The organism is Massilia sp. CFBP9026, from assembly GCF_034045165.1.
GTDB classification, from domain to species: domain Bacteria; phylum Pseudomonadota; class Gammaproteobacteria; order Burkholderiales; family Burkholderiaceae_D; genus Telluria; species Telluria arenae.
The window spans coordinates 228,094-457,704 of the sequence record NZ_JAXCWH010000005.1 but is presented as its reverse complement, the minus strand read 5'-3'; the positions used below and the strand labels follow the sequence as shown (position 1 = coordinate 457,704).

The 229,611-nt window shown below is 65.3% G+C and carries 205 protein-coding genes, 3 tRNA genes and 1 riboswitch (2 of these 209 cut by a window edge); of the genes, 99 read left to right on the top strand and 109 right to left on the bottom strand.

Annotation, left to right across the window (positions count from 1 at the left end; translation table 11 throughout):
• Positions 1–1,127 carry the 3' portion of a helix-turn-helix transcriptional regulator gene (locus tag SOM28_RS15350; RefSeq protein WP_320468631.1) on the top strand. The gene continues 94 nt to the left of window position 1, outside the view, so the window shows 1,127 of its 1,221 coding nt (coding positions 95–1,221); the start codon falls outside the window, past its left edge; the stop codon is at positions 1,125–1,127.
• A 96-nt stretch (positions 1,128–1,223) separates the two neighbouring features.
• Here the strand turns inward: SOM28_RS15350 and SOM28_RS15345 are convergent, their stop codons facing one another.
• The 4 genes from SOM28_RS15345 to SOM28_RS15330 all read right to left on the bottom strand — a co-directional run bounded on the left by SOM28_RS15345 (position 1,224) and on the right by SOM28_RS15330 (position 9,955).
• Positions 1,224–2,072, bottom strand: a complete 849-nt coding sequence (locus tag SOM28_RS15345; RefSeq protein ID WP_320468630.1) for an REP-associated tyrosine transposase — start codon at positions 2,070–2,072, stop codon at positions 1,224–1,226.
• A gap of 185 nt (positions 2,073–2,257) precedes the next feature.
• Entirely contained in the window at positions 2,258–4,027 is a 1,770-nt protein-coding gene (locus tag SOM28_RS15340; protein WP_320468629.1) for a M14 family metallopeptidase, read from the bottom strand.
• 141 nt (positions 4,028–4,168) lie between these two features.
• On the bottom strand, positions 4,169–5,788 hold the full coding sequence (locus SOM28_RS15335; RefSeq protein WP_123070550.1) for a S41 family peptidase: 1,620 nt from the start codon (positions 5,786–5,788) through the stop codon (positions 4,169–4,171).
• A gap of 576 nt (positions 5,789–6,364) precedes the next feature.
• Complete coding sequence (locus SOM28_RS15330) at positions 6,365–9,955, bottom strand: indolepyruvate ferredoxin oxidoreductase family protein (RefSeq protein ID WP_320468628.1); 3,591 nt, start codon at positions 9,953–9,955, stop codon at positions 6,365–6,367.
• Between the two features lie 170 nt (positions 9,956–10,125).
• Between SOM28_RS15330 and SOM28_RS15325 the strand changes: the two genes are divergently transcribed.
• Positions 10,126–10,635 (top strand): Lrp/AsnC family transcriptional regulator, encoded by a 510-nt coding sequence (locus SOM28_RS15325; RefSeq protein ID WP_123070549.1) that lies wholly within the window; start codon positions 10,126–10,128, stop codon positions 10,633–10,635.
• A 1-nt stretch (position 10,636) separates the two neighbouring features.
• On the opposite strand, the gene SOM28_RS15320 is transcribed toward SOM28_RS15325, so the two are convergent.
• From SOM28_RS15320 to SOM28_RS15295, 6 genes are all read right to left on the bottom strand, one after another.
• Positions 10,637–11,287 (bottom strand): GNAT family N-acetyltransferase, encoded by a 651-nt coding sequence (locus SOM28_RS15320; RefSeq protein WP_123070548.1) that lies wholly within the window; start codon positions 11,285–11,287, stop codon positions 10,637–10,639.
• Positions 11,288–11,320: 33 nt separating this feature from the next.
• The gene (locus tag SOM28_RS15315) at positions 11,321–12,877 is read right to left on the bottom strand and encodes a diguanylate cyclase (RefSeq protein ID WP_229415002.1); all 1,557 of its coding nucleotides are present in this window, start codon (positions 12,875–12,877) and stop codon (positions 11,321–11,323) included.
• Between the two features lie 161 nt (positions 12,878–13,038).
• Positions 13,039–14,142 (bottom strand): tRNA nucleotidyltransferase/poly(A) polymerase-related protein, encoded by a 1,104-nt coding sequence (locus SOM28_RS15310; protein ID WP_320468627.1) that lies wholly within the window; start codon positions 14,140–14,142, stop codon positions 13,039–13,041.
• Positions 14,143–14,144: 2 nt separating this feature from the next.
• Complete coding sequence (locus SOM28_RS15305) at positions 14,145–14,864, bottom strand: glutathione S-transferase family protein (RefSeq protein ID WP_123070545.1); 720 nt, start codon at positions 14,862–14,864, stop codon at positions 14,145–14,147.
• A 16-nt stretch (positions 14,865–14,880) separates the two neighbouring features.
• Positions 14,881–15,855: a complex I NDUFA9 subunit family protein gene (locus SOM28_RS15300; RefSeq protein ID WP_320468626.1), complete on the bottom strand. Its 975-nt coding sequence runs from the start codon at positions 15,853–15,855 to the stop codon at positions 14,881–14,883.
• A 15-nt stretch (positions 15,856–15,870) separates the two neighbouring features.
• Complete coding sequence (locus SOM28_RS15295) at positions 15,871–17,859, bottom strand: lytic transglycosylase domain-containing protein (RefSeq protein WP_320468625.1); 1,989 nt, start codon at positions 17,857–17,859, stop codon at positions 15,871–15,873.
• A 113-nt stretch (positions 17,860–17,972) separates the two neighbouring features.
• Between SOM28_RS15295 and SOM28_RS15290 the strand changes: the two genes are divergently transcribed.
• Positions 17,973–18,581 (top strand): 5-formyltetrahydrofolate cyclo-ligase, encoded by a 609-nt coding sequence (locus SOM28_RS15290; RefSeq protein ID WP_320468624.1) that lies wholly within the window; start codon positions 17,973–17,975, stop codon positions 18,579–18,581.
• A 30-nt stretch (positions 18,582–18,611) separates the two neighbouring features.
• Here the strand turns inward: SOM28_RS15290 and metF are convergent, their stop codons facing one another.
• The 4 genes from metF to metK all read right to left on the bottom strand — a co-directional run bounded on the left by metF (position 18,612) and on the right by metK (position 22,792).
• Positions 18,612–19,442: a methylenetetrahydrofolate reductase [NAD(P)H] gene (metF, locus tag SOM28_RS15285; protein ID WP_320468623.1), complete on the bottom strand. Its 831-nt coding sequence runs from the start codon at positions 19,440–19,442 to the stop codon at positions 18,612–18,614.
• The gene (locus SOM28_RS15280) at positions 19,429–19,785 is read right to left on the bottom strand and encodes a phage holin family protein (protein ID WP_147935132.1); all 357 of its coding nucleotides are present in this window, start codon (positions 19,783–19,785) and stop codon (positions 19,429–19,431) included. The genes metF and SOM28_RS15280 overlap by 14 nt, the downstream gene beginning before the upstream one ends.
• A gap of 113 nt (positions 19,786–19,898) precedes the next feature.
• The gene (gene ahcY, locus SOM28_RS15275) at positions 19,899–21,311 is read right to left on the bottom strand and encodes an adenosylhomocysteinase (protein WP_320468622.1); all 1,413 of its coding nucleotides are present in this window, start codon (positions 21,309–21,311) and stop codon (positions 19,899–19,901) included.
• A gap of 29 nt (positions 21,312–21,340) precedes the next feature.
• Positions 21,341–21,413: riboswitch (S-adenosyl-L-homocysteine riboswitch) on the bottom strand.
• A gap of 212 nt (positions 21,414–21,625) precedes the next feature.
• Positions 21,626–22,792, bottom strand: coding sequence for a methionine adenosyltransferase (gene metK, locus SOM28_RS15270; protein ID WP_123068280.1), 1,167 nt, complete (start codon positions 22,790–22,792; stop codon positions 21,626–21,628).
• Positions 22,793–22,971: 179 nt separating this feature from the next.
• Between metK and SOM28_RS15265 the strand changes: the two genes are divergently transcribed.
• Genes SOM28_RS15265 through dapF form a run of 3 tightly spaced genes read left to right on the top strand, consistent with a single transcriptional unit; the run spans position 22,972 to position 25,553 of the window.
• Positions 22,972–23,829 (top strand): lysophospholipid acyltransferase family protein, encoded by an 858-nt coding sequence (locus SOM28_RS15265; RefSeq protein ID WP_267874128.1) that lies wholly within the window; start codon positions 22,972–22,974, stop codon positions 23,827–23,829.
• Positions 23,826–24,689: an LpxL/LpxP family acyltransferase gene (locus SOM28_RS15260; RefSeq protein ID WP_123068278.1), complete on the top strand. Its 864-nt coding sequence runs from the start codon at positions 23,826–23,828 to the stop codon at positions 24,687–24,689. Before SOM28_RS15265 ends, SOM28_RS15260 begins: the two co-directional genes overlap by 4 nt.
• Positions 24,690–24,692: 3 nt before the next feature.
• The gene (gene dapF, locus SOM28_RS15255; RefSeq protein ID WP_320468621.1) at positions 24,693–25,553 is read left to right on the top strand and encodes a diaminopimelate epimerase; all 861 of its coding nucleotides are present in this window, start codon (positions 24,693–24,695) and stop codon (positions 25,551–25,553) included.
• Between the two features lie 61 nt (positions 25,554–25,614).
• On the opposite strand, the gene SOM28_RS15250 is transcribed toward dapF, so the two are convergent.
• The gene (locus tag SOM28_RS15250; RefSeq protein WP_320468620.1) at positions 25,615–27,309 is read right to left on the bottom strand and encodes a tetratricopeptide repeat protein; all 1,695 of its coding nucleotides are present in this window, start codon (positions 27,307–27,309) and stop codon (positions 25,615–25,617) included.
• Positions 27,310–27,816: 507 nt separating this feature from the next.
• On the opposite strand from SOM28_RS15250, the gene SOM28_RS15245 reads away from it, so the two are divergent.
• From SOM28_RS15245 to SOM28_RS15195, 11 genes are all read left to right on the top strand, one after another.
• The gene (locus SOM28_RS15245; RefSeq protein ID WP_123068275.1) at positions 27,817–28,866 is read left to right on the top strand and encodes a porin; all 1,050 of its coding nucleotides are present in this window, start codon (positions 27,817–27,819) and stop codon (positions 28,864–28,866) included.
• A gap of 166 nt (positions 28,867–29,032) precedes the next feature.
• A complete protein-coding gene (locus SOM28_RS15240; protein WP_123068274.1) occupies positions 29,033–30,313 on the top strand; it encodes a porin in 1,281 nt (426 codons plus the stop codon).
• Between the two features lie 118 nt (positions 30,314–30,431).
• Positions 30,432–31,097 carry a DUF484 family protein gene (locus SOM28_RS15235; RefSeq protein WP_208281475.1) on the top strand — a complete coding sequence of 222 codons (666 nt, stop codon included), beginning with the start codon at positions 30,432–30,434 and terminating at the stop codon, positions 31,095–31,097.
• A gap of 10 nt (positions 31,098–31,107) precedes the next feature.
• Positions 31,108–32,028 (top strand): tyrosine recombinase XerC, encoded by a 921-nt coding sequence (gene xerC / locus SOM28_RS15230; protein WP_320468619.1) that lies wholly within the window; start codon positions 31,108–31,110, stop codon positions 32,026–32,028.
• Positions 32,029–32,182: 154 nt separating this feature from the next.
• Entirely contained in the window at positions 32,183–33,253 is a 1,071-nt protein-coding gene (locus tag SOM28_RS15225) for a CobW family GTP-binding protein (RefSeq protein ID WP_320468618.1), read from the top strand.
• 263 nt (positions 33,254–33,516) lie between these two features.
• Entirely contained in the window at positions 33,517–33,966 is a 450-nt protein-coding gene (gene dksA / locus SOM28_RS15220) for an RNA polymerase-binding protein DksA (RefSeq protein ID WP_123068270.1), read from the top strand.
• Between the two features lie 214 nt (positions 33,967–34,180).
• Positions 34,181–35,440 (top strand): STAS domain-containing protein, encoded by a 1,260-nt coding sequence (locus tag SOM28_RS15215; RefSeq protein WP_320468617.1) that lies wholly within the window; start codon positions 34,181–34,183, stop codon positions 35,438–35,440.
• A gap of 265 nt (positions 35,441–35,705) precedes the next feature.
• Complete coding sequence (gene hslV / locus SOM28_RS15210) at positions 35,706–36,242, top strand: ATP-dependent protease subunit HslV (protein ID WP_109345517.1); 537 nt, start codon at positions 35,706–35,708, stop codon at positions 36,240–36,242.
• Between the two features lie 13 nt (positions 36,243–36,255).
• Positions 36,256–37,596, top strand: coding sequence for an ATP-dependent protease ATPase subunit HslU (gene hslU / locus SOM28_RS15205; RefSeq protein ID WP_183407337.1), 1,341 nt, complete (start codon positions 36,256–36,258; stop codon positions 37,594–37,596).
• 20 nt (positions 37,597–37,616) lie between these two features.
• Positions 37,617–37,820 (top strand): hypothetical protein, encoded by a 204-nt coding sequence (locus tag SOM28_RS15200; protein ID WP_123068268.1) that lies wholly within the window; start codon positions 37,617–37,619, stop codon positions 37,818–37,820.
• Positions 37,821–37,972: 152 nt separating this feature from the next.
• Positions 37,973–38,704: a helix-turn-helix domain-containing protein gene (locus SOM28_RS15195; protein WP_123068267.1), complete on the top strand. Its 732-nt coding sequence runs from the start codon at positions 37,973–37,975 to the stop codon at positions 38,702–38,704.
• A gap of 37 nt (positions 38,705–38,741) precedes the next feature.
• Here SOM28_RS15195 and SOM28_RS15190 read toward each other — a convergent pair whose 3' ends face one another.
• The 16 genes from SOM28_RS15190 to gpmA form a co-directional block, all read right to left on the bottom strand.
• Positions 38,742–39,491, bottom strand: a complete 750-nt coding sequence (locus SOM28_RS15190) for a hypothetical protein (RefSeq protein ID WP_229414844.1) — start codon at positions 39,489–39,491, stop codon at positions 38,742–38,744.
• Positions 39,492–39,510: 19 nt separating this feature from the next.
• Complete coding sequence (gene gspF, locus SOM28_RS15185) at positions 39,511–40,731, bottom strand: type II secretion system inner membrane protein GspF (RefSeq protein WP_320468616.1); 1,221 nt, start codon at positions 40,729–40,731, stop codon at positions 39,511–39,513.
• Positions 40,732–40,760: 29 nt separating this feature from the next.
• On the bottom strand, positions 40,761–42,182 hold the full coding sequence (gspE, locus tag SOM28_RS15180; RefSeq protein ID WP_320468615.1) for a type II secretion system ATPase GspE: 1,422 nt from the start codon (positions 42,180–42,182) through the stop codon (positions 40,761–40,763).
• 11 nt (positions 42,183–42,193) lie between these two features.
• On the bottom strand, positions 42,194–44,587 hold the full coding sequence (gspD, locus tag SOM28_RS15175; protein WP_320468614.1) for a type II secretion system secretin GspD: 2,394 nt from the start codon (positions 44,585–44,587) through the stop codon (positions 42,194–42,196).
• The gene (gene gspN / locus SOM28_RS15170) at positions 44,587–45,360 is read right to left on the bottom strand and encodes a type II secretion system protein N (RefSeq protein WP_123068262.1); all 774 of its coding nucleotides are present in this window, start codon (positions 45,358–45,360) and stop codon (positions 44,587–44,589) included. The genes gspD and gspN overlap by 1 nt, the downstream gene beginning before the upstream one ends.
• Positions 45,357–45,875 carry a type II secretion system protein M gene (locus SOM28_RS15165; protein ID WP_320468613.1) on the bottom strand — a complete coding sequence of 173 codons (519 nt, stop codon included), beginning with the start codon at positions 45,873–45,875 and terminating at the stop codon, positions 45,357–45,359. The genes gspN and SOM28_RS15165 overlap by 4 nt, the downstream gene beginning before the upstream one ends.
• The gene (gspL, locus tag SOM28_RS15160) at positions 45,872–47,134 is read right to left on the bottom strand and encodes a type II secretion system protein GspL (protein WP_320468612.1); all 1,263 of its coding nucleotides are present in this window, start codon (positions 47,132–47,134) and stop codon (positions 45,872–45,874) included. Before gspL ends, SOM28_RS15165 begins: the two co-directional genes overlap by 4 nt.
• A gap of 16 nt (positions 47,135–47,150) precedes the next feature.
• Positions 47,151–48,128, bottom strand: a complete 978-nt coding sequence (gene gspK, locus SOM28_RS15155) for a type II secretion system minor pseudopilin GspK (protein ID WP_320468611.1) — start codon at positions 48,126–48,128, stop codon at positions 47,151–47,153.
• Positions 48,128–48,790 (bottom strand): PulJ/GspJ family protein, encoded by a 663-nt coding sequence (locus SOM28_RS15150; protein WP_320468610.1) that lies wholly within the window; start codon positions 48,788–48,790, stop codon positions 48,128–48,130. The genes gspK and SOM28_RS15150 overlap by 1 nt, the downstream gene beginning before the upstream one ends.
• On the bottom strand, positions 48,787–49,167 hold the full coding sequence (gspI, locus tag SOM28_RS15145) for a type II secretion system minor pseudopilin GspI (RefSeq protein ID WP_370663525.1): 381 nt from the start codon (positions 49,165–49,167) through the stop codon (positions 48,787–48,789). The genes SOM28_RS15150 and gspI overlap by 4 nt, the downstream gene beginning before the upstream one ends.
• A 14-nt stretch (positions 49,168–49,181) precedes the next feature.
• Positions 49,182–49,673: a GspH/FimT family pseudopilin gene (locus tag SOM28_RS15140; RefSeq protein WP_320468609.1), complete on the bottom strand. Its 492-nt coding sequence runs from the start codon at positions 49,671–49,673 to the stop codon at positions 49,182–49,184.
• A 12-nt stretch (positions 49,674–49,685) separates the two neighbouring features.
• Positions 49,686–50,123, bottom strand: a complete 438-nt coding sequence (gene gspG / locus SOM28_RS15135) for a type II secretion system major pseudopilin GspG (protein WP_123068255.1) — start codon at positions 50,121–50,123, stop codon at positions 49,686–49,688.
• A 195-nt stretch (positions 50,124–50,318) separates the two neighbouring features.
• The gene (locus SOM28_RS15130; RefSeq protein ID WP_320468608.1) at positions 50,319–51,077 is read right to left on the bottom strand and encodes a HesA/MoeB/ThiF family protein; all 759 of its coding nucleotides are present in this window, start codon (positions 51,075–51,077) and stop codon (positions 50,319–50,321) included.
• 163 nt (positions 51,078–51,240) lie between these two features.
• Complete coding sequence (locus tag SOM28_RS15125; RefSeq protein ID WP_320468607.1) at positions 51,241–52,710, bottom strand: S41 family peptidase; 1,470 nt, start codon at positions 52,708–52,710, stop codon at positions 51,241–51,243.
• A gap of 17 nt (positions 52,711–52,727) precedes the next feature.
• A complete protein-coding gene (locus tag SOM28_RS15120; RefSeq protein ID WP_320468606.1) occupies positions 52,728–54,158 on the bottom strand; it encodes a murein hydrolase activator EnvC family protein in 1,431 nt (476 codons plus the stop codon).
• Between the two features lie 42 nt (positions 54,159–54,200).
• On the bottom strand, positions 54,201–54,947 hold the full coding sequence (gpmA, locus tag SOM28_RS15115; RefSeq protein ID WP_320468605.1) for a 2,3-diphosphoglycerate-dependent phosphoglycerate mutase: 747 nt from the start codon (positions 54,945–54,947) through the stop codon (positions 54,201–54,203).
• 91 nt (positions 54,948–55,038) lie between these two features.
• On the opposite strand from gpmA, the gene SOM28_RS15110 reads away from it, so the two are divergent.
• The 5 genes from SOM28_RS15110 (at position 55,039) to SOM28_RS15090 (ending at position 58,069) form a co-directional block, all read left to right on the top strand.
• Positions 55,039–55,440: a rhodanese-like domain-containing protein gene (locus tag SOM28_RS15110; RefSeq protein ID WP_123069252.1), complete on the top strand. Its 402-nt coding sequence runs from the start codon at positions 55,039–55,041 to the stop codon at positions 55,438–55,440.
• 169 nt (positions 55,441–55,609) lie between these two features.
• Positions 55,610–55,873 (top strand): glutaredoxin 3, encoded by a 264-nt coding sequence (gene grxC / locus SOM28_RS15105; RefSeq protein ID WP_005663754.1) that lies wholly within the window; start codon positions 55,610–55,612, stop codon positions 55,871–55,873.
• A 149-nt stretch (positions 55,874–56,022) separates the two neighbouring features.
• Entirely contained in the window at positions 56,023–56,481 is a 459-nt protein-coding gene (secB, locus tag SOM28_RS15100) for a protein-export chaperone SecB (RefSeq protein ID WP_123069253.1), read from the top strand.
• A gap of 125 nt (positions 56,482–56,606) precedes the next feature.
• Positions 56,607–57,020, top strand: a complete 414-nt coding sequence (locus SOM28_RS15095; RefSeq protein ID WP_320468643.1) for an SH3 domain-containing protein — start codon at positions 56,607–56,609, stop codon at positions 57,018–57,020.
• A 17-nt stretch (positions 57,021–57,037) separates the two neighbouring features.
• Positions 57,038–58,069 (top strand): NAD(P)H-dependent glycerol-3-phosphate dehydrogenase, encoded by a 1,032-nt coding sequence (locus tag SOM28_RS15090; protein ID WP_320468604.1) that lies wholly within the window; start codon positions 57,038–57,040, stop codon positions 58,067–58,069.
• A 46-nt stretch (positions 58,070–58,115) separates the two neighbouring features.
• Here the strand turns inward: SOM28_RS15090 and SOM28_RS15085 are convergent, their stop codons facing one another.
• The 4 genes from SOM28_RS15085 to mscL are packed head-to-tail and all read right to left on the bottom strand — an operon-like array spanning position 58,116 to position 60,795.
• On the bottom strand, positions 58,116–58,451 hold the full coding sequence (locus SOM28_RS15085) for a cupin domain-containing protein (RefSeq protein WP_320468603.1): 336 nt from the start codon (positions 58,449–58,451) through the stop codon (positions 58,116–58,118).
• Between the two features lie 11 nt (positions 58,452–58,462).
• Complete coding sequence (locus tag SOM28_RS15080) at positions 58,463–59,161, bottom strand: DUF2461 domain-containing protein (protein ID WP_123069257.1); 699 nt, start codon at positions 59,159–59,161, stop codon at positions 58,463–58,465.
• A gap of 27 nt (positions 59,162–59,188) precedes the next feature.
• Positions 59,189–60,334, bottom strand: coding sequence for a Do family serine endopeptidase (locus tag SOM28_RS15075; protein WP_320468642.1), 1,146 nt, complete (start codon positions 60,332–60,334; stop codon positions 59,189–59,191).
• A 38-nt stretch (positions 60,335–60,372) separates the two neighbouring features.
• Complete coding sequence (mscL, locus tag SOM28_RS15070; protein ID WP_123069258.1) at positions 60,373–60,795, bottom strand: large conductance mechanosensitive channel protein MscL; 423 nt, start codon at positions 60,793–60,795, stop codon at positions 60,373–60,375.
• A gap of 224 nt (positions 60,796–61,019) precedes the next feature.
• Here mscL and petA point away from each other — a divergent pair, with 224 nt between their 5' ends.
• From petA to SOM28_RS15030, 8 genes are all read left to right on the top strand, one after another.
• Positions 61,020–61,634: a ubiquinol-cytochrome c reductase iron-sulfur subunit gene (gene petA / locus SOM28_RS15065; RefSeq protein ID WP_123069259.1), complete on the top strand. Its 615-nt coding sequence runs from the start codon at positions 61,020–61,022 to the stop codon at positions 61,632–61,634.
• Between the two features lies 1 nt (position 61,635).
• On the top strand, positions 61,636–63,048 hold the full coding sequence (locus SOM28_RS15060) for a cytochrome b (RefSeq protein ID WP_147935162.1): 1,413 nt from the start codon (positions 61,636–61,638) through the stop codon (positions 63,046–63,048).
• 28 nt (positions 63,049–63,076) lie between these two features.
• Complete coding sequence (locus SOM28_RS15055; RefSeq protein ID WP_123069261.1) at positions 63,077–63,841, top strand: cytochrome c1; 765 nt, start codon at positions 63,077–63,079, stop codon at positions 63,839–63,841.
• A 119-nt stretch (positions 63,842–63,960) separates the two neighbouring features.
• Positions 63,961–64,572 (top strand): glutathione S-transferase N-terminal domain-containing protein, encoded by a 612-nt coding sequence (locus SOM28_RS15050; protein WP_005663771.1) that lies wholly within the window; start codon positions 63,961–63,963, stop codon positions 64,570–64,572.
• A 132-nt stretch (positions 64,573–64,704) separates the two neighbouring features.
• Positions 64,705–65,205, top strand: coding sequence for a ClpXP protease specificity-enhancing factor (locus SOM28_RS15045; RefSeq protein WP_320468602.1), 501 nt, complete (start codon positions 64,705–64,707; stop codon positions 65,203–65,205).
• A 25-nt stretch (positions 65,206–65,230) separates the two neighbouring features.
• Positions 65,231–65,306: transfer RNA gene (locus SOM28_RS15040), tRNA-Thr, on the top strand.
• A 221-nt stretch (positions 65,307–65,527) separates the two neighbouring features.
• Entirely contained in the window at positions 65,528–67,114 is a 1,587-nt protein-coding gene (locus SOM28_RS15035) for an anti-phage dCTP deaminase (RefSeq protein WP_320468601.1), read from the top strand.
• The gene (locus SOM28_RS15030; protein WP_320468600.1) at positions 67,086–67,340 is read left to right on the top strand and encodes a hypothetical protein; all 255 of its coding nucleotides are present in this window, start codon (positions 67,086–67,088) and stop codon (positions 67,338–67,340) included. The genes SOM28_RS15035 and SOM28_RS15030 overlap by 29 nt, the downstream gene beginning before the upstream one ends.
• 420 nt (positions 67,341–67,760) lie before the next feature.
• On the opposite strand, the gene SOM28_RS15025 is transcribed toward SOM28_RS15030, so the two are convergent.
• Complete coding sequence (locus tag SOM28_RS15025) at positions 67,761–68,960, bottom strand: cation:proton antiporter (RefSeq protein WP_414675177.1); 1,200 nt, start codon at positions 68,958–68,960, stop codon at positions 67,761–67,763.
• Positions 68,961–69,228: 268 nt separating this feature from the next.
• Between SOM28_RS15025 and SOM28_RS15020 the strand changes: the two genes are divergently transcribed.
• The 9 genes from SOM28_RS15020 (at position 69,229) to SOM28_RS14980 (ending at position 80,816) form a co-directional block, all read left to right on the top strand.
• Positions 69,229–70,479 carry an ABC transporter substrate-binding protein gene (locus SOM28_RS15020; RefSeq protein ID WP_320468598.1) on the top strand — a complete coding sequence of 417 codons (1,251 nt, stop codon included), beginning with the start codon at positions 69,229–69,231 and terminating at the stop codon, positions 70,477–70,479.
• A 4-nt stretch (positions 70,480–70,483) separates the two neighbouring features.
• Positions 70,484–71,377 (top strand): carbohydrate ABC transporter permease, encoded by an 894-nt coding sequence (locus SOM28_RS15015; RefSeq protein WP_320468597.1) that lies wholly within the window; start codon positions 70,484–70,486, stop codon positions 71,375–71,377.
• Positions 71,374–72,270, top strand: a complete 897-nt coding sequence (locus SOM28_RS15010) for a carbohydrate ABC transporter permease (RefSeq protein ID WP_320468596.1) — start codon at positions 71,374–71,376, stop codon at positions 72,268–72,270. The genes SOM28_RS15015 and SOM28_RS15010 overlap by 4 nt, the downstream gene beginning before the upstream one ends.
• Before the next feature lie 13 nt (positions 72,271–72,283).
• Positions 72,284–73,330, top strand: a complete 1,047-nt coding sequence (locus tag SOM28_RS15005; protein ID WP_320468595.1) for an ABC transporter ATP-binding protein — start codon at positions 72,284–72,286, stop codon at positions 73,328–73,330.
• A gap of 79 nt (positions 73,331–73,409) precedes the next feature.
• On the top strand, positions 73,410–74,471 hold the full coding sequence (locus tag SOM28_RS15000; protein ID WP_320468594.1) for a LacI family DNA-binding transcriptional regulator: 1,062 nt from the start codon (positions 73,410–73,412) through the stop codon (positions 74,469–74,471).
• Between the two features lie 126 nt (positions 74,472–74,597).
• On the top strand, positions 74,598–75,962 hold the full coding sequence (locus SOM28_RS14995; RefSeq protein WP_320468593.1) for a GH1 family beta-glucosidase: 1,365 nt from the start codon (positions 74,598–74,600) through the stop codon (positions 75,960–75,962).
• Between the two features lie 36 nt (positions 75,963–75,998).
• Positions 75,999–78,521, top strand: a complete 2,523-nt coding sequence (locus SOM28_RS14990; protein ID WP_320468592.1) for a glycoside hydrolase family 3 protein — start codon at positions 75,999–76,001, stop codon at positions 78,519–78,521.
• A gap of 8 nt (positions 78,522–78,529) precedes the next feature.
• Positions 78,530–79,498, top strand: coding sequence for a glucokinase (locus tag SOM28_RS14985; RefSeq protein WP_320468591.1), 969 nt, complete (start codon positions 78,530–78,532; stop codon positions 79,496–79,498).
• A 13-nt stretch (positions 79,499–79,511) separates the two neighbouring features.
• Positions 79,512–80,816 carry a sugar MFS transporter gene (locus tag SOM28_RS14980; RefSeq protein ID WP_320468590.1) on the top strand — a complete coding sequence of 435 codons (1,305 nt, stop codon included), beginning with the start codon at positions 79,512–79,514 and terminating at the stop codon, positions 80,814–80,816.
• A gap of 51 nt (positions 80,817–80,867) precedes the next feature.
• On the opposite strand, the gene SOM28_RS14975 is transcribed toward SOM28_RS14980, so the two are convergent.
• From SOM28_RS14975 to SOM28_RS14965, 3 genes are all read right to left on the bottom strand, one after another.
• Positions 80,868–81,881 (bottom strand): cupin-like domain-containing protein, encoded by a 1,014-nt coding sequence (locus SOM28_RS14975; protein WP_320468589.1) that lies wholly within the window; start codon positions 81,879–81,881, stop codon positions 80,868–80,870.
• Positions 81,865–82,584: a SapC family protein gene (locus tag SOM28_RS14970; protein ID WP_320468588.1), complete on the bottom strand. Its 720-nt coding sequence runs from the start codon at positions 82,582–82,584 to the stop codon at positions 81,865–81,867. The genes SOM28_RS14975 and SOM28_RS14970 overlap by 17 nt, the downstream gene beginning before the upstream one ends.
• A 126-nt stretch (positions 82,585–82,710) precedes the next feature.
• Positions 82,711–85,746, bottom strand: a complete 3,036-nt coding sequence (locus SOM28_RS14965) for a TonB-dependent receptor (protein ID WP_320468587.1) — start codon at positions 85,744–85,746, stop codon at positions 82,711–82,713.
• Positions 85,747–86,261: 515 nt separating this feature from the next.
• Here SOM28_RS14965 and SOM28_RS14960 point away from each other — a divergent pair.
• The 3 genes from SOM28_RS14960 to SOM28_RS14950 all read left to right on the top strand — a co-directional run bounded on the left by SOM28_RS14960 (position 86,262) and on the right by SOM28_RS14950 (position 89,237).
• A complete protein-coding gene (locus SOM28_RS14960) occupies positions 86,262–87,107 on the top strand; it encodes a polysaccharide deacetylase family protein (protein ID WP_320468586.1) in 846 nt (281 codons plus the stop codon).
• A gap of 20 nt (positions 87,108–87,127) precedes the next feature.
• Positions 87,128–87,934 (top strand): glycoside hydrolase family 16 protein, encoded by an 807-nt coding sequence (locus tag SOM28_RS14955; protein ID WP_320468585.1) that lies wholly within the window; start codon positions 87,128–87,130, stop codon positions 87,932–87,934.
• 211 nt (positions 87,935–88,145) lie between these two features.
• Entirely contained in the window at positions 88,146–89,237 is a 1,092-nt protein-coding gene (locus tag SOM28_RS14950) for an NADH:flavin oxidoreductase/NADH oxidase (protein ID WP_320468584.1), read from the top strand.
• Here the strand turns inward: SOM28_RS14950 and SOM28_RS14945 are convergent.
• The 11 genes from SOM28_RS14945 to SOM28_RS14895 form a co-directional block, all read right to left on the bottom strand.
• Positions 89,228–90,289: a tetratricopeptide repeat protein gene (locus tag SOM28_RS14945; protein ID WP_320468583.1), complete on the bottom strand. Its 1,062-nt coding sequence runs from the start codon at positions 90,287–90,289 to the stop codon at positions 89,228–89,230. The genes SOM28_RS14950 and SOM28_RS14945 overlap by 10 nt on opposite strands.
• A 14-nt stretch (positions 90,290–90,303) precedes the next feature.
• Complete coding sequence (locus tag SOM28_RS14940) at positions 90,304–91,251, bottom strand: type II secretion system F family protein (RefSeq protein WP_123070183.1); 948 nt, start codon at positions 91,249–91,251, stop codon at positions 90,304–90,306.
• Between the two features lie 7 nt (positions 91,252–91,258).
• Positions 91,259–92,251 (bottom strand): type II secretion system F family protein, encoded by a 993-nt coding sequence (locus SOM28_RS14935; protein WP_123070182.1) that lies wholly within the window; start codon positions 92,249–92,251, stop codon positions 91,259–91,261.
• A gap of 23 nt (positions 92,252–92,274) precedes the next feature.
• Positions 92,275–93,627, bottom strand: coding sequence for a TadA family conjugal transfer-associated ATPase (locus SOM28_RS14930; RefSeq protein ID WP_123070181.1), 1,353 nt, complete (start codon positions 93,625–93,627; stop codon positions 92,275–92,277).
• Between the two features lie 42 nt (positions 93,628–93,669).
• Positions 93,670–94,845, bottom strand: a complete 1,176-nt coding sequence (locus SOM28_RS14925) for a CpaE/TadZ family protein (protein WP_320468582.1) — start codon at positions 94,843–94,845, stop codon at positions 93,670–93,672.
• 40 nt (positions 94,846–94,885) lie between these two features.
• A complete protein-coding gene (locus SOM28_RS14920) occupies positions 94,886–95,155 on the bottom strand; it encodes a hypothetical protein (protein WP_320468581.1) in 270 nt (89 codons plus the stop codon).
• Between the two features lie 14 nt (positions 95,156–95,169).
• Positions 95,170–96,777, bottom strand: coding sequence for a type II and III secretion system protein family protein (locus SOM28_RS14915; RefSeq protein WP_320468580.1), 1,608 nt, complete (start codon positions 96,775–96,777; stop codon positions 95,170–95,172).
• 18 nt (positions 96,778–96,795) lie between these two features.
• A complete protein-coding gene (cpaB, locus tag SOM28_RS14910) occupies positions 96,796–97,641 on the bottom strand; it encodes a Flp pilus assembly protein CpaB (RefSeq protein ID WP_123068782.1) in 846 nt (281 codons plus the stop codon).
• The gene (locus tag SOM28_RS14905; protein WP_320468579.1) at positions 97,638–99,080 is read right to left on the bottom strand and encodes an ATP-binding protein; all 1,443 of its coding nucleotides are present in this window, start codon (positions 99,078–99,080) and stop codon (positions 97,638–97,640) included. Before SOM28_RS14905 ends, cpaB begins: the two co-directional genes overlap by 4 nt.
• Before the next feature lie 116 nt (positions 99,081–99,196).
• Positions 99,197–99,745 carry an A24 family peptidase gene (locus SOM28_RS14900; protein WP_123068780.1) on the bottom strand — a complete coding sequence of 183 codons (549 nt, stop codon included), beginning with the start codon at positions 99,743–99,745 and terminating at the stop codon, positions 99,197–99,199.
• 66 nt (positions 99,746–99,811) lie between these two features.
• Positions 99,812–100,000 (bottom strand): Flp family type IVb pilin, encoded by a 189-nt coding sequence (locus tag SOM28_RS14895; RefSeq protein ID WP_123068779.1) that lies wholly within the window; start codon positions 99,998–100,000, stop codon positions 99,812–99,814.
• Positions 100,001–100,390: 390 nt separating this feature from the next.
• Here SOM28_RS14895 and SOM28_RS14890 point away from each other — a divergent pair, with 390 nt between their 5' ends.
• A complete protein-coding gene (locus SOM28_RS14890) occupies positions 100,391–101,425 on the top strand; it encodes a GGDEF domain-containing protein (RefSeq protein ID WP_123068778.1) in 1,035 nt (344 codons plus the stop codon).
• A 16-nt stretch (positions 101,426–101,441) separates the two neighbouring features.
• Here SOM28_RS14890 and SOM28_RS14885 read toward each other — a convergent pair whose 3' ends face one another.
• Positions 101,442–102,671, bottom strand: coding sequence for an HD-GYP domain-containing protein (locus SOM28_RS14885; RefSeq protein ID WP_320468578.1), 1,230 nt, complete (start codon positions 102,669–102,671; stop codon positions 101,442–101,444).
• 230 nt (positions 102,672–102,901) lie between these two features.
• On the opposite strand from SOM28_RS14885, the gene icmF reads away from it, so the two are divergent.
• From icmF to SOM28_RS14860, 5 genes are all read left to right on the top strand, one after another.
• Entirely contained in the window at positions 102,902–106,189 is a 3,288-nt protein-coding gene (icmF, locus tag SOM28_RS14880; RefSeq protein ID WP_320468577.1) for a fused isobutyryl-CoA mutase/GTPase IcmF, read from the top strand.
• Positions 106,190–106,229: 40 nt separating this feature from the next.
• Positions 106,230–106,559, top strand: a complete 330-nt coding sequence (locus SOM28_RS14875) for a hypothetical protein (protein WP_320468576.1) — start codon at positions 106,230–106,232, stop codon at positions 106,557–106,559.
• Between the two features lie 169 nt (positions 106,560–106,728).
• The gene (gene prsT, locus SOM28_RS14870; protein WP_320468575.1) at positions 106,729–109,506 is read left to right on the top strand and encodes an XrtA/PEP-CTERM system TPR-repeat protein PrsT; all 2,778 of its coding nucleotides are present in this window, start codon (positions 106,729–106,731) and stop codon (positions 109,504–109,506) included.
• Between the two features lie 154 nt (positions 109,507–109,660).
• Complete coding sequence (locus SOM28_RS14865; protein WP_320468574.1) at positions 109,661–110,323, top strand: GNAT family N-acetyltransferase; 663 nt, start codon at positions 109,661–109,663, stop codon at positions 110,321–110,323.
• Positions 110,324–110,371: 48 nt separating this feature from the next.
• Positions 110,372–111,247 carry a ThiF family adenylyltransferase gene (locus tag SOM28_RS14860; protein ID WP_320468573.1) on the top strand — a complete coding sequence of 292 codons (876 nt, stop codon included), beginning with the start codon at positions 110,372–110,374 and terminating at the stop codon, positions 111,245–111,247.
• Between the two features lie 121 nt (positions 111,248–111,368).
• Here the strand turns inward: SOM28_RS14860 and pepA are convergent, their stop codons facing one another.
• From pepA to SOM28_RS14835, 5 genes are all read right to left on the bottom strand, one after another.
• Positions 111,369–112,217 (bottom strand): flocculation-associated PEP-CTERM protein PepA, encoded by an 849-nt coding sequence (pepA, locus tag SOM28_RS14855; protein ID WP_123068771.1) that lies wholly within the window; start codon positions 112,215–112,217, stop codon positions 111,369–111,371.
• Between the two features lie 191 nt (positions 112,218–112,408).
• A complete protein-coding gene (locus SOM28_RS14850) occupies positions 112,409–113,074 on the bottom strand; it encodes a class I SAM-dependent methyltransferase (protein WP_123068770.1) in 666 nt (221 codons plus the stop codon).
• A gap of 78 nt (positions 113,075–113,152) precedes the next feature.
• Positions 113,153–113,884 (bottom strand): GNAT family N-acetyltransferase, encoded by a 732-nt coding sequence (locus SOM28_RS14845; RefSeq protein WP_320468572.1) that lies wholly within the window; start codon positions 113,882–113,884, stop codon positions 113,153–113,155.
• Positions 113,885–114,190: 306 nt separating this feature from the next.
• The gene (locus SOM28_RS14840; protein WP_320468571.1) at positions 114,191–114,820 is read right to left on the bottom strand and encodes an XrtA/PEP-CTERM system exopolysaccharide export protein; all 630 of its coding nucleotides are present in this window, start codon (positions 114,818–114,820) and stop codon (positions 114,191–114,193) included.
• A gap of 174 nt (positions 114,821–114,994) precedes the next feature.
• Complete coding sequence (locus SOM28_RS14835; RefSeq protein WP_123068767.1) at positions 114,995–115,762, bottom strand: S1 family peptidase; 768 nt, start codon at positions 115,760–115,762, stop codon at positions 114,995–114,997.
• 405 nt (positions 115,763–116,167) lie between these two features.
• Between SOM28_RS14835 and SOM28_RS14830 the strand changes: the two genes are divergently transcribed.
• The 10 genes from SOM28_RS14830 to SOM28_RS14785 are packed head-to-tail and all read left to right on the top strand — an operon-like array spanning position 116,168 to position 129,190.
• Positions 116,168–117,694 carry an XrtA system polysaccharide chain length determinant gene (locus tag SOM28_RS14830; protein ID WP_123068766.1) on the top strand — a complete coding sequence of 509 codons (1,527 nt, stop codon included), beginning with the start codon at positions 116,168–116,170 and terminating at the stop codon, positions 117,692–117,694.
• Between the two features lie 26 nt (positions 117,695–117,720).
• Positions 117,721–118,641 (top strand): XrtA-associated tyrosine autokinase, encoded by a 921-nt coding sequence (locus SOM28_RS14825; RefSeq protein WP_123068765.1) that lies wholly within the window; start codon positions 117,721–117,723, stop codon positions 118,639–118,641.
• Positions 118,642–118,684: 43 nt separating this feature from the next.
• A complete protein-coding gene (locus SOM28_RS14820) occupies positions 118,685–120,244 on the top strand; it encodes a TIGR03016 family PEP-CTERM system-associated outer membrane protein (protein ID WP_320468570.1) in 1,560 nt (519 codons plus the stop codon).
• 25 nt (positions 120,245–120,269) lie between these two features.
• Positions 120,270–121,295 (top strand): XrtA/PEP-CTERM system-associated ATPase, encoded by a 1,026-nt coding sequence (locus SOM28_RS14815; RefSeq protein ID WP_123068763.1) that lies wholly within the window; start codon positions 120,270–120,272, stop codon positions 121,293–121,295.
• A 21-nt stretch (positions 121,296–121,316) separates the two neighbouring features.
• The gene (locus SOM28_RS14810) at positions 121,317–122,201 is read left to right on the top strand and encodes an XrtA system polysaccharide deacetylase (protein WP_320468569.1); all 885 of its coding nucleotides are present in this window, start codon (positions 121,317–121,319) and stop codon (positions 122,199–122,201) included.
• Positions 122,198–123,307, top strand: a complete 1,110-nt coding sequence (locus SOM28_RS14805; protein ID WP_320468568.1) for a FemAB family XrtA/PEP-CTERM system-associated protein — start codon at positions 122,198–122,200, stop codon at positions 123,305–123,307. Before SOM28_RS14810 ends, SOM28_RS14805 begins: the two co-directional genes overlap by 4 nt.
• A gap of 4 nt (positions 123,308–123,311) precedes the next feature.
• Positions 123,312–124,505 carry a TIGR03087 family PEP-CTERM/XrtA system glycosyltransferase gene (locus SOM28_RS14800; RefSeq protein WP_123068760.1) on the top strand — a complete coding sequence of 398 codons (1,194 nt, stop codon included), beginning with the start codon at positions 123,312–123,314 and terminating at the stop codon, positions 124,503–124,505.
• The gene (gene xrtA, locus SOM28_RS14795; RefSeq protein ID WP_320468567.1) at positions 124,496–126,076 is read left to right on the top strand and encodes an exosortase A; all 1,581 of its coding nucleotides are present in this window, start codon (positions 124,496–124,498) and stop codon (positions 126,074–126,076) included. The genes SOM28_RS14800 and xrtA overlap by 10 nt, the downstream gene beginning before the upstream one ends.
• An 11-nt stretch (positions 126,077–126,087) precedes the next feature.
• Positions 126,088–127,272, top strand: a complete 1,185-nt coding sequence (locus tag SOM28_RS14790; RefSeq protein WP_320468566.1) for a TIGR03088 family PEP-CTERM/XrtA system glycosyltransferase — start codon at positions 126,088–126,090, stop codon at positions 127,270–127,272.
• Between the two features lie 22 nt (positions 127,273–127,294).
• Complete coding sequence (locus tag SOM28_RS14785; protein WP_123068757.1) at positions 127,295–129,190, top strand: XrtA/PEP-CTERM system amidotransferase; 1,896 nt, start codon at positions 127,295–127,297, stop codon at positions 129,188–129,190.
• A gap of 51 nt (positions 129,191–129,241) precedes the next feature.
• Here SOM28_RS14785 and SOM28_RS14780 read toward each other — a convergent pair whose 3' ends face one another.
• The 3 genes from SOM28_RS14780 to SOM28_RS14770 are packed head-to-tail and all read right to left on the bottom strand — an operon-like array spanning position 129,242 to position 132,502.
• Positions 129,242–130,132: a hypothetical protein gene (locus SOM28_RS14780; RefSeq protein WP_123068756.1), complete on the bottom strand. Its 891-nt coding sequence runs from the start codon at positions 130,130–130,132 to the stop codon at positions 129,242–129,244.
• A 10-nt stretch (positions 130,133–130,142) separates the two neighbouring features.
• Positions 130,143–131,138, bottom strand: a complete 996-nt coding sequence (locus tag SOM28_RS14775) for an NAD-dependent epimerase/dehydratase family protein (protein ID WP_123068755.1) — start codon at positions 131,136–131,138, stop codon at positions 130,143–130,145.
• Positions 131,138–132,502, bottom strand: a complete 1,365-nt coding sequence (locus tag SOM28_RS14770) for a UDP-glucose dehydrogenase family protein (RefSeq protein WP_320468565.1) — start codon at positions 132,500–132,502, stop codon at positions 131,138–131,140. Before SOM28_RS14770 ends, SOM28_RS14775 begins: the two co-directional genes overlap by 1 nt.
• A 338-nt stretch (positions 132,503–132,840) precedes the next feature.
• Here SOM28_RS14770 and SOM28_RS14765 point away from each other — a divergent pair, with 338 nt between their 5' ends.
• Complete coding sequence (locus SOM28_RS14765; RefSeq protein WP_320468564.1) at positions 132,841–134,166, top strand: putative O-glycosylation ligase, exosortase A system-associated; 1,326 nt, start codon at positions 132,841–132,843, stop codon at positions 134,164–134,166.
• Here SOM28_RS14765 and SOM28_RS14760 read toward each other — a convergent pair.
• Both SOM28_RS14760 and SOM28_RS14755 read right to left on the bottom strand, forming a co-directional pair.
• Positions 134,163–135,410, bottom strand: coding sequence for a pyridoxal-dependent decarboxylase, exosortase A system-associated (locus SOM28_RS14760; RefSeq protein ID WP_320468563.1), 1,248 nt, complete (start codon positions 135,408–135,410; stop codon positions 134,163–134,165). The genes SOM28_RS14765 and SOM28_RS14760 overlap by 4 nt on opposite strands.
• A 32-nt stretch (positions 135,411–135,442) precedes the next feature.
• Positions 135,443–137,014, bottom strand: a complete 1,572-nt coding sequence (locus tag SOM28_RS14755; RefSeq protein WP_320468562.1) for an acyl-CoA ligase (AMP-forming), exosortase A system-associated — start codon at positions 137,012–137,014, stop codon at positions 135,443–135,445.
• A gap of 212 nt (positions 137,015–137,226) precedes the next feature.
• Here SOM28_RS14755 and SOM28_RS14750 point away from each other — a divergent pair, with 212 nt between their 5' ends.
• Positions 137,227–138,435, top strand: a complete 1,209-nt coding sequence (locus SOM28_RS14750; protein WP_320468561.1) for an aminotransferase class I/II-fold pyridoxal phosphate-dependent enzyme — start codon at positions 137,227–137,229, stop codon at positions 138,433–138,435.
• Positions 138,432–139,457 carry a GNAT family N-acetyltransferase gene (locus SOM28_RS14745; RefSeq protein ID WP_320468560.1) on the top strand — a complete coding sequence of 342 codons (1,026 nt, stop codon included), beginning with the start codon at positions 138,432–138,434 and terminating at the stop codon, positions 139,455–139,457. The genes SOM28_RS14750 and SOM28_RS14745 overlap by 4 nt, the downstream gene beginning before the upstream one ends.
• Before the next feature lie 2 nt (positions 139,458–139,459).
• On the opposite strand, the gene SOM28_RS14740 is transcribed toward SOM28_RS14745, so the two are convergent.
• Positions 139,460–140,503, bottom strand: a complete 1,044-nt coding sequence (locus SOM28_RS14740) for a polysaccharide deacetylase family protein (RefSeq protein ID WP_123068750.1) — start codon at positions 140,501–140,503, stop codon at positions 139,460–139,462.
• A gap of 514 nt (positions 140,504–141,017) precedes the next feature.
• Between SOM28_RS14740 and SOM28_RS14735 the strand changes: the two genes are divergently transcribed.
• The gene (locus tag SOM28_RS14735; protein ID WP_320468559.1) at positions 141,018–143,303 is read left to right on the top strand and encodes a hypothetical protein; all 2,286 of its coding nucleotides are present in this window, start codon (positions 141,018–141,020) and stop codon (positions 143,301–143,303) included.
• A gap of 90 nt (positions 143,304–143,393) precedes the next feature.
• Here the strand turns inward: SOM28_RS14735 and SOM28_RS14730 are convergent, their stop codons facing one another.
• A complete protein-coding gene (locus tag SOM28_RS14730) occupies positions 143,394–144,386 on the bottom strand; it encodes a hypothetical protein (RefSeq protein ID WP_320468558.1) in 993 nt (330 codons plus the stop codon).
• Positions 144,387–144,691: 305 nt separating this feature from the next.
• On the opposite strand from SOM28_RS14730, the gene SOM28_RS14725 reads away from it, so the two are divergent.
• The 6 genes from SOM28_RS14725 (at position 144,692) to SOM28_RS14700 (ending at position 151,461) form a co-directional block, all read left to right on the top strand.
• Positions 144,692–145,570, top strand: a complete 879-nt coding sequence (locus SOM28_RS14725) for a hypothetical protein (protein ID WP_320468557.1) — start codon at positions 144,692–144,694, stop codon at positions 145,568–145,570.
• Positions 145,571–145,589: 19 nt separating this feature from the next.
• A complete protein-coding gene (locus SOM28_RS14720; protein ID WP_320468556.1) occupies positions 145,590–147,782 on the top strand; it encodes an RIFT barrel domain-containing protein in 2,193 nt (730 codons plus the stop codon).
• A gap of 191 nt (positions 147,783–147,973) precedes the next feature.
• Entirely contained in the window at positions 147,974–149,434 is a 1,461-nt protein-coding gene (locus SOM28_RS14715; protein WP_320468555.1) for an oligosaccharide flippase family protein, read from the top strand.
• 11 nt (positions 149,435–149,445) lie between these two features.
• Positions 149,446–149,709 carry an acyl carrier protein gene (locus SOM28_RS14710; protein ID WP_123067523.1) on the top strand — a complete coding sequence of 88 codons (264 nt, stop codon included), beginning with the start codon at positions 149,446–149,448 and terminating at the stop codon, positions 149,707–149,709.
• Positions 149,706–150,557: a hydrolase 2, exosortase A system-associated gene (locus SOM28_RS14705; protein WP_320468554.1), complete on the top strand. Its 852-nt coding sequence runs from the start codon at positions 149,706–149,708 to the stop codon at positions 150,555–150,557. The genes SOM28_RS14710 and SOM28_RS14705 overlap by 4 nt, the downstream gene beginning before the upstream one ends.
• Positions 150,547–151,461 carry a hydrolase 1, exosortase A system-associated gene (locus SOM28_RS14700; protein WP_320468553.1) on the top strand — a complete coding sequence of 305 codons (915 nt, stop codon included), beginning with the start codon at positions 150,547–150,549 and terminating at the stop codon, positions 151,459–151,461. The genes SOM28_RS14705 and SOM28_RS14700 overlap by 11 nt, the downstream gene beginning before the upstream one ends.
• A gap of 4 nt (positions 151,462–151,465) precedes the next feature.
• Here SOM28_RS14700 and SOM28_RS14695 read toward each other — a convergent pair whose 3' ends face one another.
• From SOM28_RS14695 to SOM28_RS14660, 8 genes are all read right to left on the bottom strand, one after another.
• Positions 151,466–152,905, bottom strand: coding sequence for a right-handed parallel beta-helix repeat-containing protein (locus SOM28_RS14695; protein WP_320468552.1), 1,440 nt, complete (start codon positions 152,903–152,905; stop codon positions 151,466–151,468).
• Between the two features lie 10 nt (positions 152,906–152,915).
• Positions 152,916–154,280, bottom strand: a complete 1,365-nt coding sequence (prsR, locus tag SOM28_RS14690) for a PEP-CTERM-box response regulator transcription factor (RefSeq protein WP_320468551.1) — start codon at positions 154,278–154,280, stop codon at positions 152,916–152,918.
• 14 nt (positions 154,281–154,294) lie between these two features.
• Positions 154,295–156,403 (bottom strand): XrtA/PEP-CTERM system histidine kinase PrsK, encoded by a 2,109-nt coding sequence (gene prsK, locus SOM28_RS14685; RefSeq protein WP_123067519.1) that lies wholly within the window; start codon positions 156,401–156,403, stop codon positions 154,295–154,297.
• A 90-nt stretch (positions 156,404–156,493) separates the two neighbouring features.
• Positions 156,494–157,897 (bottom strand): TIGR03013 family XrtA/PEP-CTERM system glycosyltransferase, encoded by a 1,404-nt coding sequence (locus SOM28_RS14680; RefSeq protein WP_123067518.1) that lies wholly within the window; start codon positions 157,895–157,897, stop codon positions 156,494–156,496.
• 634 nt (positions 157,898–158,531) lie between these two features.
• Positions 158,532–159,605, bottom strand: coding sequence for an acyltransferase family protein (locus SOM28_RS14675; protein ID WP_320468550.1), 1,074 nt, complete (start codon positions 159,603–159,605; stop codon positions 158,532–158,534).
• Between the two features lie 184 nt (positions 159,606–159,789).
• Positions 159,790–160,842: an acyltransferase family protein gene (locus SOM28_RS14670; RefSeq protein ID WP_320468549.1), complete on the bottom strand. Its 1,053-nt coding sequence runs from the start codon at positions 160,840–160,842 to the stop codon at positions 159,790–159,792.
• Entirely contained in the window at positions 160,817–161,095 is a 279-nt protein-coding gene (locus tag SOM28_RS14665; protein ID WP_320468548.1) for a hypothetical protein, read from the bottom strand. Before SOM28_RS14665 ends, SOM28_RS14670 begins: the two co-directional genes overlap by 26 nt.
• 116 nt (positions 161,096–161,211) lie before the next feature.
• A tRNA-Arg gene (locus SOM28_RS14660) sits at positions 161,212–161,287 on the bottom strand.
• Positions 161,288–161,462: 175 nt separating this feature from the next.
• Here SOM28_RS14660 and SOM28_RS14655 point away from each other — a divergent pair.
• On the top strand, positions 161,463–162,350 hold the full coding sequence (locus SOM28_RS14655; protein ID WP_320468547.1) for a c-type cytochrome: 888 nt from the start codon (positions 161,463–161,465) through the stop codon (positions 162,348–162,350).
• Positions 162,351–162,449: 99 nt separating this feature from the next.
• Here the strand turns inward: SOM28_RS14655 and SOM28_RS14650 are convergent, their stop codons facing one another.
• Positions 162,450–163,142 (bottom strand): PEP-CTERM sorting domain-containing protein, encoded by a 693-nt coding sequence (locus tag SOM28_RS14650; RefSeq protein WP_320468546.1) that lies wholly within the window; start codon positions 163,140–163,142, stop codon positions 162,450–162,452.
• Between the two features lie 537 nt (positions 163,143–163,679).
• On the opposite strand from SOM28_RS14650, the gene SOM28_RS14645 reads away from it, so the two are divergent.
• Positions 163,680–165,134, top strand: coding sequence for a right-handed parallel beta-helix repeat-containing protein (locus SOM28_RS14645; protein WP_320468545.1), 1,455 nt, complete (start codon positions 163,680–163,682; stop codon positions 165,132–165,134).
• Positions 165,135–165,242: 108 nt separating this feature from the next.
• Here the strand turns inward: SOM28_RS14645 and SOM28_RS14640 are convergent, their stop codons facing one another.
• From SOM28_RS14640 to SOM28_RS14630, 3 genes are all read right to left on the bottom strand, one after another.
• Positions 165,243–166,436, bottom strand: a complete 1,194-nt coding sequence (locus SOM28_RS14640) for a hypothetical protein (RefSeq protein WP_320468544.1) — start codon at positions 166,434–166,436, stop codon at positions 165,243–165,245.
• Positions 166,437–166,607: 171 nt separating this feature from the next.
• Positions 166,608–168,677 carry a M13 family metallopeptidase gene (locus SOM28_RS14635; protein WP_320468543.1) on the bottom strand — a complete coding sequence of 690 codons (2,070 nt, stop codon included), beginning with the start codon at positions 168,675–168,677 and terminating at the stop codon, positions 166,608–166,610.
• Positions 168,678–168,753: 76 nt separating this feature from the next.
• A complete protein-coding gene (locus tag SOM28_RS14630; protein ID WP_320468542.1) occupies positions 168,754–170,829 on the bottom strand; it encodes a M13 family metallopeptidase in 2,076 nt (691 codons plus the stop codon).
• A 577-nt stretch (positions 170,830–171,406) separates the two neighbouring features.
• Between SOM28_RS14630 and SOM28_RS14625 the strand changes: the two genes are divergently transcribed.
• Both SOM28_RS14625 and SOM28_RS14620 read left to right on the top strand, forming a co-directional pair.
• A complete protein-coding gene (locus tag SOM28_RS14625) occupies positions 171,407–172,843 on the top strand; it encodes a S41 family peptidase (RefSeq protein ID WP_320468541.1) in 1,437 nt (478 codons plus the stop codon).
• A 120-nt stretch (positions 172,844–172,963) separates the two neighbouring features.
• Positions 172,964–174,085 (top strand): beta-ketoacyl-ACP synthase III, encoded by a 1,122-nt coding sequence (locus tag SOM28_RS14620; protein WP_123070957.1) that lies wholly within the window; start codon positions 172,964–172,966, stop codon positions 174,083–174,085.
• Positions 174,086–174,100: 15 nt separating this feature from the next.
• Here the strand turns inward: SOM28_RS14620 and SOM28_RS14615 are convergent, their stop codons facing one another.
• From SOM28_RS14615 to SOM28_RS14585, 7 genes are all read right to left on the bottom strand, one after another.
• Positions 174,101–176,134, bottom strand: a complete 2,034-nt coding sequence (locus SOM28_RS14615; protein ID WP_320468540.1) for an NADPH-dependent 2,4-dienoyl-CoA reductase — start codon at positions 176,132–176,134, stop codon at positions 174,101–174,103.
• 69 nt (positions 176,135–176,203) lie between these two features.
• Positions 176,204–176,659, bottom strand: a complete 456-nt coding sequence (locus SOM28_RS14610) for a hypothetical protein (RefSeq protein WP_123070959.1) — start codon at positions 176,657–176,659, stop codon at positions 176,204–176,206.
• 20 nt (positions 176,660–176,679) lie between these two features.
• Positions 176,680–177,162, bottom strand: a complete 483-nt coding sequence (locus SOM28_RS14605; RefSeq protein WP_109345637.1) for a DUF2721 domain-containing protein — start codon at positions 177,160–177,162, stop codon at positions 176,680–176,682.
• Positions 177,163–177,273: 111 nt separating this feature from the next.
• Positions 177,274–178,230: a prolyl aminopeptidase gene (pip, locus tag SOM28_RS14600; protein ID WP_320468539.1), complete on the bottom strand. Its 957-nt coding sequence runs from the start codon at positions 178,228–178,230 to the stop codon at positions 177,274–177,276.
• Between the two features lie 57 nt (positions 178,231–178,287).
• Complete coding sequence (locus SOM28_RS14595; protein WP_320468538.1) at positions 178,288–179,619, bottom strand: amino acid deaminase; 1,332 nt, start codon at positions 179,617–179,619, stop codon at positions 178,288–178,290.
• A gap of 124 nt (positions 179,620–179,743) precedes the next feature.
• Positions 179,744–180,484 carry an acetoacetyl-CoA reductase gene (gene phbB / locus SOM28_RS14590; protein WP_123070082.1) on the bottom strand — a complete coding sequence of 247 codons (741 nt, stop codon included), beginning with the start codon at positions 180,482–180,484 and terminating at the stop codon, positions 179,744–179,746.
• Positions 180,485–180,575: 91 nt separating this feature from the next.
• Positions 180,576–181,754, bottom strand: a complete 1,179-nt coding sequence (locus SOM28_RS14585) for an acetyl-CoA C-acetyltransferase (protein WP_320468537.1) — start codon at positions 181,752–181,754, stop codon at positions 180,576–180,578.
• A 332-nt stretch (positions 181,755–182,086) separates the two neighbouring features.
• On the opposite strand from SOM28_RS14585, the gene minC reads away from it, so the two are divergent.
• The 4 genes from minC (at position 182,087) to SOM28_RS14565 (ending at position 184,737) form a co-directional block, all read left to right on the top strand.
• Entirely contained in the window at positions 182,087–182,887 is an 801-nt protein-coding gene (minC, locus tag SOM28_RS14580) for a septum site-determining protein MinC (RefSeq protein WP_320468536.1), read from the top strand.
• A 36-nt stretch (positions 182,888–182,923) separates the two neighbouring features.
• Positions 182,924–183,739 carry a septum site-determining protein MinD gene (minD, locus tag SOM28_RS14575; RefSeq protein ID WP_320468535.1) on the top strand — a complete coding sequence of 272 codons (816 nt, stop codon included), beginning with the start codon at positions 182,924–182,926 and terminating at the stop codon, positions 183,737–183,739.
• Between the two features lies 1 nt (position 183,740).
• Positions 183,741–183,992 carry a cell division topological specificity factor MinE gene (gene minE / locus SOM28_RS14570; protein WP_005663943.1) on the top strand — a complete coding sequence of 84 codons (252 nt, stop codon included), beginning with the start codon at positions 183,741–183,743 and terminating at the stop codon, positions 183,990–183,992.
• Positions 183,993–184,200: 208 nt separating this feature from the next.
• Entirely contained in the window at positions 184,201–184,737 is a 537-nt protein-coding gene (locus SOM28_RS14565; protein WP_320468534.1) for a carboxymuconolactone decarboxylase family protein, read from the top strand.
• A 43-nt stretch (positions 184,738–184,780) separates the two neighbouring features.
• Here SOM28_RS14565 and SOM28_RS14560 read toward each other — a convergent pair whose 3' ends face one another.
• On the bottom strand, positions 184,781–185,395 hold the full coding sequence (locus tag SOM28_RS14560; RefSeq protein ID WP_123070087.1) for a hypothetical protein: 615 nt from the start codon (positions 185,393–185,395) through the stop codon (positions 184,781–184,783).
• Positions 185,396–185,619: 224 nt separating this feature from the next.
• On the opposite strand from SOM28_RS14560, the gene SOM28_RS14555 reads away from it, so the two are divergent.
• The 9 genes from SOM28_RS14555 to SOM28_RS14515 all read left to right on the top strand — a co-directional run bounded on the left by SOM28_RS14555 (position 185,620) and on the right by SOM28_RS14515 (position 195,658).
• Entirely contained in the window at positions 185,620–186,309 is a 690-nt protein-coding gene (locus SOM28_RS14555; RefSeq protein WP_123070088.1) for a response regulator transcription factor, read from the top strand.
• Positions 186,310–186,383: 74 nt separating this feature from the next.
• On the top strand, positions 186,384–187,658 hold the full coding sequence (hemA, locus tag SOM28_RS14550; RefSeq protein WP_320468533.1) for a glutamyl-tRNA reductase: 1,275 nt from the start codon (positions 186,384–186,386) through the stop codon (positions 187,656–187,658).
• A gap of 95 nt (positions 187,659–187,753) precedes the next feature.
• Positions 187,754–188,830 carry a peptide chain release factor 1 gene (gene prfA, locus SOM28_RS14545; protein ID WP_320468532.1) on the top strand — a complete coding sequence of 359 codons (1,077 nt, stop codon included), beginning with the start codon at positions 187,754–187,756 and terminating at the stop codon, positions 188,828–188,830.
• A 140-nt stretch (positions 188,831–188,970) separates the two neighbouring features.
• Positions 188,971–189,453, top strand: coding sequence for a disulfide bond formation protein B (locus tag SOM28_RS14540; RefSeq protein ID WP_123071570.1), 483 nt, complete (start codon positions 188,971–188,973; stop codon positions 189,451–189,453).
• Complete coding sequence (gene prmC / locus SOM28_RS14535; protein WP_320468531.1) at positions 189,450–190,271, top strand: peptide chain release factor N(5)-glutamine methyltransferase; 822 nt, start codon at positions 189,450–189,452, stop codon at positions 190,269–190,271. Before SOM28_RS14540 ends, prmC begins: the two co-directional genes overlap by 4 nt.
• A gap of 67 nt (positions 190,272–190,338) precedes the next feature.
• Complete coding sequence (locus SOM28_RS14530) at positions 190,339–192,375, top strand: DUF885 domain-containing protein (RefSeq protein WP_320468530.1); 2,037 nt, start codon at positions 190,339–190,341, stop codon at positions 192,373–192,375.
• A 78-nt stretch (positions 192,376–192,453) separates the two neighbouring features.
• Entirely contained in the window at positions 192,454–194,049 is a 1,596-nt protein-coding gene (gene gshA, locus SOM28_RS14525; RefSeq protein ID WP_123071195.1) for a glutamate--cysteine ligase, read from the top strand.
• A 50-nt stretch (positions 194,050–194,099) separates the two neighbouring features.
• Positions 194,100–195,152 carry a histone deacetylase family protein gene (locus tag SOM28_RS14520; protein ID WP_320468529.1) on the top strand — a complete coding sequence of 351 codons (1,053 nt, stop codon included), beginning with the start codon at positions 194,100–194,102 and terminating at the stop codon, positions 195,150–195,152.
• Positions 195,153–195,190: 38 nt separating this feature from the next.
• Entirely contained in the window at positions 195,191–195,658 is a 468-nt protein-coding gene (locus tag SOM28_RS14515) for a GNAT family N-acetyltransferase (protein ID WP_320468528.1), read from the top strand.
• A 12-nt stretch (positions 195,659–195,670) separates the two neighbouring features.
• On the opposite strand, the gene SOM28_RS14510 is transcribed toward SOM28_RS14515, so the two are convergent.
• From SOM28_RS14510 to SOM28_RS14475, 8 genes are all read right to left on the bottom strand, one after another.
• Positions 195,671–196,027 carry a hypothetical protein gene (locus tag SOM28_RS14510; RefSeq protein ID WP_148044087.1) on the bottom strand — a complete coding sequence of 119 codons (357 nt, stop codon included), beginning with the start codon at positions 196,025–196,027 and terminating at the stop codon, positions 195,671–195,673.
• Between the two features lie 93 nt (positions 196,028–196,120).
• On the bottom strand, positions 196,121–197,473 hold the full coding sequence (locus tag SOM28_RS14505) for a sensor histidine kinase (RefSeq protein ID WP_320468527.1): 1,353 nt from the start codon (positions 197,471–197,473) through the stop codon (positions 196,121–196,123).
• Positions 197,470–198,144 carry a response regulator transcription factor gene (locus tag SOM28_RS14500; protein WP_320468526.1) on the bottom strand — a complete coding sequence of 225 codons (675 nt, stop codon included), beginning with the start codon at positions 198,142–198,144 and terminating at the stop codon, positions 197,470–197,472. The genes SOM28_RS14505 and SOM28_RS14500 overlap by 4 nt, the downstream gene beginning before the upstream one ends.
• Before the next feature lie 189 nt (positions 198,145–198,333).
• Complete coding sequence (locus SOM28_RS14495) at positions 198,334–200,469, bottom strand: PEP-CTERM sorting domain-containing protein (RefSeq protein ID WP_320468525.1); 2,136 nt, start codon at positions 200,467–200,469, stop codon at positions 198,334–198,336.
• 84 nt (positions 200,470–200,553) lie between these two features.
• Complete coding sequence (locus SOM28_RS14490; protein ID WP_148044054.1) at positions 200,554–200,742, bottom strand: hypothetical protein; 189 nt, start codon at positions 200,740–200,742, stop codon at positions 200,554–200,556.
• Between the two features lie 134 nt (positions 200,743–200,876).
• Positions 200,877–201,311, bottom strand: a complete 435-nt coding sequence (locus SOM28_RS14485) for an FKBP-type peptidyl-prolyl cis-trans isomerase (protein ID WP_123070622.1) — start codon at positions 201,309–201,311, stop codon at positions 200,877–200,879.
• A 155-nt stretch (positions 201,312–201,466) separates the two neighbouring features.
• The gene (locus tag SOM28_RS14480) at positions 201,467–202,375 is read right to left on the bottom strand and encodes a polysaccharide pyruvyl transferase family protein (protein ID WP_123070623.1); all 909 of its coding nucleotides are present in this window, start codon (positions 202,373–202,375) and stop codon (positions 201,467–201,469) included.
• A gap of 154 nt (positions 202,376–202,529) precedes the next feature.
• Complete coding sequence (locus tag SOM28_RS14475; RefSeq protein WP_320468524.1) at positions 202,530–204,407, bottom strand: potassium transporter Kup; 1,878 nt, start codon at positions 204,405–204,407, stop codon at positions 202,530–202,532.
• A gap of 167 nt (positions 204,408–204,574) precedes the next feature.
• Between SOM28_RS14475 and rarD the strand changes: the two genes are divergently transcribed.
• The 3 genes from rarD to SOM28_RS14460 all read left to right on the top strand — a co-directional run bounded on the left by rarD (position 204,575) and on the right by SOM28_RS14460 (position 207,952).
• Positions 204,575–205,456, top strand: coding sequence for an EamA family transporter RarD (gene rarD / locus SOM28_RS14470; protein WP_320468523.1), 882 nt, complete (start codon positions 204,575–204,577; stop codon positions 205,454–205,456).
• A gap of 107 nt (positions 205,457–205,563) precedes the next feature.
• The gene (gene ettA, locus SOM28_RS14465; RefSeq protein ID WP_147934926.1) at positions 205,564–207,231 is read left to right on the top strand and encodes an energy-dependent translational throttle protein EttA; all 1,668 of its coding nucleotides are present in this window, start codon (positions 205,564–205,566) and stop codon (positions 207,229–207,231) included.
• Positions 207,232–207,406: 175 nt separating this feature from the next.
• The gene (locus tag SOM28_RS14460) at positions 207,407–207,952 is read left to right on the top strand and encodes an REP-associated tyrosine transposase (RefSeq protein WP_320468522.1); all 546 of its coding nucleotides are present in this window, start codon (positions 207,407–207,409) and stop codon (positions 207,950–207,952) included.
• Positions 207,953–208,039: 87 nt separating this feature from the next.
• On the opposite strand, the gene SOM28_RS14455 is transcribed toward SOM28_RS14460, so the two are convergent.
• Together SOM28_RS14455 and SOM28_RS14450 are read right to left on the bottom strand one after the other, a co-directional pair.
• On the bottom strand, positions 208,040–208,612 hold the full coding sequence (locus SOM28_RS14455; RefSeq protein ID WP_071360926.1) for a porin family protein: 573 nt from the start codon (positions 208,610–208,612) through the stop codon (positions 208,040–208,042).
• A 176-nt stretch (positions 208,613–208,788) separates the two neighbouring features.
• Entirely contained in the window at positions 208,789–209,385 is a 597-nt protein-coding gene (locus SOM28_RS14450; RefSeq protein WP_123070894.1) for an alpha-ketoglutarate-dependent dioxygenase AlkB family protein, read from the bottom strand.
• A gap of 63 nt (positions 209,386–209,448) precedes the next feature.
• Between SOM28_RS14450 and SOM28_RS14445 the strand changes: the two genes are divergently transcribed.
• A complete protein-coding gene (locus SOM28_RS14445; RefSeq protein WP_320468521.1) occupies positions 209,449–210,039 on the top strand; it encodes a molybdopterin-dependent oxidoreductase in 591 nt (196 codons plus the stop codon).
• A gap of 27 nt (positions 210,040–210,066) precedes the next feature.
• Here SOM28_RS14445 and SOM28_RS14440 read toward each other — a convergent pair whose 3' ends face one another.
• The 7 genes from SOM28_RS14440 to SOM28_RS14410 all read right to left on the bottom strand — a co-directional run bounded on the left by SOM28_RS14440 (position 210,067) and on the right by SOM28_RS14410 (position 215,280).
• Positions 210,067–210,429, bottom strand: a complete 363-nt coding sequence (locus SOM28_RS14440) for a hypothetical protein (protein WP_109345670.1) — start codon at positions 210,427–210,429, stop codon at positions 210,067–210,069.
• 119 nt (positions 210,430–210,548) lie between these two features.
• On the bottom strand, positions 210,549–210,926 hold the full coding sequence (locus tag SOM28_RS14435; RefSeq protein ID WP_123070890.1) for an MAPEG family protein: 378 nt from the start codon (positions 210,924–210,926) through the stop codon (positions 210,549–210,551).
• A gap of 24 nt (positions 210,927–210,950) precedes the next feature.
• Positions 210,951–211,781, bottom strand: coding sequence for a Rossmann-like and DUF2520 domain-containing protein (locus SOM28_RS14430; protein ID WP_123070889.1), 831 nt, complete (start codon positions 211,779–211,781; stop codon positions 210,951–210,953).
• Position 211,782: 1 nt separating this feature from the next.
• Positions 211,783–212,361, bottom strand: a complete 579-nt coding sequence (locus tag SOM28_RS14425; protein WP_123070888.1) for a DUF924 family protein — start codon at positions 212,359–212,361, stop codon at positions 211,783–211,785.
• 68 nt (positions 212,362–212,429) lie between these two features.
• Entirely contained in the window at positions 212,430–213,170 is a 741-nt protein-coding gene (locus SOM28_RS14420) for an MgtC/SapB family protein (protein WP_123070887.1), read from the bottom strand.
• Between the two features lie 30 nt (positions 213,171–213,200).
• The gene (locus SOM28_RS14415) at positions 213,201–213,461 is read right to left on the bottom strand and encodes a hypothetical protein (RefSeq protein ID WP_137172623.1); all 261 of its coding nucleotides are present in this window, start codon (positions 213,459–213,461) and stop codon (positions 213,201–213,203) included.
• 1 nt (position 213,462) lies between these two features.
• A complete protein-coding gene (locus tag SOM28_RS14410) occupies positions 213,463–215,280 on the bottom strand; it encodes an aminopeptidase P family protein (RefSeq protein ID WP_320468520.1) in 1,818 nt (605 codons plus the stop codon).
• A gap of 128 nt (positions 215,281–215,408) precedes the next feature.
• Here SOM28_RS14410 and SOM28_RS14405 point away from each other — a divergent pair, with 128 nt between their 5' ends.
• A complete protein-coding gene (locus tag SOM28_RS14405) occupies positions 215,409–215,993 on the top strand; it encodes a hypoxanthine-guanine phosphoribosyltransferase (protein WP_123070884.1) in 585 nt (194 codons plus the stop codon).
• A 148-nt stretch (positions 215,994–216,141) separates the two neighbouring features.
• Here SOM28_RS14405 and SOM28_RS14400 read toward each other — a convergent pair whose 3' ends face one another.
• A complete protein-coding gene (locus tag SOM28_RS14400; RefSeq protein WP_320468519.1) occupies positions 216,142–217,095 on the bottom strand; it encodes an NAD(P)H-dependent flavin oxidoreductase in 954 nt (317 codons plus the stop codon).
• Positions 217,096–217,185: 90 nt separating this feature from the next.
• Positions 217,186–217,380: a DUF1289 domain-containing protein gene (locus SOM28_RS14395; RefSeq protein ID WP_123070882.1), complete on the bottom strand. Its 195-nt coding sequence runs from the start codon at positions 217,378–217,380 to the stop codon at positions 217,186–217,188.
• 149 nt (positions 217,381–217,529) lie between these two features.
• Here SOM28_RS14395 and SOM28_RS14390 point away from each other — a divergent pair, with 149 nt between their 5' ends.
• Complete coding sequence (locus SOM28_RS14390; protein WP_123070881.1) at positions 217,530–218,009, top strand: hypothetical protein; 480 nt, start codon at positions 217,530–217,532, stop codon at positions 218,007–218,009.
• 117 nt (positions 218,010–218,126) lie between these two features.
• Positions 218,127–219,173 (top strand): extracellular catalytic domain type 1 short-chain-length polyhydroxyalkanoate depolymerase, encoded by a 1,047-nt coding sequence (locus SOM28_RS14385; protein WP_320468518.1) that lies wholly within the window; start codon positions 218,127–218,129, stop codon positions 219,171–219,173.
• A 4-nt stretch (positions 219,174–219,177) separates the two neighbouring features.
• Here SOM28_RS14385 and SOM28_RS14380 read toward each other — a convergent pair whose 3' ends face one another.
• Positions 219,178–219,369, bottom strand: coding sequence for a cysteine-rich CWC family protein (locus SOM28_RS14380; RefSeq protein WP_123070879.1), 192 nt, complete (start codon positions 219,367–219,369; stop codon positions 219,178–219,180).
• Positions 219,370–219,490: 121 nt separating this feature from the next.
• Between SOM28_RS14380 and argB the strand changes: the two genes are divergently transcribed.
• From argB to pabB, 5 genes are all read left to right on the top strand, one after another.
• Positions 219,491–220,420, top strand: a complete 930-nt coding sequence (argB, locus tag SOM28_RS14375) for an acetylglutamate kinase (RefSeq protein ID WP_123070878.1) — start codon at positions 219,491–219,493, stop codon at positions 220,418–220,420.
• 70 nt (positions 220,421–220,490) lie between these two features.
• Positions 220,491–220,565: transfer RNA gene (locus SOM28_RS14370), tRNA-Thr, on the top strand.
• An 89-nt stretch (positions 220,566–220,654) separates the two neighbouring features.
• Positions 220,655–221,401: a pyrimidine 5'-nucleotidase gene (locus SOM28_RS14365; RefSeq protein ID WP_123068523.1), complete on the top strand. Its 747-nt coding sequence runs from the start codon at positions 220,655–220,657 to the stop codon at positions 221,399–221,401.
• A gap of 7 nt (positions 221,402–221,408) precedes the next feature.
• Positions 221,409–221,987 (top strand): nucleoid occlusion factor SlmA, encoded by a 579-nt coding sequence (gene slmA / locus SOM28_RS14360; protein WP_123068522.1) that lies wholly within the window; start codon positions 221,409–221,411, stop codon positions 221,985–221,987.
• 10 nt (positions 221,988–221,997) lie between these two features.
• Complete coding sequence (pabB, locus tag SOM28_RS14355) at positions 221,998–223,815, top strand: aminodeoxychorismate synthase component I (RefSeq protein ID WP_320468517.1); 1,818 nt, start codon at positions 221,998–222,000, stop codon at positions 223,813–223,815.
• A 205-nt stretch (positions 223,816–224,020) separates the two neighbouring features.
• Here the strand turns inward: pabB and SOM28_RS14350 are convergent, their stop codons facing one another.
• Entirely contained in the window at positions 224,021–224,632 is a 612-nt protein-coding gene (locus SOM28_RS14350; protein WP_320468516.1) for an OmpW/AlkL family protein, read from the bottom strand.
• A gap of 174 nt (positions 224,633–224,806) precedes the next feature.
• Here SOM28_RS14350 and SOM28_RS14345 point away from each other — a divergent pair, with 174 nt between their 5' ends.
• Entirely contained in the window at positions 224,807–225,286 is a 480-nt protein-coding gene (locus SOM28_RS14345) for an acetyltransferase (protein ID WP_320468515.1), read from the top strand.
• Here the strand turns inward: SOM28_RS14345 and SOM28_RS14340 are convergent.
• Both SOM28_RS14340 and SOM28_RS14335 read right to left on the bottom strand, forming a co-directional pair.
• Complete coding sequence (locus SOM28_RS14340; RefSeq protein ID WP_147934946.1) at positions 225,237–225,821, bottom strand: glutathione peroxidase; 585 nt, start codon at positions 225,819–225,821, stop codon at positions 225,237–225,239. The two genes, SOM28_RS14345 and SOM28_RS14340, sit on opposite strands and share 50 nt — an antisense overlap.
• Before the next feature lie 68 nt (positions 225,822–225,889).
• Positions 225,890–226,312 carry a CoA-binding protein gene (locus SOM28_RS14335; protein WP_320468514.1) on the bottom strand — a complete coding sequence of 141 codons (423 nt, stop codon included), beginning with the start codon at positions 226,310–226,312 and terminating at the stop codon, positions 225,890–225,892.
• A 111-nt stretch (positions 226,313–226,423) separates the two neighbouring features.
• On the opposite strand from SOM28_RS14335, the gene SOM28_RS14330 reads away from it, so the two are divergent.
• Positions 226,424–227,050: a peptidoglycan recognition protein family protein gene (locus SOM28_RS14330; RefSeq protein ID WP_123068516.1), complete on the top strand. Its 627-nt coding sequence runs from the start codon at positions 226,424–226,426 to the stop codon at positions 227,048–227,050.
• Between the two features lie 23 nt (positions 227,051–227,073).
• On the opposite strand, the gene SOM28_RS14325 is transcribed toward SOM28_RS14330, so the two are convergent.
• The 3 genes from SOM28_RS14325 to atpD all read right to left on the bottom strand — a co-directional run.
• Entirely contained in the window at positions 227,074–228,768 is a 1,695-nt protein-coding gene (locus SOM28_RS14325) for a serine hydrolase (protein WP_320468513.1), read from the bottom strand.
• Positions 228,769–228,938: 170 nt separating this feature from the next.
• On the bottom strand, positions 228,939–229,361 hold the full coding sequence (locus SOM28_RS14320; RefSeq protein WP_123068514.1) for a F0F1 ATP synthase subunit epsilon: 423 nt from the start codon (positions 229,359–229,361) through the stop codon (positions 228,939–228,941).
• 31 nt (positions 229,362–229,392) lie between these two features.
• On the bottom strand, positions 229,393–229,611 hold the end of the coding sequence (gene atpD / locus SOM28_RS14315) for a F0F1 ATP synthase subunit beta (RefSeq protein ID WP_123068513.1). It continues 1,185 nt past the right edge of the window; 219 of the gene's 1,404 nt are visible here — the last part of the coding sequence; the start codon falls outside the window, past its right edge — the gene reads right to left on this strand; its stop codon occupies positions 229,393–229,395.

The window sequence follows — 229,611 nt, the reverse complement described above, 5'->3', positions numbered from 1 at the left end:
TGCATGAAGCGATCGGTGGCCGCGCCGTCCACATGCTCGGCTTCGACGGCGAGCGCGGCGCGCTGTCGTACAGCGACGGCGCTGCCATGGCGCCGCAGATCGACCTCGAATACATCCAGAGATACCAGTTCATCGATCCGCGCGTCGGCCTGCTTCGCCAGCAATCGACGAGCGGCTGGATGCACTGCCACGAGCATTTCGACGACAGTTTCGCCGCCGACCACCCCTTCTACCAGGAATTCCTGATCCCGCACGGGGCACGCTATGTCTCGGCCTGCAAGCTGGTCGAGTCGCCCGAGGCCACCGTGATCCTGTCCTGCCTGCGCAGCAGCGACGAAGGCCCGCTGCCCGCGGATGCCCTGGCCTTCCTCGACCGCCTGCGTCCGCACATGGAGCGCGCGGTGCGCCTCGGCCTGGCGCAGTTCGTGTACTCGACCCAAGCGCTGGTGGGGCACGCCCTGGTCGACAAGCTGCGCCAGCCGGTGATGCTCGTGACCGCGCATGGCGACGTGGTACTGGCCAACGAGGCGGCGCGCGGCCTGCTCGCCACCACCAGCCTGGTGCATGTGGCCAATGGCAAGCTGGTGCTGCCGCAGCGCTACCGCGCTTCGTTCCTGATGCAGTGCGGCGAACTGGAAACCAGGGTGCGTCATGCCGTCGCCCAGGGCATCCTGGACAGCAAGGAGTCGCGCGCGCTGCACATGCGCAGCGAAGCCGGCGCCGCACCCGACACCCTGTATGCCTTCTTTACCATGCTGACGCCGGAGAATTCCCTCGGCAGCTTCGGCCTGCGTCCGCTGGTGATGCTGTTCTTCTATCACCCGACCTCGGCCCAGGAAATCGATTCGGCCCTGCTCACCGCCGCCTTCGGCCTGTCGCATGCCGAGTGCCGGATCGCCTCGATGCTGGCCGACGGCATGCCGCTCAAGACCATCGCCGACCTGCTCGGCGTGCAGTACGACACGGTGCGCAAGCAGCTGCTGTCGATCTACCAGAAGACCGCGACCAACCGCCAGCCCGAGCTGGTGCGCCTGTTGATGAACCTGCCGGCATCGGCGCTGCAGCGCGCGCTCAAGGACGGCGGCGGCAAGCGGCTCGAGGGCGTCGCGGCGGGATCGGCCACATGAAGGACGCCATTTTCGTCAGCATCGCCTCCTATCTCGACCCGATGCTGCACAAACTACGGGGTCAGGTCTGACATTTGGACACGGCCTCTACAATGATCAGCTTTTATTCGCCTTCTCAAAGCCAGCAACCGCTCGGCTGACCGTTTTAGTCGACACACCAAACACGCGTGCTATTTCCGACATGGTGAAGGCGGTAGATGCGAACGCACGTGCCATTGCCTCGTCCCTGTTCGGGTACCGGTCCTGATAGTCAGACAACGGAAGCGCTACTGCACGTCGTTCAGATCTCTTTGTTTCTATAAGCTCTTCGGATTGCTGCAGTTGCTGGTGCACCGATATGAAGGTTTCATCGCCAAGGAGAATTTGATGGTGGGTAGCCTCAAATGGGCTCGGTTGTCCAAGGCCAGCAAGCACAAAATTCTGGTAGGCCGCGACCGCGCTCGTCGGCGTATCGCCAAACTGCCTTAGAAGCCAGTTGCGCTCAAGCCAGTCGGGTGAAACGTCATCACCAATAAAATAATGGTAGCTGCTCCATCGCCATTCGTTCAGTGCCGCAACGGTGTTCGCGCGTAAAGGGTTCAGGACAATATAACGAGAAACTTCTAGCAGATAACTATCTTTCTGCACCAAGATCGCCTTGTAGCGCCCTTGAAACAGGTGCCCAACAACACGATGGCGTCGATTGAAATGCTGCGAGTAATGACCGTTGAGTTGGCGCATGCAACTAGGCAGGTTCGCTTCGACCGTTTCCACCAATAAGTGGTAGTGGTTGGTCATCTGGCAAAAGCTGTGAATGACGCAATGATGGCGTTCGCAAACCTTCGCAAGCACATCTAGCCAAATACGTCGATCAGCGTCATCACGAAAAATCGGTGCGCGCCGGTTTCCGCGCGACGTCACGTGGTAGAGCGCCCCAGGAAAATTGACTCTAAGTGGTCGTGTCATCCGATAACGGTACTGGATCTGGACCCACCAGCGCTGAGATCGCTCAGACTCCTAAAGGACCTTGATTACTGCTGAACTCGTGTCCAAATGTCAGACCTGACCCCGGTGCTTGTGACCCCGGTGCTTGACCCCGGTGCTAAGGACCGACGCTGCGGGCAGCCTGCCCGCCCCGCGCCGGGCGATGCCTACAGCGCCGTATTCGCGCGCAGCACCGGATACAGGTTCAGGCGCTCGTCATACGACGAATGGCGCTTGGCGAAGAATTCCAGGCGCGCTTGCGGGTTCTTGGCGAAGGCCGGATCGCTGTCGAGACGCTCCTGGAAGGCCTTGGCCACGGCCGGATCGGCTGCCATCTGCTCGCGTGCGACTTCCTCGGCCACGTAGTCTTCCATGTATTCCTTGCGCTCGAAGGCCGTGTTGAACGTGCCCCAGGCCAGCAGCGAATCCGGCGCCTGCGGCTCCAGCATCGCCACCACCAGGCGCGCCTTCGGCTGCGCGATCGGCACGAACAGCGAGCCTGGTGCGATCGAGCGCTGCTCCGGCTTCCATTTGCCTTCGACGGTCAGGCGCTGGTGGCCCTCGACCGAAGCGGCGGCCTGGGTTGCCTTGTCGGCGCGGAAGGTCTCGGCTTCATAACGCTCGACCGTCTTGTCCAGGGTGCGGAACTCGACGCCGTGCTGGCGCAGCTTCTCGCCCACGATCGCGGCGTAGGCGGCCGGCACGATATAGCCGGCGCGCGGCGCGGTGATCTGGAAGTCGGCCACGATGTCCTGCCACAGCGGCACGCGCCATACCTGCGGTTTGGTTTCGTCGTAGCGCGTCATCAGGGCGCCCGAGACTTCCGACGGCGTGCGGGTGTAGGCGTAGCCGTTGAAGTTAACCATCTCCTTCTTGTCGGAGGCTTTGTACGACAGCGCCACCGGCTGGTTGCCCAGCTTCGCGGCGCGCGCATCGGCCGCATACGCGGCCTGCTGCCATCCCTTGCCGTTCTGCGCCACCTGGTCCAGCACCGACACCACGGTGTTGCGGGTGATGCGCACGCGCACCGGGTATTCCTTCCACGAGTGGGTTTCCACCAGCATCGCCATGCGGTTGCGCAGCTGGAAGTAGCCGGTCGAGAAGCGCGGATCGGACACGCTGTCCATGAAGCCCGACATCGGATCGTCATGCTTCACGAACGACATGTAATACGACTGCGGCGTCGAGCCTTCCTTCGCGATGTCCTTGATCACGTTGGTGCGCAGGGCCAGGCCGGCCTTGCGGAATTCCGGGTCGCCCGAATACACCGGCTCGACCTGGATCGAGATATCGTGCTGGAACTTGGCGCCGTTGGTCGCGTGCAGGTCGACATAGACCAGCGGATCCCAGGCGTTCACCAGCGCCAGCATGGCCTGCATCTCGGGCGCGTCGGCCTTCAGGTAATCGCGGTTCAGGTTGTAGTTCTGGGCGGTGGTGCGCCAGCCCATCTCGACCGGGCCGCGCTGGTTCGGGCGGTTCCACTTGCCGAAGCGCTCGTGGCCGTCGACGTTGAACACCGGGACGAAGATGAACACCTGCTTGTCGAGCGCACCCTTGGCCGCGCGGCCTTCGAGCGCTTCGCGCAGCGCCAGGAAGCCGGCGTCCTTGCCGTCGATCTCGCCGGCATGGATGCCGCCCTGCATCAGGGTCACGGGCAGGCCCGCCTGCTTCGCCGCCTGCGGAGTAAACACGCCCTTGCCGTTCACCACCAGCGCCTTCATCGGACGGCCTTCCGGGGTGATGCCGAAATCGATGCACCGCACCTGCTTCGGATACGCCTGCTGGAAAGCGGCGCACAGCGCGATCGTCTCGTCGTAGCGGCCGGTGGCGGTGAAGCCCGAGCGTTCCGACACGGTGCTCAGGTCGGGTGCGGCGTGGACGGATTGGCTGAGGGGAATGGCCGACAACAGGGCCAGCAGTAACGCAGAACGGATCATCGACAAGCTCCGACAGGGACTAGGTAAGGAAGCCGACGATTATAGACGTGTTCTTAGCGCAACAGTTCAACCATGGAAACACGACGGGCGGGCAGCATACGATGCTGCCCGCCCGTCAATACAGGCATCCAGTCATGCCGCTCAGCGCGGCGGCGCGCCTGGCGTGGTATGGATCGAGATCTCCTTGACCTCAGGCCGCACGATCCGCATCGGCACGACGCGTGCTCGCGCCGTGGTCGAAACCGGGCAGGCACCGTTCGCGCGATAAGCCAGGGCGGTAGCCAGCAAGCCTTCGTTCTGGTCGCCCACCGGCCGCGACAGGTCGTCGCTCGCCTGGCAGGTGGGCGTGAAGCCGTCGGTGAAATCGCCGAAACCCTTGTTGTTCACGCCCTGGAACTCGATCGAGAAATACGTCGTGCCGCAGTTCGGCACCGGCGTGAAGCCGTAAGGCTTGCCGCAGGTAGTGCCGCCGATCTGGATCACTTCGATGTCGGCGCCGCGCAGGCCGTTGATCACCGATTCGCTGGCCGAGCAGGTGCCCGGCGTGCTGAGCACGGTCACCCGTTTCAGGCCCAGGTTGGGCAGCGGCGTGCCGGAGCGCAGCGGATTGCTGGAGGCGAAGCCCCAGGCGCTGGAACGGAACATGATCGGCTGGTAGGCGGGCGTCTTGTCGTTGTAGCGGGAGCGCTCGAACACCTTGCCGCTGGTCGCCGCCGGGCCCGCGATCATATAGGCCAGCTGGCTGGCGACGTACAGCAGGCCGCCGCCGTTGTAGCGCACGTCGAGCACCAGGTCGTTAACGCCGGCCTGCTGGAAGGTGACGAAAGCATCGTACAGCTGTTTCTCGGACACGGCGTTGAAGCTGTCGAAGGTCAGGTAGCCGACCTTGCCGCTGGCAGTCTCGATCACCTTGACGTTCTTCACCGGCGCCATCACCACCTCGGCCCCGGCCAGTGTCGCATCGAAGGCCACGCCGGCGCGCTGCAGGGTGAAGCGGTGGGTTTCGCCGGCCGCGGCGGGGAACAGGCCGGCGTTGATCCGGTCGACCGAGGCTTCGTCGTCGGCATTGACGAAGTCGACGCCATCGACCTTGAGCAGCATGTCGCCGCGCAGCAGGCCGGCCGCGGCGGCGGGCGAACCCGGCTCGACCGCCGTGATCAGCCAGGTGCGCGGCGCCAGGCCGTCGGCGTTGCGGCTCCAGGTGATGCCATAGCCCAGGTCGATACCCTGGGTCTGCATTGCATCCCATTCGGCGGTCGCATAGGTGAAGTGATAACGGTCCTTCGGCTGGCCGGTGGCGGTCAATGCCGGCGTCTTGAGCACGTCGAAGTAGTCGAGCGCGCTCGTGAAATCGGCCATCTTGTAGGTGTTCGGGATTTCGTTGTACCAGAGGTAGTACTGGTTGGCCCAGGCGCGCAGGAATTTTAGTTCGTCGAGCAGGGTGCCCTGCACGTCCGGATACGGTTTGCCGCTCGCATCCAGGCCCGTGCGCGGGACGGCGCATTTGTTCCAGTAGCTGCCGTAGGCGTCGCCCAGCAGGTTAGGGTTCAGGTCTTCCGGCGTCGGCTGGGTGGCGACCGGTGGTGGCGGGACCGGCGGCGGGGTCGGCGTCGGCGCCGGCTCTTGCGCTACCGGCGGAGGCGCACCGACGCTCGGCGAACCGCCGCCACCGCCGCAACCGGCGAGGACGAGCAACGCGGCGAGCGTGCTGGAAATCAAACGCAGAGGAGAGGTATTGCGGAAGGTAGATGGCGTGCTCATGCGTCCGATTATAGACGCCGATATCCGGGCCGAATACAACCAACTGTAACGGTTGAGGCCAGGACACAACGAACGATATCAAGGGGTTATTAACAGTGAGGCGGAACATACTTAATATTGCTCAAACCTGCGCAATTTGAGTAGGCCTGCCAGTTCATTTCGCTATCGCGAATCATCAACACCTGGACCTATGTCTTTAACCATGAAGTTGCGCGATTCTCAATGCCGCGCAAGGCACGAGCAAAAACTTCTATTGAAGAGACAATTTTAGGAACTATTTCTTGTCTCCGCGCTCTTACAGACATCGGCGGCTGCATTTAGTTGCCGGTGAAGCTGTTGGCGGTGAGTTCCACCGTCCCTGCCTGTGGAGGAGAGGGCGCTGGCCTGGCACGTACATTGTCGGGTGAAACCATCTCCGGTGAAGCAGGAATTCAACAGGAAAGTTAACTACAGTTAGCTTTGCGTAAGTTTGAAAGAACGGTTAAGGAATATCCGCCTGATGTGTTGAAGGTGGTTGAACGCGTGGACGGCTCGCCGTCCACGCGTCCGACGCATGACGAAACCTGAACGACCTTCTCAAGCCGCCCGTGGCGTCACATCCGGCGCATGGAAGGCCGCCACCAGCGCCGCCTCTTTCTCCCTGGCCGCCTTCAGGTGACGCTCCTTCACGTGACCATAGCCGCGGATGTCTTCCGGAATGCTGGCGATCGCCACCGCCTGCGCCAGCTTGTCCACCGTCAGCTTCGGCAGCAAGGCCGTCACCGTCTCGCGGTATTGCCCGATCAGGGCGCGCTCCATCTTGCGCTCGGCCGTGTAGCCGAACACGTCGAAGGCGGTGCCGCGCAGGCCCTTGAACTTCGCCAGCACGCCGAAGGCGCTCATCATCCACGGACCGTACTCGCGCTTGATGGCGCGGCCTTCCTTGTCGTGCTTGGCCATCAGCGGCGGCGCCAGGTGGAACTTGAGCTTGGTGTCGCCTTCGAACATGGCGCCGATCTTGTCGCGGAAGGCCGGATCGGTATGCAGGCGCGCGACCTCGTACTCGTCCTTGTAGGCCATCAGCTTATAAAAATAGCGCGCCACGGCCTCGGTCAGGCGCGTGCCCTTGCCGAGTTTTTCTTCCTGGGCGCGCACCTGGTCGACGAAGGCCTTGTACTGGCCGGCATAGGCCGCGTCCTGGTAGGCGGTGAGCAGCTCGATGCGGCGGCTGACGAGGTCGTCCAGGGTCTGGATGCGCTTGAACTCGACCACCTTCGACGGCAGGGCGGCGCGGCTCACGGCGGCCAGGTCGTGCGCGGCGCTGCGGCCCCAGTTGAAGGCAGCCTTGTTGAAGGCGACCGACACGCCATTGAGTTCGATCGCCTTGAGCAGCGAGCTTTCCTGCAGCGGCACGTGGCCCTTCTGGAAGGCGTAGCCGAGCATGAACATATTGGTGGCGATGGTGTCACCCATCAGGGCGGTGGCGATCTGGCCGGCGTCGATGAAGTCGACGTTGTCCTTGCCGCAAGCCTGCTGGATGGCGCCGCGCGAGCCCTCGGCCGGGAACTGCCAGTCCGGGTTCTTGACGAAGGCCGCGGTGGTAGCGCCGCTGGCGTTGACCGCGGCCCAGGTACGGCCCTCGCCCATGCGGCTCAGGGCGTCGCGGCTGGCGGTGACGATCTGGTCGCAGCCGATCACCAGGTCGGCGCTGCCGGTGCCGACGCGGGTCGAGTGCAAATCTGCCTGACGCTCGGCCAGGCGCACGTGCGACATCACCGGACCGCCCTTCTGGGCCAGGCCGCTCTGGTCGAGCACGATCGCGCCCTTGCCTTCGACGTGGGCCGCCACGGCCAGGATCTGGCCGACGGTGACGACGCCGGTGCCGCCGACGCCGGCGACCAGGATGCCATACGGCGTCTCGACCGACGGAATCGCCGGCATCGGCAAGGCAGGCGGCGCCGCCTCGGACGTCGTCGTTTTCTTCGGTTTCTTGAGCCCGCCGCCTTCGACGGTGACGAAGCTTGGGCAGAAGCCCGATACGCACGAGTAATCCTTGTTGCACGAGGACTGGTTGATCTGGCGCTTGCGGCCCAGTTCGGTTTCCAGCGGCTCGACCGACAGGCAGTTCGACTGCACCGAGCAGTCGCCGCAGCCTTCGCACACGGCTTCGTTGATCACGACGCGCTTGGCCGGGTCAGGGAACTCGCCTTTTTTCCTGCGGCGACGTTTTTCCGACGCGCAGGTCTGGTCGTAAATCACCGCCGACACGCCCGGCATCTCGCGCAGCTCGCGCTGCACGTCCATCAGCTCGGAGCGGTGGCGCACCGTGGTGCCCGGCGCCCAGGCATAGTCGCTCGGGTATTTATCGGGTTCGTCGGTGACGACGATGATCGGCGTGACGCCTTCGGCCGCGATCTGGCGGCTGATCATGCCCGGGTCGAGCGGGCCGTCGACGTTCTGGCCACCCGTCATCGCGACCGCGTCGTTGTAGAGAATCTTGTAGGTGATGTTGACCTTGGCCGCCACCGCGGCGCGGATCGCCAGGATCCCGGAATGGAAGTACGTCCCGTCGCCCAGGTTCACGAACACGTGTTTCTCGTCGGTGAACGGCGACTGGCCGATCCAGGTCGTGCCTTCCGCGCCCATATGGGTGAAGGTCGACGTTTCGCGGTCCATCCACAGCACCATGTAATGGCAGCCGATGCCGGCCATGGCGCGCGAACCTTCCGGCACCTTGGTCGAGCTATTGTGCGGGCAGCCCGAGCAGAAGTACGGGATGCGGTCGGTCTGCGGATTCGGTTTCGCCGGAATGCTCTTGAGCACCACCTCCTTCGCTTCCAGGAACGCGATGCGTTCCTTGACCCGCTCGGCCACCGGGTGGCCGGCGCAGTAGTGCGAGATGCGCGAGGCAATGGCGCGCGCGATCTGGGCCGGGTTGAGCTCGTAGGTCGCCGGCAGCAGCCAGTCGCCGTGGCCCATGCGGTTCTTGTTGCTCCATTCGCCAGTATCGTCGAACTTGCCGACCACGCGCGGACGCTCGCCGTCCGGCAGGTTGTACAGCTCTTCCTTGAGCGCGTATTCCATCACCTGGCGCTTTTCTTCGACCACCAGGATCTCGTCGAGACCGCGCGCGAACTCGTGCACGCCTTCAGCCTCGAGCGGCCAGGTCATGCCGACTTTATACAGGCGCAGGCCGATGTCGCGCGCGGCCTGCTCGTCGATGCCGAGGTCGGCCAGCGCCTGGCGCGTGTCCAGATAGCTCTTGCCGGCGGTGATGATGCCGATCTTCGGCTGTGGGCTGTCCCAGATGATGCGGTTGAGCTTATTGGCGCGGGCATAGGCCAGCGCGGCATACCATTTGTGGTTGCTCATCCGCACTTCCTGGTCCAGCACGGCATCCGGCCAGCGGATATTCAGGCCATCCGGCGGCAGCTGGAAGTCGGTCGGGGTGACGATCTGCACCCGGTCCGGGTCGAGGTCGACCACGGCGCCCGATTCGATGATGTCGGTTACGCACTTCATCGACACCCACAGGCCGGTGTAGCGGCTCATGGCCCACGCGTGCAGGCCGAAGTCGAGGTATTCCTGGACCGAGGACGGGTACAGCACCGGGATGCCGCAGTGGGTCAGGATGTGGTCGGACTGGTGCGCGGTGGACGACGACTTGGCCGCATGGTCGTCGCCGGCCAGCACCAGCACACCACCATGCTGCGAGGAGCCGGCGTTGTTGCCGTGCTTGAACACGTCGCCGCAGCGATCGACGCCCGGGCCCTTGCCGTACCACATGGAGAACACGCCGTCGTACTTCGCGTCCTTGTAGAGGTTGGTCTGCTGGGTGCCCCAGACGGCCGTGGCCGCCAGGTCTTCGTTCATGCCGGGATGGAACTTGACGTGGTGGGCGTCGAGGTGCTTCTTCGCCTTCATCGCGGTCTGGTCGACGGCGGTGACGGGCGAACCGCGGTAGCCGGTGATGTAGCCGGCGGTGTTCAGGCCGGCCTTCAGGTCGCGCTCGCGCTGCAGCATCGGCAGGCGGATCAGGGCCTGGGTGCCGGTCATGAAGGCGCGTCCGCGCTCGAGCGTCCATTTGTCGTCGAGCGTGATGTCGTGTTGCGGTTGGGCGGGCTGCGAAGGCGCGGTCGGGGATGGCTCCAGCGGCGCCAGGTGGGCGCGGTCCGTGGGTGCGTTCATGGTGTCTCCAAGATTCTCATGGCGGATACGTCGCGGCGCATTTCCTGCATCTCGCTGACCGTATGTGAGCCAGTATAGTCCTGCCCCCCAAGCATTAAATTCCAAACAATTCCCCCGTCTTCTTGAATTGCGCAATAAAATTGCCATACAAAAGTCTGATTGGGGTGGGTATGTCAAAGATTGAGCTGGATAAAACAGACCGCAAGATTCTGGAGATCTTGCAGAGCGATGGCCGGCTGTCCAACCAGGACGTGGCCGAAAGGGTAAACCTCTCGCCATCTCCCTGCCTGCGCCGCATCAAACGCCTGGAGGAAGCGGGCGTCATCCGCCAGTACGTGGCGCTGCTCGACCCGGACAAGATCGGGCTCGGGCTATTGGCGTATGTGAATGTGCGGCTGGAAAAGCACAGCGAGGTGGCCAGCGCCACCCGCCAGCCGGGCTTGCCGGCGACGTCGCCGCGCAACGATTTCGCAGTGTCGGTAGGAAGCTGGCCCGAGGTCGTGGCCTGCTATGCGATGACCGGCGACATGGATTTCCTGCTGCGCGTGCACGTCGAAGACATGGACCATTTCTCGCGCTTCATGATGGGCACCCTGCTCAAGCATCCGGCGGTGCTGGATGTGAAGTCGAGCTTTGCGCTGCAGCGGATCAAGGAAACGACGGCGATGCCGTTGGTGTGAGTTATTTTTTCGGCGTGAAAAACTTCACCGCGGCACGGGTATTGGCCTTGACCGTGTAATCGATCGCCGCGAACTGCTCTTCCAGCGCCTCGGCCATCACACTGCCCGGGCTGGGCGGCGGCAGTTCGAGGTGGGCGTCGGCCTCGCCGTACTCGCGCTTGATGCGCATGCCGGCCTTCTTGGCGATGTGCATCATGGTCTGGTTCGAGGTCAGGCATTGCATGTAGAGGGTGTCGACGTCGGAGTTGCGGCAGTGGGTCGCCGCGCGCTGGAACAGGCGCGTGCCCACGCCCTGGCCGCGCGCCGACTTCGACACCGAGACACCGAACTCGGCCACCTGCTGCTTGGTCGTCGACTTGCGTCCCTCGGCCGAGGCGAAGGCCAGGTGGCCCATCCCGACCAGCTGGAAGACATTGTTGACCACGCCAAATACGATATCGCGCGAGAAATCGATCTTCCCGACGTAGGCCGTGATCTGTTCGTCCGGGATCATGCTGCCGAAGCGCAGCAGGCGGTCATCGCTGTCCAGCGCCAGCAGGTGGCGCAGCACGCGACGGCGGTCGCGCTCGCCCAGCTCCTTGACCAGCACCGGCGGCTGGCCCTTCTTGCCTCTCAGGCCCTGGATCCAGCGGCGTAACGGATTGTCCAGCATTTCGATACCTTCACGTACTGCAACATCCTGATTCTAGCCGATCGGATCGGCATTGGCGGCGTGGTCTGCATTGTCGTGCGTGACGCCGTCCAGCGCCAGCCCCAATGGATGGTCCAGGCCCAGCCATTGCGACTCCGGGCTGACCACGAAGCGCCCCTTGCCGGCCTGCTTGGCCGCGTACATGGCCTTGTCGGCGTCCGCCAGCAGCGCTTCCTGACCGCGCGCGGCGCCCGCCTGGCCGCGCGCGCTGGCAATGCCGATGCTGGCCGAGATCGTCACCGCGTGGCCGTCGGCCTCGGCGATCGATTCGATTTCCTGCAGCGCCAGGCGCGCCACGCGCAGCGCGCCAGCCTCCGAGGCCACGTCCTCGAGCAGGATCACGAATTCGTCGCCGCCCAGGCGCGCCAGCGCGTCCTCGGCGCGCAGCCTGGCCTGCACCCGGCGCGCGACCATCTGCAGCACCAGGTCGCCGGCCGCGTGGCCCCAGGTATCGTTGACCGCCTTGAAACCGTCCAGGTCGATGAACATCAGCACCACCACGCTGTCGCGGCGGTCGGCGCGCGCCAGCGCCCGCTCCAGCAGGCGGGTCAGCTGGCGATAGTTGATCAGGCCGGTCAGGCTGTCATGCTGGGCCAGGCGCTCGAGCTGGCGCGATTGCGCCTCCAGCTCGGCGGTGCGCTCGGCCACGCGCTGTTCCAGCGTCTCGTTGGCCGACTGCAGGCGGCGGTTGACGACGCCGATGATGCGGTAGCTGCGGCGCAGCCGCGCGCCGGCGTACACCAGCAGCACCATCATGACGGCGCTGTAGGCGAACAGGTAGCCCCGAAAGCGCTGGCGCTCGGCCAGCACGGCGTCAAAGGACCGGTCGAACTCGCGCTCCAGGCGGTCCAGCGCGGTGTCGCTGCCTGCGGCGGCGATCTGCGCCTCGAGCAGGTTTTCCAGCGGGCGTTTTTCCAGGATCACGCGGCAGCTGGCGATCACGGCATCCATCTTGTCGTTCACGGCCGGCGAGAACGCGATTTGCTGGGCCGCCACGTCGCCCAGGATTTCGTCAATGCGCGCCGCCAGCGCCGGGCTGGGCGCGATGTTGTAGCGCAGGGTCTCGGTCAGCAGCGCGTTCAGGGTGGTATCGAGCCGCACCACGATGCGGCCCGGCGCCAGCGCGCCTTCGATGCCCGAAATCTCGGTCTTGAGGTCGGCCACGGCCGGCGGCATGTGCAGCAGCGCCGCCCGCAGCGGCGGATTGTGCTTGGCGAACTGGGCAACCAGTTGCTCCTTGCCCTGCAGCGCCTCGCGCAGTTGGGCATAGGCGGCCTGGGCGGCGCTGTCGCCGGTGAGCGGCAGGGTGTCGCCCAGGCGCGCCATCAGGTCGTGCATGCGCGGCAGTTGCGAGCTGAGGTCAAGCGGCGTGGAGACGCGCCCGGTATGGGCGCGCAGGATGTTGGCGTCCCATTCGGCATCGAGCTTTTCGAGCTCGCGCAGGTTGAGCATGACACTGTTGCGGATTTCGGGGTCCACCGCGTCGGTGCGGATATAGAGAAACACCAGCACCGCGCTCATGAAGATGACCGCCAGGCTTGCCAGAAGCACACGACGGCGCCGGCACCAACTTGCAACACGCCGTGCCAGCAAGGTGAACATCGTTTTTCTCCAACGCAACAATTTACAGTTACTGAAGGATAGCAAAACGACAGGCCACACTGCACGTACCGTGTAACTACATGTAACAGAAACGCGTCAATACAGGCGATTTAGTTGGCTTGATGCAACACTCGCTGGACGGCCTCGACGCGCGCGGCATGGACGGCCCCAGGAATATCGGCCTTGCGCTCGGCGTGACGCGCGGCGACCTCACCCGCGTTGACGGCGCGCGCCGCGTCCAGCGCGCACGCAAGGTGCGGCCCTTGAGGTGGATCTTCGGCGCCGCAGGCGGCCGCCAGCAGCATCTGGGCGAAGCGCTCCGGTTTGCGGAAGGCATCGCTGCGCTCGAACAGCGTGACGATGGTTTCGGCGGACAAGTCCAGGGCGCGCTTGAGCTCGTCCTGTTCGCGCGCCGTCATCACGGCCAGGTCGCGGCACTCGTTGGGCACCTTGAGGCGCTTGCAGACGCCCTGGATCGGCTCGACCGCTGCCAGGACGCGCATCAGCACGGCAAAGCGGACTTCCCGCGGGTGGTCCAGCGCGGCGGCACGGTCGATCGTGCGCAGCAGGGGTTCGCTCCATAGCGCGTCCAGCTCGGGCAGGATGCGCGCCAGCGCGCCGCAGTCGCGCAAGACTTCGAGCATGCGCGACGGCCGGCGTTCCATCAGGCCGCGCGCCAGCTCCTGCCAGACGCGCTCGGGCACCAAGGCATCGACCTCGCCCTCATCGACCATGCGGCGCATCAGGGCATTGGTGTCATCGGCCACCGTGAACTCGGGCAGGCGCGCGGCGAAGCGGGCGATGCGCAGGATCCGCACCGGGTCTTCGGCGAAGGCGTCGGACACGTGGCGGAACAGGCGCGCCTGCAGATCTTGCCGGCCATTGTGAGGATCGACGATGCTGCCGTCCTCGGCCTGCGCCATGGCGTTGATGGTCAGGTCGCGCCGCACCAGGTCTTGCTCCAGGGTGACGTCGGGGGCGGCGTGGAACACGAAGCCGTGGTAGCCCGGCGCGGTCTTGCGCTCGGTGCGCGCCAGCGCGTATTCCTCGTGCGTGTGCGGATGCAGGAAGACCGGGAAATCCTTGCCGACGGCGCGGAAACCCGCCTTGAGCATCTGTTCGGGGGTGGCGCCGACCACCACGTGGTCATGGTCCTTCACGGGCAGGCCCAGCAGGGCATCGCGCACGGCGCCCCCGACGACATAACTGCGCATCGTCATTCGTCCGGCAAATCGGCGTCGTGCAGCGGGGTCGGGTCGGTCTCGGCCATGGCATCCTTGACCCAGCGCGCCACCGCCGGGTGGGCCAGCACGCGGTCACAATAGGCCTGCAATGCCGGAGCCAGCGCGACGCCATAGGTCTTGAAGCGGCACACCACCGGCGCATAGAAGGCGTCGGCGATCGAGAACTCGCCGAACAGGTATTGGTGGTGGCCGAAGCGCGACAGGCAGTCTTCCCATATCTCGCAGATGCGGCCGATGTCGGCCTGGGCGCCGGGCGTCCGTCCGCGGCCTGGCAGGCGCGCCTGGATATTCATCGACATATGGGTGCGCAGCTCGCCGAAGCCGGAGTGCATCTCGGCGACGATCGAGCGCGCCAGCGCGCGCGCCGCCACGTCCTGCGGCCACATATGTTTATCCGGGAACTGCTCGGCCAGATATTCGATGATGGCCAGGCTGTCCCAGACCGTCATGTCGCCCGACATCAGGACCGGCACCCGGCCCGCGTGCGAATAGCGCGCGATCTGGTTGGCGGTGTCGGGCTGGTCGAGCAGGACTTTCACTTCAGTGAACGGGATGCCGAAGGCGACCGCCGCGACCCAAGGCCGCATCGACCATGAAGAGACGTTCTTGTTGCCGATGATCAGGGTTAATCCGGGGTTACGGGTCGCGTCGAGCGTGCGTGCAAGGATGGGGTCGCGTTCGATGGTCTGCATGGTTGTCGTTGGTTTTTCAGCGTCCGGCGTGGGTACGGTGGGAGCGGTCATGCCGGTTGAGGTAGTGCGGCGCGGCCGACTCGATCGACGTGAGCTTGATCCCCAGCGACTCGGCTGTCAAGGCATGGGTGTCGGCGGCCACGACATTATCGACCAGCATCGAATCGAGGTTGTCGCGGCTGACGAGGGGATCGCCCGGCAGCAGTTCGAACAGCCGCGCCTGCAGGCGCGCCGCCCAGTCGGGTAAACCCAGCACCGGGCGCTCGCGGCCGCCGAAGCGGCCGGCCAGGTGCACCAGCTCGCCCAGCGTGTACACGGCCGGGCCACCCAGCTCGATCGTGGTGTCGCGCAAATCTGGCCGGGCCAGGGCAATGGAAAAGGCGGCGGCGACGTCGCCCACGTACACCGGCTGGAAGCGCGCGCGGCTGGCCGCCAGCGGCACCAGCGGCAGGTGGCGCTGCAGGCGCGCGAACATGGTCAGGAAGTGGTCGCCGGGGCCGAACACCACCGAAGGACGCAAGACCGTGGCCGCGACCGCCGGCTGGCTGCGCGCGGCCAGTTCGCCGTCGGCCTTGGAGAGGCCGTACATGGAGGGACTCGAAGAAGGATTGGACGAATCGGCGCCGAGCGCGCTCATGTGCAGGTAGCGCGCCACGCCGACGTCGGCGCAGGCGGCGGCGATGCGGCGCGGCAGCTCCACGTGCAGGTGACGGAAGCGCTCGCCATAGGGCTGGCCGTGGCCGCCATGCAGCACGCCGACCAGGTTGATCACGGCGTCGCGCCCGGCCAGCAGCTTGCGCAACACGGCATCGTCATGGATATTGGCCACCTCGACGTCGACACCCGGCAGCATGGTCAATTGCTTCGCGCTTTCGTAGTGGCGCGCCAGGACCAGCACGCCCACGCCGTCGTCGGACAGCCGCGCGGCCAGGTGCTGGCCGATGAAGCCGGTGCCGCCGATCAGCACCACGTTCAGTGGCCGCGCGCTCATGCTGATACCCTCCGTTCAGTCCAGGACCGAACCGCTGCCAGGGCGTGGGCTGATCGTGCCCAGGCGCGCCTTCAGCGATTGCGGCTTGCCCTCGAAGATCGAGGCATAGTTGGTGGCATTGGCCATGACGTTGCGCACATAGCCGCGCGTCTCAGTGAAGGGAATGCTCTCGACGAAGATCGCGCCTTCCATCGGCGCGTCGAGCCGGCCACGCCAGGTGCGCGAGCGCCCCGGGCCGGCGTTGTAGGCGGCCGTGGCCAGCACCTGCGAGCCTTCGAAGTTCTCGAGCACCATATTCATGTAATTGGCGCCGAGCGTGATATTCGTATGCAGGTCGTTGAGCATGGTGTGCACAAAATTATCCAGGCCGATCTTGGCCGCCACCCACTTGCCGGTGGCAGGCATCACCTGCATCAGGCCCGAGGCGCCGACACCGGAACGGGCGTCGCGGATGAAGCGCGACTCTTGCCGAATGAGGCCATACACCCAGGCTTTGTCGAGGCTCAGGCCCTGGGCGGTGGGCTTGAGGACCTCGAGATGGGGCGCCGGGAAGCGCTGGTCGTAACTCTGTTCGGTGCGGGTGCGCAGCGAGGTCTCGACCATGCGGTCGAGGTGCTCGTTGCGGCGCGCCAGCTCGGCGGCGGCCAGCAGCTGACGTTCAGACAGCCCGCGCAAGCCCCAGTTCCATTCGCGGTTGCCTTCCGCGCGCAGGCTCAAACGGTAGAACTTCAGGGCCCGCTGCAGGCTCGGATTATTGGTCGCCTGCGACAGCTCCGGCGCCGTGATCGGCGCGACCGGCGGCGGCGCGACGATCTGGTTGCCCAGCTCTTCATACGCCAGCTGGGTATAGAAGGTGGTTTGGGCGGCGATGCCCTGCCACAGCGCGCGCGCCTCTTGGGTGCGGCCCTCGGCCTGCATCGCGCGGCCCAGCCAGTAGATCCAGGTGGAATCGGCGCGCAGGTTCGGCGGCATCGCCTCGATGGTGGCGCGCACTTCCTTCCAGTCGCCGCGGCGCAGCGCCATGCGGGTTTTCCACTGCATCTGGAATTCGGTGAGCGTGGCGCCCTTGGCGCGGTCCCAGTAGCCGTGTGCCTCGGGCGCCAGCGCGATCGAGGCCGCCAGCGCCACGCTGGCCCAGCCGATGGCGCGCTCTTCGCTGGACAGTTGCGGCCCGTTCTTTTCCAGGCTCGCGACGGCGATCCTGAGCGTGGTGCGCGCCATGCGGCCGACCGCCACCAGATACAGCTCGCGTTCGGCGCGGGTCTTGCCGACGCCGCGCGCCAGCGCCACTGCCGGCAGGTCGACCGCCTGGGCGGCGCGCGTTTCGGGCAGGCCCAGCAGCACGGCGACGCGGCGCGCGGGCCCGGTGGTATTGTCAAGGCCGGCAATGCGCAGCTGCCACAGCAGGTCGGCCTGGGTGAACTGGCCATTGCCCGCCAGTTGCGCGATCAGGCCGCTGCAGGCGTCGCCATAGCCAGCCGGCGTTTTCAATAGTGCGCGCGCTTCGTCGGCCACCCGTTCGCCGCGTTCGGCGCGCGCCAGCAAGGCGTAGCAGCGCACCTGCAGGCTGCCGGACTGGGCCAGCGTACCGGCTTCGCGCTCGAAGGTATTCCATTCGCGCCGCTTGCCCAGTTCCATCAGCCACTCGGCGCGCAGCTGCTCGGCCACGGCCGTGCCTTCGTGACGGCGCAGCACCTGCACGACCTCATCCTGGATGGCATCGCGCAGGCGGGGTTTCAGACGATAATAGTCGACATAGGATGCCAGCGAGTAATTCGACGGCAGGCGCGAGGCGATCGCATTGACGCGCGCGCCGTCGTTCTGGCGCGCCGCTTCGCGTAGCAGCAGGAAGTTGTCGTCATCGGCGCGGCTGTCGGCCACCAGGGTCGGCCCGCCGGCAGCGGGAACCCCCACCGTGCCTGCGCCCGGAACGGACGGCGCACCGGCCGGTATTGGCGGCAGCGCCACGTCGGGCGCGGGTGCATCGGGGTCTTCCTGGGCCATCACGCCTGCAGGCAATGCGCAGGACAGAACAAGGGCAATAGCGGCCGGCCACAAGCCGGCTGACAATTTCGATTGATACATCCACAACTCTCACATTACGCTGCATTGAAACCATGACCGGCGACCCAAGAATACCACGCGCCTACGGGGCACCACCAGACACGGCAGTGAGCAAACTTGCCGAGCAACAGGACAAGGCGCTGTTGCGCAACACGCTCAAGGCGCTGCGGCGCGCGATCGATCCGGCCACCAAGCATGCCTGGGACGACCGCATCGGCGCGCGGGTGATTGCCTGGTGCCGGGCGTATCCCCACGAAACGCTGGGCGTGTACTGGCCGCTGGCCGGCGAACCGGACTTGCGTCCAGCCTACGCGGAATTGGCTCAGGCAGGCGTACGGCTGGCATTGCCCGTGGTGGTCGAGCGCGATGCGCCGCTGGGATTTGCCGAGTGGATACCGGGGGAACCGACGCTGACGGACCGGCTGGGCGTGGCGGTGCCGAGCGAGCTGCGGATGGTGGCGCGACCGCTGGCTTTATTGGTGCCCTGCCTTGGGTTCAATGCCCAGGGATATCGGGTGGGGTATGGCGGCGGGTTTTATGACCGGACCCTGGCGCCGGAGCCGAGACCGGCAACGGTGGGGATCGCGTATGCGTGCCAGTTGGTGGCGTTCGATGGCGACGCACATGACATACCCCTCGATAGTGTAATTACCGAGGAATGACGGCCGGGACTGGACCCGGCCGTTATTGGATCAGGCCCGCAGGCGCTGCCAGATCGCCGTGGTCGGCGCCGCCTGGTTCATGCTGTAGAAATGCAGGCCCGGCGCGCCGCCTTCCAGCAGGCGTTCGCACAGCCCCGTCACGACGTCCAGCCCGAAGGCCTTGATCGAGGCGCTGTCGTCGCCGAAGCTGGCCAGCTTGAGGCGCACCCAGCGCGGAATCTCGGCGCCGCACATATCCGAGAAACGCATCAGCTGCATATAGTTCGTGATCGGCATGATGCCGGCCACGACTGGCACGTCGACACCCAGCTTGCGCACATTGTCGACGAACTGGAAGTACGCATCGGCATTGTAGAAATACTGGGTGATGGCGGCATTCGCCCCAGCCTGCACCTTGCGCGCGAAGGCTTGCAGGTCGTCCTGCGGCGAACGCGCCTGCGGGTGCATCTCGGGATAGGCCGCGACCTCGATGTGGAACCAGTCGCCGGTTTCCTGGCGGATGAATTCCACCAGCTCGCTGGCATAGCGCAACTCGCCCGCGCCGCCGTAGCCGCTCGGCAGGTCGCCGCGCAGGGCAACTACCCGCTTGATGCCGCTGTCCTGGTATTGCTTGAGGACGTCGCGGATCGATTCGCGGGTGGCGCCGATGCACGACAGGTGGGGCGCGGCCTCGTGGCCGGCGGCCTGGATCTCGCGCACCGTCGCCAGCGTGCCCTGCTGGGTGCTGCCGCCGGCGCCGAAGGTCACCGAAAAATACTTCGGATTGAGGTCGGCCAGCTTGGCGCGCGCAATGCGCAGCTTTTCGGCGCCTTCGGGCGTCTTGGGCGGGAAGAACTCGATACTGAAATCAGGAGTTTCCATCTTTGTCGGAAAGAAGCAAGGTTGAAAGCGCCCACGAAATGATGCTGTACAGGATGGCTGCCAGGAAGGCCGACCAGAAACCCGCCACCTCGAACCCGCCGACCACATTCGACACCAGCCAGAACAGCAAGGCGTTGATGACCAGGATAAACAGGCCCATCGAGACCAGGGTGACCGGCAGGGTCAGGATCACCAGCACCGGACGGATCAGGGTATTGACCAGCCCGAGCACCAGCGCCGCGATCAGGGCGGTGCCGATACTGGAAACTTCGACGGAGTGCATCAGGTAAGGCAGGGCCATCAGGGCCGCGGCATTGATCAGCCAGGTAATCAGCAAGCGCATCGGTACAGACTTTCGTGGTGCGCGCACGCCGCCTTACGATGAATGCGGCGCACGGTGTTTACATAAACGAAACGTCCCGAAGGACGTTTCACATGACTACAAGCCGCTACCGATCAATAACGGTAGTGTTCCGGCTTGTATGGGCCTTCCTGGCTCACCGAGATGTAGCTTGCCTGCTCTTCGGTCAGCGTGGTCAGCTGGGCATTGAGCTTCTTGAGCTGCAGGCGCGCCACTTTCTCGTCCAGCTTCTTCGGCAGCGTGTACACGCCCACCGGATACTGCGCGGTGTTCATGAACAGCTCGATCTGGGCGATGGTCTGGTTCGCGAACGACGAGCTCATCACGTACGACGGGTGGCCGGTGCCGCAACCCAGGTTCACCAGGCGGCCTTCGGCCAGCAGGATGATGCGCTTGCCGTCAGGGAAGATGACGTGGTCGACTTGCGGCTTGATGTTGTCCCACTCATATTTCTTGAGCGCGGCGACTTCGATTTCGTTGTCGAAGTGACCGATATTGCAGACGATCGCCTGGTCTTTCATCTTGAGCATGTGCTGCTCGGTGATGACGTGGTAGTTGCCGGTGCAGGTGACGAAGATGTCGCCGTGTTCGGCAGCGTAGTCCATGGTCACGACGCGGTAGCCTTCCATCGCCGCCTGCAGTGCGCAGATCGGATCGATCTCGGTGACCCACACCTGTGCCGACAGCGCGCGCATGGCCTGGGCCGAACCTTTACCGACGTCGCCGTAACCGGCGATGACGGCGATCTTGCCCGCGACCATCACGTCGGTGGCGCGCTTGATGCCGTCGACCAGCGATTCGCGGCAGCCGTACAGGTTGTCGAACTTCGACTTGGTGACGGAATCGTTGACGTTGATTGCCGGGAAGGCCAGCTTGCCTTCCTGGTGCATCTGGTACAGGCGATGCACGCCGGTGGTGGTTTCTTCGGTCACGCCCTTGATTTCTGGCAGGCGCTTCGAGTACCACGACGGATCACGCGCCAGGCGGCCCTTGATCGCGTTGAACAGGCAGATTTCTTCTTCCGAACCTGGCTTGTCCAGCACCGAGATGTCTTTCTCGGCGCGCACGCCCAGGTGCAGCAGCAGGGTTGCATCGCCGCCGTCATCCAGGATCATGTTGGCGTGGTTGTCGCCTGGCCATTCGAAGATGCGGTGGGTGTATTCCCAGTACTCGTCCAGGGTTTCGCCCTTGATGGCGAACACTGGCGTGCCGACCGAGGCGATGGCCGCGGCGGCGTGGTCCTGCGTCGAGTAGATATTGCACGATGCCCAGCGCACGGTGGCGCCCAGGGCTTCCAGGGTGCGGATCAGGACCGCGGTCTGGATGGTCATGTGCAGCGAACCGGCGATGCGCGCGCCCTTGAGCGGCTGGGTCGCGGCGTATTCTTCCTGGATCGACATCAGGCCCGGCATCTCGGTTTCGGCGATGCGGATTTCCTTCTCGCCCCAGGCAGCCAGGGAGATGTCGGCAACGATATAGTCTTGGGAATCTTTGAGTACGGCGTTCATCACGCCCTCCTTTCAATGTTTAGAAAAAAGTAACGTGAGCGCAGTTGCTGGATATCCGAGCCTGGCAAAGAGAGGGTCTTTGTCGCAACGCTCCTCGGAACTGGGTAGTTTAGCACGCTTGACCGGTCGTGGATACCTCGCTGGCGTGCAAATGACTTGGGTTCCCGCCTGCGCGGGAACGACGTGCTTGTGTGCGTGTCCAAAGTCGGTTTATCGACATCTCACACCCTCAACCCACGTCGTTCCCGCGCAGGCGGGAACCCAAGTCCGCCGCGCAGCCCGAACGTTTGCCGGACTGCGACCGCGCCTGCAGATTAGCTCAGACCCGCCGCAGCGCGCAGCTCAGCCGCCTTGTCGGTACGTTCCCAGCTGAACTCCGGCTCTTCGCGACCGAAGTGGCCGTAGGCCGCGGTCTTGCAATAGATCGGGCGCAGCAGGTCGAGCATCTGGACGATGCCTTTCGGGCGCAGGTCGAAGTGCTCGTTGACCAGGGCCGCGATCTTGTCGTCCGGGATCACGCCGGTGCCTTCGGTGTACACGGTGATATTGATCGGACGCGCCACGCCGATCGCGTAGCTGACCTGCACCTGGCACTGGCGCGCCAGGCCGGCGGCGACGATGTTCTTGGCGACGTAGCGCGCGGCGTAGGCGGCCGAGCGGTCGACCTTGGATGGATCCTTGCCCGAGAACGCGCCGCCGCCGTGCGGGGCTGCGCCGCCGTAGGTGTCGACGATGATCTTGCGGCCGGTGAGGCCGCAATCGCCCTGCGGACCGCCGATGACGAAGCGGCCGGTCGGGTTGACCAGGAAGCGGGTTTTATCCAGCCACTCGCGCGGCAGGGTCGGCTTGATGATCTCTTCGATGACGGCTTCTTCGATCTGCGAATGGGTGACGTCGGGGTGGTGCTGGGTCGACAGCACGACGGTGTCGACCGCGACCGGGCGGCCGTCGACGTAGCGCAGGGTGACTTGCGACTTGGCATCCGGACGCAGCCATGGCAGGCGGCCATCCTTGCGCAGCTGTGACTGGCGCTCGACCAGGCGGTGTGCGTAATAGATGGCGGCTGGCATCAGCTCTGGCGTTTCATCGCAGGCATAGCCGAACATCAGGCCCTGGTCGCCCGCGCCTTGGTCCAGATCGATGCCGGCGCCTTCGTCCACGCCTTGCGCGATGTCCGGCGACTGCTTGTCGTAGCAGACCATGACGGCGCAGCCTTTGTAGTCGATACCGAAATCGGTATTGTCGTAGCCGATGCGCTTGATGGTGTTGCGCGCCACCGAGATGTAGTCGACGTTGGCGTGCGTGGTGATCTCGCCGGCCAGCACCACCAGACCGGTGTTGCACAGGGTTTCGGCGGCGACGCGCGCGGTCGGGTCTTGCTCGAGGATGGCGTCGAGGATGGCGTCGGAAATCTGGTCAGCGACCTTGTCCGGGTGGCCTTCGGAAACGGATTCGGAAGTGAAGAGGTAATCGTTCGACATGTAGGCTCCAGTTACTGATTCATAGAATTGCCGCAGCAACTATTGCCTGCGACGCTTTAGCGAAATTTATATTCCGCTTCGCAAGTTGTCTGTTAACTCGGCGGATCCAGCATAAAGTGGTATTTTACGCTTCCTAAGAATTTTGGTGTGGAAACGCATACCGCGCTCGACACCCATCAATCGACATGTTAGTAGTAATTTTCCGAATATTATCTGTTTTCCCCTTGCCAATGCTGCACGCCTTGGGCGGTGCGCTGGGCTGGCTGGTGTATTGGCTGTCGCCGTCGTACAAGCGCCGGCTGCGCGCCAACCTGGCCCAGGCCGGCTATGACGCGCACTGGAAACAGGCCGTGTCCGAAGCCGGCAAGGCCGCGATCGAGCTCGCCTTCGTGTGGTGCGCCAAGCCGGAACGGGTTGCCAGGCATGCCACGGTGGAAAACTGGGAACTGGTCCAGGAAAAACTCGACGCGGGCCGCGGCATTGTGTTCCTCACGCCACACCTGGGTTGCTTCGAAATGACGGCGCAGCAGATCGCGCTCAAGACGGCGTTGACGGTCATGTATCGCCCGCCGCGCAAGGACGCGCTGCGGCCGCTGGTCGAAGGCGCGCGCGCGCGCCACAACCTGCACCTGGCGCCAGCCAACCTGTCAGGCGTGCGCATCCTGGCCAAGACCCTCAAAAGCGGCCAACCGATCGGCTTGCTGCCCGACCAGGTGCCGCAGGAAGGCGAAGGCGTGTGGGCGCCCTTCTTCGGCCGCAACGCCTATACGATGACCCTGCCGGCCAAGCTGGCCCAGCTGGGCAAGGCCGACATCCTGCTGGTGTACGCCGAGCGGCGCCCGGGCGGCGCCGGCTACATCGTGCGCTTCGTGCCGTTCGACGGCGATTTGAATGGCAGCGCCACCGACCAGGCGGCGGCGATCAACCGCGCCATGGAGCAGCTGATCGCGCGCGCGCCGAGCCAGTATTTCTGGAGCTATAACCGCTATAAGCAGCCGGACGGCGTAGCCGGTCCCGACAGCGAGGTTGGAGCATGAGGATTCTGCTTGGCTTCATGTGGCTGCTGCATTTCTTGCCGCTACCCATCCTGGGTCGTTTCGGCGAAGCGATCGGCAGCCTGATGTTCATGATCATGGGCAAGCGCCGCAAGATCACGCTGACCAATCTGCGCCTGACCATGCCTGAACTGAGCGACGGCGAACGGCGCGACATCGCGAAACGGCATTTCCGCGCCTACGCGCGCAGCATCTTCGAGCGCTCGATCCTGTGGTGGGCGCCCGAAGAACGGGTGCGCAGCCTGATCAAGGTCGAGCCGGCGGTGCCGCAGGCCGCGATGGAAGACGGCCCTACGATCCTGCTGTGCCCGCACTTCGTGTGCCTGGACGTGGCCGGCGTCGCCTCGCGCGTGATCCCGGTGTGCAGCATGTACGTGCCGCAAAAGAACGAAGCCTTCGACCGCCTGCTGCGCCATGGCCGCGAACGCTACGGCCCGGTGCGCCTGGTGACGCGCAAGGAAGGCATCAAGCCGATCCTGCGCGCACTGCGCGACGGCCTGCCTTATTTCATGCTGCCGGACATGGATTTCGGCGAGAAGGATGCCGAATTCGTGCCCTTCTTCGGCGTGCAGGCGGCGACCCTGACCGCACTGGGACGCATCGCCGCGACCACCGGCGCCAAGGTGATCCCGGTGATCGCGACCTATCTGCCGAACTACCAGGGCTGGCGCGTGCGCTTCTATCCCGCGTGGGAAAATTACCCGGGCGACGATATGGTCGAGGCGACCCGCCGCATGAACGCCTTCATCGAAGAGCGCGTGCGCGAGGCTCCGGAGCAGTATTTCTGGACCCATAAACGCTTCAAGACCCGTCCGCCGGGTGAACCTTCGCTGTATGATTAATTTATGAAACTGAAATTCACCAAGATGCATGGCGCGGGCAACGATTTCATCGTGATCGACGCCATCAACCAGCAGATCGACGTCGACGGCATCAGCGCTGACCAATGGCAGCGCCTGGCCGACCGCCGCTTCGGCATCGGCGCCGACCAGATCCTGGTCGTCGAGCGCCCGAATGAGGAAGGCGTCGATTTCCGCTACCGCATCTTCAACAACGATGGCAGCGAAGTCGAACAGTGCGGTAACGGCTCGCGCGCCTTCGTCCGCTTCGTGGTCGAGAAAGGCCTGACCCGCGAACGCAGCATCCGCGTGCGGACCATGTCGGGCATCATCAACCCGCGCCTGGAAGACGACGGCAGCGTGACGGTGGACATGGGCGCCCCGCGCCTGGACCCGGCCGAGGTGCCGTTTGACAGCGCCGGACTGGACGGCAAGCCGGAAGGCGAGGAAACGCTGTGGCCGCTGCCGGTCGGCGGCGAGGCCACGCAGATTTCCGTCGTCTCGATGGGCAATCCGCATGCGGTGCAGGTGGTGCACAACGTCGATACGGCGCTGGTGGAACAGACCGGCCCGCTGATCGAACACCATGAGCGCTTTCCCAAACGCGTCAACGCCGGCTATATGCAGGTGGTCGACCGCGGTCACATCCGCCTGCGCGTCCATGAACGCGGCGCCGGCGAGACTTTAGCCTGCGGCACCGGCGCCTGCGCGGCGGTGGTGGCCGGCATCCGGCGCGGCCTGCTCGATTCGCCGGTGCGCGTCTCGGCCCGCGGCGGCGAACTCAGCATCGCATGGGCGGGAGCGGACCAGCCGGTCTACCTCAGCGGACCGGCGGTGTCGGTGTTCGAGGGCGAAGTCGAGATCTGACGCCGCGCACGCAAGATTTGAACGCGTGGGCGGCAAGCCGCCCACCCTACGGTTCTAGCCATCAGGCCGCCAGCTCGATGTCGGCGCCGCCGTCGGCGTCGTTGCCGGGAATCGCCACATTGAGCAGGGTGCGCAGCCGGTACAGGCGCTGCCGATAATTTCCTTCGGGCCCGGTCGGGCCGCAGTCGACCTGTTCGAACAGGCGCACGATGCGGTCCAGCGCCTCGCGCTGTTGCGCCGATTCCACCATCACCAGGCGCCGCTTGCTGCGCCCGTAGCTGGCGCGGATGTCGATGACGAGGCAATGGCCCTGGTCGGCGGCGCCCACGTCCAGCAGCAGCGCCTCGGCGCGCGACAGGTCGAACAGCGCCGCCAGCTCGATGCGCGCGGCCAGCAGCGGATGCGCCGCCAGCGCTTCGGCGTGGCTGGCCAGCAGCCGCCCGGTCTCGGTGTACGGCGCGGCCGCCGCGCGCGGCGCGATCTTGCGCAGCAATTCGACGGCCTCCGGCGAGCCCTGGGCCGCCGCCTGTTGCAGCCAGTAGACGGCGCGCACATCGTTGTTCTCGTTTTCGCGGCGCGCGCGCCAGGCGTTGTGGCCGCATTCGAGCTGGGCATCGCGATACCCCATCTCGGCGGCCCGCTCCAGGTAGCGCTGGGCATCGGCCACGTTACGCTGCGAAAACTCGGGCTTGATATAGATGCGCGACAGCGCATACCAGGCCTCGGCCAGGCCCTGCTCTCCGGCCAGGTTCAGCCAACGAATCGCTTTCTTGAAATTGGCCACTTGCGCGTGGGGCACATGCGCATCCGCGACCGGGCCGCTGGCCGTCGCGCCGCCATTCGTGCAACGCCTGCCATCGACCCGCATGCGCGCGCAGCGCAGCCCCAGCGCCAGTTGTGCATGGGGATCATGCTCGGCCGCCGCAAGCTCCCAGAACACGGCGGGTTCGCCCGGCTGGCAGCGCGCCGCGGCACCTGCACCGGCGTCCAGCGCCGGCAGGCCGCTGACGCCATCGAGCGCCGGGTCGAGCAGGCGCGCGCAGCGCGACAGCAGGGCGATCTCGTCAGGGGCAAAACGACGCATTTCCCCCTGTTCGCCGCGCTCGCCGATCAGCGCGCGCGCCTGCGGCAGCCCGCGCTCGAGATAGTCGTCCCAACGGTGCGCCGTCCATGCCTCGTCGAGCGCCGCGTACTGCGCCGCGCCGGCGCCTTGCGGACGCCGTGCCCGTTCCTGGCCCGGCTGGCCGGCCGACGGGCGCTCGGCGGCGCCGGACGCGGGCGCCGGCCGCGCCGTGCCATTCGACGGCGCCGAACGCGTACCGGGCTGGGCTGCAGACTGCTTGCCTTGCCGCTGCGACAGCAGCCATTGCGCATGCGGGAAGCCGGCGCGCGCCGCGTCCTCGAGCGCCTGCACGGCTTTCGGATGCTGCTGGGATGGCGCTGCCGCCGGATCGAGCACCAGCTGCGCATACACCAGGCCGGCATGCAGGCTGCCGTCGTCATAGGCGCGCTCGTACCACTGGGCGACGGCTGTGGCGTTATGCTGGGCAAGCTCAAGAGGGATATGGTTACCGATCAACTGCCAGGCAGGCGGACAGTCTTGTCGGGCCGCGCGTTCAAGCCAGTGCAGCGCCGTCGGCAGGCTCTGCGGGAGTCCGGCGCTGCCGAACAAATACAGCTTGCCCAGTTCGAGCTGGGCCGCCACCTGCCCGGCGCGGGCGTTGCGAATGATCGCCAGTTCTTCGCGGTTAGCCATCGTTGGAATACATAAAAAAGTGAGTCGGCAACACGCAGCGGCGACGGCATCATGACAGCCCGGCCATGGCGCAAGCCGGCCTGGCGAGCTTGCCAATATACAAGGTATTGACAGGGCCTGTCGCCGCTCATGCAAATTTGGCCAAAGTCTAAGCCGCTGCCGACGGCGATTCGATTCGATTCCGGGATGAGTTGACGGGGCGCAAAGCTGGTTCAAGCGGATGAAACCGGCCGCCGTGGCCGCACGTCATCGAAGCACGCTCGCGGTCGCTTCATGGAAGAACGTCGCCATCCTTTTCTCGGATGCAAAACCCTCGGCTTCGTGCCATGCAGATGGCGTACGTTTCAAAAATACAACAGCACGATTGGATTTATTAGCGATCTACCAAGCGTGCCACTGATAATTGACCAACTAGCCAGCCCTGAAGTTTGAAACAATCAAGGTGAGCCGAGCGGCCGGCCCCGACGCTCTGCATGCGCTCACCTCGATCCTGGGAACACACCGACAATGAAGAAATCTCTCCTGGCCGTGGCACTGCTTGGCGCTTGCGCCGGCGCGGCCCATGCGCAGACGTCGGTGCAGGTCTACGGCAACCTCGATGCCGGCATCGTCAAGCGCAGTAGCGAGAACATCAGCATCGGCAAGCGCGCCGCCAACACCCTCGGCATTCGGGGCACCGAAGACCTGGGCAATGGATTCAAAGCCCTGTTCCACCTTGAGATGCGTTACGAGCCGGATACCGGCAGCAGCGAGATCGGTCCCGGCGGCAATCAGCGCCAGCTGTTCCAGGGCCAGAGCCGGGTCGGCCTGCAGGGCGACTTCGGCATGCTGCGCATCGGCCGCGGCCTGACCCCGTTCCATGAAACCATCGGCAACTTCGAACCCTTCCATGCGATCCCGACCGCGGGCGGCTTCTATACCGACCTGAGCGTCGCCGGCTACAGCTCGCAGCCGCTCGACCCGGTCGGCTCCTCGGGCAACCGCTGGTCGAACGCCATCTGGTACAACTCGCCGATCGTCAATGGCTTCCAGCTCAACACCGCGATCGCGACGGAGGAAAACAACGGCGGCGTCGCCGTGATCGGGCGCGGCAGCGCCGGCGCGCCGCAATATCCGGCCGGCGCCGAGGCCTCGGCCAATCCGTTCTCGGTCTCGGCCACCTACAGCAACGGCCCCGCCGCCCTAATGGCGGCCTATGAGCGCAATGCGATCGAATCGAAGGTCTGGTCGGTCGGCGCCTCGGTCCAGGCGACCCCGGAACTCAAGCTCATGGGCACGTTCACCAGGCTGGACGAAGACCATACCCGGGTCTTCAACAACGAGACCAGCTCGTGGGTGCTGGGCGCCAACTATGTACTCGGCCCTGGCAAGTTCCTGGCGGGCTATGGCCAAAAAGATACTGACGGCCTGGAAAAGGTCAGGCAGCTATCGCTGGGCTATGAATACAGCCTGTCGAAGCGCACTTATCTTTACATCGATGCTTCGCGCAAGAAGGGGCTGCTGACCAGCCCGGGCAGCGTCAACCAGTACGACATCGGCATCAACCATTCGTTCTAGCGCAAGCGGGAGCGGCGCCTCCCCATCGCGCTCCATGTAGTGTTTTCACAACGCCTGATCCTCCACGGTGCATCCGCGAACGAGCGTTCTGTACAGTGCGCCATGGCAATGGCATATTGGCAGAGCGAGCTCAAGCATCGCGACAAGAAAATAATATGGAGACACGATGAAGAAAAGCCTGATCGCCGCCCTGCTCGGCGCTACGTTTGCATGCTCCGCCCTGGCCCAGACCAGCGTCCAGATCTACGGCATCGCCGATGCCGGCGTGATGTGGCAAAAAGGTGGTCCGACCAAAATTTATAGCGGCGGCGCCGACGGTTCGCGCCTCGGCATCCGGGGTAGCGAAGACTTGGGCAATGGCTACAAGGCCATCTTCAATGTCGAAGCCCGTGTCGAACTCGACAACGGTTCGCAGCAGCCGGCCCTGATGAACGACAATCCGGGCGTCTACCTGCTGCGCGGCATGAACCAGATTCCACAAGCCATCCGCGACCGCCTGCAGGCGGCGATCCAGCCGCCGGGCGCGCCGGCCGTCAACCAGGAAAAAGCCCTGTTCGACCGCACCTCGATGGTCGGCCTGATCACGCCGATCGGCGCCGTGATGCTGGGCCGCATGTACACCCCGGGCTACGAGGTGTTCAATATGGCCGACGCCTTCGAGTCGGGCACCGCCGGCACCTGGGGCCACATCACCGGCGGCACCGCCGGCTTCACCGCGCTGGGCGCCGACATCCGCTCGCAGGAAGCGATCCAGTACCGCATCGCCCTGCCGAACGGCCTGGGCGGCTCGGTCATGTATGGCGCACGCAATTCCGGCTACCTCGGCCGCTATCACAAGTTCCGCGCCGGCGCGATCACCTATAAAGCCAATGGCTTCGACGTCGGCGTCGGCTACAACCACGGCTACGACATGCAGAACCTGCCGAGCCTGCGCACCCTGACGGTCGGCGGTTCCTATACGCTGAACGAGAGCTGGAAATTCTTCGCCGGCTTCCACAGCCAGCGCAACAAGAATTCGGCGCTGCTGCCCGATTACCTGGCCGGCTGGAACCAGGCCGTGGTGCCGGCGCTGATCGCACAAGGCGTGCCGGAAGCCACCCGGAATGCCCTGCTCGGCATTTTCCAGACCAATATCAAGGCCAACACCCAGCAGGACGCGAACAGCTACCAGATCGGCGCCCACTACCGGATCGGCAACGGCCGCATCGTGGCCTCGTACGCGCACCAGAACGACCGCACTCCATCCAACAGCGACGCCAACCTGTATGCGGTGGGCTACAACTACTACCTGTCCAAGCGCACCGACCTGTACACCGCGCTGGCCTTCATCAAAAACGACAACGAGGCGCAGTATTCGCCAGGCACCTCGGGCAATCCGGGCGGCTTCACCGAAGCGCCGGGCGCCGACGGCCGCGCCCTGCAATTGGGCATCCGTCACCGCTTCTGACCGTTTCACGCTCTCCGGAAAGACGCCTGCGGGCGTCTTTTTTTGTCGTCCGTTAAAACTCCGGCGCCATGCCCGCGTCGGGTAAAATGGTCCGATTCATTCCCTCACTCAATTCCCCATGAGCATCGCACCACTGGACGCCAACGCTGTCGCGCAATACCTGATCGATCACCCGCAATTCTTCCAGGAGCACGCCGGCCTGCTGGGCGAAGTAAAACTCTCCAGCCCCCTGACCGGCCGCGCCGTGTCGCTGCAGGAGCGCCAGATGGAAGTGATGCGCGATAAATTCCGCGCGCTCGAACTGCGCCTGTCCGACCTGTCGCGCCGCGCCGAAGAGAATGCCGGCATCGCCAACCGCTTCCACGCCTGGACCCAGGCCCTGCTGGTGTCGAAGGGTGGCGCTGCCATGGCGCGCGACCTGGCCGACGGCCTGCGCACCCATTTCATCGTGCCGCAAGTCACCCTGCGCCTGTGGAACGTGGCGCCGGAACATGCCGGTGAATGGTTCGCCCAGGGCGTGTCGGACGACGCGCGCATCTTCGCCAACAGCCTGCGCGCGCCGTATTGCGGCCCAAACAACGATTTCGAGGCGGTGCGCTGGCTGGACGATGCGGAATCGATCCGTTCGACTGTGATGCTGCCGCTGGGCCAGCCGGGCCAGAGCTTCGGCCTGCTGGTGCTGGGCTCGCCCGATCCGGCGCGCTTCACGACCGCGATGTCGACCGATTTCCTGGTCCACATCGCCGCCACCTCGACCACCGCGCTGGCGCCGCTGCGCGCCTGAGCCAGCGGCCATGGACTGGGTCGCGCGCTACCTGGGCGAACTGGCTACCGGGCGTCAGCTGTCGCCGCACACGGTCGACGCCTACCGCCGCGACCTGGCCGAGCTGGCCGCCCTGGCCGGCCACGACGACTGGGCCCGGCTGACCCATGTCGATATCCGTCGCTACGCCGCCAGGCTGCATGCCGGCGGCCAGTCGGCGCGCACGATCGCGCGCAAGCTGTCCGGCTGGCGCGGTTTCTATGCCTGGCTGTCGAACCAGACCCCGCTGGCAGCCAATCCGGTCGACGGGGTGCACGCCCCGAAACGCCCGCGCAGCCTGCCCAAGGCGCTGGCCGTCGACGATGCCGTGCAATTGATGGATGCAAATACGCGCGGCCACGCCGAACCCTTCGAGCTGTGCAACCGCGCCATGTTCGAGCTGCTGTATTCGAGCGGCTTGCGGGTGTCGGAATTGTCCGGGCTGGACGTCGCGTGGCAGGATGCGCGCGCCGGCCAGCCGGCCTCGCTCGGCTGGCTCGACTTGCAGGCCGGCGAAGTGGTGGTCACCGGCAAGGGCAACAAGATGCGCCGGGTGCCGGTTGGCGGCCCGGCGCGCGAGGCGCTGGCGGCCTGGCTAGCGGTGCGTCCCGCCGCGCGCGACGGCAGCGCCGCCCTGTTCCTGTCGGCGCGCGACACCCGCATCTCGCCGCGCGTGGTGCAGAACCGGCTCAAGGAACATGCGCTGCGCGCCGGCACCCCGGTGCATGTGCACCCGCACGTGCTGCGCCACTCCTTCGCCTCGCACCTGCTGCAATCCTCGGGCGACCTGCGCGCGGTGCAGGAATTGCTCGGCCACGCCAGCATCACCTCGACCCAGATTTATACGGCGCTCGATTTCCAGCACCTGTCGAAGGTGTATGACGCGGCCCATCCACGCGCCAAGGCCAAGTGATCGCACGGCCGGCGTAGGCGCGCCATTCCGGCCACATTGTCCGGTGGTTGGTTTGAACTCGATCAACACCAAACACGCTTGATGGTGAGCTTGCAAGAATTGCGGCATAATCCCCCGGTTCTTTTGTCCAACCCCCAACACGAGTAGCGAACCAATGGACCTGATTCCCAGCACCATCCTGACCGGCTTCCTCGGCGCGGGCAAGACGACCCTGCTCAACCGCATCCTGCAGGAAGATCACGGCATGCGCATCGCCGTCATCGAGAACGAATTCGGTCAAGAAAATATTGACAACGAAATCCTGGTGCAGGATTCGAGCGAGCAGATCGTCGAGATGAACAACGGCTGCATCTGCTGCACCGTGCGCGGCGACCTGATCGTGGCCTTGACCAGCCTGGCGCAGAAACGCGCCGCCGGCGAGATCAGTTTTGATCGCGTGGTGATTGAAACCACCGGCCTGGCCAACCCCGGCCCGGTGGCCCAGACCTTCTTCGTCGACGAAGAAGTGGGCGCCAACTACCTGCTCGACGCCGTGGTGACCGTGGTCGACGCCCGCCATGCGAATGAACAATTAAACCAGCACGAGGAAGCCCAGCGCCAGGTCGGTTTCGCCGACAAGATCCTGCTGTCGAAGACCGACCTGGTCGATGCCGCCGCCGTCGAGGCCCTGAAGGCGCGCCTGCACCGCATCAATCCGCGTGCGCCGATCGCGACCAGCGACTTCGGCCGGGCGCCGATCTCGGACGTGCTCGACCTGCGTGGCTTCAACCTGAACGACAAGCTGGAGCTGGATCCGGATTTCCTGCAAGTCGAGGAAGCTCACGACCATGACCATGAGCACGGTCACGACCACGATCACGCCCATTGCGGCCACGACCATGCACATGGCGAAGCCTGCAACCACGATCATCACCACGGCCACCACAGCGACGACATCGCCGCCTTCGTGTTCAAGAGCGAGCGCGCTTTTGACCCGGAACGCCTGGAACAATTCCTGGGCAGCCTGGTGCAGGTATTCGGTCCGCAAATGCTGCGCTATAAAGGCGTGCTGCGGATGGAGGGCGTCGACCGCAAGGTGGTGTTCCAGGGCGTGCACCAGATCATGGGTAGCGACGTGGGACCGAAATGGGGCGAGAACGAGACACCCGCCACCAAGATGGTCTTTATTGGTAAAAATTTACCAAAAGACGTATTTGTCCGCGGACTTGAACAATGTTTGGTATAAACTGTATCGGTTTGACCGGCCTGTTTCAGGTTACATGACGACCCGTTGCGACAGTTTGTCGCGACCGACTCGCCGGACGGACCGGTGCGCTATATACTAGCCGCCAGCCTGCTGTAGCGAACTGTCCTTGCTGCATATGCGGCGCGGCCAGAGAAGGGATGGCGCCAGGTCGCCATCAAGGCAGCTTGACTCACGCACACCTTTCCCGGGTGCAACTGTTGGCAAGCTGATAAAATGAAAACCTCTGTCGTATCGAAGGCATCATGACTAAAACAACGAAATCCACTACCGCCCAGCCTGAAGATCGCCTCCTGACGGAAGAAGAGATCCGGGCGATGAGCGATGACGACTACATGAATCCGGCCCAGCTCGCGTTCTTCAAGAACCGCCTGCAGGAACTCGAGAAGGAACTGCTGAAAAACGCCGGCGAAACCACGGAACACCTGCGCGAGACCGTGCTGGTTCCCGATCCGGCCGACCGTGCGACGATCGAAGAAGAACACGCACTGGAACTGCGCACCCGCGATCGCGAACGCAAACTGCTCAAGAAGGTCCAGCAGTCGATCCAGTCGATCGACGGCGGCGAATACGGCTGGTGCGAAGAAACCGGCGAGCCAATCGGCATCCCGCGCCTGATCGCCCGCCCGACCGCCACGCTGTCGCTGGAAGCCCAGCAGCGTCGTGAGCTCAAGCAAAAACTGTACGGCGACTGATTTATCGCTGTAGCCATCAAAAAAAGCATGCGAGATATCGCATGCTTTTTTTGTATCCGCGTCCGTTTTTCTGCATGACCGCGCACGTTTCACGCGCCATGCATACCCTCTCGTTTCCCATCGGATACACTAACCTGCACGGCGTGTGCACAGCACACAGGCCGGAGGTTCGTGCTATGGTCTGGCACGGCTGGCCTAATTGACAACGGTGAGCATGGGGCTTTTCTCCTTCCTGAAGAGAAAGAACGACGATGCGGGGGTGCGCGATTGGCCGCCGCCCGAGTCGCGCCTGCGCGGCGAGCCGTCGCGCCTGGACACCGAGGCCGAGCGCGAACGCCAGCGCGAGATCGCGCGCGCCACCGCCGCCAAGATCGACGAGATCGAGCTCGCCTTCGCTTCCGATATGTTCGACGACGAGCCGGCCTGGGGCAGCGGCGTACGGCGCCCGGCTAGTAGCGTCGCGCATCCGGAACAAGACATTCCGCCCCAGACCGCGGCGCCCGCCAGTGCGCCGGCAATCGACGAAAGCGCCATCCTGTACGCCAACGGCCAGCCGGACGCCGCCGAGCAGTTGCTGCGCGCCTGCCTGCCGACCCTGGGCCGCGCCGAGCGCCTGCCGTGGTGGATGCTGTTCGACCTGTACCAGGCGGATGGCCGCGAAGACGCCTTCGAAAGCATCGCCATCGACTACGCCAGTCATTTCGAGACCTCGCCGCCGGCCTGGAAACCGCTGCCGGCGGCGCTTGACGCGGCCCGCCCCGGCCCTGGCCTGGCTGCGGTCGAGGCCTTCGGCCCCACGGTCGACGCCAGCGTCGCGGCGCGCTTGACCCGCGTGCTGGATGCGACGGCGCCGGTCGTGCGCCTGGACTTCGGCCGGGTGACGGCAATCGATGCCGACGGCGCCGCCTGCCTGCTGGCGGCGTTGCAAACATTACGCCTTCAGCAGACCGGCGGCCGCGAGCTGGTGCTGGCCGGCGCCGACACCTTGCTCGACACCTTGCGCCCGATGCTGGTCATCGGCCAACGCGCGACCAGCCCGGCGCCCTGGCTGCTGCTGCTCGAACTACTGCTATTGACGCACTGCGAAAAACAATTCGAGGAGGCGGCGATGGACTATTGCGTCACCTACGAGGTGTCGCCGCCCTCGTTCGAGGCGCCGCTGCGCGTGTCCACCGCCGCGCCGGCGCCCGGCCATGGCGACCGCTTCATGTTGCCGGCTGTCGTGAGCGGTCCGGACGGCGCCCTGCTGGCGGCCATCGATGCCTATGCCCAGGAGCGCGAGACGCTGGTGCTGGATTGCTCGCGGCTGGCGCGCATCGACTATGCCGGCGCCGGCAGCCTGTTGGCGCGGCTGGATGCGCACGGCGCCGCCGGCCGCACGGTCGAGCTGCGCGAGCTGAACCATCTCGTCGCCACCCTGCTGCGCCTGCTCGGCGCGGGCGATGGCGTGCGGCTGTATCCGCACCGCTACTGACTTTTTCTAGACGCTCAGAGCCAGCCAAAGGCCAGCAACAGCAGCAAGGTCACGACCAGCGACACGAGGATCGAGCCAAGGCAACCAAGCTTGTTGGAGAAAAATAAGAACATTGTTTGCTGCTCCATTCATCGGCGTAGGAACAGCGTACAGCCCGCTACTTACGTCAGGCGCACACTTGGCGCTGAGCATTTAAGGCTGAGCTAATCTTGCAATCCCACGCGCGATCCCCACCTGCTGTTGGCTAGAACATCACGAGGTCAAAATGGAACAATTTCACGGTACAACCATCGTCAGTGTGCGCCGCGGCAGCCAGGTCGCGCTGGGCGGCGATGGCCAGGTCACGCTCGGCAATGTCGTCATGAAGGGCTCGGCGCGCAAGGTGCGCAAGCTGTATCAAGGCAAGGTCCTGTGCGGCTTTGCAGGCGGCACGGCCGACGCGTTCACCCTGCTGGACCGCTTCGAAGGCAAGCTGGAAAAGCACCAGGGCAACCTGCTGCGCGCCTCGGTCGAGCTGGCCAAGGACTGGCGCACCGACCGCGTGCTGCGCCGCCTGGAAGCGATGCTGCTGGTGGCAGACCGCGAGTCGACCCTGATCATCACCGGCAACGGCGACGTGCTGGAACCGGAAGACGGCATCGGCGCCATCGGTTCGGGCGGCGTGTATGCCCAGTCGGCCGCCAAGGCGCTGTACGAGAACACCGACATGCCGCCGGCCGAAGTCGTCAAGAAGGCGCTCACCATTGCCGGCGAGTTGTGCATCTACACGAATATGTCCCACATCATCGAGACCCTGGACTGATATGAGCAGCATCATGAACATGACCCCACCGGAAATCGTCTCCGAACTCGACAAGCACGTGGTCGGCCAGGGCAAGGCCAAGAAGGCGGTCGCGATCGCCCTGCGCAACCGCTGGCGGCGCCAGCAGGTCGACGAGAGCCTGCGCTATGAAATCACGCCCAAGAACATCCTCATGATCGGCCCGACCGGCGTCGGCAAGACCGAGATCGCGCGCCGCCTGGCCAAGCTGGCCGACGCGCCCTTCATCAAGATCGAAGCGACCAAGTTCACCGAGGTGGGCTATGTCGGCCGTGACGTCGACACCATCATCCGCGACCTGATCGACATCGGCGTCAAGCAGACCCGCGCCAGCGAAGCCAAGAAGGTGCGCCAGCGCGCCGAGGACGCGGCCGAAGACCGCATCATCGACATCCTGGTGCCGCCGGCGCGCGACTTCGGCTTCAACACCAGCAACGGCGCGGCCGATTCGAAGGAAGGCGAAGCCACGCGCCAGACCTTCCGCAAACGCCTGCGCGAAGGGGCGCTCGACGACCGCGAAATCGAGATCGAAGTGGCCGACGCCGCGCCGCAGATGGAAATCATGGCGCCGCCGGGCATGGAAGAAATGACCGAGCAGATCAAGTCGATGTTCGCCGGCGTGGGCAATGCGCGCAAGAAGCCGCGCAAGCTCAAGATCAAGGATGCGATGAAATTCCTGGTCGACGAAGAAGCCGGCAAGCTGCTCAATGAGGATGAACTGAAGCAGAAGGCGATCGCCAACGTCGAGCAGAACGGCATCGTGTTCCTGGACGAGATCGACAAGATCGCGACCCGTTCCGAGAACGGCGGCGCCGACGTCTCGCGCGCCGGCGTGCAGCGCGACCTGCTGCCGCTGGTCGAGGGCACGACGGTGAACACCAAGTACGGCATGATCAAGACCGACCACATCCTGTTCATCGCCTCCGGCGCCTTCCACCTGGCCAAGCCGTCGGACCTGATCCCGGAACTGCAGGGCCGCTTCCCGATCCGCGTCGAACTCGAATCGCTGTCGATCGACGACTTCAAGAGCATCCTGACCTCGACCCACGCCAGCCTGACCAAGCAGTACGAGGCGCTGCTGGCGACCGAGGGCGTCAAGATCGAGTTCGTGGACGAAGGCATCCATCGCCTGGCGGAGATCGCGTTCTCGGTCAACGAACGCACCGAGAACATCGGCGCGCGCCGCCTGTACACGGTGATGGAAAAGCTGCTGGAAGAGATCTCGTTCAGCGCCGGGTCCGAGAAAGACCAGGTGGTGCGGATCGACGCGGCCTATGTCAATGAGCGGCTCGATGCGCTGGCGGTCAACGAAGACCTGTCGCGCTACGTGTTGTAACTATCCTGGCGGAGGCTCGGATGGCGAACAAGGCATTGGCGACACGGCAGAAGATGCGCTTGCGCGTCGAGCCCTCGCAGCAGTTCGGCAAGCCGCGCAACCCGCTTGCGGCGCTGGCCAAAGCGCGCGCGGCAGGGTCGCATGCCAAGCCGCTGTCGAGCGAGCGGCATGAAGCCAAGCAGGCGCTCAGGAAGGTCAGGCTGGTGGCGGACGAGGACGACTGAGCCTGCGCCAGCCCGATCAAGTATTTCTCCTTGCGGACACTTCGGTGTCCGCTTTTTTTCGTCCATCGGCCCAAAGCGCCGTTCATCGCACGCGTCTTGTCCCTGTCCCCGTTCAACGGTAGAGTCAAGCGTCGCCATTCTTTACGGATACCATGAGCTCACCCGACCTGATCCTCGACGCCCTGCGCGCCCGACTGCGCGCGGCCGGCATCACCTACAAGCTGCTGGCCGAGCGCATCGGCGTGAGCGAATCGAGCGTTAAACGCATGTTTGGCCAGAAGGACATGGCGCTGTCGCGGCTGGCCGAGATCTGCCAGGCGACCGGCATCCCGCTGGAAGAATTGCTGCGCGGCGCGCTCGACACCCGGCCCCAGCTGGATGCCCTGAGCCTGCCGCAGGAGCGCTCGCTGGTGGCCAATCCGCGCCTGCTCCTGATGGCGATCTGCTGTCTCGGCCACTGGAACGTGGAACAGGTCATCGACACCTACAAGCTGAGCGAGGCCGAGTGCATCACCCTGCTCGCCGAACTCGACCGGCTGGGCCTGATCGAACTCAAGCCGCTGAACCGTTACCAGCTGCGGGTGTCGAACGCATTCCGCTGGCTGCCGGATGGGCCGGTGCAGCACTTCTTCCGCGAACACGTGGTGGAGGATTATTTTGCCGGGCACTTCGACGGTGCGGGCGAGACGCTGATGTGCCTGCCGGCGCGGTTGTCGCCTGCCAGCGCAAAAGAGTTGTCGCTCAAGATCGAGCAACTGGCGGCGGAACTGGCGCGGCTGCACCTGAACGACCGGCGCCTGCCGGCCGGGGAACGCGAGGGCTATACCTTGTTGCTGGGATTCAGGTCGTGGGAACTGGCGGCATTTACCGCGCTGCGGCGCTGATGGGTTTCGGTGTAATGAAGAGGCCTTAACGGCCTGCTTACTGGGTAATCGGCTGCTGGGTCTGGTTCATCGGCGGAGCATTCGGCGGCATCTGCACATTGCGGCTCTGCTGGGTCGGATCGCCCTGCTCTGGCGGCGGATCCTGCGGCTCTTGCGGCGCCTGCTGGTCTTGTGGCGCCTGCTGCTCTTGCACCACTTGCGCATTCTCAGGCGTGGTCGGCGTGCCCTGCGGACCGCCGCCCGGTGGCGGCACGCTGCGCATCGTGGGCGGCGGGTTGACCACGCCCGGCGCGGTCTGCGGTTCCACGGCCGGCGCCGCAGTCATCGGTTGCGGCATCTGTTGCTGCATTTGCTGCTGCATGCGCGGCTCCGGCGGCATGATCGACGTCGACTGGCCGGAATCGGCCGCCAGTTCCACCCGCTTCATCACGCCGCCATCCGACAGCATCACATAGCGTCGGTGCACTTCGGCCACGGTCACGCCCGGCGCGATTTCGCGGCCGATGCGCACCGCCTTCGGGGGCTGGCCGTCGGCCACCAGGATTACCGCGCTGTTGGCGCCGGCCGACACCACGCCGGTGAGCTGGAAATTGGAAATCACCGCGGTCGGCTGGCCGCCGAACAGCGTTGCCGCGGCCTCCGGGCTCGGGGGCGGCTGGGTGGCGACCGGCGCCGCCGCCAGCGGCCGCTGCTCCGGCTTGTACAGCTGCAGCACCCAGTAGGCGATCGAGGCCGCCAGCAGGATCAGGGCCAGCAGGCTGAGAAGAAGAGGCAAACGCTTGTTCATATTATTGACTGCCATTGTTTTACTGCACCAGCTGGTTGATTTCGATGATCGGCATCAGCACCGCCAGCACGATCAGCAGCACGACCAGGCCCATGGCCAGGATCAGCACCGGCTCGAGCAGGCCGGCGATCGTGAGCGTGCGGCGCTCGAGGTCGGCCTGCTGCGAATTGGCGGCGCGCTCGAGCATGGCCGGCAGTTCGCCGGTGATCTCGCCGGCGCGGATCATGTGCACCAGCATCGGCGGGAAATGTTTTTGCGCCGACAATGCGCGCGCCAGGCTCACGCCTTCACGCACGCTGGCCGTGGCCTGCTCGACCAGCTCGGCCATCGCCACGTTGGACAGGGTCTCGCGGCTGGTGTCGAGCGCGCGCAGGATGGGCACGCCGGAGCCGGTGGTGATCGCCAGGGTGCTGGCGAAGCGCGCCGTATTGAGGCTGCGCTCGAACTTGCCGTAGATCGGAGCGGTCAGCAGCCAGGTGTGCCAGCGCCGCTTGAGGTCGGGATTGCGCAGCGCGCGCCGCCACAGCCAGAACGCGCCGCCGATCAGGATCGCGCAATAGATGCCGTAGGCGCGCACGAAGTCGGACACGGCCAGCATGACCACGGTGAGGAAGGGCAGCTTTTGCTTGGTGTTGGCGAACACCGAGACGATTTGCGGCACCACATAGGTGAGCAGGAAGATCACGATCGCGAACGCGACCACGGTCACGATCGCCGGATAGGTAAACGCCAGCCGCACCTTCTGCACCAGGGCGTTGCGGCGTTCGATGTAGTCGGCCAGGCGCGACAGCACGCGCGCGAGCTGGCCGATCTGCTCGCCCGAGGAGACCAGTGCGCGGTAGATCTCGGCGAAGTCGCGCGGGTGGTGCGACAGCGCAGTGGAAAATGACGAGCCGCCGATGACTTCGGAACGGATCGAGGCGATCAGGTCGCGCATATAGGCGCGCTCGGCCTGCTCCAGCAGCGCGGTGAAGGCTTGCTCGAGCGGCAGGCCGGCCTCCAGCAGGCTGGCCAGCTGGCGCGTGAACAGGGCCAGCTCGTTCTGCGACAGGCGCTCGCCGATGCCGCGCGCACGGGTGACACCCGAGGCGTCGACCTGGGCGCTAATCGCCTCGACGCTCAACGGCGTCAGGCCTTGCGTGCGCAGGTCGGCGCGCGCCGCGCGCGGGCTGTCGGCGTTGACCACGCCCTTGCGGGTGGCGCCGCCGGCGTCAACGGCTTCGTAGCGAAATGCCGGCATCAGTCAGTTCCCATCCTCGCGAATCCCCCTTAGTCTTTCGTCACACGCACCAGTTCGGCGCGCGTGGTGGTGCCGTCCGCCAGCCAGCGTTCGCCGTCGTCGCGCATGGTCTTCATGCCGGTGCCCAGCGCAGTATCGCGGATCTCGGCTTCGGAGGCGCGGTTGTGGATCTGGGAGCGGATCTGCTCGGTGGTCTCGAGCAGCTCGTAGACGCCGACCCGGCCGTGATAGCCCGTATGGCCGCAGCGCTCGCAGCCGACCGCATGCCAGGTGGTACCGTCGAAGGTCTTGCATTGCGTGCAGAGTTTGCGCACCAGGCGCTGGGCCATCACGCCCAGCAGCGACGAGGACAGCAGGAACGGTTCGATGCCCATGTCCAGCAAGCGGGTCACCGCCGAGGCGGCATCGTTGGTGTGCAGGGTGGCCAGCACCAGGTGGCCCGTGAGCGAGGCCTGCACCGCGATCTGCGCCGTCTCCAGGTCGCGGATCTCGCCGATCATGATCACGTCGGGGTCCTGGCGCAGGATGGCGCGCAGCGCTTTCGCGAACGTCATGTCGATGCGGGCATTGACCTGCGTTTGACCGACGCCGTTCAGGTCGTACTCGATCGGGTCTTCCACCGTCATGATATTGGTGGTGGCCGCGTTCAGGCGCGACAGCGCCGCGTACAGGGTGGTGGTTTTACCGGAACCGGTCGGGCCGGTCACCAGCACGATGCCGTGCGGCTGGTTGATCAGGCGGTCGAACTGCGGCAGCATGCCCTCGGCCATGCCGAGGTGCGACAGGTCGAGGCGTCCCGCTTCTTTATCGAGCAGACGCAGCACGGCGCGTTCGCCGTGGCCGGTCGGCAGGGTGGAGACGCGCACGTCGACCGGCTTGCCGCCCACGCGCAGGGTGATGCGGCCATCCTGCGGCAGGCGTTTCTCGGCGATGTCGAGCTGCGACATGATCTTGATACGCGAGATCAGCGAGGCGTGGATCGCCTTTTTAGGACGCACGATGTCGCGCAGCGCGCCGTCAATGCGAAAGCGCACCACCGAAGTCTGTTCGAACGGCTCGATGTGGATGTCGGACGCGCCTTCGCGCAGCGATTGCGTCAGCAGCGCGTTGATCATGCGGATCACCGGCGCATCGTCGGACGATTCCAGCAAGTCTTCGATGGCGGGCACGTCTTGCAGCAATTTGGTCAGGTCGAGGTCGGCGTCGAATTCGTCGACCACCTGCGACGCATCGCCGCCGCCGCCGGCATAGGCGCCGGCGATGGCCGTATCGAGCTCGTCGCGATCGAGGCGGCGCAGCTGGATGCGGCCGAAACGGCGCGATACCTCGGCGATGGCGGATGGCGGCGTGGCGCTGGACACCAGTACTTCGACGCTCTGGCCCGGCTCGCCATTACCGCGCGCCAGCACGCCGTGGTCGCGGGCAAAGGCGTAGGGCAAGAGATTGTTCATGATGCTTACTCTCAGTTCGTTTGCTGCACCGGACGGCTTGGCGCGCTTGGCACTGCCGCGCCGGGCATGACTGCGCCCGATCGTGGTTCAGACACGCCCGCACCCGGCGCGGTTCCTTGATGGCGCGATGCCGCGCCATCGTTGGATGCGCCCGGCGCCGCGTTCGGCGCCGGCTGGCGCTGGACCGGCACGGTCGCCATGCCGCCACCGGCCGGCGGCTGGCCCTCCACCAGCGGCGGCAGTTGCGGCGCGCCGAGGTCGCGCAGCAGCGGCGTCGATTCGAGCTGGGCGGCGGCGCCGGCCGCGCGCATATAGTCGTAGCGGTCCATCGCGATCGAATTCGAAGCTTCCTTGCTGCGCACCACCACCGGGCGCAGGAACACCATCAGGTTGGTCTTGACGCGGCTGCGGGTACGGTACTTGAACAGGTTGCCGATCACCGGAATGTCGCCCAGGCCGCGCACTTTCTCTTCGCCATCGCCTTCGCTGTCCTCGATCAGGCCGCCGAGCACGATGATCTGGCCGTCGTCGGCCAGCACATTGCTCTCGATCGCGCGCACATTCGTGGTCAGGCCCGATTCGGCATTGCGGGTCGAGGCGTCCACGCTCGAATTCTCGTGGTAGATCGCCATCTTGATGGTACCGCCTTCCGAGATCTGCGGACGCACGCGCAGCAGCAGGCCCACGTCTTGCCGGTCGACGGTCTGGAACGGGTTGCCGCCGCCGGTGGTGCTGTTGGTGGCGAACGAACCGGTGATGATCGGCACGTTCTGGCCAACCTTGATGGTCGCCAGCTCGTTGTCGAGCGTGATCATGTTCGGCGTCGACAGGATGTTGGCGTTGCCGTCGGTTTCCAGCGCGCGCGCTACCGCGCCCAGGCCGAGTTCGCCGCCCACCTGGCGGAACAGGCCGAAGGTCAGGCCGGTCGGCAAGACCGGCACCGACGTGCCGGTGGTGCCGCCGGTGCCCTGGGAAGCCGCCAGCGCCAGGTTGACGATGCTGTTGCCCGAGCCGCCACCGGTGAAGTTCTGCAGGCCGCCGAAGCGGTATTTGCTGTCGGAATCGCCGGTGGCGCCGACCCACTGCACGCCGAACTCGGAGGCTTTGTTGGAGGTGACTTCGACCACCAGCGCCTCGATATAGACCTGGGCCCGGCGCACGTCGAGCTGGTCGATCACGGAGCGCAGGTTGCGGTACACCGCGTCCGGCGCGGTGATGATCAGGCTGTTGGTCGAGGCGTCGGCCTGGATGAAGCCCGAGCCCTGGCCGCCGCCGCTGCCCTGGGCGCCTTGCTGGCCCTGCTGGCCGAAGGTGTTGCTGGTGCCGCCGATGCTGGTGCCGCCCTGCAGGCCCTGCTGGCCGCCGCCGAGGCCGCCCTGCCCGCCCTGGCCCGCCTGGCTGCCGGTGCCGGACGTGATCGAGCTGCCCTGGGTGCCTTGCTGCACCTGCAAGGCCGATGAGTCTTGCGAGACCACGGCGCGCAGGGTCTGGGCCACGCGCGTGGCTTCCGCGTTCTTGAGGTAGACGACGTGGATATTGCCCTTGCTCGAGCTTTCTTGATCGAGGCGGGCGATCAGGCTCTTGGCCAGGTTGGCGCGCGCCTGCGACGGCGCGCGGATCACGACCGAGTTGGTGCGCGGGTCGGCCAGCACCGTGACCCGGCCCGAGTCGCCGCCGGCGGCCGGTTCCATCAGGCGCGTGACGAGCGTGGCGATGTCGCTGGCGATCGCGTTGCGGATCGGGACCACGTCGAGGTCGGCCGCCACCGGCGCGTCGAGCGCGGCGATGATGCGCGCCAGGCGGCGCAGGTTGTCGGCGTAGTCGGTGACGACCAGCGTGTTGTTGCCCGGGTTCGCCATGATGGAGTTATTGGGCGAGATCAGCGGGCGCAGCACGGCGGTGAGGTTGGCGGCCGACTCGTAGGACAGATAAAACACCTGGGTCGCGATCTGGTCGCCGGTGGCCTTGCTGGAGCGCACGCCGCCGACCTGGGTCGGCGAGGATTGCAGCTTGGCCTCGGCCTCGGGCACCACCTTGGCGTAGCCGTCGCCGCTGGTGACCACCGCGAAGCCCTGCAGGCGCAGGGTCGAGGTGAGCAGGCCGAAGGCTTCGGACTTGCTCAGCGATTTCTCGGACACCAGGGTGAGCGTTCCCTTGACCCGAGGATCGATGATGAAGGTCATGCCCGTGTAGTGGCCGATCGCCTTGATCACCGACTCGATGTCGGCATTGACGAAGCTCAAAGCGGCGGCGTTAGCGCTTTCTTGCGCCAGCACGGGCAGCGGCAGCGCGATCATGGTGGCGGCGCAGCACAGCATGGCGCCGGCGGCAAGGCGGCGCAAGGCCGGCAGTTGCAGGGCCGTCAAATCGAGGGGCGCGGAGGTGGAGCGGTCTGTTTTCTTCATTATCTGAACTCGAGTGCGATTACGTTTTTGCCGTTCACCATCCGGCGCTGACCCAGCAGGTTCAACATGGTCCCAAGCTGGTCCTCATAGCCGTCGGCGGCGCTGGCCTGGCCCGAAAAGCGCAGGCGTCCATTTTGCAGTACACCCGCGCCCGACAGCAGCAAAGCGCCACGCACGGTGCGCAGGGTCAAATCGGCCTGCGGTCCACGCCAGTCCATGATCATTTCATAACTGCCAAGCGGCTTGATGGGCGACATGCGCGAACCCATATCGCTCATCGACAGGACGGTGCGCCCCTGCACCGTCACGGTGTTCTGCTGGCGCAGCAGGTCAAGCGCGTTCCAGGACAGCCGGATACGGCCGCTCGGCGCCAGCGTATTGAGCGGCGCGCCAAGGCCCGACAGCCCCTCGGCCGGCAGCAGCAGCTCGCCGGCATTGACCTGCCAGCGCGACCAGCTGCCCTCGACCCGCACCGGGTTGGCCAGCGCCTGGGGATTTTCCAGGCTCATGCTGACCTGGCCCAGCACCACCAGCGGCGACAAAGTCCAGGAAAAACGGCCCGGCAGCAAGGGCGTGACCGCCCCGCCCGGCCCCGGCGCCCCGCCGATAAAGGCTGAGCCGCGCCAAAGCGTACCCTGCGCATCCCCCAGCGTCAATCGACCGCCGGTCTGGCGCTCGACCATCGGGCCGAGCCAGGCCGCCGGCAGGAAAGCCAGCACCGTCGCCACTACCGCCAGGATGACCAGCAAGCCCCACGTCAGCGCCCGCCTCATGAAGCCGGATCGCTGCGCTGGCGCAGCGTGAGCGTGGCGTCGACCTGGCCCAGCGCGGTCTGGGCGCTGAACTGGGCGTCTTGCACCATCAGGCGGCTCTCGCGCCGCTGGGCGTCGAGCCAGGCCATCAGGTTGGCGAAGGAAACATTGTTGAGCTGAACCTTGGTGTATTCGCCGCTGACCGACAGCGAGGTCGGCTTGAGGCCGCGCGCCGCCATGCTGGCGCCGAGCGACTCGTTGGTGACCGGCGTGACGGCGGGTGCCGGCTCGCTGGCCGCGGCCCGCGCTTCACCGGCCAGCGTCTCGAGCTGGGCCGCCTGCTGGCGCAGCTCGGGCAAGGACCGGCGCAATTGTTCGCGGCCATCGAGCGCGGGCTCGAGCAGGACGAGATAGAACAGCGCCAGCGCGGCTACGGCGCCGCCGACGAGCAGGAATTTGCGTTCCTGCTCGGTGCGCGCGATCCAGTAAGCGGTGGCGCGTTCGCGCAGGCCGCTGATTTTGCCGGCGATATTCATTGCATGCCCCCCGATTGCGTGACTCCAGTTTGCGAGGCACCACTGCTGCGAATCAACCACGTATTGGCGTCGGGCGCTTCCAGGCTGAGGTGGCGTGCCGCCAGGGCCGGACGCAACTGGTCTGCGGCGCCGGGGTTGGCGGATTCAGGTTTGACGCGCACCGTGAGGGCACGTTCGCGAAACTCCATTGATGCAATCGCAGGCGGCGCGCCGAGGCCGCCAATGGCTTCGCCGAAGGCGGCCGCCATAAAGGTGAATTCATCGCCGCCCACCTCGCCGCTGCCGGCCCTGGCGCGCGCGATGCTCTGCTGCATCTGCGCCACCGGATCGATCGCCGGCTGGCCCGGATACACCGAGCGGAACGTCTGGCTCATCTGCTGGCGCACGGCGTCGGCCTCGCGCTTGAGGCCCAGCCACTCGACGTTGAGGCCGATGACATTGACGACCAGCGCCGCCAGGGCGAGCCGGATCGGCCAGCGCCAGCGGCGCCAGTCGCGCCGGGCCACGCCGGCCGTGCCCAGGCCGGGCACCAGGTCGAGCGCGGGCCCGACGGCGCCGCCGTTATTGCTGCCGCGGGCGCCGGCGATCCAGTGCGCCCAGTTGTCGCTTTCGAGGGTGACGCCGGGGCCGGCCTCGGCCAGCAACGCCTGGTATTCCCCCATCTGCTCGTGCTCGACGTACAGCACCAGCGGCGCATCGCCGGCCAGCGCGCGCGCCGTCTGCAGGGCCACCACCGGGCTGCCGTCGAGCGCCAGGCCCAGGCCTTCATACTGGCTCTGGCGCAGGATCAGTTCGCCCTTGCCGAAGGCGGCGCTCACGCTGCCTGGATGCAGGGGCAGGCACAATTGTTCCGGCACGGCCACCACGGCGCGCGCGCCCATCTCCAGGAGTTTGCGCACCAGCGGCTCGAGCCAGGCCTGCTGCACCACGGCCACCGGACGGCGGCCGTCGGCCATGGCCGGGCCGGCCACCAGCACGCAATCGAGCGGGTCGCCCAGGATATATTCTTCGACCAGGGCCGGCAGCGCCGCGCGCAGGCGCGCGCCGGCCAGCGGCGGCGCCTGCACCGCCAGCAGGGTGACGTCGCTGGCGGCCAGGATCAGCACCACGCGCCGGCTGGCCGCGACCACGTCGCCCAGGTTGCGCAGCACGCCTTCGCCCTGCTGTCCGATGGCGCCGTTGTCGCCGACCATCGCGAACCTGCACAAGGCGCCTTCGCCTTCGCTCCTGGCCGGATGCCGGATATAAAGAGTAGTCAAACCGTCTCGCTTTCTTCTAGTTCTGGCGGGTCCAGATCACGCTCACACCACCGGCAGGACCAACATTGGTCAGGCTGCCTTTCTGCACCAGCGACTCCGCGTCCAGCGCCGCGCGATCCAGGCGGATGCGGCTCTGCACCAAAAAATAATTGCTGGTGGTGCTGATTTTCGGTCTCTCCGGCGCCTCTGACTTGCACTGCAATTCATTTTCAAACATCGCTACATCGTTCCACGGTATCCGCTTGCGCTGCTCGACCATGGCATTGGCCTGAGAGATCGAGCAACCAGGCAAGACCGCCGCCAGCACCTCGGCCGGCGCCGTGTTCACGTTCACCGTCGTCGCTTGCGCCGGCAGCACGATCACGAACGGACGCAAGGCCTCGACCGTCTCGGGCTTGACGCCCTGCACCGCCAGCAGGTCGTCCACCCGCAGGACCGGCATCGGATTGCCCTTGCGCGGTGTCTGCGCGGTGTTGTCCGCGTCGTCCTGCTCCTGCGCCAGCGCCTGGCCGGCGGCGACGAAATCGGCGATCGGACGCGCCAGCCGCGGCTCTTGCCGCACATTGGTCAACAGGCGGCGGAGCACCTCGGTCTCGACGGAATCGCGCTTGCCGCCCGCCGCCAGGTTGTTCAGATTGTATCGCGCCGTGGCATCGTAAACCTGACCCGACAGGGATGCATTGAAATTTTCTCCCTGCACCCGCTCACGTTCGATGTACTGGTCGAGCCGGGTCTCGGCCAGCGGCGTGGCCCAGATCTGGTCGAGCGAGATGCGCCCGCCGAAGGGCTGGCGCAGGATCACGCTGGCCCAGTCCAGGGCGCCGCGCTGGATCCACTTGGTCTGCAGCTGCAGGCGCTGGTTTTCCATCGAGCGCACCTGCACCTGCTGCTGCCAGAACAGGCTGGCGACGATCGAGATCGCCAGCGTGGTCAGCAGCAGGGCCGTGACCACGGCGACGCCGCGCTGGCGGCGTGGATGGCGCAACAGACGCATCAGGTGCCTCCCAGCAGGAAGGACTTGACCATCGGCTGGCCCAGGCCTTGCACGGTGAGCGCCACCTGCACGCCGGTGGGCTCGCGCGAGCGGGCCGGGCCCAGGGCCGGATCGATAGGCGGGGGTTGGCCCTCGCCATTACCACCGACCGCGGTCGGCTCATTACGCCAGGCATTGTTTTGCCAGCCCTGCACCTGCATGCCGGTCACGCCGACCTGCAGTGCAACCGACGGCGAATTCTCGGCCGGCGCATCGGATGCGATCGCCTGCCACAGCTGGGCGATCTGGTCGAGGTCGCGCGTGCCGGGCGACTCGCGCCGCATCAGCTGGCCATTGACCACGCGGTAGCTGATCACCTGCAGGCGCGATGGCTCGTGTTCGACGAAGACCTTGCGCACCAGCGTCAGGCGGTCGGCATCCCACAGCAGCGCCGGGCGGCCGCGCATGATGTCGTTGCCGGCCGCATTCTCGCAATCGTTCTGCATCTGGGCAAAGGCCAGCTGCATGCCGCGCGTGATTTCCATCTCGTGCGTGAGCGCCACGCGCGCGCGCACGATGCCGTCCAGCCCGCGCCAGCCGAGCACGGCCACCATGGCGAGGATGCCGATCGCCACCAGGAGTTCGACCAGCGTGAAGCCTGCATGCCGCGAGCTGGCGTTCATATCGGGGAAGGCCTCAGGACCAGTTGGATGAGTTTGACAATGCGGCGCCCCGGGTTGTCGGCGTCGAACACCGACACTTCGATCCTGCGCAACAGCGGGTTGGGACTGACCAGCACTTCTTCCTCGCACATCAGGTTCAGGTCGCCTTGCGGGCAGGGAAAGCTGCGCTTGCCGATCTCGGGGAACTCGCGGCCCAGGCGGATCTGCACCAGCCGGTTCTCGGCCGACCAGGTCGCCATCATAGAGGCGCGCAGGCCGGCGCTATTGGTCGTCAGGCTGCCCACCGCGCGCAGGCCGGCGGCCAGCGCGGTGCCGACGATGACCAGCGCCACCAGCACTTCGAGCAGGGTGAATCCTGAGTCTCTGCGAGACGGCATCATGGTCCTCGGCGTCATTCGACGGTAAAGTGGCCGACGCCGTCGGCGCGGATCGCGACCGCGTTGGCGCCGGACGCCAGCGTCAGCACGAAGGGACGGTCGACCGGCTCACGGCCGAAGGTGATGCGCAGCATGTCCGGGCCGCCGCTTCCGGCTCCACTTCCGGACGGTTCGAGCACCAGCCGCAGCGGCGGATTCTTGAAGCTGCGCTCGCGCAGCAGGTCGTCGCGCGTGACCGGCTCCCAGCCGGTGTCGCCGCGCACCATGAAGCGGTAGCGCTCGCCGTTGGCCTCGAACGCGACCAGGCGGTTGCGCACGATGGCTTCGTCGCGCGCCAGCTGCAGCAGCAGCGCGATGCGCCTGGCCTCGTTCTCGAGGTCCTGGCGCGGACTCGGGAGAGCGTTCAGCGTAGCCAGTCCCAGCGTGATGCCGATGATGACCATCACGACCAGCAGCTCCACCAGGGTGAAGCCGGAGGACAAGCCCCGCGCGCGCCAGGCCGGCATGGGAAAGATGTCTTAGTGCCAGGAACCGACGTCGGCATCCTCGCCGTTGCCGCCCGGCTGGCCGTCGGCGCCGTAGGAGAACACGTCGATCTCGCCTTTCACGCCCGGCGACAGGTATTGGTAAGCATTGCCCCAAGGATCCTTCGGCAGCTTCTCGATATAGCCGCCGTCCTTCCAGCCGTTGGCGGCCGGGCCGGAGGTCGGCTTGGCGATCAGGGCGTTCAGGCCCTGCTCGGTGGTCGGATAGCGCTGGTTGTCGAGCTTGTACAGCTTGAGGGCCTGCATCATGGTGGCGATGTCGACCTTGGCGGCAGTGACGCGCGATTCGCCCGTGCGGCCCAGCAATTTAGGCACGACCAGGGCGCCGAGAATGCCGATGATGACCACGACGACCATGATCTCGACCAGGGTAAAGCCGCGGGCGCGACGTTGTGTGCGTTGGAAATTCATATGCAGTGTGATTAGGCTGGTGAATCGGTGGAGCCGGGACAGTATACGGCCGAAATATGACAAGATAATACTGCGGATGAGTCTGCGTACAATTACTGTGCGAATGATTACATCGCTACCGGCGGCGGGTGTGCAATTGTAAGCTACCTACGCCTGTCACGACACCTTGGATCCGCGCGATTAAGGCAGTCCTCATCAAACCTCGCTCCGCCTGGCGCACACCGGGCAATCGGCATTGCGCGCCACCTTGACGCCAGTCCACTCCATGTATTTCCCGTCCAGCATCAGAAGGCGGCCGACCAAGGGCTCGCCGACGCCCGCGATCAGCTTCATCGCTTCGGCGGCCTGGACCGCGCCGACGATGCCGACAAGCGGGGCGAACACCCCCATGGTGCTGCAGGCAACGTCCTCAAAGCCGCTGTCTTCAGGGAACAGGCAGGCATAGCACGGGGCATCGGGCTGGCGCGGGTCGAACACGGACAGCTGGCCGTCGAAGCGGATCGCCGCCCCCGACACCAGCGGCACGCCGGCTGCGACGCAGGCGCGGTTGACGGCGTGGCGGGTGGCGAAGTTGTCGCTGCAGTCGAGCACGACGGTGGCCGTGCGCACTAGCGCCAGCAGGCGCTCGGGGCCGGCCCGTTCGTTCAGGGCGACCACCTCGATCTCGGGATTGATCGCGAGCAGGGCCGCGCGCCCGGACTCGACCTTGGGCTGGCCGATGCGCGCGGTCGTGTGCATGACCTGGCGCTGCAGGTTGGTCAGGTCGACCGTGTCGTCGTCGACCAGGGTGATGCGGCCGATGCCGCCCGACGCCAGGTAGAGCGCGGCCGGCGAGCCGAGGCCGCCGGCGCCGATCACCAGGGCATGGGCCTCGAGCAGGCGCTGCTGGCCTTCAATGCCGATGTCGTCGAGCAGGATGTGGCGCGAGTAGCGCAGGAGCTGGTTGTCGTTCATGGTTTTAGGCCGCGGGTGGGCTGGCAGGACTTGGGTCCCCGCCTGCGCGGGGACGACGTTGAGAGACGTGTGAGGATTGCTTCAAGCTCGACTTCGGCCACGTCCCTGAGTACGTCATCCCCGCGCAGGCGGGGATCCAAGCTCAGCCCGCACCACCCCAACATCATTTCTTCGGCGGCGCCTTCAATTCAGGCAATTTATGCTCCGCCCCCGGCAATGGCGCCGGCGCGGGTTTGTCTTCGTCGGGCACGCCCTTGGCCAATTGCACCGGCTGGCCCTTGAAATGCTTGATCGCCTGCGCCAGCTGGAAATCGTCCTGGCCGCCGAACTCGATCGGCTTGCGGTCCTTCAGCAGGGCCAGCGCGCGCTGCTGCTGCGCCAGGCTGGGGTTCTGGTCCTTGGGCGCCGCTTCCTTCTCGCCTTCGGCCGCCAGGTGGCGCTGCAAGTCCGCTTCGCGCACGCGCAGGGCGTTCAGCAGGTCGCCCTCGGCGCTTTCATCGACCCGCATATCGGGTTCGATGCCGGTGGCCTGGATCGGCCGCCCTTTTGGCGTGTAGTAGCGCGCCGTGGTCAGCTTGATCGCGGTGTCTTCCGACAGTTGCCGCAAGGTCTGCACCGAGCCCTTGCCGAAGGTGCGGCTGCCCATCACGATCGCGCGCTGGTAATCCTGCAGCGCGCCGGCCACGATTTCGGAAGCCGAAGCCGAGCCGCCATTGACCAGCACCACCATCGGCACCGATTTGAGGCCGGCCGGCAAGCCTGCAAGCGGGTCGCCGCGCTGGGCATAGAACTCGCGCCGGCCATAGAAGGCCTGGTTCGAATCCGCAATCTGGCCCTTGGTGGACACGATCACCTGGTCCGGCTGCGGCAGGAAGGCGGCCGAGACGCCGATCGCGCCCGGCAGCAGGCCGCCCGGGTCGTTGCGCAGGTCGAGCACCAGGCCCTTGATGTCGGGTTGTTCGGCGTACAGTTCTTGGGTTTTCTTGGCCAGCTCGTCCAGCGTGTTTTCCTGGAACTGGCTGATGCGCAACCAGGCATAGCCGGGCTCGACCATCTTGGCCTTGACGCTGACGACCTTGATTTCCTGGCGCGCGATCGGCACCACCCAGGGCTTGTCTTCGCCGGGACGGGCGATGGTGAGCGTGACCTTGCTGCCGACCTTGCCGCGCATGCGCTTGATCGCCTCGTCGGACGACATATTGCGCACGGGGACATTGTCGATGCGGGTGATCAGGTCGCCCGGCTTGACGCCGGCCTTGAAGGCGGGCGTATCCTCGATCGGCGACACCACCTTGATATAGCCGTCCTCGTTCGAGATCTCGACGCCGACCCCCACGAATTTTCCCTGCACCGCCTCGCGCATGTCGCGGAAGGCCTTGGGATCGAGGTAGACCGAATGCGGGTCGAGCGAGGCGACCATGCCGCCGATCGCTTCCGACAGCAGTTTTTTATCTTCCACCGGCTCGACGTAGTCGGTCTTGATCAGGCCATACACGTCGGCCAGCTGGCGCAGCTCGTCGAGCGGCAAGGGCGCGCCGGCCTTTTGCGCATGGGCCGACAGCTGGAACGATGCCGCCACGCCAACCAGCACGCCCACGCCGACCAGCCCGAAATGCTTTGCTTTCATGCCCATGTTGACCCTTGTTGTACCTAGAACCGGACCCAGCCCGCCGGATCGATGGCCTTGCCACGATGCCTGAGCTCAAAGTATAGCCCCGATTCCTCGTTGCCACCGGTATTGCCGGCGCTGGCCACCGCCTCGCCGGCGCGCACGCTGTCGCCGGGACGCTTGAGCAGCGACTGGTTATTGCCGTAGATCGACAGGTAGCCGTCGCCGTGGTCGATGATGATCAGGTTGCCGAAGCCGCGCATCCAGTCGGCGTGGACCACCCGGCCCGGCGCCACGGCCCGCACCTCGGATCCTTCGGCGGCCTTGATGAAATTGCCCTTCCAGGTCGGACCGTCGCCGCGGCGTCCGCCGAAGCGGGCCACGACGCTGCCGTTGACCGGGCTGGCCATGCGGCCCTTTAGCGCCGTGAACGAGCCACTGGCTGCGGCCGGCCCCAGGATCGGCGGCGGCGGTTCGCTCGGGCCGGCGTCTTCCTGGTCCGGCTCCTGGGCCAGGATCGGTGCTTCCTTGATCGGCTCGGGCATCGGCTTGGGCTTGGCGCCCGGCTTGGCGTTTTCGCGCGCGATGCGCTCGCGTTCGCGGTCGCGCTCGGCCTTCTCGGCCGCCGCTTTCGCGCGCGCGACCGCCAGCGCCTTCGCTTTCGCCTCGGCCGCGGCTTTTGCTTTCGCACGCTTCGCGGCAAGGGCGGCCTGACGCTTGCGCTCGGCTTCTTCCTGCTCGCGGATCAGGCGCTCGAGGCGGGTCACCAGGCCCACCATGCGTTCCTCGTCCTGCGCCAGGCGGCTGGCCTCTTTGCGCTGGTCGGCCAGGCGGGTCGACAAGGTGTTGAGCAGCGCAGCGCGCTTGGCTTTTTCCTTCTCCAGCAGCGCCTTCTGGTCGAGCTGCTCCTGGGCGATTTCTTCCAGCTCTTGCTGGGCGTTCTCGACCTGGTCGCGGTTAGCCTCGACCTGCACCAGGTTGCCGCGCAGCGAACCGAGCAGGCGCGCCTGCGCCTGGGAGACGTAGGCCATCAGCTGCAGGTCGCGGCTGATGCGGTTCGGGTTATCCCCGGACAGCAGCAGCTTGATCCGGTCTTCGTTGCCAGCCACATAGTGTTCTCGCAACAGCTTGGCCAGCTGCTTTTGCTGGGCGGCGATGGTCTCGTTCAGCTGTTCCTGCTGCGCGGCCAGGTCTTGCAAGCGCGTGTTGGTGGCGCCCTGCTCTTCCTGCAGGTCGCGCAGCGCCCGGTTGGCGTCGGAGATGGCGGCCTCGGACTCGGCCAGCGTGTCGGCCGCGTCTTCCCTGGCGCTTTCGGTCTGGCTGATGTCGCGCTTGATCGCCTGCAGCTTTTGCTGGATGCCGGCGCGCTGCTTCTCGGCCGCCGCCTTCTGGCGGCTGCGCTCGGTCTGGCGCTGGGCCCAGGCGTCGGTTGCGAACGCGCTCGACAGCGCGACCGCCAGCAACGTACTCATGAGTACGCTGCCGGCTCCCTTCATGAATGGCAAACGCAAGACTTACTTTGCCTTCCCTTGGTTGGCCACGGCCGCCATGGCGGCGGCGATCGCTTCCTGGTCGCCCAGGTAGTAGTGCTTGATCGGCTTGAGGTCGGCGTCCAGCTCATACACCAGCGGCTGGCCGTTGGGGATGTTCAGGCCGACGATGTCGGCGTCGCTGATATTGTCCAGCATCTTGATGATGGCGCGCAGGCTATTGCCGTGGGCCGAGATCAGGATCTTCTTGCCGGCGCGGATGGCCGGGGCGATCTCGTCGTTCCAGGCCGGCATCACGCGCGCCACGGTGTCCTTCAGGCATTCGGTCAGCGGGATCTGCTCGTCGGTGAGCGCTGCATAGCGCGGGTCGCCGAACGAGGTGCGTTCGTCGTCCTTTTCCAGCGCCGGCGGCGGGGTGTCGTAGCTGCGGCGCCAGACCAGCACCTGCTCGTCGCCGAACTTGGCGGCAGTCTCGGCCTTGTCCAGGCCCTGCAGCGCGCCGTAGTGGCGTTCGTTCAGGCGCCAGTCGTTCTTGACCGGCAGGTACATCGCGTCCATCTCGTCCATCGCCAGCCACAGGGTGCGGATGGCGCGCTTGAGCACCGAGGTATAGGCCACGTCGAAGGTGAAGCCGGCTTGCTTGAGCACGCGGCCGGCGCTTTTCGCCTCGGCCACGCCTTTTTCGGTCAGGTCGACGTCGGTCCAGCCGGTGAAGCGGTTTTCCAGGTTCCAGGTGGATTCGCCGTGGCGCATGAATACGATCTTGTACATTAGTCTCTTCTTCTCGAAAAAATTCTGGTTGAAGTCCGGTCCGGCATCTATTTTATAATGCCCCGATTCAGTTCAACCAATCGGAACCCTTGTGAATTTCTTACTCGATAATATCTTCGTTGTTGCGATCGCTGTGATTTCGGGCCTCGCCCTGCTGTGGCCGGCACTGGCGCCGCGCGGAAAACGCGCCACGCCGCTGCAGGTGACGCAGATGATCAACCGCGGCAAGACCACCGTGGTGGACGTACGCAGCGCGGAAGAATTCGCGGCAGGCCACCTGCGCGACGCGAAACACATCCCGCTGGCAGACTTGGGCAATCGCATCGGCGAACTGGACAAGTCGAAGAGCCGTACCGTCGTGGTGGTGTGCCAGACCGGCGCCCGTGGCGACAAGGCCGCACGCCAGCTGCAGGCGGCCGGCTTCGAAGACGTCCACAGCCTGGAAGGCGGCCTGACGGCCTGGACGGCTGCAGGACTGCCGGTCACCAAGTAAAGGGCCCTCGAAAAACCGTCGCGAGCGGCAGCAGTTTCGGTCGAGAAGCGCAACCGTACGGGCGTACGGTGAGCATCGCAGACTGAAACTGCAACGCGCAGCAGGTTTTTCGAGGTGCCCTAAACCCGCCGGCCCGGTGTTCGGGCTGGCAGACACGAAAGGATTCAGCATGACAGCCCACGTCGTTCTCTACCACACCGCAGCCTGCCCTTATTGCGTGCGCGCCGAGCGCCTGCTCGAAGCCAAGGGCGTGCATGACATCGAACGCATCCGCGTCGACCTCGACCCGGAACAGCGCCAGATCATGATGCAGCGCACCGGCCGCCGCACCGTGCCGCAGATCTACGTTGGAGACACCCACGTCGGCGGTTTCGACGATTTGTATGCGCTGGACCAGGCAGGACGCCTGGACCCGATGCTCAAGGGCGAGTAAGCTAATTGGGCTGAACGCGGCGGCGGGCGGCAAAGCCGCTATTGCTTCCAAGTTGGTTTTGCTACAATTGTCGTCGCGTTTGACCCAAGCACCCCGGAGCGGCCTGCCAAACTGGCGATCTGCTTCCCACTATTATTAGAAAGCGTTCCATGTCTGACGAAACTCTGCAACCAGTATTCCAAATCCAACGCGTCTACCTGAAAGACATGTCGCTGGAGCAACCGAATTCGCCATCGATCTTCCTGGAGCAGGAAGCGCCGGCAATCGAAGTGTCGCTCGACGTCGGCGCCGAAAGCATCGCCGAAGGCATCTACGAGTCGACCGTGACGATCACCGTCACCGCCAAGGTCAAGGACAAGGTTGCGTTCCTGGTGGAAGGCAAGCAGGCTGGCATCTTCGAAGCCCGCAACATCCCTGCCGAGCAGATGGATCCGCTGCTGGGCATCGGCTGCCCGAACATCATCTACCCATACCTGCGCGCGAACATCGCCGACGTGATCAGCCGTGCCGGCTTCCCGCCAGTGCACCTGGCCGAGATCAACTTCGAAGCGTTCTACCAGCAGCGCGCCGCGGCCATGGCTGAAGCAGCCACCGCACCGGCAAACTAAGCACCACCATGACGGACGCGGCCCAGGTCGCGTCCGTGCCAGCCCTTTGGCGTCGCGGTTCCACCTACAACCCCAGGCCCGCCATGCTCCCTTCCCGACTTCTTGCAGCTGCTCCACTGTTGGCAATGACAGTGCTGGCCGCGCCGAGCGCTCACGCCTTCGATTTCAAGACGGTCGGCACCGCCCCGGCGATCCTGTACCAGACGCCATCGGCCAAGGGAAACAAACTCTATCTGGCGCCGCCCGGCATGCCGCTGCAGGTCATGATTGCCTATGGCAGCTGGGTCAAGGTGCGCGACATGAACGGCGACGTGGCCTGGACGCCGGCAAATTCGCTGGCCGCGCGACGCAATGTGCTGGTACGCACGCCCGGTAGCCGGGTCCATTCCGGCCCCGATGAAACCTCGGCGGTCCTGATGACGGCCGACAAGGGCGTTTTACTTGAACTGGCCGATCCCCATGCCGTCGTCTGGGCGCGCGTGCGCCATCGCGACGGCATCATCGGCTATATCAAGGTCTCGGACATCTGGGGCCTGTAATCCACTCCAGGAGTTCCATGCAACAGAATAAACCCAACACCAAGATCACCGTCCTCGGCGCCGGCGCCTGGGGCACTGCCGTCGCCATCGCCCTGGCCGCGCGCCATGACGTGCTGCTGTGGGGCCGCAATCCGCAGCAAATGGCGGATACCGACGCCGCGCGCGACAACCTGGCCTACCTGCCGGGCCATCCGTTGCCGCCCGCCTTGCGCGTGAGCGCCGATTTCGAGGCGGCGCTCGCTCACGTGGCCACCGGCGCGGCAGAAGACGCGCCGCTCTTGATCTTGGCTTGCCCGGTGGCCGGCCTGCGCCCCCTGCTGGAGCAGTTGCGCGGCCGCGCTATCCCGAACGTCGTCTGGCTGTGCAAGGGCTTCGAAGCCGGCACCGGCCTGCTGCCGCACCAGGTGGTGGCGCAGGTGCTGGGCGACAGCGTGCCGGGTGCGGCGCTGTCCGGCCCCTCGTTCGCCCAGGAAGTGGCGCGCGGCCTGCCGTGCGCACTCACCGTGGCCTCGACGTCGGCCGAACTGCGCGAGCGCGTGGTGGCGGCGGCCCATGCCGACAATCTGCGTGTCTACTCGCACGACGACCTGGTCGGCGTGGAAGTGGGCGGCGCGGTCAAGAACGTGATGGCGATCGCCACCGGCGCCGCCGATGGCCTGGGCCTGGGCCTGAATGCTAGAGCCGCGCTGATCACGCGCGGCCTGGCCGAGATCACCCGCCTGGGGCTGGCGCTGGGCGCGCAGCCGGGCACCTTCATGGGGCTGTCGGGAATGGGCGACCTGATCCTGACCTGCACCGGCGACCTGTCGCGCAACCGGAGAGTCGGCCTGGCGCTGGCCGAGGGCAAGGCGCTGGCCACGATCGTGGCGGACCTGGGGCATGTTGCCGAAGGGGTGCCATGCGCCAAGGCGGTGCGCGAGCTGGCGCGCCGGATGGAAGTCGATATGCCGATCACCGAGGCGGTGGCCAGCGTGTTGTTCGACGGCGTGGATGCGGCGCAGATGGCGGCGCAGTTGCTGGCGCGGGATCCGCGGGTGGAACTGGCGTGATTTCTTGAGATGTGGCGTGGACGGCAAGCCGTCCACGCCACCCGCCTTAACGCTGCGGCGCCATCAAAATGGTCATCAGCGCCACCGCATCCGACACGGCGCGGATCGTGTGCGGCACGCCGCCCGCCAAGTACAGCATCTCGTTCGGCTGCAAGCTCGTCGTCTTGTCGTGGGCGTCGATTGCGATCTCGCCTTCCAGGCAGACGATGGTCACTTCGCCATCGACCCGGTGCTCGGGGATCGGCCGTTCGACCGGCAGCACCAGCCGGATCAGTTCCATGTGCTCGGTCTTGACCAGAGCCACCGAGGTGAAATGGGCGATGTCGTCGTCGCCGCGTTGCAAAGCAATCTTTTCGCCGGATACTGCGTGATGCAAGGCCATGTCGCCCTCCTCTATTCGTTTGTCGCTTCCTCTTGCGGCTCCGGCACGCTGCGCAGCCAGCTGACCAGCGCGTAGGCGTCCTGGAATCCTTGCGCCAGCCGCGGCACCAGTTGATCCGGTGCGTTCAGGTCCAGTTTCACCTCGGTCCACACGAAGAAGCTTTTCAGTTTCAGGTAATCGACATGTGGATGATCGGGGTCGAAGCCCTTCGGTGGACGCTGCAACTTGTCCTCTTCCAGCATGTCATTATAGGTGGCGCGAAGATGCTTATTCTTCAATACTTTGGCGAAACCCGTCGCATCGTTGACCACGTGCTCGCGGATCGCCTTCAGGCGCGGCGCCGGCGGCAGGTACTCGCCCACGCCGAAGCCCAGAGTGCCATCGCGCTCGATATGAAAATAATAGGTCGAACCGCCGCCCGCGCTCGGACGGCGCTTGTCGTGCGGGGTGATGCCGGCCGAGAAGCGGGTTTTATAAGGCGTCTTGTCCTTCGAAAAGCGGGTGTCGCGGTGGATGCGGAACATCGCCTTCTTGGGATTGCAGGCCGCCACCTGCTTGTCGAATTTGGTCAGGGCCTTGATCAGTTCGGTGACCGTTTCCTCGAATTCGGTGCGCAAGATGTCATAGCGCGGTTTATTCCAAAGGAACCAGGGCCGGGTGTTGTTTTCGCTCAGCTCGGTGAGAAATTGCGTCAGGTCGCGCAGATGCATGGTGGTCCGGGGTATCGATAGAAGAGTTCAGGGCGCCTGGCGCGGCCGGCGACCCACGGTCACGTCGACCGTGGCTTCGCGCCGCTTGCGCAGGATCGTCATTTGCGTCTTGGCGCCGGGTGCGAGCTGGGCGATCAGGTTCAGCATCTCGCTGGTGTCGGCGATCGGCTCGCCAGCCACCGCCACCAGGATATCGCCCGGCACGATGCCGGCCCGGTCGGCCGGCCCGCCGCGCACCACGCCGGCGATGATGGCGCCGCTGCGCTTGGCCAAACCGAAGCTATCGGCCAGCTCGGGCGTAATGTCCTGCGATTCGATGCCGATCCAGCCGCGCACCACGCTGCCATGCTTGACGATCGAATCGAGCACGTTCTTGGCGGTGGACACGGGAATCGCGAAGCCGATCCCGACCGAGCCGCCGGTCTGGGAATAGATGGCCGCATTAATGCCCAGCAAATGGCCATCGGTATCGACCAGGGCCCCGCCCGAATTGCCGAAATTGATCGCCGCATCGGTCTGGATGAAATTCTCGAAGTGGTTGATGTGCAGGTTGTTGCGGCCCAGCGCCGAGATGATGCCCAGGGTGACGGTCTGGCCGACGCCGAACGGATTGCCGATCGCCAGTACCACGTCGCCCACGCGTGCTCCCTCGGGGTCGCCCAGCACCATTACCGGCAGGTTGCGCTCGCTGACGCGGATCACGGCCAGGTCGGTCTCGGGATCGGTACCGACCAGGCGCGCCGTGGCCTTGCGGCCGTCGGCGAGACCGACCTCGATCGCATCGGCGCCGTCGATCACATGGAAATTGGTCAGGATATAACCGTCGCTGCTGACGATGACGCCGGAGCCAAGGCTGGCCAGCTGCTCGTCGGGCGGCGCGCGGTCGCCAAAGAAGCGACGGAAGAACGGATCTTTCAACAAGGGATGCGACTGGCGCGACGCCTTGCTCGTGTAAATATTGACCACGGCCGGCATCGCCTTGGCGGCGGCATCGCGGAAACTTCCCCCCGCCGCCCGTGGCGGCGCCTGCAGCATCGGCACCGGGTTGCCCGGGGTGCCGACCGCGACGCTATCTGGCCTGTCGAGCCATTCGGGCCGCATGGCGGCCACCACGAACCAGGCCGCGAGTGCAATCGTCACCGCCTGCGCGAACAGCAACCAGAAGCGTCGCAAAGGATGCGGACGCCGCAGTTCGTGGACAAGGTCGTCTTTCACTTTTTGAGGGAATCCCGGATTTCGCGCAGCAGGACGATGTCTTCCGGCGTGACTGGCGCCGCAGCCGGCTTGGCCTCCTCGGCCGGACCGCGCAGGCGGTTAATCACGCGCACCATCTGGAAGATGATGAATGCGAGCAGGATAAAGTTCAGCAAGATGGTCAAGAAATTACCGTATGCCAACACAGCACCGGCCTTTTGCGCCTCTGCCAAGGGAAGGTTATAGCCCTGGTTATTGAGAGGAATATAATAGTTGGCGAAATCGAGGCCACCGAGTACGGCGCCGATCGGCGGCATGACGATGTCCTTGACCAGCGAGTCGGTGATGCGCGCGAACGCGCCACCGATGATCACACCGACGGCAAGGTCGATCACATTGCCGCGCATCGCAAACTTCTTGAACTCTTCCATCATCGCCATTTGGGACTCCCCTGGTTGTTGTTGATACAAGCCTTTGCATGATACCCGAACGCTCCGGGGGCTGTCTTTCGGTCAAATGCTGCAGGAGCACAAAAGACCATTCTGCCAAAGCGTGTAGCCCAGACAATTTTTTTCCCTCAGGTATTGCCGTTCACATATAATTTTGGATGCTGGAAGCTCGCTATTAATTCTTAAAATTCGTATATTCACGGAGTGGGGTTGGTATGAGTAATGAAAAGCAGGTCGATCCGGGTCGACGCGGATTGCTGGTCGCGACGTGCGCGGCCGGTGGCGTCGTCGGCGTGTCCACGGCGGGAGCCCTGGTCAGCACCTTCCAGCCTTCCGAACGCGCAAAAGCGGCGGGAGCCCCGGTTGAAGTCGACATTTCCGACGTCGCTCCCGGTGAAATGAAAGTCGTCGAATGGCGCGGCAAGCCGGTCTGGATCCTGCGCCGCACCCCCGAAATGATGGCCACGCTCGAGAAGGACCAGGGCGAACTGGCCGATCCCGCCTCCGACAAGGTGTTCCAGCTGCCGATGCCGGAATACGCCAAGAACGCGTTCCGCTCGCGCGCCGAGCACAAGGAAGTGCTGGTCACGGTGGGCATTTGCTCCCACCTGGGCTGCTCGCCCTCTTCCCGCCTGGCCTCCGGCCCACAGCCGAACCTGCCCGACAACTGGCCAGGCGGCTTCCTCTGCCCCTGCCACGGCTCGACCTTCGACCTCTCTGCGCGCGTGTTCAAGAACAAGCCGGCGCCGACGAATATGGATGTCCCCCCGTATATGTATCTGTCCGATAACAAGCTCGTGATCGGCAAAGACGAGAAAGGCGAGGCATAAGATGGGTGCATTCAAGGAGACCAAGCTGCCGGCCGATGCGCCGGTAGCAGAGAAAGCCCTGGCCTGGGTCGATGACCGCTTCCCCGCATCGAAACTGTGGAACGATCAATGGGGCAAGTACTACGCCCCCAAGAATTTCAACGTCTGGTATCTGTTCGGTTCGCTGTCGGCCCTGGTGCTGGTGCTGCAGATCGTCACCGGCATCTTCCTGACGATGCACTACAAGCCGGACGCCGCGCTGGCCTTCGGCTCGGTCGAATACATCATGCGTGAAGTCCCGTGGGGCTGGCTGGTGCGCTACCTGCACTCGACCGGCGCCTCGGCCTTCTTCATCGTGGTCTACCTGCACATGGCGCGCGGGCTGATGTACGGCTCCTACCGCAAGCCGCGCGAACTGGTGTGGCTGTTCGGCTTCGGCATCTTCCTGTGCCTGATGGCCGAGGCCTTCTTCGGCTACCTGCTGCCATGGGGGCAAATGTCGTACTGGGGCGCCCAGGTGATCGTCAACCTGTTCGGCGCCATCCCCGTGATCGGCGAAGACCTGTCGCTGTGGATTCGCGGCGACTACGTGGTCTCCGACGCCACCCTGAACCGCTTCTTCGCCTTCCACGTGATCGCGCTGCCGCTGGTGATCATCGGCCTGGTGGCCGCCCACCTGACGGCGCTGCACGAAGTGGGCTCGAGCAACCCGGACGGCATCGAGGTCAAGGAACACCTGGGCCCGGACGGCCATCCGCTCGACTCGATCCCATCGCACCCCTACTACACCACCAAGGATTTGTTCGGGGTGTCGGTATTCCTGCTGCTGTTCTCGGCAGTCGTGTTCTTCGCACCAGAGATGGGCGGCTACTTCTTGGAGTACAACAACTTCCTGCCGGCCGACTCGATGAAGACCCCGGCCCACATCGCGCCGACCTGGTACTTCACCCCGTTCTACTCGGTGCTGCGCGCCACCACGGCCGACTTCATGTACGTGCTGATGGCCGGCGTCGCCCTGTACGTGGCCTTCATCTGGCTCAAGTCGCGCCTGGCCTTCCGCACCAAGGCGATCATCGCCGTGGTCGGCCTGCTGCTGGTGATCGGCATGCTGCCGCAGGTGCTGGACGCGAAATTCTGGGGCGTGGTGCTGTTCGGTTCGTCGGTGATGATCATCGCCGGCCTGCCATGGCTCGACCACTCGCCGGCGAAGTCGCTGCGCTACCGTCCGAACTGGCACAAATGGGTGTACGCCCTGTTTGCGCTCGTGTTCGTGACCCTCGGCTACCTGGGCACCCAGTTGCCGACCGCCGCGTTCACCCTGATTTCGCAAGTGTGCACGCTGGCCTACTTTGCGTTCTTCCTCCTGATGCCGTGGTGGAGCACGATGGGCACCTTCAAGCCGGTGCCGACCCGTGTCACCTTCACCCCGCATTGATCACCGGACAAGAGCACAAGGACACGACATGAAATTGTTTGCAAAGAAACTGATTGCAGTCCTGGCGCTGGTGCCGGGACTGGCTTTCGCCGCCGAGGGCGGCATACCACTGGACCGTGCACCGGACCGCAACGACATGGCCTCGCTGCAGAATGGCGCCAAGATCTTCGTCAACTATTGCCTGAATTGCCATGCGGCGGCCTCGATGCGCTACAACCGCCTGCGCGACCTGGGCCTGTCGGAAGACCAGATTCGTGACAATCTGTTGTTTTCTGCCGACAAGGTCGGCGACATGATGACGACGGCGATGCGCCCGAAAGATGCTGCGGCCTGGTTTGGCGCGGTGCCGCCGGACCTGTCGGTGATCGCACGGGCAAAAGCCTCGCCGGCCGGATCGGGCGCCGACTACCTGTACACCTATCTGCGCAGCTTCTACCAGGACGAAACCCGCCCGACCGGGTGGAATAATATGGTGGTAGCGAATGTTGCGATGCCGCATGCGATGTGGCAGCAACAGGGGATTCGTACCGCCAAGTTCGCCGAAGAAGCCGATCCGCATGAGCCTGGCAAGATGGTGCAGAAGTTCGCCGGCTACGAGCAAGTATCGCCGGGCACCATGAGCGAGCAGGAGTTCAACGCAGCCACTGCCGACCTGGTCGCGTATATGGTCTGGATGGCCGAACCGGCCCAGGCCACCCGCAAAAAGCTGGGCGTGATCGTGCTGCTGTTCCTGTCCGTATTCGTCTTTTTGACCTGGCGTTTGAACGAATCGTACTGGAAAGAAGTGAAGTAATTCGTTTTCCTTGCCCGGTTGGCTATAATACGGGCAATCATTTTTCTGGGGTGAGTGTTAGGGAGCCACTAAAGTTCCCCTGGCGCTACACCCCTTTGTTTCTTAAGGAACTATAAACCATGATGGTTCTCTACTCCGGCACCACGTGCCCGTTCTCCCAACGCTGCCGCCTCGTCCTGTTCGAAAAGGGCATGGACTTCGAAGTGCGCGACGTCGACCTGTTCAACAAGCCGGAAGATATTTCGACCATGAACCCGTACGGCCAGGTGCCAATCCTGGTCGAGCGCGAACTCATCCTGTACGAATCGAACATCATCAACGAGTACATCGACGAGCGCTTCCCGCACCCGCAACTGATGCCGGCCGACCCGCTGATGCGCGCCCGTGCCCGCCTGATGCTGTTCAACTTCGAGAAAGAGCTGTTCGTACACGTGCACACGCTGGAAAGCGAGCGCAACAAGGCGAACGACAAGAACCACGACAAGGCCCGCGCGGAAATCCGCGATCGCCTGACCACGCTGGCTCCGCTGTTCCTCAAGAACAAGTACATGCTGGGTGACGAGTTCTCGATGCTGGACGTCGCGATCGCTCCGCTGCTCTGGCGCCTGGACCACTACGGCATCGAGCTGTCGAAGACCGCGGCGCCGCTGATGAAGTACGCCGAGCGTATCTTCTCGCGTCCGGCCTATATCGAGGCGCTGACCCCGTCCGAGAAAGTGATGCGTCGTTGATGTGTTCTGGGGTGGGATGCTTTTGCGTTCCGCCTCTGTTCGCTGTATCGCTTCACACGCGCCGGTTTTGGACGTCCGTCGGACGATTCCGGTAAACTGGCGCAAACGCCTGTATTTCTAGACAACACCACCATGGCAGAGATCTCCACCAAACCCTACCTGCTGCGCGCCATCTACGAATGGTGCACGGACAGCGGCTTCACGCCCTATATCGCCGTCAAGGTCGATGGCGGAACCACCGTGCCGATGGAATATGTTCGCAAGGGCGAGATCATCCTGAACATCAGCTACGGCGCGACGTCGGGGCTGAAGATGGACAATGACGCGATCCACTTCCGTGCGCGCTTCAATGGCGTGTCGCGCGAGATCTATATCCCGGTTCATAACGTGTTGGCGATTTATGCCAATGAGAATGGGCAGGGGATGGCGTTCGAGGTGGGTGCGGCGCCTGAGGCTGATGATCAGTCGTCGGGTGCTTCGGCCGAGAGTGCGCCGGCTGCGCCGGCCTTGTCGGCCGTGCCGTCGAAGGGTGTGGATTCGCCGGTGGTGGCGGATGCGCCGCCTACTGTTCCTGGCGGGGATGATGAGCCGCCCAAGAAGGGTGGACGTCCGACCTTGACCCGGATCAAATAGCGTATAATCGTTGTCTTAAGGTCATGCCGACTTAGCTCATCAGGTAGAGCAGTTGATTTGTAATCATCAGGTGGCGGGTTCGAGTCCTGCAGTCGGCACCAGTCATTCGAACAAAAAGCCCAGTCAACTCGACTGGGCTTTTTGTTAAGTCGGTGCCATCTGTATGCCATATGAGCTTTGAGAATGCACATATGCTGTTTCCATAAGTCAAGTAAATTAAAAAATTACAACATAGATATTTGCCGTTGTGGCCATCGATGAATCGCTGTAAATTACACGCACCGATTGCACATCGCACAGATTGAGACGATTGATAAAGACTATGGCACCGCCGTCCGCAAAGAAATCCTCTGCTCGCACGTCTCCGCCCCCGGCTCCCACGCTGGTAAGTAAGGGAAGCACTTCGGAACAGATCGCCGAGACGCACACTGAAGAGCTAGTCATTGCGCTTTGCGGCCCGATTGGCTCGCCGCTTCACAGTGTTGCTGAAGAAATTCAGCGGATGATCAGAGACACATTTGGATATGACAAAGCCGAGATAATAAGATTAAGTGATTTCATAGGACATCACGCGGCGAAAGTCGATGTTGAAATCCCTGCAAATGATTCTTTCGAACGCATAACGTCTCAAATTGATGCGGGGAATAAGCTTAGAGAGAGATTCGGCCTAAGTATTCTCGCGGAGCTTGCTGTTGAAAAAATTCGATTTGAACGAGAAGAGTTCAAATTAGAAAGTAAAGCGCATAACTACGCTCCGCGCAGAATTTGTCACATCATTGACTCTATAAAGAACAAGGAAGAGCTCGCCATGCTCAAACTTGTCTACCGTGACATGTTATATGTCGTGGGCGTCTTTTCTCCGTTGTCAGTTCGTGAAACCAACATTGCGCAACGAAATCACTTGGATGGCGGAGATGTTCACACACTTATAGACAGGGACTCTGGCGAAGAATCGAAAGCGGGACAAACTGTATCAGATACCTTTCCACAAAGCGATTTCTTTCTTCGCATTGACAAGACCACAGATTCTGAAACAATAAAAAAGGTTGAACGCTTTCTACATTTGATTTTAGGAACGAAAGTAATTACGCCAACCCCCGCTGAGTCAGCAATGTATGCGGCAGCAATGGCAAGTGCTAATTCTGGCTGCCTCTCTCGCCAAGTAGGCGCCGCTGTTACAGATGCGAACGAGCATGTTTTAAGTACTGGCTGGAACGACGTTCCACGATTTGGAGGTGGTTTATACCAAGAAGGAATCGATGATAGTCGGTGTTGGAATCATGGAGGCGGAAAATGCTTTAATGATGAGGAAAAAAATTTCTTCGCCAACGAACTGGTTGATGCGCTTAAAGAGATCATTCCAGTTACTAGTAAAGAAAAAGCAAGAACACTTCTTCGCAAAAGCGGCAAGCTAGGCGGCTTAATAGAATTCTCTAGGGCAATTCATGCAGAGATGCACGCAATTTTGGGCGCTGGCAGAATTGCGGGAGACAAGCTTGTAGGCGGAAAAATCTTTGTTACTACGTACCCTTGCCATTCCTGTGCTCGTCACATTATTGCCGCTGGAATAACTGAGGTCTACTACATCGAACCGTACAGGAAGAGCTTGGCGATTAAACTACATGGCGACGCGATTTCTGAACTTGAGTTAGACTCAAAAAAAGTACGTGTTCTTGCTTATGATGGTGTTGCACCCTCTAAATTTTTGTCATTATTTAGAGTAGCACCGAATTCCAGGAAGTCCGCAGGGAAATTAATTAGAGTTCCATTGAAAGAAGCCAGACCACGTATCGAAAAGAGTTTAGAATCGTTACCCTCACGAGAGGCAATCGTAGTAGCATCATTAATGGAAAAGAAACTTCTCCCACAGGAGGGGCAAAATGAACAAAATCCCATCACAACAGCTTAGTTTTGATTTCGATACCGCTGCAGAAACTTGTCGACCACAGCTGTCGCCATTTTCTGAACATGCGACCTTATTAGTAAATCGCCGCAGTGTGAGAAATAATTCTTCTACACCTGAAGAAAATGTAAAGGAAGTGGTTAATCTTTGCAATTTCAGAGAAGTAAAACAGCAACAAAAGGTATCAAAGATATATCAAGGCATTCTTGAGTCAATAAGCCATATTGCGTAGACGCTCTACTTTTCACAGAGATATTTGATCTTTAAATAAAGATCAAGACGCGCCATTCCAGCAAGCAGAGATTTTTCAACACCAAATTTTAATGGCTAAGTGATTCTGGATTTAGTTTAGATGCCAAATAAATATCCTTAATTGAAAATATTCAGCATCAACGGCCACTGGCACTTATTTATATTTTCTCACTCATCTATCTAAAAGGTTGATGAGGAATCATAAGAGTATGGCATGAAGCGTATCAAGGTCTATACATTCAGATCGGAAGAAATGACGTTCGCTAGACTAAGACGATTTCTGGAAGAAATTCACTACAGGTTTATTTTTTAAGCTAGTCTTTGCAATAAGGTAGTGAAAAAGCGCTGTGCGCTGGAAGTCAAATTAAATATTTTCCCGCCATGTCTTTGAGTCCGATAGCTATCTCACCTTGAGCACTAGCTTGGCACCATGCAACAATTTGGGATACACCACCGGAATCGTCATCATCGTGCTGCCGATCGCCATCAACAGCAGCGCTGTGAACGTCTCACTGGTGATGACGCCCTTGTCGAGCAAGATATTCGAGAAAATGATCATGATCAGCGCCTTGGTCTGCAACAACCACCCAATGATCGACGCCTCTTCCCTGCTCCAGCCAAGAATGCGCCCGGCAATCCGCACTCCCATCAGCTTGCCCGACACCGACGCCGCCAACAACACCGCCGCGGCAATAAACACCGCTGCCCCACCAACCGCCCAATTGGTACGCAACCCGGTGCTCAAGAAATAAACAGGCATCAGCACCAGCAAGACGTTGTGACGCAAGAAATCGAGCTGCTTCTGATCAAACCAATCCGCATCCATCACCGCACCAGCCAGGAACGCCCCCACCATATAGTGCAGCCCCGCCCAATCCGCAGCAAAGCCGCAAATCACCAGCCACACCAGCATCACGAACCACCGATCCCGCTCCGGGATACTCACCATCAAGCGCCGGAACAATTTGGTCGCCACGATAAACACCAGGAAGAACCCCAGCTGCCGCCCCACCCGCTCCCAATCGAGCAGAATCAGCGCCAGCACGCCCCAGATGGCGATATCGTCCAGGCTCGCATACCGCAAAATCCTCTGTCCCAGCGGCTGTCTTAAAATCTCCAGCTTTTCCATCAGCAGAATCAGGATAGGCAGCGCAGTCACCGCACAAGCCATCCCCACCCCAAGCACGAACTGCCACCCCTGCGCCTGCGGCCCGATCCAGCCAGCGAACCCCAGCATCCCCGCCGCCACCACGCTGCCAAACACCAGCGGCACGCCCAGCGCCAGCCCGGCTGTGATACTGCTCTCGCGCCGATGCTCCCACGCCTTCTTGAGATCGAGCTCGATCCCCGCCAGCATCACGAAGATCATCACCGCCCACCAGGCGATCCCGTTCAGCGATTGAATGACCTGGGGATTGAAGACGAAGCTGTAATACTCTGGATACGCCTTGCCCAGAACGCCAGGCCCCAGCAGCACACCGGTGATGATCTGCACGATGACCAGCGGCGCCCAGTAATCGGTATTGCCGAGCCGCCAGATCAGGTAGGGGACGGCGAAGATCAGCAGCATCGCGATCAGGTAAATTTCGGTGGTGGCCATTGCGCTGTGCATGGTCGGTCTCTCGGATAATTATTATGATGATGAGGTCGCCATGCGACGGCATAGCGATACCCCTAGCTCCCCGGGAGTATCCTCGTAAATATGAGGCCTGAGCAACGCCAAACCTGAATCATTCCTGAAGATTCATGCCAAAATGACATATTGCAAGTTTAATTTGACCCTGAATTAACGCGATGCTATAGTCGGGCCAAGCCGATGGTAACGTTTCCAAACTTACCAAAACAATAACGGCATCAATGGAGACAAGATGGTCACACCCCGCAACCTGGCTGCAGCCCGCGCATGGCTGTGCGCCGCTGCTTTCGCGCTAGGCTTCGCACTGGCCAACGCTGCCGCGCCCAAGGCGGAAGTCATCCACTGGTGGACCTCCGGCGGCGAATCGAGCGCCGTCAAGCAGGTCGCCCAAGCTTATCGCGCTGCCGGCGGCGTGTGGATCGACAGCGCCATCGCGGGCGGCGACCAGTCGCGCGCAGTCACCATCAACCGCATCATCGGCGGCAATCCGCCGACCGCCGCCCAGTTCAACACCTCCAAGCAGTTCACCGACGTCATCGAGCAGGACATGCTCAACAACGTCGACCTGGTCGCCAAGGCCCAGGACTGGGACCGCATCCTGCCCGAGCCGCTGATCGACGTGATCAAGCACGACGGCCACTACTACGCGGTGCCGCTCAACATCCACATGCAGACCTGGATCTGGTACTCGAAGGCCGCCTTCCAGAAGGCCGGCATCGACAAGGAGCCGGCCAGCATCGACGAACTCTTCGCCGCCCTCGACAAACTGAAAGCCGCCGGCCTGGTGCCGCTGGCCCACGGCGGCCAGTCGTGGCAAGAGACCGTGCTGTTCTCGGCCCTGCTGGCCAATATCGGCGGCCGCGAACTGTATCTGAAAGTGATCCGCGACCGCGACCAGGCCACCATCCTGTCGCCGCAGTTTCGCAACGTGCTGCTCACCTTCAAGCGCATGAAGTCCTATGTCGATCCAGGTTCGCCGGGTCGCAACTGGAACGACGCCACCGCGATGCTCATCAGTGGCAAGGCCGGCTTCCAGGTGATGGGCGACTGGGCCAAGGGCGAATTCACCAATGCCGGCCAGCTGCCCGGCCAGCACTACGGTTGCATCCCCGGTCTCAAGCCCGACACGCCCTATCTGATGCAGGGCGACGTCTTCGTCTTCCCGCGCACGAACAAGGCCGACGCGATCAAGGCCCAGCAGCTGCTGGCCAACGTCGTGTCGCAGCCCGAGTTGCAAGTCTCGTTCAGCAAGCTGAAAGGCTCGATCCCGGTGCGTACCGATGTCGATGCGTCGCAGCTCGACCTGTGCGCGCAGAAGGGCATCGAGATCATCAAGGACCGGAGCCGCCAGCTGGGCGTCACCGAGGTCTATCTGACCCCGGACCAGAACGGCGCCATGCAGGACATCCTGACCGCCTACTGGAATATGGACATGAACGTCGACCGGGTCCAGCGCAGCATCGCCAACGCCCTCAAATACTGACGCCATGCTCGCCCAACGCCACTACGTCCGCCTCGCTCCCCACTTCGCCTTGCTCCCGATGGCGCTGGTGGTACTGGGCGCCTATATCGGCGGCGCGTTGTGGACCTTGCGTACCTCGTTCACGGCCTCGCGCACCTTCCCGTCCGATAACTTCATCGGCGCGGCGCAGTACGTGCGCCTGTTCGACAACGAGCGCTGGCTGCTGTCGCTGCATAACCTCGCCGTCTACGGCGTGGCCTTCATCGTCGCCTGCATGGTCATCGGCTTCCTGCTGGCCGTCTTCATCGACCAGAACGTCAAGGGCGAAGGCCTGCTGCGCACCGTGTTCCTGTATCCGTACGCGATGTCCTTCATCGCCACCGGCCTCGTATGGCAATGGCTGCTGGCGCCCGGCAGCGGCATCGAAGGCGCCGTGCGCCAGATGGGATTTCCAGGCTTCTCGTTCGACTGGATCGTGCACCAGGACCTGGTGATCTACACCGTCGTCATCGCCACCGTGTGGCAGGCCTCGGGCCTGGTGATGGCGCTGATGCTGGCCGGCCTGCGCGGCATCGATCCCGAAATTTATAAAGCCGCGCGCCTGGACGGCATCCCGGCCTGGCGCGTGTATTTGCAGATCGTCCTGCCGATGCTGGGGCCGTCGGTTGCCACCGTATTCCTGCTGCTGGCCACCGCGGTCGTGAAACTGTTCGACGCCGTGGTCGCGATGACCCAGGGCGGTCCCGGCATCGCCAGCGAAGTGCCGGCCAAGTTCATCATGGACCACCTGTTCCTGCGCTCGAATATCGGCCTGGCCTCGGCCGGCGCGGTCACGCTACTGCTCCCGGTGCTGGCCCTGCTCGCGCCGTATGCCTACGCCCGCAGCCGCCGCGCGCGCCTGAACGGAGGCCACGCATGAGCCATCATTCGCTGCAGGCGATCGCGCCACCCATACCTGGCCACGCCACCCAGACCGCGCGCCGCAAGCGCCTGTTCACACCGGCGCGCATCGGCATCTATGCCTTCCTGTTCAGCGCCGCCCTGTTCTTCTTGCTGCCGCTGTACGTCATGATCATCACCTCGTTCAAGCCGATGGACGAGATCCGCATGGGTAATGTGTTCGCCCTGCCCGCTGCCGCTACGCTCGAGCCATGGCGCGCAGCCTGGGGCGCGGTCAGCCACGGCTTCTGGAATTCGGTGGCGATCGCCGTGCCCAGCACCGTGATCCCGATCCTGCTCGGCGCCGTCAACGGCTATGCGCTGTCGTTCTGGCGTCCGCGCGGCGCCAACCTGCTGTTCGGCGTGCTGCTGGCCGGCGCCTTCATTCCCGTGCAGGTCATGATTTATCCGCTGGTGTGGATGATGGCGCATGCGGGCGTGTTCGGTTCGCTGCCGGCGATCGTGGTGGTCCACGTCATCTTCGGCATGCCGCTCATGACGCTCTTGTTCCGTAACTACTATGCCTCGGTGCCGCACGAGCTGTTCCAGGCCGCGCGCATCGACGGTGGCGGCTTCTGGCGCATTTTTATTCAAGTGATGCTGCCGATGTCGCTGCCGATCATCGTCGTGGCCGCGATCATGCAGGTCACCGGTGTCTGGAACGACTACATCCTGGGCCTGGTGTTCGCCGGTCGCGAGAACCTGCCGATGACGGTCCAGCTGAACAACGTGATCAACACCACCACCGGCACCCGCCTGTACAACGTCAATATGGCCGCGACCATCCTGACGGCCGCGGTGCCGCTGGCGATCTACTTCATCTCCGGACGCTGGTTCGTGCGCGGCATCGCCGCCGGCGCCGTGAAAGGCTAGGGTTAAGCTCGACATGTCCAACGTCCACCTGCGCAAACTGTGCATCACCCGCGGCAGCAACGAGATCATTCGCGATCTCGATTTGCAGATCGAGCCGGGCGAATTTCTCGTGCTGCTCGGCCCATCGGGCTGCGGCAAATCGACCCTGTTGCACAGCATCGCCGGCCTGATCGACCTGTCCGGCGGCGCGATCGAGATCGGCGGGCGCGACATGAGCTACGCCGATCCGAGCGAGCGTGGCATCGGCATGGTGTTCCAGTCGTATGCGCTGTATCCGACCATGACGGTCGAGAAGAATATGTCGTTTGGCCTCAAAATCTCCGGCACGCCGAAGGCGGAAGTGCAGCGTCGCGTGCGCAAGACGGCCGAGATGCTGCAGCTCGACGCCCTGCTCGACCGCAAGCCTTCGCAGCTTTCGGGCGGCCAGCGCCAGCGCGTCGCGATCGGCCGCGCACTGGTGCGCGAAGCCGGCGTCTACCTGTTCGACGAGCCGCTGTCGAACCTCGACGCCAAGCTGCGCGCTGAACTGCGGCGCGAACTCAAAATGCTGCACCAGACGCTCGGCTCGACCATGATCTATGTGACCCACGACCAGGCCGAGGCGATGACGCTCGCGACCCGCATCGTGGTGATGCAGGGCGGCCGCATCCAGCAGATCGGCACGCCGGCCGAGGTCTACGACACGCCGGCCAACCGCTTCGTGGCCGGCTTCCTCGGTTCGCCGTCGATGAATTTCATCGATGGCAGCGTCGATGCGCAAGGCCGCTTCAGCGCCAGTGTAATCACCTTGCCACTCGCAGGCGGTGCGTCGGCCGGCGCGGTCACGCTGGCCGCGCGTCCAGAACATATTCACATCGACGACAACGGCCCCTTGAGCGCGACGGTCACCCTGGTCGAACCGATGGGCAATCACCAGGTGGTGTGGCTCGACTGCGGCGGCCAGGCGCTGTCCTGCATCGAGCACGATGGACGTTCGCTGGCATCCGGCCAGACGGTACGCTTCGCGATCGACGCAAGCCGTGTTTCGTTGTTCGATCCTAAAAATGGACAACGCTTATGACGGATGGATGCCATCCGCACGCGGATGCAGTATGCTTGGCGGTTGTTTTGATTAACGTATTTATCAAATAGGGATCGCGGTGGCGACAATCAAGGACGTAGCGCGGTTGGCTGGAGTAGGTCTCGGCACCGCCTCGCGCGTGGTCAGCGGCAAGGGCTCGGTATCGCCGGCCACGCTCGAACGCGTGCGCAAGGCGATCGACGAGCTGGGCTTCCGTCCCTCGCACGCGGCGCGCGCCCTGCTGTCCGGCACCAGCCGCATGGTCGGCGTCTACATCCCCGTGTTGTCAGGCACCTTCTACACGCCGATCCTGCAGATCATCGACACCGAACTGCGCGCGGCCGGCCTGCACATGGTGGTCGCCTTCGGCGTCGGCCTGGGCGACGCGCGTAACCAGGCGATCGAGGGCATCGAGTTCCTGATCGAGCGTGGCTGCGATGGCCTGATCATGATGACCAGCGCCCTGCTCGACGAAGACATCGCGGCCCTCGGCGGCAAGCGGCGCCTGATCGTCGCGCTGAACCACGACTTCAAGGACATCCCGGAGCAGTGCTTCACGGTCGACCATGCGCAAGGCGGCCGGCTGGCGGCGCAGACCCTGCTCGAGCATGGCCACCGCGACATCGCCGTCATCGCCGGCCCCAGCGCGCTGGTCGACAACGTGGCGCGTATCGATGGCTTCATGCACGAGCTGAAGGCCAACGGCGTCGACACCGACAAGGTGTGGCTGGTCGAAAGCGACTTCTCGCCGCAGGGCGGCTGGCATGCGGCCAAGGCCCTGGTCGAATCGAAGACGCCATGCACCGCCCTGTTCTGCGCCAACGACGAGATGGCGGTCGGCGCCCTGTCGTACTTCCAGGAAGCCGGGATCAGCGTGCCGCGCGACCTGTCGGTGATCGGCTACGACGACACGCCGAGCGCGCAATTCTCGGCGCCGCGCCTGACCTCGGTGCACATGCCGTGGCGCGAGATGACGCAGAACGGCATCAACGCCCTGCTGAACCGCTGCTACGACCTGAAGCGCCCGGTAGCGCGCAGCTTCCCGGTCGACGTGACCATGCGCGCCTCGCTGGCCAGGGTTGGCGCCAAGGCCAAAAGCGCGAAGAGCGGCAAGAGCAAAGGCAAGAGTAAAAGTGAGTGAGGCGTGTTTGCCTCATCCACGGCCGCGTGCGGCCTTTTTTTGGCGCCGGACTGGAAAGCTTTCCAATGTCTTGTTAAGCTGTCCCAAAATTTAATTGAGTACAACACCAAAACCTGAAGCGAGACCATGACCACTGCCACCCGACCCGAGCCTTCCGCGCCGCAGCGCAGCGATTTCGCCCGCGACTTCCTGTGGGGCTGCGCCACCTCGTCGTACCAGATCGAAGGCGCCGGCCGTGAAGACGGCCGCGTGGAATCGATCTGGGACCGCTTCGCCGCCACCCCCGGCACGATCCGCGACGGCTCCGATGGCCTGGTGGCCTGCGACCACTATCACCGCTGGCCGGAAGACTTCGACATCGCGCGCGGCATGGGCCTGAACGCCTACCGCTTCTCGTTCGCCTGGCCGCGCATCTATACCGGCGTGAATGGCCAGCCGAACCAGCAAGGCCTGGACTTCTATTCGCGCCTGGTCGACGGCATGCTCGAACGCGGTCTGCAGCCATGGGCCACCTTGTACCACTGGGACCTGCCGCAGGCGCTGCAGGACGCCGGCGGCTGGGAAAACCGCGCCACCATCGATGCCTTCCTCGAGTACACCGATGCCATGACGCGCACCCTGGGCGACCGGGTCAAGCACTGGATCACCCACAACGAACCGTGGTGCACGGCCATCATCGGCAACTTCGAAGGCTGGCATGCGCCGGGCAAGACTGACCTCAAGGCCGCGCTGCAGGTCGCGCACAATGTGCTGGTCTCGCACGGCAAGGCAGTGCCGCTGATCCGCGCCAACGTGCCGGATGCGAAAGTGGGCATGGCGGTCAGCCTGCACCCGCTGCGCGCCGCCAGCGACAGCGCGGAAGATAAAGCCGCGATGGAGCGCCACGACGGCCTGCGCTACCGCTGGTTCCTCGACCCGCTGTTCGGCCGCGGCTATCCGGAGGCCACGCGCGAACGGTTCGGCGCCGCGGCGCCCGACGTCGCGCCGGGCGATATGGAAGCAATCGCCGTCAAGACCGACTTCATGGGCGTGAACTACTACTTCCCCGAGGTCATCAAGCACGAAGAAGGGCACGCGCCGCTCGACGCGAAAGTGCTGCCGACCACCAGCGGCGAGATCACCGCGATGGGCTGGCCGGTGTCGCCGGAAGGCTTCACTGAACTGCTCACCCGCATCGAGAACGACTACCACCCGGGCCCGATGTACGTCACCGAGAACGGTTCCGCCTTCGAGGATGCCGTCGGCCCGGATGGCGAGATCGACGACGTCCAGCGCCGCCACTACCTGATGCGCCACCTGGCCGCGATGAAGGAGGCGATCGACCAGGGCGCGCCAATCAAGGGCTATTTCGCCTGGAGCCTGCTCGACAACTTCGAATGGGCCGAAGGTTATCTGCGCCGCTTCGGCCTGGTGCACATCGATTACGCCACCCAGCAGCGCCGCCTGAAGAACAGCGGCAAATGGTATGGTTCCTTCCTGCGCCAGGAATGAGCTTTCACATCAACATAAAATAAAGCGAGACAACCCATGACCTTCAAGCTTCGTCCTTCCACGCTGGCCCTTTCCATCGCCCTGGTCCTGCCGGCCATCTGCGGCGCTGCCGCCCCGGTCGACACCAGGCTGGCCGACTGGCCGCGCGTGACCAGCGCCATCAAGAAGGACGACGCGATCGAGAAGCGGGTCCAGGAAATCGTCAGCAAGATGACCCTGGCCCAGAAGGTCGGGCAGATGACCCAGCCCGAGATCAAGACCACCAGGCCGGAAGACGTGACGAAGTACTACCTCGGTTCGGTCCTGAACGGCGGCGGCAGCTGGCCAAACAATAACAAGGCGGCCGACGCGAAGGAATGGCTGGCGCTGGCCCAGGCCTACCACGAGGCCTCGATGAAGACCGATATGGCGATCAAGGTGCCGGTGGTGTGGGGCACGGATGCGGTCCATGGCCACAACAACGTGCCGGGCGCCACCCTGTTCCCGCACAATATTGGCCTGGGTGCGGCGCGCAATCCGCAGCTGATGCGCGAGATCGGCGCCGCCACCGCCAAGGCCGTGCGCGCGACCGGCATCGCCTGGGTGTTCGGCCCGACGCTGGCCGTGGTGCGCGACGACCGCTGGGGCCGCACCTACGAAAGCTATGCCGAGCATCCGGAGGTCGTGCGCAGCTATGCCGGCGAATACGTGAAGGGCATGCAGGGCGCGTTCAAGGACGACGCCAACACCATCGCCACCGCCAAGCACTTCATCGGCGACGGCGGCACCAGGAACGGCAAGGACCGCGGCGTGACCGAGGCCAGCCAGGCCGACCTGATCAACATCCACGGCGCCGGCTACTTCCCGGCCCTGAACGCGGGCGCGCAGACCGTGATGGCCTCGTTCAACAGCTGGACCGATACCGCCAGCGGCAAGGAGTATGGCAAGCTCCATGGCAGCAAGGAAGCGCTGACCGACATCCTCAAGACCAGGATGGGCTTCGACGGCTTCGTCGTCACCGACTGGAACGGCCACGGCGAAGTGAAGGGCTGCCGCAACGACAGCTGCGCCCAGGCGATCAATGCCGGCAACGACATGGTCATGGTGCCGGACGACTGGAAGGCCTTCATCGCCAACACCATCAAGCAGGTCGAGGCAGGCGAGATCCCGATGTCGCGCATCGACGACGCGGTGTCGCGCATCATCCGCGTCAAGCTGCGCGCCGGCCTGTTCGACAAGAGCCCGGTGCAGAACGCCCATGCCGGCAAGGACGACGCCATGCAGGCGCGCGCATTGGCGCGCCAGGCGGTGCGCGAATCGCTGGTGCTGCTCAAGAACGAAGGCCCGGCGCTGCCCCTGAAACGCGGCCAGAAGATCCTCGTGGTCGGCAAGAGCGCCGACGAGCTGTCGAACCAGAGCGGCGGCTGGTCGATCACCTGGCAGGGCACTGCCACCACCAATGCCGACTTCAAGAATGCCGACACCATCCTGACCGGCATCCGTGAAGCGGCCGGCAAGGACAACGTCACCTTCAGCCTCGATGCGAAAGGCGTCGACGTGTCGAAGTTCGACGTCGTGGTCGCCGTCATCGGCGAGCGTCCGTATGCCGAAGGCGACGGCGACATCCACCCATCGGGTACCTTGCGCCACAGCAGCCGCTATCCGGAAGATCTCGCCGTGCTGAAAGCCGTCGGCGGCAAGGGCAAGCCGGTGGTCACGGTGATGGTCATCGGCCGTCCGGTGTTCGCCAACGACCTGCTGAACCTCTCGGACACCTTCATCTCGGCCTGGCTGCCGGGATCCGAGGGCAAGGGCGTGTCGGACCTGCTGGTCGAAGGCCAGCAGCGCCACGACTTCCGCGGCGTGCTGCCATTCTCGTGGCCGAAGTCGGCCTGCCAGATCAAGCTGAACGTGGGCGACAAGGATTACGCGCCGCTGTTCGCCTACGGTTATGGCTTGAAGGTCGCGACGCGTTCCAAGCTGGGCAAGCTGGATGAAAGCTATCCGCAAGGCGGCTGCAGCGCCGGCAACACCTTCCCGGTGTTCAGCCAGGCCGACCGCCTGAGCTACCCGCTGGCCATTCGCAGCGGCCAGCAGACCACCGTGCTCGGCGCCGACCTGAACGCCAGCTTCAAGCTGCCGAACATCACCGTCACCACCGCCCATGTCAATACCCAGCAGGACGCCAAGCTGGGCGCCTGGACCGGCCCGGCCACGCTGGAAGCACGCGGCGCACGCGCCATCACGCTGCCGGCGGCCGCGGTCAAGGATGGCGCACTGCGCTTCGACACCATCGTCGCCAAGGCCCCGGCCGGCAAGGTGACGCTGTCGATGCGCCAGGGTGCCACCAGCGTCGACCTGGATGCGACCGCCCTGTTCAAGCGCCTGGCCGTCGGCGCCAAGAACACCGTCGCGATTCCGCTGGCCTGCTTCCAGGCCAAGGGCCTCGACCTGGCCAAGGTCGATACGCCGTTCGCCGTCACCAGCGATGCCGAGTTCTCGGCGGCCTTCGCCAATATCGAGATCGCCGGCGGCGCGGCGAAGGAAGCAGGCGCCGTGCAGTGCGGTGAACTGAAATGACGCAGGAGGTGACCACTGGGCTGCGGTTGCTGGCCGACGTCGGCGGCACCAACGCGCGTTTCGCCCTGCAGTCGCTTGCGGGCGCGGGGTTCGACGACATCGAGGTACTGGCGGCCGCCGGCTACCCGAGCCTGGGCGAGGCGATGCGCGCTTACCTGGCCAATGCCAGGGCGCGTGGGTTCGCGGTCGACACCGTCCGCCATGCGGCGATCGCGATCGCCAATCCGGTCGAGGGCGACGAGATCAGGATGACCAATCATCACTGGAGCTTCTCAATCGAAGCCCTGCGCGTCGAACTGGGCTTGGCTACCCTGCTGATGGTGAACGACTTCGCCGCGCTGGCGATGTCGCTGCCGCACCTGGCCCAGGACGGCCGCCGGCAGATCGGCGGCGGCATCGAGCTGCCGAACCGGACGATCGGCCTGGTCGGCCCCGGCACCGGCCTTGGCGTCTCGGGCGTGGTACCGGCGGGCGAGCGCTGGATCCCGCTGTCCGGCGAAGGGGGACACGTCAGCTTCGCGCCGGTCACCCGCGACGAGGTGGCGATCCTGGAAGCGCTGTGGGGAGAATACGGCCACGTCTCGGCCGAGCGCCTGCTGTCGGGGATGGGCATGGAGCTGATCCACTGGGCCCGCACCGGCAAGCGTCTCAAGGCGGCCGACATCAGCGCCGCGGCGCTGGATGGGTCGTCGAGCGACTGCCGCGGCTCGGTCGACGTGTTCTGCGCCATCCTGGGCAGCGTGGCCGGCAACGTCGCGCTGACCCTCGGCGCGACCGGCGGCGTGTATATCGGCGGCGGCATCGTGCCGCGCCTGGGCCCCATCTTCGAACAATCCGCGTTCCGCGCGCGCTTCGAGGACAAGGGGCGTCTTGGTGACTATCTGTCGCGCATTCCGACCTACCTGATCACCGAACAATATCCCGCGCTGCGCGGGGTTTCGGCTATGCTGTCGGGTCATATCGCTACTCTGCAATAACAACGGAGACTCCATGCAGAACCCAATCCAGAACCCCACCGTGGCCAGCGCGGCCGTGGACGGGGAGCGCAACCAGCACACCGGTGCGCTGGTCATCGTTACCATCCTGTTCTTCATGTGGGGCCTGATCACGTCGCTGAACGACGTCCTGATCCCGCACCTGAAGTCGATCTACACCCTCACCTATATGCAGGCGATGCTGGTGCAGTTCTGCTTCTTCGGCGCCTATTTCATCGTCTCACTGCCGGCCGGCGCCCTGATCCGCCGCCTGGGCTACCAGAACGGCGCCGTCACGGGCCTCCTGATCGCGGCCGCCGGTTGCGCCCTGTTCTACCCGGCCTCGAACGGCGGCTACGGCATGTTCCTGTTCGCGCTGTTCGTGCTGGCCAGCGGCATTACCATCCTGCAGGTGGCGGCCAATCCCTACGTCACCGCACTGGGACCGGCGCGCACCGCGGCCAGCCGCCTGACCCTGACGCAAGCCTTCAACTCGCTCGGCACCACCGTGGCGCCGGCGCTGGGCGGCATCCTGATCCTGTCGACGGTCGTCCTCTCGGCCGACCAGCTGGCGCTGCTGCCGGAAGCCGAACAGGCCGCGCACCGTGCGGCCGAAGCTGCAGCCGTACAAGGACCTTACCTGGGCCTGGCCGCCGCACTGGTGCTGCTGGCGGTGATGTTCGCCATGGCGCGCCTGCCGAAGATCGCCTTCGAAGACACCACCGCCGCGGTCGACGCCAAGGGCGGCGCGATGTCGTACCGCCACCTGGTGCTGGGCGCGCTGGGCATCTTCCTGTACGTCGGCGCCGAGGTGAGCATCGGCAGCTTCCTGATCAACTTCATCGGCGAGCCGCACATCGCCGGCCTGTCGCACGCCGACGCGGCGCGCTACGTCAGCATGTACTGGGGCGGCGCCCTGGTCGGCCGCTTCATCGGCTTCGCCGTGATGCGTTACGTGAGCCCGGGCAAATCGCTGGCGGTCACCGCGCTCGGTTCGATCGCGCTGGTCCTGACCGCGACCTTCACCGAGGGCAGCCTGGCGATGTGGGCGATCGTGGCGGTGGGCCTGTGCAACTCGATCATGTTCCCGACCATCTTCAGCATGGCGCTGCACGGCCTGGGCAAGTTCACCGGCCAGGGCTCGGGCATCCTGTGCATGGCCATCGTCGGCGGCGCCGTGGTGCCGTTCGCGCAGGGCATCCTGGCCGACACCATCGGCCTGCAGATTTCCTTCCTGGTGCCGGCGGCCTGCTACCTGTTCATCATGTACTACGGCGTGAAGTACGCCAATCTGCATAAAGAGAAGATCGCCGCCGAGTAATCGACGTCGGCGCAAGAAAAAAGGCCCGCGGCATGCTGCGGGCCTTTTTTATTATCGGTTCAGGCGCTTGATGAGCTGCGCGCGAACCATGCGCGAGGCATTGTCGTCGAGCGGCGCCAAGAGGCCGCGCGCGGCTTCCGGGATGTGTGCCGCGGTATCGGCATCGGCCTCGAACACGTAGTGGCGGAACAGTTCGGCCCAGGCCGCGCGCTGGCTTGGGGGCAGGTCGCGCACCGTCATCAGGGCGTGCATCAGGGCGTTGTTGGGCGTGTCCATCCAGTCCGGCGACTGGCGCCACCAGTAATTGACCAGCACATTGAAGCCGTCCAGCGCCTCGACGTGGTGCCACCACATGCTGGGCACGAAGATCGCGTCGCCCGGAGCCATCTCGGCCACCTGGGCGTGCTCCAGCGCCTCGGCAAAGCGCGGAAAGCGCGCGAAATCGGGCTGCCTGAAATCCACCAGGCTGATGGGCTGGCCGGCCGGGGTCAGGTCGATCGGGCCGACGTAGAGATTGTGCTGCTGGCCCGGCGGGAACAGGGTAAAGCGGCGGTGGCCGGCGCCGATGCAGGCCAGGTTGTCCGGCAGATCGTAGTGGGCCGAGATGCGGGTGCGGTTGCCGATCCAGATGCTGGCCAGCGGGTCGCGCGGGCCCAGGTCGACGTCGTTCTCGCGCCTGAAGCCCGGCAGCGCGCCGTCGATCGTGGTGGAACCGACGTAGATGGCCGGCGCCCTTGGCGTGGCCAGGTGTTTTTCCAGTTCGCCCAGCACGGCGTCGAGCCGCAACCGCATGGGCTGGAAATTGAAACCGTCCAGCGCCTCGTTGTAGAAGAAGCGGCCGTCGATCTCGGGCGCCCCGAGCATGGCATTGACGGTGGCGTCGACATACCAGCGGCGCAGGTAGGCGATGGCGGCCTGCGGTGACGAGCGCGCGGCCTGCACCACCGGCCAGTCGGCCACCAGGCCGCGCAGGAGCAGCGGCTCGGTGGATGCGAGGATCTCGGGGCCGAGGTCGGCGGGACGCAGCCCGGCGACCTCGCGCACCGGTCTAACTGGCGGCGCCATTGCGCGCGTTCCTGCGGTTCTTGCGGTCGATCAGGTCGCGGAAGTGCGACAGCGAGGCCAGCGCGAAGTACATCGGCGCCAGGTAGCCGGCCGCATGCAGTTCGGCGATGGCTGCGCCGTCGAGCGCGCCCAGGCGTTCTTCATGGATGGTGAAGAAGCCGCCCACGCGGGCTTTCTCGCCGTTGTCGAATTCGATGTCGAGCACGAAGGCATCGAGCAGCTCGTAACGCTTGAGGGCCTCGAGGAAGCCCGCGTTGGCCTGCACGCCGTTGTGGATGTTCGACAGCGTCTGGCTCATCTTCTCGAGCATGTCGGTATTGCCGCCATGCGGCTTGAACACCGGTTCGCCCTCGGTCGTGCTGATGCGCGGGTGATCGAGGTCGACCTGGATCATCAGTTCGTCGCCGTTGCGGCCGATGTAGAACGGCAGGCGCTCGTGCAGCCACGGCACCAGCGGCGCATCCCAGCGGCCGTCCTCGATGAACAGGTTCTCGTCTTGCTGGAAGCCGAGCAGCGCGATCGCCTCGTAGTTGGCGCCGTCGTCCAGCTGGCGGAAGATGATCGGATAGTGCGCCTGCAGCGAGCGGAATTCGTCGGCGAAGGTCGGCACCCAGGCGACTTCGCTGCCCAGGCCAGGGCGGTGGCCGTGGATGATGCGCAGGTCCTTGTGCTCGATATTGTTCAGCAGGGCGATGTTGGGCATGGATGTCTCGTTATCTTGTAGTGGGTGTCAGTGAAACGACAACGGCGGGCCGGCTGTTGCCGACCCGCCGTCAATACCGTCATCCGGGAAGTCTACTCCCGAACGACGGCACAGGCAAAGCTCCGATCAGAACTTGTAGCGTGCGGCCACCATGTAGCGCGGGCCCGACTGCGTCACGAACAGCACCTGGTTCTTGGTGCGGCCGTGGATGCGCTGGATCTCGTCGGTCAGGTTGATGCCTTCGAAAGACAGCGACAGGTTGTCGTTGACGTTGTAGCCGATGCTCAGGTCCAGCTGGCCGTATTTTTCGACGTAGTTCGGGTTAGGGCCCTGGCCGTCGAAGGTCGACGACAGGAACTCGTCGCGCCAGTTGTAGGCCGCGCGCACATTCCACTTGTCGTTCTCGAAGATACCCACCAGGTTGGCCGAGTCGCCCAGGCCGACCAGCGCGAACTGCTCGCCGAAGCTGCTGTTGTCGTACTTCAGGCCCGAATTGACGTAGGTGTAGTTGGCCTGGAAGCCGAAGCCGCTGTTGCCGAACATGTGCTGGACGTTGAATTCCAGGCCGCGGATACGCGCCTTCTTCTGGTTCGAGTACGAGGTGATGCGGAAGTCCGCCACCGGATCGGAGCCGATCGCGGTGATGGTGCCGGTGGCGTCGCCGGTCGCGTTGTCCGGTCCGCGCACCACGCCTTCCTGGCCGTTGAAGTTGCGGAAGATGTAGTTGCGGATGCAGGTGGTGTCCGCGACCACGCAGCCGTTGGCCAGCGCCGCGTTCCAGTAGGCGCCGCCCACTGGGGTACGCACGCCGAACGGCTGGGCGATGATCTGCGACTGGCCGGCGTAGTTATCCAGGTGCTTGCGGAAGTGGTTGATCGAGACGAAGCTCTGGCGGCCATAGTACCACTCGAGCGCCAGGTCGATGTTCTTCGACTTGACCGGCTCCAGCGCCGGGTTGCCCTGCGAACCGGTGCCGCCTTCGACGCGCGCCAGCGTGTCGAGCACCTGGCCGCCGGCGATCTGGTCGTAGCGCGGACGGCCGATGGTCTCGCCGTAGCTGAAGCGGCCCTTGAAGTCGGGACGGAACGCGATGTCGGCGTCGAAGCTCGGCAGCACGTGGTTATAGCTGCCGTCCAGGGTGGTGAAGCCCGAATCGCCGAACAGTACCGGCAGCTCGTTCTGCGAGACCCAGCTGATCGCGGTCGGCACCTGCACCAGCGCGCTCGACCTGACGTCGGTCTTCTCGTAGCGCACGCCGAACGCGGTATTGATCGGGTAGCGGGTATCCCACTCGGTGTTGAACTGCAGGTACAGGCTCTTCGACTTTTCCTCGGTACGACGGTCGGTGTCGTAGGTGGTCTTCGGCAGGTACAGCTGCGGCAGGCCCGAGGCTTGCGCCACGATGTCGCGGATTTGGCCGAAGTTGAAGGTGTGGAAGCGGTTGAACAGGTTCGGGTTGCCGCTGCCGTCGACCTGGTCGAAGTACTTCGAGAGGCTATCCGGGGTAAACAGGCTGGCCGGGTAGTTGAAGTCCGGGGTCGCGCCGCCCCAGGTGTCGCGCTGCTGGACCGAGAACGCCGAGCGGTATTTCACCTTGGTGGCGCCGACGCCGAACTTGAATTCGGACGCTTCCAGCACCTTCCAGCTGCCGTGGGTCTGGATCTGGTCGACTTCGGTCTTCATATAGCCGTTCTCGAACACCGAACCGGTGACCTGCTGCGGCGAACGCAAAAAGTCCGCGCCTTCGATGGAGAGGACCGGGAAGTCCTGCGAGAAGTCGGCGGTGGTGTTGCCACGGCTGAAGCTCGCGGTGCCGATCACATTGCTCGAACCCCATGGGCTGTCCGGCGTCGACTCGGCCGACGAGCTGTGGGCGTCGAGTTCGAGGCGCAGGGCCGAGTTCACGCGCCATGCGGCGTTGAAGCCGAGCGACTTGTTCTCGCTCTTGGTGGCGAAGTCGGAGGCGCCCATGGCAATGTCGTTGACGCCGAGCGGGATGATCTCGGTGTAGGTCAGCGGCGCGGCGAACGGGCCGTCGGTCCAGCTGCTCGACGACGGGCCGAAGTTGAACCACGCCGACATGTCGTTGCGGCGGGTGTGGATCCGGTTTTCCGAGTAGGTGTAGTCGAGGGTGGTGGTCAGGTCCTTGGTCGGGGCGAACTGGAACACCACCTGGCCGTTGGTGCGCTCGCGCTGCACGCCGGAGAGGTTGTAGTTCAGGTTCTGCGGCACCTGGTACAGGTCGTTCGGACCCGGACGGTTGGTGATGCCGGGGGTCGCGCCCGACGCATCCGGCTGCGGGATCGTGCCCCACTGGGTGTCGTCGCCGCGGAACGGGCCTTTCCAGCCATTCGGCACCGAGGCGCGGTTGTAGCCCAGATTGCGCTCCTGGTAGCTGGCCGAGATGCCGATGCCGAAGCGGCCGTCGGCCGAGGTATTGGAGTAGATGCCCGAGACTTCAGGGGTGACCTTGTCGCCGCTCTGCAGGCCGTCCGGCAGGTTGGTGGCCGAGGTGTCGTGCACGCCCTTGATGCCGATGCTGGCCTGCATGCCTGGGCGCGACAGCGGACGCGCGGTGATCACGTTGATGGTCGCGCCGACGCCGCCGGTCGGGGTCTCGGCGCGGCTCGATTTATAGACCTGCAGCTGCGAGACCGCTTCAGAGGCGATGTTGGCGAAGTCGAAGGCACGGCCGTTGCGGTCGCCCAGGTTCGAGACCGGCATCTGGCGGCCGTTGAGCAGCACCAGGTTGAAGTCGGGGCCCACGCCGCGCACGGTGATCTTCGAGCCTTCGCCGATTTCGCGGTCGATCGACACGCCCGAGATACGCTGCAGCGATTCGGCCAGGTTGGTGTCGGGGAATTTGCCGATGTCTTCGGCGACGATGCCGTCGACGAAGCCCTGCGCATTGCGCTTGAGGTTCAGCGACGATTCGAGACTGGCGCGAATGCCGGTCACGACCACGGTCTGGGCGCCCGGCTGCGCCGGGCCGGTGATCGAGCCGGTAGGGTTGCTGGCGGCGTCGGTCGCCTGGTTCGGGGCGCTGGTCGCGGTCTCGGCCGGCGCGGTCGCTTGGCTCTGCGCGAATGCCGGGATGAATGCCGAACATGCGCTGGCAACTGCCAGGCTGATCAGAGTCTGTTTCGCCTTCGGATAGTACATGTCTTCTCCTGTTTTTTTATAAATATGACCGTCGCCTAGCTACGGTGTCTCCGCCAAATCGGACGCATTGCGGCATGCGTCGTGTTTCTACATCCTTGCCTGGTCACCTCCCGACCAGGAAAACCTGCGGCGCGCGCCAAGCGGCGCAACGAGGCCGCCGGAGGGTAGCCGGTGGCCTCGTTGCGTGGATTGCCCGGTGCGCGTCGCGCTGTTTCATGTGTCCTCGGCTCCTTGGCCTTGCCGGCCATTGGGGGGAACGAAGCTGACTTGTTCGCGTCATGGAAACGTTTCCATGAATTTGACTGAATATTAGGGTTAGGAAAAAAAATTGTCAACCGAATATCCATGGTGTGTTTCCCGTGTTTGACGTAGTTTTGCAACACTTTGGTGCAGCACAAGAGCGAGCGCCGGTTACCAAATGCAGACGCACCCTGTCGTTTCCCTCGTTGACAGCTATTTTTCGCCGGTGCTATAGTCGGTTGACGTTATGGTAACGTTTCCAAAATGGAGCATGGATGCACCGCTTTCTTGCCTTCCTCATCACCCGGACCGTCGTTCTCGTGGCCGGCATTACCTTCTTTGGGACTGGCCTGGCGCACGCGCGGGACGCCACCTTCGCCTGGCCCAACGGCGCGCGGGCGGCGGTCAGCCTGGCGTATGACGACGCCCTCGATTCGCAGCTCGATAACGCCATCCCGGCGCTCGACCGCCACGGCATCAAGGGCACGTTCTTCCTGCAGCTGTCCAGCGAGCCGGTGGCCAGGCGCATGGAGGATTGGCGCGCCGCGGCCAGGGGCGGCCATGAGCTGGGCAACCACAGCCTGTTCCACCAGTGTTCGGGCGCGGGACCGGACCGCGCCTGGGTCGCGCCGCACCGCAACCTCGACACCACCACGCGCGAGCAGATGCAAGACCAGGTCCTGCTCGCCAACACGATGCTCACTGCGATCGACGGCCGCCGCGAGCGCACCTATACCGCTCCCTGCTTCGACGTGAAAGCACTCGGTGGCGACTACCTGCCGGCGCTGCATGCGCACTTCGTGGCGATCAAGGCCGGCCCCGGCCCCGGCGTGCCGGCCTCGATGGCGGCGGTCGATCCCTACCGGGTGGCCTCGGTCGCGCCGGTGAGCGCGAGCGGCGCCGAACTGATCGCGCTGGTGAAGCAGGCGGGGGAACGCGGCACCATGATCGCGTTCACCTTCCACGGCATCGGCGGCGACCATCTGAGCGTATCGATGCAGGCGCACGAGGAGCTGGTCGGCTTCCTCGCCGCGCATCGCCAGGAGTACTGGACCGATACCTTCCTCAACATCATGAAGCACGTCAGGCAGCAGCAGGCGGCGACGCCCGCGGCGCGATGACGGCCGAATCAAGGAGACATATGAAGACGTTGACCCGACTCGCCGCGCTGCTCGCGCTGGCCGCCAGCGTGGGCTGCGCCACGCAGCCCACGGCCACCACCGGCCTGCCCGGCTGGACCCTCGAATGGAGCGATGAATTCGATGGCACGGCGCTGGACCGCAGCAAATGGCTCCCCGAGACCGGCGGCCATGGCTGGGGCAACAACGAGATGCAGTTCTATACCGACCGGCCCGAGAACGTGCGCGTGGAAGACGGCCACCTGGTGATCGAGGCGCGCAAGGAAAGCCATGAAGGCAAGGACTACACCTCGGCGCGGCTCAAGACGGCCGGGCTGAAGGAAACGCAGTACGGCCGCTACGAGGCGCGCATCAAGGTGCCGAAAGGCCAGGGCATCTGGCCCGCGTTCTGGATGCTGGGCGCGAACATCGGCCAGGTCGGCTGGCCCAAGAGCGGCGAGATCGACATCATGGAAATTATCGGCAAGGAGCCGGCCAATGCCTACGGCACCCTGCACGGGCCGGGCTACTCGGGCGAGCACGCGTTCAGCAAGGCCAGCGCCCTCGAAGGCGCGGAATACGGCGACGACTTCCACGTGTTCGCCGTGGAATGGGAGCCGAAACAGATCCGCTGGTATCGCGACGGCATCCACTATCACACCGCCACGCCCGAAACGGTCAAGGGAGAGTGGGTGTTCGAGCATCCCTTCTTCGTGCTGCTGAACCTGGCCGTGGGCGGCTACTGGCCGGGCTATCCGGATGCGAGCACGCCATTCCCGCGCAAGATGCTGGTCGACTACGTGCGGGTGTATCGCAAGGCCGTGCCCTGACGGCTTGGTTGGGCGGCCAGGAATATGGCCGCCTCCTGCAGACAATCCGCATCGGTGCGAGAATACGGCCAGGCACGCAACCCTGATACAGGGGGCATGCCAGGACCGATTCGACAATCCCCGATCTTCTTCCCACAGCGAGCACAGACCCGGGCGGCCATTTGCCGTGCGGCGCGTCGCTGCGTGTCGAAGCATCACCTGGAAAGCACCAATGACCGCATTATTCACGCCCTTCACCCTCAAATCCGTCACCCTGCGCAACCGCATCGCGGTGCCGCCGATGTGCCAGTACAGCGCCATCGACGGCGTCACCAATGACTGGCACCTCTCCCACTACGCCTCGATCGCGCGCGGCGGCGCCGGCCTCGTGATCGTCGAAGCCACGGCCGTCACGCCGGAAGGCCGCATCACCCCGGGCTGCACCGGCCTGTGGAACGACGGGCAAGTGGCCGGCATGGCCGCCATCGCCGCCGGAATCAAGGCCGCCGGCGCGGTGGCCGGCATCCAGATCGGCCACGCCGGCCGCAAGGCGAGCGCGAACCGTCCCTGGGACGGCAACGCGCACATCCCGAACGAGGCGCCGGACGGCTGGCAGACCATCGCCCCGTCCGCCCTCGCCTTCGGTGGCGACCTGTCGAAAGTGCCGCAAGAGATGACCCTGGACGACATCGCGCGCGTGCGCCAGGGCTTCGTCGACGCCGCGCGGCGCGCCCTGGCCGCCGGCTTCGAATGGCTGGAGCTGCACTTCGCCCACGGCTACCTGGCGCAATCCTTCCTGTCGCCGCATTCGAACCGCCGCGATGACCAGTACGGCGGCGACCTCGATGGCCGCGGACGCTTCCTGCTCGAGACGCTGGCCGCAGTGCGCGAGGTGTGGCCAGAACACCTGCCGCTGACGGCGCGCATGGGCGTGATCGAATACGACGGCCGCGACGAAGAGACGCTGGCCGAATCGATCGAGCTGACCCGCCGCATGCGCGAGGCCGGCCTGGACATGTTGAACGTGAGCGTCAACTTCACCGTCCCCGACGTCAAGATTCCATGGGGTCCGGGCTTCCTGGCGCCGGTCGCCAGGCGCGTGCGGGATGAGGCCGGCCTGCCGGTGGCGTCGTCCTGGTATATCGGCGACCCGCAGGTGGCCAACCAGGCGGTGGCCGCGGAGCAGATCGACCTGGTGATGATCGGCCGCGAGCACCTGGCCGATCCGCACTACGCCTTCCGCGCGGCCAAGGAGCTGGGCGTCGAGAATCCGTTCGCCATCCTGCCGCCGCAATACGGCTGGTGGCTGGAACGCTACCGGTAAGCCAGCCGTTGCCCGTCCGCGGCCGACGCGGGCGGGGCCAGGCGCAGGGCCGTACCGTGGCGCGCCAGGTCGCGCCCCAGCACCAGCCGCAGGTTGACGGGCGCGCCGGGGTCGACCTCGCGCAGCTGGGTACTGCCCAGGCGCTGCGCCAGCCTGCGCGCGGCCTCGGCATGCGACGCCTCGTATTCGATGCGGGTGTGCGACACCGTGAAGCCCGGCTCGTTCGACAGGCGCGTCACCCGGATGCCCGGTTCGTCGATGCGGTTCGACAGCGCGCGCGCCATGCCGGTCACGCCATTGCCGTTGCGGATTTCCAGGCGCGCCACCGCAGCCGAAGCCGGCGCCTCGCGTGCCTCGTGCGCCACGCGCGCCGCATCCACCCGCCGTAACTCCATCATCCCGTCCACGCCGACGTGGATATAGGACTGGGACCAGTCGGGCTGGGCCTGCGGCTTTGGTGCGGCCAGGGCCTGGCCGAGCGGCGCCACCTCGGTCTTGCCACCGGCGGCGGCGAAGTCCGCGCGCAGGTCGTGCTGGCGTAGCGCCGCCGCCTGCCGGTGCATCTGCACGGCGCGCTCGGCCTGTCCCAATGCCGCCAGGGCGTCGCCCAGCAGCTGCCACGCGCGCGGATTGAGCGGGTCGAGCAGGCAGGCCCGTTCCAGCGCGCCCCGCGCTTCCTCATGTTCGCCATTGAGCAGGTAAGCCTGCCCCAGGTTGGCGAACAGGTAAGCCTTGCCCGGTCCCGCATCCAGGCCGATCGACGCGGTCAGCTCGCGCCAGATCGCGATCGCCGGTTCCAGTTCGCGTCCTTCGGCGTGCAGGGTCGCCAGCCCATTGCGCGCGCCGGGATGGCCGGGTTCCAGCCGCAGCACGGCCTCGTAGGCGGCGCGCGCGCCGTCCGGCTGTTGCGCCAAATGTTGCGCGCGGCCGGTGCGATAGATGTCGTCGGCCTGCGCGCCGATGTCCAGGGCGCCGCGCCATCCGAACGGCGAGCAGGCCATCAGGCCGGCGCACAGCAGCGCCAGGCGGGTCATCTCGAGAGTGCGTCGCATGGGAGTCTCTCCTTTCAGCGCGCGAAGGGCATGGAACCCAGGGTGCGCGAGATCTGGATCGCGGCCGGCCCGAGCAGGACCATCAGCAGCGTCGGGAAAATACAGAAGATCAGCGGGAACAGCAGCTTGAGGCCGATCTTGGCCGCGGTTTCCTCGGCCATCACGCGCCGCTTGTGGCGCAGGTTCTCGGCATGCACGCGCAGCGAGTCGCCGACGCTGGTGCCGAAGCGCTCGGACTGGATCAGCATCGCGACCAGGGTGTCGACGTCGTCCACGCCCGAGCGCAGCGCGAAGTTGCGCAGCGCCTTTTCCTTGGAAAAGCCCGCGCGCATCTCCATCAGCACCAGCTGCAGTTCCTGCGACAGCACCACGCTCTTGATGTGGATCTCGGCCGCCACCTTGACCAGCGCCCGCTCCAGGCTCAGGCCGGCCTCGACGCAGACGGTCAGGAGGTCGAGCGCGTCGGGGATGGTCTCGAAGATCTCGCGCCGGCGCCGCTGCACCAGGCGCTCGAGCACCACGTTCGGCGCGTAGTAGCCGAAAGCGGCGCCCAGAAGCAGGATGCCCAGCACCTTGCTGCCGCCAAGGGACGAGCCATACAGCACCAGGAATGGCGCGCACAAGGCCGGCACCAGCAGCGCCAGCGCGGTCTTGGACGCGAAGTACAGGGTCGGCGCAGACGGGTGGCGCCAGCCGGCGTTCATGAAGCGGGTGCGCAAGGTCGATTTTTCCCAGCCTTCCTCGGGGATCGACAGCCTGGTGAGGGGACGGGCGACGCTGGCGACGCGCTCGATCCAGCGCACGCCCAGTTCGTTGCCACCCCGCGGTCCGGCGCGCGGGCCCAGGAAGCGGCGCAGGCGCTCGCGCAAGGCCAGCGGCGCGAACAGCACCAGCGCGACCCAGGCCAGCAGGCAGACGACGGCGAAGACGATCAGCAGGAAAACCAGTTGGGAAGAAGTCATGGGAGCCTCACACGCGGATGCGGATGGTCTTGCGCAGCCACAGCACGCCGAACACGATCATGCCCAGGCCGTACCACAGCAGGCGCACCCCGGACGGATCGGTCCACAGCATGCGCACGTAGTCCGGGCTGCTGACCAGCATCACGCCCATCACGCCGAACGGCAGCAGGCCCAGGATCCAGGCCGACATGCGGCCCTCGGCCGACAGCACGCGCACGTGCGCCACCAGCTTCAGGCGGGCGCGGATGATCTGGCTGATGTTGCCGAGGATTTCAGCCAGGTTGCCGCCCGATTCGCGCTGGATCAGCACCGCGATGATCAGATAGCGCAGGTCGGTCAGCGGGATGCGTTCGGCCAGGCCGTGCAGGGCCTCGTTCATCGGCACACCATAGTTGATTTCCTCGCGCGTGATGCGGAATTCGCCGGCCAGCGGCTCGGGCAGTTCGTTACCAACGATTTGCAGCACGTTGGTGAACGAGTGGCCGGCGCGCAGCGCGCGCGCGATGAAGTCGGCCGCCTCGGGCAGCTGGTGCTCGATGCGCACCAGGCGCCGCATGCGCATGCGGTGCAGCAGCCACCAGGGCAGGAACAGGCCGCCGACGCAGGCCAGCAGGCGCGCCGGCAGCGGCACGGTGAAGGAGCTGACGGCATCGGAGGTGAGCACCAGGGCCGCCACCAGGCAAGCCAGCGAGCCGGCGAGGAACTGGCCCACCGACCAGGTGGCGCCGGCCTGCACCAGCAGCGCATCGATGCGCTGCGCCAGCCTGAAGCGATGCAGCAGGCTGTCCAGCGCCGGGAAGCGGCTGTAGCGGCGCTGCTTGAGGATCGAGATCCGTTCGCCGCCGCGGGCGTTCACGCCGCCCGACATGATCTGCAGGCGGCGTGCGATGCGGCGCGCCGCCGCGCCATGGGTGCTCATCCACCACAGATAGAAGCCCTCGACCGCCAGGATCACGGCCGCGAACAGCAGCACCACGAATCCATAGAACAAGCCGTCCATATGTGCGCTCCCAGTCGATCGGTTCAGTCAAACCTGCGGTCGGGATCGAAGGAATCGTCCGATACCGGGACCCCGAACAGCTTGAGGCGGTCGGCGAAGCGCGGGCGCACGCCGGTGGCGCTGAAGTGGCCCAGCACCTTGCCGTCGACGTCGACCCCGCTCTGCTCGAAGCGGAAAATCTCCTGCATCGAGATGATCTCGCCCTCCATGCCGGTGATTTCCTGCAGGCTGACCAGCTTGCGCGTGCCGTCGGTCAGGCGCGAGACCTGCACCACCACCGTCACCGCCGACACGATCTGCTGGCGGATCGCGCGCGGCGTCAGGTTCACCGCCGCCATGCTGACCATGTTCTCCAGCCGCGACAGCGCGTCGCGCGGAGTATTCGAGTGGATGGTGGCCAGCGACCCTTCGTGGCCGGTGTTCATCGCCTGCAGCATGTCGAGCGCTTCCGGGCCGCGCACCTCGCCCAGGATGATGCGGTCGGGCCGCATCCGCAGCGCGTTGCGCACCAGCGCGCGCTGCGGCACCTCGCCCTTGCCCTCGATGTTCGGCGGGCGCGTCTCCAGGCGCACCACGTGCGGCTGGCGCAGCTGCAGCTCGGCCGCGTCTTCGATCGTCACCACCCGTTCGTTGGCCGGAATGAAGCCCGAGATCAGGTTGAGCAAGGTGGTCTTGCCGCTGCCGGTGCCGCCCGAGATCAGGATGTTGACCTTGGCCGTGCCCAGCCCTTCCAGCACCCGGATCATGGGCGTGGTCATGCTTTTATAGTCGAGCAGGTTCTGCACCGTCAGCGGGCTGCCGCCGAAGCGGCGGATCGACAGGATCGGCCCGTCCACCGCCAGCGGCGGAATGATCGCGTTCACCCGCGAGCCGTCCGGCAGCCTAGCGTCGACCATCGGGCTCGACTCGTCCACCCGGCGGCCCACGCGCGAGACGATCTTTTCGATGATCTTCATCAGGTGGGCGTTGTCGTGGAAGGTGATCTCGGTCAGCTCGAGCCGGCCGTGGCGCTCAACGTAGACCTTGTTGGAGGTATTGACCAGGATGTCCGAGATCGAGGGGTCGGACAGCAGCGGTTCGAGCGGGCCGAAGCCCAGCATCTCGTGCTGGATGTCGAGCACCAGGTGGTGCCGCTCGTGCTGGTTGAGGACGATGCGCTCGTCCTCGATGATGCGCTGGACCAGCAGCGCCAGCTCGTGCTTGAACTGCTCGGCGGTCAGGCGCTTCAGACGCTCCAGGTCGATCCGGTCGAGGATCATCTGGTGCATCAGCTTCTTGAGTTCCTGGTAGGCCTGGTTCGGCGCATCCTGCAGCTCGGCGCCGTCGCCGGTGATGCGCTCCTGGCCGGACAGGGCAAGTCGTTCGCGAAGGGACATGGGCGTCTTTCGTGGCTGGAGCAGTAATGGAACAGTAATGGATCAGTAATCCGCGTCCTGGCGCCCGAACAGGCGATCCAGCAGGCCGCGGCTTTCCTGGACCCGGTGCGCGGTCACCAGCTCGACCATTTCGGCCAGGCTGCGCGCGGCAAAGCTCGAGCGCGACAGCTGCAGCACCGGGACGCCCTGGTTCACCGAATCGGTCACCGCGACGTAGTCGTTGGGGAAGGTGTGCACCACCTCGCAGCCGAGCGCCGCATGCAGGTCTTGCAGGCGCAGCTTGCCGCCCTTCTCGTAGCGGTTGACGATCAGGCGGATGTTGTCCAGCACGTAGCCCAGCGAGCGGAAGATGTCGAGCAGGCGCCGCGCGTCGCGGATGTCGGGCAGCGCCAGCTGCAGCACCGGATAGATGGTGTCGGTGACGTCGAGCGCGCGCAGCGACACCGCGTCGATCTGGCGCCCGACGTCGAGCAGCACGTAGTCGTAGTTCTGGCGTGCCACGCGCAGGATGGTGTCGATGTGTTCCGGCCTGGCCTCTTTCGCGTGGCCGGGATCGTCGGCCGCGGCCAGCACGCCGAAACCCGGCGTGACGTGCACCAGGCACGATTCGAGGAAGGGCCCGTCCACGCGCGCGATCTGGGCGCACACGTCCGACATCGTCATGGCCGGCTTCTGGTCCGACACGTACAGGGCGGCGTCGCCGAACTGGCCGTGCAGGTCGATCAGCAAGACCTTCTTGCCCGCCAGCGTGGCCAGCGCATAGCCGAAATTGGCCGAAATGAAGGTGGCGCCGCTGCCGCCCTTGCAGGCGATGAAGGCCAGCACCTTGCCTTCGCGCAGGCTCGACACGCCGGCCGCGGTGGCGATCCGGTCCATCGCCTCGTGGAAGGCGCGGTGCACCAGCGGCAGTTGCAGCAGCTCGCGCACGCCGGCGCGCATGGCGGTGATCAACAGGTCGGGCTGGTGCTGGTTAGTCAGCAGCATCAGCTGCGAATCCGGGTACTGGCGGCCCAGGCGCTCGAGCAGGCCCGCTTCGGAAGGTTCCAGCCCGCTGGCGTCGACGATCACCAGTTGCGGGGCGTCGGCTTCGGGGCGGTCGAGCGCCTCTCGCAGGCTGGCGCGGGTGGCGGCCAGGTGCAGGGGCGGCACCCGCGCCGCACCCTGCGAGGCCAGTTCCGCGTACAAGTGGCTGTCGCGGCTGATCAGGAGCGCTCTCATGGCAGCCCCGGACGGAGGACGTTCGTTGCGCGCGCGTCCATCACTGGTCCACCATCGCCGCCGGCTGGCCGGTTTCCGGCCGGGCGAACGAGCGCTGGTAGTTGTCGATGGCGGCGCGCGCGGCGCGGCCATCGAGGCCCAGGGCGGGATTGCTGGCGGCGGCGGCGCTCGGGTCGATCACCTGGGCCGCCAGGTTGTTGCGGGTGGCGGCGCCGAAGCGCGCATCCCAGTCTGGCGTGGTCGAGACGCACCCCGGCGCGCCGCAGGCGAGCAGCGCCAGCGCCGCCCATCGTGTGAATGTGGTTCGCATCGCATTCCCCTATATCAGTTCGAAGCCGCCGGCGCCAGTTCGAAGCGTCCGGTTTCCACGCCTGCGGTCTGCCCCGCAGCCGATGGCGTGGCCGATGGCGCGGCGGCGGCGGGCGATTCCCCTTCCAGCCGCCCGCCCAGCATCAGGCCGGCGCGCGAGGGCAGGACATGGCCGTCGGTGGGCAGCACGTGGCTGCCGCCCGGCAGCGGCTTGACCAGGCGCGCCGTGATCACGAACACCAGCTCGGTGCGGTCCTGCTGGTAGTCGGTGCTGCGAAACAGCGCGCCCAGCACCGGAATATCGCCCAGCCCCGGCAGGCCCTTCATATTGGCGATCAGGTTGTTGCGCACCAGGCCGCCGATCGCGAAGCTCTGGCCGTCGTGCAGCTGCACCGTGGTGCTGGCGCGGCGCGTGGTCACCAGCGGCATGATGGCGGTGCCGGTGATGCCGTTGGCGGTGATGCCGATCCCTTCGCGCGACAGTTCGGACACCTCGGGCGCCACCTTCAGGTTGATGCGCCCGCCCGCCAGCACGGTCGGCGTGAAGCGCACGCCGATCCCGAATTCCTTCTCTTCCAGCGTGACGCGGTCGTCGTCCTGCGACACCGGGATGTAGAACTTGCCGCCGGCCAGGAAGGAACCTTCCTGGCCGCTGATGGCCAGCACGTTCGGCTCGGCCAGGATGCGAACCAGGCCATCGAGCTTGTCGGCCTCGATGGCGAAGCGGTTGCCGTTGGTCTTGAGTCCCGACAGGCTGCCGCGCGCCAGGCCACTCAGGAAATCGGTGGCCAGGGTGGTGGTCCAGCTGCCGGAGCCGAAACTGAAGCGGGTACCGGTCTCGAGCCGTTCGAGCAGGGTGCGCGAGACTTCGGCCACCTTGACCTCGAGCTGCACCTGCTGCGGCGCGCTCACCGCCAGCAGGTTGACCACCCGGGCGCCGGCGCCACCAGCCCCGCCACCGCCGCCGCCGGCGCCACTCCTTCCCACCACGATCACGCCGTCGGTGTCGTTTTCCTTGTCGGCCGCCGGCAGCTGGCGCAGCGGGCGCCGCACGTAGGCGCCGGCCAGCTCCACCGCGCGCTGCACGGCAGTGGCGTCGCTGACGGTGCCGATCAGGATCAGGCTGTCGTTGGCGGCCATCACGCGGATGTCCTGCTCGTCCGGTATCGCGGCCTTGAGCGTGGCTTCCAGCCCGCTCGGGTCCATCGCGATGGTGATGTCGATCACGCTGCACAAGCCGCTGCGGCCCTGCACGATCATATTGGTGCTGCCGACGTCGACGCCGGCGATGTACAGGGTGTCGGGGGCGACCAGCATGGCCTGCACCACGGCCGGGTTGCCGACGCTGCGCCGGGCCACCTTTTCGGGCAGGCGCAGCATGGTCGACTTGCCCATCTGTAGCGTCATCGCGGCCGGCCGCGCCGCCTCGCCGCGGCAGCCTTCGGTGATCTGCGCGGGCGACTCGCTCGCGGTGCGGGCGGGCGCCGCTTTCTTCGGCGCCGGCTTCGGTTCGGCCGCCTTCTGCGCGGCGGCGGGCGCCGTGCTGGCCAGGGCCGGGCCGGCGATGGCTGCAAGGACGGCGACAAGAGTGGCGTGCAATGCGATCGAGGGACGTCGTTTCATGATCGATCCAGTCGGTGGTCAGAAGCATTCCTGCGATGCGTGCAGGCCGTTGATGACGCTGATGCAGTCGCGCTTGGGCGGGGCCGGGGCGCGTACCTGCTGCACGCGCGGCCGCGGCGGGGCCCGCACCACCGGCGGCGGCGCGGCGGCGATCGTGGGCAGCAGGTTTTCCTTGGTCGCGCCGAGGGTGGCGGCGGCGGCCGGATCGACCTGGTTGCGCAGCGCCAGCGACAGGGTGCCCACGCTGCGCGCCAGGTCCAGCTTTTCCGCCTCGGCCGGGGTCACCTCGAGCGTGACGGCATTGACCACCTTGGGCTTGGTCTCGTCGCGGTTGACTTCCTGCGCCACCGCCAGCACCAGGATCCGCTCCAGCACGATCTTCGAGATGCTCTGCTCGCGCGCCCTGCCCGCGTTCGGGTCGGGCATGGTCTCGGTGCTGACGATGATGTCGACGTAGTTGCCCGGCAGGGTGAAGCCGGCCACCCCGATCACGTCGTTGACGCGCACCGTGATCGCGCGCTTGCCCTCGGTGATCAGGGCCGACAGGCCGCCCAGGGTGCCGGCCGGGGCCAGCTTGGCCTCGCTGATCGGTTCGCCCGCGAGCAGGCTGCTGCGCAATACCCGCCCGCCGAGCGGCGCGGGATCCGTAAAGGCGCCCTTCGGCACGCTGTCGGTCGGCCAGTCGGCCAGCTTGAACATCTCCGGCGTCAGGCGCTGGCCGATGTCGACGTCGGTCCTGGCGACGACGATCCGGCCGGAGGTCGCACCCGGGGCATTGAGCAGCCAGCTTGCCGCCAGCGCCACTGCCAGCAGGCCCAGCACCACCGCCAGTGCCATCATGATCACGGCACGCTTGTTCTTCATCGCGCATCCCCTTCCTTGTCTTCCCGCTTCACCGCCGCCCGATCCGATGCACAAGGCAGCGCGGGCGGCAGGGCGCTGGCTCCGAACAGGCTGCTCCAGGCCTGGACCAGGCCGTCCACGTCGCAACGCGGCGCGCGGCCGGCGAAGCCGGCGAAATCGGCGATCCGCCCCAGCAGCTCGTGCGGCCAGGCGGCCAGCAGTGGGCGCCGGGTGCGGCGATGCAGTTCGTCGACAAGAAAATCGAATGCTGTTTCGTCGACCTCGATGCGGCGCAACCGCGCCTGGCGCCGCAGCAGCGCGCGGTAACTCGATTCGGACAGCGGCCCGACGGCGATGCGGTAGCCGATACGGCGCAGGCAGGCGTCGTCCAGCACCGATTCGGGCGCCAGGCTGGTGGCCAGCACCAGGTCGACGTCGAACGGCAGCGCGTGGCTCGGGCCGTGCGGCACCGTCACGTGATCCTGGCCGGCCTCCAGCGCGCCCAGCCAGCGGTGCAGCAGCTCGCCGGCCGGCATCCGCTGGCGTCCCAGGTCGTCCAGCACCAGCAGGCCGTTATTGGCCAGGATGTGGGGCGGCGCGCGCAGCACGCCGCTGGCGGCGTCGACCCGCAGTTCGAGCATGTCGCGCGTGAGCTCGGCGCCGACGTGCACCAGCGGCCGCTGGCAGAGGGCCCAGCGCGCATCGCAACTGCGCCGTTCTTCCAGGCCGCGCATCTGCAGCGGCGCCGGATGCAGGGCCGGGTCGTGCAGCTGGACGATCTCGTGGTTGACCAGCACCGCGTACGGCACCGCGATCGGATCCTGGCGCAGGCGCGCGAACTTGCGCGCCAGGGTGGTCTTGCCGCTGCCGGACGGACCGTACAGCAGCAGCGGACGGCCGGAATACAGGGCCGCGCCGATCAGTTCGCGCACCGCCGGTTCCAGGCCGTCGCCATCGAGCACCGCTTCGAGTTCGGCGCGCGCCACGCGCGGCGCGGCCGGCTGGCGCTGCGACTGCTGCGCCACCACCCTACGCCAGGCCGCCAGCGTCACCGGCGCCGGGCCGGCATAGCGCGACTCGGCCAGGTGCTCGCCGGCGGCGTGCGCGCCGGCGGCGGTGAGCTGGTAGTGCACGTCGAGATCGGTCTCGCCCGAATAGGCGACTTCGGCCTGCTGGCCGGCGACCAGGCCTTGCAGCACTTCGCGCACCACGCTGACCGACAGCCGCAGGCGTCCGGTGAGCCTGGACAGCGGCGTCTTGCCGCCCGCGTGCAGGACCTTGAGCACCAGCCCTGTCACCAGGCGCGGATCGAGCCCGGTGTCGCGCACGGTGCGCGGCTGGCGCGGCAGCACGGCGGTCACGTCGCCATCGCTTGACGACGCGCTGGCCCCGGATCCGAACGCAGACACGGACGCATCGAGCCCGGCGGTGGCTGTGGTGGCCGACAACATTCCAATCATGAACCCTCCTGCTCATGAAAATGTTTCGTAAGACCTTGATTTGATTCTAGCGAGCAGCCCCGACAGGCACTTGATACCTGACAAAGAGCCAACAAAGGCAGAGCAAGGACCGGATTTCAGAGAAGCGGGCGATCGGCATAACGGCTGACCAGCAGGGCGATGGCGCCGCCGGCGATCGCCACCCCATAGGGAATCGATCCAACGCTGGGCGGGCCGCCGGCGCTGCCGGGCATCGACGCGCGCGGCAAGCGCAGCAGCATGGGCCGCACGATCCCCCACAGGTTCGACAAGGCCATGCGCAGGCGGCCCTTGAAGACGATCACGGCGAGCGCCATCACGCCGCCCGCGCACCAGGCCAGGATGGCGATGCGCAGCGCGTCGCCAGGGCCGGCGAAGGCGCCCACGGCCGCCATCATCTTGACGTCCCCGGCTGCCATGCCGCGGATCAGGTAAAAGGGAAGAAAGACCGCCAGTCCGGTCGCCGCTCCGCCCAGCCAGGCGAGCAGCCCGTCCACCGGTTGCGGCGACAGCAGGTGGAGGACCAGGGCGCCGAACATGCCGGCGGCCAGCAGCCGGTTCGGAATGCGGCGGCTCTCCAGGTCCTTGAGCGCCGCCGTGGTGACCAGCAGCAGCAGCAGCGTATCGAGGTAAAGTGCGACAGCCATGATCGGGTTCCTCGAGATCGAAAAAAAAGCCCCCCAGGGCCGGACCGCGTCCCGGGGGGCAGCGGATTACGGAGCAGTTGGAGTGTTGAACTGGTCGCGGATGTACTCGAAGGCCTTCTCGATCTCTTCGCCGACTTCGCCGGCGACACCGGCCATCACCACGCCGATGAGGGCGGCGATCAGGCCATACTCGATGGCCGTCACACCGTTTTCGTCAGCGAAAAATGCTTTGATGGCGGAGGTAATCGTGCTCATGACAAACTCCTTATGATGGTTGAGGAAATACTGGCTGCGACTGGGCCCCGTCGCTACTGCTGTGTTGCGTTTGCCAGTGAGTTCACTGTACCGATTAGTGCTGCACGGCAAGTTGACCATCCACAACTTTTCTACATGGAAACTCGGGCTTCTGATGAGAAACAAACTCCCAGGGGCGATGTGTCATGCCGCGGGAAACCATGAATAAAAATTGTTAAGAATAGTTGCCGGTAATACAAAAAAGTATTATGCTGTTTTGCTTGACCGCTGAAAAATGCGGCACCGCCGATCATGGCGCGCTGGACCTCCGGCGCGGTCCGCCCTGTGCGCCACGCCCTGCGCGGGGCGGTCTCCCGGTACTTCTTTATTGCTTGGTCTGATAACGACGACATGGATTCCCTGCTGCGACACATGGTGGACATGACCGGCCACCGCGATCACACCATGCTGGACATTTCCGTGATTTCGGCGGTCCAGGAATTGTCCGGCGCGGCCCGCACCCGGGTGCTCACCATCTCCAGCGTCGGCGAGCAGTACTTCGTGCGCTCGCGCGCCTGCATCCATGCCGGCGGCGTAGCCTGCCCCGAAGAGCCGCAGGACAGCGGTCCCGGCGAACCGATCGCGCTCTATCCCGAACTCGGCGCCTGCCTGCGCCGCCACGAACCGCGCGCCGAAAGCATCGGCGCCGACGGCCTGCGCCGCCTGTGGCTGCCGATCTGGTTCGGCGACAAGGCCGACACCTGCCTCGAGATCGTGCACGCCGAACCGTTCACGCCCGAGGCGCTGTACATGGTCAACGGGATCGTCAGCGTGTACCGCAACTTCCAGAACCTGCTCGACTACAGCGAGCGCGACTCGCTCACGGGCCTGCTCAACCGCAAGACCTTCGACGACCAGCTGGCGCGCATGCTGCACGCTTCCGAGACCGATGCCACGGTCCCCGGCCAGGCCGAGCGGCGCCACCACAACGGCGAAGAAAAGCAGTGGCTGGCGGTGGTCGACGTCGACCACTTCAAGGGCGTCAACGACCGCTTCGGCCACCTGTATGGCGACGAGGTGCTGATCCTGATCGCCAACCTGCTGCAGTCGTCGTTCCGCGCCCAGGACCGGGTGTTCCGCTTCGGCGGCGAGGAATTCGTGGTGCTGCTGCGCTCGACGAACCTGGAGAACGCACGCCGCATCATCGAGCGCTTCCGCGCCGACGTCGAGAGCCACGACTTCCCGCAGGTGGGCCAGGTCACGGTCAGCATCGGCTTCACCAGCGTCAGCGCCGCCGATTCGCCGGTGGTCACGCTGGGCCACGCCGACCAGGCCCTGTACTACGCCAAGGCCCACGGCCGCAACCGCGTGTGCCACTACGAAGAGCTGGTCGCGGGCGGGCTGCTGCAGACCGTGGCCGCTAACGACACCGCCGAATTCTTCTGAATTGCTGCAACCAGGCCTAGGCCTCGGCCAGCTGCATGAAACGCAGCGGCTCGACCTGCCACTTGGCGGCCGACTCGTGGCGCACGATGCGGTCGCCGCCGCCGAAGCCCACCGCGCGCGACAGGTCGACCGTCTCGGGGCGGATATACACCTGCCGCTTGGCATGGAAGAACACGTTCACCTTCGGCGTAAGCAGGCTCGATTCGTGCGGCTCGACCACCACGCCCAGCCGGCCCGACTCCAGCAGCACCAGGGTGCCGACCGGGTAGATGCCGACGCAGCGCATGAATTCCTGGGCCAGCGCCGGATTGAAGTGGTGCTTGCTCCACTCGTAGATCTTGCGCAGCGCCTCCGCCGGTGGGATGCCCTTGTGGTAGCAGCGGTCGGACGTGATCGCGTCGTACACGTCGACGATGGCCGCCATCTGCGCCAGCTCGCTGATGCCGTCGCCGACCTGGCGGTCCGGATAGCCGCTGCCGTCGCGCCGCTCGTGGTGGTGCAGCGTGATGTCGAGCGGCACCGGGCCGATGCCCGCCGTGCGCACCAGGATGTCGTGGCCATCGCGCGGATGGCGCTTGACGATGTCGAATTCGTCGTCGGTCAGGCGGCCCTGCTTGTTGAGGATGGCGTCCGGCACCATGGCCTTGCCGGTGTCGTGCAGCAGGCCGCCCAGGCCGGCCTGGTAGATGGTGTCCTCGTCCATGCCGCGCGAGCGGCAGAAGGCGACCAGCAGCGCGCACACGCTGACCGAGTGCAGGAAGGTGTAGTCGTCCTTGTTCTTGAGCTGCAGGAGGCTGGGCAAGGCGCCCGAGTTGCGCAGGATCGATTCGGTAATGCTCTGCACCACCGGGCTCACCTGGTCCAGCTCGACGGCCTTGCCCAGGCGCGCGTCCTGCATCACGGCGCGCACCAGGCCCTCGGCCTGGCGCCGCACATGGACGGCGCGCTGCAATTCCTCGGCCAGCGGCACCCGCGTGCGTCCGGAGGCGGTGGGCGCCGAGGCCAGCGCCGTCACCTCAGCCTCGGTGGCCGCCGCGCTTTCGTCGACCGTCGGCGCATCGACGTCCAGGCCGCGGCGGCAATCGATCACCACGCCGCGGATGCGGGCCTCGACGATCTTGCGGATCTCGGCCTCGTTGGTGACCAGGAACTGATTGCGTACGAATGGATGCTCCATCCAGCCGCAATCGAGGTCCTGGATGAACATGCCCACCCTGAGCTGTGAAGAATCCACTTTTTTCAGCATCTGTCGTGTCTCTTCTCGTGCATGAATTCCGGCGCGAGGTGCCCCTTACGCCCCTTATGCACCGAGTATAGCAAGCTGCTTGCGCAATGGAACTTAATGTTGCCCCAGAGATACGTAATGTGAAATGGATCGAAGGCGGCCGTATTACTTCGCCGCGAGCTTGACGTTAACGTTAACGTCATATAACTTACCAGCATCCCGTCCTCACCGATCTCAAGGACCCTCCCCCCATGAACGACATCAATTCCGCAGCGAAGCTCGACCTGCCCGAACAGCCGCGCCTGGCCAACAAGGTCCGTTTCGTCACCGCCGCCTCGCTGTTCGACGGCCACGACGCCTCGATCAACATCATGCGCCGCATCCTGCAGTCGAACGGCGCCGAGGTGATCCACCTCGGCCACAACCGCTCGGTCGACGAGGTAGTCACTGCGGCGCTGGCCGAGGACGCGCAGGGCATCGCCATCTCGAGCTACCAGGGCGGCCACGTCGAATACTTCAAGTACATGATCGACCTGCTGCGCCAGCGCGGCGGAGCGCACATCAAGGTGTTCGGCGGCGGCGGCGGGGTGATCGTCCCGAGCGAGATCGAGGACCTGCACGCGTATGGCGTCACGCGCATCTTCAGCCCGGAAGACGGCCAGCGCATGGGCCTGGTCGGCATGATCCGCTCGATGCTCGAAGCCTGCGACGTCGACCTGTCGCCGTATGCCCCGACCTCGCTCGCGGCCCTGCGCGAAGGCGAGATCGCGGCGCGCCACCGCCCGCTGGCCCAGCTGATCACGGCGCTCGAGAACGATCGGGTGGACCCGACCCTGCGCAAGGAGATCCTGGACACGGCAGATACGCTGCGCGTGCCGACCCTGGGCATCACCGGCACCGGCGGCGCCGGCAAGTCGTCGCTGACCGATGAACTGATCCGCCGCATCCGCCTCGACCAGGGCGACCGCCTGAACATCGCCGTGATCTCGATCGACCCGTCGCGCCGCAAGTCGGGCGGCGCCCTGCTGGGCGACCGCATCCGCATGAACGCGATCAATCCGTGGAACGGCCAGCAGCGCGTGTTCATGCGCTCGCTGGCCACGCGCGAAGCGGGCTCCGAGATCTCGCAGGCCCTGCCCGACGTGATCGCCGCCTGCAAGGTGGCCGGCTTCGACCTCGTGATCGTCGAGACCTCGGGCATCGGCCAGGGCGACGCCGCCATCGTGCCGCACGTCGACACCTCGATGTACGTAATGACCCCGGAATTCGGCGCCGCCTCGCAGCTCGAAAAGATCGACATGCTCGATTTCGCCGACCTCATCGCCATCAACAAATTCGACCGCAAGGGCGCGCTCGACGCGCTGCGCGACGTGGCCAAGCAATACCAGCGCAACCGCGAACTGTGGTCGATGAGCCCGGACCAGATGCCGGTCTACGGCACCCAGGCCTCGCGCTTCAACGACGACGGCGTGACCGCCCTCTACCACGGCCTGCTGCCGAAACTGGCGGCGCTGGGACTGACACTCGAAAGCGGCAGCCTGCAGGCGCCGGCGCAGCGCTACTCGAGCGGCAAGAACGTGATCGTGCCGCCCGCACGCAGCCGCTATCTTGCCGAGATCGCCGACACCGTGCGCGGCTACCACCGCCGCGTCGGCAGGCAGGTGAAGCTGGCGCGCGAGCGCCAGCAGCTCCAGGAAGCGCAGCGCATGCTGGTTGCGGCGGGCAAGGATGCCGACTTTGACGACGTGATCGCGGAGCGCGACAACGCCATGGACGGCGAAGCCAAGGCGCTGGTCGCCTCCTGGCCGCAGCTGCAGGCGACCTACGCCGGCGAAGAACACGTGGTGAAAATCCGCGACAAGGAAATCCGCACGCGCCTGATCTCGACCACCTTGTCCGGCAATCCGGTGCGCAAGGTGGCGTTGCCGCGCTTCGAGGATCATGGCGAGATCCTGCGCTTCCTGATGCTGGAAAACGTGCCGGGTTCCTTCCCCTACACCGCGGGAGTATTCCCGTTCAAGCGCGAGGGCGAGGATCCGACCCGCATGTTCGCCGGCGAAGGCGACGCCTTCCGCACGAACAAACGCTTCAAGCTCGTGTCGACCGGCATGGATGCCAAGCGCCTGTCGACCGCCTTCGATTCGGTGACCCTGTATGGCGCCGACCCGGCGCTGCGTCCCGACATCTACGGCAAGGTCGGCAACTCCGGCGTGTCGATCGCGACCCTGGACGACATGAAGGTGCTGTACGACGGCTTCGACCTGTGCAGCCCGTCGACCTCGGTCTCGATGACCATCAACGGCCCGGCCCCGACCATCCTGGCGATGTTCATGAACACCGCCATCGACCAGCAGATGGACAAATTCGTCGAAAAGAACGGACGCCAGCCGACCGGTGAAGAGGCGGCGCAGCTGCGCGCCTGGGTGCTCACCGCCGTGCGCGGCACCGTGCAGGCCGACATCCTGAAGGAAGACCAGGGCCAGAACACCTGCATCTTCTCGACCGAGTTCTCGCTCAAGGTAATGGGAGACATCCAGGAATATTTCGTGACGCACGGCGTGCGCAACTTCTACTCGGTGTCGATCTCGGGCTACCACATCGCCGAAGCGGGCGCCAATCCGATCTCGCAGCTGGCGTTCACCCTGTCGAACGGCTTCACGTTTGTGGAAGCCTACCTGGCGCGCGGCATGCACATCGACGACTTTGCGCCGAACCTGTCGTTCTTCTTCTCGAACGGCATGGATCCGGAATACACGGTGCTGGGCCGCGTGGCGCGCCGCCTGTGGGCGGTGGCCATGCGCGACAAGTACGGCGCCAACGATCGCAGCCAGAAGCTCAAATACCACATCCAGACCTCGGGCCGTTCGCTGCACGCGCAAGAGATCGACTTCAACGACATCCGCACCACGCTGCAGGCGCTGATCGCGATCTACGACAACTGCAATTCGCTGCACACGAATGCCTACGACGAGGCGATCACCACGCCAACCGACGAATCGGTGCGCCGTGCGCTGGCGATCCAGCTGATCATCAACCGCGAATGGGGCCTGGCCAGGAACGAGAACCCGAACCAAGGGGCCTTCATCATGGACGAGCTGACCGACCTGGTCGAAGAACAGGTGCTGCAGGAGTTCGAGCGCATCGCCGAACGCGGCGGCGTGCTGGGCGCGATGGAAACCGGCTACCAGCGCGGCAAGATCCAGGAAGAGTCGATGCTGTACGAGCACAAGAAGCACGACGGCAGCCTGCCGATCATCGGCGTCAATACCTTCCGTAACCCGAAGGGCGCGGGCGCCCCGGCGACGATCGAACTGGCGCGCTCGACCGACGACGAAAAGCAGTCGCAGCTGCAGCGCCTGGACGACTTCCACGGCCGCAACGCCGATGCGGCGCCAGCGGCGCTGGCCGCCCTGCGCCAGGCCGCGATCGACAACGAGAACGTGTTCGCGCGCCTGATGGAAGCGGTGCGGGTGTGCTCGCTGGGCCAGATCACGACCGCGCTGTTCGAGGTGGGTGGGCAGTATCGCCGCAATATGTAAGTGCGCATAGAATGGTCCCGTCCCCACCACGGAGCCATGCATGACGATCCAGCCCGACCAGCTCGCCGCCCTGATGCGCGAAGTCGAACAGGAAGACCCGATCGACTTCGCCGACCTGCCCTTCCCCGAGGACGAGATGCGCGCCATCGTCGCCAACCACCTGTGCGAGATGGCGGCGGCGATGGAGAGCTTCAGCGAGGAAGACCGCACGCTGACCTTGCTGGCCGTGGCGGCCAAGCTGGTGCTGGAAAACCTGGTGCTGCACGTGCAGCTGTTGCGGCGCCATGGCCTGCCGGTGGGCGAGAATGTGGAAGCCCTGCTGGGCCGGCTGCGCCGCGATGCCGGCCCGGAAGGCGGTGGCGAGGGATAATTTTCCCGAGTAGCAATTTTTTCAACATTCATGCAACAGGCATCGGATAAGTTTTGCAACAGCTGTGTCCGTTTGAACACTGGTTGCGCGGTTCCTTCAGGTATGATTTGTTGTTGAGAATTTCGCTTACCCGGCGAAACGACCGTCTCCACTGCCTGAGGAATTCCACATGCCGCGCCATCCCACCAAGCTCAAACTCACCGCCGCCATCCTGACCGGCGCCCTCCTGACCGTCGGCCTGGCCGGCTGCAACCGGACCCAATCGACCGAAACCCTGCTCGCGGAGGCGTCCGAGTACCAGCAAAAAGGCGACATCAAGGCTGCCCTGATCCAGCTCAAGAACGCCGTGGCGAACAGCCCGGAAGACGGCGAGGCGCGCCTGGCGCTGGGCACCCTGCAGCAGTCCACCGGCGACAATGTGTCGGCCGAGAAGGAACTGGGCCGTGCGCGTTCGCTCGGCATCGCCGACGAGCGGGTGCTGCCGCTGCTGGGCCGGACCCTGGCCCAGCAGGGCAAGTTCAAGGAGGTGCTGGCGCTGATCACGCCGGAGAAGGCCGGTAAGTCGGCCGCGCTGCTGTCGCTGCGCGGCGATGCGCTTCTGGGCAGCGGCAAGCCCGACGAGGCCAAGCAGGCCTACGAGGCGGCCCTGGCCGCGAACGCCAATTCCGGCGACGCCCTGATGGGCCTGGCACGCCTGTCCGCCGTTCGCGGTGAGCGCGATGCCGCCCTCCTCTACGTCGACCAGGCGGTGGCCAAGGATCCGAAGAATCCCGAAGTCTTCATCATGCAGGGCGCGATGCTGCGTTCGATGAACAAGCAGGACGAAGCCCTGGGCGCCTACGACAAGGCGCTGGCGCTCAAGCCGGATCACCGCAGCGCTCACATCGAGAAAGCCTATATCGAGATCGCGCGCGGCAAGTTCGACGCGGCGAAGAAGGAAGTCGAGGCGGCGGAAAAGAATTCGCCGGGCAGCCTGCTGGTGGTGTACACCCGCGCCCTGTATGAATTCTCGCAAGGCAAGCACTCGGCGGCGAGGGATGCGCTGGCGAAGGTCCTCAAGGTCGCGCCCGACCATTATCCGAGCATCCTGCTGGCCGGCGCGTCCGAGCTGCAGCTGGGCGGCATCCAGCAGGCTGAGCAGCACCTGCGCAAATACCTGGAAGCCAATCCGAACAACGTCTATGCGCGCAAGCTGCTGGCCCAGGCCCAGCTCAAGAATTCCCAGCCGGCCGACGCCGCCGCTACCCTGGCGCCGGCCCTGAAGGCGGCGCCGCAGGATGCGCAGCTGCTGGCCCTGGCCGGCGAATCGTATATGCAGGTACGCGACTTCGACAAGGCCAGCGACTACCTGCAGCAGGCCGCCACCCTGGCGCCGCAGGCGGCCGCCGTGCGCACCTCGCTGGGCCTGTCGCGCCTGGCCCAGGGCGACCAGGCGCGCGCGCTGAGCGATCTGGAAATGGCCGCCACGCTCGACCCGAAATCGTTCCAGGCTACCATGGCTTTGGTGCAAACCGAGATGGGCATGAAGCGCTACGACAAGGCGCTCGCCGCCGTCAATGCGCTCGAGAAGCAGCAGCCTGACAGCGCGCAAGTGCAGCAACTCAAGGGCGCTGTCTATATGGTCCAGGGCAAGACCGCGGAAGCGCGCACCGCCTTCGAGAAGGCCTTGTCGCTGCAGCCGAGCTTCCTGCCGGCAGTGACCAACCTGGCGCGCCTGGACGTTCAGGAGAAGAAGCCGGACGCCGCCAAGGCGCGCTTGACCGCCTTCCTGGACAAGAACAAGGACAGCGTGGACGCCATGACGGCGCTGGGCGAGCTGGCCATGCTGCAGAAGAACACGGCTGAAGCCACGAGCTGGTTCGAGAAAGCCAGCGCCGCCAACCCGGGCGCCACCGCGCCTTCCCTCAAGCTCGGCGCACACTACCTGGCCACCGAGCAGGCGCCCAAGGCCCTGGCGCTGGCGCGCAAGCTCCAGACCGCGCATCCGACCGATGCCGGCGTGCTCGAACTGCTGGGCCAGTCGCAGGCCGCGAACAAGGACCTGAACGGCGCGCTCGACACCTACAGCAAGCTGGTCAACGTGCTGCCGAAGGCGCCGGGCGCCCAGCTGCGCCTGGCGCAAGTGCAATTGGCGCTGAAGAACGAATCGGCAGCCGCCAACCACCTCAAGCGCGCGGTCGACCTCCAGCCCGACTTCGTGCCGGCGCGCCTGATGCAGGCCGAGATGGCAATGCGCGGCAAGCGTCCGGACGAGGCGCTGGCGGCGGCGCGCGCGCTGCAGAAGGCCGCGCCCAAGGCAGTGGTCGGTTACGCCCTCGAAGGCGATGTGCTGATGGCGCAGCAAAAATTTTCCCAGGCCCAGCAGTCCTATGAGAAAGGCCTAGCCCTGGCAAGTTCTTCGGAGATCATGACCAAGGTCATGCAGGCGCTCCAAGCCGGAGGCAAGGACAAGGAAGCGCTGGCGCGCGGCCAGGCCTGGCTGGCGACGCATCCGGACGATGCACGAGTCTTGCTCCTGGTCGCCGGCCTCGATCTGGCAGCCAAGGACTACAAGGCCGCGATTGCCCATCTCGAAAGGGCGCAAAAGCACGCGCCCGCAAACCCGCTGGTACTGAACAACCTGGCCTGGGCTTATCAGCAAGTAAAGGATCCACGCGCGCTGGCGACTGCCGAGCAGGCCTACAAGCTGGCGGGCGACAGCCCTGGCGTGATGGACACCTTGGGCTGGGTGCTGGTACAACAGGGCGATACCGCACGCGGCCTGCCGCTGCTGCAAAAAGCCAGCGGCCAGGCGCCGAACTCGCTCGAGATCCGCTTCCACCTGGCGCAGGCGCTGAACAAGAGCGGCGACAAGGCCGGCGCGCGGCGCGAGTTGGACAAGCTGCTGGCGTCGAACGCCAAGTTCGACCAGGCCGACGAGGCGCGCGCCCTGCTCAAGTCCTTGTAAAACAGGGCATTCGCCGCAGGCCGCAGTCGGCCCGCGGCGAACCGTTCGTTCCACTTTCTGCCCCGATCGGAGAGGCTTGCGACCTCATCCTATCGAACGCTGGATTTATTAATGTCGCGATAAGATAACGTTCTCCTAAATGAGGACGTTTATCGTGGACGACGATTCGTACGGAATCCGGCTTACCGATACTTCGGACGGTCGTAACTCGGCCAGCATGCTGATCAACAGGATGTATGCCTGGCGCGGCTACTCCGGAGATCACCAGCCCAGCAGCGACCCCAACCGCATCACCCTGACCGCCACCGACAAGGGCGACGTGGTCGGCACGCTCAGCATCGGCATCGACTCCGAGGTCGGCCTGATGGCCGACGAAATCTTCAAGGACGAACTCGACGCCCACCGCGGGCGCGGCGCGAAGCTGTGCGAGTTCACGAAGTTCGCCTTCGATCCTTCGGTGCGCTCCAAGACCGCGCTGGCCAATGTGTTCCACCTGGCCGTGATCTACGCGCGCGACATGCATGGCTGCACCGACATCGTGATCGAGGTCAACCCTCGCCACCGCCGCTTCTACGAGCGCATGCTGGGTTTTCGCAAGGAAGGCGAGCTCAAGACCAATACGCGGGTCGACGCACCCGCCTACCTGCTACGAGTGAACCTGCAATTCGTCACCGGGCAGATCGCGCGCTTCGGCGGCACCTATGCCGCGGAGGGCGAGACCGAGGAACGTTCGTTCTATCCTTATTTCTTTTCTCCACGCGAAGAGCGTGGCATCATCAATCGCCTGCTGCGCATGGATGAGTCGCATCCCGCATGACGGCCGCGATACCCTTCGCGACGGCCATATCCTCACTTCAGAACCCTCATGAGTAAACCGTTCAACTACGAACAGGCGTTTTCGCGCAATATCGGCTGGGTGACGCCAGATGAACAACAAACGCTGCGCGGCAAGCGCGTCGCCATCGCCGGCGGCGGCGGGGTCGGTGGCGTGCACCTGCTGACCCTGGCCCGGCTGGGCGTGACGCGCTTCCACATCGCCGATTTCGACAGCTTCGACATCGTCAATTTCAACCGCCAGGTCGGCGCCATGATGTCGACCGTCGGCCAACCCAAGGCCGAGGTGCTGGCGCGCATGGCGCGCGACATCAATCCCGAGATCGAAGTCACGATCTTCCCCGACGGCGTGCACCGCGAGAACCTCGGCGCCTTCCTGGCCGGGGTCGACCTGTACGTCGATGCACTCGACTTCTTCGCCTTCGACGCACGACAGCAGACCTTCGCCGCCTGCGCCCGGCTCGGCATCCCGGCCACCACCGGGGCGCCGCTGGGCATGGGCGCGGCCCTGCTCAACTTCATGCCGGGCAAGATGACGTTCGAAGAGTATTTCGGCTGGGGAGACTTGCCGGACCAGGAAAAGGCGATCCGCTTCGTCGTCGGCCTGGCGCCAGCCGGCCTGCACCGGCCCTACCTAGTGGTTCCCGAGGCGGTCAACCTGGCCGAGCAGCGAGGCCCGTCGACCTTCATGGCCTGCCAGCTATGCGCCGGCATCTGCGCCACCGAGGCGCTCAAGATCCTGCTCGGCCGCGGCGAGGTGCTGGCCGCGCCCTGGGGCATGCAGTTCGATGCCTACCGCAACAAGCTCAAGCGCACCTGGCGGCCCGGCGGCAACCGCCATCCGATCCAGCAACTGATGCTGGCGGTCGGGCGGCGCCAGTTCGCGCGCATGGCGGCCGGGCGCTGACATCCAGGCCGGCTACCAGCGCCGGCATGGTCCTGGGCGACAAAAAGCCACTGCCGGATCATTCCGACAGTGGCTTTTTACCTTTTTCAACATCGGGCCTGCCAGGCAGGCCCTTGGCTGATCAGGCGGCTTTCTTGTTGCGGCGACGAGCGCCGTACAGGCCCAGCATACCCAGGCCCAGCAGGGCGACCGATGCCGGCTCAGGCACTTCGCCCGGTTCGCTGAACACGACGTCCAGGGAACCGTTGATCGTTTGGGTACCACTCACCTGGAAATTGTTCAGCTGGCCGGATTGGAACGACAGGCTGTAGAACGGGCTAGGATCGACGAAGAATGCCTTGCCGTCGTCAGTCAGGCTGAAAGTGGTTTCCGAACCGAAACTACCGCAATTGATACCGCGGCCGCCATTGCCGTTGGTGCAAGTGCTCAGGCTTGGGTCAAGCGTACCTTCTCCCGACAGCGCGCTACCGAAACCGATCAGCAGGTCGTCACCAGCGCCGTTGAACGAGAAATCACCCGTACCACTCGTAGGACGGCCAGCCACGGTAGTGACTGCGCCACGGTCCAGGAACATTTCCAGGTCGCCGCCGCCGGTGAACATGAAGGTGTTACGGCCCTGTGCATCGACGCCAACGGTGCCGGACGCCTTGTAGGTAGCGTAAATACCATATCCGCCGGTGCTGCCAAGGCCGGTCAGACGGTTATCGATTGCGGTTTCACCGCCATCGGTGGCGAAGCCCGAAGCGTTCCACAGCAGCGACACATTGAAAGTGCCGGTGCGAGTGGTCGGGTCCACATTGAAGGTGGCGATCTCGACGTAATTGCCAATGATCTTGTCGGCAGTGAAATTCGCGTAAGCACCGCCCGGGCGCACTTCGAACGGATTGAATTCATCTGCAAATGCGGTGGTGCTCACCATCGACGCGGCAGCAACGGCACAAGCAATAATAGTCTTCGACAGCGCTTTCATCTTGGATCTCCTGGTTGTAGGGTTCGTACTAGCATCCTTCTATAAGCAACTAGCATGCCAGCTAACCCACTTCCTTTAAAATCATAGACTTAAAGCCATATTTCGTTATAGAAATTTTAACACTGTAAAGAATTCCGACAGCTCATCCGTAACCTTGTCGGCACATTCCTACAAGCCTTCGTAATACATTACTACAAGGGTTTCCGTACCACCACATTCCAGGTATTTCCAGACGTAAATTCACTGGCGATTTCCCAGCCGGCCGCCAACATCTTGGCGCGCAGCTCTTCGATATGGAAGGGGCTGTACAGGATGCCCTTGCGGATGCCCCAGTCGTTGATCTTCTGCGCCGCCCAGCGCAGCGGCGCGAAGCCGGACGGATACAGCAGCACGTTGGCGGCCAGGGTGCCGCCCGGCTTGAGCACGCGCAAGATGTCGCGCAAGGCGCCGTCGACGGTCGGGAAGCAGTGGATCGAGTTGGCGATATTGGCGGTGTCGAAGCGGTTGTCGTCGAACGGCAGCTGGGCCGCGTCGGCATGCTGCACCTCGACCTGCGGATTGTTGCGGAAACGGTGGCGGGCGCCGGCCAGCATCGACGGTGCATAGTCGATGCCGGTCACCTTCACCGGCGGCAGCTTGCGGCGGCGGCGCCAGTTCAGGACCATCTCCAGCAAGGTGCCGGTGCCGCAGGCTACCTCGAGGTGGTCGGGCCCGAAATTGGGCCCGAAAAAGCGCATCTGGGTGCCGATGGTGCTGTTGTAGGCGAAGGTGAGAATGAAAAAGCCGCGCAGGTCGTACCACCACGGTTCGGATGAATAGGCTTCGGCGATTTCATCCCTGGTCTTGCCGGTCGTCATGGAGCGTCCTTGTTGATTGGAGTGAAGCGGAAAATATAGGTTGTTAATGAACCGCAGGCAAGCGCGGATCGATGCGGCTCAGCCCAGCTGGCGCAGGCGGTTGACGATGCCCGCCTCTTCGCGCGGCGAGAAGAACCATGGGAACAGCGAGCGCTCGCCCACCGCCTTGTCCTGCATGCCTCCCCATTTCTCCACCTGTTCGGTGCCGAAGGCGGTGTCGGCGCGCAACAGGACCGCCGGCGCCTGCACCCGAGGATTGTCGCGCGACTCGCACACGGTCTGGAAACCGAGCATGGCTTCATAGAAACGGCGATGGCGCGGATTGACTTCGATGAAGATGTCGCGGCAACCGTTCAGGTCGCGCGCATAGATCAGGGCCACGTGGAACAGCGAGGCCAGCACCGCCTTGGACTTGACCGCCGGGTCGACCGCCAGCTTGGTGATCTCGCACACCCGTCCGGCGCCGCGGCGCACGTCGATGCAATCCTTGAACACCTGGTCGGCCAGCAAGCCGATCTCGGAATCCAGGCCCAGGCTCAGCGTGCCGAACACCTGGCCGTGGTCGGACGCGGTCAGCGTGATCCGGTTGGGGTCGCTATGGACCTGGTGGTTGCCGCTATAGCCGCGCCAGGAATACATCTTACTGATGAGCATACTGGCGGAATTGCGCTGGGAATCGATGTCGGCCGCGCGGATACCGAATACGCGCTCGTTGATGGCGACGTCGATGATGCTGGGTCCGTCGGAGGCGGCGATTTCATCGCCGCCCGGACCGGCGCAGAAGGAGGCCGGCGCTAATGTCTCGATCATGGTCATTCTCCAGGCAGCCCGGCACATCGTGTGCCGGCGGCATTCCTGATCATCATAGCATTATGAATTACAAAATATCAACTGTATTAACTAGAAGTATTTATTTTTTTGACATTTTGAATGTCGCCCGTACGTTGAACGATAGCAGCTTCAACAGGCACTGCGGCGCGCGCGGACAAAATGTCGTGGAGAAAGCAGACGGCCGCACTGGCGACCGGTAGCAGAAAGGACGGGTGCGGCAAGGTGCCGCCGTGGCGAACGCCGGGGGACGACCGGCGCGAGGGCCGGTCGGGCAGAATGAACGGCTTAGAAGAAGCTCTCAGGAATGACCAGGATATCGCCCGGCCGCATCATGACATTGGCCGAGATGTCGCCATCCTTGATCAGGTCGTCGAGACGCACATTGATTTTTTCCTGCTTGCCTTCGACGGTGCGCACGATGCTTGCCTTGTTACCCGAGGCAAACTCGGTGACGCCGCCCACCGAGATCAGCACGTCCATCAGCGACATCTCGCGACGATACGGCAGCGCCTGCGGGCGCGCCGCCTGGCCGATCACGCGGATCTGTTCGTTGAAGTTGCCGACGAAGTTGGTCACCACCACGGTGACCACCGGCTGCTGGATGAACTGGGCAAGGGCCTGTTCGATGTCGCGCGCAAGCTGGGTCGAGGTCTTGCCCGCTGCCGGGAGGTCTTCGACCAGCGGGGTGGTGATCTTGCCGTCAGGCCGCACCGGGACCGACATCGACACTTCCGGATTGCGCCAGACGATGATGTTGACGGCATCGCCAGGCCCGATCAGGTAGTCCGGGTTGATCGGCGCCAGCGCGGCGGTGCTGGGAGGTACCGGAGTGGAACAGCCGCCCAGCAGCAGTATGCAAGCGGCGGCGCCGGTTGCCAACAGGTTCTTCATGGTCTTCGTCATCATCGCATTCATCCCCTTCGCGCCTACCGGCCATCCCTGGTGGGATAGTGTTCAACGTGAATTAAAAATTGTAATTTCGCCATCACGGCCTGCGCTATTGTAGCGCAGACCGGCACGGCGGCAAGCCATGCACAATTGAAATACTTTGTGTTGTCGACACGCGCCGACACGGGCCGGTCGGTGACGCTAGCGGCTCAGCAATTCCTGCACGTGGCGTACCGGAATGGCGTAGGTGATGCCACTCGGCGTCGAGATCGCCGATTCCTTCAAACCTTTCACGAACACCATATTGATTACGCCCAGCACTTCCCCGGTCGCGGGATCGTACAGCGGCGAGCCGCTGTTGCCCGGATAAGCGGTGCCGTCGAGCTGGTAGATGCTGAACGGCGTGCGCTGCAGCCGCGCCGCGGCGCGCGCATCGAGGCGGCGCGCACTGAGCGAAGGCTGCATGACCGGCGTGATCGCTGCCAGCAGTGCGCGGTGGGTGGCCGGATGCAGGCCCAGCACCATGCCGAGCGGGAAGCCGGTGAAGGCCAGGTCCTGGCCCTCGACCGCCCGGTCCGCCTCACCCAGGCGCAGGGCCGGTAGCGGCGCGCCTTCCAGGCGCAGGTGGGCCAGGTCGTGCTCGCGATCCAGGGCCACCAGCTGGGCCGGGCGGAAGCGTACCCCGGCGCCGTCCGGCAGCACCACGCCGAGCTGCTCCATGCGCGCCGCATCGAGCTTGTCCGGCACCACGTGGGCATTGGTGATCACGCTCAGGCCGTCGCCGACCACGAAGCCGGTGCCGCTGAACACGATCGCCGGGCTGCGCGTCTGCAACTGGGTGCCGACGCCCACGATCGACGGCTTGACCGCCGCCACCGTCTGCGGCAGGGTCGCCGCTTGCAGACCGGCTCCTGCCCACCATAGCAGCGCGCCGGCAGCCAGTCTTCTTGAAAACAATCGTCGCGTCATCAAACCTTCACAATCTTGAGGTAGTTGTAACAGGACTGAGGCAATCGTACGGCCCCTTTCCATTTTTAAACATTACAATAAGCTTCTTTGAATTTCAGCAACTATTTGAAGAACCGCGTACGCTGGAGTCCACGAGCCGAACCCTACCAGATGCGTGGACTCGTTTCGCGAAATACAACATGCGAAATCTTCAGATGTTTGCGATAATGCAACAACCGGCATGATGCAATTTGTTTAACATCTTCTGATTGCAGTGCGGAACATGTGTTGCAAACCGATGGCATCGGTACCACGAATCGCTACATCCCTTAACCCTCAATTGCAATTGATTAGGGTACAAGCGATCATGCACATTGTTTATTTGTTGAGCCTGCAGCCCAGGCCCTGACCGACGAGATCGACACGATGGCTGAAATCACAACCCAGATACTTCACCTCCTCAAAGCCATCGGCAAGTACCGCTGGCATGCAGTCGTCATCACCTGGGTGGTGGCGCTGGCCGGCTGGGGGGTGGTGTATTCGCTTCCCAACCAGTACGAGGCGTCGGCGCGCGTCTACGTCGACACCCAGACCATTCTCAAGCCGCTGCTGTCGGGCATGACCACCCTGCCGAACCTGAACCAGCAGGTGCAGTTCATGCGCCGCACACTGATGAGCCGCCCGAACGTCGAGCGCGTGGCGCGCGAGCTCGACCTCGACGCCCGCACGCGCAATACCAAGGAATTCGACAAGATGGTCGACAATATGATCGACAAGCTCAAGATGGCCGGCACCGGCCGTGAGAACATCTACACCATCAGCTACACCGGCACCAGCGCGCGCGAGAGCAAGGACGTGGTGCAGGCATTCCTGACGATCTTCGTCGAGGGCAGCTTCGCCGGCAAGAAGCAGGATTCCGAAAAAGCGGTCCAGTTCATCGACGAACAGATCCGCAGCTATGAAGAACGCCTGGCCGCGGCCGAGAACTCGCTGAAGGAATTCAAGATCAAGAACATCGGCATGCTGCCGCGCGCCGGCGCCGACTATGGCGCACGCCTGATGTCGGCCACCGAAGCACTGAACCAGGCCCAGCTTGACCTGGCCGAGGCCGAACAGGGCCGCAATGCGATCCGCAGCAGGATGTCGGGCGACAACAAGGGCGGGGCCGGCGCCCCGGTGCTGCGCGACCCGGCGCTGGACGACCGCATCGCCGCCGTCAACAAGAACCTGGACAGCCTGCGTACCCAGTACACCGAGCAACATCCCGACATCGTCGCCAACCGCCGCCTGCTCGAGCAGCTGATGGAGCGCCGCGCCGATGCGGCCAAGAATCCCGTGCAGAGCTCGGACCCGGGCGCCAGCTTCAGCCCCATGCTGCAGCAGCTGACCGTGCAGCTTTCCGACGCCGAGGCGCGCGTGGCGTCGTTGCGGGCGCGCGTGAACGAATACAGCGCCCGCGTGGCGCGCCTGCGCGGCCAGAGCGAACTGGTGCCGGAGGTCGAGGCCCAACTGGCCCAGCTCAACCGCGATTACGAAGTCAACCGCCAGAACTACCAGCGCCTGGTCGAGCGCCGTGAATCGGCCAAGCTGTCGGGCGAGGTGTCCTCGGTCACCGACATGCTGACCTTCCGCGTGATCGATCCGCCGATCGCGCCGGCCGTGCCGACCGGTCCGAACCGCCTGCAGCTGTTCTCGCTGGTGTTCGTCGGCGCCCTCGCCGCCGGCCTGGCCGGCGCCCTGCTGCTGAGCCAACTGCGCCCGACCTTCCTCAGCCAGGTCTCCCTGCGCGAAGCCACCGGCCTGCCGGTACTGGGTTCGGTCAGCATGAACTGGACCGCCGAACAGACCGTGCTGCGCAAGCGCCGCCTGGTCGCCCTGGCCGCTTCGGTGTTGCTGCTGTTCGGCGCCTATGGCGCCGGCGTCGCCGCCATTCTGGTCCGCCCCGCGATGTAAGGCCGGATGGCCAATAAGGAGTAAATGTGAGCATTATCGAAAAAGCCGCCAGCCGCATCGACCAGCAGCGCCAGAACGCCGCCCCCGTCACCCCTGCCAGCACCATCGTGCCGGCCGAGCCGCCATTGGTCGACGCACCGGCCGCCGTGCTGGTCGACGTGCCGGTCGCGCCGGCCCCGACGCCGGACCTGGCCTCGGGCATGGCGTCCGCCCCGGCGCGCACCCGCCGCGTCGAACTCGACCTGGGCCGTATGCGCGAGCTGGGCATGGTCACCGCCGCCGGCGGCCGTACCAACCTGCTGGAAGAATTCCGCATCATCAAGCGCCCGCTGCTCAAGCGCGCATTCGCCGAGCGTGGTCCGAAGGACAACCCGGCCAACCTGATCATGATCACCAGCTCGCTGCCCGGCGAAGGCAAGACCTATTGCGCGATCAACCTGGCGATGAGCATCGCCATGGAGCTCGACCACACCGTGCTGCTGGTCGACGCCGACGTGGCGCGTCCGTCGGTCCTGCGCACGTTCGGCCTGCCGGCCCAGCGCGGCCTGATGGACATCCTGGTCGACGACGCGCTCGAACTGCCGGACGTGATCCTGCGCACCAACGTCGACACCCTGGCCCTGCTGCCGGCCGGCACGAGCTCGCACAGCGCCACCGAACTGCTGGCCAGCTCGACGATGGCCGCCATGCTGACCGAACTGGCCAACCGCTATCCGGACCGCGTCATCATCTTCGACTCGCCGCCGCTGATGCTGACCACCGAGGCGCGCGTGCTGGCCAGCCACATGGGCCAGATCGTGGTGGTGGTGGAAGCACAGACCACGACCCAGCATGCGGTCAAGGAATCGCTGCAACAGCTGGAAGGCATGAGCAACGTCAATCTCGTCTATAACAAGACCAGGGACATCCCCGGCATCGAAGAAACGTATGACTATCACTACGGCTAAACAATCCGCCGTCATCCGCTCGCCGCGCACGCCGGGATGCCGGATGCCCGTCCTGACTCCACTGGCGGCGGCGGTGCTGCTGCTGGCCGCCCTGCCGGCCCACGCCGACTGGCGCGTGACCCCGACGCTGCGGATCGCCGAGACCTGGACCGATAACGTCAACCTGACGGAAGACGAACTCGCGCACAGCGACCTGATCACGCAGATATCGCCCGGCTTCAAGCTCAGCAACCAGACCCGGCGCCTGACCGTCAACGCCAGCGCCCAGCTGCATACGTTCGCCTACCTGCACGACAGCGACAAGCGCAACCGCGATGGTTCCTTCGGCGACGGCGAGAACGGCGGCGTGTCGAGCGTGCGGCGCAGCTACCGCGCCAACCTGCGCGGCGAACTGGCGCAAGACCTGCTGTACCTCGACGCCACCGCTTCGCGCGGCCAGCAGAACATCTCCGCCTTCGGTCCGCGCATCACGAACGACCAGTATTCGAACGCCAACCGTACCGACATCGATACCTGGAGCATCAGCCCCTACCTGCTGCGCAACTTCGGCAGCATCGCTGCGGGCCAGTTGCGCTTCACGCGCGACTCGGTCGGCGGCGGCGACAATATCGGCTTTCGCCGCACCGGCGGCAACACCCTGCTGGCCTCGCTGGTGAATGGCCCCGCCTTCCGCACCGTCGGCTGGGGCGTCACCTACACCAAGGAAGACCTGAACGGCGGTCGCTATGGCGACTCCTCGAGCGAACTGCTGGCCACCAACCTGCGCTACATGGTCAACGGCCGCTTCTCGCTGCTGGCCAACGCCGGCTACGACCGCTACGAGTACGAGGGACTGGGCGGCGGCGAGCAGGGGGCCAACTGGTCGGTCGGCTTCGCCTGGACGCCGTCCTCGCGCACCAGCCTGCAGGCCACCGCCGGTCGCCACTTCTATGGCAATACCGGCACCCTGATGGCCATGCACCGCAGCCGCCACACCAGCTGGAACGTGAGCTACAACGACGTCATCACGACTTCGCGCCAGCAGTTCACGCTGCCGTCGACGATCGACACTGCGGGCCTGCTCGACCGCATGTTCGCCACCGCCTACCCGGACCCGGTGCTGCGCGCGCAGGTGGTGCAGGCCTATATGGATCAGACCGGCCTGCCGCCATCGCTGTCCGACAGCATCAACTACCTGAGCAACCGCTTCATGCGCCAGAAGCGGCTGCAGGCATCGATGGTGTACCGCAAGGGCCGCAGCAGCGCGGTGCTGTCGGCCCATGCCAGCGACCGCAACGCGATCTCGGACCAGCAAAGCGACAGCCCGCTGCTGGGCAACCAGCAGGGCCGCTACAGCGACAACGTGCGCCAGCATGGCTTCGAAGCAAACTACACTTACCGGCTGAACTCGCGCTCCAACCTGACCGCGCGCTACGACATCGACGAAAGCGAGTCGCGCGACCGCGGCTACAAGAGCACCCAGCGCGTGTTCCAGCTCGGTGTGTCGCGCCGTTTCGGCGAGACCATCGGATCGGTCGACCTGCGCCGTCGCAGCGGCGACCGTTTCAACGCCGGCACCTACACCGAGAACGCCATTTCGGCCAGCCTGTTCAAGACGTTTTAAGCGCAACAGACCCCAGGGAACCACGATGTACGAATCCTATTACGGCCTGTCGGCCAAGCCCTTCCAGCTTCGCCCGGACCCGCACTTCTTCTTCGGCTCCAAGGGCCACAAGCGCGCCATGGCCTATCTCGAATACGGCCTGTCGCAGGGCGAGGGCTTCATCGTCATCACGGGCGAAGTCGGCGCCGGCAAGACCACGCTGGTGCGCAACCTGCTGGGCCACATTCCGCTCGACCAGATCGTGGCGGCCCACATCGTCAACACCAGCCTCGATCCGGAAGACACGCTGCGCATGGTGGTCTCGGCCTTCGGCCTGCCCTACGAGGGCGCCAGCAAGGCCGAGCTGCTCAATCGCCTGGAGCAGTTCTTGCGCTCGGTCGACCGCCAGGGCAAGCGCGCCCTGCTCGTGATCGACGAGGCCCAGAACCTGAACGCGCGCACGGTCGAGGAATTGCGCATGCTGTCCAATTTCCAGACCGACGACCGCTCGCTGCTGCAGACCTTCCTGCTCGGCCAGCCGGAATTCCGCGCCACGCTGCACAGCCCCACCATGCAGCAGCTGCGCCAGCGCGTGATCGCCAGCTACCACCTGGGCCCGATGGATGCGCCGGAAACCCGCGCCTACGTCGAGCACCGCCTGGCCACGGTCGGCTGGAAGGGCGACCCCGCCTTCGACGACAGTGCACACGCGGCGATCTACGCCTACAGCGGCGGCATCCCGCGCAAGACCAATACGCTGATGGACCGCGTGCTGCTGATGGGCTACCTGGAAGAGCTGCATGGCTTCACCGGCGCCCACATCGAGGAAGTCGTGCGCGACATCTCGGACGAATTCCAGGCGCCGGAGGGGCTGGGCGAGCCGGATGCGGCGTCCATGCGCGCTGCCCCCGGCCAGCATGACCTGCAGCATGGAGAGCGGCGCGGCGCCAGCGTCGAGCAGCTCGACGAACGCATGATGCGCCTCGAGAAATCGATCGTGTCGGTGCTGTCGATCCTCAAGAAGATCGCCGCCACCCCGCCCGGCTCGCAGCGCCAGCTGGACCAGGAATAACCTTTCAGGAATGGACTTGGCATGAAAATGACCGCTCCCGCCGCCCGCCCGCGTCCCGCGCCGGGCGAAAAGATCCGCAATGCGATGACCTGCGACGTCGAGGATTACTTCCAGGTCTCGGCCTTCGCCCCCTATATCGACCGCGCCAGCTGGCCGACCCGCGAATGCCGGGTCGAAGCCAATATGGAACGCATCCTGGCGCTGTACGAGCGCCACGGCGTGCGCGCGACCTTCTTCACCCTGGGCTGGATCGCCGAGCGCTATCCCGCCATGGTGCGCCGCATCGTCGCCGCCGGCCACGAACTGGCCAGCCATGGCTACGGCCACCTGCGCGCCTCGGACCAGAGCCGCGCCGAATTCGACAACGATATCCGCTCATCCAAGGCGCTGCTGGAAGACATCGGCGGCCAGGCGGTGGTGGGCTACCGCGCGCCGAGCTTCTCGATCGGCCACGCCAACCTGTGGGCGCTGGACGCGCTGCACGAAGCCGGCTACCGGTACAGCTCGAGCATCTACCCGATCGCCCACGACCACTACGGCATGCCGGACGCGCCGCGCTTCGCCTTCTACCCGAACGGTCCGGACGGGCTGCTCGAAGTGCCGATCACCACGGTCAAGATGGCTGGCCGCAACCTGCCGGCCGGCGGCGGCGGCTACTTCCGCCTGCTGCCCTATGCGCTGTCGCGCTGGATGATGGAAAAGGTCAATCGCGAAGACGGCGAACCGGCCCTGTTCTACTTCCACCCGTGGGAAGTCGATCCCGGCCAGCCGCGTCCCGAAGGCCTGGGCGCCAAGGCGCGCTTCCGCCACTACGTCAACATCGACCGCATGGAGGGCCGCCTGGAACAGCTGGCGCGCGACTTCAAGTGGGACCGCATGGACCGCATCTTCCTGGACAAGCCATGAACTCGATCATCGAAGCGGCGCAGGCCAAGCGCGCGGCTCCTGGCACCATCGCCGCCAGCGTCGCCGGCCCGCAGACCCTGCAACTGATGCAGCCGCAGGATTGCGCCCGCTGGGACGCTTTCGTGCGCGCCTGCCCCAACGCCACCTTCTTCCACCTGTCGGGCTGGCAGAAGGTCATCGAACAGTCGTTCGGCATCAAGACCTGGTTCTATTTCGTGGAGCAGGACGGCCAGATCCAGGGCGTGCTGCCGCTGGCCGAGATCAAGAGCCGCCTGTTCGGCCACTCGCTGGGCGCGATGCCGTTCTGCGTGTACGGCGGCGTGGCCGCGGTCAACGACGGCGCGCGCCTGCTGCTCGACGAAGCGGCCGACCAGCTCGCGAAAAAGCTGGGCGTGGGCCACCTGGAATACCGCGGCATGCACCGCGCCCATCCGGGCGACGCCTCCTGGCATACCAAGGAACTGTACGTCACCTTCCGCAAGGAGATTTCGGGCGACGACGAGGCCAATCTGAACGCCATCCCGCGCAAGCAGCGCGCGATGGTGCGCAAGGGGATCAAGCTCAACCTGAAAGGCGTGGTCGAGGACAACGTCGACCGCATGTTCGAGGCCTATGCCACCAGCGTGCTGCGCCTGGGCACCCCGGTATTCCCGAAAAAATACTTCGCCCTGCTGCAGACGACCTTCGGCGACGAGTGCGAGGTGCGCACGATCCTGACCGAAGACGACCGCCTGGTGGGCTCGGTGCTGTCGTTCTACTGGCGCGACGAAGTCGTGCCCTACTACGGCGGCGGCACCGACCTGGCGCGCAGCGTGGCCGGCAACGACTTCATGTACTGGAACCTGATGCAGGCGGCAGCCGCGCGCGGTTGCCGCATCTTCGACTTCGGCCGCAGCAAGCTCGGTACCGGCGCCTACGACTTCAAGAAGAACTGGGGCTTCACGGCCGAGCCGCTGCCTTATGAATACAAGCTGTACGCGTCGACCCAGCTGCCGGACAACAATCCGCTGAACCCGAAATACCAGTTGTTCATCAAGATGTGGAAGAAACTGCCGCTGCCGGTGGCGAACTTCCTCGGTCCCTACATCGTGCGCAACCTGGGGTAATGCCGTGCAAGACCTGCTGCTCCTGATCCACCGCATCCCCTACCCGCCCAACAAGGGCGACAAGATCCGCTCGTACAACCTGCTCAAGCACCTGGCGCGCGACTACCGGGTGCACCTGGCCACCTTCGTGGACGACGCCGACGACTGGCAGCACGTGCCCAAGGTCGAGGCGATGTGCGCCAGCAGCCATTTCGCGGCCCTGAATCCCCTGCTGGCGCGCGTGCGCAGCCTGGGCGCGCTGGTCAAGAACCGCTCGCTGTCGCTGGACTATTACCAGGATGCGGGCATGGCGCGCTGGGTCGAGCAGACCGTCGCCGCGCACGGCATCAAGCGCGTGATGGTGTTCTCGTCGCCGATGGCGCAATACGTCGACCACCATCGCGACGCACGCCGCGTGATCGACTTCTGCGACGTCGACTCGGACAAGTGGCGCCAGTACGCCGACAAGAAGTCCTGGCCCATGAGCTGGCTGTACCGCCACGAGGCGCGCCAGCTGCTGCGCTACGAGCGCCAGGTGGCCAGCCAGTACGACGCTTCGCTATTCGTGTCCGCGCCCGAGGCCGAGCTGTTCCGCCAGCTGGCGCCCGAGAGCGTGGCGCGCATCGGCCACTTCAGCAACGGCGTCGACACCGAGTATTTTTCGCCCGACCACGATTTCAGCAGCCCGTTCGCGCCAGGCGCGCGCGCGCTGGTGTTCACCGGCGCGATGGACTACTGGCCGAATGTCGACGCGGTGCAGTGGTTTGCCGACGAGGTGTTCCCGGCCCTTGCCGCGCAAGACCCGGCGCTGCGCTTCTACATCGTCGGCTCGCGCCCGAACCCGCAGGTCCAGGCGCTGGGCCAGCTGCCCGGCGTGACCGTGACCGGCACCGTGCCCGACGTGCGCCCCTATATCCGCCACGCCACGCTGGCGGTGGCGCCGCTGCGCATCGCACGCGGCATCCAGAACAAGGTGCTCGAGGCGATGGCCATGGGCACGCCGACCGTGGTGTCGCCGCAGGCGCTGGAAGGCATCGACGCCGTAGCCGGGAGCGAGCTGGCGGTGGCCGACGGCGCCCCGGCCTGGATCGACACGCTGAACGGGCTCCTGGCCCGCGACAACCAGGACATGGGCCGCGCCGCACGGGCGCGGGTCGAACATCATTACAGCTGGCCCAGCAACCTGGCCTGCATCGAGGAGCGACTGGAATGCTCGTGAACCCACCCAATGACCTGGCCGCCGCCGCACCGGGCGCCGCCACGACGCCGCTGGCCCCTTCGAGCGCGATGCTGATCGCGCTCGCGCTGCTGGCGCCGTTCTTCCTCTACCTCGGCACCGCCCAGTCGCTGGTGGCGATCTGGAACAGTTCCGAGACCTTCGCCCACGGCTACGCCATCCTGCCGATCAGCCTGTGGCTGATCTGGCGCCGGCGCGCGGTGTTCAACGCGGTCCCGGCGCGGCCCTGGGCCCCGGCCCTGCTGCTGCTGGCCATGCTGGGCGCCGGCTGGCTGCTGGCGCGCATGGGCGAGGTGCAGGTCGTGATGCAGTACGCCTTCGTCTCGATGTTCCCGGTGATCGCGCTGGCCATGCTGGGCCCGCGCCTGGCGGGGGCACTCGCCTTTCCTCTTCTGTTCCTGCTGCTGGCCGTGCCCTTCGGCGAAGTCTTCGTCGGCCCCCTGATCAACCTCACCGCCGACTTCACCGTGTGGGCGGTGCAGGCCACCGGCATCCCGGTGCTGCGCAACGGCACCCGCTTCGAGCTGCCGACCGGTTCCTGGTCGGTGGTCGAAGCCTGCAGCGGCGTGCGCTACCTGATTTCCTCGTTCACCCTGGGTTGCCTGTACGCCTACCTGACCTACCGCTCGACCTCGAAACGCCTGCTGTTCGTGGCCGTGTCGATCGTGGTGCCGATCGTCGCCAACGGCCTGCGTGCCTACATGATCGTGATGATCGGCCACCTGTCCGGCATGGAGCTGGCCACCGGCGTCGACCACCTGATCTATGGCTGGTTGTTCTTCGGCCTGGTGATGCTGCTGATGTTTTGGGTCGGCAGCTTCTGGCGCGACGATGACGAGCTTCCGGTCGCCGATGCATCCACCGCGGCCGCCGCCGCCACCGTGACGGGCAATCCGGCGCCGGCCTCGATGGCCCGCATCGCGGCCATGTGCGCTGCCGTGGTGGCGCTCACCGCGCTGTGGCCGGGCTTCGCGCGCTACAACGACGCCGCCAACCTCAATCCGCAGCCGGTCCAGCTGTCGACGGTGGCGGTGGGCTGGCCGCAGGTGGCGCCATTCTCCGGCTGGACCCCGCGCTGGGTCAACCCGGACGCGACCTATCGCGCCACCTTCCGCAACAGCGAAAGCATGCCGCCAGTCGCGCTCGACATCATGTACTACCGCAACCAGCGCAACGGCAAGGCCCTGATCAGCTCCGTCAACACCCTGGCCACCTCGGACGACGCCTGGCATGCCGTCGGCGGCGCCATGCGCAGCGAGACCCTGGGCGGCCAGCCGCTGACCCTGCGCGAGACCCGCCTGAACGGTCCGGGCGGCCAGATCCTGGTGTGGCAGTGGATGTCGATCGACGGCCACCTGACGGCCAACAACTACGTCGGCAAGCTGCTGCAGGCCCAGGCCAAGCTGCGCTTCCGCGGCGACGACGGCGCCGTGGTGTTGCTGTCGGCCCCGGTGCGCGACAATCCGGAAGCCGCGCGCGCCGCCCTGCGCGCCTTCCTGGCGGGCCAGGGCCAGGCGGTCGAGCGCGCGCTGGACCATGCGCGCAGCCATTGACGGGTGCCGCGATGCATAGCGAGCTGTCGGTCCTGAATGCCCAGCGGCCCCTGGTCGTGCACCTGGTCTATTCGCTCGACGTGGGCGGACTGGAGACGCTGCTGGTCGACTGCATCAACCGCCTGCCGCCGGAAAAATACCGGCACGCGGTCGTGTGCCTGACGCGTTACTCGGAGTTCGCCCAGCGCATCACCCAGCCCGGGGTCGAGCTGTTCGCCCTAAACAAGCCGCCCGGGAACGGCGCGCAAGTGCACGTCGACTTCTGGAAGCTGATGCGGCGCCTGCGTCCGGCCATCCTGCACACCTACAACCTGGCGGCGATGGAGTTCTGCTTCACCGCCGCCCTGGCCGGGGTGCCGGTGCGGATCCATGCCGAGCATGGCCGCGATGCATCCGACCCGCAGGGCCTGAACCCGAAGCACAACTTCCTGCGCCGCCGCCTGGCGCCCTTCATCGACCGCTACATCCCGGTGTCCGATGATTTGCAGCGCTGGCTGGCCGACGTGGTCCGCATCCCGGCCGCGAAGAACCATCCGATCAAGAACGGGGTCGATACTGAGCGCTACGCGCCGCGCGCGGATGCAAGCACCGCCGCGCCCTGGGGTCCGGACGATATCGTGATCGGCGCCGTGGCGCGGGTGCAGGACGTCAAGAACCACCGCAGCCTGGTGGCCGCCTTCGCCCTGCTGCACGAACGCCTGCCCGCCCTGCGTGCGCGCCTGAAACTCACCATCGTCGGCGACGGCCCGCTGCTGGGCGCGATCCGCGAACAGGTGGCAGGGGCCAAGCTGCAGGACGCGGTCTGGCTGCCCGGCGCGCGCGCCGACGTGGCCGATCTGCTGCACGGCTTCGACGTGTTCGCCCTGCCCTCGCTGGCCGAGGGCACGCCGGTCTCGCTGCTGGAGGCGATGGCTTGCGGCCTGCCGTCGGTGTGCTCGAACGTCGGCGGCATCCCGGAAGTGGTCAATGATGACGTGCATGGCCTGCTGGTGCCGGTCGAGGTCGAAGCCTTGGCAAATGCGCTGGCGCGCTACGTACAGGACCCGGCGCTGATGGCGCGCCATGGCGCCGCCGCGCGTGCGCGCATCGAAGAAAAATACAGCATGGACGCCATGCTGCGCGCCTATATGGCGCTGTACGACGGCCTGCTCGCGCACAAGGCGCCGGCCCGGCTGCATCAATCCATCCATACCTAAACAACGCAGGAAGTGAACGAGCATGTGCGGAATCGTCGGCATTTTTGATACCCAGGGAACTCGCGAGATCGACCGCGCGGCGCTGGGCCGCATGAACGAGAGCCAGCACCACCGCGGCCCGGACGAAGGCGAGCTGTATCTGGAAACGGCGCTCGGCATGGGCCACCGCCGGCTGTCGGTGATCGACCTGGCCAGCGGCCAGCAGCCGATCCGCAACGCCGCCGGCGACGTGACGATGGTGTTCAATGGCGAGATCTATAACTACCGCGAACTGCGCGACGAGCTGGTCGCGCTGGGCTTCGCCTTCCGCACCAAGTCGGATACCGAGGTGCTGCTGCACGCCTACCAGGCCTGGGGCCAGGACTGCCTGCAGCGCCTGCGCGGCATGTTCGCCTTCGCGATCTGGGACAGGAAACGGCAGACGCTGTTCCTGGCGCGCGACCACCTGGGCGTCAAGCCGATGTTCTACGCGCTGCTGCCGAACGGCCTGTTCGTGTTCGGCTCCGAGCTGAAATCGATCATGACCCACCCCGAACTGTCGCGCAAGCTCAACCCGCGCGCGGTCGAGGATTACTTCGCCTTCGGCTATGTCCCGGAACCGCACACCATCTTCCACGGCGCCTTCAAACTGGCGCCGGGCCACCGCATCACGCTGCGCGCCGGCGAGACCGAGGTGAAACCCGAGCAGTACTGGGACATCCCGTTCCAGCGCGCCCCGCAGCGTCCGATGCAGGAAATCGAGCAGGAACTGACGGCGCGCCTGCAGGAATGCGTGCAGAGCCAGATGGTGGCCGACGTGCCGCTGGGCGCCTTCCTGTCGGGCGGCGTCGATTCGAGCGCGGTGGTGGCGATGATGGCCCAGCAGAATCCCGATTCGGTGGTCACCTGCTCGATCGGCTTCGACGACCCCGAATACGACGAATCGAAGTATGCCAACGAAGTCGCCACGCGCTACCGCACCGACCACCACGCCCAGGTCGTGGACAAGGACGACTACGGCCTGATCGACACCCTGGGCCGCCTGTACGACGAACCCTTCGCCGACAGCTCGGCGATCCCGACCTACCGCGTGTGCCAGCTGGCGCGCAAGCACGTCACGGTGTCGCTGTCGGGCGACGGCGGCGACGAGAGCTTCGCCGGCTACCGCCGCTACCGCTTCGCGATGGCAGAGCAGCGCGTGCGCGACAAGGTGCCCGCCGGCCTGCGCAAGCCCGTGTTCGGCACGTTGGGCAAGCTGTATCCGAAGGCCGACTGGGCGCCGCGCATGTTCCGCGCCAAGACCACCTTCGAGGCGCTGGCGCGCGACACGGTCGAGGGCTACTTCCATGGCGTGTCGAAGATGCCGGACCGGATCCGCGCCCAGCTGTTCTCGGATGGGTTCAAGCGCGAGCTGCAGGGCTACGAGGCGATCCAGGTATTCCACGAGCACGCGGCGAACTCACCGACCGACGATCCGCTGTCGCTGATCCAGTACCTCGACTTCAAGACCTGGCTGCCGGGCGACATCCTGACCAAGGTCGACCGCGCCAGCATGGCGCATTCGCTCGAGGTGCGGGTGCCGCTCTTGGACCATACCTTCGTCGAATGGGCCTCGACCCTGCCGCCCGACATCAAGCTGGGCGGCGGCGAAGGCAAGTACATCTTCAAGAAGTCGCTCGAGCCCTTCCTCTCGCACGACGTGCTGTACCGCGCCAAGAAGGGTTTTTCCATTCCGCTGGCGGCCTGGTTGCGCGGCCCGCTGCGCGAGAAGCTGCGCGCGGCGGCGCTGTCGCCGCTGCTGCTCGACACCGGCATGTTCAACGAGCGCTTCCTGCGCGAGATGGTCGAACAGCACATCGCCGGCAGCAAGGACTACAGCACCCCGCTGTGGTCGGTGCTGATGTTCGAGACCTTCCTGCGCGTCAGCGCCGATGCATGAAAACGGGGCCTGCGAAGGCCCCGTTTTTTATCGTCACCTGCCGGGGACGGTTCAGCCCTGGCGCGCGCCGCGCGTCAAGCGGTTCAGATACCACTGGGCCATCGAGACATAGCGCTTGCGCCACTGGCGCAACCAGACCTTGGGCGGCTTGATCGGATGCCACAGCAAGTCCTTCTCGCGCCCCGGGCGCAGGCGGATGTTGAGGGTGCCGAAGCTGCCGTTCTTGGCGAAACCGTCGTTGGACACGCCGGTGTAGCGCTTGTTGCGGTCTTCCTCGGCCACGAACTCGCCGGCGCCGCCGAAGTCGACCACGCTCATGCCGCCATGCTTGAGGATCGTGGCCCAGGCATTCTCGCTGTGGGCGGTCCAGCCGGCGCGGTAGTAGCGGTCGATGAGGTCGAGCGCCGCGCCGCTGATGCGGAAGAAGGTCAGGAATACCAGCCAGCTGTCGGCCGGCTTGAGGTCCAGGCCGGGCGCGCGCAGCATCGCGGAATACGTCCATTCCTCTTCGCCGCGCGCCAGGTGGGCGGCCAGCAGATCGCCCTCGCGATCGGCCAGTCCGGCGAACAGCTGATACAGCTCGCCCGAATAGTCGACGTCGTCCTCGACCACCCAATACTCGGCAAATTGCGGCTGCGCGCGCCGGAACAGCAGCGGCGGCAGGTCGCAGTTGCCGGGGATGAGCTTGAACGGACGCGCGGCGCCCTTGGCCGGATAGCCGAGGGTATCGATGGCGTCCGGACCATACACATGGTGCTCGATCTCGACGCCGTCGAGCACCACCTTGCGCACGCCGGTCTTCGCATTCGGCGTGTACGAGATGGCGGCGAAGCGGCATTGCGGTCCCAGGCGCAGGAAAGCGGCGCGGAAACGCAGCAGGCGCTTCTTCACCGCGACCGGGTCGGTGGTCTGGAACAGCAGGATCTGCGGCTGGTCGTTCATGCGCCCCCCATCATGCGCGGCGTGGCGCCCAGTCACGGTACCAGGCCCAGAAACTGGCCAGTCCGGCGGCCAGCGGCGTAGTCGGCGCGAAGTCGACCCAGGCCTTGAGCTTGTCGATCGAGGCATGGGTGGCCGGCACGTCGCCCGGCTGCATCGGCAGGAATTCCTTGCGCGCCTCGATGCCGATCGCGCCTTCCAGCGTCTGGATGAAGTCCAGCACCCGCACCGGATTGTGGTTGCCGATGTTGAACACGGTATGCGCCGCGCGCGTTTCCGTGGCCGGCGTCGGCTTGAACAGCAGCCGCACCACGCCTTCGACGATGTCGTCGATATAGGTGAAGTCGCGCGTGAGCAGGCCTTCGGCGAACACCGGAATCGTGGCGCCGCGCGCCATTTTCTCGGCGAAGCTGAAATAGGCCATGTCGGGACGGCCCCAGGGTCCGTAGACCGTGAAGAAGCGCAGGCCGGTGGCCGGCAGCTTGAACAGGTGGCTATACGAATGCGCCATCAGCTCGTTGGACTTCTTGGTGGCGGCGTACAGCGAGACCGGGGCGTCGACCTGGTCGTCCTCGCTGAACGGCACCTTGGCGTTGGCGCCGTAGACGCTGCTGCTGCTGGCATACAGCAGGTGTTCGATCGCGCCGTGGCGGCAGGCTTCGAGGATGTTGCCGAAGGCGACCAGGTTCGACTGCACGTAGGCGGCCGGATTCTCGATCGAGTAGCGCACCCCGGCCTGGGCCGCCAGGTGCACCACCAGCGTCGGTTGCTCGCGTTCGAACAACGCCGCGACCTGGGCCGCATCGGCCAGCTCCACCGTGTGGCAGGCCACGCCGGCGGGCGCCAGCAGGGCCGCCACCCGGTCGTGCTTCAGGCGCGGATCGTAGTAATCGTTGAAGTTGTCGCAGCCGACCACCTGGTGGCCCATTGCCGCCAGGCGCGCCGCCACGAAGCTGCCGACGAAGCCTGCGGCGCCCGTGACCAGGATGCGGTGGGTGCCCGTGATCATCAGGCCGCCTTCCGGCTGACGCGGCCGATGCCTTCGTAGGCCAGGCCGGCTTCGGCGACTTCCGCCGGGTCATAGATGTTGCGGCCGTCGAAGATCGCCTTGCCGCGCAGGGTCTGGGCCAGGTGGCGGAAGTCCGGCGCGCGGAATTCCTTCCACTCGGTCACCAGCACCAGCACGTCGGCATTGTCGACCGCGGCGGTGGCCGAGCTGGCGATGGTCAGCATCTCTTCGACGCGGGCGGCGCCGTGGTCGCGTTCCAGCACGCGCAGCGCTTCGCTGCTAGCCACCGGATCGTAGGCGCGCACGCGGCAGCCGGCGGCGAACAGTTCCTTCAGCAGGATCAGGCTCGGCGCCTCGCGCATGTCGTCGGTGTTCGGCTTGAACGACAGGCCCCACAGCGCGACCGTCTTGCCGTTCAGGTGTTCGACGCCGCCGTAGAAACGCGACAGCTTCTTGAACAGGACGTTCTTCTGGTTGTCGTTGACGCGCTCGGTCGCTTCCAGGATGTGCAGGGTCTGCTCGTGGTCGGCGCCGGTCTTGACCAGGGCTTTCACGTCCTTCGGGAAGCAGGAGCCGCCATAACCCATGCCGGCATACAGGAATTGCGAGCCGATGCGCGGGTCCAGGCCCATGCCGTGGCGCACCGCCTCGATGTCGGCGCCCAGCACTTCGGCCAGGTTGGCCAGCTCGTTCATGAAGCTGATGCGGGTGGCCAGCATGGCGTTGGCGGCGTACTTGGTCAGCTCGGCGCTGCGCACGTCCATCTCGACCAGCTTTTCATGGTTGCGGCTGAATGGCGCGTACAGCTGGCGCATCAGGCGCGTGGCGCTGGCGTCGTCGCTGCCGACCACGATGCGGTCCGGACGCATGAAGTCCTCGATCGCCGCGCCTTCCTTCAGGAATTCGGGATTGCTCACCACCGAGAACGCGACGGTGCTGCCGCGCTTGTCGAGTTCGCCCTGGATGGCGGCGCGCACCTTGTCGGCGGTGCCGACCGGCACGGTCGACTTGTCGACCACCACCACCGGCGTCTCGATGCGCTGGCCGATCGAGCGGGCCGCGGCCAGGATGTGGGTCAGGTCGGCGCTGCCGTCTTCATCGGGCGGGGTGCCGACCGCCAGGAACACGCATTCGGCGTGCGCCATGGCTTCGTCGTAGCTGGTCGAGAACAGCAGGCGACCGGCGGCGGCGTTGCGCTCGACCATGGTGTCCAGGCCAGGTTCGTGGATCGGGATGACGCCATTCTTGAGCATGGCGATTTTTTCGTCGTTGACGTCGAGGCACAATACGGTGTTGCCGACGTCGGCGAAGCATGCGCCCGAAACCAGGCCCACATAGCCGGTGCCGATGATAGTGATCTTCATGATTTGTCTGGAAGTTGGATAAACTGAAGGATTAACTGAACGAAAGAGACCGGTGAAAGCGCACGCCGTGCGCGCCGTTTTTCCTTATGCCGGGTGTTGCTTCAGCTGACACGAATAAGGTGTAACAGTGCTGATCAGAACTTGAATTATAGTATCATGCTTGTCAAAAATTTATGCATCTGGCGTCAATCGTGCTGCCCTCCGGAAAAATTTTTCGCATAATGGCGGCATTGCTTTTTAACAAACCCCGAGCCTGGCGCCAGCGATACGGGCGCCCCATGGAACCCTGCCCACCCACATGAAGCCAACCATTTCCAGCATGCCGAGGCGGCCCCACCATGCGTGACCTCATCCTGCTGCTCGCCTTCGTGGCGATCATTCCCTACATCTTCAAGCGCCCCGTGGTCGGCGCCATGGCCTATGCCGTGGTCAGCCTGATGAATCCGCATCGCCTGAGCTACGGCTTCACCCAGTTCTTCCCGTTCGCGATGTACCTGTCGATTATCACGCTGGTGGCGGTCATGCTGTCGCGCGAGCCCAAGAAGATCCCGATGTCGCCGCTGGTGGTGGTGCTGGCGATCTTCTTCGGCTGGATGACGGTCACCACCATCTTTGCCCAGGTGCCCGCCGCGGCCTGGCAGGACTGGGACCGGTTCAGCAAGATCGTCCTGATGGTGTTCATCACCATCATGACGGTGCGCACGCGCAAGGACGCCAAGATGCTGGCCATCGTGGTGGCGCTGTCGCTCGGTTTCTGGGGCGTCAAGAGCGGCATCTTCGTCATCTTCAGCGGCGGTGGAGAGGGCTTGCTCGGTCCGCGCGCGAGTTTCATCAGCGACAACAACACGCTGGCGCTGGCGCTGGTGACGATCACGCCCCTGCTGGTCTACCTGGTGACCCAGGTCGACGGAAAATGGCTCAAGCGCGGGGTGCTGGCCATGGCCGGCCTCACCGCGCTGGGCGCGATCGGCTCGTATTCGCGCGGCGCCTTCCTGGCTGTTTTCATGATGGGCTTCTTCCTGTGGCTCAAGTCGCACCACAAGCTCAAGACCGGCATCGCCTTCCTGCTGATCGTGCCGATCGTGCTGCTGGCGATGCCGGAGGCCTGGATGGGACGGATGAACACGATCCAGACCTATGACGAGGACGCCTCGGCGACCGGACGCATCAATTCCTGGCTGTTTGCGATCAATATCGCCAACGAGTTCGTGCTGGGCGGCGGACCGAACGTGTTCGCGCCGCATATGTTCATGCTGTATGCACCGGAGCCGGAGCGCTACTTCGACGCCCACAGCATCTATTTCCAGATCCTGGGGGAGCAGGGCTATATCGGCCTGGGCATCTTCCTGTTCATGTTCGTGGTGGCCTGGCGCCTCGGCTCGCGCGTGATCCGCTTCTGCAGCGGCAAGGAAGACCTGGCCTGGGCCCTGATGCTGGCCCGCATGTGCCACGTCAGCATCATCGGTTACATGACCGCTGGGGCCTTCCTGACGCTGGCCTACTATGACCTGATCTATTACGTGTTCGCGATCCTGATCACGCTGGACAAGGTGCTGATCCGCGCGCCGGTGCAGGAGGACATCCCACCGATGCGCATCCCGTTCATGCAGGACCGCATCGACCGCTGGCTGGGCAAGGCGCCCGACGCCAGGGCGCAGCGCTAGACCAGCACTTCCAGCGCCGCCGGATGGCCCAGGAATTGCCCCGGGCTGGCGCTGGCGCCATAGGCGCCTGACTGGAACACCACCACCAGGTCGCCGACGCGGGCATGGGCCAGCGGCATCCGGTCGGCCAGGATGTCGAGCGGGGTGCACAGCGGGCCGGTGGCCGACGCCGGGCCGCTGTCCGGCGCGTCGCCCGAGGCGTTCATGCGGTTGCCGACCGCCACCGGATAATTCTTGCGGATCACCTGGCCGAGGTTGCCCGAGGCGGCCAGGTGGTGGTGCATGCCGCCGTCCAGCACCAGGAATACCTCGCCGCGCGAGACCTTGCGGTCGATCACGCGCGCCACGTACACGCCAGCCTCGCCGACCAGGTAACGTCCCAGTTCCAGCGCCAGCCGCGCCTGCGGCAGCGCCGCGGCCAGGCGCGGCAGCCAGGCGGCCAGGTGCTCGCCCATCGGCGCCGGATCGATGCGCGCCTCACCCGGGAAATACGGGATGCCGAGGCCGCCGCCGATGTTCAGCTGGCGCAGCGCCAGCGGGCTGTCGCCGGCCAGCCGCATGGCCAGCTCGATGCTGCGCGATTGCGCCTCGACGATGGCGTCCAGGCGCAGGCTCTGCGAACCGCTGAAGATGTGGAAGCCCTGGAAATCCAGGCCCAGGGCGGCCACCTGCCGCAGCACGGCGGGCGCCTGTTCCTCGTCGATGCCGAAGGGCTTGGCGCCGCCGCCCATCTTCATCCCCGACGATTTCAGCTCGAATGCCGGGTTGATGCGCAGCGCCACGCGCGGCGTGACGCCAAGCGCTTCGCCGATGCGCGCGGCGCGCGCCAGTTCGTGTTCGGATTCGATGTTCAGGCACACACCGGCGGCGATCGCCTGGCGCAGTTCGGCATCCGTCTTCGCCGGGCCGGCGAAGCTGATGTGGGCCGGGTCCTTGCCGGTATCCAGCGCGGTTTTCAGCTCGCCGCTGGAGGCGACGTCGAGGCCGTCGACCAGGCCCGCCATGTGCTGCACCAGGGCCGGCATCGGATTGGCCTTGATCGAATAATGCAGCGCCACCTGCGGCGGCAGGATCGCGCGCAGGCCCGCGACCTTCGCGCTGCAGGCGGCGCGGTCGAGCGCGAAGAACGGCGTGCGGCCGACGCGCTCGGCCAGCCGGGTGAGCGGGATGCCGCCGACTTGCAGGACGTCGTCGACCACGGGGAAATGAATCTGGGGAGCGTGCTGGGGCTTGGTGCCGGTCATGGGAATGTTCTGGATGCGGTAAGGCCAGGCCTTTACTGGCCTTGGCCGGGCTGGAAGGTCGTGCGCAGCAGGTTGCGGTCGATCTTGCCGTTCGGGTTGCGCGGCAGCGCCTCGGCGCGCACGACGATGTGGGCCGGGATCATGTAGGCCGGCAGCCGGCGCCGGCATTCGGCCAGCAGCGCGGCGCGATCTATCGTTTCAGGGCCGGTCACCGCCACCGCCACGATCGCCTGGCCCAGCGTCTCGTCGGCGACGCCGAACACCGCCACCTCGCTCACCAGGCCGCTGGCATGCAGCACGCTTTCGACCTCGGTCGGGCTGATGCGGTAGCCGGAGACCTTGATCATCTCGTCGCTGCGGCCGATGAAGTACAGGTAGCCGTCGGCGTCGCGGCGCACGGTGTCGCCCGACCACACGGCCAGCTCGGGCAGCGGCAGGGCCGGATCCTGGCCAGGCGCCGGGCGGAAGCGCTGGGCGGTGCGCGCCGGGTCGTTCCAGTAGCCCAGCGCCACCAGGGCGCCGCGGTGCACCAGTTCGCCCGGCTCGTCGGCCTCGCACAGGCTGCCGTCGGGACGCACCACCAGCACCTCGGCGTTCGGGATCGCGCGCCCGATCGAATCAGGGCGGCGCGCCAGTTCGGCCGGCGGCAGATACGTCGAGCGGAAGGCTTCGGTGAGGCCGTACATCAGGTAGACCTCGGCGCGCGGCAGCGCCGCCCGCAGCGCCTCGACCGTCACCATCGGCATGGCGCCGCCGGAATTGGTGATGAAGCGCAGCGTGCAATCGGCCGGCCACTCCAGGCGCGACAGGGCGATCCACAGCGGTGGCACCGCGGCCAGGCCGGTGATGCGCTCGGCGCGCACGGCGGCCACGATATCCTTCGGGAACAGGTAATTCATCAGCACCACGCAGGCCCCGCGCAGGAAGGCGGTGGTCAGCTGGCTCAGGCCATAGTCGAAGCTCAGCGGCAGCACCGCCAGCAGTCGGTCGTCGGCCCGCACGCCCAGGTAGCCGGCCACGCTGGCGGCGCCGGCCACCATGTTCCGGTGCGACAGCACCACGCCCTTGGGGGCGCCGGTGCTGCCCGAGGTGTACAGGATGGCCGCCATATCGGTGTCGATGCGGCGGTGCGGAGTAAACGATACACCGGTCTCGAGCTGCGACCAGTGCAGCAGCGCCAGGCCCGAAGGGGACGGCGCCGGCCGGGCGCCGTCGGTCAGCAACAGCGCGCGCAGGTCGGGGCAGCCGGCCAGGCTGGCGGCCAGCTGGGCCTGGCGTTCGGGCGTCGTCACCAGCAGGCGCACATTGCAGTCGGCCAGGATGTAGGCCACCTGCTCGGGTTTCAGCAAGGGATTGACCGGCACGAACACGCAGCCGGCGGCGGCCGCGCCGAACATGGCCACCACGTTCTCGATGCGCTTTTCCATGTACACGGCGACCCGCTCGCCCGGCCGCATTCCCTGGGCCAGGAACAGGGCGGCCGCGGCTTCCACCTGGCCGGCCAGTTCGCGGTAGGTGCAGCGCGCCGCGCCATAGGCCAGGGCCTCGGCGTCGGGGGTGCGCGCCGCGCTGTCGAAGATGCTGTCGTGGATCAGGTGGTTCATCGCATTCGGGGTTGATCGCCGCAAGGCGCGTAATGGCGCGGCGCATCCGCCACGCATCTGCCATCTTACCAGTTCGGGCCGCGCAGCAAGGGGATTGCATGCTTTTTCGACATCGCTGCGCGAGCGCGCGCACCGCTGCCGGTGCGCGGAAACGGCCAGGCCGCATGTTATATTTAAATCATGCCGAGAATAAACACATCCGCAGCACCAGCATGACCGACACCAGGTCCATTCCCTCCGTTCCCGTCCTCTCGCTCGGCACCTTCGCCGGCGGCGGCGCCAACCTGCCGGCGCTGGACGACGCGCCTGCGGTGCAAGCCGTCACGAGCGGCCGGATCGCGATCGGGATGGCGCTGCGCGCCCTCGGCGTCGGCCCCGGCGACCGGGTGCTGGTCCCGGCCTATCACAGCCCCTCGATGATCCCGCCGGTGCACTGGCGCGGCGCCGAGGTGGTGTTCTACCGGGTCCATCCCGACACCACGGCCGACCTGGACGACCTGGCGCGTAAACTCGGTCCCGGCGTGAAGGCCGTCATGGCCACCCATTTCTTCGGCTTCCCGCAAGACCTGCGCGCCCTGCGCGCGCTGTGCGACGCCAATGGCGCCGGCCTGGTCGAGGATTGCGCCCACTGCTACTTCGGCGAACGCGATGGCGTCGCGGTCGGCAGCAGCGGCGACTATGCGATCGGCAGCAGCATGAAATTCTTCCCCATCTTCGAGGGCGGCTGCCTGGTCTCGCACCGGCATGCGCTGCCGGCTGTCCCGCAGGGCGGCGGCCGTGGATTCGAAGCCAAGGCGGCGCTCGGCGCGCTCGAGGCCAGTTTCGCCCAGGGCCGCCTGCCCATCCTGCGCGCCGCGCTGGCCCTGCCGTTGCGCCTGAAGACCGCGCTGTGGAATTGGGCAAAGGCGCGGACAAAGGCGCGGCCAGACGCCCGGGGCGCAAGCCCGGCCCCGGCGCTGGCCCCATCTTCGTCGGACAGCAGCTTCGACTTCGATCCCCACTGGGTCGACCGCCGTTCGTCCTGGTTCTCGCGCGCCGTCCTGCGGCGCGCCGGCCGTGCGCGCCTGGTCGAAGGACGGCGCCGCCATTACCTGGAACTCGAACGCGCGCTGGCCGGCGCGCCCGGCTGGCAGCCGCTGTTCGCGGCGCTGCCGGCCGGCGCCTGCCCCTGGGTGTTCCCGCTGCTGGCGGACCATCCGGAAGCGCTGTTCGAACGGCTGCGCGCCGCCGGGGTGCCGATGGTGCGCTTCGGCGCCAGCCTGTGGCCCGGCGTGGACGCCAGCGTGTGCCCCAACAGCGTCGCGCTCGGCCGGCGCCTGTTCGGCCTGCCCGTGCACCAGGAATTGCGGGCCGGCGAACGCGCCTGGCTGGCGGCCGCCGTGCGCCGTGCGCTGGAAGAAACCGCCGAGGCGGCGCGATGAACTGGCGCGTGGTCCCGGCGGCCGAACTGCCGGCCCGGCCCGAGCACCTGGAGCGCTGGCGCCGCCTGCACCGGGAAAGCGCCGGGTCGCCGTTGCTGGCGCCGGAATTCGTGCTCCCCTTGCTGGCCGTGTTCGGCACGGGGCGGGAAGTGCTGGCCTGGCACGAGCGGGATGGAGAAACCGACATCATGGCGATCCTGGCGCCGTCGCGCCCCGGCGCCTGGAACACCTTCCAGCCGGCCCAGGCGCCGGTCGGCCTGTGGCTGCAGCGCGACGCCGGGGCGCGCGGCGCCAGCCTGCCCGCACTCTTGCGCGCCCTGCCCGGCGCCGCCCTCATGCTCGGCGTGACTCAGTGCGATCCGATGCTGATGGACCGCCCCGCGCAGGCAGACGCCGGCCTGCGCACCATGGACTACATCGAGACCGCCCGCGTCACCCTGCCGGCCAGCTTCGACGACTACTGGAACACGCGCGGCAAGAACCTGCGCAGCAACCTGCGCAAGCAGCGCAAGCGCCTGCAGGACGACGGCGTGCCGACCCGGCTCGAGGCCAGCCGCGCGGTGCACGAGATGGCGGCCGCGGTCGAGGATTACGGGCGCCTGGAAAGCGCGGGCTGGAAGGCGAAGGACGGCACCGCCGTCAGCGCCGGCAACGAGCAGGGACGCTTCTACCGCGCCATGCTGGAAGCCTTCGCCGGCATCGATGCGGCCTGCGTCTACCGCTACTTCGTCGGCGAGCGGCTGGCGGCGATGGACTTGTGCGTCGAGGGCGGCGGCTGCATCGTGGTGCTCAAGACCGCCTACGACGAGGGCATCGGCAACGGCCTGTCGCCGGCGCTCCTGATGCGCGAGGAAGCCACGCGCGACATCATCCAAGCGCGCCGCTTCGAACGCATCGAATTCTATGGCCGGGTGATGGAGTGGCATCTGCGCTGGACCGGCGAGGTGCGCACCATGTACCACCTGAATGCCTACCGCTGGCCCTGGCTGGGCCGGCTGCACGCGCGCGCCGCCGGGCGCTGATTTCAGCGCACCGCTTCGAGCGCCCGCGGCGCGACCCCGGCCTGGGGCGCCAGCGCCGCCCCGACCTGCGACAGGGCCAGGAACTGGCCGCCGATCTCGTCGCGGAACCAGGCGCAGTAATCGTGGATCGTGGAAATCAGGCGTTCCCGGTCGGCCGCGTCGCGCACATAGGGCGTGTGGCCGGGCACCAGCGAGGGACTGTGGTAGGTCAGCGAGAACACTTCGCAGCCGTCGGCGCGCAGCGCGCGCGTCAGGCGCCGCATCTCGGCGCCGCTGGCGACTTCGGGACTGAGGCGGATGCGCTCGAGCGCGCGCGTGCGCGCCAGCATGCCGCCCATGCGCAGCGCGCGTCCCGACGGGCTGCGCGCCAGGTCGAACAGCTGCGGTCCCATGCCGCGCAGCCAGCCGGCGTAGCCGGTGGTCACCGGCAGCTCGAGCAGGCGCCGTCCGCCGGCCTCGAACCAGTAGGGATGCTCGTCGAAGGCGCGGAAATCCGGCGCGCCGTCGTCCTCGAAGCGGGTATAGGGCACCACGCTGGCGTCGATCTCGTAGCCCAGCGCAGCCACCGCCTCGGCGCTGTGCGGTCCCAGGCCATAGCGGCCGGCCTTGAAGGCGGTCGGGGCGCGCCCGAAGGCGTTGCCGATGGCGTTGGTGAGCATGCGCAGCTTGGCCAGCTCCAGCTCGCGCGGCAGGTTGCCGGCGTAGGAATTGAAACGCGTGACCTGTTCTTCGTAGGGAGGCGAGACCCAGGGGTGCAGCTGGGTGCCGATGTCGCAACGCCCTTCCTGCATCAGCCGGCGCAGGGTGGCGACGGCCTGCGGGGCGGTGGCCACCGGCCAGTCGACCATATACGCCGGCACGATGCCGAAACGGTCGAACACGCGCTCGTGCATCAGCGGCTGGGCCGCGACCGAGGCAGTGTCGACGCTGGCGCGGTCGAATGGCCGGTCCCAGGCGAATTCTTCCTCGGTATCGACGATCACGATCAGGACCGGCGGCCGTCCGGCCGCCAGCCGGGCCGCTACATGGTTGGTTGTGCTTAGCATTGCATCATTTCCGCGAAGCCCGCGTGCGCCGCATGGGCGCAGCACAACGGCCGGCACGTGTCCTTGGGTAACCGGACCGGCCATGTCGCCAGTCCATTGATGTTGTCATCCTATCACATTCGAAAATGTTCCAATGTCAACTTCGCAATGGTGTGCATGCGTTACCCAACCCAAATACAGTAAATATGAAACTCTCCCGGCGGGAAAAACGATGCAACCAGCCTAAAAGTCGGAATTGGTAGTCCAATAAGTGCTTTAAAACCAAGAAAATTGTAGCTTTTTCACGTCTTTTTGCAAAAACACTCTTGACTTCGTAAGAGTAAATACTTTCAAAAGCAGCATCTCCGTTGTTTTTGCGCAGGAAATCGGCAAAATCTGTTCAAAATTGGCCCATGGAAATATTTAAGCGGGTAAAGTTCAGTTCCACACGGAAATTAAATTTCTCTTGCGAACTATTACCCCTACTTTCATGACCTCTGACCAGATCATCCCGAGCCGCGCGGACCGTGGCAATGTGCGAACCTCCCAGCCGGTTCGCCTGCCCGCGCGTTGCGCCCCGATCCTCGCCACCGTACTGAGCGCCGCCCTGCTGAGCGCCTGCGGCGGCGGCGGCGGTGACGATCTTGCGGCCGAGTCCATGTCCTATACCGATTCCGGCGCCTCGCTGGCCAAGACCACCACCGTGGTCGCCCCGCGGCCGGCCACCCCGACCGTGCTGACCCCGATCACCGGGAACACCCCGAACGCGATCGTCGCCGGCGCCACCATCACCGACTTCGAGATCCAGAACCTGGGCGCGGCCCAGACCAATGTGCCGTTCACCTTCGGCCAGGTGATCGCGGCCGGCCAGATGGCGAAGACCGAAGGCCTGGCCGCGCGCCTGTCGAACGGCACTCTGATGCGCCTGCAGGCCGACGTCAAGGCCACCCATGCCGACGGCTCGGTGCGTCACCTGGTCGTGTCCGGCATCCTGCCGAGCCTTGCCGCCGGCCAGATCGAGAAGATCCAGCTGGTCAAGTCGACCCCGTCCGATAAAAGCGCCGTCACCCTGCAGGACCTGGCCGCCAGCGGCCTGACCAGCGACGTGCAGGTGAACTACGAGGGCGTGCAATACAGCGCCACGCTCGCGACCGCGCTGGCCGCACCGAAGCCGGTCAGCTGGCTGTCGGGCGCCGTCGTCAACGAATGGATCGTCACCGCGCCGCTCAAGAGCGCCGCCGGCGTCGTGCATCCGCGCTTTACCGCAAGCTTCGCCGTGCGCTGGTATCCGGCCCTGAAACAGGCGCGGGTCGACGCGATCGTCGAGAACACCATGACGTTCAAGGCCTCGCACAATATGAAGTACGACGTCAACGTGAACGTCGCGGGCCGCTCGATCTATGCCAAGACCGGCCTGATGCACATGCACCACAGCCGCTGGCACCAGAGCGCCTGGTGGGACGGCGCGCGCACCCCGGCCATCCACGTGCGTCCGAACGTCCCTTACCTGATCGCCTCGAAGGCGGTGTCGAACTATGACCAGAGCGTCAAGCCGACCGAAGCCATGCTGGCCACCATGGACAAGCAGCTCACCGCCGAAAATACCGGCCCGATGAAGATCGGCCTGCTGGTCCCGGCCATGGGCGGCACCGGCGGCCGCCCCGACATCGGTCCGCTGCCGATGTGGAGCGTCAGCTACCTGCAGTCGCTGGACATGCGCGCCCGCAACGCCATGATGGCGGTGGCCGACGGTTCGGGCAGCTGGTCGATCCACATGCGCGACGAGAAGACCGGCGTCCCGCTGCGTGTCGACAACGAGGCGTACAAGAACACCTCGACCCACATGAACCTGGCGAACAAGGGCCCGCTGCCGGTGCCGCGCTGCGCCAACAACGACAAGAAGCTGTGCGGCTCGCCGTACACCCACGATACCGCCCACCAGCCGTCGATGGCCTACCTGCCCTACCTGCTGACCGGCGACTATTATTACCTGGAAGAGCTGCTGTTCTGGGCCGCCAGCAACCCGCTGGAAACCGATGCGGCAAACTCCGGCTACGGCCAGGGCCTGGTGCGCTGGCAGCAGGTGCGCGGCCAGGCCTGGTCGCTGCGCACGCTGGGCCACGCAGCCTACATCACGCCGGACGCCCATACGCTGAAGGACTATTTCGTCAAGCAGCTCGACAACAACCTGAAGTTCTACCACGCGACCTATGTGACCGGCAATCCGAACCAGCTGGGCGTGTACGACGGTTCCGGTTCCGGTTCGTTCAAGGTGGCGGCGTCGGCGCCATGGCAGGATGACTTCCTGACCTGGAGCTTCGGCTACCTGGTCGAACTCGGCTTCGACAAGGCGCTGCCGATCCTGCAGTGGAAGGCCAAGTATCCGGTCGGCCGCATGACGACGCCGGGCTTCTGCTGGATCCAGGCCTCGGCCTACCATATGGAGTTCCGCCCCAGCGCCAGCGCGCCGCTGTTCAGCGACCTGGCCACGATGCACGCGTCTAACTTTGGCGGCGACACCATCCTGAACGAGAGCAAGAAGCTGAAGCACCCGAAAGGCCTGAAGTACATCGACCAGCCTTGCGCCAGCAAGGAGCAGAGCGACTGGCTGCGCACCGCCAGCAACGGCCACTGGTCGCCGGGCCGCATGTCGGGCTACTCCGATTCGACCATGGGTTATCCATCGAACATGCAGCCGGCGCTGGCGGTGGCGGCCAATTCGGGCATCGCCAACGCGGCCCAGGCCTGGACCGTGTTCAGCGGCCGCGCCGACAAGCCCGACTACAACAAGGGCGCGCAGTGGGACATCATCCCGCGCTGATCGCGGACCGTGCCCCGGAGGGCCGCGCCTGAAGCGCGCCGCCCGGGATGCGATACGAGGCGCCGTCACCGCAAGGTGGCGGCGCCTTTTTCATAGGGCGGTCGGCGTGCGCCAGGCGCGCACCCGGCAGCGCAGGCTGCGCAGGCCCAGGCTGGCCAGCGCAAGCGGCGCCGGCGCCCGGCGCGCCGGCAGGGTCTCGAACAGCAGGGCGGCCCAGGCCCGGGTGCAGGCCTCGGCCCGTACTTCCTCGCCCCGCCGGAGCCCGTTCTCGACCATGGCCCGGTACAGCTGCCGCTCGGCCGCCAGACGCGCCAGCGCCGCACCGGCCTCCTGCGCCGACGCCACTTCGATGTAGTCGAGCGGCGAGCGGCGCAGTTCGCGGTAGGCCTGCTCGGGGCCGAGGATGGCCGGCACCCCGGCCAGCCAGGCGTTGATCAACTTGCTGGCCGGCTTCTTGGCGTGCAGGTGGGACAGGTCCTTGCGCATCGCCAGCACCACGTCGGTGTCGTGGTAATCGTTCCAGCTGGTCTGGTAAGAGGCCGCATTGCCGCCCCAGGCCACCGCGTCGCAGCGCCACTCGATGCCCTGGCGCCGCAGTCCGTCCGCCCATTCCGGCGCGGCGAATTCGGGCGTCATCTCCCCCACCGTACCCTTGAAGGCGACCGTCCGCACGGCGCTGCCGCGCTGCGCATCGCGCGGCACCAGGCCCGGCTGCGGCCAGTGCTGGATGTGGAAGACGGCGCTGCCGTCGGCGCAGGCGCCGTTCTGCACGATCTCGACGTCGGCATGCGGCTGGCGTGGACGGTCGGCGCGCGCCGCCACGACGGTCAGCGCCGAGGTCCAGCGCCGCCGGCACAGCAGCGCCGGCACGTGGTCGGCATGGACCACCGCCAGGCCGGACGCCGGCGCCTGCGCCGTCAGCACGACCGGGTAGCCGGCCCGCTTCAGGCGTAGATAGGTCTGGCCGACCCAGACCTGCACGCCGGTGCTGAACAGTTTCCAGTCCCGATCCGGGTCGGCATCCTGGAACAGGCGCACCTGCTGTGGATCGGGAATAAAAAATGTTACTTGGTCATTACTCAATGGTGCTCCGTACCTGATATTTCGTGACAACGTGCGCGTAACGGCGCACTTCGTCGTGAAGATAATGTCAAATGGCAAAAAATGCAGCACGGAACGCGTGCGCCCGGGAAATCAGCATATAATAATCGCGCGCTATTGCAAGAAATGCAAGAACAGCACGCCAGCGCCCATCAACCAGGCGGCACGTGAGGCTCGCCCGGATGCCGATACAGGAGTCAGTTAGGATGTCTTTACTACAGAGGATCGTTCAGCGCCTGAAACGGGATTATTTCCGTTCCCGGCACACGAAGGTGACCCGGGAAATCTTGTCGACCCCTCCGGTCGAGCGCGGCAACCTGCCGTTCATGCTGCTGTCGATGGTCCATACCCGCGACGTGCTCGCCTACCTGGTCGCGCTCAAGTCCTTCGTGCGTTACGCGAACGCGGAACGGGTCGTCGTGGTGTGCGATCCCTCGATCACCGACGAGGACCGGACCGTGCTGCGCCAGCACGTGCCGCACATCGAGCTGCACCACGCCGACGAATTCGTCCATCCCGACATTCCGCGCGGCGGCGTGTGGGAAAGGCTGTACGCGATCTCGGGCTTCGTGCGCGAAACCTACGTGGTCCAGCTCGACGCCGACACGGTTACTGTCCAGCCGATCCCCGAAATCGTGGAAGGCGTGCGCAACGCCACCGGTTTCGTGCTGGCCGACCTGCCCGATACCCCTCTGCGCCAGCTGCCGGCCGTGCGCGAGCATGCGCTGGGCGTGCTCAAGCCGGGCGCCCACATCCAGACCATCTCCGAGAGCGAGATGGTCAACGTCGGCCTGCCGCAGGACGCCCTGTACGTGCGCGGCTGCGCCGGCTTCACCGGCTTCCCGCGCTCAAGCACCATGCGCGACGCCATGCTCGATTTTTCGCGCCGCATGACCGCCAAGCTGGGCGCCGACTGGAAGCGCTGGGGCACCGAGCAGGTGACCTCGAACTACCTCGTGGCCAATGCCCACGGCACCCGTTCCCTGCCCTTCCCCAAGTACGGCACCCCCGACTGCGCCACCGCGGAAACGGCTTTCCTGCACTTCATCGGTTCGATGCGCTTCATTAACAGCAAGTATGAAGCCACCTCGCGCGACGTGATCCGCGCGCTCGACGCCGCGCCAGGGGCCGGCGCCACGCTCGCACAGTCGACCACGGCGCTCTGACGCCCGGCCCAGCGCTGCGATGTCCGGCACGCTCTCGTCTTCCGCACCGCGCCTGCTCCGCCTGCTGGCGCTCGCGGCCATGCTGGCCGGCGTCGCCACGCACGTCGCGGCGGCGCCGGCGGCGCTGGCCGAAGTCCGCATCCAGAACCTCGGCGGCGAGCAGTCCGCCATCCCCTTCACTTTCGGCCAGGTGTTCGCCCCGGGCGACCTGCGCAAGAACGAGGGCCTGGCCGCGCGCCTGGACGACGGCGCCCTGTTGCCCCTGCAGGCCGACGTCAAGGCCACCCATGCGGACGGTTCGGTGCGCCACGCGGTACTGTCCGGCGTCCTGCCGCGCCTGGGCGCGCGCGGCAATGCCGCCGTCGCCCTGGTCAAGGGCGAGGCGCCGGCGCCGCGCGCCGGCGGTAGCCAGGCCATCGACAGCCTGCTGGCCGACGGCCTGGACGCCGGCGTCACGATCGAGATCGGCGGCGCCACCTATCGCGCCACGCTGGCCAATGCGGTGGCCGGCGCCAGGGGCGGCAAGGGCGCCGGCCTGTGGCTCGATGGCCCGCTGGTCCGCGAATGGCGCGGCGCGGCGCCCCTCAAGGCGCAGGGCGGCGCCGCCCATCCGCTGCTGGAGGCGCGCTTCGCCGTGCGCTGGTATCCGGGCCTGGACCGACAGGCGCGGGTCGAAGTCGTGGTCGAGAACACCAAAACCTTCCAGGCCGGTGCGCGCAACCTGGACTACGACGTCGAGGTCGAGGTGGGCGGGCGCACCGTGTACGCGAAGAAGGGCCTGCGCCACTACCACCACGCGCGCTGGCGCCAGCTGGCCTGGTGGAATGCGGCGCGCGCCCCGGACCTGCACGTGCGTCCCGACAGCGCCTACCTGATCGCTTCGCGCGCCGTGTCCAACTACGACCAGGGCATCGCGCCGAGCGAGCTCTCGCTGGTCAACCAGGTCAAGCGCCTGCCCGAGGAAAAGACCGGCCCGATGACCATCGGCCCCGTCAATCCCTACATGCCCGCCACCGGGGGCCGCAACGACATCGGGCCGCTGCCCGCCTGGTCGGTGCAATACCTGCTCTCGAAAGACCCGCGCGCCTTGCGGACCATGGTCGCCGCCGCCGAGGGTTCCGGCAGCTGGTCGATCCACCTGCGCGACGAAAGGACCGGCTACCCGCTGCGCACCGACAGCGCGGCCAACCGCGCCGTCTCCACCCACATGAACCTGGCGGACAAGGGCCCACTGCCGGTGCCGCGCTGCGCCGCCAAGGGCCTGTGCGAGACGCCCTACAAGCACGACACGTCGCACCAGCCCTCGCTGGCCTACCTGCCCTACCTCCTGACCGGCGACTACTACTACCTGGAAGAACTGCAGTTCTGGGCCGCCAGCAATCCGCTCGAAACCGATCCGGTCAATTCGGGCCACGGCCAGGGCCTGGTGCGCTGGCAGCAGGTGCGCGGCCAGGCCTGGTCGCTGCGCACGCTGGGCCACGCCGCCTACATCACGCCCGACGCCCATCCGCTGAAGGATTACTTCGCCAGGCAGCTCGACAACAACCTGAAGTTCTACCACGCCACCTACGTGGCCGGGAACCCGAACGCGCTGGGCGTGTACGACGGTTCCGGCGCCGGCTCGTTCAAGGTCAAGGCATCGGCGCCGTGGCAGGACGACTTCCTGACCTGGAGCTTCGGCTACCTGGCCGAACTCGGGTTCGAGAAGGCGCTGCCGATCCTGCGCTGGAAGGCGAAGTACGCCGTCGGCCGCATGACGACGCCGGGCTTTTGCTGGATCCAGGCCTCGGCCTACCACCTGGAATTCCGCCCGGGACCGAAGGAGCCGCTGTTTCGCGACCTGCCCACGATGTATGCCTTCAATTTTGGCGGCGACAGCATCCTCAACGAAAGCAAGAAGCTGCGCCATCCGCAAGGCCTGAAGTACATCGACCAGCCATGCGGGAGCCACGAACAGAGCGAGTGGCTGCGCGTGGCCAGCAAGGGCCACTGGTCGCCCGGGCGCATGTCGGGCTTCTCGGATTCGGTGCTCGGCTTCCCGGCCAATATGCAGCCGGCGCTGGCGCTGGCGGCGACCTGGGGCGTCCCCGATGCCGACCAGGCCTGGGAGCGCTTCGAAGCGCGCGCCGACCGGCCCGACTACCGCAAGACGCCGGTGTGGGCGATCGTGCCGCGCGCAGGGCTGGCGCGCGAGGGCGCGGCGCGCCGCTGAAACGCCGCGCCATCCGCGATCGATGATGCAAGAAATGTATCGTGCGCGCATGTGTAAATAAGGATGCAGCTTATAATGTTGTGCATTACAGCAATCGGTTGCGCGCATCAAAAGAGGTTTGCAGGCATGCCATCCATTCACCACCTGATCCGGGCCGGCGCCTGAAGCGCGCTGCTGCGATTTCCTGAACCATGGCCAACCTGCGACGCTCGCTGCTCATCACCTTCTGTTCCTCGACCGGCTCGACGGCGCTCAAGTTCGTCGTCAGCGTGCTGCTGGCGCGCATCCTCAGCCCGAGCGAGATCGGCATCTTCTCGATGACGCTGGTGCTGGTGAATTTCGCCCACGTGTTCCGCGATTTCGGCGTCACCCACTACATCCAGCGCGAAGCCGACCTGTCGTCCGACAAGCTGCGCTCGGCCGCCGGCGTGGCCTATGCCTCGTCGTGGCTGATCGCCCTGTGCCTGTACCTGGCCAGCGAGCCGGTCGGCGCCTGGTTCGACGAACCGGGGATGGTGCCGGTGATGGAGGTGCTGGCGCTCGGCTTCGTGTTCATCCCGTTCGGCTCGATCACGAACGCGATGCTGTCGCGCCGCTTCGAAGCCCAGAAGCAGGCCTATGTGAATGCCGCCGGCACCCTCAGCTACTGCGCCGCCTGCCTGATCCTGGCCAAGCTGGGCTTCGGCAGCATGAGCTTGGCCTGGGCCAACCTGATCAACATCCTGGTATGCGGCCTGGCCCTGATACCGCACCGCCCGCGCGAGCTGCCCTGGCTGCCCTCGTTCGCGCACTGGCGCGCGGTGGCCAAGTTCGGGGCCGGCTCGCTGGTCTCGAACACCGCCGCCGCCGTCAACAACGCGATCCCCGACATCCTGCTCGGCAAGCTCGGCTCGGCCAGCCAGGTCGGCCTGCTCAGCCGCGCCAACTCGACGGTCCAGATCTTCATCCACGTCGCCGGATCGACCGTGACCTATGGCGCCGTCTCCTACCTGGCGCAGATCTTCCACCGCGGCGAATCGCTGGCGCCGGTGCTGACCCGCGCCACCGTGCTGCTGACCGGCGTCGGCTGGACCGCGCTGGGCCTGACGGCGGTGCTCGGCCACGACATCGTGCTGGCGCTGTACGGTCCCACCTGGCTCGAATCGGTGCCGGCCATCCTGCCTTTGACCTTGGCCGCGGCCTCGGTCATGATGTTCCAGTACGTCGGCTTCGCCCTGACCGCGATCGGTCGCCCCTATATGAGCGCGGTATTCGTGCTGGCCATCCTGCTGTCGCGCATCGGCTTCGGCGTCTGGCTGTACGACGGTTCGCTGGTGAACTTCGCCTGGGCGCTGTGCCTGGCGACGGTGCTGACCACGCCGCTGCGCGCCTTCATCCAGCGCCGCTACTTCGGCCTCGGCATGGGCACCCTGCTGGCTGCCCTTTGGCGCAGCGCTGCAGTGGCCCTGGGCAGCTGCCTGGTTGGCTGGCTGCTGGCGCAGGCACTGCCGTCCTCGCTCGCGCCGCTGCTGCGCCTGCTCGTCATGGCGCCGCTGGTGGGCATCGCCTGGTATCTGCTGCTGCGCCTGACGCGCCACGAACTGGTGGACGAGGTGCACCGCCTGGCGGCCCCGATCAAGACCCGGCTGGCGCTGCTGCGCCCCAACCCGTGAATGGAATTCGCATGAACACAGACCACATCACCATCGACCAGATCAAGACCCTGCTCACCGACGTCCTCAGCCTGGGCGACGCCGGCCGCCAGCTGAGCGCCGACTCGCCGCTGCTGGGCGCGCTGCCGGAACTCGACTCGATGGCGGTGATCAGCCTGATCGCCGCACTCGAGGAACATTTCGACATTGCGATCGACGACGACGACATCAGCGCCAGCACCTTCTCCACCCTGGGCAGCCTGGCCGCATTCGTGGACGACAAGCGCGGCGCATGAAGGCCGCCGCCGGCGCGCCGGCCGAACCCTTCTTCCTGAAGGCGGACGGCGGGCAGCGCTTCTGCCTCTACCACCCGCCGGCCGGCCCGGCGCGCGGGGCGCTGCTGTACGTGCATCCCTTCGCCGAAGAGCTGAACCGCGCGCGCCGCATGGCGGCGTTGCAGGCGCGCGCCTTCGCCGCGGCCGGCCACGCCGTGCTGCAGATCGACCTGGCCGGCTGCGGCGACAGCAGCGGCGACTTCGGCGACGCGCGCTGGGAACTGTGGAAAGCCGACCTGGCGCTGGCCGCGGCCTGGCTGCAGGAGAAAACCGACGCGCCGCTGCGCCTGTGGGGCCTGCGCCTGGGCGCCCTGCTGGCGCTGGACTACGCGCGCGCGGCGGCGCACCCGGTGGCCGGCATGCTGCTGTGGCAGCCGGTGCTCAAGGGCTCCACCTGCCTGACGCAATTCCTGCGCCTGCGCCTGGCCGGCGCCTTGCTGGCCGATGGCGACGCCGGCCCGGGCGCCAATACTTCCGCGCTGCGCACCGCGCTGCAGAACGGCGAGACGCTCGAGATCGCGGGCTACGACCTCGATCCGCGCCTGGCGGCCGCGCTCGATGCGCTCGATCCGCTGGATGCCTTCCGCCCGGCCTGCCCGGTCGACTGGATCGAGGCGGTGGCGCAGCCGGGCGCGAATCCAGCCCCCGGGGCCGCGCGCGCCGCCAGCGCCTGGCAGGCGGCCGGGATCGACCTGCGCCTGCACCCGGTCCACAGCGCGCCGTTCTGGACCACCACCGAGATCACCGAGAGCGCGGCCTGGCTGGATGCCGGCGCAGCTGCCATGGAGGCGCGACTGCATGGTCATTGAAGACGTGGAAACGAGGCAGATGGACGCCGCTACCGGTCCGGACCCGCTACTGGAAGAACGCGCGCTCACCTTCGACTGCGGCGGCGCGCGGCTGTACGGCATCCTGAGCCTGCCCGCCGGTAAAGCGCCCGCCAGCCGCGGCGTGCTGGTGGTCGTGGGCGGCCCGCAATACCGGGCCGGCAGCCACCGCCAGTTCACCCTGCTGGCGCGCGACCTGGCGCGCGATGGCGTGCCCGTGCTGCGCTTCGACTACCGTGGCATGGGCGACAGCGAAGGCGCCATCCGCCCCTTCGACGAGGTCGAGGACGACTTGCGCGCCGCGATCGACGCCTTCATGGCGGCGGCGCCCGGCCTGCGCGAAGTGGTGCTGTGGGGCTTGTGCGACGCCGCCTCGGCGATCGGCATGTATGCCGCGCGCGACCCGCGCGTGGCCGGCCTGGTGCTGCTCAATCCCTGGGTGCGCACCGAGGACGGACTGGCGCGCGCCACCCTGCGCCATTACTACCGGGCGCGCCTGCGCGATCCGGCGTTCTGGAAACAACTGCTGCGCGGCGGCCTCGACTGGCGCCGCTCGCTGGCGTCGCTGCTGGCGCTGCTGCGCAAGGCCCGGGGCACGCCCGCGCCCGCCGCCGGCAGCGGCGCCACTGTCGCGGCCTCGCTGCCGGAACGGATGCGCACCGGCCTGCAGGAGTTTCGCGGGCAGGTGCTGCTGGTGATCTCCGGCGCCGACCTGACCGCGCGCGAGTTCTGCGACCTGGCCGATGCCGACCGCGCCTGGCAAGGCGTGCTGGCCCCGCCGCGCGTGACGCGGCGCCAGATCGACGACGCCGACCATACCTTCTCGCGCCGTGCCTGGCGCGACCAGGTCGCGCGCTGGACCGCCCAGTGGCTGCGCTCCTGGTAAATCCTCAGCGGCGCAGGCAGGCGCCGAAATCCTCGAAGGCGCCGTAGGCGCTCACCCTGGCGCGCTTGCCGCCGCACAAGTCGACGCCATCCTGGCGCGGCTCGGCGCGCTCTGGCGCTGCGTTCTTCCAGCGGAAGTCGGTGCCCGCCGGCGCGGCGAACAGGGAACGCACCGGATGCAGTCCCGCATACGAACGCCACAAGCCCGCGGCGCGATTGTCCCCCGGGTGCAGCATGCCGCCGTCGCGGCTGCGGATCGGACCGTCGACCAGGTTGCCGTCGATGCGCGCGCTGCTGGTGGTGAAGCGCACGTCGATGCCGGCGGTGTCGACCAGGGTGTTGTCTTCGATACGGGTATCGGCCGCGCTGTTGAGGTAGATGCCGACGTCGGAACAGCCGACCACCAGGTTGGCGCGCAACACCCCGCGCTCTTGTTCCGTAATGCAGCGGCCGTCGCGGCAATACCGCTTGCCGGTGCCGCCGCCGCCCAGCGACAGGCCGACGCGCTGGCCCGGCTGGCCGGCCAGCGCCGCCTCGCACCACACCAGATTACGCTCGAACAGGTTGCCGCTGCCGCCGCCCTTGGCGAAGGCGCCGTAGCTGATGCGGTCGCCGCCGGCCTTGATGAAGTCGCGGATGATGTTGCCGCGCACCGTCCAGTCGCTGGCCGCGACCAGGTCGATCGGGGTCACCGGTTTACGCGTCGCGCGCGGCGCCGGATTGGACAGGGTGTTCGCCTCGATCAGGCCATGGTCGGGAAAGCGTCCGCCGGCGCCGTTGATCTTGAAATGGGCGTTGAAGCCCTGCAGGGTGTTGTTGACGGCCGCGAAGTGGCTGGCTGGGCCGGTTACCTGGAAGGCGTGCTCGCAATCGTCGTGGGCGGCGCAGGCGCCGTCGATGGTGAGATTCTCGAAGCGCCAGTGCGGGGCGTTGACCCGGATCGCGACCGGCACGTTCGACTGCAGGGTCACCGTGCCCAGCCGGGCGGCGCGCACCACGACCGGCGCTCCCGCGCCGCCCGGCCGGCTGGCTTCCAGCGCGCGGTGGTCGATGCGGTAGCTGCCCGGCGCCAGCGTGATCGTGGCGCCCGGCGTGGCCGCGGCCATGGCGGCGCGCAGTCCCGCGACGTCGCGCACCAGGCCCGCCTCGAGCCCCGGCGTGCCGGCGGCCTGCGGCTGGGCGCCCAGCGTCAGGGCCGCCAGCTCAGGCACAAGGTCAGGCGCGGCAGCGCCGCCCGATGCGCCGCGGTCCAGCGCCAGCAGGCTGCGGCTGGCGAACTGGCCGGCGCCGACGATGACGCCATTGTGGCCGCTGCTGCACTTTTCGATATAGGGCGCCAGGGTGCGCGGCATCACGCCCGCGCGTTCAAGCGCGAACAGTCCCGCCGCCACGCCGCCGCCGGCCAGCACGGTCGCCGCCAGCACCAGCCGGGCGCCACGCCTCATGGGGAGCACTTCAGGCGCTGCTCTTGATGCCGTGCCGGCTCATCAGGTCATACAGGGTCGGGCGGCTTACGCCCAGTACCTCGGACGCCTTGACGATATTGCCGTCCACCCGCGCCAGCGCGCGCACGATGGCCGCGTGTTCGGCCTCGTCGCGCACCTGACGCAAGTTCAGCGGTTCCTCGACCTGGGCGCCATTGTCGGGCAGGCCCAGGTCGTCGGCCACGATGGTCGGGCCGTCGGCCATGATCACGGCGCGCTTGACGCAGTTTTCCATCTCGCGCACATTGCCCGGCCACTCGTAGGCTTCGATGGCGGCGATCGCGTCGGGCGCGAAATGCAGGGTCGGGCGCGATTCCTGGGCGCAGAACTTGTTCTTGAAGTGGTGGGCGAGCAGGGCCGCATCGCCCTGGCGCGCGCGCAGCGGCGGGATGGTGACCACGATTTCCGACAGGCGGTAATACAAGTCTTCGCGGAAGCGTCCGGTGCTGCACAATTCCTTGAGCTTCTGGTGGGTCGCGCACACGATGCGCACGTCGACCGGGATTTCCTCATGGCCGCCGATGCGCTCGATCACGCGCTCCTGCAAGAAGCGCAGCAGCTTGGCCTGCAGCGCCATCGGCAGGTCGCCCACTTCGTCAAGGAAGAAGGTGCCGCCGTTGGCCAGTTCGACCTTGCCCTTGGTCTGCTTGGCGGCGCCGGTGAAGGCGCCCTTCTCGTAGCCGAACAACTCGCTCTCGAGCAGGTTCTCGGGAATCGCGGCGCAGTTGATCGCCACGAAGCGCTCCTTGGCGCGCGGCGACAAGGCGTGCAGCGCGCGCGCCAGCACTTCCTTGCCGGTGCCCGATTCGCCCAGCACCATCACCGAGGCCGAGGTCGGGGCCACCTTCTCGATATTGCGGCAGACCTTGAGCATGCCGGCGTCGCGGCTGATCACGCCCGTCATCGGCGAATCGGCCTGGTTCGACTGCATGCGGCGGTTTTCCATCTGCAGGTTATGCAAGAAGAACGCGCGCTGGATCACCAGGTTCAGCACCTCGGGCTCGCACGGCTTCTGGTGGAAATCGTAGGCGCCCATGGCGATCGCCTTGACCGCGTTGGCGCGCTCCTGGTTGCCGGTCAGGACGATCACGCGGGTGTCCGGCGCCAGCGCCAGGATCTGCTCGAGCGTGGCCAGGCCCTCGGTCGAGCCGTCCGGATCGGGCGGCAGTCCGAGATCCATGGTGACCACCGCCGGCTCGTGGCGGCGGATCTGCGCCAGCGCGCTTTCGCGGTCTCCGGCGACGACCACGTCATACGCATCGAAGCTCCAGCGCAGCTGCTTCTGCAGGCCGGGGTCGTCCTCGATGATCAACAGTTTCGGTTTGTTTTGGGTCACGGCTATTCCTCAGTTCACGCTGCGCGATCGATGGCGCCGGCGGCGATGCTGGCGCCGGCTTCATGGTACAACGGCAGGGTGACGGTAAAAGTGGTTCCGACCGAGGGCGTGCTGGTCAAGTCCAGCGCGCCGCCCAGTTCAGTGATGTATTCGCGGCTCTCGAACACGCCGATGCCCATGCCGGCCGGCTTGGTCGATTCGAACGGCTTGAACAGGCGCTCGCGAATGAATTTCTCGGTCATGCCGGCGCCGGTATCGGCCACCGTGATCGCCACCCGGTCGCCCCGGCGACGCACGGTGACGTTCACGCGGCCGCTCTTGGGCGTGGCCTCGATCGCATTCTGGATCAGATGGCCCAGCACGCGCTCGAGCCGCTCGCGGTCGGCCAGCACCATCAGGCCCTGTTGCTCGACCTGCAGCGCGGGATGCGGCTCGAGGGCGCTCTTGAGCGCGATCGCCTGGCGCACCACGGCCTCGACCGACAAGGCGCGCGGCCGCGCCGGCGCATCGTTGCGGCTCAGTTTCTGCAGCATCGACGTCATCTTCTGGATCGAATGGTCGACCGTGTCGAGCATGTCGCGCTGGAACTCCGGATTGTCGCGGTGCTTTTCGGCGTTGGCGTTCATCAAGGACAGCTGGGACACCAGGTTCTTGAGGTCGTGCACCACGAAGGTCGACATGCGGTTGAACGAGTCGAACTGGCGCGCCACCATCAATTCATTGGCGGCGTCCTGCTGCGCAAGGTAGCTGGCGGCCTGGCTGCCCGCGATCTCGAGCAGGTCGAACACTTCCCAGTTCAGGGCCACCGTGCTGCGCGCGTCCTGCAGCACCACGAAGCCGAACAGCTTCGAGTGCATGATCAGGGGCACCACCAGCCAGCCGCGCGGGAATTCCTTCAGCCAGTCCGGCAGTTCGAGGTCGCCATACTTCTCGGGCAAGGCCTGGTATTCGCGCAGGTCGATCACCCACTGGGTGGTTTCCAGGAAGCGGCAGAACTTCGAATCGGCCGGCTCGACGGCGCTGCTGGCGGCCTGCCAGCCGGCCACCGGGCGGTAGGTGCTGGCGCCGCCGCTGTCCGGTTCCCCGTCGCGGCGCTGCCATAGCACCCCGCCCGGGCTTTCGACCAGGCCGCCGACCGCCTCGATCGCGCGCTCGCCGATATTGGCGCTGTGCTCGGACAGGGTGCGCGTGAAGCGCATCCATTCCTCGCGGTAGTCGTAGCCGTAGCTGTAGAAATGCTTGCTGATGAAGACCTTGAGCCAGGCACGGAAGGCGCCCGAGAACAGGGTCCCGGCCAGCACCAGCAGCGCGCCGCACAGGAACACGACCTGCATCACGCCGCCCCAGCTGCCGCCGAAGTAGCGCAGGTAATAGCCCGCGAAGCCCATCGCCATCAGGTACAGCGCGGAGCCGAACAGCGCGGTCGAATGGAACATCACGCGCCGCGACAGCGCCAGCGCATTGGCGCGCGAGGTGCCGCGCTTGATCGCGGTGCCGATCAGCGGCATCGCCAGGGCGTTGACGATGCCGCGCGCGGCCCAGGTGTCCTGGTGCATCTCGTGGAACAGCATCGCCTGGCTGTACATATAGAAGTCGTAGGCGAACATGGCGCCGATGCCGATGCAGGCGAACTTGATGGCCCAGCGCTCCTGCACCGTCTTGTTGCGGTACACCTGCTCGACCAGCAGCATGCCCAGCACCGCCTGGCATACGCGCAGCGTCACGTTCGGCAGCAGGCCGTCGATATTGAGCATCAGGTCGGTGCGCAGCAGCGCCGTCGCCAGCAGCAGGCCCAGGTAGGCAATGCCACCGGCAAACACCGAGGTGCGCAAGCCGAATGGCCAGCGGCTGCTTGGGTCGCGGTAGTTGCCGAGTAACAGGACCAGCACGACGCACCAGGCGCCGCTGCGCAGGATCTCGAGCTTGTCGGTCCAGACCGACCACAAGCCCAGGCCGGACGCGGCTTCCAGCGCCAGGGCGCCGGACCAGAGCGCGGTGAGCGCGCAGGCGATCGCGACCGGCGCGACGTGGCTGCGGCCGCGCCAGATCGTCAGCAGGAGACCGATCAGCAGGAAGAAACCGACGGCGGCGACGCTATAGCTATAGACGGCAATGCTGGTCAACGTGCGCCATCCATGAGAACGAGCATTGAAAAAATCCGGGTAAGGAGGCCACACCGATGCCTGGCCCCGGCGCTACCCGGGGCGTGGTCATCAGCGCCCGCTGCGGAACAGCACGACCTTGAGTGTGTTGATCAGGACCAGGACGTCGAGGAACAAGCTGTTGTTCTTGACGTAATACAGGTCGTACTGCAGCTTCTGCAGCGCATCCTCGGCCGAGGAACCATAGCCGTAACGCACCTGGGCCCAGCCGGTGATGCCCGGCTTGATGCTATGGCGCACATTGTAATACGGCACCACTTCGATCAGTTGCTCCACGAAATAAGCGCGCTCGGGACGCGGACCGACGAAGGACATGTCGCCCTTGAGCACATTGAACACTTGCGGCAGTTCGTCGATGCGGGTCTTGCGCATGAAATTGCCGACGCGGGTGACGCGCGGATCGTTCTGGGCCGCCCACTGCGGCTTGCCACCCTTCTCGGCATCGGTGCGCATGCTGCGGAACTTGTGCACTCGGAAAATCTTGCCATCCTTGCCGACCCGTTCCTGCGAATAGAACACGGGGCCGCGGTCTTCCAGCCACACGGCGATCGCCGCGGCCAGCATGATCGGCAGGGTCATGACCATGATCAGGGTGCTGCATACCAGGTCGAAGCCGCGCTTCATGAAGGTGCGGATATAGCTCTGGTCAAAGCCGCCGCCGAAGACCAGCCAGCTCGGCTGCAGGGAATCGACCCGGATCTGGCAGGTTTCGCGTTCGAAGAAGGTGGCGGCGTCGGTGACCTTGAGGCCTTGCAGTTTGCAGTCGAGCAGTTCCTTGATGGGGAAGCTGCCGCGCCGGTTCTGTACCGAGACCACGATTTCCTGCACGCCATACTGCTTGGCGACCTTGACCAGCGAATCGCCGTCGCGCACTTTCAGCAAGTTGCCAGACGGGACGCATACCTCTTCAGTAGCGACCGGAATGAAGCCGGCGATATTGTAGCGGTGGTAGCTGGTCTTTTTCTGCGCCAGCTCGCTGCACTCCTTGGCCAGCGGGCCGCAGCCGAGGAACATGATGCGCGACTGCATCAGGCGCATCTCGGACGTCTTGAAGAAGATGATGCGCGCCGTAAAGATGCCGACCGCCGCCAGGCCGAATACCAGCAGCAGGATGCCGCGGCCGAAATACAGGTCGGGAGCGATATAGAACACCAGGGTCAGGATCAGGAAGCCCATCAGGAAGGCCGGCATCAGCTTCATGAAGAAGGGATGGCGCAGGCCCTCGTCGAAATCGAGCTGGTACATGCCCATGGCGCTCATGCTGAAGCTGACCGCCACCGCGAAGGCGATCGCCGAGGCCAGGAAGTGGTCGAGCTGGAGCGCCGATACCGGCGCGTTGACGTCGAGCAGGCGCATCGCGGCGCCGGCATAGGCGGATCCTAGCAGGATCAATATCTCTACGAACAGAAGGACGAAAACGATCTTCGACACATAGTGATTAGAGATACGAAACATGTTATTCCCCAGAATTTATTTTTGCTTCACTGCTTGCTGAAGAGTGAGGGCAAGGATGCCGATTGCGCGCGGACAGCCGCGCATCGTCTCATATAAGCACGTCAACATGTCGCGCTCGCTTGCGACCTGTTGTATTTACCACATGTTACCTCACCATCAATTACAAATAAGATAATTTTTTGACGCAACATTGGCAATATAGCAAAAAAATTGCGAAAGATATTTGTAACGTGCTTGACCTTGGGTGTACCGAAGGCACAGCGCTGGAACCCTGCCGACGGTGTCATGCATGTCATGCTAAGGTCGGACTGTGTATTCCCTGTGACACCCGCTTGCATCCAGTGCCAAGAATGCCATTTTGCCATTGCCAGTACGATGATTCTTTGCCATATTTTTAACTTTCAATATAGCATGGAAACATAGACAGACTCAACGAGAGCACAATTGCGCGTCTGTACCATGCAACATGGATAGCACCCGCTTCTACGCCGCGCGGGCAAGTTGCCGGTGTCGGGAATTCCAGTGTGCAATTAGAGAGCGAAATTCTAGCATTGACGGAACAACATGCAGGGGATCAAACCCTATCGTGCGCTATTGCACGATAGTTAAGGTTGATCTAATGCAATTGTTCTGCTCAGATGCGCGCGATGCTGGGCCGTATCGCGGCGGCGCTCTCGCCGGCGGATGCTTTGTTCGCCTTGCCGCCGGCGCCGATCAAGACCGGGAACAGGCGCGGCATGAGGTGTTCGGCAAGGCGATAGACGACGATCAGGACCGCGGTCACCACGAGCGGCGCCATCACCCAGTACACGGGGTAAGGCAAACCGTCGCCGAAACGGCCGTACAGGATCCAGGTAAGCAGCAGCACCGGCGAATGCGCCAGGAACATGAAGAAGCTGTACTTGCTCATCCCGGCGAGCCACCGTCCGGCGCGGCTTTCCGCCAGCAAAACGGTGGCCGGCCAGATCAGGAAGGGCGCGACCAGGCGCAGATAAGTCGTATTGGCGATCCGGAAATGCACCATTGCGGCGCAGGCCAGCAGAAACAGCATTAGGCACGGCAATGCGTAGCGGTCCAGCCGGCGCAGGTTCCAGCCGCGCACGGCTGCCATGCCGCCGACATAGAACAGCACCGCCATCAGGTCACGCAGTACCAGCACGCCGTCATAATTATTGAAGAAGACGACTGCGACCAGGACCAGGCCCGGCCATGCATGGCGGCGCAGCAGCCAGCCGAACAGGGGTGCGAGCAGGATCAGCACCAGCAGGTCGCGCAGGAAGTTCAGCGGATAGTTGATCGGCGACGCGGTCAGGCCGAAAGCGGCATTCAACCATGCCATCGGTTCGAACGGCCACAGCTGCGCGGACAGCTCGATGCCGGCGAACATCTCGGCGCCGAGGGCCAGCGGCAGCAACGGGAGGTTGAAGCACAGGAAGGGAAGCAGGATGGTGCGCGCCTTCTTGCCGAACAGCTTGCCAGGCAGGCGGTCGAGCCCTGCCCCGAACAGCAGGAAGCCCGAGATGACAGTCAGCACCGGCACGGTGGCGCGGAACATGGCGAGCTGGAAGAAGGCCTTGGTGGCGTCGAACCAGCCATCGCCGAGTTCGCTCATCGGCACATAGGCCGGGGTATGCAGCACGATGACGCCAAAGATCATCACGAAGCGCAGCAGCGCGATGCGTTCCCGGAGGCTACGGTCGAGTGTCATGGAAGTCCTGTTCTGCGGCGCGACAGGGGCGCTAGGGCGCTGTCACATCAAGATCGATAAGGCTTGCCGCAAGGGCAACAAGCCTACTTACCATAGGGTCAACAATCGTGAATGTCAATTGTGCGCAGAAAAGTTTGCACAATTTAGAATTCGTGCGGCGGCTCGCGGGACCGGCAAGCCGCCTCTACACGGCAGGCATGGCGCTCGGTGCGAATCTCTGCTTGAGGCGGCGGAACAGATGGTTGCTGGGCCGCTCGACGTAACCACGCACCGCACAGGCCACGAACACGATCGCGGCGCACATGAAGACGAACGCCAGGAGTTCGCCGACCGAACTACGGAACAAATCGTAGAGCATGAACCCGAAATGCTGGTGCAGCAAGTAGACCGGATACGTCAGGATCCCTGCCATATAGGTCCAGATATTGCCCTTCATCGACCACAGGTCGCAGGAAATCAAGGCGAACACGGCGAAAAACGACAGGATGGCGAGGACCGCGACCACGGGCGAAAACGGCGCGCCGGTGCGCACCGACAGCGTGGCGGTCTCTTTCACGGCATAGGCGATGGCAAGCAGCAGGGAACATCCCAGGATCAGGAGATTGCGCCTGTTCGCGCCCTCGTTCCGGATCAGGAAAAACATGCCGCCAGCCACGAACAGCGGCGCCCATTGGGCCGCCAGCCAGAACTGCACCGGGTGCATCGGACGCACGAGATTGACCACACTGATCGCCAGCCAGCCCAGGTACAGCCAATGGATGTGCTTGATCATGCCAAAGAAGATGACAGCGGCCATCAGCAGATAGAAATGCAGCTCGAAGCTCAGCGACCAATAGGAGCCATCGACGTAATCGACGCCCAGCCAGTGGTTGATCATCGTGAGATTGGCCAGGTATTCCGGCAACTCGACGCTATAGCGGCGGCTGCCCACGATCCAGGCGGTGACGGCGGTGACCGTTGCGGCGGCCCACAGGGCCGGATACAGCCGCACCATCCGCGACGCAAGGAATCTGCGCGCGCTGACGCCCTGGGCCGACATCAGGATGACGAAGCCGCTGATCAGAAAGAACAGGTGCACGCCCAGGTAGCCATAGCGCGACACCGGGTCGAACAGCATGGTCGCGCCGGGCATGTCGCCGCTGCGCGGGCCACGCGACAGGAAGTGGAATGCGACGACAGCCAGGCAAGCCAGGCCCCGCAGGAGGTCGAGTTCATGCAAGCGCAGGATTGGTCTCATTGCCGCCGTCCTCCTCAATTCCTTGAACTTTAATATGGGAAACCTGATAAGAGGTCATGACTTTCGGCAGCAAAATCAACCGGATCAATGACGGAATTTTGAGCAAGCGCAATACAAGCGCGAACAGCATTGTCTCAGGTAGAAGAACTTTGTGAAATAAGTATTGACGGATGGGCCAGCAAACGGGGCTGATATGTATCTTTTTTATCAATACCATGACGCCAGGCGTCAGCAGGCATGGGCCAGTTGCCATGTGAATGCCGATGAGCGGCCACAAGGAATCAAAGGAAATGCCAGGTCAGGAAGCGAGCAGACATTGCTGCTGCTGCGACCGGTCGGCGGCGCCGACGCAATCGAGAGGGGGCCTGGTGGCGCGGCTGGCTGGGATCGAACCAGCGACCCTTGGCTTCGGAGGCCAATACTCTATCCACTGAGCTACAGCCGCGCTGGAGGCGTAGCGAAGGATACAGTCTTTCCGCAGGTACGTCCATGGGGAGAGGCGGAAAAACCCCTGCACCAATGCAGGATTACACTATAATAAGATGCTTGACGGCATTTGCAAAAAGCCACTGAATCGCAGCCCTTTCGTGGCAGGTTTTTTTAATTGAATTAAGGAAATCATGAGCGACGCACACAACGAACACCAATCCCTCATCCGCACGCCCAAACAACTAGTCGTCGCCGTCACGGGATTTTTCCTAGTCATTGTTCTCGGTATCATTCTGTTAGTCACCTTCGTGACCAGCACCGCCACTACGGGCGCCGGCACCGACGGCCAGAGTGCCGAAGCGATCAGCAACCGTATCCGCCCCGTCTCGGAAGAAGGCTTCACCCTGGTCGACGCCAATGCGCCGCGCGTGCTGCAGGCCGGCGGCGCCGTCTATGCCGCCACCTGCGCGGCCTGCCACGACAGCGGCATGGCCGGCGCGCCGAAGACCGGCGACAACGGCGCCTGGGGTGCGCGCCTGGCGCAAGGCTACGACACCATCCTCAAGCACGCCATCGAAGGCATCCGCGCGATGCCGGCCAAGGGCGGCAATCCGGACCTGGACAATCTCGAGGTCGAGCGCGCCGTCGTGTTCATGACCAATAAAAGCGGCGCCAGCTTCAAGGAGCCGGCCGAACCCGCGCCTGCCCCGACTGCCGCCGAAGCGACTGCCGATATGACTGCCGCCCCTCCGGCCCCGGCAGCACCTGCCGCTGCAGCGACGGCGGCGCCTGCCGCGGCGCCTGCGGCCGCACCTGCCGTCGCCAGCCTCGATACGGGCAAGAAAGCCTACGATGGCGCTTGCATCGCCTGCCACGGCGCCGGCATTGCCGGCGCGCCGAAGTTCGGCGACAAAGCGGCCTGGACCGCGCGTCTTGGCCAGGGCGCCAACGTCCTCTACGATCACGCGATCAAGGGCTTCCAGGGCAAGACCGGCTTCATGCCACCCAAGGGCGGCTCCACCCTCCCCGACGCCGAGGTCAAGGCTGCCGTCGATTATATGGTCGCTGCAGTGAAATAATTTCATTGCCGCCCACAACAAAAAAGCACCCGTCGGGTGCTTTTTGTTTGAAAGATCATGAACGTTGTTGTAGCGCAACCCAGCAATACGCCCTTCCAATCAACGACTGCGACGACGGCGCGTGGCCAGCATTGCCATTAATCCAAGTCCTGTCAGCAGCACGCCAGCGGGTTCCGGAACCGACACGGGCTCCTCGCTCACGAAGAAATCGAAGTTAATACCGAGGATGCCGAGCCCACCGAGCGATTCGCTATGGAATATCCCATCGGCGGTCGGGAAAAATCCATCCCAGGGTGCAGATTGGCCGACATTATCGACCAGATTGCCGGAATCAGTCACCAGTTTATTATTGGAATCGAGAAAAGAAACCCGCGCATCGTAAAGGAATACCGAACGCAGCAAATCGAGGCCATCGCCGAATGTACCGATACCGTAGTAACCCGATTCATCGGCCATCGGGAAGAAATCGCCATTCGCGCGAAGCTGAATACTGATGAGCGAACGGCCATTACCAAGATCGGTTTCCGATTCGGAGACGGTGATCGGCAAGAATTCCCAGGCACCGAGTTCGCTTATGCCATCGAATGCGGCAATGCCATGGAAAGCTTCGTTGCTGTTGTCCCGGTCCAGGTAGACAGAGTAGGTCGAGCCTGCTGCGACGACTGGCGCCGCGACGGCAGCCTGGGGAGCGAGCGCCAGGGCAGCTACCGACATCAGAATTGATCCAATCAACTTACGCACGTTTTCCCCCTTGATATCAAAATGTAATGCCGATAAGCAAGCAATAATCATGCCGTTCGGATTTTTACAGATGAATCAAGCGCTTGAGAAAATACCCGGGAATTCATGCGCGTCATGTGTAAAGTATTTCGACAGCATCTGATGGTCGCGCCTGGTCCTTATACAAGCGGTTCTCTCCTCATCCTCATCCGGTCCCGTCCAGCAGCAACCTTCACCGCCACCTGACAACAGTGCCGCGCGTGATTTTCCCCGCATTTAAACAGGGGTTCCATTTTCCTGTTTATTTCTCCTGTCTTTTATCGATACCCCTTTAGCTGAAAAACGCGTTTGTCTTGCTTTCTTATGCCGCCTTGACAATACAAATTTTATTCAAGGAAATATTATTAAAACAGGAAGCAAGCTGTCATGTAGTTAGGAAAAAGTCTTGCAAGAAATAGTTGCCTTTGATGCCTTATACTTTTCAAATGTTAAATATTTCCATATTGCACTGTCACAATTCGTTACAAGTGTCCTGGCGTAAATATCGTATTCTCGAAACTTTCCAACCGGAACAATTCCACTAGGAATTTTTTTACAGGACAAAATACCATGCAACAATTCCGCGATACTACGTCGAGCAAATCCGCCACTTTTCGTCTGAGCGCCGCGCTGCTGATGTCGCTGGCGGCTGTTGGTGGCGCGTCGGCCGCCACCCTGTCGGTGGGCCCGGGCAAGACCTACGCGGCGCCATGCGCCGCTTTCGCCAAGGCCAAGGCCGGCGACGTCGTCGAGATCGACGGCAGCAAGACTTATAGTGGCGATGTCTGCGCCATCAGCCCGAGCAACCTCACCATCCGTGGCGTCAACGGCCGTCCGAAGATCGATGCGGCGGGCAAGAATGCCCAGGGCAAGGCCATCTGGGTCGTCAAGGGTAATGACATCACGGTCGAGAACGTCGAAATGTTCGGCGCCAAGGTGCCGGACAAGAATGGCGCTGCGCTGCGCCTCGAAGGCACCAATTTCACGCTGCGCTCCTCTTACCTGCACGGCAACGAGAACGGTATCCTGAGCGGCGCCAACATCAACAGCAATGTCGTGATCGAATACAGCGAGTTCGGACGCAATGGTGCGGGTGACGGTTATTCGCACAATCTGTATATCGGCAACGTCGGCAGCCTTGTGTTCCGCTATAACTATTCGCACGACGCCCGGGTCGGTCACAACCTGAAGTCGCGCGCCAGGATCAACACCATCAGCTACAACCGCTTCTCGAGCACCCCGTCGGGCAGCCTCAACGCCGGCACGCCGAGCTACGAGATCGACCTGCCGAACGCCGGCACCGCCTATGTGATCGGCAACGTGATCCACCAGCCGGCCGTCCACAACAATCCGGGCATGCTGGCCTACGGCATGGAGGGAGCGACGAATCCGGGCAAGGACCTGTATGTCGTGAACAATACCTTCCTGAATGACGACAGCTCGCGCGGCACCTTCGTGCTGGTCGGCAGCAAGGTCACCACGCCTGCCCTGCTGCAGAACAATATCTTCAGTGGCACGGGCACCGTGACCAGCCAGGGCAGCGCCATCCAGAAGAGCAACTACCGCTCGGTGGCCGCCGGCTTCGTCAACCGTGCACTGTTCGACCTGCATCCGATCGCCAATGCGCTGGTGATCAACGTCGGCACGGCGCCGGGCAAGTCGGCTGCGGGCGTCAGCCTGGCGCCGACCGCGCAGTACAAGCATACGGCGGCCGGCGAGAGCCGTCCGGTATCCGGCACACTCGATATCGGCGCGTATGAAGCCTCGGGCCCGACGTCGACGCCATCGACTCCTGCGCCAGCGCCCGCACCCGCACCGGCGCCGGGCACGCCGGAAACCTGGAAGCAATGCGCGACCGAAGGCTATACCTGCTCGTTCACCGGTACCCGCGAAGTGCGCTTCGGTGTGTCGGGCGCCTACAGCACCAAGGTCGTCACCGCCAAGACCGCCTGCACCACCAAGGTGTTCGGCGATCCGAAGAAGGGCGCATCGAAGACCTGCAGCTATTCGAGCCTGGCACGCTGATCGACCGCCCCGCGCCACGGCGTGGGACGATCATCAGTGACCATCGACAAAAAGGCCACGCCCCGCTCATCGCGCGGCGTGGCCTTTTTGCATTGGGAGCCTGGCGCCCTATCTCGCGGCGCTCTTCCTGGCCACGAAGCGCCAGTAAAGCTGCTTCGCATACGGCTCGGGACGCGACTGCATCGCAATCAGGTCTTGCAGCAGCCGTTCGGGAGCATGCCGCATGATGCGCGCGACCGGCGGTACGGCAAAGTTGCGGCGCGCGATCTGCTCCGCGATTTCCTTGTTCAGGAGCGAAGATTCCTTCAGGACCAGGGCGATGAACAGGTCGCGCACGCGCCGGTAGGCCGCGAGGTCGAAGGCCCGGTTGTAGTTGTCGAGCTTGCCGGCTATCTCCAGCGTCAACTCGGTCCGCAAGCATTTCCAGCAGGTCGAGCAGTTCACTACGCCCGCCTTCGGCTTCACGCACACGTCGAGCGTGTCGAACGTCGCCGGTTCATCGGCAATCAGTTCGGTCTTTTCGAAACGGGTGAACTGGCCGCCCGCCGAGATGCACTGGGTGGTCTCGGTCGACAGCAGCGCCACGCCGACCGCATCGGAGAACCCCATGTACTCGGTCTCGTTGACGAAGGCATCCCGGTAATGCACCGCCGACGAATAGAGGAACTTGGCGCAGGTGTCCTGGAACAGGAGCGCGGTCGCGCAGTTGCGGATGGTGTGGGTCTTCTCGAACTTCGAGCGCATCACCTCGTCGAGATTGGACGTCACCGGCAGGAACGGCAGGCCCATCGCGCGGCTCTCGAGCCGGCGGTATCGCTCCTCGAAGATCTGCTGGTCGTTCCTGGTCTGGCCATGTGAGCCGACATTATTGAACAGCAAATGGGTCACCCGGAACTCGGGCGGCACATCCTTCGTATGGCTGAGGATGGTCGCGAACGAGTCGACCCCGGCCGAAAAACCGGTAAACACGCCGGCGCCGCCATGGTTCCTGGTCGTCAGCCGCCTGGCGACGATGGAAATCGGCTTGCGCGCCGCCTCGAGCGTGCGCAGGAAGGCCAGGTAGTATTGCGTGACGTTGTAGTACAGCAGGCTGGACAACTCGCCCTCGACCACGATGTCGAGACCCTCGCGCATCGCGCGCGGCAGCAATACCAGCAGGAAGCTGTCGGCGGCATCGACCGGCCGCAGCGGCGTCTCGAACCACAATGTCTCTTCCCCGCCGGGGAAGCGGAGCCGTGCACTGATCCTGTAAGGCCCCTCCCCCTCGATGCGGGGCGGCTCGATGGTGACTACGCTGTTCATGTGCGATCCACGTGGCGATGCAAATATTGCAAAAGTATAATATATCTGCCGCGCATGGGGCGCACGCGATTTTCTCCAGTGCAATCCATCAAACCGATAAAAAAAGCCCGTCCGATTGCCCGGCCGGGCCCTTGACGTCGCGGGTTCACCCCAGCAACGGGGTCCCGATACTTACCAGATGATCACGCGATCCTTCGGCGCCAGGTACATCTTGTCGCCCGCCTTGACCCCGAACGCCTCGTAGAAGCCCGGCTGGTTCTTCAGGGTGCCGTTGGCGCGGTACTGCGCCGGCGAGTGCGGATCGGTCTTGATCTGGGCGATCTGCGCCGGCTCGCGCATCTTGGTGCGCCACACCTGGCCCCAACCCATGTAGAAGCGCTGGTCGCCGGTGAGACCGTCGATCACGGGCGCCGGTTTGCCCTTCAGCGAGATCTTGTAGGCTTTATAGGCGATCGCCAGGCCCGAGTTGTCGCCGATGTTCTCGCCCAGGGTCAGTTCGCCGTTGACGTTATAGCCTTCCAGTGGGCTGAAGGCGGCGTATTGCGCGATCAGCGCGCGGGTCTTCTCGCCAAAGCGCTTGCCGTCTTCTTCGGTCCACCAGTTGCGCATATTGCCATCGCCGTCGTACTGCGAACCCTGGTCGTCGAAGCCGTGGCTGATCTCGTGGCCGATCACGGCGCCGATGCCGCCGTAGTTGACCGCGTCGTCGGCGTTGGCGTCGAAGAATGGCGGCTGCAGGATCGCGGCCGGGAACACGATCTCGTTCAGTTCCGGGTTGTAGTAGGCGTTGACGGTCTGCGGCGTCATGCCCCACTCGTCGCGGTCGATCGGCTTGCCGAGCTTGTTCAGTTCGCGGTTGTATTCCACTTCGCGCGAGCGCATCACGTTGCCGACCAGGTCATCGCGCTTGACGGTGAGCGCGGTGTATTCCTTCCACTTGTTCGGGTAGCCGATCTTCGGCGTGAACTTGGCCAGCTTGGCCTGGGCTTCCTTCTTGGTCGCTGGGCTCATCCAGTCCAGGGTGTCGATCGACTCCTTGTAGGCGGCCAGCAGGTTGTTGACCAGGACTTCCATATGCGCCTTGCGCTCGGCCGGGAAATGCTTGGCCACGTACAGCTTGCCGACCGCGTCGCCCAGGCTCGACTCCAGGGTCGATACGCCGCGCTTCCAGCGCGGTTCCAGCTGCGGGATGCCGGCCAGGGTGGTGCCGTTGAAGGCGAAACGCTGGTCGACGAAGGCCTTCGACAGGTAGTTGGCGTAGCCGTTCACGGTCTGGAACTGCAGATAGGCTTTCCAGGTCTCCAGCGGCATGCGGCCGAGAACATCGGCGAAGCCCTTCAGGTAGGTCGGCTGGCTGACGATCAGGTAGTCGGCCTTGCCCTGCAGGCCCGAGGCCTTCAGCCATTGCTGCCAGTCGTAGCCCGGCGCCAGCGCAGCCAGCTTGTCCAGTTCAACCTTGTTATAGGTCTTGATCGGGTCGCGGTTCTCGACCTTGGTCCACTGTACCTTGGCCAGCTCGGTTTCCAGCTCGACGATGGCTTTCGCATCCGCCGCGGCATTCTTGCCGCCGGCCAGCGTCAGCATCTTCTCGACGTGCTGCTGGTACTTGGCGCGGGTGTCGGCCAGCTTGGCGTCGTCCAGCTTCAGGTAATAGTCGCGGTCGGGCATGCCCAGGCCGGCCTGGTACAGGTCGGCCACGTATTTGGTGGAGTCCTTGGCATCCTGGTGGATGAAGAACACGAAGGGCACGTTGACGCCGATGCGGCCCAGGTGGGCGAACATGGCCGGCAGCTCGTTCTTGTTCTTGATCGCGGCGATCTTGCCCAGTTCACCGGCCAGCGGCTTGGCGCCCAGCTGTTCCAGGCGCGCTTCGTCCATATAGCTGGCGTAGAAGTCGCCGATCTTGCGCGCTTCGGTGCCGTTGGCGGCGCTGCGCTCCATCGCCGCCTTTTCGATGACCGCGCGCAGCTGCGGCAGGGTGTCGTCGCGCAGCTGGTGGAAGGCGCCCCAGGTCGACTTGTCGGCCGGGATCTCGACGCTCTTGAGCCACTTGCCGTTCAGGTGCTCGAAGAAGTCGTCCTGGGCACGCACGCCGGCATCAATGTACTGGGTGGCGATACCGGACGATGCGGCGCTGGCCTTGGCGGCGGTGGCAGGGGTGGCAGGGGCGGCGCCGGATTCGGCGTGCGCGAACGAAGCTACCAGCACGAGTGCGGCAGCGCTGAACAGATGACGTTTCATGTTCTCTCTCTCTTTGTTGTGAGTGCAATGCAAAACGGGCCGGCGCTCGTGACGCCGGCCCGTCATGTGGACCAGATTACCAGATGATGACGCGTTCTTCAGGCGGCAGGTACATCTTGTCGCCCGGCTTCACGTCGAAGGCCTTGTAGAACTCGGCCATATTGCGCACGGTGCCGTTGGCGCGGAACTGGCCCGGCGAGTGCGGATCGGTCTTGACCTGGTTGATCTGCTGCGCTTCGCGCATCTTCGAACGCCACACCTGGCCCCAGCCCATGAAGAAGCGCTGGTCGCCCGTAAGGCCGTCGATCACCGGCGCCGGCTTGCCGTGCAGCGAGATCTGGTAGGCCTTGTAGCCGATCGCCAGGCCGGCGTTGTCGCCGATGTTCTCGCCCAGGGTCAGCTCGCCGTTGACGTTATAGCCTGGCAGCGGGCTGTAGCCATTGAACTGGTTGACCAGCTTGTCGGTGCGGGCCTTGAATGCGGTCTTGTCCTCGGCGGTCCACCAGTTGCGCAGGTTGCCGTCGCCGTCCGACTGGCTGCCCTTGTCGTCGAAGCCGTGGCCGATCTCGTGGCCGATCACGGCGCCGATCGCGCCATAGTTGACGGCGTCGTCGGCGCGCATGTCGAAGAACGGCGGCTGCAGGATCGCGGCCGGGAACACGATCTCGTTCATCGTGCTGCGGTAGTACGCATTCACGGTCTGCGGCGTCATGCCCCACTCGGTGTGGTCGATCGGCTTACCCAGCTTGCCGATATTGCGCTCGTACTCGAAGGTCGAGGCGCGCATCGCGTTGCCGACCAGGTCGTCGCGCTTGATGTTCAGGCGCGAATAATCGCGCCACTTGTCCGGGTAACCGATCTTTGGCGTGAACTTGGCCAGCTTGGCGCGCGCTTCCTTCTTGGTCGCGGGGCTCATCCACTCCAGGTTGTCGATCGACTGACCATAAGCAATGATCAGGTTCTTGACGAGCTGTTCCATTCGTTCTTTGCGCTCGGCCGGGAAGTGTTCTTTCACGTACAGCTTGCCGAGCGCCTCGCCCAGCGCGCCTTCGACGGTGGCCACGCCCTTCTTCCAGTCCGGACGCTGCTCGGTCACGCCGGTCAGCGCGGTGCCGTAGAAGGCGAAGTCCGCGTCCACGAAGGCCTTCGACAGGTAGGGCGCGTATTCGCGCAGCAGCTGCCATTCGAAGTAGGATTTGACGGTCGCCAGGTCGGTCTTCGCCAGCAGTTCAGTCAAGCCGCTGAAGTAGCTCGGCTGGTTGACGATGATGTAGTCCAGCTTGTTGCCCACGCCGGCCGCGCCCAGTGCCGCCTTCCAGTCGTAGCCAGGCGCCAGTTTGGTCAGCTCGGCCACGCTCATCTTGTTGTAGCGCTTGACCGGGTCGCGGTTCTCGACCTTGGTCCACTGCACCTTGGCCAGCTCGGTCTCGAAGTCGACGATGGCCTTGGCCTGGGCCGCGGCGTTCTTCTCGCCGGCAAGCAGGAGCGTCTTCTCGACGTGCTGCTGGTACTTGGCGCGCACTTCCGCCAGCTTGGCGTCGTCGAGCTTCAGGTAGTAGTCACGGTCGGGCATGCCCAGGCCGCTCTGGCTGATGTAGGTGGCGTACTTGGTCGACTCGCGCATGTCCTGGCCGACGTAGATGCCATAGGGGCTCGAGACGCCGATCTTGGCCAGGTGGGCGGCCAGGGCCGGGATGCCCTTCTTGTCCTTGAGCGCGCGGATGCGCGACAGCTCGCCGGTCAGCGGCTTGTAGCCCAGGGTTTCGCGGCGCTCGGCGTCCATGAAGCTGGCATACAGGTCACCGATTTTCTTCGTTTCGGTGCCGGCCTTGGCGCCCGTGTCCTTCTGGGCCGCCTCGATGATCGCCAGCAGCTGCGGCGTGGTGTCTTCGCGCAGCTTCATGAAGGTGCCCCAGCTCGAACGGTCGCTCGGGATCTCGGTCTCCTTGAGCCACTTGCCGTTCAGGTGGGTGAAGAAGTCGTCCTGCGGACGCACGCTGGTGTCGATGTACTGGGTGTCGATGCCCGAGATGACGCCGGCCGGCGCAGCGGCGGTGGCGGCGGTGGCCGGGGCAGCGTCGGCGGCCATGGCCGGCGCAGCGAAGGCAGTCATCAGGGACAGGGTCAGGGTGCTCAGGAGGTGTCGCTTCACGGGAAAAATCCTTACTTGCAGTGCGATTGCAGGGGTGAATCGGTTCCGGCCGGATGGTCGGCAAAAAATCATTCTAGCGGTTAGGCAATAAACCTCGCTGCCGGAGCACGGATTTTTACTTTTCGATACACGGCACACATGTGTTTTCGCGTATGCATGTGTTGGAAGATGACAACAGGGTGACAAGTGCGGCCCGTGTCCGGCGGCGAGGAATGTACAATCTGCGCAGAGGCAGCCGACTAGATCGCACCATGTGCGAAAACGGGACCGGAAAGAAAAAAGCCCGCGGTGGAGGCCGCGGGCAAAGACCACTTCAAGAGTGGAGAGAGAGAAAAACTGGTTCCAACTATAGGCTGCCTCATCAGCACGCTCTTCTACTCTTACAATTGCTTACCATCGTAAGACCGGGTGCAACAACTCCCCCGCCCTCCTCCTCCGCCGTATTTCCAGATTAATAGCTTTTGCGCCGCCGCCCGCAGCCGCGCACGAACCGGTTTATACTGGCCTTGCGCTACCTCAGGCATAAGCTCGCGCCTGCCGGTTCCGTGCGCTACGCGTGCCTCAACGGATCAACACCATGGGTTCCACCTTCAAGAATTCCTGCCTCGTCGGCCTGGGCGTGGTCGCCGGGGTCGGCCTGACCATGCAATTCTCGGCCCTCGCCTTCAAGCCGCCGGTCGACGCCAGCATGCCGATCGCCGAGCTGCGCCAGCTGGCCGACGTTTACGGCGTCATCAAGTCCACCTATGTCGAGCCGGTCGAAGATAAAGCCCTGCTGTCCGAGGCGATCGCCGGCATGGTCGCCTCGCTCGACCCGCATTCGGCCTACCTCGATCCGCGCGCCTACCGCGAGCTGCGCGAAGGCACCGAGGGCCGCTTCGTCGGCGTCGGCATCGAGATCGCCGTGAGCGAGGACGGCTATATCGAGATCGTCAGCCCGATGGAAGATTCGCCGGCCTACCACGCCGGCATCAAGGAGGGCGACCTGATCACCCGCATCGACGGCCACCCGGTGCAAGGCACGCCGATCGACGACGCCATCAAGCGCATGCGCGGCGAGCCGGGCACGCGCGTGACGCTCACGGTCGCCCGCAAGGACGCGCCCGAGCCGCTCGACTTCACCATCGAGCGGCGCGAGATCGTACAAAAAAGCGTCAAGGCGAAGATGGTGGAACCGGGCTACGCCTGGCTGCGCATCGCGCAATTCCAGGAACCGACCGTGGACGATATGGCGGCCCGGCTGCAGGCGCTGTACCGCGAAGACCCGGACCTGAAAGGCCTGGTGCTCGACCTGCGCAACGACCCGGGCGGCCTGCTGCAGGGCGCGATCGGCGTCGCCGCGGCCTTCCTGCCGAAGAACGCCGAGATCGTGTCGACCAACGGCCAGCTGGCCGACTCGCGCCAGCGCTTCTACGCGCGGCCCGAGTTCTACATGCTGCGCAGCGGCGCCGATCCGCTGGCCACCTTGCCGCCGGCGTTCAAGAACTTGCCGATGGTGGTGCTGGTCAATACCGGCTCGGCCTCGGCCTCCGAGATCGTGGCCGGCGCCCTGCAGGACTACAAGCGCGCCGCCATCCTGGGCAGCCAGACCTTCGGCAAGGGTTCGGTGCAGACCATCCGCCCGATCGGACGCGACGCCGCCGTCAAGCTGACCACGGCGCGCTACTACACCCCGGCCGGGCGCTCGATCCAGGCGCGCGGCATCGTGCCCGACTTCCCGGTCGACGAAACCCTGGAAGGCGACGGCCTGAACGCCCTGCGCATGCGCGAAGCAGACCTGCAGCACCACCTGTCGAATGGCACGGGGCAGGAGGTCGCCACGCGCGAGGACGACATCGAGGAGCAGATGCGCCTGCTGGCCGAGGCGCGCACCCGCAAGCCGCTCGACTACGGCAGCGCGGACGACTTCCAGCTGGCCCAGGCCCTGCGCCACCTCAAGGGCCAGGAAGTGGTGCTGTCCCGGCGCGCCGAACCCTCCACCACCCTGGCCCAGCACGGGCACAAGGGCGAATAACGGTGAATAAGCGCGACTGAACAGTCCCTGCGGCAGCCGATTCCCAGGTATGCGCCGAGCGTGTAGAATCGGCGCATCTTGCGCACAACCGTGCTTATTTTCCCTGAAAGTTTGCTGAATATGAAACCTGTCGTCATCAGCGGCACCGGCCTGTTTACCCCGCCGCACTCCATCTCGAACGACGAGCTGGTGGCAGCCTTCAACGCCTATGTCGAACTGCACAACCAGGAACATGCCGCGCAAATCGCGGCGGGCGAAGTGACGGCGCTGGAGCCGTCGAGCAGCGCCTTCATCGAGAAAGCGTCGGGCATCAAGTCGCGCTACGTGATGGAAAAGAGCGGCATCCTGGACCCGAGCCACATGACGGCGCGCATCCCGGAACGGGCCGACGACGAAATCTCGGTGCAGGCCGAGATGTGCGTGGCCGCAGCGCGCGAAGCATTAACGCGCGCCGGCAAGCAGCCGCAGGACATCGACATGGTGCTGGTCGCCTGCAGCAATATGCAGCGCGCCTATCCGGCGATGGCGGTCGAGGTGCAGGAAGCGCTGGGCATCGACGGCTTCGGCTTCGACATGAACGTGGCCTGCTCCTCGGCCACCTTCGGCATCGCCACCGCGGTCGACGCGGTGCGCAACGGCCGCGCACGCGCGGTGCTGGTGCTGAACCCGGAAATCACCAGCGGCCACCTGAACTTCCGCGACCGCGACAGCCATTTCATCTTCGGCGACGCCTGCACCGCGCTCGTGATCGAGGCCGCGGAGACGGCAAGCGGCGCGCACCAGTGGGAAATCCTCGATAGCCGCCTCAAGACCAGCTTCTCGAATAATATCCGCAACAACTTCGGCTTCATGAACCGCTTCGACGAAGCGGGCATCGGCCAGCCCGATAAACTGTTCCGCCAGCAGGGCCGCAAGGTGTTCAAGGAAGTCTGCCCGATGGCGGCAGCCACCATCGCCGACACGCTGGCGGCGGCCGGCCTGGAAACCAAGGACGTCGCGCGCTACTGGCTGCACCAGGCCAACCTGAACATGAACCTGCTGATCGTGCGCACCCTGCTGGGCCGCGATGCGACAGCCGACGAAGCGCCGGTGATCCTGGACAGCTATGCCAACACCTCGTCGGCCGGCTCGATCATCGCCTTCCACAAATACCAGGATGACCTGCCGGCGGGCGCCAATGGCGTGATCTGCTCGTTCGGCGCCGGTTACTCGATCGGTTGCGTGGTGGTACGCAAGAAGTAATCACATCGGCGCGGCTCACAGCCGCGCCGCCAGTTCCGCCCCTTCGCGGATCGCGCGCTTCGCATCCAGCTCCGCCGCCAGCGCCGCACCGCCGATCTTGTGGAAGCGCGGTCCGCCGCTGCTTCCTTCGGCCGGCATCAGTTCCGCCAGGCTTTCCTGCCCGGCGCAGATCACCACATTGTCCACCTCCAGCAGGCGCGCCTCGCCCCCGACCGTGATGTGCAGGCCGGCGTCGTCGATGCGGTCATACTGCACGCCGGCCAGCATGGTCACGCCGTTACGCGCGAGCGTGGCGCGATGCACCCAGCCCGAGGTCTTGCCCAGGCCGGCGCCGGGCCGCGTGGTCTTGCGCTGCAGGAGCCAGACCTGGCGCGGCGGGTGCGGCGCCACGGGCGGCGCCAGTCCGCCGGGCGTCGCCACCGACGGGTCGACACCCCACTCCTTCATCCAGTGCGCGGCCGGCATCGGCAGCACTACCTGCGGATCGTGCACCAGGAATTCGCCGGTATCGAAACCGATGCCGCCGGCGCCGATGATCGCCACCCGCGGACCGATCGGACGGCCGTCGCGCAGCACGTCGATATAGCTCGCGACCATCGGATGGTCGATGCCGGGAATCGCCGGTTGACGCATGCGGATGCCGGTCGCCACGATCACGTCGTCGAAGCCCTGCGCCAGCAACTCGTCACGCGAGACCCGACAGTTCAAACGCAGGTCGACGCCGAGCAATTCCAGTCGGCGGCCGAAATAACGGATCGTCTCCGCGAATTCCTCCTTGCCCGGAATGCGCATCGCGATATTGAACTGGCCGCCGATGCGGTCCTGGGCGTCGAACAGGGTCACGCGATGCCCGCGCTCGGCCGCCACGGTTGCCGCCGACAGGCCCGCCGGCCCGGCGCCGACCACCGCGATGCGGCGCGCCGTGACGGCCTTGCGGAACACGAGTTCGGTCTCGTAGCAGGCGCGCGGATTGACCAGGCAGGTCGCGCGCCGGTTGGAGAACGTATGGTCCAGGCAGGCCTGGTTGCAGGCGATGCAGGTATTGATCTCGTCGCTGCGGCCGGCGGCGGCCTTGGCGACGAAATCGGCGTCGGCCAGGAAGGGCCGCGCCATCGACACCAGGTCGGCGTCGCCGCGCGCCAGGATGCCTTCTGCCTCGGCCGGCATATTGATGCGGTTCGAGGCCACGACGGGGATGCCGACTTCCTTGCGCAAGCGTCCCGCGACCTCGGCGAAGGCGGCGCGTGGCACCGAAGTGACGATGGTCGGGATGCGTGCCTCGTGCCAGCCATAGCCGGTGTTCAGGATCGTCGCGCCGGCGCCTTCCAGCGCCTTGGCGGACAGCACGATCTCGTCCCAGGTATTGCCGCCGTCGACCAGGTCGAGCACCGAATGGCGGTACATCAATATGAAATCCGGCCCGACCGCGGCGCGGATGCGGCGCACCACCTCGACCGCCAGGCGCATGCGGTTCTCGATCGGCCCGCCCCAGCGGTCGGTGCGGCGGTTGGCGCGCGCGCACAGGAACTGGTTCAGCAAATACCCCTCGCTGCCCATGATCTCGACGCCGTCGTAGCCGGCGGTGCGCGCCAGCGTTGCGCAGCGCACGTAAGCGCGGATCGTCGATTCGATGCCGGCCTCGGTGAGGGCCTTCGGCTTGAAGCGCGAGATCGGCGACTTGATGCTGGACGCCGACACCACGAAAGGCTGATAGCCGTAGCGGCCGGCGTGCAGGATCTGCATCAGGATCTTGCCGCCCTCCTCGTGCACGGCGCGCGTGACGCGCCGGTGGTTGGGCACGTCGAAGAGGGAGTTCAGGGTCCCGCCGAAGGGCAGCAGCCAGCCCTGGCGATTGGGCGAGATGCCGCCGGTGACGATCAGGCTCACGCCGCCGCGCGCGCGTTCGCGGTAGAAGGCGGCCAGCTTGCCGTAGTTGTAGAAGCGGTCTTCGAGCCCGGTGTGCATCGAGCCCATGATCACGCGGTTCTTGAGGGTGGTGAAACCCAGGTCGAGCGGCGCAAGCAGGTGAGGATAGGTAGCAGTAGTCATCGCGGCATTACACCGCGATTTTCTGGAGTCGTGCGTCTAAACGACTGAATCAGGGGACGCGCTGCGGCATCAAGCCAGGTGGCTTTCGCGGTCGCGCAGCTCGGCGAAGCTTTCGATGCTGCCGATGCTGACCACCACCGGGTTCAGGCTGGCGCCGGGCGACATCGGACGCCAGGCGAACTGCCATTCCTTTTCGCGCGACTGGCCCAGGCTCTTGGTGAAGGCCGCGCCCAGCGGCGAACGGTTGCCGTACTCGATGGCGCCGTCGATGCCCGCCCAGTTGGGCAGCAGGCGCTGCACGGCACGGTGCAGGCGCTCGCCGAATTCCTCGGTATTGTGGATCACCAGGCAGGCGTCGCTCGGCGTGATGATGTCGAACAGGCGCTTGTCCCAGACGGTGGAAAACGCGACGTGCAGGAAGCCGCCATTGGGCTCGAGGCGGAACTGGCCGGTCTTGAGCGCGTTTTCGAGTTCGGTGCGCAGCGCGTAGCGGTGCAGGGTCGGAGGGCGTTGGTAGTCGTGCATGGGATTCTTTCTTGCCGCATTCAAGGCTGAGTGGTCGGCGATGGTGGCGGCGGCGGTGGCGATTGCAGCATCATGATGGCCTGGTGCTGCATGCGCATGAACTTCGATGCGATGAAGATCTCGCGCAAAAAATAGACGAAGCTGCTGATCAGGGCGATCATCGCGAACACGAAGCAGGCGGCGATGTACTGGTCGAGCGGGATGCCGGTGGTATCGCCCGCGAACAGCATCGCGATGACCACGCACACCAGCAGGCCGCAGGCGGTGCTGGAGGCGATCGCGAAGTTGATCAGGTGCGAGCGCTGGTAGAGCAGTTCGAGTTCGCTGGAGAACTCGGCGTTGGGGCTGACCTTGAGCCGATCCTCGAGCACGCGCGTGCGGTCGATGATGCGGGCCAGCCGGTTGGTCAGCACGGTCAGCTTGGTGGCCACGCCGGTGAGCAGGAAAACCGGCGCGATCGCCAGCTGGATGACATGGCCGATATCGCTGATCTGGATATTCATAAGAACACGTTTCGAATTGTTGTGATGTGCCTGGTGCGTAGGGTGGACGGGTTCCCCGTCCACGCGTTCAACCGCATAAGCGTAGTGTAGCAGCCGTCAGCACCATAACCCTCATTCGAAACGGCCGAGGCGCTTGAACTGCTCGGTCGCCGCCACCAGCGCGCGCGCGATCCCCGCCTCCAGCGCGCCATGGCCGGCATCGGCGATCATCTCCAGCTTCGACCCCGGCCACGCCGTGTGCAGGCGCCAGGCCGACAGCGGCGGACAGATCACGTCGTAGCGGCCCTGCACGATCACCGCCGGCAGGTGGGCGATGCGTCCCAGGTCGCGCAGCAGCTGGTCTTCTTCCAGGAAGGCGCCGTTGAGCATGTAGTGCGATTCGAGCCGGCCCACGCCCAGGTCGAGCGTATCGTTCGCCACTTCCTCGGGCTGCGGCAGCAGGAAGACGCGCCGGCCCTCGAAGCGGCTCCAGGCGCGCGCCGCGGGCCAGTAGACGTCCGGATCGTGACACAGCAGGCGGCGCGCATAGGCCTTGAGCAGGTCGTGCCGTTCTTCCTGCGGAATCGGGGCCACGAATTCCTCGTACAGCTCGGGATAGAACCAGCGCACCTCGTTGATGAACCAGTCCACCTCGGCCTGGGTGCACAGGAAGATCCCGCGCAGCACGAAGCCCAGGCAGCGCTCGGGATGGGCCTGGCCATAGGCCAGCGCCAGGGTCGAGCCCCATGAGCCCCCGAACACCAGCCACTGTTTGACGCCGAACAGCACGCGCAGGCGCTCGATGTCCTCGATCAGGAGCGGGGTCGTGTTGTTCCGCCACTCGCCCAGCGGCGTCGACTTGCCGGCGCCGCGCTGGTCGAACAGGATCACGCGGTAGGCGCGCGGGTCGAAGAAGCGGCGGTGCTGGGGCGACAGGCCGGCGCCGGGGCCGCCGTGCAGGAACAGCACCGGGATGCCGTCCGGATTGCCGACTTCTTCCCAGTAGATCGTGTGCGTCTCGTCGACCGCCAGCATGCCGTGGCGGATGGGCTGGATCGGCGGGAACAGCGACGGCGGCGTGACGGGCATGGCGGCTCTTGTTGGCAGTGATTCAAGAAGCCGATTGTAGCGTACCGACAGCTGCTTTTAGAAGAAGGTATTGAGTGCGTAGCGCACCGTGTAGGCGTCGTCCACCGCCAGCAGCAACGGCCACTTGTCGAAGGTGGTGCACGGATGGGAGATGCCGCAGCCGACCAGGTCGCCGACCGCCAGGCCGTCACATAAAGGGTCGCCGTCCGGCAACCTCAGGTAGGCGTGCTGGTCGTTCATCTTGAAGATCGTGCAGCCGGGCGGCAGCGCGGCCGGCACGGTATCGCCATCCGCAGCGCCGTCGGGGCGCGCCGTATACAGCGGGATCGGCAGGTCGGCGTCATAGGAAGCGTCGCGCTTGCCCATGGTGAGGATGGCCAGGGTTGGCTCGGGACGCGACTGGACCATGCTCCAGACTTCGAGCGCCGGCCTTAACCCTTCCTGCCCGCCTTCGCGCGCGTTCAGCTCGTCGATATGGCGGCGGTACATGCCATGGTCGCTCGTCAGGTAGCAGCCGCTGCGCAGGATGGCGCGCACTGGACGCGACAGGCCGTCCACGCCCTGGAAACCGCGCGCCACCAGGTCGAAATAGGATGAGCCGCCGGCCGAGACCAGGATCTCGGGCGTGGCGAACAGGCCTTCGCCATCGGCGCCGCGCACGAGGTCGACCAGTTGAGCCAGGAAATCGTCGACCTGGCGCAGGTCGGCGGCGCGGTCGTCGCTGACGAGCAGGCCTTCGTAACCCTCGAAGCCGGCCAGCGCCAGGCCGTCGGCCGCCGCGATGGCGCGCGCCACCTCCATCGCTTCCTGCGGCGTGCGGCAGCCGGCGCGCTTGCCGGCCAGTCCCAGCTCGACCAGCACCGGCAGCGGACGCGCCAGCCTGTGCGCCGCGACCGCCTGCGCCAGGCGCACCACGCCGGCCTGCGAATCGGCCAGCACGATGCACTCGAAATCCGGATCGCCATGCAGCAGGGCCAGCACGGCCTCGATGTCGCTGCGCGCCACCAGCTGGTTGGCCAGCAGCACGCGGCGCACGCCGAAGCGGTGCGCCACCTGGACCTGGATCGCGGTGGCGAGGGTGATGCCCCAGGCGCCATTGGCCAGTTGCGCGCCGAACAGCTGCGGGCTCATCGTGGTCTTGCCGTGCGGGGCCAGGGTGACGCCGTGGCGCTCGCAAAAGGCGCGCATCCAGGCGAGGTTGTGGCGCAGGCTCGATTCCCTGAGCACGGCGACCGGGTAGCTGGTATCGCCGCGCAATACGTTCCAGCCCTGCACGCCGATCGCGCCCTGACGCAGCGGTTCGCGCAGCGGCAAGCCCTTGGCGCCGGGGAGCAGCAGCTGTTCGTCGAGGCTGGACAGGGCGAGGCCGCCGTGGGGCAAGGTGTGCATGATCGGCTCCGTGAAGATCGGTGGATCGTTATTTTATGATGGATTGTTAACGCAAAAACGTCGTCCCCGCGCAGGCGGGGACGACGTGCTTGGGCTAACGAACTAACGATGCTGCCCTGATGGATCAGGACATATGCTGCCCGCCATTGATGGCGATATTGGCGCCGGTGACGAATGCGGCTTCGTCCGACGACAGGTAAGCCACCAGGCCCGCGACTTCTTCGGGCTTGCCCAGGCGGCCCATCGGAATCTGCGGAATGATCTTGGTTTCCAGCACTTCGCTCGGGATGTCCATCACCATCTTGGTGCCGATATAGCCGGGCGAGATGGTGTTGACGGTCACGCCCTTGCGCGCCACTTCCAGCGCCAGCGCCTTGGTGAAGCCATGCATGCCGGCCTTGGCCGCCGAGTAGTTGGTCTGGCCGAAAGCGCCCTTCTGGCCGTTCACCGACGAGATATTGATGATGCGGCCCCAGCCGCGCTCGACCATGCCGTCGCAGACCGGCTTGGTCATATTGAACACGGAATCGAGGTTGGTCTTGATCACGGCGTCCCAGTTGACCTTGTCCATCTTTTTGAAGGTCATGTCGCGGGTGATGCCGGCGTTATTGACCAGCACGTCGATCGGGCCGACGTCGGCGATCACCTGGCGCACGCATTCCTGGGCCGCGTCGTAATCGGCCACGTCGCAGGCATAGGCCTTGAAGTCATAGCCCTGCTCCTTCATGGCGCCGAGCCAGGAGTCGACCTTGGTATTGCCCGGCGAAAAAGTGGTGACGACCTGATATCCCAATGCGGCCAGCTTGATGCACACCGCTTCGCCCAGGCCGCCCATGCCGCCGGTTACTAATGCTACTCGAGCCATTGTCTTCTCCAGTTTTATTGTGTCACTTCATACCGCTTGAAACCGACGGCGCCGCGGCGAGCGGGCCGTCGCTACTCTCGTCAGGCTATCCTCAGTCGCGCTCGACCGCCAGCGCCACACCCATGCCGCCGCCGATGCACAGGCTCGCCAGGCCGCGCTTGGCGTCGCGGCGGATCATTTCGTGCAGCAGGGTGACCAGCACGCGGGCGCCGGAAGCGCCGATCGGGTGGCCCAGGGCGATCGCGCCGCCGTTGACGTTGATCTTGGACGTGTCCCAGCCCATCTGCTTGTTGACGGCGATGGCCTGGGCGGCGAAGGCTTCGTTGATTTCCATCAGGTCGACGTCTTCGTGGGTCCAGCCGGCCTTCTTGAGGCACAGCTGCGAGGCCGACACCGGGCCCATGCCCATGATCGACGGGTCGAGGCCGGACGACGAATAGGCCTTGATGCGCGCCAGCGGGGTCAGGCCCAGCTCTTTGGCTTTCGAGGCGCTCATCATGATCACGGCAGCGGCGCCGTCGTTGATGCCCGACGCATTGCCGGCGGTGACCGAACCTTCTTTGTTGAAGGCCGGACGCAGGCTGGCCAGCGCCTCGAGCGTGCTGCCCGCTTTTGGATATTCATCGGTGTCGAAGACGGTCGTGCCTTTCTTGGTCACGATCTCGACCGGGATGATCTCGTCCTTGAACTTGCCTTCTTTTTGAGCAGCTTCGGCCTTCAGCTGCGATTGCAGCGCGAATTCGTCCTGCTCGGCGCGCGAAATCTCGTATTTCTTGGCGACGTTCTCGGCGGTGACGCCCATGTGGTACTGGTTGTAGACGTCCCACAGGCCGTCGACGATCATGGTGTCGGTGAGCTTGGCGTCGCCCATGCGGAAGCCATCGCGCGAGCCGGCCAGCACGTGCGGCGAGGCGCTCATATTCTCTTGCCCGCCGGCGATGACGATCTCGGCGTCGCCGCAGCGAATCGCCTGGGTCGCCAGGTGGGTGGCCTTGAGGCCGCTGCCGCAGACCTTGTTGATGGTGTAGCCGGGCACCATGTCGGGCAGGCCGGCCTTGAGGGCGGCCTGGCGCGCCGGGTTCTGGCCCACGCCGGCGGTGAGCACCTGGCCCATGATGACTTCGCTGACGGTTTCGGGGGCGATGCCGGTCTTGGCCAGCAGGTGCTTGATCACTTGCGCGCCGAGCTCGGCGGCCGGAATCTTGGCGAGGGTACCGCCGAATTTGCCGACGGCCGTACGACCGGCGGCGACGATGACTACTTCTTCCATGTTCAATCTCCGTTCAGCCGGCCGTGGCCGGCAACATACAGAATTCCCTCGGACTCGGCGCGCCATTCTGCGATGGCGGGCTTTGTGCATGGGATCGATAAAAACCTCAAGTTACGGAATGAGGAGCCCATGCTGCTGTTAAAGCATCAGCAATCTTAGCAGTTTATTCATCAAAAACAACACGCCAATCGTGCGTGTTTGATCTAGCGCATGACTTAATTTTTGGTTGCTGACAAACGTTCAATTTCTGTTAGGAATGATGCGTGCGCTTCTGTCCTTTTCTACAATTTTCACAGTAGAATGCACAAGCGCAACGCCAACTACACCGCTTTATGCCTAAAACCACGCTTCCCATCGAAATCAAGATTTCCACGGTCGTTGCCATTTCCACGATCCTGCACTCGGCCGACCCGGAAGCCATCGACTCCGCGCTGGAGCAGATGACCGGGGGCGTATCGGACTTCTTCGAGGACGAGTTCGCGGTGATCGACGTGGCCGCGATCGCGCCCGAAGCGCCGGGACTCGACTGGGCGGCGCTGGTGTCCCTGCTCAAGAAATACCGCCTGAACGCGGTCGCCGTACGCGGCGCCAGCCCGGCGATGGTGGAAGCGATCCGGGCCCAGGGCCTGGCGCTGGACGACGGCTCGAGCGGCGTGCGCGCCGGCGGCCATGCGGCCCCGCCGCCCGCCCCTGCCGCGCCCGAATCGGCGCCACCCGCGGCTCCGGCAGCGGCGGCGCCCGCGCCGACACCGGCCCCGGAAGCGGCTGCTGCCGCCGCCCCGGCCGTCGTGCCGATGATTATCGACACCCCGGTGCGCGCCGGCCAGCGCATCTATGCGCGCGGCACCGACCTGATCGTCACCGCGGTGGTCAATAATGGCGCCGAATTGATCGCCGACGGCAGCATCCATGTGTATGCGCCGCTCAATGGCCGCGCACTGGCGGGCGCCTCCGGCAATCCGGACGCACGCATCTTCGCGCTGTCGATGCAGCCTGAGCTGGTCTCGATCGCCGGTGTGTACCGCACGTTCGACGAAGGTTTTCCGTCCGACCTGTCGCGCCAGCCAACGCAGATCCGGCTGGTGGGTGACCGGATCGACATCCAATCGCTGGCTCCGGCACCCCGCGCCTGATCCCCGAACTGAACAGATACTGTAAAGGACTTTTTTGTGGCAAGAATTATTGTTGTGACGTCCGGCAAGGGCGGTGTGGGCAAAACGACCTCGAGCGCCAGCTTCTCCACCGGCCTGGCGATGCGCGGCCACAAGACGGCGGTGATCGACTTCGACGTCGGCCTGCGTAACCTCGACCTGATCATGGGCTGCGAACGCCGCGTGGTCTACGACCTGATCAACGTCGTCAACGGCGAAGCGACCCTGAACCAGGCGCTGATCAAGGACAAGCACTGCGAGAACCTGTTCATCCTGCCGGCTTCGCAGACGCGCGACAAGGACGCCCTGTCCGAAGAAGGCGTGGAGCGCGTGCTGAACGACCTGGTCAAGATGGACTTCGAGTTCATCATCTGCGACTCGCCGGCCGGCATCGAGCACGGCGCGCTGATGGCGCTGACCTTCGCCGACGAGGCGATCGTGGTGACCAATCCGGAAGTCTCGTCGGTGCGCGACTCGGACCGCATCCTGGGCATCCTGCAGGCCAAGTCGCGCCGCGCCCAGAGCGGCAGCGAGCCGGTCAAGGAACACCTGCTCATCACCCGCTACTCGCCGAAGCGCGTCGAAGCGGATGAGATGCTGTCTTACCAGGACGTGCAGGAAATCCTGCGCATCCCGCTGATCGGCATCATTCCGGAATCGGAATCGGTGCTGCACGCTTCGAACCAGGGCAACCCGGCGATCCATTTCAAGGGCACCGACGTGGCCGATGCCTACGAGGACGTCGTCGCGCGCTTCCTGGGCGAAGAGCGCCCGCTGCGCTTTACCAACTACGAAAAGCCGGGCATCTTCCAGCGCATTTTCGGAGCCAAGTGATATGGCATTGCTTTCATTCCTCTTCCCCGAAAAAAAGAAGAGCGCGACAGCCGCCAAGGAACGCCTGCAGATCATCATCGCACGCGAACGGACCAACCGCGCCGGTCCGGATTTCCTTCCGGCCCTGCACCAGGAGCTGATCGCGGTGATTTCGAAGTACGTCAAGGTCAATCCCGACGACATCAAGGTCTCGCTCGACCGCCAGGGCAACCTGGAAGTGCTGGACGTGAACGTGGTGCTGCCGGATACCTGACCTGCGCCGCCCCTTCGCCCGACGATGCCCGCCCCGTGCGGGCATTTTCTTTGGCACCGCGCTCAATGGCAGTGAGACGATCGGGCAATTATTAGTTGAATTCGGGCATTCAAAGTATCGACGGGCCTGCCTATACTGGGTTCATGGCTGCAACACATCGGACAGCCAACCAGAGAAACCCAACGAACTTTCGACAAGGAGCTTCACCATGACCCGTCTCGCCTCCCACCCCGTCTCGGACGCCACCGGCGCCGCCGCCCAACTGTTCAGCGCCATCCAGGGCGCCGTCGGCAAGGTGCCGAACGCCTACCGCGACATCGGCAGCAACAGCCCGGTGGTCCTGGAATCGGTGCTGGCCCTGGACGCCAGCCTCAAGAAAACCACGCTGTCGGCGCGCGACATCGAAGTCATCAAGCTGGCGGTCAGCGCCGTCAACGGTTGCGACTACTGCGTGGCGGCCCACAGCCTGATGGGCAAGATGGCCGGCCTGACTCCCGACGCGCTGGCCGCCGTGCGCCAGGGCCAGGCCACCGGCAATGCCCGCGAAGATGCGCTGGCGGAGTTCGCGCGCCACCTGGTGACGACCCGCGGCACCGTGGATGCAGGCGTGGTCGAGACGGCGAAGGCGGCCGGCGTGAGCGATGCCCAGATCGTCGACCTCACCCTGGCGATCACGGCGATCACCCTGACGAACCTGTTCAACCGGATCAACGATACGGTGGTCGATTTTCCAAAGGTGGCATGATCCGTAGGGTGGACAGCTCTGCTGTCCACGCGTTCGACCATCCTCACATCACCAACACCGGCTCTTTCGCCGGTCCGCTGACCGCCCCGCCATTGACCGGCACGGCGGTCGCGTCGTCTTTCTCCTCCACCGGCTGCGGCGCCTCGCCCGCGGACTCGGCCCGCTCCAGCTCCTGCACCACCTTCACACAGGCCTCCACGTGCTGCGCCCCCATCCGCTTGAACAGCGTGTAGCCGATCGCCGCCGACGCGATCTGGCCGGCCAGCGGTACCATCTTGGCCGTGGTCTTGACCGCCATGCGGCCGGCCACGACCCGGAACAGGCGCGCGACGGCGCCGCGCGTCACCAGTTTACCGACCAGCATGCCGCCCACCGAGGCCGCCGCCTTGTAGGCGATCACGCGCATACGTGGGTGCAGGCGCTCGATCTGCTTCTGGGTGAGGCCGAATTCGGCATTGATCTGGTCGACCAGGGCGGCGAAACCCGTGATGTCGGCCAGCAGGTCGAGGCCGGGTACCGGCACCGCGGCCACCGCCGCCGAGATGGCGGCGCGCTTCTTGACCAAGGCCAGGCAGCGGGTACGGGTGATGTCGATCTCGGCGCCGCTGACGGGTACGCGATCCTCGGTCACAGTGATGTTTTTGCGTGTAAACAACATAATTTCCCCCTCTACATTATCTGAATGACATATAAAATTCAGTCTACGCCTATGGGGAGATTTTCTGCGTGGTCCCTTTAACACAACAGTCTTATAGTACAAATGTCACCTTTTGGTGTCCGAGCGAAGTTTATCAGTAGCATCGTTTTGTGAAAGTCTGATATATTTGGTTTAACTTTGTAGGAATCTTCCTACATAGGCAACCACACAACATTTCGCCCGTCATGAAGATCGCCGTCCTGGAGCAAGACCGTCCCCAAGCTGACCTGATTTGCCAGGTCCTCAGCGCCGCTGGCCACAGCTGTCAATCGTATGACAGCGCCAAGGAGTTATTGGGGCAGTTACGCAAGGACAGTGCCGACATGCTGGTGATGGACTGGAATGTCCCCGATATGGAAGGCGCCGAAGTGCTGCGCCGCGCCAAGGAAAAGCTGGCGTCCACTGCGCCGACGATGTTCCTGGTCGGGAATAACGCCGAAGACGACATCATCGCCGGCGTCACCGCTGGCGCCGACGACTACCTGGTCAAGCCGCTGCGCCGCGGCGAGCTGGTGGCGCGCGTCTCGGCCCTGCTGCGCCGCGCCTATCCGTCGCAGAACAGCGCCGAGCAGCTGCAGTTCGGTCCGTACACCTTCGAGACCCGTCCCGGACGGCTGCTCAGGGACGGTTCGGTGATCGACGTGACCCAGAAAGAATTCTCGCTGGCGCTGCTGTTCTTCCGCAACATCGGCCGCCCGCTGTCGCGCGCCTACATCCACGAATCGGTGTGGGTCCGCGAAAACGACGTGCCGTCGCGCACCATGGACACCCACGTTTCGCGCGTACGCAACAAACTCCATCTGCGGCCAGAGAACGGCTTCCGCCTTGTGCCGGTCTACAGCTATGGCTATCGGCTGGAAAAGCTCGGCGCCTAGGCGGCCCCGCCTGAAACCCTGAAGGCAAGAGGGTATAATGGCCATCGTCCATTGACCCTCGTCCTCCCCCCGAAATGCAACTGCTTGCCGTCGGCCTGAACCACACCACAGCACCGGTCTCGCTGCGCGAGCAGCTGGCGCTCGCGCCCGACCAGATCGGCACGGCGGTGCAGTCGGCGCGCGGCTGGTTCGCGCGCCAGGGTTCCACCGGCGGCGAAGAAGCGGCGATCCTCTCGACCTGCAACCGCACCGAGATGTATGCGGCGATCAAGCTGCCCGACCCACTGGACGCTTCCGCCCAATTTTTGGCGCATTATCATGCGCTCAACTACGCCGAGTTGCGCCCCCACCTCTACCTGCTGCCGCAGGACAACGCCGTGCGCCACGCCTTCCGCGTCGCTTCGGGCCTGGATTCGATGGTGCTGGGCGAACCGCAGATCCTGGGCCAGATGAAGGATGCGGTGCGCACCGCCGACGCCGCTGGCGGCCTGGGTACCTATCTGCACCAGATGTTCCAGCGCACCTTCGCGGTCGCGAAGGAAGTGCGCACTACCACCGAGATCGGCGCCCACAGCGTGTCGATGGCCGCCGCCGCGGTGCGCCTGGCGCACCGCATCTTCGATCGCATCGCCGACCAGCACGTGCTGTTCATCGGCGCCGGCGAGATGATCGAGCTGTGCGCGGCCCACTTCGCGGCCCAGAACCCGAAATCGGTCACCATCGCCAACCGCACCATGGAGCGCGGCGAGGCGCTGGCCGCCCGCTACAACGGCCGTGCGATCCGCCTGGCCGACCTGCCGGACAATCTGCAGCAATTCGACATCGTCATCTCGTGCACCGCCTCGACCCTGCCGCTGATCGGCAAGGGGCTGGTCGAACGCGCCGTCAAGGCGCGCCGCCACCGCCCGATGTTCATGGTCGACCTGGCCGTGCCGCGCGATATCGAACCCGAAGTCGCGCGCCTGGACGACGTGTTCCTGTACACGGTCGACGACCTGGCCCAGGTGGTGCAGACCGGCATGGAAAGCCGCCAGGCCGCCGTGCGCCAGGCCGAAGCCATCATCGAGACCCGGGTCCAGTCCTTCATGCACTGGGTGGGCGACCGCGCCGTGGTGCCGGTGATCCGCGACCTGCACGAATCGGGCGAGGCCTTGCGCCAGGCCGAGCTGGAACGCGCGCGCAAGATGCTGGCGCGCGGCGACGATGCCGAAGCCGTGCTCGAAGCGCTGTCCAAGGGCCTCACCGCCAAGTTCCTGCACGGCCCGCAACAGGCCCTGCACCAGGCCGAGGGCGACGACCGCGCGCGCCTGGCCACCCTGCTGCCGCAGCTGTTCCGCGGCCGCCGTTAGCGCCCGATTCTCCCGGCGGCCCTGCCCGCCATGCGCGCCAGCTCGCGCAACCCGGCCCTTCCCGCGGCCATCCGACCATCTTCCTGAGACTGCTTATGAAACCTTCCATGCTGTTCAAGCTGGACCAACTCGCCAACCGCCTCGTCGAGCTGGATGAACTCCTGATGAGCGAAGGCGCCACCGCGAACATGGACAGCTACCGCAAGATGTCGCGCGAACGCGCCGAGCTGGCGCCGCTGGTCGACGTGTACCGCCAGTACCAGGGCGCGCTCGAGGATACCGAGGCGGCGCGCGAGCTGCTGCAGGATCCCGGCATGAAGGACTTCGCCCAGGAAGAAATCGAGGCCGCGAAAGAACGCATGGCGGGCCTGGAGCTCGAGCTGCAGAAAATGCTGCTGCCGAAGGACGCCAACGACGAGCGCAATATCTTCCTCGAGATTCGCGCCGGCACCGGCGGCGACGAGTCGGCCCTGTTCGCGGGCGACCTGCTGCGCATGTACACCCGTTTCGCCGAGCGCAACCGCTGGCAGGTCGAGATGGTGTCCGAGTCGCCGTCCGACCTGGGCGGCTACCGCGAAGTCATCGTGCGCCTGGTCGGCAACGGCGCCTATTCGAAGCTCAAGTTCGAGTCGGGCGGCCACCGCGTGCAGCGGGTGCCAGCCACCGAAACCCAGGGCCGCATCCACACCTCGGCCTGCACGGTGGCGGTGATGCCCGAGGCCGATGAGGTCGAGGACGTCGACATCAACCCGGCCGACCTGCGCATCGACACCTACCGCGCTTCCGGCGCCGGCGGCCAGCACATCAATAAGACCGACTCCGCGGTGCGCATCACCCACTTGCCGACCGGCCTGGTGGTCGAGTGCCAGGACGACCGCAGCCAGCACAAGAACAAGGCCTCGGCCATGAAGGTGCTGGCGGCGCGCCTGAAAGATGCGCAGCTGCGCGAGCAGCAGTCGAAGGAAGCGGCCACCCGCAAGAGCCTGATCGGCTCGGGCGACCGCAGCGAGCGCATCCGCACCTACAACTTCCCGCAGGGCCGCCTGACCGACCACCGCATCAACCTGACCCTGTACAAGCTCGACTTCATCATGGATGGCGACCTGAAGGAGCTGACCGAGGCGCTGGCCCAGGAGCACCAGGCCGAGTTGCTGGCTGCGCTGGGTGACTGATGACTTAAGTCATTGTTAAGTTGCCAGATTGAAAATGGCGAAGCGTCGTTTGCAACGTTTATGCGAGAATAACGGCGATCCTGCCAAAGGTCAGGTGGACGGCGAAGCCGTCCACCTGACCCGTTTTCAGAAAGCCCTACATGCCTACCAACCGCCAGGTCCTGTTCGCCATCTCGTCGATCTCGTTCGCGCTGATCGCTGTCGCCCTCTATCTGCAGCACAGCATGGAAATGCGGCCCTGCCCGCTGTGCGTGATCCAGCGCTATATGTTCCTCGCCATCGGCGTCTGCACCCTGGTCGGCGCCATCGGCGGCAAGGTGCGCGCAGCCACGATCCTGGCCCTGCTGGCGGCCTTCGGCGGCCTGTACACGGTCGGCAAGCACCTGTATGTGATCGCCAATCCCGGCTTCTCGTGCGGCATCGATCCGATGGAGACGATGCTCAACAAGATCCCCACCGCCGAATACCTGCCGTGGCTGTTCCGCGCCGACGGCCTGTGCGAAGGTGCGACCGACGCCATCCTCGGCCTGGCGATCCCGCAATGGTCGGCGGTCTGGTTCGTGGTGCTGACCGTGCTGCTGGGCTGGGTGCTGCTGCGCCACTCGCGCGCCCGGCGGGCATGATCGAGGCCGGCGCCACCCTCGGGCAGGTGCGGCTGTCGCTGCCGCTCGATCCGCTCGAAAACCGCATCCTGCTGTGCCATGCGCTGCGCCTGCCGCGCGTGGCCCTGATCACGCAAGCGGAACGCGTGCTCACGCCTGAAGAAGCGGCGCTGCTGGCGGCGCTGGTGCGGCGCCGCCTGGACGGCGAACCGATCGCCTACATCGTCGGCGAGCGCGAGTTCTTCGGGCTGCCGTTCAAGGTGACGCCGGCGGTGCTGATCCCGCGTCCGGATACCGAATTGATCGTTGAACTCGCGCTGGAACGCCTCGCGCCGCAACAGCGCGTGCTCGACATGGGCACCGGCAGCGGCGCGATCGCCGTCGCCCTCGCCTATACACGGCCCGAGGCCGACGTCACGGCGCTCGACGTCAGCGAAGAGGCGCTGGCCGTCGCGCGCGCCAATGCCGAGGCCAACGGCGCGCGCGTGCGTTTCCTGCGCAGCGACTGGTACGCAGCCCTGGGCGCCGAGCGCTTCCACCTGATCGTCTCCAACCCGCCGTATATCGTGGCCGGCGACCGCCACCTGGTCGAGGGCGACCTGCGCTTCGAGCCGATCGACGCCCTCACCGACCATGCCGACGGCCTGTCCGACCTGCGCACCATCATCGATGGCGCTGCCGCCCACCTGGAACCCGGCGGCTGGCTGCTGCTCGAGCATGGCTACGACCAGGCCGGGGCGGTGCGCGATTTGCTGAAGGCTTGCGGCTACGGCGAAGTGCAGAGCTGGCGCGACCTGGCCGGCATCGAACGGGTCAGCGGAGGCCGCCGCGGTGCATGAGGGGCCTGGGGCGCGCACCCCTCGGGATGGACTTGTTAAAATGACCAGTCCTGATTCCGGAGCATGCATGCGCATCCTGTTCGCCTCCCTCGTCCTGCTCGCGCCACTGCACGGCGGCGCCGCTGCGGTGGTACCGCCCGCGCCGCCTGCCGTCACCCAGGATGCGTCCGCTGAGCAGTCACCCGTGCAGCCGTCCGTGCTGGCCGCCCGGCTCTACGAACGCGACTGGCAATGGCAGTTGCGCCATGCGCCCGAGAAGGCCACCGCCCTGGGCGAGCATCGCTACAACGCCTTCTTGAGCGACACCTCGCTGGCGGGACGCGTGGCCGCGCTCGAGCACGAGCGCGCCATGCTGGCGGCGGCGCAGAAGATCGACCGCGCGCTTCTGACTGGAGAAGACCAGGTATCGTACGACCTGTTCGTGGCCGACAAGGAGCGCCTGATCGCCGCCGGCGCCGCGCGTCCTTTCGATCCACTCCCGATCACGGCCTATGACGGCCTGCAGGTGCGGCTGCCGCGCCTGGTCGCGCAGATGCCGTTCGCGAACGACGCCGACTACCTCACCTATCTGGCGCGCCTGCAGGCGCTGCCGGCCCACGTCGACGGCCTGGTCGAGCAGCTGCGCGCCGGGAAGCAGGCCGGCTGGACGATCCCCAAGGCCGCCATCGCGCCGGTGCCGGACGCCTTGCGCGCGCTGCGCGAAAAAATCGCCGACGGGGCGCTCGGCGCGCCCTTCCAGCGCATCCCGGCGACCATCGCGCCCGAGGTGCGCGACCAGTTGCGCGCGGCCGGCAAGGCAGCCCTGGAACAGCAGGCGGCGCCCGCCCTGCGCAAGCTCGAGGACTTCCTGCGCCAGGACTACGTGCCGGCCGCACGCGACAGCATCGGCGCCGCGGCGCTGCCGGGCGGCGCGGCGTGGTACGCCCGGCTGGTAAGGGACAGCACCACCACTGCAATGACCCCGGCCCAAGTGCATGCGCTCGGCCAGCAAGAGGTGGCGCGCCTGCGCGCCGAGATCGAGGGCCTGATCCCGCGCACCGGCTTTCGCGGCGGCTTCGCCGAATTCATCGTCTTCGCGCGCAGCGACCGGCGCCTGTTCTTCGTCGACGCGGCGGCCCTGCTCGACCGCTACCGGCGCACGCTGGCGCTGGCCCAGGGACGGCTGGGCCGCGTCGCGACCGTCATTCCGGCGGCCGGCATCGCCGTCAAGCCGATGAGCGGCGATGGCGCCGGCCAGCCGGCCGCCTATTACGAGGCCGGCAGCGCGGCGCGCACCGCCGCGCTGGTGGTCGACACGGCGCGCCTGAACGCGCGCCCGATCTGGCAGGTCGACACCGTGGCCCTGCACGAGGGCGTGCCCGGCCACCACCTGCAGGTGGCGCGCGCCCAGGAACTCGAGCTGCCGGCGTTCCGGCGCAACGGCTGGTACGACGCCTACGGCGAAGGCTGGGCCACCTATGCCGAGAGCCTGGGCCCTGAACTCGGCCTGTTCCAGGATCCGTTCTCGCTGTTCGGGCACCTGAACGAAGAGATGTTCCGCGCCGCGCGCCTGGTGGTCGATACCGGCATCCATGCGCTCGGCTGGACGCGCCAGCAGGCGCTCGACTACCTGAACACGCATACCGCCAATCCGCCGGCCGACAACGTGGCCGAGGTCGACCGCTATATCGCGCGCCCGGGCCAGGCGCTGGGCTACAAGATCGGCCAGTTGCGCATCCTGGCGCTGCGCACCCAGGCGCGCGCCGCGCTGGGCCGGCAGTTCGACCTGCGCCGCTTCCACGACGCCCTGCTCGGCGGCGGCGCGCTGCCGCTGGCCGAACTGGAGCGCCGCATGGGCCGCTGGATCGCAGCAGAGAAGGATCCAGCGACGCGCGCCAATGCACCGCAGGCAGTGTCCAGGGCAAACGCCGACGGCGACGCCGCATTCAATGCCGCATCCGAACCGGTGTCGACCTGGGAACCCGCCTTCGAATTCGACTTCGTGCTCGACGGCGAACTGCCGCCGGGCTACGACCCCGGCCCGTCGCCCGATTTCGAGCCGCCGGCCGCGCCGGCGCCGGCGCCGGCCCGCAAATCCTTCAGCGCGCCGCACTGGCTTGAATGAGAGGGCGCCCGAACGCGCAGTCCGTTTTTCGGTTAATCTCTGCACCAACCGAACTGGCAGTATAAGAAAGGAAACACTGTGTCGAACCAATTCAACCGCCGCCTGGCACTGCTCGACGACGACGACCACCGCGCCCTGCTGGGCCAGGGCTTGCGCGGCATCGAGCGCGAAACCCTGCGGGTCGACGCGGCCGGCCAACTGGCGCGCACCCCGCATTCCCCGGCACTCGGTTCGGCCCTGACGCACCCGCACATCACGACCGACTACGCCGAGGCGCTGCTGGAATTCATCACGCCGGCCGAGCACGACATCGCGCTGGCGCTGCACCGCCTCGACGCGATCCACCGCTACGCCTATGCCAAGCTGGGCGAGGAGATGCTGTGGGGCGTGTCGATGCCGGGCGAACTGCCGCCCGAGGAAGATATCGAAATCGCCTGGTACGGCAAGTCGAATATCGGCATGCTCAAGCACGTGTACCGGCGCGGCCTGGCGCTGCGCTATGGCAAGGCGATGCAATGCATCGCCGGCATCCACTATAACTATTCGCTGCCGGAACAACTGTGGCAGCTGTTCGCGCAAGAAGAAGGGATCGCCGAGGAACGCCGCCATGCGCTGCGCGACTTCCAGTCGGAAAGCTATATCGCGATGATCCGCAACTTCCGCCGCTATTCCTGGCTGCTGATGTACCTGTTCGGCGCGACGCCTGCGCTCACCACCAGCTTCCTGCGCGGCCGTGAACACAACCTCGAAACGCTGTCCGACGACACCCTGTACCTGCCGTACGCGACCAGCCTGCGCATGAGCGACCTGGGTTACCAGAACGACGCCCAGTCCGGCCTGCGTCCGCACGAGAACAGCCTGGAAAGCTATGTCACGAGCCTGATGGATGCGGTCAACCGTCCCTACGAGCCCTATGCGAAACTGGGCACGCAGAAGGACGGCGAATGGATCCAGCTGTCGACCAATGTGCTGCAGATCGAGAACGAGTATTACTCGACGATCCGTCCCAAGCGCGTGATCCGCACCGGCGAGCGTCCGGTGCAAGCCCTGTGCAACCGCGGCGTGCAGTACATCGAGGTGCGCTGCCTCGACGTCGATCCGTTCGAGCCGGTGGGCATCGCCCTCGACACGGGCCGCTTCCTGGACGCCTTCCTGCTGTTCTGCGCACTCGAGGAAAGCCCCCTGATCAGCGCCCACGACAGCCAGCTGCACGCGCGTAACTTCGCGCGCACGGTCAAGGAAGGCCGCCGCCCCGACCTGACCCTGACCCGCGACGGTCTCGAAGTGCCGTTGAAGGAATGGGCGCTGGAACTGATCGAGCGCATCCGCCCGGTGGCCCAGCTGCTGGACGACGGGCACAACGAGGGCGACGTGCACCAGGCTTCGCTCGGCAAGCAGAAGGCGAAGATCGAGGATCCATCGCTGACCCCGTCGGCGCGGGTGCTGGAAGAAGTGCGCGCGCTCGGCTCGGCCGCGGCCTTCGGCCTGCAGCAGAGCCGCCTGCATGCGGCCACCTTCCGCGACAGCCCCCTGATGCCGGCCGAGGAAGCGCTGTTCGACGAGATGGCGGCCGGCTCGCACGCCGAGCAGGCGAGCATCGAAGCGATGGACACCGGCAGCTTCGACGACTTTGTTGCGGCGTACAACAGCAGTAAGCTATGCTCCAACAACTGAGGTAGCCGCCAGTCGCGGCGCCCGCTCGAATCCGCAGCCGCGAGGACCACTTGCTCACGTTTTACAACGAACACCATGCCCAGCATGACGGCCGCGGCCACGTCGAGCTCGATCGCGGCGAGCTGGCGCCCTGTTCGGAAAAACCCGAGCGCGTCGCCATCGTCCTGAAGGAATGCGAGCGGCGCGGCCTGGGCGCCATCGTCACGCCGCACGGCGTGCCGCTCATGACGCTCGAGCGGGTGCACAGCCCGCGCTACCTGCACTTCTTGCGCAATGCCTGGAGCGAGTGGATCGGTCTCGATCCGCGCCATGTCGGCAAGGATGCCTTGCCAAGAGTATGGCCGGTGCGCACCCTGCGCTCCGATATCGAGCCGGACGATTTTGGCGCGCGCCTCGGCCTGTATTCGATGGACGCCGGCACGCCGCTCACGAGCGGCACCTGGATCGCGGCCAAGACCGGCGCCGACTGCGCCGTCAACGCGGCCCATGCCCTGCAGCGCGGCGAGCGCGGCACCTTCGCGCTCACGCGCCCGCCCGGCCACCATGCCGGCAGCGATTTCTTCGGCGGCGCCTGCTTTTTGAACAATGCCGCGCTGGCGGCCCAGCACCTGCTGGACGACGGCCTGGAGCGCGTGGCCATCCTCGACCTCGATTACCACCACGGCAACGGCACCCAGGGCATTTTTTATCACCGCAACGACGTGCTGTTCGTCTCGATCCACGCCGACCCGCGCGTCGCCTATCCGTTCTACCTCGGTCATGCCGACGAGACCGGCAGCGGCGCCGGCCTTGGCTACAACACGAACATCCCGCTGGCGCCCGGCTGCGGCAGCGGCGCCTGGTTCGCAGCGCTGGAAACCGCCTGCCTCAAGATCGCCATGGCCCGGCCGCAGGCGCTGGTGGTTTCGCTCGGCGTCGATACGGCCGCGCAAGGACAGGATCCGCGCTTCGGGCTGCAGGGCGGCGACTTCCTGCGCATCGGCGAACGCATCGCCCACCTCGGCCTGCCGACGGCCTTCGTGTTCGAGGGCGGCAAGGCCGGTCCCGAGCTCGGCATCCATACGGTCAACGTGCTGGAAGGTTACGAGACCGCCGCCGAATAAGCATCCGCCACAAACTTCACAACCATCGCTTCGCATCCATGACCACTCCTAGCCTGATCGACTGGCAATTCTCGCGCTTCGCCGACCTCTCTCCGTTCGACCTCCATGAAGTGCTGGCCCAGCGCCAGAACGTCTTCATCCTCGAGCAGACCTGCCTGTATCCCGACATCGACTGCCAGGACCTCGAGGCCCACCACCTGCTGGGCTGGCGCACCGTCGACGGCACGCGCAGCCTGGCCGCCTACCTGCGCGTGCTGGCCCCGGGCGCCAAATACGACGAGATGTCGATCGGCCGCGTGATCACCACCCCGGCCGCGCGCGGCACCGGCGCCGGCCGCGCCCTGATCGGCGAAGGCATCCGCCAGGCCGAGGCGCTGTATCCGGGCCACCGCATCCGCATCGGCGCCCAGCAATACCTGGAGCGCTTCTACGGCAGCTTCGGCTTCGAGACCGTTTCGGAACCGTATGACGAAGACGGCATCATGCACATCGATATGCTGCGCTAAGGACCTGTTTCGTTAGTCGCAGCGGCGCGGCCGCAGGCCCGCTTCGCGCTCTTTTTTCGCCTCGCGATCGCACTCGATCTTGCGCACCATCTCGAGGCTGTCCTTGCTGTTCTGGGTCGAGATGCGCTGGCGCTCGAGCGCATTGAGCTTCTCGTTATCGCGCCGGGTTTGCTGCGAGAGCATGCACTCGGTGTATTCGCGCGAGCCCTGGCGCGCGCCGAAATCCGCGCAGGTGCCGGTGTCCTCGGCAAGGTGAAGCGCGCGCCGCTGCTCCGGTGACTGGCATGCCGCCAGGCCCACACCGAGCACGGCCACGAGGCCCAGCATCATGAGGCGGCGGCAAGCCGCGCTGATAGTTGGTCGATTCATCTTGTTCTCCTGTCTGACATCCGGTGGCCGGCCGCGTGGCCGGAGGCGACAACGTCGCCATGCAGGACAGTAGAACAGCGCGGGATTGCGGGATCATGGAGTGCCAGGTGAAACCGGCCGCACCGGCGCCAGGACGACGCGCGCAATCGTGCCGCCACCGGGCGCGCCGAGGATGGCCACGTGGCCGCCGTGGCGTTCGACCACCTGCTGCACCAGGTGCAGGCCAAGGCCGCTGCCGGCCGATCGCGGCCGCAGGCGGTGGAACGGTTCGAACACGCGCTCGCGCTCTTCCGGCGGGATGCCCGGCCCGTCGTCCTCGACCTCGAACCCCGCGCCCTGCACGCGCACGACCACGTGGCGCCCGCCATGTTCGATCGCGTTCTGCACCAGGTTCGTCGCCACCCGCTCGATCGCCCCGGCGTCACCCCTCACCAACCGCACCGGCTGCGCCGCGTCGACCTCGACCGCGATCGAGCGGTCGGCGGCGATCAGGAGCGGCGCCAGGTCGCCGGCCACGCGCCGCACCAGCGCGGCCAGGTCGATCTCTTCGTCGCACCGCGCCGCATCCAGGCGCTGCAGGTCGAGCATCTGTTCGGCCAGGTTGGCGAGCCGCTCGACATCGCTCGCGAGCCGGCGCGTGTCGGGGTCGCTGGAGGCGTCGACCTTGACCCGCAGGATCGCGATCGGCGTGCGCAATTCATGGGCGGCGGAGGCGATGAAGCGCCGCTGCCGCTCGTATCCCTCGTCGAGTCGGCCGAGCGCATCGTTCACCGCCCGCACCAGCGGCGCGATCTCGCTCGGCACCTGCGCTTCGCTGAGCCGCACGCCGCGCCGGTCGACGTCGATACTTTCCGCCTCGGCCGCGATCCTGGCGACGCCGGCCAGCGAACGCCTGACGATCCAGGGGATGGCGACCAGCGACATCAGCACCATCAGCAGAAAGATCGGCAGCGCGGCGACGTTGGACGCCGCCAGGACGGTAAAGCCCACCTGCGTCAGCTTGCCATGCCCGAGGATCGTCACCGGACCGGCGGGCGACTCTTCGCGGCGGATCACGGCGCTCAGCGCATGCGGCGCGAAGCGGTCGCGCACGTGGCCGTAGGAGAGGTTGCGCAGCAGGCTGGTGGCCGCTGCATACTGCGCCGGCACCTGCCCGAAGCTGAGGCGGCGGCCATGGTCGTCCTCGGCCACGAACCACAGGTTCGGCGTCTCGGCGCGCAGCGCGGCCAGTTGCTCGGTCATGCGCAGCGCCAGGGCGCCATCGTCCGCGCGCACGATGGCGGCGGCGATGACGGGCGTGATCCGCTCGTCGGTATACGGCCCGCCGCTATCGGCGCGCAGCGCCAGCGCGACGAGGAGTGGAAAGCAGATGAACAGGATGGCGAACTGGAACAGCAGCGGCTGGACGATCAGCGGCCGCTTGAGCGAGGGCGGCCTGCGGCTCACGGCCGCGCCTGCAGCAGGTAGCCGACGCCCTTGATGGCGTGGATCTCGATGCCGGCATCGACGGCGGCCAGCTTGCGGCGCAGGCGCGAGATATGGGAGTCGAGCGTGTTCGACTGGATGGCGTCGTCGAAGCCATACACGGCCTGTTCGAGCGATTCGCGCAGCACGGTGCGCCCGCGCCGCTTGACGAGCGTCGCCAGCACCCGCAGTTCGCGCCGCGCCAGGTCCAGCCGCACACCCGCCACGCTCGCCTCGTCGTTGGCGACATCGAACACGAGCGCGCCGACGTGGATTTCCTCGAGACCGAGTTCGGCGGGACGGCGCCGCACCGCGCGGATGCGCGCGAACAGTTCTTCGAGCGCGAACGGCTTGACGAGGTAGTCGTCCGCGCCCTCGTCGAGGCCGGCGACGCGGTCGGTGACTTCGCCGCGCGCGGTCAGCATGATGACGGGCAGGCCGGGATTGCCGGCGCGCAGCAGCGGCAGCAGGGACAGGCCATCGCCGTCGGGTAAGGTTCGGTCGAGCAGGACCAGGTCGTAGGCATTCATGCGGCTGGCCTCGCGCGCCAGCGCCAGCCGGTCGGCATGGTCGACGACGTATTTTTCGCGCTCCAGCGCGCCGCGCACCGTGTCGGCGAATTCGGTTTCGTCCTCTACCAGCAGAATTCTCATCGGGGCATCTTCCATGGACAGGTGGCTTGGCGGCATGCTGCGCGCGCGAATGAGCATACCTGCCGCGCATTGCGGCAACATGGCGCCCTCCTGTTCAGGTCCGGATGTGTGCGCTTGCTCCCTTCCAAAGATACACCACTGCCCGCCTGTCGCCCCTGCCGACGGCGCGCCCCTTCACATGACCCCAGCTCAGCAGCCGCACGGCGGCGGATCGAGCCGCACGTACAGGCAATCTTCCTGATTGCAGGCCTGCGCCAGGATCTGGCGCGCATCGTTGATGTCGGTCGCGCTGACGAGGATCCAGCCCGCGGGCAGCGCGGACAGCTCGTTCAGGTCGCGCATGACGCCTTTTTCGTACAGGAAGGCGTGCGACGCCGGCCCCTCGGGCGTGATGGCGGTCGAGGAACCCACCACCGAGGCGGCATTGTTCAGGCCCCAGGCAATGCCGTAGTTGCCGCCCAGCGAACCCAGGCTGGTCATGACCCCGCCCGCGTACAGGAAGGGCAGTTCCATGAAGTAGCTGCCGTCGACGACGATGCCGGTATCGGCGATGCCGACCACCTCGCCGGCATCGTTGATGTCGTAGGCGCTGCTGTTCTTGCCGCCCAGCGTGCCCAGGCTGCGCATGATCTGGTCGCGGTAGACGTAGGCAAGATAGTGCGGCACCGGAAAGGCGTCACCCGTGACCGAGGCGGTGCCGGTCACGGCGCCGTGCCGGTTGATCGCGGCGGAGCCGCCCCAGGTGCCGCCGAACGTGGGAATGATGCGCGTGATGCCGTTGGCGACGACGAAGCCGCGGCCACGCTCACCGACCCCGAAGGCGGCATTGCCGGACACGGCGCCGCTGTCGCTCAATCCGCTCGCCGAGTTGAAGCCCACCAGCACCCCGCGCCCGGCATTGCGCAGGCCGGCCGGCGAGAACACGTGTGCGGCGTCGACGTAGACCCCGGCCAGGTGGCCGTGGCCGTTGATGGCGGCGGCGCTCGAGCCCGGCGCCAGCGCGCCGTAATCGCGCACGACGGCGCCATCCCACACGGCGGCGGCGCCGTTCGCGCCCGCCACATGGCCACGGCTGTTGATGGCATAGGCGGAGAACCCGGCCGGCAGGAAAGTGGCCCGGAACAGGCCCGGCTTGCCCTGCGCCGCCTCGACCGCGGGTGCGGCTGCTGCCGGCGTGGACGCCAGCGGCGCCGTCAGCGTACCCACCAGGAGCGCCGGCGCCATCCAGTGCAAGCGCGTGCGCAGGCGTTGGCGCCGGCGCGCATGCCAGCCCAGCAGCGCCAGCCCGGTCCCCAGCATTGCCCAGCTGCCCGGCTCGGGCACCGCCGCGACCAGGTCGAGCCGCACCGCACGGCAGTCGCCCAGCCCATTGCAGGCCTGGGCCAGGATCTGGCCGGCATCGTTGACGTCGAGCGCGTTCACCAGCTGCCAGTCGCCGCGCTCGCCCACCAGCGCGTTGAGGTCGAGCATGCCGCCAGGCCCATAGATGAAGGCGTGGTAGTCGAAGCCGCCCACGCTGCCGATGCCGGACAGGCCCACCACCACCCCGGCATTGTTGAGCGCATTGGCGCGCCCCGACACGCCGCCCAGCGTGCCGAGATCGATCATGCGATTCTCGTCGGGCGAGAACAGGAAGGGCCGCTCGCTGAAATTGTCGTCGAGCCCGGACCAGCCGGCGACGAAGCCGGCGTCGTTGATGTCGTTCGCTTCGCTGAACCAGCCGCCCAGCGAGCCGAGGTCGTGCTGGACGCCGTCGCGGTAGACCGAGGCGGTGCGGCGCGGATCGCCCCAGTCGTCGCCATCGCCGGCGCGGCTGGCGAAGCCCGCGATGTGGCCGCTGGCATTGATCGCGTTGGCCACGCTGATCGTGCCGCCGAAGCTGCCCAGCTGAGTGACGGCGCCCGACTGGTACAGGAAGGCGTAGGTCTCGGAAAAGCCGACGGCGCCGAAGCCGGCCACCTGGCCGGCGTCGTTGATGGCGGTGGCCCAGGTGCCGTAGGCCGGCGGCACGTTGAAGACCGAGAACGCGCCGCCGGCATACACGAAGGCATCGCTGCCGACGCGGCCGACGATGGAGCCGCCGTTATTGATCGCCAGGCCTTCGCTGCCGGGCAACAACGTCCCCAGATACGTGGTGCCGCCCGTCGACCACACTGCCGCCCCGCCCTGCGCGGTGCCGACCACCCGCCCGGCGCCGTCGAGGCCGGCGGCGGTGAAATCCTGCGGCAGCCAGGTCATGCGGTACAGCGGCGCCGCAATGGCCAGGCCCGGCAACACCAATATGGCCAGCAACAATTTACTTAAGAAATGTTTGCGCAGGGACATGATCGATCCTTCCGGAGGCCGGGGAATCTCAACGATGTCGCAAACAAAGCGGAGGCATTCTGAGCCAGCGCAGGCGCGCGCGCGTCATGAGGCGGCCAGGCGGCCGGCCCCGAGCAGGACCACCGCGGCGGCCAGCAGCAGCCAGGCGGGCGGGTCGGCGGCGAGAACGGGATCGACGACGACGCAGGCCGGTAAGGCCGGCGCCTGCGTGGTGGACGCGGAGGCGGGGCAGCCGGGCAGCAGGCAGACGGCAAAGTAGAAAGAAGGACGCATGATCGGCTCGGCCTGAAAAGCCCCGAGCATCGCCCGCCGCCGTCCCGTGGACCGTGCGCCAGGTCAGCCGTACGCGCAAAAAAAGACCGGGGCATGCCCCGGTCCGGTATGTCATTGACGCCAGGCTGGCCGGCTTACTCGACCTTGGTCAGGGTGATTTCATACACCAGGCCCGAGTTCGGCGGAACCGGACCGTTGCCATTCGCGCCGTAGGCCTGGTTGGCCGGGATCAGGACGGTGCGCTTGCCGCCGACCTTCATGCCGATCACGCCCTGGTCGTAGCCGGGAATGACGGTGCCGCTGCCGACGACGTAAGGACGCAGATTGCCCGATTCCAGACGCGTGCCCTTGAAGTCGGCGACCTTGTCGTTGTACAGCCACAGCGTGTACTGGGTGGTCACCGTCTTGCCGGTCACCGCCTCGGCGCCGGTACCCACCGTGTTGTCGGTCTTGGTCAGGGCCGCGGGGCTGCTGACGACAGGCTTGTCGTCGTCGCTGCCGCCCCCGCCGCAGGCGGTCAGGGCGAGCATGGCGGCGAAGGCCGCGATCAGGGGGAACTTCAGTTTCATGGGTGTCCTCGACTGGGAAAGGCAAACAAAGTTTGTGTAACGAAACTTCGTACCTTATCGAATCAGTCGCATGAAACTGTCCGTAATTTGTCTAATAATTGTAGTTTAGCAATGGAGCGCCGAAGCGAAACTGACGCTTTGACGCAACACCTGCCTCAGGCAGCCACGACGGCATAATCCCGTTTCAGCTGATCGATCTTCGCGAGCAGGCGTTCCAGCGCCACGCCCTGCAGGCGCTCGTCGCTCAGGTAGGACTCGCCGCTGCCGGCCAGTTTCGACAGCGCGCCGACGACGGCATCCTCGACCTGGCGCACGTTCTTCGCCGGTGGCGGGGGGGTCCAGTCGCCTTTCCAGATGCCCACGCCGCGCAGGCCGCGCTTGACGTTTGCCGCCAGGCGGTCACGCGGGCCGAGCGTCTTGTCGATGTCCCACACGCTTGGCAGGGTCTGGGCGCGGTAAGGCACTGACATCGACTGGCACCAGTCCTCCCACTTGAATCCCAGGATGTGTTCGTAGCATTGCACCGGAATCCAGGGAACCCGATAGGCATCCGCCACGATCGCCGCATGCATGGCCTCGGCGATGACCAGTTTGGCGCCGCGGATCTTCGTCAGCACTTCGTGCATGTCGGCCTCGGGGTCGAGGAAGGTAATGCCCGCCTTGGCGCAGAACGGGGCCCAGTCGGCATTGAGCATGCTGGAATGGTGCGGCATGAAGACGACCTCGCCCGTGGGCGCCACTGGCTGGTTGACGACCCGGGTCAGCAGCAGCGCGGGATCGGTGATCGCCACCTGCTTGTCGAGCCCCAGTGCGGCGGCGGTCAGCGGCCCGCGCACGCAGTAGAATTTCCACTTGTCGTCCACCTGCGCCGCCTTGTTATAGCCGACGCCCGATCCGAACACGAGCTTCTGCGGCTCGGCCGGCACCCGCGAATTGATCAGGGTGCCCATTCCTACCAGGAGTGTGGAATCGTCTTCGTCCACGAGTTCGGGGATCAGCGCATCCCAGATCACGGGATTGAGTTTGTCGCCGAAATTATTGCCTCGATAGTAGTAAAGCTTCATGTCTCGCCAGTGGAATGGAATGATCGGTCCGGACGTCCTGCCGTACGGTCGTGCTCAAAAATTGCTTATTAATCAATAGTTCCCGATTATAAGATAGTTTGCTGCAATTTCCTTTGCGCACGTCTCCGGTGCGCGGGTCGGCCAGGCGATCAGCCTAGATCTCGATCTGCGTGCCCAGCTCGATCACCCGGTTGCTGCGGATCTGGTAATAGTCGGCCGCGCTGCGCGCATTGCGCGACAGCGCCACGTACAGGTGCTCGCGCCATGGCGCCATGCCGCCGCCCGGGGCCGAGATCACGGTCTGGCGCGCGATGAAGAACGAGGTCTCCATCATCTCGAACGACAGGCCGAGCGCGCCGCAGCGGTCGAGGATGTCCGGAATGTCGGGCTCGTCCTTGAAACCATAATGGATGTTGAGCTGGTAGCAGTTGTGGCCCAGGTCGACGATATCGATCTGTTCCTCGAACGGCACCCACGGTTCCTCGCGCATGTGCACGGTCAGGAACACCACCCGCTCGTGCAGCACCTTGTTGTGCGACAGGTTGTGCAACATCGCGTGCGGCACGCCGTCGCTTTCGCCGCGCAGGAAGATGGCGGTGCCCGGCACCCGCGTCGGCGGCGCCACGAACAGCGACTCCATGAAGGCTTCCAGCGGGATCGCGTGCTTCTGCAGGTTCTCGAACACCAGCCCGCGGCCACGCTTCCAGGTCAGCATCAGGGTCAGCAGCACGCCGCCCATCAGCAGCGGGAACCAGCCGCCATGGAAGATCTTGGTGGTGGTGGCTGCGAACAACATGATATCGATCGCTAGGAAGAAGCCGGTCGCAGCCAGGCAGACCCACAGCGGCAGGCGCCAGCGATAGCGGGTCACGAAGAAGGTGAGCACGGTGGTCATCATCATGGTGGCCGTGACCGCGATGCCGTAGGCGCCGGCCAGCTCGTCCGACGAACCGAAACCGACCACGGCGATCAGCACCACCGCCAGTTGCAGCCAGTTGACGGCCGGGATATAGATTTGCCCGATCTCGCTTTCCGAGGTGTGCAGGATGCGCATGCGCGGCAGCAGGCCGAGCGCGATCGCCTGCTTGGTCATCGAATAGGTGCCGCTGATCGTCGCTTGCGAGGCGATCACGGCCGCCATGGTCGACAGGATCACCAGCGGGATCACGCTCCAGGTGCCGAGCTGGTGGTAGAACGGGTTTTCCACCGCGCCGGGATCGGCGATCAAGAGGCCGCCCTGGCCCAGGTAGTTCAGGGTCAGCGCCGGATAGGCGATCAGGAACCAGGCCATGCGGATCGGCTTGGCGCCGAAGTGGCCCATGTCGGCATACAGCGCCTCGGCGCCGGTGATCGCCAGCACCACCGCGCCCAGCGCGATGAAGGCCAGCAATTTATTGTCCATCATGAAGTGGGCCGCATGCCAGGGATTGAGCGCGTTCAGGATCTCGGGCGACTGGACGATGTTGACGATGCCCATCGCGGCCAGGGCTAGGAACCACACCAGCATCACGGGGCCGAAGAAGCGGCCGATGCCGGCCGTTCCATGGCGCTGCACGCTGTACAGGGCCACCAGCACCACCACCGCCAGCGGCACCACATAGTGCGACATGCCGGGCGCCGCCACCTCCAGGCCCTCGATCGCGCCGAGCACCGAGATCGCCGGCGTGATCACGCTGTCGCCGTAGAACATGGTGGCGCCGATGACGCCGATGGCCAGCAGCGGGAAGCTCCAGCGCGAGTTGCGCGCCACCGAGTTGGTCGCCAGCGCCATCAGGGCCATGATGCCGCCCTCGCCGCGGTTGTGCGCGCGCAGCACCAGGGTCACGTACTTGAGCGAGACGATGACCGTCAGCGCCCAAAAGATCAGGGAGATGACGCCGAGGATATTGGGGGTGTTCAGGGGCAGGCCGTGGGTGTCGTCGAACACCGCGCGCAGCGTGTAGAGGGGGCTGGTGCCGATGTCGCCGTAGACGATGCCGACCGCGGCCAGGGTGAGTGCCGCCAGGCTGCTTTTCTTGCTATCTGATGTCAAGATTACACCATCGCTTTTGTATTGGTGCGGCGCACCATAAAATAGTGGGTGGAAAAAAGCAAGAATATTTCGTGGTGCATCATACACCCGTGCAAAAAGAGGCACGCTCCAGCAGCCGTGTACGTATTCAGGGATAATGTCATCCCTGCAATCCAGCTCCCATTCCCATGCGTTCCGGCATCATTTACGCGGCCCTGGCCTTCCTCTGCTGGGGCCTGTTCCCCATTTATTTTCACGCGCTGGACGGCGTGCCGCCGCTGCAGATCCTGGCGCACCGCATGCTGTGGTCGCTCGGTTTCCTGCTGATCGTGCTGGTGCTGCGGCGCCAGTGGAAATGGCTGAACGTGGTGCGCCAGCCGCGGGTATTCTTCAGCTTCGTGCTGTCGGCCGTGCTGCTCAGCGCCAACTGGCTGGTGTACATCTGGTCGGTCACCAACCACCACGTGATCGAAGCCAGCCTCGGCTATTTCATCAATCCGCTGGTCAATATCATGCTGGGCTACCTGATCCTGAAGGAGCGCCTGCGCAGCGTCCAGTGGGTGGCGATCGCGATTGCCGCGCTGGGCGTGGCCTGGCTGACCTGGCAGGCCGGCACGGTGCCCTGGATCGCCCTGTTCCTTGCGTTCTCCTTCGGCAGCTACGGCCTGCTGCGCAAGACGGCGGCGCTCGGCGCGCTCGAGGGACTGTCGTTCGAGACCATCGTGCTGTTCCCGCTGGCGGCGGCCTACGTCATCTGGCTGACGGTGCAGGGCCAGAACGTGTTCATCAATACCGACTCCGACACCATCCGCGTGCTGCTGGTGATGGCCGGCCCGCTCACCGCGATCCCGCTGCTGCTGTTCGCCAGCGGCGCGCGCAAGATCCCGCTGTCGATCCTGGGGCTGCTGCAATACCTGTCGCCGACCCTGCAATTCCTGCTCGGCGTGTGGCTGTTCAAGGAAGCGTTTACCGCCGACCGCCTGGTCGGCTTCGCGCTGATCTGGAGCGCGCTGATCCTGTTCGCCGGCGAAGGCCTGCTGCGCCGGCCGCCTGCGCCTGCCAAAACCTGATCGCGCGCAGCACCCGCACGGGATTTCCAGGCGTCGGCCAAGAAATCCTGTGTCGGGCGCGGGTTCTGTCGTATCCTGTGCACCTTAAACAACACCAGAGTCAAAGCATGGCCAATTACGTCTATACGATGAACCGCGTGGGCAAGATCGTCCCGCCGAAACGTCAAATTCTCAAGGACATCTCGCTGTCCTTCTTCCCAGGCGCCAAGATCGGCGTGCTGGGCCTGAACGGCTCGGGCAAGTCGACCCTGCTCAAGATCATGGCCGGCATCGATACCGACATCCAGGGCGAAGCACGCCCGATGCCGGGCCTGAATATCGGCTACCTGCCGCAGGAACCGCAGCTCGATCCCGAAAAAACCGTGCGCCAGGAAGTCGAATCCGGCCTGGGCGAAGCCTTCGAGGCGCAAGCCAAGCTGGAAGCCGTGTACGCCGCCTATGCCGAAGAAGACGCCGACTTCGACGCCCTGGCCAAGGAACAGGAACGCCTGGAAGCGATCATCTCGGCCTCCGACGGCGGCAACCTGAACCTGCAGCTGGAAATGGCCGCCGACGCGCTGCGCCTGCCGCCATGGGACGCGAAGATCGGCGTGCTGTCGGGCGGCGAGAAGCGCCGCGTGGCGCTGTGCAAGCTGCTGCTGTCGAAGCCCGACATGCTGCTGCTCGATGAACCGACCAACCACCTGGACGCCGAATCGGTCGAGTGGCTGGAGCAATTCCTGCTGCGCTTCCCGGGCACCGTGGTCGGCATCACCCACGATCGCTACTTCCTCGACAACGCCGCCGAATGGATCCTGGAACTGGACCGCGGCCATGGCATCCCATGGAAGGGCAATTATTCGTCGTGGCTGGATCAGAAACAGGCCCGCCTGAAGCAGGAAGAATCGACCGAATCGGCGCGCCAGAAGGCGCTGCAGAAAGAACTCGAGTGGTCGCGCCAGAATCCGAAGGCGCGCCAGGCCAAGTCGAAGGCCCGTCTGGCCCGCTTCAACGAACTGTCCGAATTCGAATATCAGAAGCGCAACGAGACGCAAGAGATCTTCATTCCCGTGGCCGAACGCCTGGGCAATGAAGTCATCGAATTCAAGAACGTCTCGAAAGCCTTTGGCGACCGCCTGCTGATCGACAATCTGTCGTTCACCGTGCCGCCAGGCGCCATCGTCGGCATCATCGGCCCCAACGGCGCCGGTAAGTCGACCCTGTTCAAGATGATCGCCGGCAAAGAACAGCCAGACAGCGGCGAAGTCGCAATCGGCAAGACCGCCCACGTGTCGCTGGTCGACCAGCACCGCGACGAGCTGGCCAACAGCAAGACCGTGTTCGAAGACGTCTCGGGCGGCGCCGACATGCTCAGCGTGGGCCGCTTCGAAATGCCGTCGCGCGCCTACCTGGGCCGCTTCAACTTCAAAGGTTCCGACCAGCAAAAGGTCGTGGGCAACCTGTCGGGCGGTGAACGCGGCCGTCTGCACCTGGCCAAGACCCTGCTGCAAGGCGGCAACGTCCTGCTGCTGGATGAACCGTCGAACGACCTGGACGTCGAAACCCTGCGCGCGCTGGAAGACGCACTGCTCGAGTTCGCCGGCAGCGTGATGGTGATCTCCCACGATCGCTGGTTCCTGGATCGCATCGCGACCCACATCCTGGCCTTCGAAGGCGACTCGCAAGTCACCTTCTTCGATGGCAACTATCAGGAATACGAAGCCGACAAGAAGAAACGCCTGGGCGAAGAAGGCGCCAAGCCGAAGCGTATCCGCTACAAGCCGCTGACCACCTGATCCCTGGGCAGAATGCAAGCGCTTGTTTCGTAAGGGAAAGCCCGCGTCCGCGGGCTTTTTTTATTAGCGGAAACGGAACGGGGTTGGTGTGCAAGATGTGTGACACTCTTGCGGATGAGGACTCCCGGAAGCCTGTCGACCGCAGCCGCTTCGTGCGCGCGGTGGCGGCCAGACCATGCTTAGCTACCCCAATAGTTACCGCGATAACCGCGTCCCCGGCGGGACCTTCTTTTTCACGGTGCGCCTGCTCGACCGCGGCAGTCACCTGTTGACCGAACATATCTCCGCGTTCGGCGAAGCCATACGGCTGGCGCGGGCGCGCCGTCCTTTCCACGTCGATGCCTGGGCAGTCCTGCCCGATCATGCCCATGCGATCTGGACCCTGCCACCGGGCGACCACGACTGTTCCAGCCGCTGGCGCACCGTCAAGATCGCGTTTTCGAAGGCATTGCGCAAGACCGGGCAGTCCGGGGTGGACGATGGCGCGCTCTGGGAACGCCACTACCGCCACTACCGGGTCGGTCAGGACGACGATTATGCGGCCCTGGTCGACTACGTCCACACCGACGCCGTGCGCCACGGCCACTGCCGCGAGCCGCGCGACTGGCCGTGGTCGTCGCTGCACCGCTTCATTTCGGCCGGACATGCGGCGCCCGAACCGGCGATCATCGTGCCGCCGTGGGTGCAGCGGCCACAGGGTCTGGCGCTGGCGCGGCTATGAATGCCTCCTGCGCACGATTCGTTTGAATTTTCGCACCGATAACAAAAAAGGCCCCGCAGGGCCTTTTTCGTTCACTACACGCTCTGCTTAGAACGAGTACTTCGCGCCGATGGTCAGTGCGTTTGGACGCACGCCGAAGTCGCGAGTGCCGCCGAAGCGTTCGTATTCGGCGATCACTGCCACGTCCTGGTTGATGTTGTACTGCACACCCAGGGCGCCGTAGGCGTTGTTGTCGCTGTCGCGACGGTTCAGCGAGGCGTTGACCGCTGCCAGTTCGTTCACGTCATGCGACACGCCCAGCTTGGCGTAGCCGACCAGCTTCTCGGTCAGCGGCGAGCTGAACTTGGCGGCGACGTAGGTCGAACGGCCATCGACCTGACCGCTGGCAGCCACTGGGCCCAGGGTGTAGTAGATGTCGGCGCTGCGGTAGTCGGTGTGGCCGACTTCGACTGCCCAGTTCGGAGTGAACTCGTAGCCGCCGAACAGCTTGGCCGATGCCTTGATGGTATCGATGTCGGCGCTGGTTGCACCTGGGACGCGCGATTCATAATCGGTGGCCACCGCACCGACGCCAACATAGGCGCGTGGGGTGAATTCTTGTGCCTGGACAGCCGAGACAGCGGCGGTGGTAGCGAGCAGTGCAACGATCAGCTTTTTCATCTCAATTCCTCTTCTTGTTCATCTGGCTCGCGATTCCCAACGAATCGCGATGTGATCAAGATAGCACTGGCGACAGAGCAAGTCCGTGCCGATTCCGTAAGAACTGTAAGAAAGTGTAACTTAATGACCGGCCGGTTATTAATATTTCCGAGTGGATCGATGGGGTTGCACGCAGTTTAGACGATTTTCCTGAAAGTTAGGTTTACCCGCGCTTGTAACGTGCGTGTCATCTTATTGATGCCATGCAACCAATATTTCTGGGTTTCACCGCGCATCAGCAAGAGGCTGCCGTCGGTCAATTCCAGTCGGACAGTCTTTTTGTTGTATTTATGCTTCAGGATGAAGGTGCGGGCGGCGCCAAGGCTGAGCGAAGCGATGGCAGGTTGCGGTCCCAGTTCCGGCTCGTCGTCGCTGTGCATGCCCATGCTGTCGCGCTCGTTACGGTAGAGATTCAGCAGGACGCTGTTGAAGCTGTGCCCGGTCGCCGTCTCGACCGCCGTGCGCAGGGTGTCGAGCAGCGGTGTGAACGGCGCCGGCTGCAAGCGCAGGCCGGAATAGGTGTAGGCCGCGTCGCCATACCAGGCGCTCAGGCGCGGCTGCAGGTGACGCTTGCCGTACACCACCACCGTTTCTTCGCGCCAGTCGGTTTCACGCAGCAGGCGCGCCATGACCTCGGCATTGGTCCAGGGCAGCGGGAGTTGGGGCATCCAGGCGAGATCGCCGTCTTCGAGCGGGATCGGACTCAGCAAGGAGTCGTCGGCAAATAAATCCATGGTCAAACCATACGCAAAATTGACGGCTATGATGGTGTACTTTCCACCACACCGTATTCTCGCATGGACAAACGCCATTTCCTCGGCGCCGCAGTATTGGCTGGCGCAGCGCCGGCCTTCGCCGGCCGCAGCACGGGTACGGCTGCGGCTCCGGCCGCAGGGCCCACACTGCTGACCATCACCGGCGCCATCACGCGCAGCAACCGCGGCGCCCTCGATCCAGCACTCGACCAGATGATGGCCAAGCAAAAGCTGGCGTTCGACCGCGCCTATGCCCTCGATTTCGCAGCCCTGGCCGCCCTGCCGGCGCGCACCATCCGTCCGACGCTGGAATACGACGGCAAACCGCATACCCTGCGCGGACCGCTGCTGGCCGACGTGCTGGCCCAGGCCGGCGCCAAGCCGCGCGATGCCGCCAAGGTGCTGATGCGGGCGGTCGACGGCTATGCCGCCGTGCTGGAAATGCGACAGTTACGAGCGTGGAATTTCATTGTCGCCACCCACCTGGATGGAAAACCGATGCCGCTGGGTGGGCTGGGGCCGCTATGGGCCGTGTATGACGCCGACCGGGTGCCGGAAATGGCGGCGCTCCCGGTGGCGCAGCGTTTCGGCGCCTGCCCATGGGCCTTGTATCACCTGGAAGCGATGGCCTGACCCATATTCAGGCGGCCGGCGCAGGCTTCAGGCGTAGGCTTCCGCCAGGCTCATCACGCGCGGCGCCACCTTGATGCCGACATTGCCGAACAGGGCGTCGATGGCGGCCAGGTTGGCGCTGCATTCATCCGCCTTCCAGCCCTTGAACATATCGGTGCCGTCCTTCTGGAAATGCAGGTCGAGCACCTTGCCCTTGTCGCGGTGCACATAGTTCTGCTGATGGACGTTCTGGAAACCCAGTTCGGCCAGGCCGGCAAGCACGGTGTGCGGCGGATTTTCCGGGTCGGTGGCCAGGAAGACGCCAAAAGTCTTGCCTGGCGGCTTGGCTGCGACGTCGACCTCATAGATCCCTGGCGCCTTGGTAACACTCGTGCTCTTCAGAAACAACATATTGTTCTCCTGGCGCGCCAGTGACCGTCAGGACAGGACGCGCGATGCTAATTAGTAGTAGTCCTCAAGCATATTTCCATACGGGAACTTTGTCGATCTTTGTATTCGCTTTTTTCGCTTTAGCGCATTAATAAGCCGAAAACTGTGGCGCCGATTAACGCGGCGCAAGCCAGCATGCCCAAAATGAAGCCCGCTTCGCGCTTTGCCGGGTCGCGGTAATAGCCGACCGCATACAGGATGCGGCCCAGGCACCACAGCAGGCCGCCAGCCGCCGCCCACAGGTCGCCCAGGAAGGTGGCGCACAGCCACAAGGGCACCAGCACCAGCGGCAGCATCTCCAGGGTGTTCATCTGAACACGGTGGGCGCGCTGGAAAGCCTCGGGACCATCCATCGATGGCGCCGGCACCTTGTAGCGCACGCGGGCATAGCCGGCGACGCCCCAGGTCCAGAAATACACACCGAGGACGGCCAGGGTGGCCCAGGCGGTAAAGAACATTGCGTTTTCCTTATTGTCTTGAAGTCATGAAGCGGCGTGCTTGCGCCGCGCCAGGTCGGCCGTCAGCGGCACCAGTGCCTCGTACAGCCTGCCGGTCGCCTCGTCCCAGTCGAGCAGGGCCTGCTGCTGGCGCGCCACGGTCGCGTGGTCGCCGCGCGCCACCGGCCCGCTCAGGGCCGCCGCCGGGCCGAGGCGGAACACGTTCGCCATGGTCTCGCTGGCGAGCGGCTGCGCCAGTTCGCGCGCGATCGGTTCCGGCACGCCAGCCGCCTGGTAAGCGCGCAGGGCGGCGTCGAGCACCGTGGTCAGGTAATTCGACGCGAACACCGCCGCCGCGTGATAGACCGTCTTGGCCGCGGCATCGATGGTCACGAGGCGCGCGCCGATCGCCTCGAATGCCGGCGCCAGCAATGCCAGTGCCTGCGCCTCGCCCTCGATGCCGCAGAAGGTTCCTGCGAAGTCGCGCGCCACGGCGTCGGGATCGGCGAAGCTGCGGATCGGATGCACGCTGGCGACCAGCGCCCCCTTGTCGGCCAGCGCCTGCAACTCACTCGACGCCTTGGCGCCGCTGCAGTGGAATACGACCGCCCCCTTGACCTCATGCGCCTGCGCCAGTGCGGCCGCCATGGGCGCGATCTGGTCGTCGTTCACGGCCAGCAGCCAGATGTCGGCCGGACGCAGTTGCGCGAGGTCGGCGCAGGCGTGGCCGGCGTCGATGAAATCGACCGCCGCCCGGGCGCTTGTGGGCGAACGGGTCAGCACGTCCTGCACCACGCAGGCGCCGTTGGCCGCCAGCAGGCGCCCCAGCACCTTGCCGACGTGGCCGGCGCCGACCAGGTTCAGGGTCAGCGCCACCTCAGAAACCCGAACCCGGCGTGGCCAGGTAGTCGGTTTCTTCGGGCGTCGAGGCGCGGCCCAGGATCGGGTTACGGTGCGGGAAGCGGCCGAAGCGCGCGATCACGCCGCGGTGGCGGTGCGCATAGTCGAGCTGCTCGTTGAAGCCTTCGTGGCTGGCGGCCAGGTCGGTGAACAGCTCGACCGATTGCTCCTGGGTGCGCGCGTCTTCCGCGTGCTCGAACGGCATGTAGACGAAGACCCGCTCGAGCGGCGACAGGGACAGGTGCTCGCCAGACGCCACCAGCTGGCGCGCGGCGTTCAGCGCCAGCGCGTCGCCGGCGAAGGAGTCGGGCGTGCCGCGGTAGGCGTTGCGGGTGAACTGGTCGAGCACCAGGATGCGCGCCAGCACGCCGCGCGGGCCCTCTTCGTCCCATTCGCGCAGGCCACCGGCGATCGCGTGATCGATCGCGGCGCCGAAGCGTTCGCGGACGGCAGCGTCGAAAGCGTCGTTCTTGCGGAACCATTCGGCGCGCTGCTTGCCATGGCCTGGATCGGAAGACGGCAGGAACCAGAAATCGAGAACTTCTTGTGCGTCCATTGGAAAACCCCGTTTGGCATTGTTATTGGTGTTGCGAGATTGAAGCGCCGCTTCCCCTCAGCGGCGCGTCAGTTACGTGCGTGCGACAGCTGGAACGAGTCGACGCCGTCGAAGGCGGCCAGTTCGCGCGCCAGTTCCGACAGCGGCGCGCCCGTCTTGCGCGACAATGCCAGCGCCACGAAGCGCCATTCCTGGCGGCCTTCGTCGCTGCTGATGGTCAGCGAGCTGCCGGCGATCTCGTAGCCGCGCTCGAGCGCCACCTTGCGGATCGCGTCTTCGCGCGGCATGAACTCGGGCCGGAAGCGCATCCGCACCGCCACCGCATGACGCGACGGCAAAAAGGTCTCCAGGCGGTTCAGGTAAATCATGATCATCGCCGACAGGAAGGCCAGGCCCATCGCGGCCAGATAGAAGCCGATGCCGATCAGGATGCCGATCGCCGACGAGGCCCAGATCGAGGCCGCCGTGGTCAGGCCGCTGATATTGAAGCCGTCGCGCATGATGACGCCGGCGCCGAGGAAGCCGATACCGGTGACCACGCCCTGGATGATGCGGGTCGGATCGATCGGCGCCAGCAGGCCCGAATGGCCGCCGTACCACAGGTCCGGATAGCCGGCCAGGATGGTCAGCGCGGCCGAGGCCATGCACACCAGGCCATAGGTGCGCATGCCGGCGGCGCGCCCGTGATAGGCGCGCTCGTAGCCGACCAGCAGGCCAAGCAGCAGGGCCCCGATCAGGTGTAACAGGATCAGGCCATTGGTGAATAGCTCGTGCTTCGACCAATAGGCCGCGAACAGGTTTTCCGTCATGCGCGCATGGTGTTCATGGTCGGCGGGCGGTCAGGGCTTTTTCTTGACCAGCTGCTTCTCGAAGGCCAGGTCGTTCTTGCTGATGCGCGGCTGCTCCTGCGGGCCCAGGCCCTTGACGAAGACGACGAAGTCGTCGAGCTCCATCGGTGGGCACAGCGGCGGGCTGCCGGGCGCTTCGGACAGGTAGAAATGGCCGTCGCCGGTACGCGCCATCGAGTACAGATTGTTCCCGGTACGCTGCTTCAGGCGCTCGACGGCGGTGCTGGCGCGGGTGGAACGTGAGCTGGCCATATCAGATCGCCTCCGTGCGCTGCATCAGCCACTCGAATGCCGGGCCTTCGACGTGCGGCGTCAGGCGCGCGCGCACGGTCGCGTGGTAGTCGTTCAGCCACGCGATTTCGTCAGGCCGCAGCAGGCTGCGGTCGATCGGGCGGGTATCGATCGGGCACAGGGTCAGGGTCTCGAAGCCGAGGTACTCGCCGAACTCGGACGTCTCGACGTGCTGGTTCAGCACCAGGTTCTCGATGCGGATGCCCCAGCGTCCCGGACGATAGATGCCCGGCTCGATCGAGGTGATCATGCCCGTCTCCATCGCGGTATGCGGGTCCGGCGGCACCGCCGGCGAAATCGTCTGCGGGCCTTCGTGCACATTGAGGAAGTAGCCGACGCCATGGCCGGTGCCGTGGCCGTAGTCGATGCCGGCGGCCCAGATCGGGGCACGTGCGATCGCGTCCAGCATCGGCGCGCGGGTGCCGCGCGGGAAGCGCGCGGCCGACAGGTTGATCAGGCCTTTCAGCACCAGCGTGTAGTCGCGCATCTGCGCGCTGCTTGCAGTGCCGACCGGGATCACGCGCGTGATGTCGGTGGTGCCGCCGAGGTACTGGCCGCCCGAATCGATCAGCAGCAGGCCGTCGCCTTCGATGACGGCACAGGTGGCGCTCTCGGCGCGGTAGTGCATGATCGCGCCGTTGCTGTTGAAGCCGGCGATGGTCGAGAAGCTGGCGCTGACGAAGTTGGGGCGGCGAGCACGGCTTGCCGTGATGCGGGTGTCGATGTCGACTTCATTCAGAGGCGCGCGGTTCGGATCCGCCAGCAACGGCTCGAGCGCGGCGAAGAATTCGCACAACGCTGCGCCATCCTGTTCCATCGCGGCGCGCACGTTGACGGCCTCGCTTTCCAGCTTGCGCGACTTGGCGAAGGTGGTCGGGTTGATCGCCTCGACCACGTTCACGCCCTGCGCCACGGCGGCGCGCATGCCGGCGGTGACGCGGCGCGGATCGAGCAGCAGGGTCGCGCCTTCCGGCAGCGACTCCAACGCATGCACGGCGTTGGCGTACGGCGCCAAGTGCACGTCGTCGGCTTCCAGGCGCGCGCGTACGTCTTCCGGCACCTTACCCTCCAGGACGAACAGGGTCGCGTCGCCGCGGCCGATCAGCGCATGCGCCAGGAACACCGGGTTGAAGCTGACGTCGGCGCCGCGCAGGTTGAACAGGTAGGCGATGTCGTCCAGCGTCGAAATGAAGTGGAAGCCGGCGCCATGCGCTTCCATCGCGGCGCGCGTGGCGTGCAGCTTGTCGGCACGGGTGGCGGTGGCGTATGGCGCCAGGTGTTCGAACACCGGCTCCGTCGGCAGCGTCGGACGCTCGCTCCACACTTCGTCGAGCAGGTCGATATCGGTGCGCAGGGTCACGCCCTTGGCGGCCAGGGCATCTTTCAACAGGCGCGCGCCCGACAGGCCCAGCACGCGGGCATCGACGGCGGCGGTCTGGCCCGCGGCCAGGTTGGCGGCCAGCCAGTCGACGTGCAGCTGGCTCGCGGCGCCCGGGATCTTCATCAGCGCGATTTCGGAGCCGGCCAGCTCGGTCTCGGCCTGGGTAAAGTAGCGGCCATCGGTCCAGACGCCGGCGAAACCGGCGGTGGCGATGAAGGTGCCGACCGAGCCGGTGAAGCCGGACAGCCATTCGCGGCCCTTCCAGTGGCCGGGCAGGTATTCCGACAGATGCGGATCGCTCGACGGGACGATATAGGCGTCGATGCCGTGGCGCGCCATGGCGGCGCGCAGTTGCGCGAGGCGGCCTTCACGTGCGGCCTGGAATTCGTTATGGGACATGGCTGAATGCGTCGGTTTTGTTTTCCAAGCCACGTATCATACGCCGCAATCCTGTCGAATGGCCAACCGGAACGCATGGCTCCGGCGGATGACGCATAATGGTCCCGCACTCAACTGAACTGAAGACCATGCACGATTTCCACCACGAGCGCGCGCGAGCGCTACTGGCGAATGCCACCCAGATCGTCGAACCCGTCGAAGTCAATGCCGCCGTGCGGCGCGTCGCCGATGAACTCAATGCCCGTTTCAACGCCGAGGGCGCGGCCGAATTCCCCCTGGTGCTGGGCGTGATGGGCGGCGCGGTGGTATTTACCGGCCACCTGCTGCCGCAACTGAGCTTCCCGCTCGACTTCGACTACATCCACGTGAGCCGCTACGGCGACGAAGACCGCGGCGGCGAGATCGTCTGGAAGGTGATCCCGCGCCAGAACGTCGTCGGCCGCAAGATCGTGGTGGTGGACGACATCCTGGACGAAGGCGAGACCCTGGCCCACGTCAAGCAGCGCCTGCTCGACATGGGCGCCGCCGAAGTGATCGTCGTGGTGTTCGCCGACAAGGACCTGGGCCGCGCCAAGCCGATCCAGGCCGACCTGGTGGGCCTGACCTTGCCCAATAAATTCGTGGTCGGCTTCGGCATGGACGTGTATGGCTACTGGCGCAACCTGCCGGGGCTGTGGACGATCCGGCCAGAGGATTTGAAGCAGGTGGAATAAGTCCCGATCGCGGGCATTCCGCCGGTACGTATCGACGCGTGGACGGGGAACCCGGCTACGCGCCCCGGTCCACCCTACGATCGTCGACCCACCGTAGGGTGGAAGGCTCCGCCTTCCACGCGTTCAACCCACGCCAGCAATCACGCTCTTACAGCGCCAGCCGCGCCCGCGCCGCGTCATACTCGCGCTTGAGCCGCTCGACCATCTCGGCCACCGTCGGCACGTCGTCCATCAGGCCCACGCCCTGGCCCGCGCCCCAGATGTCGCGCCAGGCCTTGGCCGCGCCCGAGCCGAAGCTCATCTTGCTCTTGTCCGATTCCGGCAGATTGTCCGGATCCAGGCCGGCCGCCACGATCGATTTTTTCAGGTAGTTGCCGTGCACGCCGGTGAACAGGTTCGTGTACACCACGTCCGCCGCGCGCGATTCGACGATCGCATCTCGATAGTCGTCGCTGACGTTCGACTCCTTCGTGGCCAGCCAGCGCGAACCGATATAGGCGAAGTCGGCGCCCATCGCCTGCGTCGCCAGGATCGCATCGCCGGTCGCGATCGATCCGGACAGGGCGATCGGCCCCTTGAAGAACTTGCGCACCTCTCCCACTAGCGCGAACGGCGACAGCGCGCCGGCATGGCCGCCGGCGCCGGCCGCCACCAGGATCAGGCCATCGACGCCCGCTTCCAGCGCCTTCTCGGCGTGGCGGATCGAAACCACGTCGTGCAGCACGATGCCGCCATACGAATGCACCGCATCCATCATCTCGCGCGGCGGCGCGCGCAGCGACGAGATGATGATCGGCACCTGGTGCTTCACGCATACCTCGACGTCGTGCGCCAGGCGGTCGTTCGATTGGTGGACGATCTGGTTGACCGCGATCGGGCCGACTTTGGCGCCCGGATTGGCGGCCGCGTACTCGGCCAGCTCGCGCTGCAGATCGGTCAGCCAGGTGTCGAGCAGCTCGGCCGGACGGGCATTCAGGGCCGGGAAGGAACCGACGATGCCGGCCTTGCACTGGGCCGCCACCAGGGCGGGACCGCTGGCGATGAACATCGGCGAAGCGATGACGGGAAGGGACAGGTCTTGCAGCACGGCGGGCATCGTCATGGGCAGCTCTCGGTGGTTAGTTGACGAGGCATTATATCCTCGAAAAAAGAACGATCGTGCTAGATTTCTCCCTCTAAAGATCTACCTGCCTCAGCCGCCGAACAACCCAGCTTCGCGGCGCCGGATCTCGGCCCAGATCGCGCGCTTCTCGACCTCGCTCGCATTGCGCCAGGCGCGGATCTCGTCGATGGTGCGCATGCAGCCCTGGCACAGGCCGGTTTCCGGAACCATCTTGCAGATATTGATGCAGGGCGAAGGGACGGGGGTTTGCAGTTCTGGATCCATTGCCTGAAGCCTAAGCGTATATGTCGGAGGCGGCATTATCGCGCGTCCGGCAGGCCCGCGCCGTTTTTGCTTGTGAGTCACTATACTCGTCAATACGCACTGTCCCTGGACCAGTGCCGCATCGATTAACTTGCTGCATGAGGTTGCCCATGAAAATTCGTTTCATCGTCATGACCGCCCTGCTGGGCGTTTCCGCCGCGGCGTCGAGCCAGGTAATGTCGCCGGACGGCTACGGCAAGATCCAGTTCGGCCAGCGGCTCGACCAGGTCGAGCGCAAGCTGGGCCAGCGCGCCTCGCCGCGGCCGCTCGATCCATCCTGCCCCATCGTCCGCTTCAAACGTTATCCACAGGTGAGCTTCATGGTCGAGAACGGCGTGATCGTGCGCGCCGACGCCAAAAAGGTGGTGCGCAACAGCGCCGGCATCACGGCGCGCATGTCGGCCAAGGAGGCCCTGCGTCACGCACCCGCGCTGCGCAGCGAACTCCACAAATATGACGAGCAAGGCCAGGTCCTGGTCTTGCCCAAAGGCGAGAACAAAGCGCTGATCTTCGAGGCCAGCAAAGGAAAACTGACGACCATGCGCGCCGGCATCAAGCCGGCGGTCGACTACGTGGAAGGGTGTGGGTAAACCGTCGCATAAATACTGCAGCAACAGCCGCTCGGCAACGATTGACAGGTTGGTGTAAGCTCATGGCGTGAAATTGTGCAGTGCACAAAAAGGAATGTCATGAAAATCCACCGACTAATGTTGGCCCAAATGCGCGCCGCCACCCGATCGCTGTGGCGAGCTGGACCGGCCGCGCCTGGCGCCGCGGTACAGCAGGCCCTCAAGAACGCGGCGGTCATGCAGCGCGTGGCCCAGCGCCAGATGCGCGACTTCGCTCCGCCTGCCACACCAGCTGCGCCGCCGGCACCGGCGCCGGCGCAGCCGCCGCGCGAGGCCCGACCCGGCACCTTCGTCGACGGTCACCACGTCAATGCCGCCGGCCGCCGCGACTACAAGCTGTACGTGCCCGGCAGCGTGGCGAGCGCGGAGGCCGGCACGCCGGCGCCGCTGCTGGTGATGCTGCACGGCTGCACCCAGGATCCGGACGACTTTGCCACCGGCACCCGGATGAACGTGCTGGCCGAAGAGATCGGCTGCCTGGTGCTGTATCCGGCGCAGAGCAAGGGCGCCAATCCCTCGCGCTGCTGGAACTGGTTCAATGCGGTCGACCAGCGCCGCGACGAAGGCGAACCCTCGATCATCGCCGGCATGACGCGCGCGATCATGGAAACCCATGCGGTCGACCCGGACCAGGTGTATGTCGCCGGCCTGTCGGCTGGCGGCGCGATGGCGACCATCATGGGCACCTTGTATCCGGACCTGTATGCGGCGGTGGGCGTGCATTCCGGCCTGCCTTTTGCCTCGGCCAACGATCTGTCGTCGGCGCTGGCGGCGATGAAGGGGGATTTCCGCCGCAGCACAACGAGCGGGCAGCCCTTGCCGATCATCGTCTTCCACGGCGACCGCGACACCACCGTGCATCCGGCCAACGGCGAGGAAGTGGTCGCGCAAGGCGCGCGCCACCTGGCCAGTCCCGGCATGGCTGAACCCGGCCACGTGCCGGACGGCCATGCCTACACGCGCACCCTGTATCCGGACGACGAAGGCACGGTGCGGGCGGAACACTGGGTGGTGCATGGCGCCGGCCACGCCTGGTTCGGCGGCAATGCTCGCGGCAGCTACACGGACGGCAAGGGGCCGGATGCCAGCCGTGAAATGATGCGTTTCTTTCGCACGCCGCGCTGAGGTGTCAGCCGGCCTTCGGCGTTGTTGGCACGGGCTGCGCGGCAATATGCGCGCGCAGGCAGTCCGGGCACCAGCAGCCGAGCGCCTCTTGTGGCACGGCGACGGCCGGCGGCAGGGCCGTGCACCAGCACGGTTCCTGTGCGCCATCCGTCATCGCGCATCCAAATTCGGCGCCGCAGCGCGTACAAATACTCATACCTGATAAAGTAACGATTGCTGCCATAAAATACAACAGGACGCCGCCCTTTCCCCGCAAGGTTTACGCTGCCTTTACGACATTGGCTGTAAAATCTCGCGACATTTATTTCGGACCCTCCATGAACGCTCAAGTGACCAGCCTGAACACCGACGACCAACCTGACGACTTGACCGCCGTTTCGACGGCGCTGAAAGCACAGATCCTGGCCGAAGCGCTTCCCTACATCCGCAACTTCCACGGCAAGACCATCGTCATCAAATACGGTGGCAATGCCATGACCGAAGAACGCCTGAAACACGGCTTCGCGCGCGACGTCATCCTGCTCAAGCTGGTGGGCATGAACCCGGTCGTGGTCCATGGCGGCGGCCCGCAGATCGACAATGCGCTGAAGAAAATCGGCAAGCAGGGCACCTTCGTGCAAGGCATGCGCATCACCGACGAAGAAACCATGGAAGTGGTGGAGTGGGTGCTGGGCGGCGAAGTTCAGCAAGACATCGTGATGCTGATTAACCACTACGGCGGCCAGGCAGTCGGCCTGACCGGCAAGGACGGCGGTCTGATCCGCGCGCGCCGCATGGCGATGCCCGACAAGGAAAAACCGGGCGAGTTCCTCGACATCGGTTTCGTCGGCGAGATCGAGGCGATCAACCCGGCGGTCGTGAAAGCGCTGCAGGACGACGCCTTCATCCCGATCATCTCGCCGATCGGTTTCGGCCAGGACGGCCAGGCCTACAACATCAATGCCGACGTCGTCGCCGGCAAGATCGCGGAAATCCTGAAAGCCGAAAAGCTGATCATGATGACCAACATCGCCGGCGTGCAAGATAAAGCGGGCAATCTGGTGACCGACCTGTCGGCGCGCGAAATCGACGAGATGTTCGCGGACGGCACGATCTCGGGCGGCATGCTGCCGAAGATCTCGTCGGCGCTGGACGCCGCGAAATCGGGCGTGAACACCGTGCACATCATCGATGGCCGCATCGAGCACTCATTGTTGCTCGAAGTCTTGACCGAACAGGCTTTTGGCACTATGATCCGGTCTCACTAAATTTTTTGTGGCAGAAACAAGCCACGAAAAGTCTTAGTCACGGCGAGCCCTGCTCGCCGCGAATCTACCAGCCCTTGTAGCTCAGTGGTAGAGCACTCCCTTGGTAAGGGAGAGGCCACGTGTTCAATCCACGTCAAGGGCACCATCTCCCCTCCCCTGTTTTATCCCGCTCCATGACGTCGTCATGCGCCACTGGCATAATCGCGTGTTGCATCCTTTGCGAGCCGATTACCCGTGTCTACTTCTTCCCTCCAAGCTCCAGTCTGGCTGTTCGACCTCGATAACACCCTGCACGACGCTTCCCACGCGATCTTCCCGGCGATCAGCGCCAATATGAACACGTATATCGCGCGCGTGCTGAGCATCGATGGCGTGGCGGCCACGCAAGAGATGGTCGACGCCGCGCGCCTGGGCTACTGGAAGCGCTACGGCGCCACCCTGCTCGGCATGATGCGCCACCACCAGGTGTGCGCAAAAGATTTCCTGCACCAGACCCATGACATCGGCCCGCTCGACGCCCTGCTGCGCGCCGAGCGCGGCCTGGCGCGCCTGCTGCGTCGCCTGCCGGGTCGCAAGATCTTGCTGACCAATGCGCCGAACAGCTATTCGACCGAGATCGTACGCCGCCTGAAGCTGCACAACCATTTTTCGCATCACGTGGCGATCGAGCACATGCACGTGCACGGGCAGTTGCGGCCGAAACCGTCGAAGCTGATGTTGCGCCGCCTGTTGCGCAAACACGGCATCGCGGCCCAGCGCTGCATCCTGGTCGAAGACACGCTGGCCAACCTGCGCACCGCGCGCCAACTCGGATTGCGTACCGTCTGGGTCACACAATACCTCCGGATGAGCGATCCGATTGGAAAAGCACCCCTGCCAAGGACGCTGAAATGCCCCGGTTACGTCAATGTCAAAGTAAAATCCGTGCGGCAACTTCCGACGCGGCTCTCCGGGCTGCGCCGCTCCAATAACAACTCCTAGGGATCCCATGGCAAGCACGAAGCCAGGCCAGCGCAAGCTGCAAATCCTCCAGGCCCTGGCCTCGATGCTCGAGCAGCCCAAGGGCGAGAAAATCACGACCGCCGCGCTCGCGGCGCGCCTGTCGGTGTCCGAAGCGGCGTTGTACCGCCACTTCGCCAGCAAGGCGCAGATGTATGAAGGACTGATCGAGTTCATCGAGTCGTCGGTATTCGGCGTCATCAACCAGATCACCGAGAAGGAAGAAAGCGGCCTGTCGCAGGCGCACGCGATGCTGCAGATGCTGCTCGGCTTCGCGGCCAACAACCCGGGCATGACGCGCGTGCTGATCGGCGATGCGCTGGTCAATGAAGACGAACGCCTGCAGCATCGCATGAACCAGTTCTACGACAAGGTCGAACTGGCCTTCAAGGGAGCGCTGCGCCTGGCCGTCACGCAGGGACACGGCCAGGAAGCCGACGTCGCCGCGCGCGCCAGCCTGCTGGTGAACTACGTCACCGGCCGCTGGCACCGCTTCGCAAAGACAGGCTTCAAGCTCAATCCGATGGAAGGCACGTCGCTCCAGCTGTCCCTGCTGCTGGCAGCGTAAAATCCGAAGGATGGATACTGGCGAAGTCTTCGCGCTGCTGGACGATGCCCGCGCAGCTAGGGAAGCGCGCTCGCGCCTGTACAGCGGCCATGCGGGCACGCTGAGGTGCGAGGATGCGGCCGGCTGGCCGCAGCTGGTAACGGCGCTGTCGCAGGCGCTGCAGGACGGCCTGCACGCAGTGCCGCTGCTGAGCTATGAACTGGGTGCGCACCTGGAAGGCTTGCCGGCCCGGCCCCTCGCCGGCCCGCTGGCGCAGGTGCTGCTGTTCACCCACTGCGAGCCCATGACGGGCGAGCAGGTGGCATCGTGGCTGGCAACGCGCAGCATGGACCTTGAGCTGGCCGGCGTCGCCGGCATGTCCGCGAATGTCGATCAGGCGCAGTTCAGCGAGGCGATCGACCGCATCCGCGACTACATCGCGGCCGGCGACACCTACCAGGTCAACTACACATGGCGGCTGCGCTTCGACGCCTTCGGTTCGCTGCTCGCCTTGTACACGCGCCTGCGCGCGCGCCAGCCGGTGCCGTATGGCGCGCTGGTGACGCTGCCGGACGGCGGCGCGGTGCTGTCGTTCTCGCCCGAGCTGTTCGTGCGCCATGAAGCGGGCATGCTGGTGGCGCGGCCGATGAAGGGCACGGCGCCGGCCAGCGGCGACCCTGACGTCGATGCAGTGCGCGCGCAGGCGCTCGCGCAAGACACCAAGAACCGCGCCGAGAACCTGATGATCGTCGACCTGCTGCGCAACGACCTGGGCCGCGTGGCGCAGACCGGCAGCGTCGAAGTGCCGGCCCTGTTCGAGGTGCAGCGCTATGGCGCCGTGCTGCAGATGACGTCGACCGTGCAGGCGCGCCTGCGCGCTGACGCGGGCCTGGAAGAGATCTTCAAGGCCTTGTACCCGTGCGGCTCGATCACCGGCGCCCCGAAGCGGCGCACGATGGAGATCATCCACGAACTCGAACCCGATGCGCGCGGCATCTACACCGGCGCGATCGGCTGGTTCGATCCGGCGGCGCCTAGCCGCGCTTACGGCGACTTCTGCCTGTCGGTGCCGATCCGGACGCTGGCGCTTGGCGCACCAGTAGACGGTATCCGGCGCGGAGAACTGGGCGTCGGCGCCGGCATCGTGTACGACAGCGATGCCCAATCCGAATACGCCGAGTGCCAGCTGAAGGCGCGTTTTCTCACGGGCCTGCACAACGAGTTCACCATCTTCGAGACCATCCGCGCCTCGCGCGAGCATGGCTGCCGCCACCTGGAGCAGCATCTCGACCGCATGAAAGCATCGTGCGCCTATTTCGGTTTCGCCTTCGACCGCGGCGCGGCGCAAGTGGCGCTGCTCGAGGCCAGCCAGGCCCTGCCCTCCGATGCGCTGCACCGCCTGCGCCTGGCGGTGGACCATGCCGGCGCGCTGACGCTCACATCGGCCGAGCTGGCGCCCTTGCACGAGCCGGTGACCTTGCTGCTGGCCCAGGAGCCGACGCATAGCGGCGACGTCTTCCTCCGCCACAAGACGAGCATCCGCAGCCGCTACGACGCGGCCTGGAAGGCGGCCGAGGCGCAAGACGCCTTCGATATGCTGTTCTTCAACGAGCGTGACGAGTTGACGGAAGGAGGACGCAGCAGCGTGTTCATGCGCTTCGGCGAAGAGTGGCTCACGCCGCCGCTGTCGGCCGGCGTGCTGCCGGGTGTGATGCGCGGCGTGATGCTGGCCGCGCCCGCGTGGCATGCGCGCGAAGCCGTGATCACGCGCGCGATGCTGGCGCAGGCCGACGACATCGTCGTCTGCAATGCCCTGCGCGGGCCGCTGCGCGCCGTGCTCGCAGCGTAACGCAGCATATTCGGCCGCGCTGAATATAAGGCGTGGGTCGCGCCCCGCCCGTTTCCATATTCGATACTTTTGCTGGAAGCTCGCCCATGGAAGACGGGCAGGACGCGATCACGCGCAAGAGGTGGAGAGGTCCATACTGCTTGACGGCATATGCATGGTCCTCTCCGCGCCGGTCCGCCAGTCGCGAACCGGCGTGAGCTGACACTTAGAAGCGATAGCCGACGCCCAGGCCGAACAGGATCGGATCGACCTTCAGGTGGCTGGCCTTGGCGCCGCCGACGTACACGTCGCTGCGCAGGTTGACCTTCTTGACGTCGGCGTTGATCGACCAGTGTTCGTTCAGGCGGAAGTCGACGCCGGCCTGCAGCGACAGGCCCCAGCTATCGTTTTCCAGGTCGCCGGCGCCGTCGAGCAGCTTGACGCTCGACATGCGGGTGTAGTTGACGCCGGCGCCGATATACGGGCTGATGGCCGCGCCGGGGGTAAAGTGGTATTGCAGGTTCAGGGTCGGCGGCAGGTGCTTGAAGGTGCCGATCTCGGCGCCGTCCAGGCGGGCCTTGTGCTTCTGTGGATAAGTCAGGATCAGTTCGGCCGCGATGTGCGGGGTGAAGAAATAGCTGATGTCCAGTTCGGGAATGGTCTTGCTGCTCACCTCGAGGCGGTCCGCCGCGCCGACGCCGCCGATGGGCGTCGATTTGTTGTCCGGGTCGACGTGCACGGCGCGGGCGCGCACCAGCCATGGGGATTCCTGGGCCATCGCTTGCGAAGCGGTCACGGCAATCAGGGCCACCAGCACGGTTTTCATCGTCGTTTTCATCTTTTTCTTACCTTTCTTCGTTTTATGTCATCTGCGACGAAGGTAAGCTTATTGATGTAGGGAAAAACAAACTATGATGTACATCAAAATGACCATGCTATTAGTGTGGTTTATAAAACACCTATCTCCTAGGTTATATCTCTGAGACGAAAGAATCATTCGGAAGGAACCACCATGCGAAGCATCACCATCGCCGCGAACGACGATCTCCCGCGCCTGTTCGACATCTGGGAAGCGTCCGTGAAGGCGACCCACGACTTCCTGCATCCGGACGATTTCCTGTTGCTGGTGCCGATCGTGGAGCGTACCTTGCGCGAGTTCACGCCGCTGCACTGCGTGCGCGACGAGGCCGGCCAGCCCTGCGCCTTCATCGGCGTGAGCGAGGGCATGATCGAGATGCTGTTCGTGGATCCGCGCTACCGCGGCCAGGGCGCCGGACGGGCCCTGGTGGAATTCGCGATCGCGCAGCTGGGCGCTACGCAGGTGGACGTCAATGAGCAGAACCGGCAGGCGCTCGGCTTCTACGAGCGCCTGGGCTTCGCGGTGGCAGGAAGATCCGAGCAGGACCCGTTCGGCAAGCCCTACCCCATCCTGCACTTGGAACTTACAGCGCCGCTTCGATCTTCCCGGTCAGCTGCGGATCTTCCGGCGTGACCTTGCTCGGGAAGTAGTCGAGCACCTTGCCGTCACGGCCGATCAGGTATTTGGTGAAGTTCCACTTCGGTTCCTGGCCGGTGGCCTTGATCAGCTGCGCATGCAGCGGATTGGCTTGCGGGCCCTTCACCGAGCTCTTGGCGAACATCGGGAACTTGACGCCATAGGTGTTGAAGCACAGGTCGGCGATTTCCTTGGCGCTGCCCGGTTCCTGCTGGCCGAAGTCGTTCGACGGGAAGCCCAGGATCACCAGGCCGCGGCCGCCGTACTTGGCGTAGATTTTCTCGAGGCCTTCGTACTGCTTGGTGAAGCCGCAGTAGCTGGCCGTGTTCACCACCAGCACCACCTTGCCGGCATACTGGCAAAGGTCTTGCGGCGCTTCGTCCTGCAGGCGCTTGAAGCTGTGCTTGAGCACGGCCGGGCAGGCGGCCGGGCTCTTGGTCAGGGCGGCGACCGGCGCGGCCTGGGCGCGTGCCGGCTGGGTGACACTGACAGCGGCCGTGGCGGCGAGCAGCAGGACGATGGTCTTGATCATGGCGTGGTATTGACGGGGTTAAGGTGCGTCGATTGTAGCGCAAGCCAAGCCACCGTAGACCGCGCCGTTCACCCTTCCAGGCCGCGGTGCTCGATCTTGATGCAGTGGTTCATGACCACGTCCAGCCCGGCGGCGCGCGCCAGGTCGGCGGCGGCCTGGTTCTCGATGTCGAGCTGCATCCACAGGCAGCCGGCGCGCACGGCGATCGCGTCGCGTGCGATCGGCCCGATGTCCTCGGATTTGCGGAAGCAGTCGACGATGTCGATGCGCTGGCCGCTGCTGGCGAGGGCGTCGGCGGCCTCTTGCAAGGTCGCGTAGACGGTCTCGCCATGGATGGTCTGGCCGGCATAGCTCGGGTTGACGGGCAGGATGCGGTAGCCATTCTGCTGCAAGTAGGCGCCCACTTCGTTGCTGGCGCGGTCTTCTTTATTCGACATGCCGATGATGGCGATGGTCTTGCTGTCGCGGAGGATCTGGGCAATGGTTCTCATGCTGTCTCAGGACGTTGTTATCGTTGGGATCAGCTTATCAGGTTTGTAAGCTCTGGCGTTGCACGGTCAAACGTGGAAAGATGACGGCTCATCCATCCTGAATATGTGCCCATGAGCCTAGCACCTGTTTCGCGTTTCTGCGCCCTGCTTGCGCTGGCCTGTTCATTCGCCAGTGCGCACGGCGCCGAATCCCTTGTGGACGTCGAACGCGCCATCGTGCCGGTCGCCAGCTGGGGCGGCACGCCGTCCGACGAGGCGAAAGCGCGCCGCCACCGCATCACCCACATCACCTTGCACCACCAGGGCGAGCCGTTCAAGCCGGGCACCGATCCGCAAGCCTACCTGCGTCGCCTGCAGACCTGGTCACGCGCCGAGAAGGGCTGGCTCGACATCCCCTACCACTATGTAATCGACCTGGACGGCCGCATCTACGGCGCGCGCGACATCGCCTATGCCGGCGACACCAATACCGAATACGATCCGAAGGGACATGCGCTGATCGAGGTGGTCGGCAATTTCGAGGAAGTGGAGCCGAACCAGCAGCAGCTCGATGCGGTGGTGAGCCTGATGGCGATGCTGGCCGCGAAGCACCAGGTCTCGCTGGACGACATCCAGAGCCACCGCGATTATTCGGACAAGACCGTGTGCCCGGGCGAGAACCTGTATCGCTACGTGAAGGACGATTATTTCAGGCACAAGGTGGCCTTGCGCCTGGCGCAGGAGCAGGCCGCGAAATAAGCCGCGGCCTGCTCAGTTAGCGCTTACTGCACGCGCGTGCCAGGTGTAGCCTGGCCGTTTTGGTGCAACACGACCACTGGGGCGCCATCGGCGGCTTTCTCGAAGCGGAGTTCGGCATTCACGTCGCGCGAGAAAAACACGTCCGCGCTGGCCGGGAATATCTCGATCTTCCGCTGTCCGGTCGCCTGCGCATAATAGCGCTCGCCCTCGCGGCTTACCGTGATCGTGAACTGCGCCGCGAGCTGGTAGGCGCCGGCGCGCGCATCGAAGCCGGCATTGTCGATCTTGACCGCTTCGCGTTCGGCCGGCGCATCGCCAACACGTTCGTTGCGCGTCCGCTCGCCTGCGTTGTCGACCGTGACGTGGCTGACCTTGCCCTGCGCATCGCGCCCGAATTCGAAGCGCGCCAGCGTCCCCGGGAAGAAGAAGCCATCCTTCGAATAAGGCGTCAGGGCGGCCGGCGACCGGTCGCCGCGCGCCATCATGAGCTTGCCGTCGCGGCTGGTGAAGGTGCGCTTTTCCTTGCCGTCGCGCTGTTCATTGCCGATGTCGTATACGCCCGTGAACGCGTCAAGGGCCTTGGCATCGAGCTTGAATTCCTTCGGCTCCATGAACGGCTTGCCGATTGCCAGCGCCGCCGCCTTCTTGGCCAGCACCTCGGGATTGGCATTGCCGCTGTCGGCATTGGCCAGCACCGCCACGAATACCTTCTGCTCCGGCAGGCGCAGCGCATGGGTGCGGAAGCCATTGATGCCGCCACCGTGGTCGACCACCGGCGCGCCCTGCAGGGTGCCCACGCCCCAGCCGTAACCGTAGCCGGTCGACTTCTCCGGGTTCAACTTGTAGGGCGTGAAGGCCATCTTCCAGCTGGCCGGCTTGAGCAGCTTGCCGGACGAGATCGCGGCATCCCACTTCGCCAGGTCGTCCACGGTCGACACCAGCGCGCCGGCCGCATATGGCTGGCTCATGGACAGGGGCTGCGCCGGCGCGAAACCCTTCTCTTGCGCGCTGTAGCCAACCGCGCGCGGCGCGCTCGAACGCTCGACGCCTTCATACGCGGTGTCCTTCATGCCCAGCGGCGTAAAGATGCGCTGCTCGAGGAAGCTGGCGTAGCTCGTACCCGACACCCTCTCGATGATCGCGCCAAGCAGGAAGTAGCCGCTATTGTTGTAGCGGAACTGGGTGCCGGGTTCGAACTCGAGCGGGTCGTTCCTGAAGCCGTCGATCATCTGGGCGACGGTCAGGTCTTTCGCCATCGTCGAGACGTAGCCTGGCTTGCCGGTATAGCTGACGATGCCCGAGGTATGGGTCAGCAGGTGCTCGACGGTGATGACCTTGCCCTGGGTCGGATAATCGGGGAAGAAGCGCGTGATCGGGTCGTTCAGGGCCAGCTTGCCCTCCTCGGCCAGCATCAGGATCGCCACCGCCGTGAATTGCTTGGTGATCGAGCCGAGGCGCAGCACGGTGCCGGGCGTCAGCGGCGTTTTCGCGGCCACGTCGGCGGCGCCATAGGCCTTCCTGAACACCGTCTTGCCGTTTTTGACCACGATGACCGTGGCGCCAGGGTCGTCCGCCTTGTACTGGGGCTTGAACAGCGCGTCGAGCCTGGCGGCCAGGGGCTGCGCCGCGGAAGCCTTGGTGGCCGGCTGCTGCGCTTGCGCGAGCATGGGATTCGACAGCAGGATGACAGCAACAGCGACGGCGGAGAGTTTCAGCATGATCGACTACCCTTCTTGGCGAGTTGTGTTCTTGATACTGTAACTCTGCCTTATGGGTAGCGGTGAAAAATCCGACGAACTGTAATTCAGTCCCGATGAACCGCTAAAAAACCGGGATATAAAAAAGGGCAGCCCGCAGGCTGCCCCTTTCAGTGCCGAGCTTGTTCAGCTCAACGGCCTTTCGACCGCAGTTTCTGGATCGCCGCCAGCTGCGCAACCGCCGCGGCCATTTCGGCCTGGGCTTTTGCGTAGTCGATGTTCGAATCCTTGTTCAGCATCAGCTCTTCAGCCTGCTTCTTGGCTGCGCTTGCTTTCGCTTCGTCCAGGTCGCCACCGCGGATCGCGGTGTCGGCCAGCACGGTCACGCCGTTCGGCTGCACTTCGAGGATACCGCCGGCTACGAAGACGAACTCTTCGCCGCCGCCGGCCACCTGGATGCGCACGGCGCCCGGGCGGATGCGCGTGATCAGCGGGGTGTGCTTCGGGTAGATACCCAGCTCACCCGCTTCACCCGGCAACGCGACGAATTCGGCCTGACCGGAGAAGATCTGCTCTTCGGCCGAGACTACGTCAACGAGAAATGTGTTTGCCATGTGTGTCCTTCAGTTAGACGAAGAAGCCGACTTAGGCAGCCAGTTTCTTGGCTTTCTCGATAGCCTCTTCGATCGTGCCGACCATGTAGAACGCTTGCTCCGGCAGGTGATCCAGTTCGCCCGATGCGATCATCTTGAAGCCCTTGATCGTGTCTTTCAGCGAAACGTATTTGCCTGGTGCGCCGGTGAAGACTTCAGCGACGTGGAACGGCTGCGACAGGAAACGCTGCATCTTGCGAGCGCGAGCGAC

Bases quoted from the DNA above. Each gene is read 5' to 3' on its own strand.
- SOM28_RS15345 (WP_320468630.1), bottom strand. From the start codon at position 2,072: ATGACACGACCACTTAGAGTCAATTTTCCTGGGGCGCTCTACCACGTG.
- SOM28_RS15340 (WP_320468629.1), bottom strand. From the start codon at position 4,027: ATGATCCGTTCTGCGTTACTGCTGGCCCTGTTGTCGGCCATTCCCCTC.
- SOM28_RS15335 (WP_123070550.1), bottom strand. From the start codon at position 5,788: ATGAGCACGCCATCTACCTTCCGCAATACCTCTCCTCTGCGTTTGATT.
- SOM28_RS15330 (WP_320468628.1), bottom strand. From the start codon at position 9,955: ATGAACGCACCCACGGACCGCGCCCACCTGGCGCCGCTGGAGCCATCC.
- SOM28_RS15325 (WP_123070549.1), top strand. From the start codon at position 10,126: ATGTCAAAGATTGAGCTGGATAAAACAGACCGCAAGATTCTGGAGATC.
- SOM28_RS15320 (WP_123070548.1), bottom strand. From the start codon at position 11,287: ATGCTGGACAATCCGTTACGCCGCTGGATCCAGGGCCTGAGAGGCAAG.
- SOM28_RS15310 (WP_320468627.1), bottom strand. From the start codon at position 14,142: ATGCGCAGTTATGTCGTCGGGGGCGCCGTGCGCGATGCCCTGCTGGGC.
- SOM28_RS15305 (WP_123070545.1), bottom strand. From the start codon at position 14,864: ATGCAGACCATCGAACGCGACCCCATCCTTGCACGCACGCTCGACGCG.
- SOM28_RS15300 (WP_320468626.1), bottom strand. From the start codon at position 15,855: ATGAGCGCGCGGCCACTGAACGTGGTGCTGATCGGCGGCACCGGCTTC.
- SOM28_RS15295 (WP_320468625.1), bottom strand. From the start codon at position 17,859: ATGGCCCAGGAAGACCCCGATGCACCCGCGCCCGACGTGGCGCTGCCG.
- SOM28_RS15290 (WP_320468624.1), top strand. From the start codon at position 17,973: ATGACCGGCGACCCAAGAATACCACGCGCCTACGGGGCACCACCAGAC.
- metF (WP_320468623.1), bottom strand. From the start codon at position 19,442: ATGGAAACTCCTGATTTCAGTATCGAGTTCTTCCCGCCCAAGACGCCC.
- SOM28_RS15280 (WP_147935132.1), bottom strand. From the start codon at position 19,785: ATGCGCTTGCTGATTACCTGGCTGATCAATGCCGCGGCCCTGATGGCC.
- ahcY (WP_320468622.1), bottom strand. From the start codon at position 21,311: ATGAACGCCGTACTCAAAGATTCCCAAGACTATATCGTTGCCGACATC.
- metK (WP_123068280.1), bottom strand. From the start codon at position 22,792: ATGTCGAACGATTACCTCTTCACTTCCGAATCCGTTTCCGAAGGCCAC.
- SOM28_RS15260 (WP_123068278.1), top strand. From the start codon at position 23,826: ATGAGGATTCTGCTTGGCTTCATGTGGCTGCTGCATTTCTTGCCGCTA.
- dapF (WP_320468621.1), top strand. From the start codon at position 24,693: ATGAAACTGAAATTCACCAAGATGCATGGCGCGGGCAACGATTTCATC.
- SOM28_RS15250 (WP_320468620.1), bottom strand. From the start codon at position 27,309: ATGGCTAACCGCGAAGAACTGGCGATCATTCGCAACGCCCGCGCCGGG.
- SOM28_RS15245 (WP_123068275.1), top strand. From the start codon at position 27,817: ATGAAGAAATCTCTCCTGGCCGTGGCACTGCTTGGCGCTTGCGCCGGC.
- SOM28_RS15240 (WP_123068274.1), top strand. From the start codon at position 29,033: ATGAAGAAAAGCCTGATCGCCGCCCTGCTCGGCGCTACGTTTGCATGC.
- SOM28_RS15235 (WP_208281475.1), top strand. From the start codon at position 30,432: ATGAGCATCGCACCACTGGACGCCAACGCTGTCGCGCAATACCTGATC.
- xerC (WP_320468619.1), top strand. From the start codon at position 31,108: ATGGACTGGGTCGCGCGCTACCTGGGCGAACTGGCTACCGGGCGTCAG.
- SOM28_RS15225 (WP_320468618.1), top strand. From the start codon at position 32,183: ATGGACCTGATTCCCAGCACCATCCTGACCGGCTTCCTCGGCGCGGGC.
- dksA (WP_123068270.1), top strand. From the start codon at position 33,517: ATGACTAAAACAACGAAATCCACTACCGCCCAGCCTGAAGATCGCCTC.
- SOM28_RS15215 (WP_320468617.1), top strand. From the start codon at position 34,181: ATGGGGCTTTTCTCCTTCCTGAAGAGAAAGAACGACGATGCGGGGGTG.
- hslV (WP_109345517.1), top strand. From the start codon at position 35,706: ATGGAACAATTTCACGGTACAACCATCGTCAGTGTGCGCCGCGGCAGC.
- hslU (WP_183407337.1), top strand. From the start codon at position 36,256: ATGAACATGACCCCACCGGAAATCGTCTCCGAACTCGACAAGCACGTG.
- SOM28_RS15200 (WP_123068268.1), top strand. From the start codon at position 37,617: ATGGCGAACAAGGCATTGGCGACACGGCAGAAGATGCGCTTGCGCGTC.
- SOM28_RS15195 (WP_123068267.1), top strand. From the start codon at position 37,973: ATGAGCTCACCCGACCTGATCCTCGACGCCCTGCGCGCCCGACTGCGC.
- SOM28_RS15190 (WP_229414844.1), bottom strand. From the start codon at position 39,491: ATGAACAAGCGTTTGCCTCTTCTTCTCAGCCTGCTGGCCCTGATCCTG.
- gspF (WP_320468616.1), bottom strand. From the start codon at position 40,731: ATGCCGGCATTTCGCTACGAAGCCGTTGACGCCGGCGGCGCCACCCGC.
- gspE (WP_320468615.1), bottom strand. From the start codon at position 42,182: ATGAACAATCTCTTGCCCTACGCCTTTGCCCGCGACCACGGCGTGCTG.
- gspD (WP_320468614.1), bottom strand. From the start codon at position 44,587: ATGAAGAAAACAGACCGCTCCACCTCCGCGCCCCTCGATTTGACGGCC.
- gspN (WP_123068262.1), bottom strand. From the start codon at position 45,360: ATGAGGCGGGCGCTGACGTGGGGCTTGCTGGTCATCCTGGCGGTAGTG.
- SOM28_RS15165 (WP_320468613.1), bottom strand. From the start codon at position 45,875: ATGAATATCGCCGGCAAAATCAGCGGCCTGCGCGAACGCGCCACCGCT.
- gspK (WP_320468611.1), bottom strand. From the start codon at position 48,128: ATGCGTCTGTTGCGCCATCCACGCCGCCAGCGCGGCGTCGCCGTGGTC.
- SOM28_RS15150 (WP_320468610.1), bottom strand. From the start codon at position 48,790: ATGAACGCCAGCTCGCGGCATGCAGGCTTCACGCTGGTCGAACTCCTG.
- gspI (WP_370663525.1), bottom strand. From the start codon at position 49,167: ATGCCGTCTCGCAGAGACTCAGGATTCACCCTGCTCGAAGTGCTGGTG.
- SOM28_RS15140 (WP_320468609.1), bottom strand. From the start codon at position 49,673: ATGCCGGCCTGGCGCGCGCGGGGCTTGTCCTCCGGCTTCACCCTGGTG.
- gspG (WP_123068255.1), bottom strand. From the start codon at position 50,123: ATGAATTTCCAACGCACACAACGTCGCGCCCGCGGCTTTACCCTGGTC.
- SOM28_RS15130 (WP_320468608.1), bottom strand. From the start codon at position 51,077: ATGAACGACAACCAGCTCCTGCGCTACTCGCGCCACATCCTGCTCGAC.
- SOM28_RS15125 (WP_320468607.1), bottom strand. From the start codon at position 52,710: ATGGGCATGAAAGCAAAGCATTTCGGGCTGGTCGGCGTGGGCGTGCTG.
- SOM28_RS15120 (WP_320468606.1), bottom strand. From the start codon at position 54,158: ATGAGTACGTTGCTGGCGGTCGCGCTGTCGAGCGCGTTCGCAACCGAC.
- gpmA (WP_320468605.1), bottom strand. From the start codon at position 54,947: ATGTACAAGATCGTATTCATGCGCCACGGCGAATCCACCTGGAACCTG.
- grxC (WP_005663754.1), top strand. From the start codon at position 55,610: ATGACAGCCCACGTCGTTCTCTACCACACCGCAGCCTGCCCTTATTGC.
- secB (WP_123069253.1), top strand. From the start codon at position 56,023: ATGTCTGACGAAACTCTGCAACCAGTATTCCAAATCCAACGCGTCTAC.
- SOM28_RS15095 (WP_320468643.1), top strand. From the start codon at position 56,607: ATGACAGTGCTGGCCGCGCCGAGCGCTCACGCCTTCGATTTCAAGACG.
- SOM28_RS15090 (WP_320468604.1), top strand. From the start codon at position 57,038: ATGCAACAGAATAAACCCAACACCAAGATCACCGTCCTCGGCGCCGGC.
- SOM28_RS15085 (WP_320468603.1), bottom strand. From the start codon at position 58,451: ATGGCCTTGCATCACGCAGTATCCGGCGAAAAGATTGCTTTGCAACGC.
- SOM28_RS15080 (WP_123069257.1), bottom strand. From the start codon at position 59,161: ATGCATCTGCGCGACCTGACGCAATTTCTCACCGAGCTGAGCGAAAAC.
- mscL (WP_123069258.1), bottom strand. From the start codon at position 60,795: ATGGCGATGATGGAAGAGTTCAAGAAGTTTGCGATGCGCGGCAATGTG.
- petA (WP_123069259.1), top strand. From the start codon at position 61,020: ATGAGTAATGAAAAGCAGGTCGATCCGGGTCGACGCGGATTGCTGGTC.
- SOM28_RS15060 (WP_147935162.1), top strand. From the start codon at position 61,636: ATGGGTGCATTCAAGGAGACCAAGCTGCCGGCCGATGCGCCGGTAGCA.
- SOM28_RS15055 (WP_123069261.1), top strand. From the start codon at position 63,077: ATGAAATTGTTTGCAAAGAAACTGATTGCAGTCCTGGCGCTGGTGCCG.
- SOM28_RS15050 (WP_005663771.1), top strand. From the start codon at position 63,961: ATGATGGTTCTCTACTCCGGCACCACGTGCCCGTTCTCCCAACGCTGC.
- SOM28_RS15045 (WP_320468602.1), top strand. From the start codon at position 64,705: ATGGCAGAGATCTCCACCAAACCCTACCTGCTGCGCGCCATCTACGAA.
- SOM28_RS15035 (WP_320468601.1), top strand. From the start codon at position 65,528: ATGGCACCGCCGTCCGCAAAGAAATCCTCTGCTCGCACGTCTCCGCCC.
- SOM28_RS15030 (WP_320468600.1), top strand. From the start codon at position 67,086: ATGAACAAAATCCCATCACAACAGCTTAGTTTTGATTTCGATACCGCT.
- SOM28_RS15025 (WP_414675177.1), bottom strand. From the start codon at position 68,960: ATGGCCACCACCGAAATTTACCTGATCGCGATGCTGCTGATCTTCGCC.
- SOM28_RS15020 (WP_320468598.1), top strand. From the start codon at position 69,229: ATGGTCACACCCCGCAACCTGGCTGCAGCCCGCGCATGGCTGTGCGCC.
- SOM28_RS15015 (WP_320468597.1), top strand. From the start codon at position 70,484: ATGCTCGCCCAACGCCACTACGTCCGCCTCGCTCCCCACTTCGCCTTG.
- SOM28_RS15010 (WP_320468596.1), top strand. From the start codon at position 71,374: ATGAGCCATCATTCGCTGCAGGCGATCGCGCCACCCATACCTGGCCAC.
- SOM28_RS15005 (WP_320468595.1), top strand. From the start codon at position 72,284: ATGTCCAACGTCCACCTGCGCAAACTGTGCATCACCCGCGGCAGCAAC.
- SOM28_RS14995 (WP_320468593.1), top strand. From the start codon at position 74,598: ATGACCACTGCCACCCGACCCGAGCCTTCCGCGCCGCAGCGCAGCGAT.
- SOM28_RS14990 (WP_320468592.1), top strand. From the start codon at position 75,999: ATGACCTTCAAGCTTCGTCCTTCCACGCTGGCCCTTTCCATCGCCCTG.
- SOM28_RS14980 (WP_320468590.1), top strand. From the start codon at position 79,512: ATGCAGAACCCAATCCAGAACCCCACCGTGGCCAGCGCGGCCGTGGAC.
- SOM28_RS14975 (WP_320468589.1), bottom strand. From the start codon at position 81,881: ATGGCGCCGCCAGTTAGACCGGTGCGCGAGGTCGCCGGGCTGCGTCCC.
- SOM28_RS14970 (WP_320468588.1), bottom strand. From the start codon at position 82,584: ATGCCCAACATCGCCCTGCTGAACAATATCGAGCACAAGGACCTGCGC.
- SOM28_RS14965 (WP_320468587.1), bottom strand. From the start codon at position 85,746: ATGTACTATCCGAAGGCGAAACAGACTCTGATCAGCCTGGCAGTTGCC.
- SOM28_RS14960 (WP_320468586.1), top strand. From the start codon at position 86,262: ATGCACCGCTTTCTTGCCTTCCTCATCACCCGGACCGTCGTTCTCGTG.
- SOM28_RS14955 (WP_320468585.1), top strand. From the start codon at position 87,128: ATGAAGACGTTGACCCGACTCGCCGCGCTGCTCGCGCTGGCCGCCAGC.
- SOM28_RS14950 (WP_320468584.1), top strand. From the start codon at position 88,146: ATGACCGCATTATTCACGCCCTTCACCCTCAAATCCGTCACCCTGCGC.
- SOM28_RS14945 (WP_320468583.1), bottom strand. From the start codon at position 90,289: ATGCGACGCACTCTCGAGATGACCCGCCTGGCGCTGCTGTGCGCCGGC.
- SOM28_RS14940 (WP_123070183.1), bottom strand. From the start codon at position 91,251: ATGACTTCTTCCCAACTGGTTTTCCTGCTGATCGTCTTCGCCGTCGTC.
- SOM28_RS14935 (WP_123070182.1), bottom strand. From the start codon at position 92,251: ATGGACGGCTTGTTCTATGGATTCGTGGTGCTGCTGTTCGCGGCCGTG.
- SOM28_RS14930 (WP_123070181.1), bottom strand. From the start codon at position 93,627: ATGTCCCTTCGCGAACGACTTGCCCTGTCCGGCCAGGAGCGCATCACC.
- SOM28_RS14925 (WP_320468582.1), bottom strand. From the start codon at position 94,845: ATGAGAGCGCTCCTGATCAGCCGCGACAGCCACTTGTACGCGGAACTG.
- SOM28_RS14920 (WP_320468581.1), bottom strand. From the start codon at position 95,155: ATGCGAACCACATTCACACGATGGGCGGCGCTGGCGCTGCTCGCCTGC.
- SOM28_RS14915 (WP_320468580.1), bottom strand. From the start codon at position 96,777: ATGAAACGACGTCCCTCGATCGCATTGCACGCCACTCTTGTCGCCGTC.
- cpaB (WP_123068782.1), bottom strand. From the start codon at position 97,641: ATGAAGAACAAGCGTGCCGTGATCATGATGGCACTGGCGGTGGTGCTG.
- SOM28_RS14905 (WP_320468579.1), bottom strand. From the start codon at position 99,080: ATGATTGGAATGTTGTCGGCCACCACAGCCACCGCCGGGCTCGATGCG.
- SOM28_RS14900 (WP_123068780.1), bottom strand. From the start codon at position 99,745: ATGGCTGTCGCACTTTACCTCGATACGCTGCTGCTGCTGCTGGTCACC.
- SOM28_RS14895 (WP_123068779.1), bottom strand. From the start codon at position 100,000: ATGAGCACGATTACCTCCGCCATCAAAGCATTTTTCGCTGACGAAAAC.
- SOM28_RS14890 (WP_123068778.1), top strand. From the start codon at position 100,391: ATGGATTCCCTGCTGCGACACATGGTGGACATGACCGGCCACCGCGAT.
- SOM28_RS14885 (WP_320468578.1), bottom strand. From the start codon at position 102,671: ATGCTGAAAAAAGTGGATTCTTCACAGCTCAGGGTGGGCATGTTCATC.
- icmF (WP_320468577.1), top strand. From the start codon at position 102,902: ATGAACGACATCAATTCCGCAGCGAAGCTCGACCTGCCCGAACAGCCG.
- SOM28_RS14875 (WP_320468576.1), top strand. From the start codon at position 106,230: ATGACGATCCAGCCCGACCAGCTCGCCGCCCTGATGCGCGAAGTCGAA.
- prsT (WP_320468575.1), top strand. From the start codon at position 106,729: ATGCCGCGCCATCCCACCAAGCTCAAACTCACCGCCGCCATCCTGACC.
- SOM28_RS14860 (WP_320468573.1), top strand. From the start codon at position 110,372: ATGAGTAAACCGTTCAACTACGAACAGGCGTTTTCGCGCAATATCGGC.
- pepA (WP_123068771.1), bottom strand. From the start codon at position 112,217: ATGAAAGCGCTGTCGAAGACTATTATTGCTTGTGCCGTTGCTGCCGCG.
- SOM28_RS14850 (WP_123068770.1), bottom strand. From the start codon at position 113,074: ATGACGACCGGCAAGACCAGGGATGAAATCGCCGAAGCCTATTCATCC.
- SOM28_RS14845 (WP_320468572.1), bottom strand. From the start codon at position 113,884: ATGATCGAGACATTAGCGCCGGCCTCCTTCTGCGCCGGTCCGGGCGGC.
- SOM28_RS14840 (WP_320468571.1), bottom strand. From the start codon at position 114,820: ATGAATGCGATGATGACGAAGACCATGAAGAACCTGTTGGCAACCGGC.
- SOM28_RS14835 (WP_123068767.1), bottom strand. From the start codon at position 115,762: ATGACGCGACGATTGTTTTCAAGAAGACTGGCTGCCGGCGCGCTGCTA.
- SOM28_RS14830 (WP_123068766.1), top strand. From the start codon at position 116,168: ATGGCTGAAATCACAACCCAGATACTTCACCTCCTCAAAGCCATCGGC.
- SOM28_RS14820 (WP_320468570.1), top strand. From the start codon at position 118,685: ATGCCCGTCCTGACTCCACTGGCGGCGGCGGTGCTGCTGCTGGCCGCC.
- SOM28_RS14815 (WP_123068763.1), top strand. From the start codon at position 120,270: ATGTACGAATCCTATTACGGCCTGTCGGCCAAGCCCTTCCAGCTTCGC.
- SOM28_RS14810 (WP_320468569.1), top strand. From the start codon at position 121,317: ATGAAAATGACCGCTCCCGCCGCCCGCCCGCGTCCCGCGCCGGGCGAA.
- SOM28_RS14805 (WP_320468568.1), top strand. From the start codon at position 122,198: ATGAACTCGATCATCGAAGCGGCGCAGGCCAAGCGCGCGGCTCCTGGC.
- xrtA (WP_320468567.1), top strand. From the start codon at position 124,496: ATGCTCGTGAACCCACCCAATGACCTGGCCGCCGCCGCACCGGGCGCC.
- SOM28_RS14790 (WP_320468566.1), top strand. From the start codon at position 126,088: ATGCATAGCGAGCTGTCGGTCCTGAATGCCCAGCGGCCCCTGGTCGTG.
- SOM28_RS14785 (WP_123068757.1), top strand. From the start codon at position 127,295: ATGTGCGGAATCGTCGGCATTTTTGATACCCAGGGAACTCGCGAGATC.
- SOM28_RS14780 (WP_123068756.1), bottom strand. From the start codon at position 130,132: ATGAACGACCAGCCGCAGATCCTGCTGTTCCAGACCACCGACCCGGTC.
- SOM28_RS14775 (WP_123068755.1), bottom strand. From the start codon at position 131,138: ATGATCACGGGCACCCACCGCATCCTGGTCACGGGCGCCGCAGGCTTC.
- SOM28_RS14770 (WP_320468565.1), bottom strand. From the start codon at position 132,502: ATGAAGATCACTATCATCGGCACCGGCTATGTGGGCCTGGTTTCGGGC.
- SOM28_RS14765 (WP_320468564.1), top strand. From the start codon at position 132,841: ATGCGTGACCTCATCCTGCTGCTCGCCTTCGTGGCGATCATTCCCTAC.
- SOM28_RS14760 (WP_320468563.1), bottom strand. From the start codon at position 135,410: ATGACCGGCACCAAGCCCCAGCACGCTCCCCAGATTCATTTCCCCGTG.
- SOM28_RS14755 (WP_320468562.1), bottom strand. From the start codon at position 137,014: ATGAACCACCTGATCCACGACAGCATCTTCGACAGCGCGGCGCGCACC.
- SOM28_RS14750 (WP_320468561.1), top strand. From the start codon at position 137,227: ATGACCGACACCAGGTCCATTCCCTCCGTTCCCGTCCTCTCGCTCGGC.
- SOM28_RS14745 (WP_320468560.1), top strand. From the start codon at position 138,432: ATGAACTGGCGCGTGGTCCCGGCGGCCGAACTGCCGGCCCGGCCCGAG.
- SOM28_RS14740 (WP_123068750.1), bottom strand. From the start codon at position 140,503: ATGCTAAGCACAACCAACCATGTAGCGGCCCGGCTGGCGGCCGGACGG.
- SOM28_RS14720 (WP_320468556.1), top strand. From the start codon at position 145,590: ATGTCCGGCACGCTCTCGTCTTCCGCACCGCGCCTGCTCCGCCTGCTG.
- SOM28_RS14715 (WP_320468555.1), top strand. From the start codon at position 147,974: ATGGCCAACCTGCGACGCTCGCTGCTCATCACCTTCTGTTCCTCGACC.
- SOM28_RS14710 (WP_123067523.1), top strand. From the start codon at position 149,446: ATGAACACAGACCACATCACCATCGACCAGATCAAGACCCTGCTCACC.
- SOM28_RS14705 (WP_320468554.1), top strand. From the start codon at position 149,706: ATGAAGGCCGCCGCCGGCGCGCCGGCCGAACCCTTCTTCCTGAAGGCG.
- SOM28_RS14700 (WP_320468553.1), top strand. From the start codon at position 150,547: ATGGTCATTGAAGACGTGGAAACGAGGCAGATGGACGCCGCTACCGGT.
- SOM28_RS14695 (WP_320468552.1), bottom strand. From the start codon at position 152,905: ATGAGGCGTGGCGCCCGGCTGGTGCTGGCGGCGACCGTGCTGGCCGGC.
- SOM28_RS14680 (WP_123067518.1), bottom strand. From the start codon at position 157,897: ATGTTTCGTATCTCTAATCACTATGTGTCGAAGATCGTTTTCGTCCTT.
- SOM28_RS14675 (WP_320468550.1), bottom strand. From the start codon at position 159,605: ATGACACTCGACCGTAGCCTCCGGGAACGCATCGCGCTGCTGCGCTTC.
- SOM28_RS14670 (WP_320468549.1), bottom strand. From the start codon at position 160,842: ATGAGACCAATCCTGCGCTTGCATGAACTCGACCTCCTGCGGGGCCTG.
- SOM28_RS14665 (WP_320468548.1), bottom strand. From the start codon at position 161,095: ATGGCAACTGGCCCATGCCTGCTGACGCCTGGCGTCATGGTATTGATA.
- SOM28_RS14655 (WP_320468547.1), top strand. From the start codon at position 161,463: ATGAGCGACGCACACAACGAACACCAATCCCTCATCCGCACGCCCAAA.
- SOM28_RS14650 (WP_320468546.1), bottom strand. From the start codon at position 163,142: ATGATTATTGCTTGCTTATCGGCATTACATTTTGATATCAAGGGGGAA.
- SOM28_RS14645 (WP_320468545.1), top strand. From the start codon at position 163,680: ATGCAACAATTCCGCGATACTACGTCGAGCAAATCCGCCACTTTTCGT.
- SOM28_RS14640 (WP_320468544.1), bottom strand. From the start codon at position 166,436: ATGAACAGCGTAGTCACCATCGAGCCGCCCCGCATCGAGGGGGAGGGG.
- SOM28_RS14635 (WP_320468543.1), bottom strand. From the start codon at position 168,677: ATGAAACGTCATCTGTTCAGCGCTGCCGCACTCGTGCTGGTAGCTTCG.
- SOM28_RS14625 (WP_320468541.1), top strand. From the start codon at position 171,407: ATGGGTTCCACCTTCAAGAATTCCTGCCTCGTCGGCCTGGGCGTGGTC.
- SOM28_RS14620 (WP_123070957.1), top strand. From the start codon at position 172,964: ATGAAACCTGTCGTCATCAGCGGCACCGGCCTGTTTACCCCGCCGCAC.
- SOM28_RS14615 (WP_320468540.1), bottom strand. From the start codon at position 176,134: ATGACTACTGCTACCTATCCTCACCTGCTTGCGCCGCTCGACCTGGGT.
- SOM28_RS14610 (WP_123070959.1), bottom strand. From the start codon at position 176,659: ATGCACGACTACCAACGCCCTCCGACCCTGCACCGCTACGCGCTGCGC.
- SOM28_RS14605 (WP_109345637.1), bottom strand. From the start codon at position 177,162: ATGAATATCCAGATCAGCGATATCGGCCATGTCATCCAGCTGGCGATC.
- pip (WP_320468539.1), bottom strand. From the start codon at position 178,230: ATGCCCGTCACGCCGCCGTCGCTGTTCCCGCCGATCCAGCCCATCCGC.
- SOM28_RS14595 (WP_320468538.1), bottom strand. From the start codon at position 179,619: ATGCACACCTTGCCCCACGGCGGCCTCGCCCTGTCCAGCCTCGACGAA.
- phbB (WP_123070082.1), bottom strand. From the start codon at position 180,484: ATGGCTCGAGTAGCATTAGTAACCGGCGGCATGGGCGGCCTGGGCGAA.
- SOM28_RS14585 (WP_320468537.1), bottom strand. From the start codon at position 181,754: ATGGAAGAAGTAGTCATCGTCGCCGCCGGTCGTACGGCCGTCGGCAAA.
- minC (WP_320468536.1), top strand. From the start codon at position 182,087: ATGCCTAAAACCACGCTTCCCATCGAAATCAAGATTTCCACGGTCGTT.
- minE (WP_005663943.1), top strand. From the start codon at position 183,741: ATGGCATTGCTTTCATTCCTCTTCCCCGAAAAAAAGAAGAGCGCGACA.
- SOM28_RS14565 (WP_320468534.1), top strand. From the start codon at position 184,201: ATGACCCGTCTCGCCTCCCACCCCGTCTCGGACGCCACCGGCGCCGCC.
- SOM28_RS14560 (WP_123070087.1), bottom strand. From the start codon at position 185,395: ATGTTGTTTACACGCAAAAACATCACTGTGACCGAGGATCGCGTACCC.
- SOM28_RS14555 (WP_123070088.1), top strand. From the start codon at position 185,620: ATGAAGATCGCCGTCCTGGAGCAAGACCGTCCCCAAGCTGACCTGATT.
- hemA (WP_320468533.1), top strand. From the start codon at position 186,384: ATGCAACTGCTTGCCGTCGGCCTGAACCACACCACAGCACCGGTCTCG.
- prfA (WP_320468532.1), top strand. From the start codon at position 187,754: ATGAAACCTTCCATGCTGTTCAAGCTGGACCAACTCGCCAACCGCCTC.
- SOM28_RS14540 (WP_123071570.1), top strand. From the start codon at position 188,971: ATGCCTACCAACCGCCAGGTCCTGTTCGCCATCTCGTCGATCTCGTTC.
- prmC (WP_320468531.1), top strand. From the start codon at position 189,450: ATGATCGAGGCCGGCGCCACCCTCGGGCAGGTGCGGCTGTCGCTGCCG.
- SOM28_RS14530 (WP_320468530.1), top strand. From the start codon at position 190,339: ATGCGCATCCTGTTCGCCTCCCTCGTCCTGCTCGCGCCACTGCACGGC.
- SOM28_RS14515 (WP_320468528.1), top strand. From the start codon at position 195,191: ATGACCACTCCTAGCCTGATCGACTGGCAATTCTCGCGCTTCGCCGAC.
- SOM28_RS14510 (WP_148044087.1), bottom strand. From the start codon at position 196,027: ATGAATCGACCAACTATCAGCGCGGCTTGCCGCCGCCTCATGATGCTG.
- SOM28_RS14500 (WP_320468526.1), bottom strand. From the start codon at position 198,144: ATGAGAATTCTGCTGGTAGAGGACGAAACCGAATTCGCCGACACGGTG.
- SOM28_RS14495 (WP_320468525.1), bottom strand. From the start codon at position 200,469: ATGTCCCTGCGCAAACATTTCTTAAGTAAATTGTTGCTGGCCATATTG.
- SOM28_RS14490 (WP_148044054.1), bottom strand. From the start codon at position 200,742: ATGCGTCCTTCTTTCTACTTTGCCGTCTGCCTGCTGCCCGGCTGCCCC.
- SOM28_RS14485 (WP_123070622.1), bottom strand. From the start codon at position 201,311: ATGAAACTGAAGTTCCCCCTGATCGCGGCCTTCGCCGCCATGCTCGCC.
- SOM28_RS14480 (WP_123070623.1), bottom strand. From the start codon at position 202,375: ATGAAGCTTTACTACTATCGAGGCAATAATTTCGGCGACAAACTCAAT.
- rarD (WP_320468523.1), top strand. From the start codon at position 204,575: ATGCGTTCCGGCATCATTTACGCGGCCCTGGCCTTCCTCTGCTGGGGC.
- ettA (WP_147934926.1), top strand. From the start codon at position 205,564: ATGGCCAATTACGTCTATACGATGAACCGCGTGGGCAAGATCGTCCCG.
- SOM28_RS14460 (WP_320468522.1), top strand. From the start codon at position 207,407: ATGCTTAGCTACCCCAATAGTTACCGCGATAACCGCGTCCCCGGCGGG.
- SOM28_RS14455 (WP_071360926.1), bottom strand. From the start codon at position 208,612: ATGAAAAAGCTGATCGTTGCACTGCTCGCTACCACCGCCGCTGTCTCG.
- SOM28_RS14450 (WP_123070894.1), bottom strand. From the start codon at position 209,385: ATGGATTTATTTGCCGACGACTCCTTGCTGAGTCCGATCCCGCTCGAA.
- SOM28_RS14445 (WP_320468521.1), top strand. From the start codon at position 209,449: ATGGACAAACGCCATTTCCTCGGCGCCGCAGTATTGGCTGGCGCAGCG.
- SOM28_RS14440 (WP_109345670.1), bottom strand. From the start codon at position 210,429: ATGTTGTTTCTGAAGAGCACGAGTGTTACCAAGGCGCCAGGGATCTAT.
- SOM28_RS14435 (WP_123070890.1), bottom strand. From the start codon at position 210,926: ATGTTCTTTACCGCCTGGGCCACCCTGGCCGTCCTCGGTGTGTATTTC.
- SOM28_RS14425 (WP_123070888.1), bottom strand. From the start codon at position 212,361: ATGGACGCACAAGAAGTTCTCGATTTCTGGTTCCTGCCGTCTTCCGAT.
- SOM28_RS14420 (WP_123070887.1), bottom strand. From the start codon at position 213,170: ATGACGGAAAACCTGTTCGCGGCCTATTGGTCGAAGCACGAGCTATTC.
- SOM28_RS14415 (WP_137172623.1), bottom strand. From the start codon at position 213,461: ATGGCCAGCTCACGTTCCACCCGCGCCAGCACCGCCGTCGAGCGCCTG.
- SOM28_RS14410 (WP_320468520.1), bottom strand. From the start codon at position 215,280: ATGTCCCATAACGAATTCCAGGCCGCACGTGAAGGCCGCCTCGCGCAA.
- SOM28_RS14405 (WP_123070884.1), top strand. From the start codon at position 215,409: ATGCACGATTTCCACCACGAGCGCGCGCGAGCGCTACTGGCGAATGCC.
- SOM28_RS14400 (WP_320468519.1), bottom strand. From the start codon at position 217,095: ATGACGATGCCCGCCGTGCTGCAAGACCTGTCCCTTCCCGTCATCGCT.
- SOM28_RS14395 (WP_123070882.1), bottom strand. From the start codon at position 217,380: ATGGATCCAGAACTGCAAACCCCCGTCCCTTCGCCCTGCATCAATATC.
- SOM28_RS14390 (WP_123070881.1), top strand. From the start codon at position 217,530: ATGAAAATTCGTTTCATCGTCATGACCGCCCTGCTGGGCGTTTCCGCC.
- SOM28_RS14385 (WP_320468518.1), top strand. From the start codon at position 218,127: ATGTTGGCCCAAATGCGCGCCGCCACCCGATCGCTGTGGCGAGCTGGA.
- SOM28_RS14380 (WP_123070879.1), bottom strand. From the start codon at position 219,369: ATGAGTATTTGTACGCGCTGCGGCGCCGAATTTGGATGCGCGATGACG.
- argB (WP_123070878.1), top strand. From the start codon at position 219,491: ATGAACGCTCAAGTGACCAGCCTGAACACCGACGACCAACCTGACGAC.
- slmA (WP_123068522.1), top strand. From the start codon at position 221,409: ATGGCAAGCACGAAGCCAGGCCAGCGCAAGCTGCAAATCCTCCAGGCC.
- pabB (WP_320468517.1), top strand. From the start codon at position 221,998: ATGGATACTGGCGAAGTCTTCGCGCTGCTGGACGATGCCCGCGCAGCT.
- SOM28_RS14350 (WP_320468516.1), bottom strand. From the start codon at position 224,632: ATGAAAACGACGATGAAAACCGTGCTGGTGGCCCTGATTGCCGTGACC.
- SOM28_RS14345 (WP_320468515.1), top strand. From the start codon at position 224,807: ATGCGAAGCATCACCATCGCCGCGAACGACGATCTCCCGCGCCTGTTC.
- SOM28_RS14340 (WP_147934946.1), bottom strand. From the start codon at position 225,821: ATGATCAAGACCATCGTCCTGCTGCTCGCCGCCACGGCCGCTGTCAGT.
- SOM28_RS14335 (WP_320468514.1), bottom strand. From the start codon at position 226,312: ATGAGAACCATTGCCCAGATCCTCCGCGACAGCAAGACCATCGCCATC.
- SOM28_RS14330 (WP_123068516.1), top strand. From the start codon at position 226,424: ATGAGCCTAGCACCTGTTTCGCGTTTCTGCGCCCTGCTTGCGCTGGCC.
- SOM28_RS14325 (WP_320468513.1), bottom strand. From the start codon at position 228,768: ATGCTGAAACTCTCCGCCGTCGCTGTTGCTGTCATCCTGCTGTCGAAT.
- SOM28_RS14320 (WP_123068514.1), bottom strand. From the start codon at position 229,361: ATGGCAAACACATTTCTCGTTGACGTAGTCTCGGCCGAAGAGCAGATC.